Genomic DNA, 230,686 nt, shown 5'->3' with positions numbered 1-230,686 from the left:
TTTAGACCATATAACTATATACTATATATTGTTCCAATAAAAGGATGCGTTTTTAAATAATTTAGTTGACATATTCCCTTTACTAGAATATAATTAAGTTTATTAAGTAAAAGGAGGCGGTAATTTGAAAAAAGAAAATATATTAATAACACCTGATGTTATTGAAGAATGTCTAAGTGAATCTCTAGATACTATCGAAAAGAAAGCTTGTTCTTACAGCAAAAAACAAAAATCTTTAAAGTAATTTTCATATCTAAATATTCTTTTCCATTAATATACTTTGTCTATTAATGTATGAATCTCAATTTTCAGTCTGGAATAGTTATCATAGTCACCTAATATGACTGTGATAACTAAATAAAAACTAATCTATTTTTTTAATATTATAAATGGCATAAATAACAACTACTGCTCCAAAAACTTGAAGTAATGATAAAGGTTCCTTTAAAACAAAAAAGGAAAGAAACATAGCTGTAGGTATTTCTAAATTGCCTATTATTGAGACTTTTAAAGCTCCAATATGTTTAATTGCCGCGTAAAGCAAAGTTAAAGGTATTATCTCACAAAACACTCCCAATATTATAATGCAAGCAATTAATTTTCCATTCAAATCCTGTCTAAACACTTCCACTGGAAACTTAAAAATTATTAATGATAAAAATGAAAATATAATGGAGTAAAAGTTAACTGCAAGTGGATTTAATTCATCCATTTTTTTCTCCGTATATATATTCATAAAGGCATAAAATACTGCTGCTAGAATTCCATACATAAAACCTTTTGTTGAAAAGGTCTTTATGCCCTGGTTAAGACCTAAAGCTAAGAAACAGCCTATAAAAGTTGCAATAAGAGCAAAAATTTTATTAAAACTTACCTGCATTTTTTGAAATACTACTGAATAAATAAAAACCATAGCAGGATATGTATAAAGTAGTATAGTAACCATTGAAACATCCAGATAATTAAAAGCCATATAATAGAAAATAGTCATGAAAGTATTACCGACTATACCAAGAACTGCTGTGTGGTATAAATCCTTTTTACCTATTTTTAAAGCCTTACTATCTATTATAAGTATGCCTAGAAACATAATTGGAATTGACATCATATATTGAAGTGTCAATATATTTATAGAATTTGCCCCTTCTGAGAAAGCAATTTTTATTATGATTCCGCAAGTTCCAAATAATATGGCAGACAATACGGAATATATGTATCCTTTTTTCAACAAAACACCCCTATCTGAGTAATTAAATTTAGCAGTCAATGTTTTTATTCTAACATAGTTTTTCATTTTAAAGTAACAAAAATCATTCTGAAAAATAATCTAATATTGTACATAGTTTTATAATAATATCAACGGAGGTTATTTACATGTATTGTATTGATGCAGGAAGTGACTATTGTCCATGCCACTTGGCAGAGACTCTTGACTGTATACTATGCTCTCAACTTTCCGGTGAAGAGTTTTGCCAATGCAAAGACTGGTGTGGAGTTTGTATATATGAACAATATATTGCCAATGGTAAAAAAGCAAAAAATTTAAGGAAAACTTATGATTGTCCCATATTAGGCAAAAAAGTAGCTGAAAATTCTCTTTGCATGTTTACTTTAGAAGCACCAGAAAACCTAGTAAGAGAATTATCTAATGCTGGAAGCTTTGTATTTTTAAGAAATAAGGATAGTGTAAATTATTACGATGTACCAATTTCCATTATAAATGCAGATAATACAAATAATACTCTAAAAGTTGCAATAAAATCAAGCGGCACAAAAACTAAATCACTTTTTAAATTAAATAAGGGAGATACAATGCTAGTCAGAGGCCCCTTTTCAAATGGAATAATGGGACTTTCAAACATCTTTAGTGCTAAAAATGGTGTATCTCTAATCATAGCCCGGGGCATAGGAATTGCTCCTTCTATTCCAGTTATGAAAAAATTATACTCCAATAATAACAAGGTTATATCTATTATTGACACACAGTTTAATGAAAATTTTTATGAGGATTATTTTAAAAAATGCAAATCAAAAGTGCTAGATTGCACTATATTAGATGAGGGAAATCTATCTGAGAAATTCAAATTAATGCTCATAAAAATTCTACGGGAAAATTCCATAAACTTAGTACACTGTGGGGGCCCGGATATAATGAGTTATGAAATTATAGATTTTATAGATAAAATGAACAATTCAAAAAACAAATCCATAAATTTTTCCTGCTGCAATAATTCCAAAATGAGCTGCGGTGAAGGAATATGTGCAAGCTGCACCAAACACTATGAGGGTGACATAGTTAGAAGATTATGCAAGGTGCAGATGGATCCAAGAGATTTATTTAAAGGTAGAAGATTATTATAGGAGGTATTTTTTATGAAAATAATAGTAATTGGCTCAGGATGGTCTGGATGTGCCGCAGCTTTATCTGCCAAAAAAGCAGGTGCTGATGTAGTTATATATGAAAAAACTGACATGGTACTTGGCTTAGGAAACGTAGGAGGAATAATGAGAAATAACGGCAGATACACTGCTGCAGAAGAAATCACTGCACTTGGAGCAGGAGACCTAATAAGCATCACAGACAGCCTTACTAGACACAAAAATTTGGATTTTCCCGGTCATAAGCATGCTCCACTTACAGTATTGCGATCTTATTAAAATTCAAATAAAAGCAACATGTCAAAAGGTCATCTTTCTAGGATGTTTTGACATGTCTATAATAAGTATCCATATGGTTTCAAGAACTCTGTTTATTTTGCCGTACTTAAAATTCGGGCACCTTTGATATTTACCTGACAATTCATACATAACATTTTTCCAAATTTTTTATTGCTATAATCTGCTACTTTTTCCGATATGATGTTTCCACACTTTTCACAGTGAAGTTCATTTTTATTTATTACGTCTTTGTTGTCTATAGTAACTGTTTTACTCTGGTCACCAGCAGCTTTTCCTAAAGAATATCTTAATCTATAATAATTATCTTGAATTTCCAACTGATTAATTTCCCTATTCTTATTGTATCCTATTGACTTAACTTGAAAATGTACCTTTGGCGACAGAGTAACTTTACCATCTTTTTCAGCAAATTCTCCCTGCTGTAAACCGATCCATATAAAAGGAGCTGTATAAAGTTCTCTTCCTATTCCAATATTAAATCCTGCCCTTTTAAAACTATCACTAGCTTGACCCTTTTCTTTTTCCGTATAACTTTCCACTCCCACATCTTGCTTTCTAATCCACTGTTTCTTTTCATCATCCCAAATATCTATATTACAAAATAGTCTTCCATTTATAAGTTCATGGGTTCTTTTCCACCCTGTCATTCCAAAGGTTTCATCAAGTATTTTCATATCAACTCTTGCATCCTTATATAAGAGCAAAACACACCCTACACCATTTGGAGTTTTCTTTAAGCTCTGTACCCTTATTTCTATTTCATCTGCTTTTAAAAGCCGTACCTCCTTATTCATATTGCTTCACCTCCTCTATCTAATACTTAAACTTGTGGATTGTTTAATTTCCACACCATCTATCTTTACTTCTTGTTTTAAATCTTCTAATATAGCCGTTTTATCCAGTTTATATGGTTGAGGAATCTTATACTTTTGTGGAATAGCATCTTCATCTATTACATTGACAGCAGGTGGATTTTTTCTTATTGAAAGAGTAAATAGTTTACCATTTATTTTTTCTTTCTTTAATATCTTCATATGGTCAAATAAATAAAGTTTTAAATTTAAAACTTTATTTTCTGTTACCTTTTTCCTATCCTGAAGTCTTTTAATTTCCTCCTCCAAACCTTTAATGTCTGTGCCTTTCGATTTAATCATTTTAGCAATATTTTCAGCTTTTACATTAAACTCCTCGTTAATTGAATCTAAGGATCTTTCTATATCACCTTTGGCATTTTCTAACTCCGGATTGTCCAATAAATCTTCCAAATTTCTGTATCTCTCTGAAATCTCATATAGTTTACTCAAAATCATTCCTCCCCTGCTACTTTTTAAATATATATCCATACTATTAAAGGATTTTTCTTATCTATAATATATTTTATAGTTCTAAACTCTTTTAACTGTTTATCTCTCTGCTCTATATTTTCAAATCTCATTTTAGTTTTGTTTTCCATCTTATACCTCCTCCGAAGGTACACTCATTTTTTCATGTTCTTAATTTTAGTTTGAATGGTTTTCAATATGTCTATACTTATTTATTTCTTCCATGTTTGTCTTTCTTTTAATATTTTTATGAGTTTATCTATTTGTTCAACACGTAATTCGCTTATAAGTGCTCTTGCAAAAGCTCTTGCCTTTCTTGTTTCCAGTTCATCCATTATTTTAGGGTCTTTTGAATAATGCATTCTTACTTTTATTGGCTTGGCCATAAAATAACATCTCCCAGCTATTTTTTAAGCATATTTACCTACAATATTATATGCACCTCAACTTATTGTGTGATGAAAATTTTTAATTTAAAAAGGAATAAAAAGTTAATTAAAGCCATGTAATTTAATAGAGGACTATATTAATTTTTGAGGATGTGATTTTAAAAAATGATAGCAGCTATATACAGCAGAAAATCCACGTTTACATGCAAAGGTGAGTCTATAGAAAATCAGGTACAAATATGCAAAGAATATGCAAAGAATAATTTGAAAATAAGCAATTTTATAATATATGAAGATGAAGGTTTTTCTGGAGGCAATACAAATAGGCCTAGATTTCAAGAACTTTTAAAGGATGCTAGAAAAGAAAAATTTAATTTTTTAATATGCTACAGGTTAGACAGGATTAGTAGAAATGTTGCTGATTTTTCTACTACATTAGAATTATTACAGAAGCATAATATATCTTTTGTAAGTGTAAAAGAGCAGTTTGATACAAGTACCCCTATGGGTAAAGCCATGGTATATATAGCTTCTGTATTTGCACAGTTAGAGCGCGAAACTATTGCAGAACGTGTTCGAGACAATATGTTAGAACTTGCAAAATCCGGCCGCTGGCTTGGAGGCCAAACTCCCCTTGGCTTCAATTCTAAGAAAGTAACTTATTATAACTCTGAAATGAAACAAAAATCTATGCATAAACTTTCTCCTATAAAAAAAGAATTGGATAAAGTTAAATTGATATATAGTAAGTACATGGAATTTGGTTCTATATCCTTAGTTCTTAAATATCTACTTACTAATAACATAAAAGGAAAAAATGGTGGAGACTTTTCATCTATGTCAATAAATGATATCCTTAGAAATCCTGTTTATGTCAAATCAAACGATTCGGTTTTTAAATATTTAAAAAGCTTAGGTATAACTGCCTGCGGCATACCTAATGGCAATGGAATCATTACATATAATAAACGCAATTCAAAATATATAACTAGAACTACAAATGAGTGGATTGCTGCAGTTGCCAAGCATAAAGGAATTATTGAAAGTTCTACCTGGCTAGAAGTACAATTTCAATTAGATAAAAATAAAAAAAAATCTAATCCAAGACAGGGAACATCTAAAAAATCTTTGTTATCTGGAATATTAAAGTGTGCTTTGTGTGGTGCACCCATGCGTGTCTCTTACGGAAGATCTAAAAAAAATGAAAATAAAAGAGCTTACTATTATGTGTGTACAATGAAAGCCCATTCTGGAAAAAGCAGATGTGCTAACCCTAATGCCAACGGTTCAAAAATTGAAAAAGCTATTGCTGAAAATATTAAAAGACTAGACATAAATAAGCTTTTAAAAGAACTACAATGTCATAAAAATGAATCATCTTCTTCTATTAAAAATAATTTTGTTGAAATGCTAAAAAGAGAAGTTGAAGATAAAAGTAACCAAATGAACACATTATTGCAACAATTATCAAATATAAATGCAGATGACTCCCCTGCTTCTGAATTTATCCTAAATAAAATAGAAAATTTAGCAAAAACAATAAAGGATTTAAATTTGAAATTAGACAAGTCTAAAAATATTGAAGAAGAAAATGTAGATCTAGATATAATAGAAAAAGCCTTAGAAAAGTTCAATTCATCCTTTGTCCTAATAAAAGATATGTCAATTAAAAGGCTCATCTTAGAAAACATAATTGACAAAATCTATTGGAATGGCAATACAGGTGATATTGATGTTTACCTATGGGGAAGTGAAAAAACCCACAAGTTTCATCCTAGTATTTCCTAAACCTGCTGCAATACTATAAACCATGTTCATGCTTGGCTCTATGATGTAAATAAAATCGAACCAGCTGTTAGAAAATATATTTTAAGTAAAGGCATAAAACTAAAGCTAATATCAAGAGTAGTGGATGTAAAAATGGAAGGGACTAAAATAAAAGGTATATATACTTCAAATGGAGATTATGAAGAAGCAGATGCCTTTGTTGAGACTACAGGTTCCACAGGTCCTATGGGAAACTGTATAAAATATGGTAATGGCTGTTCCATGTGCATACTTAGATGTCCTTCCTTCGGGCCTAGGATAAGCATAAGCAAATGTGCTGGAGTAGAAGATCTTCACGGCGAGAGATTAGATGGAACTTATGGAGCTTTCAGCGGTTCTTGTAAACTTGCTAAAGATACTATAGATAAAAATCTCTTACACGAAATTGAAGAAAAAGGTGCAGTAGTACTTAAAGTTCCAGAAGAAGATGTAAATATGGATAAATTAAAGGCTAAAGTATGTCAGCAGTATGCTTTAAAAGAATTTGCACAAAATGTAATACTTCTAGATACAGGGCACGTAAAGCTAATGACATCTTATTATCCATTAGAAAAATTGAGGAAAATACCAGGACTAGAAAATGTCAAATTTATAGATCCCTATTCTGGAGGCAAAGGGAATTCTATAAGATACCTTTCCATAGCACCCGTTTCCGTGGACTTAAAAGTAAATGGCATAGACAACTTATTTTGCGGCGGAGAAAAAAGTGGTCTCTTTGTAGGTCACACAGAAGCTATATGTACAGGGTCCCTTGCCGGTCATAATGCAGTAAGATGTGCTCTTAATATTTCTACCCTATCACTTCCAACTAATATAGCTATTGGAGATATCATAAGCTATGCAACTTCCAAAATACACACTAAGGAAGGAAGAAAAAATAGGTATACTTTTGCTGGTGCAGAATTTTTTAACAGAATGAAAGAAAAAGGCCTATATTCCATAGACAGAGAAGAAATACAAAATAGAATTAAAAATACTGGTCTTTCAAATATATTTAACAGAAAATTAGTTTAATAGCTCGTTTTTCCAGCTACTATATGAGAAAATACTAACCATAAAAATATACCGTTTTTACCTTATAATACGGTATATTTTTATTTTCTACTCCACATAATAAAAATATGCTTATCAATAGTTTAAGATTTACAAAGGTATGCGTCCTAAAATATAACAAAATATTACCAAAACTGATTTGCATAATCCAGATAAGTATAGTATAATCAGTTAGATAATATTTTAACAATCTTTTTAAAAAATACTTTATGTACTTACAAGGAGGATAAAAATGGCAAGATTTACTTTACCAAGAGACATTTATTTTGGAGAAAATTCATTAGAGACCTTGAAAAACCTAGATGGAAAAAAAGCTGTTATTGTCGTAGGTGGAGGATCCATGAAAAGATTTGGATTCCTTGATAAGGTAGTAGAATACTTGAAAGAAGCAGGTATTGAATCAAAATTAATAGAAGGCGTTGAGCCAGATCCATCTGTAGAAACTGTTATGAATGGTGCTAAAGTAATGCGAGAATATGAACCAGATTTAATAGTATCAATAGGCGGAGGTTCCCCAATTGATGCAGCAAAAGCCATGTGGATATTCTATGAATACCCTGAGTTTACTTTTAAAGAAGCTGTAGTTCCTTTCGGCCTTCCTAAATTAAGACAAAAAGCAACATTTATAGCTATACCTTCTACAAGTGGTACTGCAACAGAAGTAACAGCATTTTCTGTAATAACAGATTATAAGGCTAAGATTAAATATCCTTTAGCTGACTTTAATTTAACACCAGACATAGCTATAATCGATCCAGCATTAGCTCAAACAATGCCTCCTAAATTAACTGCACATACTGGAATGGATGCACTTACTCACGCTATCGAAGCATACGTTGCAGGACTTCATTCACCTTTCTCAGATCCACTTGCTATTCAAGCTATAGTTATGATAAATCAATATTTAATTAAGTCTTATCAGGAAGACAAAGAAGCCAGAAATCAAATGCATTTAGCTCAATGTTTAGCTGGAATGGCATTTTCAAATGCCCTTCTTGGAATAACCCACAGCTTAGCACATAAAACAGGTGCAGTATTCCATATTCCTCACGGATGTGCCAATGCAATATATCTTCCTTATGTTATAGATTTTAATAAAAAAGCTTGTGCACAAAGATATGCGGAAATAGCTAGAAGTCTTAAACTTCCAGGAAATACTGATGATGAATTAGTAGATTCATTAACTAACATGATTAAAAGCATGAACAAAAGTATGGATATTCCTTTAACATTAAAAGATTACGGAATAGATGAAAAAGACCTTAAAGATAATGAAGATTTTATAGCTCACAATGCCGTATTAGATGCCTGCACTGGAGCAAACCCTAGAAGTATAAATGATGCTGAAATGAAAAAGTTGTTAGAATATATCTATTATGGTAAAAAGGTTGATTTTTAATCTACTTTATTCTATAAAAAAACCAGAAGCCTAAAGGCTTCCGGTTTTTTTTGTACAATTTTTATAATATTTAATTAACTTATCTAGTTAAATTCTTATAAATCAATCGTGTAGGGGTATCCTCACGAGTAATCATGGGATAAATATTAAAAAAAAGAGCATACTAATTATATTATTAATGCGGAGGTGAATAAATGTGCAGAATAAAGAACCTACAATTGATTCTAACATTAATAATATAAAAAATTTAATTGGTAATAAATCTGAACTGGTGATAAAATACATATTTATCGGAGATAAGAATAGTTTAACAGCCGCTGTCATCTATCTGAATGCTCAAACAGATAAAAATATTATAGATAGAGATATACTAAATCCCCTAATGCTCCACATACACGAGGATATATCAACTATTAAGAATCTAGATGACTACTTATGCAAAAAGTATATTTCTGCAAGTAATACGATTATAGAAACCGATATAAATAAGCTTCCAGATGACATAAATAGTGGAAAAACTGTAATAGTAATTGATGGTATTTCAAACTTTATTGTAGTAGATACGACAGGTGGTATGTACAGGCAGATCTCAGAACCAATTAATGATGTCTCGCTGAGAGGTCCAAGGGAAGGATTTGTAGAAAATATTGAAACCAATATAAGTATACTCAGAAGAAGGATAAAAGATAAAAAATTAACTTTACATAAGTTTAAATTAGGAAGAAGAAGCCAAAGTAATTTTGTAATTATGTATATTGATGATATAGTTGATAAAGAATTTTTAAAGAGTATAGAAGAAAAAATAAGTAAAATAGATAAGGATTTTGTATCTACAAATAGTATAATTGAACAACTTATAGAAGAACATTCTTATAGTGTATTTCCACAGACTATAGGTAGTGAAAGACCAGATATAATAGAAGCTGCTTTAATGGAAGGCAGGATAGCTTTTTTATTAGAAGGAACTCCATATGTTACAACATACCCAACTACGTTTATAGAATTTTTTCAAACAACAGAAGATTATTATGGAAGGACAGTCCAAACTGTTTTTATCAGAATAATAAGATTTATAGCTGCTTTTATAGTAATAACTGCTCCAGCAATTTATATAACTCTTACTAAATTTAATGCTGAACTCATACCCGTTGAATATATAGAGTCACTTATTGCAGCTAGAAAAGGAATAGCACTTACACCATTTATGTCACTTTTAGGTATGAATTTGACTATAGAACTTTTAAGAGAAGGTGGATTAAGACTTCCTGGTAAAATTGGCCAAACTCTTAGTCTAGTTGGGGGTATTATTATAGGAGATGCTGCTATTAAAGCTAAAATTGTAAGTTCTTCTACACTATTTGTTGCTGGTATTTCCACAGTTGCTTCTTTTGTAATATCAAATTATCAAATGTCAATTGCAATAAGAATTCTTTCTTATCCTATGCTTATACTTTCAAATTGGCTTGGTATACTTGGAATAATTATAGGATGGTTTTTTATATTATCATATCTTTGTGCATTTGAAAACTTTGGAGTGCCATATTTTGAGTTTAATAAAGGTGATATGAAAGATACTTTTATAAGAACTCCTGTAAAGAATATGAAGGAAAGACCTAAAATTATACCTAATGTCAATCCCTTAAGACAAAAGATTAGGGGGAAAAATAAATGAATAAAACTCAAAACACACTTATAACACCAAGTGAATTTACAATTCTTTTGATTTCAATTTTTACAGGTATTGGAATGTTGTATTTACCTAATGCAGTTATAAAAGATGCTAAACAAGATGGATGGATGAGTTGCATAATAGGAGCATTATACCCATTGTATACATTAATTTTAGCAAACTATGTGTGTAAGAAATTTCCTAATGATGATATATTTACTCTTGGTAGAAAGTGTTTTGGCAAAATTTTAGGAAGCATTTTAAATTTTGTATTTGTATTATTTTTTATATTTGTAGGGACTACAGAACTTGCAGGATTATCTAATGTATTCAAAGTGTATTCTACACCATTTTTAAAAGAATATCAAATATTTTTAGCTGTATTGGCTGTTATAGCTTATGTATCTTATAAAGGTATGAAACCTCTCGCAAGATTGTGCCAGGTGATTTTCTATATAACTATAATATTAGTTTTTGTACCTAGTGCAACTTTGAGATATGGAAGTTATTTAAACTTAATGCCTGTATTTGGTTCTGGTTTTAGAAATATATTAAAAGCTTCAAAAGAAACAGCCTATTTTTATGCCGGCGGCGAAATTATATTTTTTATTTATCCTTTTTTGCAGGATAAGAAAAAATTACTAAAATGTGGAACTATAGGTATTGTAGTCACTATGTTCATTTATACATGGTCTGCTTTTTTAACTATATATTATTTGGGTATAGAAATTTCACCTAAATATTTATGGCCAATGCTGACATTAGCTGATAGTATAAGCATACCTATTATTAATAGTTTTAGGTACATATTCATATCATTATGGGCATTGGTAGCATTAAGGTGTTTGTCTATTTATTATTTTTGTGCTTCTTATGGTTTGAATAGAGTTGTAAAGAAGGTGTCACCTCAAGCATTTACTATAATTTTATATCCTATAATTCTATATTTATCGGGTTTATATGAAAATCCTATTGGAAGGATGCACTATACAGATATGATACTGTCAATTTATTTGATATACAATTTGATTTTTGTTTCATTAATAGCAATTTTAATAAGTTTTAAAAAAGGTGATAATTTTGAAAAAAAGTAAGGTTTTTATGCTAGTCTCAATTATATTAATTTTTTTAATATCTTTTATAGGAACAAAAGGAGAAGTTGTTGAAAATTTAGATATACCTTCTGCAATTGGAAATGATATACAAAAAAATGGTTCAGATATTACTTATCTTGTACCAGTGCTTATACATTCAATAGAAAGTGGTAATAAAGTAGTAAGTTATGTGATACCAAGCCATGGTTCAACTATAGGAAAAACAAGAGAAGAAAGACAATTGATATCAGGTAAAAAATTTTTATTAGGTCTTAATAGGGTATTTTTATTTAGTGAAGAAACATCTAGAAATGGAATTAAAAACATTATAGATATAAATCTCAATAATCCGAGTTTGAATGATAGGTCAGTATGTGTAGTGTGTAAAGGAAAATCCGAAAACATATTAAAGCATAAAGTGCAGGGATATTCTAGTTCTGCAGAATATATTTATGGAATGGTAAAAAACTTGGGTGATTTTAATTTCCTTTCTTCACAGTGCACCATAATGGATGTTATAGTTAGAATAGATGCAGAGGGTAGAAATACAATACTACCGTATATAGAGATTATGGAAGATGGAATTAAGACGACAGGTTTAGCCATATTTAATAAGGATAAGATGGTCGCAAGAACAAACATGAAAGAAGCTAAAATTATAAGTCTGTTAAAAGAAGACAAGGTAAAAGGTATTGTAACATTACAACAGAATTCAAAAAAGTATACGGATTTTTATGCAACTTCTAAGAGAAAAGTTAAGTGTTACAAGGAGAATGGCAAATATAATTTTATAATAAATTTGGATTTAAAGGGTACTGTGATAGATAATGAATTATATAATAATATGTATAAAGATTTAAAAGAAACGAAGGAATTTGAACAAAGTATGGAAAGTTCAGTTAAGGAAATGTGTGATAATACTATAAATAAAATAAAAAGTCAATATAAAGTTGATGTTTTAGACCTGGGTAGGGTGGCTGCTGCTAAATACGGCAGAGAAACAGGTACAGATTGGAATAAAGTAATAAGCAATTCTAATATACAAGTTAATGTAAAAGTTAATGTAGATAGCCAGGGAAGAGGCGATTATTAAGCTCTATGTATTTATATTAACATGAACAAATATACCCTATAAGCAAGCCTTTTAAGAGGCTACTTTATCCGATGATTACCTGCTCTAATACTCCCACGCACTCTGTGAAAGCGACTATCACCAAATCAAAGATTTGGGATATCTGCTTTTCTCCAAGTGGGAGTAAAGAGCAGCTACGTCCCTGGATAACGATTTCTAAGCATCAGTTGGAGCTAAAACTCCATCTGATGCCAGGAACTCTGTTTATAGGGTATATTTTGTAAATTATAGATCAAATTTATTTTAATCAAGCTTTTCTAGGTTCTTTTAAGTCTTGTAATTGATTATGTTTTTCTTCATTATCACTGTTTTCCTTATCATCAGTATGAATACTATGATCACCAGCTTCAACATCATTACTAGCAGCATTAATGTCATTACCTGTATTTTCATGACAAACTTCAGCTGGAGTTAATAATTCTAAGCATTTTGAAACTTTTTTATTTATCATACTAACAGCTAATAAAACAATTGAAATACCCCCATATAGGGCAATTGGTTCAAATATTCCTGGAAGCAATTGTGATGAAAGAAGCTGTTTAGTAACAGTAGCAGCAGGATATCCTTGAGCCACATATTGAGTAACAGCTTTTCTAAACAAATAAATATTATTAACCAATGATGCAATTCCAAGAATTGCCACAACTAAAGCAGCAGCATTCAAAGTTTTTGAAACAGAAATCTTTTTTGATTTCTTTAATCCAGTTTTATTTCTAATTTTCATAATAATTTATCTCCACTTCTGTCTTTAACGGTTATATTACAAATTTAATTTTACCGTTATTTAATTTTTTTTGTAACATATTGTTTCATTGACTTATATTACTAAATAATTGTTTCATTTAGGTGTCAATATTGTTAACAATTTATAACTATTGATAATTCTTTAATGCTTCAAACATTCTTTTTGAAATAGCCTCATAGCCTACAGAATTAGGATGGAAATTATCTGCAGCAAGATAATTTCCAGAATTATATTTAAAAAGGTCATATGTAGGGACATATACAGCATTATCATCTAATGATACAAGTTGATCTGTTTTGTAATTCCACTCATTTAGAAGTTCCAATTTATCTTCAGTTAACTCATTTCCAAAAGGATTATATAATCCAATAAACACAATTATACTATTCTGATTTCTTCCTCTTATCAATTTAAGAACATTTGACAGATTTTTCATGTACTTACTTTCAACTGTCTTTAAGCTATCTGTCTGAACAGCAGAGGAAACTGTACTTGAATTTTTAAAATTTTTTATTTCATTTCCACCAATAGAAATAAAAATCATATTTGAATCCTGTATATACTGTAGGGTCTGCTTACTTTTTACTATATTTAAAAGTCCAGAAGATACATCACCATTAACGGCAATGTTGGTAACGTCTATAGGTTTTTTAGTTTTATTTTTCCAAAGCTTAGAAAAATCATTTGCAAATCCACTATTAGTTTCATCCCCGGTCCCTCTTGCCAATGAATCGCCCATAACTAAAATATTATAGGAATTACTGTTCAATTTCTTTATTTTAGTATCCACAGCTTTATTCTCACTTCCCTTATTTGTAACTTTACTACTGGTGCTGCCAGATGCATTAGTAATACTAATAGAATATGCAAATCCTGCTGCAAATACTATTGTAAATATAAATGCAATAATAGATAAAATCGTAAATTTTACTTTTTTGTGCATTGCATTTTCCCCCCCTACCTCTAAACCAATACATCCTGTTTTTCAAATACATTGAAACTTATAACTAAAGATGCAATTGACCATAAACACAGCACTGATGCAGAAAAAGAAAGGTTCATCCCAGAAACAGGCTGGTAAGATGCCGTTAAATACTGTGTTAAATTCAAATTTACAGCAAAGAAATATTTAATCAGCGGCCAATCCTGCAAAAACATCTGGAGGAATCCCCCTCCTATTAAAGTTGCTAGCATTATACCCACAGATGTGACAGTATTTCTCACTATTACAGAAATCATAAAAGATAAAGTTGCAATATTTACAGAAACAAACCATCCAAGTGAATATACTAAGATAGCATACTGCCACTGGTAAATTCTTATTACATTTGATGAATCCAGCTTATTTCCTATGACTTTAAATCCCGTTGCCATAGGCTCATTCCATCCACCACTGTGAAATACAAAGCTTGATATTATTACACACATAAGCGCTGACTCTAAAATTACTATACAGGATAAAATCAAAACTCCAATGTACTTGCTAAGTAGTATCTTCCACCTTGGAACAGCCCTAGTTAACAATACCTTTATTGTTTTGGAGGAAAATTCTCCAGAAACAGCATCTCCTGCTAATATAATTATGAGCAGTGGTAAAAACAAATAGATTGCCTCATCCATAAAATCAATAGTAAATTTTGCACTAGTTGGAGTTATTGGGTTTATATTGTGATTTATATAATACTGCAACTGTTCAATTTGAATATTTATTGAATTTTTTCTGTCCTCTTTTATGTATTGGCTGTTCATAGTATTTTTTAAATATAGTATCTGCTGATTCACCATTGACTTCCAATTATAATTTTGAGTTTGTCCCGGTGTACCTGAAAATCTCATTATTGTATGTTTATATGATGCATTTTCTCCATAACAAAAAAGAGATACGAGTACAAGTAAAATTATAGAAATAAGAACTAGTTTCTTTTTTGAAAGCATCTTAAGTACTTCATTTTCAATTAATCTTATCAAATTTTATGCCTCCCAATTAAACAATTTGATTTCCCTCTGTCAGATTCAAAAACAAATCTTCTAGTGTCTTGTTTTTGTTGTCAACATACTTTATCATAAGTCCTCGTTCTACAAAGTAGGAATTTATCTCTTGAAGCTTTTCTAAAGAGACATTTGCTTCAAGCCTTTCTTCAACTATATTGCCTTTAACCTTCCAACTTTCTTCTAAAATTTTTCTTCCTTTTTCATTGTCACTTAAAACCCAGAAGACCCCCTGATTATTTAATAATTTATCTACATCTGCACTTTTCAAAACTGTTTCCCCATTTTTAATTATGGTTACTTTATCACACATAAGCTCTATTTCAGAAATAATATGACTTGATACAAGTACAGAAATATTTTTTTCACTTGCCAATTGCTTTACTAAGTTTCTAAGTTCACTTATTCCAGATGGATCAAGTCCATTAGTTGGTTCATCTAAAATGAGAAGTTTTGGATTATGCATTAAAGCCTGTGCAATTCCAAGCCTCTGTTTCATTCCAAGAGAATATGTACTTACTTTGTCTTTAATTCTATTCTTCAAACCTACCAAATCTACTACATTTATTATATCCTTTTCTGTAACATCTCTACTCATGGATGCCAGCATCTTTAAATTATCAATTCCACTCATATAGTTATATAAATCAGGTCCTTCTATAATACATCCCACATTTGACATAGCTTTTACATAATTTTTAGTTATAGAGTATCCACATATATCAATTTTTCCGGAAGTAGGCTTTGACAGTCCTACTATCATACGAAGTGTCGTTGATTTTCCTGCTCCATTAGGGCCTAAAAATCCCATTACTTCTCCCTGCTTCATTGAAAAACTTATTCCTTTAATTATCTTCCTGCCCTTTATTGTTTTTGTAACATTATCCAGTAACAATACTTCATCTCTCATCTTTATACCTTCTTTTTAAGAGTTATATGATATATACTTTATTATGAGTAAATTTATATTATATATCAATATCAATTGGCGGAATTTAATATTTTATTAATTTTAATAAGCTTCTAAAAAATAAACGTACATTTAGAACATATAATAAATACCTTAACTTTCGCAGTTTAAAAACTTTGCCAAGCAATTTTTTAAAGAACAAGGTTCAAAGTTCAAATATCAAATAAGGATAATTTTCTTCCTAACGTCATGAAATATTAAAATTATAGATTTCCTGAGGTACGAGGGAAATCATCTTTATCTGTTCTTTGTTATTTGAACTTTGTTATTTTCAAAAGCTTTGCGTCGTAATTTTCTTATATTAAGTCAAAATTTTATATGTACTAAAGTTGAGTAAATATATAAAATTAGAAATGCTGTGGTTTCCATATCACAGCATTTCTAATTTTATGATCTTTTAAATTATGTAACTTTACATATATACAACCGTTTAAATCCAATATATCATAATACATTGTCATTTAGGAAAAATATATTTTCCATAGGCAAAAGTGCTGCCCCATATACAGCTGCATTTTCCCCCAGATTTGAAAACATCACATTGCACTGACTTTCATCATAAAAGCTGTTATCCGTAAATATCTTTTTAATTAGTTCTTTTTCTATGAAATCCTTATAGGGAAATATCTCACCACCTATAAGGATATTTTTAGGATCTAATGTCAATATTATATTTTTAATGCCTTCAGCTAAAAAATCGATATATGTATCTAATACTGTTTTTGCTTTTAAATCCATTTCACTTTTCTTTAAAAAATCATCCAAGTTTCCATGTACGTCATCAAATGCTTCCCTGTATGCACCAAGTAGTGCCTTTTTAGAAGCATATAGCTCCCAACACCCTTTTCTTCCACAATTACACCTTTTACCATCCTTTACGATAGTCATGTGTCCAAATTCACCTGCACGTTTATTAAATCCCTTATATACGTTGTTTGCTATAACTACACCTGTTCCAATACCTTCTGTAATGGATATAAAAACAAGACTATTTTTTACATCGTTAAAATTAATAAATGTCTCTGCATAAGCTGATGCATTTGCTTCGTTTTCTATAAAAATAGGAAACTTGAAATAGTCCTCAAATTTTTTGAATGATACATTTTTAAATCCCAAATTAGGTACATTTTTTAATAGAAGTTCTTTTTCATTTACCGTACCAGGTAAGGAAAATCCTATTCCAAGTATTTTATCCGGTGAAATATTAAAATTATTCACCAAATATTCAATAGCCTCTGCCGTTTTACAAATCACATCAGTAAAATCATATAACTTTTCCGGCATACTAAAGTCTATTTCATGTATTATTTTAAAATTCAAATTTGTAAGTATAATTTTCACCTTATCTTTTGTAATCCACACTCCAAAAGAATATCTGCTGTCCGGCAGGAATTTAAGAATTGTAGGCTTTCTGCCACCAGTTGACTTTGCAACTCCAGCTTCCTCCAAAAAACCCTGTTCTATAAGTTCATTGCTGTTACTTATAACTGTTGGAATGCTTATATTAAGCCTTTGGGATATTTCCTGCTTTGTAAGTTTATTATTTCTATATAGCAAGTTCAATATTTTTTTCTGATTTAATATTCTTATTGTCTCTTGATCCACTGATTTTAATCTACTCATCTTAGTACCACCAATCAAATTTGAAATTGTAGCTATAATAATTTAATTATATCATTAATGTATATCATTTTTAAGTAAACGTTATAAACAGAGTTCTTGGTTTCAGGTGGAGTTTTTTCTGTTTATATAAAATGGGTGCTGATGATTTTCCACATCAACACCTAAAATTGTAGTTAATAAACAATTTAAATAATCTTTTTAACTAACTTTCTTTCCTTGTTCACCAGCACGTACTCTAAGAGTAGTTTCAATTTCTTCAAGTGATCGATTACGTGTTTCAAACACTTTGTAATGAACAAACCAAATTGCTGCAAAACAAACAACACCATAACCTATGAACAAATTACCAGTGCCAAAGAAACTTAATAATGTTGGAAATGTTAATGACACTACTGCATTAGAAGCCCAGTTAACTACACTGCCAAATGAATTACCTAATCCACGAATGTTTAATGGGAATACTTCACCAATCATAACCCACATTACAGGTCCCCAGGTAGCTGAGAAGAAAGCAATGTAAACGGTTAATGCAATAACACAAATAATTGAACCAATAAATGAGCCATTAGACAATTTCATTGAGAAGCTCATAATTAATAAAGAGACACCCATTCCAAGGCCGCCGTAAATCAACATCTTTTTACGATCAATTTTATCCATAATAGCAACAGCTACAGCTGTAACGATAACATTAAAAATTCCAATTCCTATGTGAGCAAGTAAAGCTGCTTGAACACCAAAACCAACAGCAGTAAAAATAGTTGGTGCATAGTAGAGAACTGTATTACAACCCATAACTTGTTGGAAAATAGCTAAGCCAACAGCAATAACCAATGCTGGATGAACAAATTTACTCAATAGTTCGCTAAGTCCACCACTTTTAATTTCAGCTTGTTTCTTAATCTCAACAAGCTCAGCATCAACAGCTTTTTGATTATGTTCATTCATCTGATCCAAAACTTCTTTAGCTTTATCAAGCTTTCCATCCTTAACTAAATAACGTGGACTTTCTGGTAATACAAGAGCACCTAAGAAAAGTATTGCAGATGGGATAGCCGCAAAGCCAAGCATCCAGCGCCAACCAGTATATAAACCTGAGAAACTGTAGTTAGTAATATAAGCTAATAAAATTCCACTCATAACCATTAATTGAAATAAACTTGACATAGATCCACGTTTTTCAGCAGGTGATAATTCTGCTAGGTATGTTGGAATTAATGCTGATGCAGAACCAACTGCCATACCAAGAATAATACGGGATATAATAAGTGTACTAAATCCTGTTGAAAATGCTGATCCAATTGCTCCAATAAAGAAAATAACTGCTGATAATAAGATCAACTTTCTACGTCCATACCTATCTGACATTGGTCCAATAATTGCAGCTCCAAGAACGGCTCCTACTAATACAGCACTAACAACCCACCCTTGCTGCCATGAATCAAGACTCATTTGTTTTTGGATAAATAAGATTGCTCCTGAAATAACTCCAGTATCATAACCAAACAAAAGGCCGCCAAGTGCACCAAAAATGTATACCATCGCACTATTAATTTTTACATTCATTAAACCCATCTCCTATTTTAATTTATATAGCCAAAAATTTCTTTCACAATCCCCATAATAATAAAATCTACTTATATAGATAAGTTATCTATTTCCTTAAACTTGTCTTTTAAACAACTATATAAAGATGAATAAACTTTATATAATTTATTATACTTTTCAACATTTTCTCTTATAGGCTGTATTTTATCCGTTGTCTTTATCAAAGCTTTACATGCTTCATCTACTGAATTAAAAAGTTTGCATCCAACTGCCGCAAGTATTGCTGCACCATAAGCTGGACCTTCCTTTGAATTTATAATACTTACATTTAAGTTGAAAACATCTGCAATTATCTGTCTCCAAAGCTTACTCTTAGAACCTCCACCACTTATTCTTACTTCCTTCATATCAACATTTAAATTTTTAAGTATTTCAAGCGAATCTCTAAGAGCAAAAGATACTCCTTCCAAAATGGATCTTGTCATATCTCCTCTTTTATGTGTTACATTTAATCCAATAAAACTTCCCTTTGCACAAGGATCGTTATAAGGCGTTCTCTCTCCTATTAAATAAGGTGAAAAGAATAGCTTATTACTTCCTACAGGAGAACTTTCTGCTTCTGAAAGTAATTTTTCAAATACATCTCCACCTATATCTGAGTTAACATTATCAACCCACCATTTAAGGCTTGATGCTGCAGATAGTATTACACCCATTTGATGCCACTTTCCATTAGCATGGCAAAATGAATGAAGCCTATTTTCCTTATCTACATAAAACTTTTCACTTGATGCAAAAACAACACCAGATGTTCCAAGTGCTACAGATAATACTCCAGAATCAACTGTTCCAGTACCTATAGCTCCAGCTGCCTGGTCACCTGCTCCAGCTATTACTTTTGTAGATGTTGATAGTCCAGTTTCACTTGATACTTCTTCTGAGACATTACCTACAACTTCATAGGATTCATAAACTTTAGGTAAAACATCTTCTTTTATCTCAAGTAAATCTAATACTTCATTAGACCATTTTCTATTTTTTACATCAAACATTACTGTTCCAGAAGCATCAGACACATCAGATGCAAATTTCCCGGTAAGTTTAAAACTTATATAGTCTTTAGGAAGCATCATATGTGCTATTTTAGCATATATATCTGGTTTATTTTCTTTAACCCAAAGTACTTTGGGAAGTGTAAAACCAGTTAAGGCCATGTTACCAGTATACTTTGAAAGTTTATCTTGGCCAAATTCTTTATTTAAGTAATCACACTGTTTTTGTGTCCTTTGATCACACCACAATATAGCAGGCATTAAAACCTTATTTTTATTGTCAAGAATTACAAGTCCATGCATTTGTCCACTAAAACTTATGCCTCTAATAGTTTCCGGTTTTATATTATGATTATTTATAAGTTCTCTAATTCCATCTTTAGTACTATTCCACCAATCATCAGGATTTTGTTCTGCCCATCCGACCTGAGGATAACTTATACCATAGTCTTTAGATACACTAGTTAAAAGTTCACCTTTTTCATTCATTATGATAAGCTTTACAGAAGAAGTTCCTAAATCAATTCCTAAAAAATTCACAGTAATCTCTTCTTTCATGAAATTATTGGTATTTCAGTAGAGGCAGTTTAAAACCACCCCTACATGTTTTAAATTCTATTTATCCTCAAGTATATATTGATTTACTACTGATTCTAAATATTCTTGTCTTCCTGATTTATTATTTATAACATTATTTTCCAAAGCATATTTTTCTAATTCATCAAATCCTACTTTGCCGTCTACTATGTCTTTACCTATTCCTGTAGAAAAACTTGAATATCTTTCTTTAATAAAGTTTTCAATAGGAGCATCTTGTAATAATTTATATGCAACTCTAAGTCCTTTAGCGAAACTATCCATTCCTGCTATATATGCTAAGAATAAATCTTCTGGTTCAAAAGATGCTCTTCTTACCTTTGCATCAAAGTTCAATCCTCCTGGTGCTATACCTCCATTTTTAAGTACTTCGTACATTGATAATGTCGTATCGTACACATTTGTAGGAAATTGATCTGTATCCCATCCAAGATGTGGATCTCCCTGGTTTGCATCTAAGCTTCCAAGTGCATTATTATTTCTTGCTAAGCATATTTCATGTTGAAAAGTATGTCCTGCTAAAGTAGCATGATTTGCTTCAATATTTATCTTGAAGTAATCTTCTAGCTTGTACTTTCTTAAGAATCCTAAAACAGTTGCTACATCAAAATCATACTGATGTTTTGTAGGCTCCTTTGGTTTTGGTTCTATAAGAAATTGTCCTTTAAATCCTATTTTCTTTGCATAATCTACTGCCATCTGTAGTATTCTAGCAAAGTTGTCCATTTCAAATCCCATGTCAGTATTTAGAAGTGTTTCATATCCTTCTCTTCCACCCCAAAATACATAGTTTTCTCCACCTAATTCATTTGTAACTTCTATTGCTTTTTTTAGCTGTGCTGCTGAATAAGCATAAACATTTGCATTACATGTAGTTCCAGCACCGTGTACAAATCTTGGGTTATTAAATAAGTTAGCTGTGCCCCATAATAACTTTTTATTATTCTTTTTCATTAAGTCCTTACACATTGCTACTATTTCATCTAAATTTTTATTTGTTTCTGCAAGGTCTTTTCCTTCAGGTGCTATATCTCTATCGTGGAAGCAAAAATAATCTATATCTAGCTTGTTCATAAATTCAAACGCTGCTTCCATTCTTGCTTTAGCAAGTTCCATTTTATCGTTTACATTGTCCCATGGTCTAACCATTGTTCCTGATCCAAACTGATCAGTTCCATTAGCAGTTAATGTATGCCAGTAAGACATTGAAAATCTTAAATGATCTCTCATCTTTTTTCCGCCAATTACTTCATCAGGATTATAATATTTAAATGAGTAAGGATTTTTCGAATCCGGTCCTTCATAATTTATTTTAGATACATTATTAAAGTACTCTTTCATCACAATCACTCCTTATTTTATTGTTGAATTTAGTATAACACCTTATCAAAACTTTTTCAAGTGCCTTTATAAAGTTATTTTATTAACATATTTCCCTTATATTTTATATATGTGCTATATTATTAGTCTTAAATATAGTAAAAAGGTAGCTTTATGATTAATAAAGCTACCTTTTAAAGGGCTAATATTACTAATTAAATTTTATTTTATCTATTTTCCTATTAGGAAATTTTATCTTCATTCTATCCAAAAATGCAGTATTTTTGAAAATCTTTTTAAATACAAAATACCCCAAAACCATTACTATAAGTTCTCCTAATGCCTGAGTAAAAAATGTGTAGAAAAAAGGTACTTTATAAAGTACATGTAGTTCCTCTGCTATAATTGCACTTCCTAAAACAGGCCATATAATTGAAACAAGCATATTTTTTGTCTTCCACATTGCATAAGTTGCCAAAAGAGTAGCAAAGCTTCCAACAAACACATCTACTATACTAAAGCTATAAAAATTTGCAACGGCACATCCTACAGTCAGTGAAATTATATAAAACGGATCTATAAAAGCCAGAAAATTAAGCATTTCACTAAATCTAAGACCTATTGGTCCCCAATAAGAAAGCTGTCCTAGCGCAATAGTTGAAACTATGTATATTGCAGCTACTATAGCTATTTTTACTAATTTATTAGTTCTACTCATTTATTTTGCCTCCAACTCCATCTAAATCCGCACCACATCTGGTGTCTATATCATCTAGTATCTCCACTCTATCATAATAGTTAGTCTGAAGAGATTGGAACAAATGACTATGATAAAACTCCTCTATGAGATCATTATCTCTCTTTACTTTTGTAGTATTTTCGCAAAATATATTTATTGTAACTCTTTCAAAATATTTTAGTGCCAATTCTACATCTCTTTGTAATTCCTTAATATTTTGTCCAACCATACCAAAGAGTAAGTTAACCCAATCAAAATTCTCAAATTCAGATGCCTTTCTATCCCCTATTCCTTTATTTAGCACATTTTCTCTATAACTTATATCAAAGCTCTCTGCTCCTACTATAAATTTTAATTCTGTAGGTCTAAATTGTTCTCTAAATAGTTTTATATCATTTTCATATTTAACATGACTTTCCATAATCAACTGCCCTATATTTTTGTTCCTACATAATTTAATAAGCTCAAATACAGTGGCAGCATCTAGTTCACTGGCACTTCCAGAGTTCATTATCTGAAGTACACCATATTTTCCCGTAACTTTTTGAAGTACTTTATGATTCAATTTATGATTTCTAAAGGCATTATAATCCTCATCCAAGTGGTAATCACAAAATATGCAGTTTCCCCAAAAGCATCCACTGCCCCTTAGAAGCACTACTTCCCTGGGCAATCTTTTAGTAACTTGCCCATATCTTTTTAACTTTGGTAAACGATTCATTTAACTTGTCCTCCTTGAATTTGAAAACATACATATAAGAAATGAAACTATCCTGGACGTGAAAAAAAGGCAGAGATATTTTCCACCTTTTAATTACAAAATAAACTATTTAAATAGTTAATCCCTAGTTTTATTTATAGACAGGATGGTTACGAACTGTCTTATACGATTTTTCTCAATTTATTATACGCTATAAAGTGTTTAAAATCAAGAATTTTAAGGGAAATATATATTTTATATTTTTTAACAAATGATACGAAATGTTATTAAATTTTGTGTTTTACGTTTGCAAATATGTTTGCAAACAATACTTTAGATTTATTATAATATATAACATATTTTCATATTACTTATTGGAGTTATTAATTTATATTGAATTTGTTGACAATTTTTGATATAATTCATATATCGTTTATTAATTAAATGTAATAAATATACTATACAATTTAATGCACTAGCGGAAAGATAAGCCCGGAAAGTAATCTATTTTCGGGCTTTTGTATTTTTAACAAAATTTATAAGTAAAGGCAAGGTTAAAATTATGTTTATGTATGTATTTTCAGTTGTACTTATAATTGCAGCAAATATCTTTTATAACATATGTCAAAAAGCAACACCACAAAAAGCAAACCCATTTATAGCGTTGTTCGCCACCTATGCAATAGCGTCAATAGTAACTTTAGTTTTATTTCACTTTTCTAAAACAGATAAAGGATTTTTGGGATCAATTAAAGATTTAAATTGGACTAGCATAGTCCTTGCTTTTTGTATAGTAGGACTTGAATTTGGATATATCATGGCCTACAGATCTGGTTGGAGCATAAGTGTATGCCCTCTAGTAGCAAACAGTATTCTTGCAGTTCTGCTCATTCCCATTGGGATATTCATTTTTAAAGAGAATTTTGAATTAAATAAGCTATTTGGAATAATATTCTGTATTATAGGTTTAGTACTGATAAACAGAAATTAAAATGACAAATATTGGTGGTCGTGATATAATTAACCTACTACTTAGTCATTATAGTACTCACTTAGATTATCTATATACTGAGATATATGGAGGTTAAAATAAGTGGTCTTTTTACAATTAGCTATTCTATCCCACTGCTTAGCAGATTTTATATTTCAAAGTAATGATATTGTACAATTAAGAAAAAGTTCTAATTTAAAGAAGTGTTTAAAAGGTAACATCATCCATGCCATAATCGTATTTAGCATATTATTTACCTTCCTAATTGTTGGATATAAATTTAAAACAACATTAGCTTATTCACTTCTAATAGGACTTTTTCATTTTACGATTGACTTAATTAAAAATTTACTTTCCCTAAAGATAAAATCTATCCATGATAGACCTATTTGTTATCAAAAAGCCTCTTTTCTTTATATTATTTTAAGTCCCCTTTTCCGATGGATTAATTCCTTAATTTTTATTACAGATCAAATCCTACATGTAGCAGTTATCGCTTTTATTTGGGGACAAACTAGCATACAAAGTAGTGAAAACATTATTAACTGTGTCTACCTAAGCAGAACTTCTACTATAGACATTCTAAGTTATTTAATTATATACCTGTATGTATGTTTTGGTGGAAGATTCTTTATAAATGTTGTTATATCTGAACTTTATCTTCAACCATATAAAAATAAGGCAATGAATGTTCAAATCATATCCCACTTAGAAAAGACTTCCGACAGTGACTATATAGGAATATTTGAAAGGTTTATTATAATCACTTTAGTTATCAATGGAGCATATCAGGCAATAGCATTTATATTCACAGCAAAGTCAATAGCAAGGTTCCGTGAATTAGAAGAAAAATACTTTGCTCAATATTACCTAGTAGGTACTCTATTTAGTACGTCTCTTGGCATCTTAGGTGGAATTTTATTGAAATATATAATCGATAAATAGTTGAATATTTTTTCTCACCAATTTTACTTACAAATCATAAAATATCACAAAAGATAATTTGTGCAAATATCACTTGAAAACGTGTTTTGATTTTTAACTAAACATTGTATGTGTTTTGATTAAAACCTAAACACGTATAATTTTATTTCACAAGATAACTATGTAACAAAAATAATGCAATGTAAGTATGATTGCATTCTAGGAGTGATATATTGAATTATTTAACTATGATTTGTGATTTAAGGAAGTCAAGAAAGCTTGTAAATCGAGAAAAAGTTCAATATCAGTTAATTGACCTGTTAAAGGAAACTAATAAAATATTTCAATCAATAATAGTTGTTCCTTTTATTATTACTATAGGTGATGAATGGGAAGGGTTGTTAAATTATGATTGTAATTACATGAAAATCTTAGATTTTTTTCATAAGGAATTAGAATCAGTTGACTTTTATTGTGGTATTGGCATAGGACCTGTTTCTATTAAGAATTTTCAATTAACTGTAAATCAATTAGATGGTCCATCATTTTACCTAGCTAGAGATGCCCTTATAGATGCCAAGAAGCAAAATCTATCTATTGTAGTAAAAACGTATTTATAATCCTATTACTTATTAAATAGAAATCAATAAATTTATTAATAGCTTTACCATTTCATGGTTTCGTTGAATAGTAAAATATTCAGCACTATTTAACTTTTGACTTATTCCTCCTATAGTCTCATTTAATTTATCTGCATTTTTTTCTATTATTTTTCTATAAGATTTATGTTTCATATATTCAATATATATTATCTTTTGCTTCCGTGTCAGCTTACTTTTTAGGATCTCATTATTTTCTATAACAACATTTATTATATCATCTAAAGAAATTAATTCATTACAATCTACTGCATCCACTGCAACTTCTTCATTAAAGGGAATGTTCCATTTTGTTTTAAAAAAATGATTTTGTACTGCTATGTGATTCATTATAGATTTTAAAAAAACCTTATTCGTTTTACTATAAATATATTTTGTCCTTTTTTTAGATGATTGTTTTGCAATATTTATAGCATCCCGGGCCATTATAAAGCATGACCCATCCATCCTTCGGGTATCTTCATAAATATCTGTCTTTAGTTCACCTATTCCAATTCCTGAATAAAATTTTACATCATCTTGCCAAAGCAGTCTTTGAAAATCATGAACAATATCATAGCAGTTTTCAGGCTTACTTGTAATAAGCTGCCACTCATCCCCAAGGGTAAAATTTATTTGAGAAACCAAGCTATCATAGTACTTTTCATATATTAAATCAAAATACCCTTTTAACTTTTGCTGCAGCATCTCACGATTTGGTATATTCCTAGAATCAACAATATCCATTGTCACTACACCATACAACTTCAACTTAGTTTTCTCCCTTCAACCTAAAAACAATTTTAACCATATTATACCACATAAATTCTCCAAATAGTAGAAAATAAAAAAGTATATAGAGTTTCTAGTTTGAAAGTTGACTTATGCCAGCCATATACTGACAAATTTCATCACACTAAAAACTTTTAATAAGTCTAAAGTTCAGTATTTTGAAAATCTAAAGGAGCTTATATAAACTCGTGCCTCAGACATATATAAGCTCCTAAGGTTTTCTAAAATACCTCACTAAGACTTATGGAAAAGTTTTTAAATGTGATTTCAATTTTGTCAGTATATTCTATGCATAAGTTCAAATTTCAAGCAGAAACCCCCGTATAGATAATTAAACTTTACAATCTATATATGAGTATTCTAACTAAAAAATCAACTTATATGCAGGCATATTTTTACAATAATGAAGCTCTTTTAAATATTTTGTATATAAGGCTTAGGGAAAAATTTTTTAAAAATCTAGAACTTTTGAATTGTTTGAGGTACGAGTTTTCAAAAGTTCTCAGTATTTTTTAAATTTTTTCCTTAGCCTTATCAAAATATTTGATCGAGCTGAAGGTTGTAGAAAATATCCGGAGTATAAGTTGATTTTTCGTTTAGAAACTCTATTATTTATTCTGTTATAATCTTGTGGATCAAAACTGGTTTTTCTGCATGAGAACTTATAGTGATATTCTCGTAAATCTTAGCTTCTACATCTTCTACATCTTCACGGTTTGAGTAGATAGTCATAAGTGATTCACCTTTTTCTGCCTTATCTCCTACCTTTTTATTAAGAACTATTCCTACAGCTAAATCAATTTTATCTTCTTTTGTAGCTCTTCCTGCACCTAAAAGCATTGCTGCTATACCAATTTGGTCAGCTACCATATTTGAAACATATCCACTTTCCTTCGCAGGAACAGGAATTTTATATTTTGCTTGAGGTAATTTTTCAGGATTGTCCACAACTGATGGATCTCCACCTTGATTTTTAAGGAATTCCTTGAATTTTTCTAATGCTTTACCATTCTTTATTGCTTCAAGTAATTTCTCTCTTGCTTCTTCTAACGTCTTTGCCTTTTTACCAAGTACAACCATCTGGCTTCCAAGAGTTAAAACAAGTTCTGTTAAATCTTCTGGTCCTTCTCCTCTTAATGTATCAATAGCTTCTTTTACTTCAAGAGCATTTCCAATTGCAAATCCCAAAGGTTGAGACATATCAGAAATTATTGCCATAGTCTTTCTGCCTACATTATTACCTATTTTAACCATAGCATGTGCAAGTTTTTCTGAATCTTCTTCTGTCTTCATGAAAGCTCCTGCACCAGTTTTAACATCAAGTACTATTGCATCTGCTCCTGCTGCAATCTTCTTGCTCATTATTGAACTTGCAATTAGTGGAATTGAATTTACAGTCCCAGTTACATCACGAAGAGCATATAACTTCTTATCTGCTGGAGTCAAGTTACCAGTTTGGCCCATAACTGCAACTTTACTGTTGTTAACAAAATCAATAAATTGTTCTTTTGTAAGTTCAACATGGAATCCTTTTACTGATTCAAGTTTATCAATAGTTCCACCTGTATGTCCAAGTCCACGTCCTGACATCTTTGCAACAGGTATACCTAGAGATGCAACCATAGGTGCAAGAACAAGTGTTGTTGTATCTCCTACTCCACCTGTTGAATGTTTATCAACTTTTACACCATCAATTGCTGAAAGATCAATAGTTTCTCCAGAATGAACCATTGCCATAGTAAGATCTGCTCTCTCCCGATCAGTCATATCCTGAAAATAAATTGCCATTGCAAGAGCACTTGCTTGGTAATCAGGAATTGAGCCCTTAGTATAGCCTTCTATAAAAAATTTAATTTCTTCTGTAGTTAATTCTCCTCCTTCACGTTTCTTTTCAATTATATCTACCATTCTCATTTTTACATGCCACCCTTATGTTAATTTTTGCAAAAAGCTTTCACCATATTTAGGCATCTTAACTTTAAAGTTATCCGCAACTGTTGCACCTATATCTGAAAAAGTCCTGCGTATTCCAAGATCTTTTCCTTCTTCAAATCTCTTTGAATAAACAAGTAAAGGTACAAACTCCCGGGTATGATCTGTTCCCATATATGTTGGATCATTACCATGATCTGCTGTAATTATAAGCAAATCATCTTCTCTTAACTTCTCAAATACTTCAGTGAGTCTTTTATCAAATGATTCTATGGCATCTCCATATCCTATTGGATTACGTCTATGTCCATAAATTGCATCAAAATCAACTAAATTAGTAAAGCTGAGTCCATGGAAATCTTCATCAAGTACGGAAATAAACTTATCCATGCCATCCATATTTGATCTAGTTCTAATTGCTTTTGTAACTCCTTCGCCATCAAATATATCTCGGATTTTCCCAATAGCAATTGAATCCAAACCTGCATTCTTTAGGTAATTCATTACTGTTTCAACAAAAGGTTTTAATGCATAATCATGTCTATTTGAAGTTCTCTTAAATGTTTCCGCTGTTTTTCCAACATACGGTCTAGCAATTATTCTTCCTAATTTATATGGTTCATCTAGTGTTATATCACGGCAATATTGACATATTTTATATAACTCATCTAATGGTATAACTTCCTCATGTGCAGCAATTTGAAGTACAGAATCTGCAGATGTATATACTATAAGTTCTCCGGTCTTAAGCTGTCTTTCTCCAAGTTTCTTTATAATTTCCGTTCCACTAGCTGGCTTATTTGCTATAACTTTTCTTCCAGAAAAATCCTCAATCTTCTTAATTAATTCATCTGGAAAACCATTAGGAAAAACTCTAAATGGCTTGTCAATATAAAGCCCCATCATTTCCCAATGTCCTGTCATAGTATCTTTTCCACGAGAAGCTTCCTGCATTTTTGTAAAATAAGCTTTGGGATGGTGAGCCTTTTTTACTCCTTTAATTTCATATATATTAGATAATCCCATAGCTTCCATGTTAGGTATATTTAATCCGTTCTTTTTTTCTGCAATGTGCGCTAATGTATTAACACCAACATCACCAAATTTTTCTGAATCTGGTGCTTCGCCAATGCCAACAGAATCCATAACTATTACATGTATTCTCTTAAATTCATTCATAAAAATCACTCCTTACATATATATTATACGATTAATCCTACAATAGTTGTTGCAAATACACTTACTAGTGTTGCTCCATATAATAATTTTAATCCAAAACGCACAGCTGCATTATTCAGATACAATAGCAATACCTGCACTTGCACCTATACGGGTTGCACCTGCTTCAATCATATCTAAAGCCTCTTGTTTAGTATGGATACCACCAGATGCCTTAACTCCCATATCTTTTCCTACTGTTTTACGCATGAGTTTAACATCTTCCACTTTAGCTCCATAGTTTGAGAACCCCGTTGATGTTTTTACAAAATCTGCTCCTGCTTTTTTAGCTATCTTACAAGCTCTAACTTTCTCCTCTTGTGTTAAAAGACAAGTTTCTATAATAACTTTTACTAGTGTCTTTCCTTTTGCAGCTTCTACAACAGACTTTATATCATTTTCTATGTACACATCATTTTTATCCTTTAGTTCTCCAATATTAATGACCATATCAACTTCCTGTGCACCATTTTTGATTGCATCCTTTGCTTCAAATACTTTTGTTTCAGTTGTATTAGCTCCAAGAGGGAATCCAATAACCGTACATACCTTAACTTCACTATCATGTAACTTCTCACTTGCTAGTTTAACCCATGTCGGATTTACACAAACTGAAGCAAAGTTATACTTCTTTGCTTCTTCTGTCAATTTAATTATCTGGCTTTTTGTTGTTTCCGGTTTTAATAATGTATGGTCAATCATTTTAGCAATATTCATAGTAAATCTTCCTTTCATACAATAATTCACAATAAATTTTAACATCATTTATTTAAATCTTCTTTGGTAAAGGCTCCTGGTAATAATTCATTTAATGTTTTAACTATATATTCACCTTCACCTTTTCCAAGTATTATCTCTGCATCCTTTGAAGCAAACTCTGCTATAACCTGTCTGCAAACTCCACAAGGGTATGTATAATCGTTCTCTACTCCTACAATCGCAATCGCTTTTATAGCTCTATTTCCTTCCGATATAGCTTTAAATATTGCAGTCCTTTCTGCACAATTTGTTGCGCCATATGAAGCATTTTCTATATTACAGCCTGTATAAACCTTTCCATCTTCAGCAAGTACAGCTGCTCCAACTTTAAAATTGGAATAGGGAGCATAAGCATTTTTTCTTCCCTCAAAAGCTTTAGAAACTAAATTTTTATAATCCATTGAAATTACATCCTCCCCCTCAATTACTGCTTTACGCTGTCCATAAATTCACTCTCCCCGTACTCTAACTTTCTCCTAATCATATTATATAGCCTTTTTAAACAAATCAAAAAATTTTTATTCATATCTTAAAGCTTCAATAGGGTCCAGCTTAGCTGCCTTGCTTGCCGGGTATAGCCCAAAGAATATACCAATTGCTGATGAAAATGAAAATGCTATAAATATTATCTTAAATGATACTGGTACGGGCATCTTTAAGAAAGATCCTGCAATTTTACCTATTGTGATACCTAATATAGTTCCAATAGTTCCACCTATAAGGCACAGTATTATAGACTCCATTAAAAATTGTACTTTTATATCTCTAGTTTTTGCTCCAATAGCTTTTCTTATGCCTATTTCTCTAGTTCTCTCTGTCACAGATACAAGCATTATGTTCATAACACCTATACCACCAACTAAAAGCGATATAGCTGCAATAGCACCTAATACACCTGTTATAACAGATAATGATTTATTTAGATTTTCAAGCTCTTTAAATCCAGTTTGAGCTGTATACTTGTTTTTGTTTTGATGTTTATTTTCAAGAATTTTTACCATTTTGGAACTTATTTCTTCAGCTTTACTCATGTCGGATAACATTACTGACATATAACCAATATCGGTATTTGTGAGTATTCTATCAGCAATAGTTATAGGTATAAATATTGCACCGGGAGCATTATCTGACATAGATCCGAGATTGCCATTGGGATCTTTACATACTCCAACTATGTTTAAATCTATATCTTGGTCATCTGAACTTAATTTAATACTTTCTCCAAGAGCATCATTTGTATTGTGAAATAACTTTACGGCTGTTTTTTCATCTATAATTGCTGCAGTTGACCTTATCTCTACATCATGTTCTTTTAAAAACCTTCCATTAACCATTTTTATGTTTGAAAGTTTATCATAACCTTCTGTTGATGCCACAATTTGGACACGCTTGGATTTATTTTCATTCTTCAAGTTTCCATCTCCTCCAAGCGTAGGAACAACTGATGTAACTTCAGGTATTTTCTCCTTTATAAGGTCTATATCATCCATAGTAAAATAATCTCTTTTTTCTATAGCACTATCTGAAGACTGATTAAGCTGGAGATTAATTACATTGCTTCCCATACCCTCAAATTGTCCTGTAATATATTGTTTTGCTCCAGCACCCATAGACACTATAGTAATTACAGAAGATATTCCAATTATTATTCCCAGCATAGTTAAAAAAGATCTTAATTTATTTGATTTTATACTTTGTAGTGCAGATTGAAAGCTTTCTTCAACATTCATATTACTTCTGCCCCCTAACTATGGTTCTTTTTTCTACTGGATTATCTGAAATTATAGTTCCATCTTTAAAAACTATGGTTCTTTTTGTATGCATAGCTATGTCAGGTTCATGTGTAACCATAACAATAGTTACTCCTTCATCATTTAATTGCTGAAAAATCTCCATTATTTCTTCACTAGAAACACTATCTAAATTTCCTGTAGGTTCATCTGCAAGTATTATAGTTGGATCATTTACTAAAGCTCTTGCAATGGCTACCCTCTGTTTTTGTCCACCAGACATTTCATTTGGTTTATGATGAAGTCTATGAGATAATCCAACTCTATCTAGAGCCCATTTAGCTTTTTTCTCTCTCTCTTTTTTAGATACTCCTGCATACATCATAGGCAATTCCACATTAGCTATAGCTGTAAGCTTTGGAAGTAAATTAAATGCTTGAAATACAAAACCTATTTTCTTGTTTCTTATATCAGCTAAACTGTTATCATCTAATGATGATATATCTACACCATCTAAATAATATTTTCCATCTGTAAGTTTATCTAAACAGCCAAGCACATTCATAAGAGTAGACTTGCCTGATCCTGACGCTCCCATTATAGCTACATATTCTGTCTTTTCAATTTCTAAGTTAATTTTCTTTAGAGCTTTAAGCTTTACAGCACCAGTATCATATATCTTAACTAAATTCTCCAATTTAATTATCACTTATTGTTCCCTCCTGCTTGAGTCTCTACAATATCTCCATCTTTAAGAGTATCTGGAGGATTTGATACATATTTTTCTCCTTCATTAAGACCATCTATAACTTCCATATAATCATCTGTCTCTATACCTGTGCTTATATATCTTTTTGAAACCTTATTTTTGCTGTTCACTATGTAAACATATTTTTTCTTTGTACCTTTTTCTTCTTTCACACTATCAAATCCCATAGAAACTATATTTCTTTTTTCATTAAATATAATTTCTGCATCTGCCTCATAACCTACTTTTATACTATCATCTGCGTTATCTAGAGTTACTATCACATTTACTTTGGCTTCCTGGCTGGTAGCCTTAGCATCAGCCTTAACTTGAGCTATTTGTCCCACATCCGTAACTGAACCAGTATATTTTTTTTGATCATTACCTTTTATTTTAACAATGGCTTTTTGTCCTTTTGCAACTTTCATAGCATCATATTGACTCATAGCTATAGAAACTTTGTATTGTGAAATATCGTCTACTATAACCATATCTCCTGCTTTAGGAACTTGATTTTCCTTAGCATCAACTCTCATTACTCTTCCATCTACATTAGCTCTTACATTACTTTGTTCTATTTTGGCATTTAAATTGTCTATTTCAGCTTTAATAGAATCTGTTTGATTTCCTACATTATCTTTACTAGCCCCTGGTACTGCTTGCGATTGTGATACTGCATTTTGAGCATTCTTTAAATCAATCTTTAGCTTTTTTAGTTCACTATCATAGTCAGATGTATCCATTTGAACTAAAATATCTCCCTTTGTAACCTGTTGTCCTTCAGTTACTAAAACCTTCGCTACCTTCTGGGTATTATTTAAAGTTATATCATTGCTATATTTCGGTTCTATGCTTCCTGAAACCGTAGTACTTTGAACTATATTTCTTTTGATTACCTTAGATATAGTTACTTTCTTACCTTGTGATTTCCTCGACTTTACATAAGAAGATATTCCTATAGCTGTAATTATAAATATAACGGCTACTATAATTGCTAATTTTTTCTTGTCTTTTATAAAATTTAATTTAAGTTTCATTTATTTTCCTCCCCATTTTTTCTACAGTCTTACTAAAAATTATAAACTTTTTTCCAAACTATTCAAATAAAGATAAAACTGACACTGTACAAAAACAATGCCAGCTTATGTAGCTGCACAAAGTACTATTCAATTTCAATAATGTTTTTAAACTAAAACTATAACAACTACTGAAAGGATATAAATTATAGCAACTATAGCTGCTGATTTTTTCATATTCATTTTACATACAACAGAAGTACCAATTGCTGATAAAACTATACTCCATATATAGAAAAAGTTTATACATGAAAATAACTTATAAATTGTACTTTTCATATCTGTTGATGAACTTAAAACTAATGTGAGGCTAGTTGAAATATTTTTTATATTTTGTGGTTCTGTAAAAAGCATTATTATTCCAGTTAAAATTCCAGCTATTAAAACTGGAACATAAGCTAAAATATTTACACAATATAAATTTTTAAAGTTTCCAGTTTCTTTTAAAATAGAAGCTATAACTTTAATCAATACAGTACTTATTAATGTTACTAGTGCTGGCGTAAGCAATGCCCCAATTATCGTGGAAATTGTAATTCCAGTTTTCATAATTGGAATTGCAGCTTGAGAAAAGTTTGGCATTTCCTGAGCTTGTAAAATAGTATAGCTTGTAAGCTTTGGTAATTCTATTATAGCAACAATTAACTGAACTAGTGTTACAGGTATTAAGTATCTCCATACTTTAGGATTTTTATTGACCCTTTCCATTGTTTTTCTTGGTGAAATTATAGCACCAGTAATATTTTTTAAAATTCCATCTTTATTTTCCTCTGACATTTAACTTTCCCTCCTATTTTTAAATAATTCTCCCCTACATTCTACTTGCTAAAGCATGTTTATATTGTATATATACATTATATACAACGTAAACATAAAAATCAATTTATTCATTTAAACAGTAAGCATTAGTTCACCCATTTGTAAAGAATTATTTATATCCATTTTTACCTCACATATATCATTTAATAATATATCATTAAATGATATATGTGTCAACAGTGATTATTTCGCGGAAAAGAATCCAGTACGGAGCATAGCTCCGTACCAGTAATAATCCGTCTTGAATCCAGCAATTCACGGAATGAATCCACTTGAAATTATAGCTTGTGTTTAGCACAGTACTCACGCATGTTCAGGGATCCTGTTTCAACCCAGATTGCATTATGTACTATTCTGTCCATGATGGCATCAGCATGAACACCACCACCAAGTCTTGAATGCCAGTCTTCCTGACGGTATTGCGTGCAGAAGATAGTAGATGTTGAATCGTGTCTGCGTTCAATCAGTTCGAAGATGAAATGCTGTTCTTCTTCAGAGATATCTTCAAGTAGCCATTCATCCAAAATTAGCAATCCATAACAGCTATACTTCTTAAGTAGTTTTGCTGAGCCCTTAGTGACTAGAGAAGCCTCATCATGCTCTACTAATAAGTCTGGAAGTCTTATATACCTAGTTTTGATCTGATATTTGCAGGCTTGCCTTCCAAGTGCACATGCAAGATATGTTTTGCCAGAACCGGTAAAGCCTTGAAAAATGACATTTGAATTGTTTCCAATGAACTGGCATGTGGACAATTCTTGAATCACCTGCTTTTCAATACCACGTTCTGAATAATAGATATCATTTACTTCGGCTTTGGGAAGCCTGAACTTTGAAAGCTTCATAAGTCGCTGAATCTTACTGTTATATTTCTCCTGGTAAAGATAATCCATCAGCCTTTGTATGCGTTCATCAAATTGCAGAGTGACACAGTTGATGTCTCGCTGCTGTATTTCCAATGCAGTAATGAGTTCACTAAGATTCAGTTCACGCAGTTTTCGTTTTGTTTCATCGTTAATCATTACTGCTACCTCCGTAATACTCTGCACCACGTACATATCCACCTGTATTTTTCTTGGGTTTTACGGATGCATTTTTATTTTCTAGATAAATCTGGTCTTGATTAGTAGCAAGAATAGATTTAACATGATGATAGCGGGGCGTTTTGACTCTAGTTAGTGCCAACTCGCAGGCAGTTTCCAGACGGGCTTCTGAATAGGTTTTGCTCAAGCGTAAAACGGACAGGGATGGGTTGTATCCCTGTTCTTTTATTTTTACTCCAGCAAATATCCTATCAATAACCTCACCGGTACTGCTTCCGATAGAATAAGCCCGTCGTCTGATTCGTGTATTATCCCATTCAGGTTGTTGGAACTGATCAGGCATGTCTTCAGCGTGTGTTGAATAACGATTGATTACATAATCAGGAAACTTTGTATGGGTAGCAACACGTTCCCTTGATATATATATTTCCAAGTTAGAATCGGTAACTTTTAGGTCTGCTGTTTTACCAACATATTGATAAGGGCAGGAATATCGATTCTTGTTATAGACCACGTGACAGTCAAGATTTACTTTTCTGCCATAAATCCATTCAGCGATTTCATATGGGATGATTGGAAGATTATGAAGATAACTCTTTTCTTCTTCAAAAACTGCCTTTCGGCTTCCCTCACGTTTTTGGAACTTTTTGTTATTAAAGTCCGTAAGGGCATTTGAGACACCCATCTTTAATTCATGAAATGAGTAATAGAGCTTATTACGAAGTTTAGCAATGATGGCAGTTGCTACCTTTCCAACAGTACCTTCTACTGATGCTTTCTGTTTAGGTTTTCTGACTCCGGTTGGCATGATTGCTGTCATGTAATGAGAACCAAGTGCCTCATAATTGTCGTTAAGTATGATATCGCCTTCTTTAGGATGGGATATAACACCAGTTTTGAGATTATCGCAAACAGTACGGATGGTGACACCACCAAAGAATTCATACATGTGAATATGACATCTAAGCCATGTGTCCTGCTTCATATCAAGACAGGGCTCTACATATGAATACTGGCTATATGGAAGTGTAGCAACAAACAGATATACGGTAATCACTTCACCTGTTGTAGCATCAACATAAGACATCCCTGGTCCTGACCAGTCTACTTCTGTGATGACACCTGGCTTGTGATCCAGATGATTAGTCAGTTTGTTTGCAATCGTATAATCACTGTATCCCTCGCAGAATTTAGTGTAGCCCATAGAGATTTCGTTGGAGCTATTACATTTATCACAGTATTCCTGCCAAAGCAGTTTTAATGTAACACCAACTTTCTTCAATTCTTTGTGAACATACTCATAATCAGGATTCCTATACATATTTTCGATGACATGCTTATCCGGATAGAAAATCCGATATACGATTTCCTCATCCATGTCTTTGACAGTATCGAAGGTAATGCCGAGAGAATCAGCGATGTGAAACACATCACTAACAGAGTTTTTAGACATATGCCTGGTAGCTGCAATTGTGTTACGTGACATACGTGCTGCTCGAAGCTCTAGGATGAGCTTCACTTTGATTTTATTGGCCATAAAAAGGCCTCCCTTCTGTAAAATTAGGTAGCTTTTAGCTCCATATTTATTGTACAGAAGATTTATGAATAAGTGGAATCATTCCACGAATGACCTTATAAAAAACAGAGTGGAATCATTATGCGAATAGGTGGCTCTCAATTGCGTATTGATGGCTCCGTGAACGCGAAATAATCAAACAGGGATAAAAATAGCTTTAACCTATTATTTTTTTGTGTATATATACAAAAATTAACTTTCTTTATTTAAAAAAGTCAGATTACCTTATCTGACTTTTCCATTCTACTATTTTAATTAATTTATCTATCTTTAACTGATTTAAACTTTCTTTTTTCTTTTCCAAAAGCCTTAAAGACTAAATTTTTGTAATACTATTAATTATTATTTCCATAAAGAAATTTTTTGATTTTATGGTACACATCTTCTTCACCTATTGCTAAAAAAATATCTCCTTCTTTAAATACAGCATAAGGTCCTGGAGAAAGTATTAAATTTCCTTCTCTACGTATACCTATTATAGTAGCATTTGTATTTTGCCAAAACCTACTTTCTCCTATTGTCTTTCCTATAATGCTGAGTCCCTTATATATTTTAAATTCAAAAGGCATGAATGGATTAATGTTTACAAACCTATTTGAGTAATCTAGGAGTTCATTAATTCTTTCTCCAATTTTTTTTTCAATTTCATTTCTCTCATTTAATAAGTCAAAAATTTGATTTTTAGATTTATTCATGGAACCTATGTCCTTAAATTTATTTATAAATTTCAAACAATTATCCACGGACTTAACAATAATTCCACTGCCCTTTATCACTTCTACAATATCCACTTCATTTAAAAGCATAATGGCTCTTCTTACAGTTTCAGGAGAAACATTATAATGACTTGAAAGAGATGATCTTCCATGAAGTTTATCCCCTATGGAAAAATCACCGTCTAATATTCTATTAGCTATATCAATTGCTATCTTCTGGTATACAGGTTTTGTAACATTTTGCGATGACATTTTAAATTTTACTTCAAATTATTTGTAACTTGAAGTAAAGCCTCCTTCCAATAAAATCCTTATAAACAGAGTTCTTGGTTTCAGATGGAGTTTTTTCTCCATCTGAAACTTAGAAATCGTTATCCAAGCGCGTAGCATTGCTTATCCCCCCACTTTGATAGAAGATGGGGGGTTAGAAATGGTAGCGATTGGATAAATCAACATTAAGTATAAATTATTATTTATACTATGTAAATAATAATTTAACAATTTGTTGGAATTAGTAATTAAAATTTCATATGAACCCTTGATCTTCACTAAAATAGAACTAATTCAAGTTATGTATAAATTATAAACACATATTAACTATTAATGACAAGTGACAACTTGTGTGATAGAATTAAGTTGTTACTAAATTTAAAATAGGATAAATAACAAAAATGACGTCAATACTTGAAACTTTTCTTGTAAGCGTCAAAAAGGAGGTAATTTATTTGATCAAAGTAGGTCTAATAGGTTTAGGTAAAACAGGAAAATATATCGCAGAAGGTGTTTTACAACAAAATAACATGAAAATAGTAGCTGCAATCTGCAGTCCTAACAGTGAAAAAAAGGGAATGAATTTAGGAGAGTTACTTGGCAATTCTAAAACAGATGTAAAAATAACTACTTCTAATGAACTCCAAGCTACTATTTTTAAAACGAAACCGGACGTTGTGGTAGACTTCTCAAATCCTCAAGCTGCCATAAAAAATGCAATCATACTATCAAAAATGAAAGTAAATGTAGTAATAGGTACAACAGGTTTTTCCAAAGAACATATTGAGAAACTTAAAAACATACCCTATAAGTTTAAAAACGGCATAGTTTATGCCCCAAATATCACTTTAGGAGTAAACGTTCTAATGTTACTAAGCAATATTGCAGCTACTATATTAAATAATTATGACTTTCAAATCGTAGAAATGCACTATAAAAACAAAAAAGACTCCCCATCAGGAACTGCATTAAAATTATACGATGAAATAGAGCATGGTCTTCAAATATCTGGAGTGAAAAATAAACCTATTCCAATAAATTCTGTACGTGCCGGAGGTATAGTAGGAAAACATTCCGTTCTTATAATTGGTGAACATGACAAAATAGAAATAAGTCATGAATCTTTTTCAAAAAAAGCTTTTTCACTAGGAGCCCTTAATGCCGTAAACTACATTTATAAAAAATCCGGATACTACGAGATGAAAGATGTATTAAATCTAAAAAAAATACTTCGTGAATACATTGACAGCCTAGACAATGAAGCAGTTAGTTCCCAAATTTAAAAATTAAACCATTTTACTGAGTCATATCTTTAATTCTAATTTATGACCACCCTTAAAATGGGTGGCCCGTTAAAAATCTCTATTTAGAATATTTGCTAATCCAGCTTACTATATCATCTATAATATACTTTGGTATATTACCCTTTCCATACTCCTCAGGAGTCATCTTGCCTTCTCCTTCTATAAAAAAGTGATTTAACTTATCATAAGAATTATATTCTATATTTTGTTTATCTTTTAATATACTTTTCCACTTTTCTAAATTAGAAGCAGCCACTTGATAATCTCTTTTACCTTGAAGAATAAGCAGTGGATCTTTTATATCTACTGCATCCTGTACTTGAGTTGAATTCTTAACACTCAACCAATAATAGGGATATGCATGAAAAATCATAGTATTTTCAGATATATTTTCAGGAAAATCTTTATTGTTTTTTACTAAGTCATATAAATTTTGTATATACTTTAGATTATCTTCATCCATATATCCTATTGAATTTAAATATTTACTTTGCTCTAAAAGTGTGTCTAAAAAATCTACCGGTCCTGCCATCATTATTCCACCAGCTGCACCGCTATTGCCGCAATCTTTTAATATGGTTGGCGTAAGCATTGCCCCCTGACTGTGTCCTAAAACAAAGACCTTGCTGGAATCAATTCCTTCAGTTTTCTTTAATAATTTCACTGCATCTACTGCATCATTTACTGTTTCCTTATTTAAATCAAGTTTTGTATCTATTGCAGTTAAGGATGGATATTCATTTGACCTCTTATTATAGCGAAGCACTGCAATTCCCTTTGAAGCAAGTCCTGCAGATATATCCTTAAATACCTTTGTGTCCCCATAGGTCTCGTCCATATCATTAGCGCCACTTCCATGGACAAGCACTACTGCCGGGAATGGTCCCTTTCCTTTAGGTATGCTCAATACTCCTGGGAGTTTATACTTTTCATCTCCTATAGCCACATTTTCTTCAGTAAAATTATCTGTATTTACATAAGTTGGAAGTTTGTAATTGCTTTCCCCCGGGGTAGCTTCAGATGTGAAATCATATACCTTTTCATCATTGTCATATTTTATTTTTATATCTACATTTGTAGGAAGTCCTTCTACTTTATAGGTTAACGTAACCATATTACCAAGAGGCAACTTTTCCTGCTTTATATCTAGAGGTTTTGTATCCATTCCTTTAAAGCTCATACTAGAAAAACAACTTTTCATTATGCTTTCTCCATATTCTGATTTTAAATCAGTGCTTAATCCTTTCACAGCCTCATCTATTTTTTTATTTAGTAAACATGTCATAAAATCCTGAGCTTTAGATTTCAAGTTTAGGGGATTCAAAATATCCTCTAAATTTTTAGAAATCATATTTTCTCCTCCAAGTATTACAATCTCATTCACCTTTTGATCCTGTATATAAGATTTAAGCTCCTCTACATTACTTTCATCAGTTATTACTATAGGCGCCTTAAATTTAGCTGAAAGAGCAATACCAGAAAGTGCATCTGGAAAGTTTTCCCCGCTTGCAACTACTAAGTTTTTCAAATCTTTATTGAAATATTTGCATATATTTATAGAAGTTTCATATCTATCTTTACCTTCTATTCTCACTACATTTTGTGATACTTCTTTCAATTTACTCTCTATATTGCTGCTTACAGAACTGATTCCTCCTATAACATATATATTAGAAGGTTTTATTTCCCTAATTTTTTCTTCTATCTCATTGGGCAGGTTTTCAGAAGGAGTTATAAAAACAGGATATCCTTTATAGGAAGCTATGCTTGCTATACTTAAAGCATCAGGAAAGTTGTCACCATTTGCTACAATTACTGGAGTTCCTTCCTTTAAATCTACTTTGCTTACTATTTTTACATTGGTTTCATATCTGTCTTTTCCACCTAATCTTATTATTTTATTAAACCCTTTTTCTTTAAAATACCGTTCAAATTCACTATTTACAGAAGCTTCCCCTCCTAAAATATATATAGTTCCTTCTTTTTTTAAATGATTTTCAATATAACCTAATGTTTTATCACTACTTTTTATATTTTTACCTACAAGCATTATAGGATAATTTCCTAATTTCTGTAGACATCCAGCTGAAAGTGCATCTGCAAATTGTTCTCCACTTGCAACTATTACACTGTCCAATTGTCCTTGCTGAAAATAATTAGCTATATTGCTGCAGGTCTCATATCTGTCACTGCCATATAACCTTTGTACACTAAAGTTGTCGTCTGCATAAGCAGGATAAGATAAAAAAGTACAAGTTGCTAAAGCTATCACAACACTTAATTTAGTATTTCTATTTAGCATAATGCTCCCCCTCTTTTATATACTATATTTGTTATAATTCTTATATTTGTTATATTTGTATTATAACAAATATAAATTAAAAAAACAACGGGTATAGTGTCTGGAGTTTGGTATATTACCCCTTAAATACATTTTGGCGTTAGATCATTCCAACTTTTGATGATTGATAACATATGATTGTATTATTATAATTTAATTAGGTTCTAATATTGAACGTTTTCAAAATATTCTTGAAAGGATGGAAAAAATGAAAAAAAGCTTAGCTAAAATTTTGCTTCCATTGATTGCATTTACCTCAGTGATGAGTGTACCTTTTTACAAAGTAAATGCAGCTTCACAAACTCCAATATCAAGAACTCAAGTTGAGCAAAGGGCCGCAAGCTTAATGGATTTAACTTGGACATACTCTGCAAATAAAAATAGTAATATATCTTCTCAATATGCATCAAGCGTTACACTCCCAAATCAGTTTAAAGGTGTAACAACAGCTACTTTTAAAGGTATACCTTATTCTTGGGGCGGTATTGACGGAATTAATACCAATTCTTACAACGCTCCGTGGACAAACTTTCTCGATGCAGTTAACAAAGGCGCCTTTACAGGAAACGTAAATACAGATGCAGGTCTAGGATATATACCTGGGACCGCAGGAATAGATTGCTCTGGTTTTGTACAAGCTTCTTTTAATATTTCAGACTATAAACAATCAACAAGCACCTTATTAAACAACTATTTTAAAAAAATTGATTTAAACAGTCTACAACACATGGATATCCTAGACAAGCCAGGTGATCACGTAGTTATTTTTGATAAATGGGGAACTTTAAATGGAGTACAAGGTGCTTTTACCTATGAATCAACACCTGATCAAACTTACGGTGGAATACAAGGTGCTAAAAGATATTTTATAAGCATGAACACAATTAACCAAGGATATATACCTGCACGTTATATAAATATAGTTGAAGATACAACATCAACTCCTAAATTCAAAGTTGGAGGGTACGCTCAGGTTTCTAATGTGACAAGTTATGCAAATTTGAGAACAAACCCCTCAACAAGTTATGCTATTTTAACCACTGTTCCAAAAGGTACTATTTTAAACTTAATCAATTACTCAAATGGATGGTATCAAGTTACCTACAACGGACAGACAGGATGGATCTGGGGAAACACCCTTGGTTCAGTACCAGCAAATCAATACGTAACTATTAGCGGTGTATACCAGTTAAATATAAGAGCAAATTCATCGTCTACATCACAAATAGTTGGGGTGCTCTCCCAAGGACAATATGCACAGAAAATTGGTCAAACTTCAGATGGTAGCTGGTATAAGATCCGTATAAATGGAATTGAAGGATGGTCTTCCTCAAAGTATTTAACCTATATTAAATAGTAAAAAAGATTGCACAAGTTTTACTTTACGTAACTTGATTGCAATCTTTTTATTTTTATGCAAATAATTTGATAAAATGTTATTATAATAATATATTGTTAGGTTTTATTACCTTAAGTAAATATCATATAAAGGAGATTTTAACTATGGAAATGATGAAAGCAATAGCAGTGCGTAAATCTACTCGTAATTATAAAAGCGAGCAAATTAGTGATGATTCTTTAAATATTGTACTTAATGCAGGTTGTGCTGCACCTGTAGGAATGGGTGCTTATGATTCAGTTCATTTAACAGTAATTCAAAATTCTACTTTACTAGATAAAATTACAAAAGCAACGGCAAACGCATTTGGCAGCCCAAATATGAAACCTTTTTATGGTGCTCCTACTTTAATTGTTGTTTCTGGTAAAGCAAATGATAAAGCACCTCACATTGAAATAGCTAATGCTGCTTGTGTTATCGAAAATATGGCTCTTGCTGCTACTGATATTGGTTTAGGTAGTGTGTATTTATGGGGATTTTTGGCTTCATTTTCGAAAGAGAAAGAATTATTAAAAGAACTTAATTTACCGGAAGGCTTCGTACCCGTTTCTGGTATTGCATTAGGCTATCCCACAGAGCCGCTGACCAAAGAGAAAGAATTAAAACAAACTATCAAAATCAATACTATAAAATAATACTTGAAACAAAAAGGCAAGGAATCCTAAAACTACATAGATTTCTTACCTTTTTATTACAAGTTAATGCTGTTTAACTTTTCTATAAACAGAGTTCTTGATTTCAAGTGGAGTTTTTTCTCCATCTGAAACTTAGAAATCGTTATCCAGGGGCGTAGCAGCCGTTATCCCCCCACTTTATAAGAAGATGGGGGGATTTTACGGCTGGTAGCCATCGGATAAAAAATTATCATAAGCACAACTGCAACAAGTGCCATGATAGCTGCATAATAAAATGGTGCTCTGTTATTTATATTATCATAAAGTACTCCTGCAATAACACTTGCAGAATGTCCAAAGTTTAAACTATTGATTTTTTAAGGTAATTGATTCTTATACTCTTGGTTACTTATTCTCTCTATAGGATCAACATATGTTTCATCCTCATCCACATATTCTTCAACTATATTTTTTCTTCTATTAAATTTGTTAACTGATTGGTAACTGTCTTCCATATCAAATTCAACCTGATCGTCGTCTCCATGGTATCCTCTATTCCAGGTGTCCTTGAGGACATCTTCTTCTGGAGGTCTGTTGTTCATTTCATCAGGTTTTGAATTGTCTATACTTTGTTGACAATGAATACAGCGCTGTGCATATGGAAGAAATTCTAATCTATTTAGATCTATTTCCTTACCACACATTTCACATATTCCATAAGTACCCTCTTCAATTTTCTTTAAGGCATCATCTACCTTTTCTATAATAAATTCTTCATTTTTCTGAAAAGCTAGCCCTCTTTCCTTGTCAAATATGCTGCTGGCATTATCTGCTGGGTGATTGTCATAAAAAGACAGTTCTGTAGATAGTTCTGCATTGGATTTTATCGTTTCATTCTTTTCCATCTGCTCTAATAAATCATAAGCTGCATCTTTTTGTGATTTCAATTTATCTTTAAACCTTTGTAATAATTTCTCATCCATAATTATTTACACCTCTCAATTATATTTCAGCATACATATATTTTAACTAAAAAAACGCCATTTATTCTATTACACCTATTTAGCCTTTTAATGGTTTTATGAATGCCAAATATATAATTAAAAATTAAGGGCTTAACTTTAGCACATATAAAATTTTGACCTAATATAAGAAAATTACGACGCAAAGCTTTTGAAAATAACAAAGTTCAAATAACAAAGAACAGATAAAGATGATTTCCATCGTACCTCAGGAAATCTATAATTTTAATATTTCCTGACGTTAGGAAGAAAATTATCCTTATTTGATATTTGAACTTTGAACCTTGTTCTTTAAAAAATTGCTTCGCAAAGTTTTTAAACTGCGAAAGTTAAATTAAGAATTAATAGTTATGGATATCTGTTAATTTATTTCAACAAGTTCATATTTTTTACTACCCAAGCCTATTTTTTCTGCATAATCAAGAGTATACCTGCCCCTTTTAAATACAATTCTATCATTATTTTTATCAAGAACATCAAGGCATGCTTTATCAATAGCTACAGGATCCGTTGAAGCAAAAACTCCAATATCATTTGCTATTGATTTCATATTGTGTCCTTCACAGTCACAATTTTTAGTTATATTAAAAGCAAAGGTTATATAAATATTATTTTTTTCCTTTGCTGCAGCATAAGCATATTCTGCAAGTCTTTCATTAAAAGATTTGGTCATAGATCCAATCCAGCTGTGGTAAATAGCTCCCTGTGGACATATTGCCATACAAGAGGCACATCCAATACACTTGTCTTTATTGATCTTTGCCTTTCTATTTACAGTTATGGCATTTTGAGGGCACTTTTTTGCACAAGCTCTGCAGCCTTTACACTTAAAAAAGTTAATTTTAGGTGTAGAATTTGCATGCTGGGCAAGCTTTCCTCCTCTTGATGCACATCCCATTCCAAGTTGTTTTATGGCACCTCCAAAACCAGCAAGTATATGACCTTTAAAGTGACTTAGGACAATAAGCTGTTTTTTGTTTGCAATTTGTTTTCCTACCTTACATTTGTTAAAATTTTTTTTACTGATTTCAATCTCCTCAAAATCTTCTCCATGTTCACCATCGGCTATTATTATAGGGAGTTCCGTAAACCCATGATCTTTTGCTAGTTTCAAATGCTTTTCTCTTGTAGTTCTTTCACCTCTATAGAGAACATTCGTCTCTATAAATGCACTATCTATGTTATTTTCCTTTAAATAATTTATTATACCAACAAAATTTTTTGATTGTATAAAAGTATTATTACCCTTTTCTCCAAAATGAACCTTGAGAGGTATGAATTTTTCAAGACTTATATGCTCCTCTTCCACTACTTTTCTTAAGAGTTTGCCAGCAGCATCACTTATCTCTTCTGTTTTGGAGTATGAATCAATAGCCTTAAAATAAACTTTTTTCATAGAATAAACCTCCAGCAATAAATTAAATTTTTTATTCTACTAAAAATTATAGCATAGTTTACCCAGCAAATCCCATAATTCAATTTTTGACTCTATCTCTATTGACTTTGACATTATGGTAAAGTTTAAAATATAATTAATCACTTCGAAGGAAATAAATATTAGGAGGTTTTTATGTACACTATAGGACAATTTTCGAAAATTGGAAATGTTTCAACCAAAATGCTCAGATATTATGACAAAATTGGATTGATCAAACCAACTTTTGTTAATCCAGAAAATCAGTATAGATATTATGAAAAGCATCAAGTACAAGACATTCTGAAAATAAATAGGCTTAAAAAATATAAATTTTCATTAGATGAAATAAAACAAATTATTAAGGATAAAAGTAACAGCACTTTAGAAAAATTCTTATCAAAGCAAATAAGTTTATTCGAAACTGAAATACAACAAAGCAACGATATTTTACTTCATCTTAAACATTCAATGGATCAATTGCAGAAAGGCGAGGATATAATGAATTCTAAAAGAAATTTCCATGTTTTAATTGATACTTTAAAAGATACAACAGTTTTAAGCATAAGAGACACAATTTCAATGGACAATATAGGCAACTTAATAGGTAAAGTTTTTGAAAATATTTATAGAAATGGTCTTTCACCCTTCGGAAATATAAGAACTATTTACTACGACCAGGATTTTGATCAAAATTCTGACAATGACTTTGATCACAATAATGCAGATATAGAAGTTTGCATTCCAGTAAACAGACAGCTAAAAACAGATACTGTATCAACTAAAGTTTTAAAAGGCGGCTTATATGTACACACAACTTTTATAGGTCCTTATAGTGAAATCGGTGAAGCTTATGCTGAACTCCTTGACTGGATAAATAAAAATTCCTATAAAATAGCTGGACCTCCTCATGATGAATACATCAAAGGCCCTGATTCTAAATGCAGTCACAATGAATTTGTAACAGAAGTGTATTTTCCAATAAATAAAAAATAATACCTAAAAATATGATGTATAACTTAAATTATACATCATATTTTTCTTCTATCTTTCATCATTCTCTTTTTTTCATACATTCTTTTGTCAGCTATTTTTAAAAGTTCATTAACATCATCTGAATCATCTTTAAACTGAGAAAGCCCATAAGCAAAACTAATCTTTTTTTTGTCCCCATTTAAATTAAAAGGACAATCTTTAAGTGTCTGAGAAGCCCTACTTATAATATCAATAACACTATTCTTATCCTTATTTACAAATACTACGGCAAACTCATCTCCACCAACCCTGGCAAAAATGTCCTCTTCGGAAATTTCTTTTTTGAACATATTTGAAAACTTCGCTAGAATGTCATCACCTACAATGTGCCCATAGGTATCATTAATAACTTTAAGGTTATTTAGGTCTATTATGCATATAATAAAAATACTGCCTGAAATTCTTGCTTTATTCAAAATTTCATCCAACAATTTATTAAAATAGCTCCTGTTATACACTTTAGTTAAGCTATCGTATCTAGACATATATAGAATATTTTCCAGCAATTGAGCATTTTTAAAAGCTATGGCAATATCATAGGACAAATACTTCAGCAGTTTTTTATCATCCTCATTGAAACTTTCTTTCTCATCTGTATTAAATATATCAATAAATCCCTTAACACATCCATCAATACATATGCCACAAGTTAAGAGCTCATAAGGACATTTAACAAATAACTTTTTCCATGAGTTATATTTATCTTTTTCATTAAACAAACCTTTTTCTAGGTTACTTATAACTATAGGATTACATAATTCTTTAATATTCATATTGCGAATTTTATATTGATACAAATCCTTCAATTTATATCCTATTTCTTTTACTTTATCAGGGAAATATCCTTTAGTTGCCTTATAAACTAATTTATCATTTTTCATAAATAAAATGCTTCCCATAGTACCACTTGGAATTACGTCTAATGCCTTACAAAGTATCATTTCAAATAAGCTATCAATTTCACAGGAAGACAACATATGACTATTTATTTCCATAATAGCTTTTGTAGCATTATTCATCTGCTCTACTTTACATTTTTGTTTTTCTAACACATTATTAGCCTCCTGTAATTCCTTTGTAACTTGATTTACAAGATTAGTAAACACTTCAATTACGCCGACATCTTTTCCCTCAAAAAAGCTTTTTGAAGAGTTTTCATTTTCATTATTAGGCATCGGTGCATTTTTATAAAAAGTTTGGTTGCCTTCAGATATTCCCAGTATTGTCATTGTTGTATTTAAAAGTTCATTTGAACGGTTAAAAGTAAAAAATTCACCATAAGTAAAAAATCCAAAAGTTGGGGCAATACTATTTACAGCAGATGTTTCAATGCCAATTTTATTTTGCATAAAATTTCTTCTCACTGAACAGGAATAAATAAAAATTGCTTCAATATTCTTATTTTTTAATCTATTCGCCATTTCTAAAGCTTGAGATGTTATCATATTTACATTTCCATAACCAAACTGGACCTTATCGTTAACTTTAACATCTCCAAGAAAACTCAAAGATCCATCATCATAACACCCAAAAGCCACTCTTGCTAAATAGGTACCACTTCTCTTAATCATTAATGGAAATTCAGTTGCAGACATAGGCAAATCTTTAGCCACTTCATCTCCAAGATATTTTTTGTAAATATCAATTGCCTTAATATTATCTATTGTAAAAACTCTATTATCTAACGCTTTAGTAACAGTCATTACTTTTCCAATAGGTGACCATGAAAAACTTCGTTCTGTTATAATATTTAAACCTTTTCCAGTAAGAGAAGCTGCAGCCACACCATTTTCTGTAATGCCTTCCTTTGTAAATACAAAGGTTTTCTTTAAATATCCATTGTCGCCAGCTTTGCCACCACAAACAATAATCTTATTATTTGCTGATTCTATACCTTTAATAATCTCATGCCCATTTGTAATCAATCCATCAGAAAATAATATAATAGCTTTTGTATCATCTTCACTTAATTCTTTAACAATATTTACTCCTAGCTTATACTCATTCTTATCACTTAAAAGCTTTGCCTTAATTTTTACTTTTTCAAAAATAGAAAACGATATTATTGTAGTTTTACTAAGCACGTTTCCTTCATATATTTCTCCAGCAGTTGTTGCACCTATAATTTCTGCTCTAGGCAACATGGATGTTATTTTATCTGTGAGGTCCCTAATAAATTTCATTTCTATTACTGCTGTAAAAATCTGAATCAAAATATTATCACTATTATTGATATTATTACCGTAAATAAAATGCTGCATTTTTTCAAAATTCTCATATTTTAATTGATATTGTTTCACAGCACTACCCTCCTTATGGAAAAGGGCCAACTTATTATCGCCTACTTTAAATCCATATAAAATATATACTATATATTTTTATTATACTAAATAATATATATAAATTATATATTCTCTTTAAAAGATTTCTACATAATATAATAATTTAACTCAACTTTCGCACATACGAAATTTTTTTAAATAACAAAGTTCAAAGTTCAAATATCAAATAAGGATAATTTTCTTCCTAACGTCAGAAAATATTAAAATTATAGATTTCCTGAGGTACGAGAGAAATCATCTTTATTTGTTCTTTGTTATTTGAACTTTGTTATTTTTAAAAGCTTTGCTTCGCAAAGTTTTTAAACTGCGAAAGTTGAGTAATTTAATTTACTGTCTATGACATCTACTTTCCAAATCCACAATTAGGGAATGAACAAACATCACATGAAAGGCATAAGCCACCATGTCCTAGGCTTGCAAGATCTTCTAGAGTTATCTTATCATCTGCCATAGCTCTTGGAAGAACTAGGTCAAAAATGGTACGTTTTGCATACATTACACAGCCTGGTAATCCTAAAATTGGAATTGTATTTTTGTAATATGATAGCAAAAACATTGCACCAGGAAGCACAGGAGCACCATAAGAAACAATTTTTGCACCTGTATTTTTTATTGCACTTGGTGTTGTATCATCAGGGTCAACACTCATTCCACCTGTGCATATTATTAATTCTGCTCCCTCATTAATAAAGTCCTTGATAGCTTGAGTAATTTCATTTGGGTTATCATTTAAAATCTTTTGTCCTAAAACTTCTGTATCATATTCCGCAAGTTTTTCTCTAATAACCGGACCAAAGGTATCCTTTATTCTTCCGTAAAAAACCTCACTGCCTGTAGTTACAATACCTACTTTTTTATGTTTAAATGGCATAATTTTTATAAGTGGCTTATCTCCTGCAACTTCAACAGCCTTATCCATTTTCTCTTGTTCAATTACAAGAGGAATAATACGTGTACCCGCTAATTTATCACCTTTTTTCACAGGAAAATTATTGTGACGGGTAGCAATCATCATTTCGCCAAGTGAATTGACTTTACAAAGCCTTTCAATGTCAACTTTAAGTACACCATCTTTTTCAGCAATTAACTCAATTTTTCCTTCCTTAATCTCAGAAGGACACATATAATCATTTTTACAAATATTATAAAGAATTTTTGCTGCTTCATTTTCGTGAAGCATTCCTTCTCGTTTTTCCCATATATAGAGGTTCTCTTTTCCTATTGATAATAAAACAGGAATATCTTCTTCAGTAACAATATGTCCTTTTTTAAATGCAACACCTTTTTTTACTCCTTTAATAATTTGTGTAATATCATGACAAAGTACATGACCTACAGCTTCTTTAGTTTTAATCTTTTTCATTGTAATTCAACTCCTCTCTAAATTACCTCTATTAATACCTCCATAGTTCCCCCACAAACCATTCCTTCAGATTCAGCAACATCTCCTGTCATATCCACATGCTCTATGAAAAAACTCCTTTCTCCTGTAGTTTTCCTCATCATTTCTCTTGCCTTTTGCAGCACAGAGGATTCACTGCATCCTCCACCTATAGTTCCGACACTCATACCATCAGGATAAGTGATCATTTTGGCTCCTGCTTTTCTAGGAACTGATCCCTTAGATGAGAGTATAGTTATACATGCTTTAGGTTTTGGTGATTTTTCAGATACATTTTTTAGTACTTCTTTATCAAACTCCGGAATAGCAAAATTTTTACCAAATTTGCTCATAGTTTCTTTATTCTTAAAGTTTATAAGCTGTGCTATTATAGAAATAGCTATTTCATCTGGAGTAATAGCGTTTATATCTATGCCGATTGGAGCATTAACTAATTCTAACTTTTCTTTGGAGAATCCCTCTTCCGATAGCTCCTTTTTCATAGCAGTTACCCTACGCCTTGAGCCTATCATTCCAACGTAACTAAGATCATACTTTAAGACTTTACGTAAAACAACTCCATCATATCTATGACCTCTTGTTACAATAACTATATAATCAGACTTTTCCAAATTAATTAAATCGAAGGATTTCTCAAAGCTTTCACAAATGACTTTTTCTGCTTCAGGAAATCTTGGTTTATTTGCAAAGAAAGGCCTATCATCTATAACTGTAACAGAAAATCCCACTCTTGATGCAAATTCTGTTACTGGCTTTGCTATGTGTCCACCACCAAAAACAACTAAACGTGGTTTAGGAACAAATGGTTCAATTAAAACATTCTTATTTTCTCCTATCTCAACCATTTCAAGTTTGCCGCTTTCTAAAGAATTGCATATTTTTTCATAAATATTATCATCAACTGGGAAAGACTTTTTTTCTATACTTTCTTTAGTTAGAATAACTTTTTTTATAATAGAACCTTCTTCTGTACTAAGTAAATCAATATAAGTTAATATTACACATTGATGTCCCTTGTCTACTTCATTTACTAATTGTTTATATATGTCTTCAAACATTTTTTTACCTTCTATCTAAAAAAATTTTTAATAGCAAAATACGTTTACATCCCCTTGTAACTACATCTGCAATTCCCAATTTCAATCATATTCATACTGAGAATTACAGATGCTTTAATAATGGTGAAATATTTAATGTTATTATTTATTGTAAGCAATATGTATGCCACTGCCCAAAGTATCCAAATTAGGTAGTTTTTTTATGTCACTTATTATAAGTGTGTTCATTTTTAGATCAAAATAGTCAAAAAATAGTGTTCATTTTTTGACTATTGATCGTTTTTTGAACGTGCTTTAAGTTTTTATATTTCTGTGAATTTATTAAACACTCAACTTTCACAGTTTAAAAACATTGCGAAGCAAAACGAGTAGTAAAAAGCTTAATCAAAGATTTTTTGTAGTGTAACGGGAAAAAATCCACATTAACTATTAATTCTTCATTCTTAACTATTAATTAGAAATATATTTTCTCCCACTGTAATGCATATGCCATGTATAGCCTAAAAATGCCTGGTTGACAATTGTACATCAATGCTTTATTATTAAAATGTTATAGCAAAATAGGTCGAATTTAGTAGCAAAATACGTCGAAAAGGAGGTTATTACATGGATTTACAAAATATGATAGAGCATGAAGGTAAAATGAGAATTATACAAGAAACTGTTCCAGGTAAACAAATTACCCTTGCACATATAATTGCTGGTCCTGACAATATTATATATAAAAAATTGGGCCTAAATCCTAATATTGATTATGGAAAAGCCGCTATTGGAATCATGACTATGACTCCTAGTGAAACTGCAATTATTGCGGCAGATATAGCTACTAAAACTGGCAACCTAGATTTAGGATTTGTAGACAGATTTAGTGGTACCTTAATTATAACAGGCGGAATTTCTGAAGTTGAGTCTGCTGTAAAATCAATTATTGACTATTGTAAAGAATTTCTTGGCTTTACAACATGTGAAATGACAAGAACGTAGGTGATCATACATGAAAAAATTAATTTTGTTTGGCAGGAGCGAATGCGGAAAAACTACTTTAACCCAAACTTTAAGAGGGCAAGAAATCTCTTACCACAAAACCCAATATATTAATAATTTTGATGTAATTATTGACACCCCAGGGGAATATGCAGAAAATAGATCGTTAGCAAGTGCTCTTGCTATATATTCTTATGAAGCAGATGTAGTAGGTCTATTGCTTAGTGCTATAGAACCTTATTCCATATATCCCCCTAATATTAGACCTCTTGTAAACCGTGAAGTTATAGGTATAGTAACGCAAATAGACCGACCTAATGCTAATCCAGATCGAGCAGAGGAATGGTTAAAACTTGCTGGATGTAAAACAATTTTTCGCATAAGTTCTTATACAAAAAAAGGAGTATGGAAAATTTTAAATTATCTTCGGGAGGACGGAGACATTTTACCCTGGGATAATGAGGATGATTTTATAGCTCAATTTACAGCCCAATAAAAAGTCATTTTCATAAATTTGAATGAACTCCCTTTCTATTTAATACATACACACAAACATATTTTTGTTTTTTAAGTTCCTGAAGCTAAGATTCAGGGTTAAAAATGGACGGCTATTATTTTTAGCCGTCCATTTAATAAGGCATTTGAAAGAAAATAACAAGTCAAAGATGCGACGAATATTTTTTTATCCGATGACTAACCCGCTCTAATACTCACACTTTCCCAAGTGTGAGTAAAGAGCGGCTATGTCCCTGGATAACAATTCCTAAGCATCAGGTGCCAAGAACTTTGTTTATCAGACAAGGAGACAGGTTCCGCAGATAGTGAATCCTATCTAAGGGTTCTACCGACGCAGTATGATAAAAAATGGGCTAGCATACTGACTAGTTACTTCTTTGAAAATGCCTAATGCCTTATAACTCCAAACCCTTTCTTTTACTTAATATATGTGCTTCAATATTATCAGCTGCCTCTTTTGGATTATCTCCTAATGCAACTTTACCTCCTGTTAAGCTCTCTACATCCTCAGTAAGAAGCTTTACAAGCTGTTCTGCGCCTGTTAGAAATGGAGTTGGAGATAAATGTGTATATGTCCCATAGGCTACTGCAAATAAACCATCTATAGTAGCTTTTTGTTCCATCCACTCAGGAGCCGTTACAGCAATAGGAAGATCTGGTATATCTACATCAAGGTAATTAGCAAGTTCTGTAACAAGCATGGATATTCTTCCCGTATCTGTACAAGTTCCAAAGCTTAGAACTGGAGGAATCTTTAGCATATTGCATACTTCTTTTAGTCCTTGGCCAGCCATGTTTATTGCATCTAGGTTGCACAGCCCTGCTACTTCAAGAGCATGATTGCCGCACCCACCAGCCACAACTAAAATATCCTTTTTAATCAATTCCTTTACCAGGTTAACTGTATTCCAATCTTGAGGACCATTTCTTAGAGTTGAACAATTTGCCAAAGCCACAATTCCTTTAATCTTCCCTGCCTTAATAACATCAACAAGTGGATCAAGCTTATTTCCTAAAGCTTTTAAAACTGCTTCAGTAGAAAACCCTGCTATTGCTTTCTGTGTTATTTTAGGAACCTTTGGTGTAATGTTATCCTTTCTCTTTTTAAAATTTTCAATGGCCAAATCAATCAATTTATCAGCCATTTCACCCACTTTTTCAGGATTATATGGAATCATATGATTTAACCCCGGAATACCTATAATAGTACTTACACCTACTAAAGTTACCTGATACTTTTCAGCATAATGATCTATTGCAGGTGGAGAACAGTTTTCTTCCATTGCAAGAACATCAACTGTACCTGTAGCAAGAAGTGGTTCTATAGATAGCCAATCTCCCATTAAACCTACAAATACATCATCTACCTCAAATCTTTGTAATAATTCCTGTCCTGTTTCAATTGACCCAACTATTCTAAGCCCTTTTGCACCAGCTGCCTTTGCTCTTTCCTGTATCTGCTGCATCTTTGCCTTTTGAATAGTAGCAACACCAGCCCAAGGTTGATGTCCATTAAATACAATATTTATATACTCTGGATCCATAATTCCTAAGTCCACATTTACCTCATGGGGTGTAGGCGTGCCAAAAAGTATATCCTGAGCCATTTCAAGTCCTATTTGTGCTGTATAGATAGTTGACAGACCTAGCCGCAGCGCTTTTTTAGCTAATGATACATAATCCCCATCAACATTTGTTAAACAACTTGCTACTGCATTTTGCTCTTCGTGAACTACTCCTGAAGGATAAATTCCAAGATCTTTCCAAACTTTTTTTCTCTTTCTTGGTGAAAACACATCTACCATAACACTAGGTTCTTCTACATCTTTACCCATCTCAGCTTCCAAAAAATTTGCCAGATTCACTGCCATTTTATTGGTATCTCCGCTTGTATTAATTCCGACTTTCTGGCACATCCATTTGAGTTTATCCACATCTTTAATTGTAAATGGAGTCTTGCCTTCTCCAGTTTCTCTTAATGTTCTAAAGGCTTCATATGCGTGATGGCTATATGTACCAGCTCCCATTATGTTTTTAAGTAACATATTTCGCATTGCCATGGCATCTGGGCCAATACCACAAACACCTTTTTTCTGTTCTCCTTTAAGATTAATTCTGCAGGGACCTTGAGAACACAATTGACAGCTTAATCCTTCTAGGCAAAACTTACATCTAATTTTTTCTTGAGAGGACCATCTGTCAAATACGTTTGACATACCATCTTCCCTGATTCTTTTAAGCATTTCTTCCACAGAATCGTGATAACTAACTCTCCCTTCTGTTCTTTCTCGTATAGTTTCATTTTTTTCTAGTGTAGTTTGACTCATATAAAGCTCCTCCTATTTTAATATTTGTGCTGATGGATATTATACAATATTCCATATCTTATCTTTTATAGTTTTTCTAGTAAAAAGATATTTATACATAACAAAAGCACCATCATGAATGATAATACCCATGATGGTGCTTGCATTATTTTGTTTATTTAGTTTCTAATTTCTCATCTTCAAATTCTTCTACTTTCAGAGGAGTCCGCTTGTTAATGCCAAAAACAAAATAGCCAATAGTAACGATGACGCAGAACACCGCACCAACAAGTAAGGACATCTGAGTATCGGAGTTAAAGCACATGCCAATTAAAACTAGGAAAAGATACCCTACTACAATGTAGTTAGCATATGGGAAAAACTTTGATTTAAAAGGATGCCCTGCCATTTCGGCTGCATGTTCTTCTCGAAATTTTATTTGACTAATGCACAAAACAATCCAAGGAACCATGCCCGGAAGAACGCTGGCACTATATATAAACAAATAATTTAGAATTTGGACATATATAATTTAAAGCCACGCAGACGAGCAAACAAGCTAAAGTTACTTTAATAGCATTCGCTGGTACACCATCTTTAGTTACCTTACCAAGGAATTTAGGAGCTTGTCCATTTTTTGACAAGGTATAAAGCATACGACCGCAGCTGTAAATTCCACTGTTACAACCAGACATTGCTGCTGTTAGTACTACAAAATTGACGATTCCAGCAGCAGCAGAAATCCCAATCTTAGCAAAAGTCAGTACAAATGGACTGCCAAGAGCACTGATTTTATTCCATGGATAAATAGTTACGATTACAAATATAGCACCGATATAAAAAATCAATATACGCCAAATGATATTTTTCGTTGCTTTTCTTAATGTGTTTTTTGGGTCCTGTGCTTCTCCTGCTGTAATGCCGATAAGTTCTACACCCTGATAAGATGCCGTTACCAAGCATAAGGCAAATAACCAACCTTTCCAGCTGCCGGCAAAGAAGCCTCCGTTTGCTGTAAGGTTTGCTAACCCAATAGCTTGACCGTGGTTACCAAAACCAAAGAAAATCAATCCAAATCCGATTATAAGCATAGCTACAATCGTGACAATCTTAATTAAAGAAAACCAAAACTCAAATTCACCATAAAACTTAACTGAAGTCAGATTAGCAGCAGCAAGAATGGCCACACCGATTAAAGCTGGAATCCAGGCTGGTAAAGCTGGGAACCAATAATGCATATAAATGCCTAAAGCAGTAACTTCCGACATACCGACAGCTATCCACATAAACCAATAGCACCATGCTGTCATATATCCAGCCCAAGGACATATATATTTATTTGCATAATTTGCAAAAGAACCCGTCAATGGTTCAAGGTACAGCATTTCTCCCATAATTCTCATAACTATATACATGGCAATGCCGGCTACTCCATAAGCCAACAGTACCGATGGTCCGGCCCATTTGATCGTACTAGCTGATCCCATGAACAAGCCTACGCCAATTGTGCCACCTAAAGCAATTAATTCAATATGACGAGCTTTTAGTCCACGTGTTAATTCTTTTTCTTCCACTTGAAATATCCCCTTTCAAAAATGTGTACTAATAAATCAGTCCTTTTTTACTAACGCCTATTTATTATTCTGCAAACAATATTTTATCATAGTTCTATGCTTTTTTTTAATTTGTCAAAATTTTTTTAATTTGTCAAAACTCCATCTGATGCCAAGAACTCTGTTTATTTATAAGCCTTGTTCATAAGCTTTGTGACTTCACATTAGACAAGTTTCATGATAAAATTGTATAGTTGGACTTTATAATTAACTTTAGGAGGAAATTTTTATGAAAGAACTACTAAACAAGTGGAATCAATTAAGCTTAGTAAAACGAATAATCATTGGCTTGATTATAGGTATTATATTAGCTATAACAATTCCACAACAAGCAAAACCCATCGTAATTTTAGGCTCCTTGTTTGTAGGCGCCTTAAAAGCCATAGCACCTATATTGGTATTTTTCTTAATTATGTCAGCCATCTCTCAACATAAGAGTGGCCATGAAACTAATATGAAATCCATTATATTCCTTTATCTTATAGGAACATTTTCAGCTGGACTCGTTGCAGTTATTATAAGTTTCATGTTTCCGGTTACCTTAACACTAGCAAAAAGTGCAGAGAACGTTTCTCCACCAGGTGGCGTTGTAGAAGTCCTTAAAACCCTATTGATGAATATTGTTGATAATCCTGTGAAAGCCCTTTCTACTGCCAATTACATAGGGATATTATCTTGGGCAATATTCTTTGGATTTGCTCTAAAAAATGCGTCTGATTCTACAAAAACTATAATTGCTAATTTTTCAGATGCAACATCAACAATAGTTAGATGGGTCATTAATCTTGCCCCACTTGGAATAATGGGTCTTGTATTTGATTCCATTTCTACAAATGGAATTACCACCCTACTCGGCTATGGAAAATTACTTATAATTCTAATTGGTTGTATGATATTTGTAGCCCTTGTTGTTAATCCACTCATAGTATTCTTAAATATTCATAGGAATCCATATCCACTTGTATTTAAATGCTTAAAAGAAAGTGGTATTACAGCATTCTTTACTAGAAGCTCAGCTGCAAACATTCCTGTAAATTTAGGCTTATGTGAAAGACTTGGATTGGATAAGGACACATATTCTGTATCTATTCCATTAGGTTCCACTATAAATATGGCAGGTGCTGCTGTTACCATTTCTGTTTTAACCCTAGCAGCAGTTCATACTCTTGGTATCACAGTTGATATAGGTACAGCATTTATCTTAAGTGTACTATCTGCTGTCTGCGCCTGTGGTGCTTCCGGTGTTGCTGGTGGTTCACTATTACTAATTCCTGTAGCATGCAGTTTATTTGGAATACCAAATGATATCGCTATGAAAGTAGTTGGCGTAGGATTTATAATAGGTGTTTTACAAGATTCTTGTGAAACAGCTCTCAACTCATCTACAGATGTACTTTTTACTGCCACAGCGGAATTTGCTAAAAGGCGTAAGGAAGAGAAAAAAGAACTTGTTGCTTACAAGTAGTATTTAAAATCTATTAAAGCCTGCTATAACAATATATTATCTGTATAGTAGGCTAATTTATTTCTGTTTTTTTCAGTAAAAGTTTTATTTTCTTTTCTATTAATTTTTTCAAAGTTCTCTCCTTCTAAATAAGGTTAGTTCTTCTCCTTCAAGTTTCAGTAAATCTTTGCCTCTCATCCTTATCTTTCCTAAGCTTGGATACGATAACATTTATTTTTTACAGTTTAAAATGGTGTTAAATGCACAAAAATGCTTAAAGCTTTATATCCTCAAATTATAATCTTGATTTTGACTACATTTAATGATGTTGATTACATTATTGAAGCATTAAATTATGGTGCTTCAGGTTATATATTAAAAGACATTGAAGGTGATGAACTTATAAAAGCAATAAATGATGCTTACAAAGGCTCAATGATGCTGCCTTCAACTCTAGCTAAAAAACTTGTTCAAAGTCTTTCGTCAAATCCAAAGTTTAAACCAATTGAAAAAAAGTTGTTGCTGATCTTTCAGAAAGAGAAACTGAAATCGCTAAAATGTTGTCTATGGGCTTTAATAATAAACAAAAATTAGCTGTTTCTATGGCAAGAAAGCTGAATTGTCGTCTTTGGTAAAAATTTTAAAATTGCCTTATTAAGTTATGGTATTTCTGTTATAACAGTTTTAAATTTATGCTATAATATGTATGGCTTTTTTAAGTCTTTTTATTGACATCCAAAAGGAGGACAAATTTTGAATAATTACAAAGGAATAGCTTATGCTCTTTTATCATCAACAGCATTTGGGATTATGCCTATTTTGGCTAGAATTGCATATTTCAATGGTTCTAATCCAACCACCGTATTACTATTTAGATTTTTAATTTCAACATTAATATTATTTTTGTACTTAAACTTCAATCACATTAATATTAACTTAAAAAAAGGACAGGTACTGTTACTTATATCCATTGGTATTACTGGATATACTATAACAACTCAAGCTTTATTTATATCTTATAATTACTTAGGTGGTGGCCTTGCAACTACTTTGCATTTTATATATCCAGTTGTAGTTTGCATAGCAGGTTTTATATTTTATAAAGATAAAATGAGTACTAAAAAAATTATATCCCTATTACTTGCTGCAACTGGTATTTACACATTAGTTGGTTTTAAAAATAATACTATAAATATTTTAGGAATCTCCTTAGCTCTATTTTCAGGTTTTTCCTACGGGCTTACACTAATTGCCCTTAATTTAAAATCCATCAGGTCTTTAGATAATAGGGTTACTACTATGTATCTTTGTCTAGGTTCAACAATAGGTACAGCTTTATGTGGGCTGTTTAACAAAACTATAGCTTTAAACTTTAATTTTAAAATTGTAGTTTGCTATTTAGGAATTTCTGTAGTTTCAACTATATTATCAATAATTTTACTTCTAAAAGCTATAGAACTAATAGGAGTATCATCTTCATCCATACTAGGAACTTTCGAACCTATAGTTAGTGTATTGTTAGGTGTATTGTTTCTCAATGAGCAAATGTCATTTGCAATATTGGTTGGAAGCGCACTTATACTAATTTGTACAATTGTATTAGCAAAAGATAAATGCGTAAGTTCTAATTAGAAATTTAACTTGTATATGAAAAAGACACCCATTAACAAAAATTGGTGTCTTATTATTTCATTTACGTTTCATGCTTCGAATAATCACTTTTGCATCTTCTCCAACTCTCAAGGACTCCACTATTTTTTGAAGTGCCTTATTATATGTAAAATTATCTAATGTATTATTTTTCAAATATTCCATTGTTTTTTCTGGGAATTTAATATAACAAGTAGAAATGGCCCAGGCAACAGCCATTTTAACATAATAACCTTTATGCTTTACTTTATCTAATGATTCCAGCACCTTATCAAGGTAATTCTCCTTTATATAAAAATCAAGAAGCATTACAACAAAGAAACGGACTTCAAATTCTTTTTCAGAAGATGCATAAGGCTGTAAATACTCCCATACACGCTGCATATTGGACTTTGTAAATTTTAATCCACTACAAAAGCTGTCACAAACACCCCAATTATCAATTTTAGGGACAAAATTTGTAATATATCTTAACCTTTCTTCAATATCAGTTCTCACACACCCAATTACTATTCCCTGAAGCATAACTTCTTCATAGTATTCATTCTGTGCAGTTTTTATATAAGTACGCCAATCTCCTTTAGCTATTTCTCTGGCAAGATCTCTTAAAAGTGGAAGTCTTACTCCTACAATATTGTCATTGTCAGGGCACAAATTTTCTTGAAATTTCTTATATTCATTATCCGCCAATTCAAAAATTTTTTCTCTTATCGCCTTTTTATACAAATCATTTTCACTCATACCAATTTCCCCCATTACTAGAAAAATAACTTGCAGAAGTTCATATAATTTCACAGTTAAAGAACTTCAACCTTAACTATCTGCAATTTTGCTTCTCTATTCCTAAAAGTTTTTCTTTTATATGTAAACCACCTGCATAGCCAACTAATTTGCCATTTGAACCTATAACACGGTGACATGGAATACATATGGGAATAGGGTTCTTATTGTTTGCCATGCCAACAGCACGACAAGCCTTTATATTTCCTATATTTCGGGCCACATCTTTATAACTAAATGTTTCACCGTAGGGAATCTCCTTCAGTGCATTCCATACTTTCTTTTGAAATTCCGTACCCTGTGGTTCCAGAGGCAAATCAAATTTTTTTCTTTTTCCATCCAAATATTCTTGGAGCTGATTACCTGCATTTTTCAATAAATATGTTTCATTTATATATACATCTTGAAAATTCATTTTTCCAAAACTTATATGAGTAATGGCCTTTCCATTTTCAACAATACCTATTTTACCAATTTTCGTTTCATAATAAAATCCATTATTCATGACACTTCCTCCATATTTTTTCTTCTCTTTAATAATATAACTTTATTATAAGTATTTTTAAAACCTATGTAAAACATATTAATTATTTCCTATATATCTACGATAATATACTTAATAACGTGGTTATCAATGAATCTTACTTAGTGGGAAAAGCAAATATCCCAAATCTTTGATTTAAAGTGAATCGCTTTCACAACATACGTGGGAGTGTTCCAGTAGGTATCCATCAGATAAATATTCTCCAAGGGGTGAAGTATATGCATACTGTTCTACATATTGAAGAAAGTGAATTTTTTTGTAATATTGTAAAAAATACCTTAGTAAAAGGTAACTATTCCTATATATCCGCTGATAATTTCAATGAAGCTTATAAAATACTACAGGATTCCAATATAGATATTATTATAACATCTCTTTATGCAAAAGGAGGTTCTATAGAAAATTTTCTTAAGGATATAAATTACAGCAATAAAAAAGATATCCCCATATTTGTTGTAACAAGTAATGCAATTGATGAAACAAAGAAAAAGCTTCTGAACTTAGGTGTAACTGATTATATTTTAAAAAAGGATTTAAATGAACAAATTGTTCAACGTATAGATTCCGTATTTCAATCAGATGAATATATGGAAGATTTAAAGGAAGCAAAAATTGCAATTATAGACGACAGTAGTTTCGATTCTTTAATTGAAAAAGACCTATTTAAAAGATATAACATAAATAATGTGGATTCCTATAAATCTAGTAAGGATTTACTGAAAAGCAATAAAAAATATGATATATATTTAGTTGATATTATATTAGAGAATGAGTTTGGCCAAAATTTAATCAGAGACATACGAAAGTCCAATCTAAAATCTTCTATAATAGCTGTTACATCCCTAGACAATCCTAAAACCCTTGCAGCTATTTTGAATTGTGGTGCTGATGATTTTATAACTAAACCTATAAACGAACAGTTGTTTATATCAAAATTGAAGTCTAATATTAAAACTTATACTCTTAATAAGCAAGTCAAAAATATATTTAAAGAAATGAAAAAATAGCCCAGCCAAAATATGGCTTCTACAATCTAAAAGACATGTAAATTATTTTATGTATTCTCTTTCCCTATATTTGCTGTCTTGTCATATAAAAAAACTATGTTAGGTTATAACCCTAACATAGTTTTTTAATTTAGAGCCATCATAGTTCTGATACATAAAAGCAATTATGTTTATCTAGAGCTACTACTAAAATTCTTTATACACTGTTGTAGTTTTTATTTCGTTTGTTAATTTTTGTATTGCTTTGTTAAAACTTTCAAAAGTAATAATACTATTTTTGCCTTCTTTCGGGTTTAACTTTTCTATTCTAGCACTTTCCCTAATTATATCTAAAACGTCTTTCTTACTTACCAGTTTTTTTTCTTGAATCTTATCACTTAACCAAATTATAAATTCTTTAGAATATTTAGTTGAGTCTATTCTTTTACAATATATCAAATTACTTCCCACAAGAATTTTAGACGAAGCATCATATATACTAAGTTTTTCTTTTTCAATAACATTTTTTACAATTTCATCGTTACTATAAATACCATTAGCATACTTTGAAATTTGTTGAAAAATTTGTCTTATATTATCGATTAATACATCCTGATTTAAATAACGCCATGATAAATTTAACATATTTGCTTTTACTGATTTTAAATCATCTTTATATTTTTCATATTCTTCTTCATTAAATACTAATTTAAATTGAAATTTGTCATTTAAGTTTAAAATTTCAATAATTATTAATACTAATTCAATTTTAATATTATCTGCTACTTTGCTAAATCTATATTTTAAAATGTCATTTATATTAATATTTAAATATATTCTTTTTACATTTGATTTTTCTTCAATTGAATCAAGTATACTGCGAAAATTAGTTACTATACTTTTCAAGTAGTCTTTTTCATTTTTAACCCCAACATCTAAACGTTGAAAATAGTTTTCAAAATCCATTTCTATATTATGCTCTTTTTGTGGTTCAATATAATTATTACAATTAACTGCTGCTATTGCCAAAATGTTAGTAATTGCAGTAATAAGTGGCTTATTACTATTCGATAGCATCATTAATTCAAAATCATAAACCTTAAACTCAAATAAATTCTCTTTATAACCACCTTCATTTACTATATCTTTTAGTTTAATCTTATTGTTTTTTACAATTATATAATTGCTTTTATTGTTAAATTTTGACTCATCATTTGTAAGTATTTTACTAAAGTACTTTCCTTGTTCTAAATCATCTAAAATTTTATCTGATTTTTCTTTGTTAATTCTTATCCAGTTAGCGTTGAACTTATTAACTTCATCTTCCAATATAAGTTCGCTTATACACTTAAACTTATTTAGCCTATCCTCTAAAGGATACTTAGTTGCTACTGCAACAGCAGAATCGTATTCTATACCTATAAATTCCTGTTCTATATTAATTTCATCAAAAAATTGTCTAGCCTTTCTCTTACCTTCATCTGTTACATCTATTCTTGAAAATACTACTGTACATTTTTTTCTATCCTCAATAATATCTAAAATTAAGTTAATGCCATTAACATTTTCTTTATTAGGATAAGCAAACAAAATTATTTCATCTGCAATTTCTCCAATTGACAATGCTCCCCAATTATTTATACCTGTTCTTGAATCTATTAATGCATATTCTATCCCGTATTTATCTTGCAATTCATTTATTAAATTTTTTATATATTGATTTTCACTAATTCTTCTTTCCTTAAGAGATTCCAACATCTTTACATACTTTTTGTTTATATTACCAGCTGGTACAATATAAACATCACCTTTAGTATTTAATGAAAGTTTTGATACAATTGATGATACTTCTATTTTTTCTAAATTATATAATTTATTATATAAATAATTAACTAATCCATTTTCCGTTTGAATATCATCACTAAATATGTCATTAAAACTAGGTGCCTCTATATCCATATCTATTAAAGCTACTTTTTTTCCCTTAGCTGATAATAAATTCGCAGTTTGTACCAATGCAACAGTTCTTCCCACTCCACCTTTGTATGAATAAAATGATATTACTCTTGTCGCTTCTAATCTTTTATCATTTTTAACGCTATTTTCATTATTATCTATAATATCTCCAAAACTTGCTGTAACTTTACTCTTTTTATATGGCTTTTCTATTCCAAGAAAATCTGCCTCCTCTAGACTATAAATATTACAAAACCCAAGATATATTTTTTCAGCTTTACTTAAAGTTTCATTAAATGAATTTATATTATTTTTTATAAAGTTACTGCTCTCATCAGTTTTTTCATCTATAGAAGTAACTACGTCAACATCTATCCTATTTATATTTACCTTATCCACACTAACCCATTCATTTTCTTTATTTTTAACAAAATGCTTTTCTAAGATATCTTGGATTTTTTGTCTAATGTCTAATTTACTCATCCATCCTCACCTCGATATTTTTAGTGTTTTCTATTAACCATTTTAATAAACTTTTAAAACTTTCGTTCCATTCAATAAACAATTTATCTAACCTATCAACACTTTCTGGAGCTATATATCTTAGATCTATAAATCCATTTTTTGATTCCTTTCTAAGCGGATCTTGAACTACTTTTACATCTCTTAAAATCTTAATATTTGATGTAATTAATTCATTTAAAAAATCTATAGATCTAATTCCACCTTCAATTGCATGACCTGGATTTTCAGTACAAATATAATTTTTATATTTATTTTTACGCATATTTCCTTGTTTAATTATATAATTAAATCCATCCATTGTATACCATAAATTTCCACTACTGTTACACTTCTTTGCACCACTAATTTGCACTAATATATGTTTTATGTATGTTTCAATCACAATTCCACCCCAATGCATTAGTAGTATTTTAGGTACGTCTTCTAATTTATTTATTTGCATATATTCTTTAAGTCTGCTTTTATAAGTTAGATAAAAATTTTCTAAATCTTTAAATCCCTTATTATCCATCTCCATCTCCCGATACTATATGTATTTATAGTTAATTATAGCATATTGTATATGATATAAAAAAGGTATAAAAATAAGCTGTAGAGGATAAATGCAAAATCATCCGCAAGTTACAACTACATCTTTATTTGATTTTGAAGAAAGCGTATATGACACATATCTTGCAACTTCATCATCATTATGTCCTAAAAAAAACACAACTTACCACGTTATATCCAACGATAAAAGGGATTTCACGGGAGCATATAAAATATATTGCTTTGTATAAGTTATTTATAGATCTAATATTTAACTATTCTCGCCTATTTTCAGCTTTTTCTAATTATTGAATCGTTTCTTTTTTAAGTCTCCACATGGATAGAGCAAAGCTCCCGCAGCACATCACTGCAAATAATAAAATTACAGGTAAAATATCAAAAGCCCTAATTGTATCTCCAAATATTAATTTACGTAAAGCATTGATAACATGTGTAAATGGATTAAGCATTACAGTTATCCTAAGTCCTCCATGCAAACTTTCTAAGGGAAAAAGAGCTGTACTCAAGAAAAAGATAGGCACTATAATTGCAGTCATTATTGTTTCATATATCACCTCATTCGCTAGAAAAAGACTAATTGAATAGGCAAGACCTGACAAAAAAATGCTGTCATGAATATTATAAGTATCACTTATAAATTAGATAAAATAATCTTTTCTTTAGTAAGCAGTAATGAAAAACTCCATACCAAAATCCACATGATAAATGTTACTCCTAAATAAATCAATGAAAAGCTCCAAGATGCAAGATTAATAAAGCCAATTGTAGAACAAATGGGAATACCAATAATCAGACCAAATCCAATCAAATAGGAAGGTGCTATAGCTGCCTCCGGTGATTTAATCATAGATATCTGTATAGTAAATTTTGTTAGTTCATAACAAAACATGGGAGTTATCACAAATACAGAAAGCAAAAGAGTCATTGGAAAATAAAAAAAACCATAGTTTGAAATAGTTAAACTAAAGTTCACTACTATCATAACTATAAGTGGTGATAAGATAGCTATAATAAAGCCGGGTAAAAAAATGGCAAAACTTTTTCCTTTTACAATTTCCTTTGGATTTAACGGAGTTGCCAAAAGATTTTCTATTGTTCCATTAGTTTTATCTCTCACTAAAGGTACGGTAGTGAAAAGAGGTATATTTACAATTGGTGGAATTAGAGCAAGCAATAAAAGGGTATTATTCAAAGTAAGTTCAAATGTATTACTATCTTGAGTAGATGACAGAAATCTTACACACGCTGCAATAGTGATAAGAATAAATACTACTAACAATATTAATCATTAGCGCAGCTATACCAGACACAAAAATGATACCAATAGCCCCAGCATCCATAACTTTCCCAATGAGGCCAACAAGGTTCATAAGTAAACTTAAGCAAAAATATACAATAGGTAAAGCAATATAAGTACATACAGTAATACATTGATTTTCCCCGATTCAATAGCAGGGTCAATTACGGATTTAATTCCAATCATTCCAATTACTGCAGTACATATGAGCGCAATTCCAAAATAAATACTTACTAGTGATACTGACTGCAAATTGTTCTTTAGATTAGCATTTATTATTGAACATATTTTTTTCATAATAGCTATGCCTCCTTTACAATAGCCGAATACATTTCTTCCAGTGAAGCTTCATTTTTCGTAAACTTTTCGATTTCAACTTTCTCTTTAGATAGAACATCAATTATACGCTGTACTTTTATATTGGGAGTAGGAACAAAAAGGAGATTGTTTCCATTTCTCTCCTTAAGTCCTAACTCCTTGATATGTTTTATTTTTTTAAATATTACATCAGTAATTACACTGCTTGTCTGAACTACTACTGTGTCCTTTCCCATTTGTCTCTTAAGTTCATCTAATTTACCATAAAGCTTAATTTCGCCACTGTTGAGCAGAGCAATTCTGTTACAAATACGCTGTACTTCATCTAAATTGTGTGAGCTTAAAAATACTGTCTTGTGTTCATTCTGTGCGATATTCACCATGATATTTCTAAATTCTATCTGTGCAGAAGGATCGACCAGATGTAGGTTCGTCAAGTATGAGCACTTCAGGATCATGAACGAGTGCTCTTGCCAAAGCTAATTTCTGACGCATACCTTTGGAAAAGGTTCCTGCTTTATCCCTTGCCCTATCACTAAGTCCTACAAGCTCTAAAACTCTTGATATATGTTCTTTATTCACGGTCTTACCATATATTTTTAAATAGTATTCAAGATTCTCTTTGGCACTCATGCTATCATACAATCCAGTTCCATCAATCATAAATCCAATATTCTTTTTTGCTTCATCACTACCAACTCTAGATCCCATAATAGAAGCACTTCCTGAATCGGCATGGTAAAGTCCGAGTAATATCCTAATGGTTGTAGTTTTCCCGGCTCCATTGCGGCCTAGAAATCCAAAAATATCACCCTTTTCAACCTCAAAACTTATCCCCTTTAATATATCACGTCCTCCTAATGACTTCTTTACATCCTTAACCAAAATTGATGAATACATATTATCACCTTTCTTTATCTATTTTTATTAGATTTAATCTTTTGTTTACTTAGTTTATTATTGTAGTAAAAGTTATACTTGTTATACATATAATACTACAAAAAAATTAAACATTCAATAGATAAAAATCATACCTTTTTATAGTTATAATTATATGGTACTATTTTATCAAATGCACAACATATAACAAGGAGGCTGTTTTATGATAAAAGAAATACTATTACTTGGAAATGATGCTTTATACAAAAAAAGTTTACCTGTAGAAAAAGAAGACATGGATTCAATAAAGAAAACTGTTTCAAATTTACATGATACCTTAATTGACTTTCGTAAAAAATACAATGCAGGCAGAGCAATTGCCGCTCCACAAATTGGAGTATCTAAAAGATTGATATATATGTATATTGACAAGCCTATAGTTTTTATTAATCCAGTACTTAAATTTGATAATAAAGAAATGATGGACGTAATGGATGACTGTATGTCCTTTCCAAATCTTTTAGTAAAAGTTAAACGCTATAAAGAATGCACTGTAATGTACAAAGATATAAATTTTGCAGATAAAACATTGAAGTTCAAAGGAGATTTATCCGAATTAATACAACATGAATACGATCATCTTGATGGCATACTAGCTACAATGAGGGCCATAGACAATAAATCTTTCTATATAAAAAGCAAATGATCAAACTCCACGAGCCTGTGATAAAAAGTCTGTAAATAAAATAAAAACATAAAGCTTTCTATGATAAAATAAAAATTATAGGAGGCTTTTTTTATGGCAAGAAAAAAAAGATGTTTATAAGGTAAAACCAATAACAGATGGTAAGAGAAATATTATAACTTCTCTCATAAGTGAGTATGATATCAAATCTGCAGAGGATATTCAAGATGCACTGAAAGATCTACTGGGAGGAACTCTTCAGGAGATGCTGGAAGGTGAGATGGACAATCATCTTGGCTATGAAAAGTATGGACGTTCTGATGAAGCTAACTACAGGAATGGTAAGAAAAGCAAGAAAGTACGCAGTAAATATGGTGAAGTGGAGATCGATGTACCTCAAGATAGGAACAGTACATTTCAGCCGCAGGCTGTAGCAAAGCGACAGAAGGACATATCAAGCATAGAAGACAAAGTAATATCAATGTATGCAAAAGGCATGACTACAAGACAAATATCTGAAATTATTGAAGATATATATGGTTTTGAAGCAAGCGAAAGTATGATATCTAACATTACGGACCGCATATTACCAGAGATTGAACAGTGGCAGCAGCGTCCATTGTCTACAGTTTAGCCAATTGTTTTCATAGATGCAGTACATTTTTCCGTTAGAGATAACGGTATAGTAAAAAAGCTTGCTGCTTATATAATCATGGGTATAAATGATGCCGGGATAAAAGATGTGCTTTCCATAAGTATAGGTGAGAACGAGAGCAGCAAATACTGGCTTGGTGTTCTAAATGAGCTTAAAAACAGAGGAGTTAAAGATATCCTCATACTTTGTGCAGATGGTCTTTCTGGCATAAAAGAATCTATAAATGCGTCCTTTCCGGACACAGAATACCAAAGATGCATCGTACATCAGATAAGAAATACACTTAAATATGTATCTTATAAACACAAGAAAGATTTTGCAAAGGATCTTAGGAGTATATATCAGGCTCCATCTGAGGAAACTGCCCATAAAAATCTGGAAGTTGTAACTGAGAAGTGGAATGATAAATACCCAGGATCTATGCGAAGCTGGCTGAAAAATTGGGACGCCATAACCCCTATATTCAAATTTTCACCAGAAGTCAGAAAAGTAATATATACAACAAATGCCATAGAAAGTCTTAATAGCACATACCGCAGATTAAACAGTCAAAGAAGCGTATTTCCAAGTGATACTGCACTTCTCAAGGCACTTTATCTTGCAACATTTGAGGCAACTAAGAAATGGACGTCAGTCCTCAGAAACTGGGGTAAGGTTTATGGTGAACTATCCATAATGTATGATGGCAGACTTCCCGAGTAAAATTTTTATAAAAATAACGCCTTTTTTCTTAGGCGTTATTGACATACTCATTTTTAAATTATATATTTGAAATTAAGACAGAAATATTTTTTTACATAGCTGTCTTTCTAAAATATCATAGAAAGCTAATTTACAGAAAAAATCTCACACTCTCAACTCCACTGTAAAACAGCATTGTTTAATGTTCACTTCACATCCATAGATTTGTAAAAACCTATGGATGTTCTCAATTTAAATTATAGAAATGATTCTTTTCATTTTAACTATTATTTTTTCAATATCAGTTTTTTCCCTAAAAACTATTTCTTTTAAATACATAGCTTGTCTTTTAAATGCTTTTCTCAATTCCGCTATTTCTGCATCTACATCTGGATTTTTTTTGTTGAACTTACTCCTTAAAGATTGTGCCACTTCATATAAATTTTCATTTGGTTTTTCTACTAAATTATAACCCCAGGTATCATTATTTCCATGTGTTACACGCCTTGAAAAAAACTCATAGGTTATTCTATCAAAATCGTAGACATATTTATTAAAATCGATAGGCTTTATATATTTGTTAACAATTTCTTCTAGGCTCTCTCTTCTATTTTTCAACGCTTTAATTGCCTTTTTTAATAAATCAACATTTTTTTCATAGTTTTCATGAGGAAATACAACATTTACTTCCCAATTTAATCTTATAAAACTGTTCTGCATCATTTTGTACAATTGAAAAAGTTTTAAATTAAGATTAGTATAATCAGTATTTTCACCTGTAATGCTAGCATTTTTAAAATTTAATTTTTCTATTTTTGAAGATAATTCTTGTGCATAATGGGAAGCCTTTTTAATAGTTTTTACCAAAGATTTTTCTACAATATTAGAATCTATAGTTTCTCTCATTTTAAAGAAACGCTCATAAAAATCCATTGGTCTAATAGGCACAGCATCTAAATCAAACAATATTTTCCCATATAATATATGATTTAACTTATAAGTTTTAGTGTCAAATCCAAAAGCTTTGTTATCCATAGAACTATGATAAATATTAGTATAATATATACTAGATGTCATAGAATCTCTAGCTGTAATACAAGGAATACCTGTCTTAGTATAACAAAACTCTTCACTGCCAGTAGAAGTTGGTGATATAAATTCAAATTTATAGGCTGTATGATGCAAAATGGGTTTTACACTCTTTTTAGTATATTTTAGTAATTCATCGGATACCATTATCTGAAAATTTCTTTCATTAGGCACAGGAAAATTGCCATCAATATTAATAACAGCAAATGCTTTTTTTGCCCATTCTGGATGAATATGAGTAATTTCCTCGTAGGCTCCCATTGCCCAGTCATAATCTGAATTTTCTTTTCCCCATTCCTCAGCACCATGAGTAATAATTCGTACAGTTTTGTTAGGTTTATATCCACTATCTATTATTGCCTTTGCTATACCTAATATCGTGGAAACTCCAGAGGCATCATCAAAGTAAGAATGATAATATCCATCATAATGAGCCATTAAATATATAACTTCATCAGTTTTTCCAGGTATTTCTCCCCATATATTGTAAGAAGCTTTTTCTGACTCAACATAGGAATGTGCATTTAATTTAACTGTTATTTCCTTATCCGCAGATTTATTTATAAGGTTTTTTAATATATCAGAATCTCTTTTACTAATAGCAAGAACATGAGCATAAGATGGTCCTTCTACTGGCTGCGATATAAGGTACTCTTCATGCTGTACTTTATATTTTGTAACAACAAGAACTGCCTTTGCTCCTTTTAAATAAGCCTGATATGCTGGATACGATATCCAAAAGTCATTTAATGGATCAATACTAATTAACACTAATTTATTTGTAACATCCCCCAAAGATTTATAGTCACTTATTGTTCCATTTCCAGCATCTACAACTTTAAAAAAGTCATCCTTTGCTTCTATACTTGCAGCATAACCTCCTAAAACAATCTTCTGCTCTTGTCCATTTTCATCTTTGTATGAAATATTAGCACCTTTATAAGTCCAACCCCAACTGTAAAACTTGTCCCTATTTAGATTTTTCAACCCAATTCTTTCAAACTCTCTATAAAGATAATTTGCAGTTTCAGTACTTGCTTTCGACCCTGCAGAACGATTTCCAGTAGATTTATCATCTCCAAAACTTGATAGGATATCTATAATTTTTTGAGAATTAACTATATCAATATGCTTGCAAAATTCTCTAAATCCTGCCTTCATAAATAATCCTCCCATTTATTCTATTTTAATAGTTTATTTGCACTACATATTATTCTATATATTTCTAATTGTGATAGTCGCTTTCACTGTGTGCGATGGGTGTGTTAAAAGTGGTATTGATTGGATAAAATAAAAGAATACTTTGACATAATAAATAGAATATGTTGATTTTCTAAAAGTATATTGGTAATATATAAATGCTATTTTGTATTTACTATAATTGGGAGGATGATTAAAATGCAAGATATAAAGAGCTGCACAATTTTAAATAATGGAGTAAAAATGCCCTGGATAGGCTTCGGTACTTATAAAGCTGATGGTCCTTCTGTTATTAACTCAGTAAAAGGAGCTCTCAAAGTTGGTTATGGTCATATAGATACTGCTGCTTTCTATAAAAATGAAGATGGAGTTGGTACTGGGATAAAAGAAAGTGAAGTACCTAGAGAAAAAATCTTTTTAACAAGTAAAGTTTGGATTTCCGATGAAGGTTATGAGAAGACTTTAAAAGCTTTTGAAGCCTCTATTAAAAAACTAAAAACAGATTACCTTGATCTATATTTAATTCATTGGCCTAATCCACTACATAATGAAACCTGGAGAGCTTTAGAAAAGCTTTATAAAGAAGGATATGTACGAGCAATAGGTGTTAGCAATTTTACCACTGGTCATTTGAAAGACTTAATGGCAAATGCGGAAATTATGCCAATGGTGAATCAAGTAGAATTTCACCCTCTGCTAGTTCAAAACGATCTAAGAGAGTTCTGCCAAAAAAATAGTATACAATTAGAAGCATGGTCTCCTTTAATGAGGGGTAAAGTATTTGAAATTCCCCTTCTAAAAGAGCTTGCAAAAAAATATAAAAAAACAGTATCTCAAATCGTGCTTAGATGGGATTTACAAATGGGAGTTGTAACTATTCCAAAATCAACTACTCCATCAAGAATAAAAGAAAATACAGACATATTTGATTTTGAAATAAGTAAAGATGACATGGCTAAAATTCAGCAGCTTGATAAAGGAATAAGGACAGGTTCCGAACCGGATGAAGTTTATGCTAATCCAGATGCATTAAAAAAATAATACTACTAAAAAAAGTATGCCTTCAATTACCACCTATATGTTAAAACTATCTCTCATTATTGTTTTGTATTTATTCCTATTGTATAATTTAATAGAAATCCTCACTGCTAAAATTACAAATGCATTATTATTTCATAAAATTATAGAGGAGGTAATATCTTAATGTATAAAATTGTTTTTATAGATATGGATGGGACTTTACTTAAAGATGACAAGTCAATATCCAATGAAAATAAACGAGCTATTGAAGCTGCTACAAAAAAAGGTGTTAAAATTGTTCTTTGTACTGGAAGACCAATAGATGGAATTAAACATCATCTCTCTGATCTGAATTTAATAGCAAATGATCTATACAGCGTAACTTGTACTGGCGCTAATGTACAAAACAATACTGAGGATAAAATTATTTTTCAGTCGCCTTTTAACAGCAAAGATCTAGAATATTTATATAACATGGCAGAAGACTTAAATCTAGACTTATGTTTTTATAACGATGGTATGTACTCAGTTTATAAGAACAACTTATATGGTAAATTAGAATCTGTTGCAAACAATACAAGATATGAGCTAACTGAATTCAAAAACTTAGTAAAACGTAACAATATACTAAAGGTAAACCTAATAAATGAAAACTCAGATGTTTTAGATCACTATGTACATCATTTTGGCTTTGACATGTCCCCTTACAGTGATTTTAAATTTAGAAGTACCTATGATAAAAATTTGCTGCTAGGCGATAGTTTGCCACAACATTTTTATGAAAATTTTTCAGTACTTAAAACATGTACTTATACCTTTGAAGTATTGAGTAAAAATACTAATAAAGGTACTGGTGTAAAAAAACTGTGCCAATACTTGGACATACCTACTAGCGAGGTCATTTGTATTGGAGACTCTCCAAACGATTTGGACATGCTTAAATGCGCAGGTCTTCCTGTAGCCATGGGAAATGCTTCAGATGAAATAAAGCATACTGCTAGCTATATCACTTTAACAAATGAAGAAAATGGAGTAGCTAATGTTTTAGAAAAGTTCGTGCTGTAACCAGAGCTATATCATTTTTTTCTACTACAGCCTACGCATCCTTCATCTATGACCTTAGGAAGGAATGCTGTAGCCTGTATAGAGTTTAATATTACCTTATCTTAGACTTAGTGTGGTACTTTAGATTTTCTACTTTAATAAACATCTGTAACCTTTGCAACATAGTCATCATATCCTGATTTAGCTAGCACCATAATAGGATGTTCCTGATTCAGTATTTGAACTCGATATGCCTGTGCTTCATCCTTATCAAAATATTCATCTCTATTAACATTTATTTTGCTTCTATCTGCAACCCCATAATCTTCTAGTATTTCTGTAACCCTATTTTCTAAGTCTCCCGTTGGGCATTCAAGCGTCCTAATTCTATCAATTGCCTCATCAATTTTTTTCATTCTATTAACCTCCCATAAGGCATTTTCAAAGAAATAACTAGTCAGTATGATAAAAATATTTGTGGCATCTTTAACTTGTTATTTTTTTTAAATGCCTAAAATAGATTAGTTGTATTTTTATTATGTCCCCTTATTTTTTCTTAATTCTACTCATATCTTAACATTTTAAATTTATCTATTACTTATAATGTTAAAAAATATATATTGGCAACAAGACAAGTAGCAAGTATAATATAATCAATGAGTTAGGGAATCCTAAACTTATGTAAGAAGGAGATGACTAAAAATTAATAGTTTAAATTATTTTAATAACAGAGAAGATTGCAAAAAATTCTTGGATAGTTTTGATTTTAAATATTTTATACCTTATTTTTGTGATTGGGATGGTTATAATAGGTACACTGTCCAGCTTAATAAGGAATGTACAAAGATATTATATTGTTCTTTGGATTCTGTAAAAGATGGATTAGTTAAGGATTCTTTTTATTTTTTTAATGCTGAAAAACTCAAGGTTAAAAATAAAGAGGGAATATTAGTTGACGCTTTTCAACTTGCTGAAGCAGGAGAATCTATAAGAAGATATGTAAGAGGAAGGAAATATATGACAAAATAAGATTACAGTATTAATTCTATTTCTTAAATGTAAAGGTTTAGAGATGAGTATAGATTTATGTAAAGTCCAAATCTATGCTCATTACCTATGAATTCAATCACAAATTCAACAATTCTTTTACCCCGCTGATAGCTAAATAGTAATTTTCAACACTACCAAAACCGTACTTTGCAAATATAAAAGGAATTTCAGCAAGTACCGTTGCCTCATAATCTCCCTGGGTATCTCCAACATATACTACATCATTCAAATTGTTTCTTTTTATAACAAGCTTTATATTTTCTCCTTTGCCCTTACCTGTATTTCCAAAGCATTCAAAGTCTGTAATGTACTTTTCAATTCCTGCCTTCTTCATAAATAATTCAATATAACCGCATTGACAATTACTCACAATAAACAAATGGCATTTTTCTGATAATTTCCTAATGGTTTCTTTTACATCTGGAAACAGCAGGTTATTTGTATTTTCTCTCAAGGCATCCTGCTCATATTTACAACATCTATTAATTATCAACTTTCTTTTACTCTCACTAGCATCATAGAACAAATCATCTGCTATTACATCCATAGTTTTTCCAAACTCTTTTTTTAACACAGAGGATGTTATAAGTGGAGCTGCTTTCCCTACTTCTGAAATTGCCCTGTTCCAGGCTTTTGCTACAATTTCTGTTGTATCCCATAATGTACCATCAACATCAAATATTATATTCTTTATGATAAAAACCTTCTTTCTAATTCTCACTCATGAGAATATAATATTAAACAATGCTCATATAGTCAATACCTGGCGTTAATTATTAAAATTAGTCATAAATGAGCATAATCTACAAATGTAGATTTTTTCCTAATCATTTAATAATAATTCAGTTTTAAATGTTATTACAGCATCTCCAGAAATCTTAACTTCTACTGGTTCTTTATCTTCTATCTTTACCTCAACTTCAATAATTCCTGGCCTTGTTATAGCTTCGCCCTGCATAGCCTTAAATTTAAAGAAAGAATTATTGTGGTGAATAAGGTTGTGATGAACAAGATATGCACCCAAAGGACCATTTGCATTGCCAGTAACAGGATCCTCATTAATACCTATTGCAGGTGCAAACATTCTACCATGTATTAAAATATCATTATCTTGTGTACCAACCGTAAAAACATAATATCCATTACATTTAATAACCTTGCTTAGCTTAGAAAGTGCACCATAATCTGGCTGCAGTGCATTTAAAGTTTCAATACTCTTTATACCAATCATAACTTTAGAATGACCCGTAGACACAATTTCAATTTTATAGTTTTCCAGTAGATCGCTATTTTTTATATTAAGTGCTGCTAAAAGTTCTTTTTTATTCATACCATCAATAATGGTACCAAATTCAATTTTGCCCTGCGTCATAATAATTTTATAATCCTCATTTTTCTTTACTATATCAACAGGTAAAATTCCAGCACCCGTCTTATGATAAACCCTTGACGTATCAAGTCCATTTTCAACAGCACGGGCATAATGAGCAGCAATAGTAGCATGTCCGCAAATTGGCACTTCATTTGTTGGAGTAAAAAAACGTATATGAGCATCATACTCTCTGCTATTTGAAGAAAAGATAAAAGCTGTCTCAGAATTATTAAGTTCTCTAGTAATTTTTTGCATCTCATAATCATTTAATCCATCTGCATTTGTTATTACTCCTGCTGGGTTTCCTGTGAACTTTTCTTTCGTAAATGAATCAATTTGATATAAATTGTACTTTCTTGTCATGACTTTCCTCCCCTAGGTATACTATACATTTACAAATTAAACACTATTTTATTAATCCATAGCAATTAATATCTATGTATACTATAATAGTTTCGTTGGAGTAAACATACAAGTACGCACTTTTTAATCAGATACTTACCATTTGGAAAGAAGGATAGGGATATGAATAAGGACATAATTGAAAAATTTCCAAATCAAAGGAAAAGGCAAAAGGATTTTAAATGTTCTATAGGATTTGCAATGACTGTAATTGGAAGTAAGTGGAGAGCAATAATATTGTGGCATATATTGAAAACTGATCCTATAAGATATGGGGAGCTTAAAAAATCTATTCCTAATATAAGTCATAAGATACTATCTCAAGAATTAAAAAACTTGGAGATGGATGGTCTTATTGAAAGAATTGCTTATGCAACAATCCCACCTAAAGTAGAGTATATGCCTACAGATAGAGGAAAATCCTTAGAAAACATCTTAACTGAACTATGCCTTTGGGGTAAAAAATATATGAATCTATAATTAAAATAATACTGAAAAATATAAGCAAACTAATGCTATACTTACCCCATTACATTAACTTCAAATTGTATTGTTCACTTTATACTACACTTCAAATCCAGTTCTATCTTCTTCTGTAATTTCTCGAATTACTTTACATGGTACACCAGCTGCAACTACATTTGCTGGAATATCTTTTGTAATAACACTACCCGATCCAATAATTGTATTATCTCCAATAACTACACCTTGATTTATATGAACGCCTGCTCCAATCCATACGTTATTGCCTATCTTTACAGGTTTTGCATAACAGGCTCCTGCTATTCGTTCTTTTGCATCTGCTGCATGATTAGAGGTATAGATTCCAACCCGCGGCCCAAATAGAACATTATTTCCTATGTCTATCCCCCCGCCATCTAACATTATACAATCGAAATTAGCATAAAAATTATCTCCTATTGTAATATTGAAACCAAATTCACATCGAAAATTTGGTTCAAAATGAACCCCTTTTCCGATACTTTTCAATAGTTTTTTTAATATTTCTTCCCTTTCATGCTGCGGCTTACCAAAACTATTATTATATTCATTTGTAAGAAATACCGTATTTTCTCTTGCTTGAATTAGTTCACGGGTTAAATCATTATACATTTTACCCAATAAAATCAATTGTTTCTGCTCCTCTAAAGTCATAATATAACCTCCAAAACGACTGTAGTATTTTTTATCATAATATATAATTTATTTGCCTTTATATTTCATTTATAATTTAACATATAACATATATATTTTTTCATATCTATAAATTTATTCTATGTGGTAAATGCTTTTTTTAGTATACATTGTGTTATAGCAAATGAAATTCATAATTTTTTAACATATTTTGCTTAAACTTCTGATAAAAAGAATTTTGTTTATCAACTCAGTTTCCATCAAAAGCAAGCACTTTTTATCTGAATTTTAGGGCTAATTATAATTAATTTTTAAGTTTGACACATATATATATCTACCTTATAATTTAATTACGTAATTTGGAAAGGATAAGGAAGCGAAGATTAATATGATAAATATTATTAAAACTGCAATTGTAACTATAGTGATATCTTTTATATCAGGGTTACTGTTAGATTATTACAAAAATTTAGCACCTAGGCTATTATGTAATATAAGAAGTGCTATGCCTACAAAAAATAATAAAAGAATTCGTGCATACATTATTAGCATTAGTAATATATCTAGTAAAACAATCAATAAGTTAACCCTAAATATACAAAGCCAACAAGCCCACTTAAATATTACAGATGCAAAAATAACAAGAGGATTAAAATTTGATTCTTCACTAAAAGATAATACTTTAGATGTCTACATTCCTTTTTTAAGTAAGAATGATAAATTTTCAGTTACAGTATATGGAGATGATCAATATGCAATGCGCAATAAGCCTGCTATTGTACTCAGATCACCTGAAAATTTTAAACAGATAGATTCTTTAAGACAAAATGGAATTTTAGCTTTATTGTTTAATATACCCAAAAGTATAAGTGAGACAATCTCAAATACAGTTAAAAAACCTGAAGCAATAGTTTCTGATGAAAAGGATGACTTTACAAAAGTTATGAGAAAACCGTTAGGCACTGAAGAAACAGCAAATAGAAGAAATAGGAAAGTACGCTATGGAAATAAGAACCCTGGTAATACTAAAAAGGCACTGATAATTGTTGTATCAATTATTTTGCTTGTATTTGCTGGAGTTTTAGGGAAATCTTATTTAAAAGGGGCATCTGCTAATACCCAAACCCCCGATGCAGAAACTGTCGTTCCAAATCAATCCACTGATGCTACAAATTCATCAAAAGGAACAACTAAAAATTCAAATTCAAAAGCTTCATCTGGACAAACAACTAGAAATTCAGGTTCAAAAGCTTCATCTGGACAGACAACTGAAAATCCAGGCTCAAAAACTTCATCTGGACAAACAACCGAAAATCCAGGTTCAAAAGCTTCATCTGGACAAACAACCGAAAATCCAGGCTCAAAAACATCGTCTGGACAAACAACTCAAAATCCAGACTCAAAAACATCGTCTGGACAAACAACTGGAGGTTCAGATCCAAAATCCTCATCTGGACAAACAACTGGAAATTCGGATCCAAAGGCTTCATCTGGACAAACAACTGGAGATTCAAATTCAGGAACATCATCTGGACAAACAACTCAGAGTTCAGGTAACTAACACAGTAAAATAATATACACCTTATGAAAAATAAGCAGCTATCGCCAATTGATAGCTGCTATTCTTATGCTTTCTTTAGTCTAAGCACCTGAAGGTATCCAAAACTTTTTCTTTTTATACTATATATTTTAAGTTATTTATTTTAGAATACTCTAATTACCAGTTAAAATGTAATATATTGCATTTATATTCTAATTATGCTATCATTCTCGTGTGCATTATGCTGCTTACATATATTGAAAAATCAATTACATATGTATTGCTTCTAATTGAATAAGGTATTATTTAAACATTTGAGGAGGGCTATTTATGAAAGAAAAGCTACGTTTTAATCAAAATTTATTAATAGGTTCATTACTATTTGGACTATTTTTTGGTGCAGGTAACTTAATTTTTCCGGTGCAAATGGGACAAGAAGCCGGAAATCATACTTTAACAGCAACTATTGGGTTTTTAATTACAGGTGTAGGATTGCCTATTTTAGGAATTGTTGCATCAGCACTTTCAAAAAGTGAAAGTTTGCTTGATATGGCAGGTCCAATTAGTTCACGTTATTCAAAAATATTTACCTGCTTATTATATTTAACAATTGGTCCACTGTTTGCAATTCCTCGTACTGCCACAGTTGCATTTGAGGTAGGAATTCATCCTTTTGTTTCTAGTGGAAATTTGAAACTTGGATTATTTATTTTCTCACTAATATTTTTTGTCTTTACCATTTATTTTTCATTAAAACCAGGACAAATTTTGGATTGGATAGGTAAATACCTTACTCCTATTTTTTTAGTACTTCTATCTGTTCTATTAATTGCTACCTTTGTAAAACCGATGGGACAAGTTAGCCAATATGCGGCTCAAGGTAAGTATGTTACTCAGCCATTATTTACTGGTTTATTAGATGGATATAATACTATGGATGCCTTAGCATCTTTAGCTTTTGCAATTATTATTATTTCTAATATACGAAAGTTAGGTATTAAAAATCCAAATTTGATTGCTGTTGAAACATGTAAATCGGGTTTAGTTAGTGTTGTTGGTATGGCTGTTATCTATGCATCATTAGCTTATATGGGAGCTACTAGCTTAGGTAGTATAAAGCGCGCTGATAATGGTGGAAGTATTTTATCTATGGTAAGTAATCATTATTTTGGCTTTGTTGGCAAGATGTTATTAGCAGCTATCGTGGCAGTTGCATGTGTAAAGACAGCTATTGGACTAATTACCTCTTGTTCTGAAATGTTTAGTGAAATGTTTCCAAGGTCCATTCCTTATAAAAAATATGCAGTTTTATTTACAGTTTGTTCCTTTATAATTGCCAACTTTGGATTAAACAGCATAATTAAGTTATCCTTACCAGTACTTATGTTTTTATATCCATTAGCGATTACTTTAATTGTATTATCGCTATTAACTCCATTTATACATAAACAAAATGATATTTATAGATGGACAACTGTGCTGACAGGTATTGCAGCATTTTTTGACTTTTGTAAGGCACTACCTGATCCATTGGTAAAAAGTGAGATAGTAACACAGCTTGTTAATTTTGCTCATTTGTATTTACCTGGTTTTGATTATGGGTTTGGATGGTTATTACCAGCATTCTGCGGCTTTTTTATAGGATTAATTGTTTGGATTATTCGTGGAAAAAAAGCTAGTAACTTATAGTTAAGTTTTTGTTTCTGTCATACTTAATATATTTTTAATACTATACATATATTTTTGTAATTTGATAAGTTTTACCACTTTTTTAATAACTTCTATAATCTCAAGTTCATTAATTGGTGTAGTAATATAATATTCAACTCCTGATAAATAAGCTTGGGCAATAATTGTTTTATCACTTATGTCAGAAACTACTATAATTTTTCCATTAAATTTAGAAATTAATTTATTAATAAAAGATATTGGTAAGCTTATAATAAGAATATCAATATCTTTTAAATTTAGCAGATAACTATCTGAAATAAATTTAGAACAGCTATATTCAATTATTTCTCCAAGATTATGGTCTTCAATAATTTTAGATAAAATAGAACTAGTAGATTGGTCTTCACTGACAATAAGAAATTTTATGATAATCACCTCTTAAACATATCATTTATAGCTAGTATTGTACTCACATTTAATTTTAGTTCCGCTCGAATATTTAAAATGTATGAAATATATGATAGGTAATATATAAAGATAAAATGCATAAGGCAAGTACCCTGTTGTGCTTACATTCATAGTTGATGTAGGGACTAATGCAGCTATATTCCATGGGATAAGTGCAGCAATTAAGATTCCCGAATTTTCTAGATCTAAGGCAAACTGATATTTGCTAGTAGTATCATAACAGTCCTCCATAATTTTATCTGTCATAACAGTAGCAATTGCTTGATTACAGCCAAATGCCGCAGACGCTATACTAACTATTGACGTAATGCCAAATAACTTATATTGAGTTAATGATAGTTTTAAAAGCAAACTTTTTAGTCCATCGAACATTTTTATACCTTCAAATATCCCTGCAATAGAGCAAGATACAAATATTACCAACGAGGGTTTTAGCATAGACATAATGCCGCCGCCTTTTATAATATTTTGCAAAGATGTATGGTTAGTTATTGTGAATCCTAAAAGAATATCAGAGACTACCCCTTTTAAGCTATAATTCTGAAAAAATATAGCTAGAATAGAAGCTAATAGAGTACTAACTAGCATAGAAATACTAACTTTAACTTTACACAACACCAATATGAGTATTAAAATGGCAGGTGTTAATATAATAAAATTAATTTTAAACATTTTTAAAAGTTCTACTGATAGAATATTATTTACAACTTTTAATGGCTGAAACATTGAAAATATATAATAAAAAATTAAGGATAGTATAAAGGGAATTAGGGCTGAACGCATCATATTTTTAATGTTAGTATATATGTTTGTTTTAGTTAAGTTAGCAACTAAGTTAGCACTTGACGACATTGGAGAACATCTATCTCCAAAGTAAGCACCTGCTATAATGGCACCTGCTATTACATTTAAGTTAACATTTCCACTTCTAGCTATTATCATTAAAGGTATTCCAACAGTACTTACCGTTCCTAAAGAAGTTCCTATTAGAAAAGATGTTATACAGCAAATTATAAATGTTGAAAGCACAAAGGTAGAAGGATTTATATACTTTATGCAGTAATATATTATACTTGCTATTGTACCTGAAGCCATCCATGAACCAATAACTGCACCAATTAGTACAAATATTTTTAGAACTACAAAAGATTGCTTACCTCCATTAAATGACATTTTAGCTATTTGATTTAAAGTATACCCTTTTTTTAAAGCTATTATTGTAAATAGGATCCAACAAACAATTAACGTATATCCAATAAATATGTTTTTTAATACACTGAAAACTAAAAGAAAAAAAGAAACAATTAAGCCCACATACATTTTATATTTTATACCTCGCTTGACTTTATTTATCATTTCATTTACCATTATAACAAATAAATATATATACTAAAAATACGTATAAATTATTATACTTATACAAAAATATGTATAAATCTAATACATGGAGTGATTACTTTTATGGATATTAAGCAGCTTACTTACTTTCTTGCAATTGCTGAAGAAAAAAGCGTAACCAAAGCATCTGAAAAATTACATATAGCTCAACCACATCTCAGCCAGCAATTAAAACTTCTAGAAGAAGAATTAAATGTTAAATTGATAGAAAGAACTACTCGGAAATTTCAAGTAACTGATGCAGGCAAAAGATTATGTCATAGGTCTAAGCAAATAATAGAATTAATGGACTCAACAGTTAAAGAGCTAAAGGACTTTAATGAAGGAATGGAAGGAACGCTATCAATCGGTACCATATCTTCTGCAGGAGATATACTTTTACCTCAGCGAATATATAGTTTTAATAAAAAATATCCAAAAATAAATTTTGAAATACGAGAATGCAGTACAAATGAAATCTTAGAATTGTTAAAAAGCGGCGTAATTGAAATTGGAATTATACGTACTCCTTTGAATTCGGAAATTTACGAATCAATAAGCTTACCTATTGAACCAATGGTGGCTGCAAGTAGTAACAGTTTCTATTGGAATAATAAAAGAAAGATATGTCTAAACGAACTTGCAGGTAAACCTCTGTTAGTACATCGCAGATATGAAAAAATGATAATAGAATTATGCAAACAGACAGGATTTAATCCAAGAATACTTTGTAAAATTGAGGATACTCGATCAATATTATTACTAGCAGATACAGGAATGGGTGTTGGCATTGTACCAAAGGACTGGATTGAACTCATTCCAAATACAAATTTAAATTACAAGGAAATTAATGAACCGTCATTAGATACGAATACTACTATAGTATGGATGAAAGATCAATATCTATCTTCTGCAGCGAAGCACTTTTTGCAAACTTTTAAAGTATAGACAAGACTTTTTTTTAATATACTATAAACAGAGTTCTTGGCATCAGATGGAGTTTTGACTCCACCTGATGCTTATTAACAAGCTTCTTAGTGCTTCAGCACTTAGAAGGCGTTATCCTTTAGGAGAAATCGTTATCTATGGACGTAGCTGCTCTTTACTCCCACTTGGAGAAAAGCAGATATCCCTAATCTTTGATTTGGCGATAGTCGCTTTCGCTGTGTGCAAGCAGATATCCCAAATCTTTGATTTGGTGACAGTCGCTTGCACAGAGTGCGTGGGAGTATTAGAGCAGGTAGTCATCGGATAAATAAAAAATATTCATATTTAAAATTAGTCAGATATTCACATATCTGACTAACAATTTTTTCTTAATTATTTACCGCTGGCACCATAATTTGATAATACCCTAGCACTAGGATCGTTTACGTTACAGCCTTCCCATTCTTTGTTTGGCATCCAAAAATCTACTATCATATCTGCTTGTCCTGGATAATATTTTTCAAAAATTTCTCTGTATAACAGTGATTCTTTTGTAAATGGTTCAACGTGATATTCATATTTTTTACATAGCTTTTCAAATTCTTCATCAGAATAATATGTTTCTGCATATTCCTTTAAATAATCTACCATAGAATGCCCTACAGCATCACTAAATGCTGCTTTTTCACGATATAAAATATCATGTGGCAAGTAATCACCTTCAAATGAATGTCTCAAAAGATACTTACCCATGTTATATTTGTTTAATTTCTTTTCAGGGTCGATAGACATAACATATTTTACAAAATCTAAATCACCAAATGGTACTCTTGCTTCTAAAGAATTTGAACTTATACAACGGTCTGCACGAAGTACATCATACATATAAAGCTCTCGAATTCTCTTTTGTGATTCCTTTTGAAATTCTTCTGCATTTGGAGCAAAATCAGTATATTTATAGCCAAATAATTCATCAGAAATTTCACCAGTAAGAAGCACTCTGACATCAGAAATCTCATGTATTTTCTTGCAAATCAAATACATTCCCATACTTGCTCTTATTGTAGTAATATCGTACGTTCCAAGAATTTTAATAACCTCGTCAAGTGATTCAATTACTTCTTCTTTTGTCATATAAACAACAGTATGATCACTATGAATGTAATCTGCAACTTCTTTTGCATATTTTAAATCAATTGCATCTTCAGTCATACCTATAGCAAATGTTTTAATTGGTTTTTCAGGATTCATTTTTTGAGCAATTGCACATACGAGTGAACTATCTAAACCACCACTTAACAAGAATCCTACAGGAGCATCAGCATCCATACGTTTTTCTACACCAGCTACCAATTTATCATGAATATTGCTGCAAATAGTTTCTAAATCATCCTTGCAGTAATCACTTTCTGTTGCTGCTATATCACAATAGCACGTAAATTTACCGTCAGCATAGTAATGTCCTGGTGGAAATGACATAATTTTATATGTAAGACCAACCAAGTTTTTAGCTTCACTTGCAAACATGATCTTACCTGATGAAGAATAGCCATAAAATAAAGGACGAATTCCAATTGGATCTCGTGCTGCAATATATCTGTCCTTTTTTCCATCATATATAATAGTTGCAAATTCTGCATCTAACTTTGAAAACATATCCAGTCCATACTCATAATACATAGGAAGTAATATTTCACAATCACTGTCAGAAATAAACTTATGTCCTTTTTTTATTAGTTCTTCTTTAATTTTACGAAAGCCATAAATTTCACCATTACAGATAGCTGCATCTGTTTTCCTTGTGAATGGCTGCATTCCGCTAAAACTTAAATCCATAATAGAAAGTCTTTGAAAACCCAAAATACCAGATGGCAAAGTAAGAATTTCCGTCATATCCGGTCCTCTGGACTCAGTTCTCTGCAATGCCTCTGCAAATTTTTCATGCTTCATATCCGTTCCTGTATAGCACATAATTGTACACATATTAATATTCCTCCTTGGTTATAAAAACAGCATCAATTTATCCTAATAAAACAATAGGACGAATTGATGCTTATCCGCGGTGCCACCTAATTTACCATATAATAATGGTCTCCTTCCAGCTACTACTGGTATCCAAATAACGCATGGAATACGACGCTCCTACTTTAATTTGAACCTATCTCAAACATTCAGTTTAAGGTACAGTTTACAAATATTTCAGTTTGCAACTCCGGAGTGTTATTCAAAAAAACTCTGCCACTGGATTCACACTATCTCCAGCTCACTGTTGGTGAAATATTTTTTTTACTTATCTCCATCATCACTTTTCTTTGATGAATTTAATTTTAAACTGTGTACATGCCTTTGTCAACACTTTTTTAATTTTTTCCTACTTTTTTTAAATAAATCATAATATTCAGATATAAATTATGCCATTTGTTTATAAAAGAGTACTACTTTTAAACTTTTTAACTTTCATCTCCCACTTGTTGAAATCATGCTATATATTAACTTTTCTTTGAAATGTTTTAAGGCTAAACTATCCTTTCTGGGCCCACTTTTGTACAAATGCCACAAAAGCCTTTGTACTAGGGCTTATATATTTTCTGTTCGGAAGACAAAGGCAAATGGTTCTACTGACCTTAGGTTCCAATTTTCTCCTAACTAGTCCCTCGCATGAATAAGAATTTAACACTAGTTCTGGTAAAATACTGATACCACATTCACTTCGAACTAACGCAATAGTTGATTGATCGCTTAAAAATCTAGTATGTTCTAGTAACCTTCCCTTTGCTTGCCGCAAAATTCTTCCAATAGAATAATTAGTTCCTTCACTTGGAATAACAAAAGTTTCCCCTGCCAGTAGTTCCTTCGTAATCTTCTCATATCTACAAAGGGAATGGTGCTTAGACATTATTACATAATAGGGATCCGATATTAGTGGAATATCATTACCATTAGTCATTCCATTTTCTGCAGTAAAAGCACAATCAATTTCATCCTTAGAAAACCAGTCTTTAATCCATTCATAATTAATGGCATCATTTATCTGCAACTCTACCAGTGGATATTCCTTGCGAAATTTTCTAATTATTTTAGGCATCCATTGCACCGCTACACTAGTAATGACTCCAATTCGTACATTTCCTCTATATACTCCTTCCTGACCAATAATTTGATGTATCCTCTCATCATTTATCACAATTTCTTTTGCCAAGCTTAAAATCTGTTCCCCCTCTTCTGTTACAGAAACTCCATTTCTTCCACGATACAGAAGTTTAACTCCTAGCTCATCTTCTAAAGAAGAAATCATATGACTGGCCGCAGTCTGGGTATAGCTTAATTGCGTGGCAGCTCTTGTCAAATTTCCAATTTCAGCTGCTTTTACAAAAAGTGCATATTTGTTTATATCCATAAATACTCTCCCCCTTTTCATCATAACCTAATATATTACATGAAATTTCATCATGATTCCATTGAATAATCTGCATTTTATTTTACTATTTTGATATGCTAAAGTGTAATTTGAAATTTAAATTACATTTTTATGTTACAGGAGGTAAGACTATGAAAATTGCAATCTTAGGAGCTGGCGCTATGGGGAGTCTATATGCTACCTATCTTTCTAGTATCCATGAAGTAACACTGCTGGATAGTTATAAGCCCCAAGTAGATGCCATCAATACAAATGGTCTAACCAAGGTTGAAAAAGACAATACTGAATCAAATTATACCATTAAAGCTTCAATAAGTGGAACTGATATCGGAATTCAGGATTTATTGATTGTATTCGTAAAAAGTATCAACACTTTTGATGCAGTCAAAGAAAATCAAGCTATAATCGGCCCAAAAACCATTGTCATGACATTACAAAATGGTGCTGGTAACAATCACGACATTGCAAACTTTGTTAAAAAAGAACATATTATCGTTGGCACCAGCAGTCATAACAGTGTTAGCCTTGGGCTAGGTAAATTTTTTCACTCAGGCTGTGGCCCCACCAATATTGGTCCTGACTTTCTCTGCGATGAATCACAAAAAGCAGTAAAAATTATAGCGCAAGCCATGTGCCAGTGCAATCTAGACGTCAACATCATTAGTAATATTCAAAAAGTACTATGGGGAAAATTATTTGTAAACTGTGGCGTAAATGCCCTATCCGCAATAATGGAGTGTAATCTAGGCAAAATTCATTCCAATCCTTATCTCTGGGAAATCTGTACAAAAGTAGTTCACGAATGTGTCCTTGTAGCTAAAGCTGATGGCACATGCTTTAACCAAGCAGAAGCTCTTGAAACTGTGCAACATGTATGCATAAGCGATGCTGCCGGTTATGCCAGCATGTATCAAGACCGTCAGCATAAACGCCGTACAGAAATTGATAAAATTAATGGTGTAGTTGCCAATCTTGGACAAACTTACTGTATTGATACTCCTTATAATGAAATGCTTGTAAATCAAATACATGCATTAGAACGGTCCTATTTATTATCTTAATAAATATTAAGTACCTTTTCATATCTATATTATAAAATAAATTTATTATTTATCAAATATAACCATATAAGTATTTATGTCATTTTTATTAAAGATATTAATTTTATTGGAAAAAGAACATAGAGAGGGGAACTACTTAATAAGCAGTTCCCTTTGCTTTGGTTTTTTAAAGTTTTAGTAGTTTATATTTTGTATTGTGTTATCTTTGATGTATTCATTTTATCGTAGATTTTATTCTCTAATTAAGTTTTCTTTAAAACAATCCAAGTTTTTTCTCTAACTATTCAAAGTTTTTTCTGGGATATTACTTATCATACCCGATAATACCCCATCCATAGTTGTTGCCAAATAGAATTTTTATACAACTTATATTAACGGATCTTTTGTATGATGATAATAACTTACTGTTATATTTAAACTCGATTTTTGATTATAAAAACTATTCTAATGTTTTTTCTGATAATAAAAATCACAGCAGGTTCCACCTTTCGCTAAAGTATACTGCCGCGTAAGCACTGAACCTCCTCGCTTGGCCATATCATAATCATAGGAACACATTGCAGGTGTTATTTCTGATATGCCAAGCTTTTGAAACAGATAACATATTCCACAAGTATCAAAATACATGTAAAAACTATTTATATCAGGCCCAGCTTCATAACGAAACTTCCACGTATAAGGATTAGTTTTACTTTGACTTACTTTTGCCTGTTGTGCTAATTTTGTTTGTGCTTCCTCGGAATATTTATTTTGCTTTTTCATAAAATGTTTCATTACTACACTTTCATTCATAGCCTTATGATAATACATTGTAATATCATCAAGCTTTGGTTTTTCTTTAAGACTCATATATATAGCCGCTAACATAGCTGCATTTAAAATATTTGCAATGAATTTATCATTTTTATCAAACTCAGGAATCTCTTCTAAAATTGTTCGATAAATGACTTCTGCTTTCTTCATCACTATCTTTGGATTATCACCTGTCATAATATGTAACTGCTTCTGAAATGAACCATAAAAAACAAACCACATCATCCTTGGGAAAAATCCATACTTAATTCTATTACCTTCCTTTTTTATATAAAATAATAACTATAAATTTATTTATCCTAAAAAATATAAATCAAATCCTTTTACTCTTCTAAATTATTAATAATCTTCCTAAATAATTTAAATAATTCTTGCTTTTCTTCATCAGTATCAAGGGCATCCAATAGTCTTCCATATACCATATATTCAAAATCCAAATGTTCTTTTTGAGCAAGATGACCTTCTTCAGTAAGTTTTAGTCCATAAGATCTTCTATCTCTTTTGCTAATAATTCTATTTATATAGTTTCGCTTTTCAAGTCTATTAATAGCATTTGTCAGCGTACTTTTTGGTATATCTAAAGCTAGAACTATTTCACCCAAAATTACATCAGAATTTTTCGAAACAATATTAATTATACTAATGTCAATAGTTGTTAATCCATTTAACCGCTGAAATTGATCTTCTACATTTCTAAAATTAGATTTTTTAATAATTTGATGCCAAAGTTCACTAAATTCTTCGATTTGCTTTTTATTTGACTTGTTCATTTTTTTCTTCTCCCTTAATTTAAGTTATTTATTACTTATTTTGTTAAATAATTTTGATTTAACTATTTTCATCAATTAATGTTCAATTTACTTACTAAGCTTAGCAGTAACTATAAATGAATTATAATTAATTCTAGTCCATTCAACATAATCAAATCCACTCTCAAATAATAATTTACTTATTTCTGATTTTGAATATATTTTATAATCGCCACTACTGCTGTATTTTAATAACAAGTTAGTGACTTGCCTAAATGGTGTAATAATCCATGGATCCGCAATTATCATATGGCCATTAGTATCAAGCACCCTTGCCATTTCTCTTAGTGCCTTTTTAGGTTCAGGATAATGATGAAATGAATCTGTGCATATGACAGCATCAAAAATGTTATTTTCCCAAGGTAATTGTTCTGAATCTCCAATTTTAAGTTCAATCTTATCATCTAATTTTTGCTTTGCAACCCTTAACATCTCCTCAGATAAATCCACTCCTGAAAGATTAATACCATTATTTTTTGATAATAATGAAAGTATTGTTCCTGTTCCACAGCCTACATCTAAAACTTTTTTACAATTAAAATTATTAACTTTATCAATTACACTTCTATACAGCTTTCCTGCATGTTTACCATTATATGTTGACTCATAAATATCTGCTTGATTACTAAATGTTTGTTTGGATTTTTGTTTATATAATTCTTTACTATTATTCACATTGTCCTCCTTTAGTATAGTACCACAATCGTACTATGCCTTATATGAATAATACATCTCACGAAGTAACTTGTCAATCATTTTTTACCATAAAAAGAACAACCATAATAATTACTATGATTGTTTTTCACAAATAAACTTTTTTTAAATATTTTAATATAATAACATCATTTTGATTTTATTCATTAGCCCATTTTCTACATTGTTGAATTTTGGGTTTTGGATCAAAACCTTCTGCAGTCCCCATAGTAGAAAGCATCTCACATGGAAATTCTGAGCATTCTCCACAGTGATTTAATTTCTTACCTTCACAACATTTTTTTACACCACATTCTCCACCCCAGAATGGCTTTTCCATATTAATGCAACCTGTACAATTTACTTTTTCTTTTCTCTCACATTCATTACAACACACTCCACATCTTGATTGAAACATAACATTTCCTCCAATTACTCTTTATATTGTTTGAATTTAAGTTCATTTCACAAAAGTAGTTACTTTATTTCTACTTTTTTTGCTTATATAAAGAGCTTTGTCTGCAAAATCTATCAATTTATCTATAGAATAAGCATCTTTTGGGTATTTAGCTGTGCCAATACTAACAGTACAACCATTTAAAGCTTCTTCACCTTTTAATCGAATTACTTCTGCAATGGCTAGCAATCTTTCATCTGAAACATTGCGAATTACAACAGCAAATTCATCTCCACCAAAACGAAATACAGACCTATCTCCAGCAGTAGATTTCATTATTTGAGTAAGTTTTTTAAGTATGTCATCTCCAGCTAAATGCCCTGATGTATCATTCAGTTCTTTAAAACGATCAATATCCAGTAAAAGAACTCCTAAACTCTCCAAGCTATAATTACTTATTTCTTGTTTTAAAATGCTTAAAAGGTTATTAAATGCACGTCTATTATAAGCACCTGTCAAAGAATCAATATCAGCAGCTTCTTCAAGGTCATTATATTCTTCTTCTAACCTTTCAATTGTATGGTTATAAACTCTAACCATTTCCTGAAACTCCTTACCATAATTATATGGATCAATCTTTTTGTATTTTCCAGCTTTCAAAGCATTAAATGAAAAAATTAGTTTATCTAATGGTTTACTATATCGCTTTATTGTGTATATACCAAGTAAAATAATCAAAATACCCACTATAACTGACCCTATAAATGTTTCATAAACTACAATGTTCCTACTTGTCATTATATCAGCAGTAGGAGTAATAACAATTACATACCAGTTCAAATTTGGAACTTTACTAAATCCAACAAACTGATCTTTCCCTGAATAATCTTTCATGATCTTTGAACCTGATTTTCCATGCAATTTACCAAAAACTACATATTTTTACCAATTTCTCCTTTATCAGGATGATAAACAACATAACCATGACTGTCTAGAATGGAAATATAACCACTTCTTCCGAATTTTTTATTATCAAACATGGATGCTAAAGAAGTTCCTTGTAATTCAACAGTGCCAGCAACTACCCCATCAATGCTGCCATCTTTCACAATTGGAACTGATACTACAACTACCTTAGTTACACTAGCGCTTGTGAAAACATTACTGATATAAGTTTTACCATGAATTGCCTGATGAAAATAATCTGTGTATGCCAAATTTGAAACGCTAGGGCTATGTACATTGCCAGACATACGTAAAATGTCTCCCTTGGAATTAAGAATTGTTACTACATCTACTTCAGGTATAATTTCACTAAATTTATTAAGAAGTTCCTGATTTTCTCTAATTTCCTCATTTGCAGCAACTGTTTTTACAAAATTCTGGATTTTATTAAAATTTTCCACAAGCTGCATACTAACATTTTCTGAGGCTTTTTCATTAGTACTCAATAATAAAGAATTAGTATTAGCAATAAAAAATTTATTAAACACTACAAATTGAACAAAGCAACTTAAAGCAATTAAAATTCCAAGCCCTAATATAACTTTATATAAAAACTTCATTTAATCAATCCAATCCTTAATTTTTCCACTTAATCTAAATTTAAGATGTAGATTTATTTATTATATCATAATGCCAATTGCCACTGATAGCCTAATTTTTTTCTGCTTCTCAATGCTCACAAATTTGTTATCGTTCAGAACTTTTCAAAATTTAATCACAAAGTATAAATAATTCATCTACTGTAGTATTTAATAATTTAGCTAATCTCATGGCTAACTCTAATGTAGGATTATATTTACTATTTTCAATGGCATTTATAGTTTGTCTTGTTACATTTAAAGCATTTGCCACATCTTCCTGTCTAAGTCCAAGCTGTTTTCGTAAAACCTTTATATTATTTTTCATCTTTACCAAGCTTCCATTTCAAAAAATATTCAACTGCCATCAAAATAATAGTCTGAGTTGTTATAAGAAAACTAATTATTCCAAATTCTTTTCCATGAATAACATTGTATACCATCCAAATTGCCAAAAATATAATATTATAAGCCCAAGCAAATTTTATTGCCTTTAAGCTAATACTCATTTCCATTTCATCCATTTTTCTCACAATAATTACACCTCACTTAAATTTAATGCAAAAAACAAAAATGTAAAGAACTTTTTACATTTACATTTTAACAATTAGTACAAGTAAATGTCAATAGTTTTTTACATTCTTATATACAGCATCAACATAATGTGGGTCTATTTAACAAATAAGTTTTGAGCAAACTCTTTTGCATTTTGAAAATCTTCATTATTGGGCCTGCCTTTTGCAATTCCTCCAAATAGCTTAAATGGTCCAAAGGTATCATAGCCTTTACACGCAAAGCTTCCAACAACCTCAAAACCTTTTTCTTTCAATTTTTGTCCAATAAGGTTATTGTATTTATTCTTACCTTGTCCACTCGTAGAAAAAGTAAATGCTTTTTTACCAGACAAAGTTGGCAATTTATCAATCAGTTCAACAATATTTTTATGAAACTTCCCGTAATATATTCCAGAACCAAAACCAATTAAATCATAGTCATTTAGAGTATTTACATTTATATCATCAGCTTTTACCAAATCAGCATTTAAGCACTCTGCTACTATTTTGCCTATTCTTTCAGTGTTACCATGATGTATAGATTCATAAACTACTAACTTTTTCAACTTTAACTCCTCCTAAAATTGATTACATTAAATCTCAAATTTCCCTGCACTGGGATAAAAACTCAATTAATGTTTTACAATAATAGTATACTAACACTTGCTTTACAACTTTACAAACTGAAAATGAGTTTATCCACTTAAAAGACCAGACAAGCTTTAATTTCTTATTAACTCCAAAAACAAATAAGCTATTTGATAATACATTACCATCAATGAAATACTCAGATATAGCCTATGTGTCTATTATAATTAATGGACACAATATGCTGACGCTATGAAAAGTCATTTTCTTCTATATTAATTCCAGCTAATTTCATTAAATATATTGCAATTCTTGAGAATTATATCCACTATCTCCACATAACGCTTGTATGCAAATCTGAAAATAAAATTGATTTATCCAGGTTAGGATTCCTGTCAAAATGCATATCAGTCCATTTCCATATAACACTTCTATAATCAAACAGTATATCGCTTTTAACATCTCCATACTCTTTTGCAAGAAATTCTATGCTAGGAATTGAACTTTGCAATCTGCTATCTAAATCATGAAACATATCAATAATGGCTTCATCAGACATATCCATATAATTCTCAATGTTTTGAGGTGCAGCCACAAGAAAAAGCCCTCTTTTACTAAGTGGAGGATTCATTTTGTTTTCTATCATCTTAATCCATAGATACTCTGGTTTGAACCTATTTAAAGAATTTGACTCTTTTATATAGCTCGGCAACCTGTACAAATCCCGCTCTCTGATAAACTCATCTATTATTTTCTTTGCATTTCCACGATAATCAAATAAGCGATAATAGAATTCACTTCCTACTGCTTTTAACTTTTCGGTTAACACATCCATCTGTTCAATATTACTTCTTAATAGAAATACTGAGTTATTTTTGGGGATATTGTTTCTTGAAACTGCTTCCGATAGAGCCAATAAATAATCAAAATAACCTTTTCTATGAACAAATTTATCATGGAATTCTCTATCTCCAAACCATGAAAAATTTACTTTAGTTACTCCAATATTTTTTAAATTTTGAACCCATTTATCAAGTTCAATACCCTCTCTTATCTTTGTTCCATTTAAATTTACAAGACCTGCATATGGGTCAGATAACTGTTGATTAACTTTAATCTGCTCTGATAAGTTCCCATACTCAGCACAGTTATATACACATAATTGTGGTTGAAATCCATACTTCTCATCAATTCCTTTGAATTTCAGTGCTAATTCTTTTAATTTTTGAAAATTAATTTTTGAAATCTTATTATCACCAGAGCAGAGTAAACAGTGACTGCATTTACAATGACAAGCTGCTACATACCCATTAATAGTAAAATGGTCATCCTGTAATTCTATAAACAAACTAATTCCTCCCTTCGTTAAATAAATTAATCGTCTGTTAATAATAAGGCAACAATAATTTACCTTTGCGCATTAACTCTTGAGTAAACATAGGCGTCACCGCCCATGCTCCTCTGCAAAACCGTACGTGCCCTATTAAGGCATACGGCTTTTCACATCATATTTAATTATCTATAGAATAAGCTCACGCTTATTTTCGGTTCTAATAACGGAAAAGTTCTCAATAAACCATTGTAAAATGTTTCTATTGTATAGCTCTTCCTTTGGCTTCTTCTATTTAACCATTTAAAGAGTAACCATTTTACAGCATTCTGATAACTTTTCACACCTCTTGTATTATCAGTGACCCCATAATACTGATAGTGTCCTCTTAGTTTCTGATTAATTTTCTTAATCAATTCACCTACTGGCATTATCCTATTCTTCTTAATCCATTCTTTCATAGTCTTAACTTTACTTCTGAATTTCTTCTTACTACTCTTAACCTTACATCGAAAGAATCCTTTCTTACCATCTTCACTACAATAGAATGTAAATCCAAGAAAGTCAAAGGTTTCTGGCTTTCTTAATCCCCGATTTGCTCTATTTTTCTTTGCAAATCTACCAAACTCTAGTATCTTAGTTTTTTCTAAAGCAAATTCTAATCCAAATTTATCGAATCTTTTTATTAGCTTTTGATAAAACCCATCTGCCTCCCATTTATTTTGAAAACAACATACAAAATCATCACAATATCTTATCAAATAGGCTTCGCCTTTGCATTGCCTTTTGATTTTGACAGCAAACCAATAGTCCAGTACGTAATGTAAATATATATTTGCAAGAACTGGAGATGCTCCATTACCTTGCGGTGTTCCTCGTTCACTGTCTAGGTATTTACCATTTTCCATTATTCCAGCTTTTAAGAATTTCTTAATTATCTCTATAAATTTCTTATCTGCGATATCATGTTCCAGGAACTTTATTAACCATTCATGATCAACATTATTAAAGAATCCTTTTATATCAGCTTCAACAATGTAACTCACCTTATGGTATTGAACATCCTCTATGATTTCTCTAATTGCTTGATGGCAGTTTCTATTTGGTCTAAATCCATAAGATTCATTAAAGAATTTAGGTTCATATACCTCTATTAATATCTTTGCTATTACGTTTTCTACTAGCTTATCTTCATAGCAAGATATTCCTAGAGGTCTCATCTTCTTGCTTCCGTCTTTTGGAATATACGTTCTTCTTATAGGTTCTGGCTGATAACTCCCATTTCTCATTCGCTTTAACAAATGTTCCACATTAGCTTTTAGATTTACAGAATAATCATCTTTTGATACTCCATCAATGCCTTTTGCTTTCTTTCTATCCATTTCTTTATGGCTAGCTATAATAGTATTTTCATTGATATAATGCGCAAGATTTTGAACCTTTCCATCTAATCTAGCTTTTTCTATATTATATTGTATTCCAAGTAACTCATTAATCATGTTCTTCAGCTCTCCTGTCTGCATAATTTGAAGCTCACTTGAAGCTATGTTGTGCTAACCCCTTCCCTCCGCCTGCTTTCACAGGTTTCTACAGTACTATGAGTTAGTCGGACTTCCTATAACACTTTTGCTCATCTTGATCGTTCCCTTACTTGATTTTGCATACTAATTTCTCAGACATTATAGGACCTCAGCTGTTCTAATAACATACTTATCATCAAACTCGCCAAGCACTCAGACCCCGGAAGAGTTATATAAATCTTACCATATTGATTTGTATAATGTTGTCTGCTACACAAATAATTGTATCGACCTCTTCATTTAGATAATAATTTCGTGGCTCAATAGCTTCACTTTCGTTTTGGCTCGTTTTCTCCCTGTCCTACGCTTAAATCTAAGGTTACCGCTTCGACTCCAAGGACTCGGTACAGGCTACTGGTTAGGCATTACCTGATAGGATTTTCCTACTATATGTTAATAACTTACTAATGCCAACCAAATCACTTTCGTTGGCAAAAGGAAACATCACGCACTCGCATTCTGCTTCGCAGCTCGCACTATAAGTAAATTATATCACTTTGTTGCTTACCTACTTTGTCCACTTTATTTTCAACGCATCACATTTACATTGATTTAAACATTCCCCACATTTGATACACTCATTAGTATTCCATTTATTATTTTTAACCATATTAGCTACATCAAGACCCATCAAACAGTGCTCAGTACATTTTCTGCATTGAGTACATTTATCACTTTCACTTACTATTTTCAAGGTAGGTAACTTAAAAAATCTTCCTATCTTAATTCTAACATAATTAAATATATACATTGGACAGATGCATCGACACCATGTCCTTTTGCCTGCTGCTATTGTTATCAAAATAATAGATATGGTTACTATATAGTATCGAATTACGTCATGTACGCTGCTTATGGAAATTTTAGTGTTTTGCATATGGTAAGGCAATATTATTCTTTGAAAACCACTCATTACTATAGGTGCTACTATTAAAACCAGAAAAACACCTCCTGTTAACAATTTCAAATTAGGTAGTTTACCTTTGGAATTAGTATTGGGCAGCAAATCTTGTAACGCACCAAAAGGGCATATATAACTACACCACGCTCCTCCAAAGAAAACTGCGAGTAAAATCATTAATCCAAATATAATGTGCATACTTGTAAATGTCTTCTCAAAACTTCCTTGTACTATAAGAACCGGTGAAAAATAATTTAACGTAATTGGTAATAAAAAAAAGGATAAAAAACTAATTTTCTTTCTTAACTTCATATATATACCTCACTTATAATTTATTTTTAATCATACAAAAGCTTATTTAAAGTAGCACGTGCCTTCATAAATCATTAAAACATCAAAAATAAGCAAGTAACAATAGGTAAAAAACCCTTTATTGCATAAAAAATAAGGATAGGGAATACTCCCTACCCCTGAATTTACACAGTTTTTATACTCTTGACTAATGATTACTATGTTTAAATTCCTTGAATTCTAAAATCATCTGTTCTATACTATATATTGCATTTGAAAAAAGATTTATTCCATTAAATCTTTTCTCAAAGTAAAATGTAACGAAATGACATCTTTTTTATGAAAGATATTCATTTACTATTTTGTATTATCTCATTATTTACAGGTGTATCATCTATTTCAATTTCCTATTTTATCTACAATAGTAATAAAAAGAAATCTCTAAAATTTTTCATAGCCTTGAATCTTTCTTTTTTTGCTATTCAGAATTCAATAACATTAGGACTATACTCAAAATATGTAATTGAAGTAGGTTCATTTATTCCATGTTTATCTAAATTTTTAGATATTGTTGGCACATCATTTAGTTCTTTATCAGGACTGTTCTTAATAAATTATCTTTTTGGTATACAAATAACAAATTTTAAGAAAACATTATTCATTTCTATTTTTGTATTTCAATTTGTAGGAATAACAATATACTATTTATTTAGCGCCTACTATATTTTTAAGTTTGTAGTACGAGCTTCTATTATTGTTGTAATTGTATACGAGTTATTTATTGGACTAACGAATTATAAACAGGTTGTGAATAATGATTTAAGACAAGCAATAAAATCTTTTATTTTATTAACTATAGTATTTCTGCCTTTAATAATATTCGAATCATATAGGCCTTATATCCACCTTATTAAAAACATGGAAATTTTAAAAATAGCGGCACTTCCTTCTTATTTCCTTGCAATTAATATTTTTAATCTTAGATTGGTTTTAAAATATTTTAACGCTCCAGCATTTATTGTTGATAATAAACTTACAGATTACTTTAAGCAAAAATATGATATCACAGAAAAACAAAGTGAGATTATAGAACTTATCCTGGAAGGAGTAACATATAAACAAATTGCTGAAAAACTTTTTATATCCCCTAAAACCGTTGATAATCACATACAAAATATTTATAAAAAATTAAATGTTAATAGCAAAATGCAGTTGTCGAATTTTATACGTTCAAATGAAAAATAAAATTATTAATTCATTTTCTCTTCTAAATACTGCCATGTTACTCCATTATCTTTTGATTGGTACAAAGCTTTACAGCCTCCATTATAATCTCCGTCAGATCCTTGTCCAACCAAAACATTAAGACTTCCATCTTTCTCATAAGGCATTCCAGGCAAATCAAAAGGATTATACATTTCGCCACCATTTAATGTTACTTTCATTTCTGGGAAATTTACCTTTTTATAAGATCTACCTCCATCCTCCGTGCGATATAATTGCCCCTTACTTCCACCACTATAAGATAAACATAAAAATCCAAGCTTATTATTCAAAAATGTTATTCCTGCTGCTGATCCAAGGGACCCAGAAAATGGATCTTCGTTTATTGTCTTCCATGTTTGCCCACCATCGGTAGTACCAGTTAATGAATAAGATCTACTACCTGCTGCAGCTGCCGTTACTTCTAAACGATACCCAACTTGCTTTGATAAATAAAATTGATCTTCATCACTATTTGATTGATTAGGACTTTTTTTATTGTCCTTTGAAGGTCCTGCTGTTTTAACATTATTTAAATCATCTGTTAAATTGTACCTAACAGGAGTATATTTACTTTCTTTGCCCGGTACAAATACAGAAACAATATATCCTACTATTTCAGAATAGGCATTAACAGCTGAATTTGTATTACCTTTTAAATCAATATAAACAATACCATCTGTATTATATCCAAAACTTCGTTTACCAGAATAAAGAATACCATACTGCTTTTCAGGCCAGTTTCTCACTGTTTTCTTAAGTGGAATTACTTTCATTGTCTTAATTAATGGTTCTAAAAGTTTATCATCATTATAATTTGCATTTACATAACCATTTAAATATATAGTTATATTCCCTGAATTTTTGCTATTATAACTAATTAAATAGCTTTCTAACTTACCTTTAGCACTTTTTCCATAAAGGAATGTATCAAAAGATGTAATTTCTCCATTAGAATCAAATTTGAGACTAAAGTTATTTACAACATATAATTTTTCTGGCATATGAACTTTTTTATTAACATCTGCAAATATCCCTTCTATACCGCTTTCATATATATTATTATATTCAAGCTTTACAGTTCTTTTATTTTTTAAATCTCTTAAGAACCATGATAGTTTTCCATTGTAATTTATTGCACTATGGTATATTTTCACTCCATAAAAACATGTTATAAAAACTATAACTATTATAATTGTACAAGTCCATATAGTTTTACAACACGAATAGAACTTATATCTATCTACATTCTGATCAGCTGCAACTGCTGGTTTTTTCACAATTCTAATTATTAGAATTATAAACCAAGCCAAAAAGAATGCCATACATCCCAATAATACAGTTATATTATTCTTAAATCTCCCAAATTTACATAAAGTATATAATTCGTAAAATGCAATCCAATATACTAATGTAAATATTGAGTAGCCTACCATTGATGAAATTAATCCTCTTTTTGTAACTTGCTTGTACTTTCCCATTTTCCTCTACACTCCATCCTATTTTTATAGGGTTCATAATTTCTATATATTATACTGCAAATTTAAAGCTGCATTGAGGTTCATGCAGCTAAATTAGAATCTGTTTTAATATTATCTATAATATTGGTGTGCAAATTTCGCAATAATGCTTATTTATCATCTGCATAGCATAACGTTCAAGAATAGGTCTTCTATAATCAAATTTATAATTTCTTTTTGATAACTCCGAAAATATCTCCATCCATGCTTTTTTCACAGCATCTACTGTATGATTTATTTTAAATACGCAATATTTACCACCAATAGTTTTTCCAAATTTAATATACTTATTATCTACTTTAAATTCATCCGAAACAACTAAACATGTATCATAACGGCAATCTTTAGGTTCTGTGAATTGAGGATTATCTTGGGCTATTCCCAATATAATTGAATTTTCATTAAATGAATTTTTTTCTCTAGCCCAACTTTTTAATTGTTCCATTGTTTGAACATTTTCTGAACCATAAGGACCTGTTCTTCGTATATAAGCAATTTTATATGATGGTATCATTTCAACATTAATATTCATAAATTTACCTTCTTTTTTAAATAGATTACATCGATGTCTGAATTCATCATATAATGATTTAAAATGTATTTCAACTTATTTTTTAAAATTGGTAGATTACTATTTATCTGTATACTATACAAATAATTCTTAATTTTATATTTAATTGAATAATTTGGTTTTGAACGTTTTTCATCCAGTACAAAAGAAAGAATACAAATTAACAAAATCCATTAGCAATTTTCTATTCAATAATCTAATATTTATCTATAATTTTCAAGATATCATCGCCATACTTATTCACCTTTACCTCACCAAATCCAGCAACTTTCTGTAGTTCTTCTTTGTTCCTAGGCATCTTTAAAATTAAATTCTTTAATTGATTATTATTATAAATGAAGTAAGGTTTTATTTTTTCTTCACGACTCTTATGTAATCGGTATGCTTTTAATTCTTTAAAAATATCGGTTTCTTTTACTGTAACTTTTCCTGCTGTTATAGTGTTTCTCTCTGATACTGGAGTTGGTACTTCTTCATCTGACTTCTGTGATGTTGTTATATTAATTTTATACTGTTCGTATTTTCCAGTATAATGATTCTCAACATTCTTATGTAAATCTAAGTAAGATTGAGCCCAATCTAACATTCTATCTTCTGAATTAGTTGCTACTTTAGAATTTTCGTACATTTTCTTTATATATTTAACCAATTGATCAGCACGGATAACTTTTTCTTTTACTTCTTTCTTTGCATACTTTGCATTAAGTACAGTTTTGGGATTAGCCAAAACTACTACTGATTTATTAAAATCTTCAAAGTATCTTCCTGCCATATATTTCATCAATATATTATTCTTGCTGTCTGTCCTAATTTTCTTCATTAATTCTAAATGTCGTTGATTCTGTGTGATAGGTGAATAAATTCCCTCTTTTCTCTTTCTACCACCAAATTCTATAGTACGAACAAAGTCGCCCCTGCTATTAATTTCAATATTTCCATAAAGATTTTTACATTCGATAACAAAGCAAATCTTCTTTGTAAACACAAGATAATGACCTTTCCCCAATAAAATAGACATCTTAAACTCGTAATATCTCTTTATTTCGTAGATTATCATAATTTTTATGCTGCTTTTGATTTTTTATTTGAATTGTTATAATATTTTTCAGGCGTTACATAACCATTAGAAGCATGTATTCTTTGCCTATTATAAAATATCTCAACATATTCAAATACAGCAGCACGAGCTTCTTCACGTGTTTTAAAGTGATTCCCATAAAGCCATTCACATTTCATTTTACCCCAGAATGATTCCATAGGAGCATTATCCCAGCAGTTACCTTTACGAGACATACTGCATATAAATCCATACTTATTTATTAAATTTTGGTAATCATTTGAGCAATATTGTGACCCTCTGTCCGAATGTAGAATAACACCAGTTGGTCTTCCTGCACGTTGATATGCGTCATTTAATGCGTTGATTACTAATTCTTTTGTCATTCTTTCATTCATAGATAAACCAACTATTTTTTGTCCACACAAATCCATTACTGCTGCTATATAAAGCCATCCTTCATTTGTCCACAGATATGTAATATCACTGACCATTTTTTCATTAGGTTTATCCACAGTAAAATCTCGATTAAGAATATTTTTTGCTACTGGAAGTTTATGATTTGAATTAGTAGTAGCCTTAAATTTCTTTGAAACCCTTGATTTTATGCCATTCTGATTCATGATACGTTCTACTCTTTTATGATTAATAGGTTTATCATTTTTCATATTTACTATTTTAGTAATTTTAACAGAACCGAATACATTTCTATTTTCTTTGTGGATTGTTTGAATTTGTTCTAATAACTGTTTATTTTCCTTTGATCTTTGACTTTCAGGTCTTTTATCCCATGCATAGTAACTGCTTCTTGACACGCTTAAAACCTTGCACAGCTTCGCTATTCTATATTTATGGCAACTAGCCTTGATAAACTCAAACCTCTTTATTTTAGGTTCTTGGCGAAGTAGGCTGCCGCTTTTTTTAATATTTCATTTTCTTCTTTAAGATCTCTAATTTCTTTTTCTAATCTTCTTAATTTCTCATCTTCAGGCTTAAGATGTCCACTGCCAGGAAAAGGTGTATCAGGTGATTCTCTATACTTCTTTACCCATCCATGCATTGTTGTTGGTCTTACTCCTAATTCTGTTGCTATCTTATTTAATGATTCTCCAGATTTCTCTAATCTTTTTATTGCTTCAATTTTAAATTCTGCACTATATTGTTTTTTCATAACCCTACCATTCCTTTCACTTTTAATATAACACGAGTTCCTCGTGTCTATCAAAGTGGGTAAGGGTCAATAATCTATCTGGGCACTCAAATCCACATCCTTAAGATAAATATCATGCAAAATATACATTGGCATATGACTATTCTTTAATTCGAACTTAATATTCTTTTCTCCTGCAATTCCATATTCAAGGCATTTTATATCTTGTTTTATTATATTTTTCCCCTCTGCACTAAGTAAAGGTTCCAATGCTTTAAGCTTTTCTAATTGTACTTCTGCATCACTGCTTTCCTTAAGAAAAACTGGTTCTTTCATTCTATTAAATAACCCCATTCTATTGTTCACCTCACGTATGATATAAGCATATTGTACCATGTCTTACAAGCATTAGTACAATTGAATATGTTGCCTGTGGGCTACTGTGGTGGCTATCACTCATCAAACCCGCTTATATCCACATTTCCCACAAAAATCCTTGTCATTTGTGGTAAGGTTCACCGTAACGGGCATAATGTAGACTTTTTAATATATTGTTTTATTGCGTCATACAATTAATTATTAGAATCAATTATTTCTTTTAGGGTGATATTTTGATTAATGAATCTTGTCTTATTCTTTTCCTTTAAATAGCTTAATTCTATCAGCTTTACAACCTCCACAAAATAAAAATACTCTTACCAGTATTGCTAAGGTAAGAGTTTTCAATATTATAATATATATTTACAATTTTTATCATTACAATAAAGTCTACCTCATCTATGGTACGATTCTTCGTAACATTATCAAGTAAGGTTTGTTTATATTTAAATTGAAAGGAAGCTAACCTATGCTTAGCTTCCTTTCAATTTATATTTCCCATTCTCATATTCAGTCTTTTCCAAAATAGTGAACTTATTCTTCCTCCAGAAATTTTTATTCCTCCAAAGTTATAATAAATAGAATTCTTCCAAGACTGGTTTACATATTTTAGTCACATTATCTTCCAAAAAAGGATTTGACAAATTACTCTCCATTAACAATTCACGATAACCTTTACTTCCTCCATTTTGACATAAACGATTGTAGTCATTCCAAGATGCCTGGTAGTTCTGTTTGGAATGTGCATAAAATTCAAATACACTCATTTGTGCTACATCATATTCAATATAGTAAAAAGGATGTGTAAATAAATGTGATTGATTCGGCCAATAGGTACCATTCTTAATATCATCTGGATTTATCACACGCCACGGCATATATCTGCGAACAATATCTGCCCATAATTCACATCGTTTCTTTCGTGACATATCGATATCCTTGTAAATTGCATGTTCAAATTCGTCAATGGCACATCGATAAGGGAGATTCATCATGGTTCGATACAAATGATAACGTATACTATCTTTCTTTTGATTTCCAACAAATCTATCCAAATAAGGGTAAGCAAAATGCTCCATTGTCTTTGAATGTATCTCATTAATTGACGATGTAGATCGATGATAATCATACAGTTTTTGTTTTCGTGCAGCTGTATAAAACGCATACCCATGAGCTAATTCATGAATAAACATAAGGGCATCATAACTTCGGTTACTGTAATTTCCCATCGCAAATGGCATTTTAATATGAGCTAACATACTACAACTAAAATTATCAGAACACTTGTCCGGACGGTGTGCTAAATCATAATATCCACCCTCTATAATATCTTTAATATAGTGCCCACTCTCCTTCGATATATCTGAAAACATCTCTTGGATGGCATGGATTAATTCCGTCTCAGATTCAAACAATGTATTTACATCCTGAATTTCATTTGAACGCTTTATTTCATTACATACTGGGGTAAATAATTTATTGATTTGCTTGCGGAATACCAAAAGATCATTTTCGCCATAATCAAAACGAAGATTTTTTTTATAAGCCATATCAATATAACTAATATATCCTAGCTGACTTGCTATTTGTGTTCGTACTTTAATCAAGCGATCAAGGATCTCATAATATTGATCATTCATTTCCTGTGTTCTTCCTCGTAAAGCAAGCAGATGTAGATACTTTAAATTAAGATGATTTTCTTCAGCCTGTAATTCTTTTGCATCTCGATTTGACTGAAATTGATGGCTTTGCATTACTCTGACAATTTGGGATCCAAACTCTTCTTCAAATTCAGATAAAAACGATGAATCTAACAGAATCTGATTACATTCATTTTGTAATGCTTCCAACTTGGGAATTTCTTTATTCAAGATCTCAATCTCGGGACTATAAATTTCCATATCAATACCACATGTATACTTAATATATACAAATACTTTATTAAAATCAAACCGATACATGGAATCTTTCATCTCAATCCATGCATTACGTAACTCCTCATAAGACTGAGATTGTAACATTATCTTTTGTAATTGTAATAGTTTCTCATTTTGAGATTGATAATTTGGACGTTTATATTTTAAATCTGAAAATTTCTCCATAAATTATGTAACCCCTCCATATCATTTTTATTATTCATATAGTATAACACTTAATGCAGATGAATATTGTCACATTATGGTAAAACTAAAATAATTAAAATAGGAATAACCTCTTTTCCTAATCAACTTCATATATATCAAACCGTGACTCTCTTGAAACTACAATATACGCTGGAATACCCATTAAGACTGGATTATCTTTTAATATGTATGTCAACAATTTTTAGCCCGCACAAAATGGTGGGATACAATATAAGAGTGTATGCACGTATCAGTGCACACACTCTTCGGTATTGCTGAATTATTACATTCATATTACTTATGATTTTATCAAACAAGCACCCATTCAATTTTAGTAAAAACCTCATTTACTTATGGTAAGGTTCACCTTTCATTATCTTAAATCCCCTAGCATTACCCTAAAGAGCTGATGCGGAAAAGTCATCTTGGAAAAACACAGCTTGTAATCAGCCCTTTGTAAAATTTCCCTGGAAATACCTAGAGAACCTCCTATTATAAAGGCAATATTACTCCTGCCTTGAAGTCCTAAATTTCCAATGAAATCAGAAAACTGTTCAGAAGTCATAGTATTTCCCTTTAAATCCATTGCTACTACATACATACTATCACTTATGTGCTTTGATATTCTTGTTCCTTCTTTTTCCCTTATAATATCTTCATCTTTTTTAGAAGCATTTTCTGGAGTCTTTTCATCTTGAACTTCCACTATATTGATTTTACAGTATCTAGACAACCTTTTTGAATACTCCTCTACTGCATCTTTTAAATACTTTTCTTTCAATTTTCCTACAGTAATTATTGTTAAATTCATACTTTTCTCCATTTCTAAATAGTAACATGTACTATATCATAAAAATAGCACGAATTACTCGTGCTATTTCATCTTATAAACTATAGAATTATTTTGCAAGTTCATATATTGCATGGGCATATATTTTAGCATTCATTACTAGGTCGCCAATTTCAATATATTCATTAGCCTGATGATCAAGGTCTGGTTTTCCAGGGAATATTGGTCCAAATCCAATTATATTCGGAAGTTCCTTAGCATAAGTTCCTCCGCCTATTCCATAAGCCTTTCCCTTCTGACCAGTCTCATCATTATAAACCTTAAGAAGAATTTTAACTAACTCACTATCTTCTGCAAAATAAAGAGGTTCATCAGATTCTACTCTTTCTATTTTAGCACCACACTCTGCAAATTTCTTAGAAAGGGTATCCATGATCTCTTCACCTTTCTTGGTAACAGGATATCTCATATCTAGCCACAAATCTGCCGTCTCTTCATTGATTTCAGCAACTCCTACATTTAATGATAATTTTCCTGATGGTTGATCTTCACAGGCTATTTTTAGTGAAGTACCTTCTGTTTCAAATCCAACATACTTATTAAAGAAATTTATATAGTCTGCAAGAGGGCAAGATTCTTTTGCAATAGTTCCTAAAAAGTCAAAAGTCTGCATTACAGCATTTTTGCCTAGTTCAGGCATACTTCCATGAGCTCCTATTCCAAATGTATGTAAAACTAAATCTCCATTTACAATTTCAGTTTTCATATTGTATCCCTTTTTATCTGCAAATTCCTTTATTGCTTTAGCAATGCTTCCCGTATCTTTTGCAGCTATTACAGTTTCACATTTATCAGGAACCATATTAGGTCTTATTCCACCTTTTAATGACTTAATTGTAATCCCACAGCTGCAGGAGCTTAATTTTTTAACAACATGAAATCTTCTTATACCCTTTTCCGCATTTATAAGTGGATACATGGCATCTGGTGTAAATCCAGATATTGGAGCTTTTTCTTTCTTATTATAAACATGCATTTCAGAACTTCCTGTCTCTTCATTTGTTCCAAAAATAACCCTTACTTTTTTTGAAAGCGGCATTTTAAGGTCCTTTATAGCCTTTAATCCAAAGAGAGCTGCCATTGTTGGTCCTTTATCATCCAATGTACCTCTTCCAAAAATCTTATCTTCATGTATTTCTGCTCCATAAGGTGGATGAATCCAATTATCTCCTTCTGGCACTATATCCATATGTCCCAGAACTGCTACATAATCTTCTCCTTCACCATATTCTGCATATCCGTAATATCCTTCTTCTTCTTTATATGTATGAAATCCAAGTCCAGCTGCAATTTCAAGAGCCTTGTCAAGTGCTTTTTCTGGCCCTTCACCAAAAGGCATGCCTGGTTTTTCCTCATCTTGAGTACTTTTAATCTTAACTACCTCTTGAGTTGCCTTAACCAACTCTTCTTTCATTTCATCAACTTTTTTATTAAGTTCCATCTGTATTCCTCCTATTCTTAATGACCCTTACAACGAGTAATCTAAATTTCAATATTTTTAAATATATAAACATTATATTATTTGTTTTTTTAACATAATTTATCTAATATGATTATTGTATACCGTTTTCTATGCTTTTTCAATACATATGAATTATTTATTGGATGTTCCTATTTTACGTGCCAAATTTTATTCAATTGTCGGGCAAAATTTATTAAGGCAAAGCTCCAATGTTACTATATTTTAGATTTTGGGGAGTGTTAACGTAAGAAAATCACCCATAATTCTTAATTATATTTTATAAATTGAATGTAAGCCCTATATAGTGATTCTAATTGAAATTTAACTTATATATAAAATATACTAACAAAATATAAATCACACTTAAAAACTTTTTTTATAAGTCTTAGTGAGGTATTTTAGAAAATCTTAGAAGCTTATATATGTCTGAGGTACGAGTTTATATAAGATTCTTTAGATTTTCTAAATACCGAACTTTAGACTTATAAAAAGTTTTTAGTGTGATGATTTTTGTTAGTATATGGCTAGTATAAGTTTATTTTTCGTTTATACACCTTATAGAAACTATAAGTGAACTTTAAAATTATCCTCTGAGAGATGTTTCTCCCATTAAATATTTATCAACATTCTTTGCCACTCTTCTACCATCATTTAGTGACCAAACTACAAGAGATTGTCCACGTCTCATATCTCCTGCTGCAAATACCCCTTCTTTTGCAGTCATATAATTCACATCCGTTACCACATTACCTCTAGCATCATATTCTACTCCTAGACTGTCAAGCAATCCTTCATGCTGAGGATGCAAAAATCCCATAGCTAAAAGTATCAAATCAACTGGTTGTTCAAATTCTGTACCTGGTACTTCTACCATTTGTCTCTTGCCATTATTATCTTCCCACTTAACCTTTACACCTTTAAGTGATTTCAATACACCTTTTTCGCCTACAAGCTTTTTGGTATTTATACACCATTCACGTATACATCCCTCTTCATGGGAAGTAGTAGTTTTCAGAGTTTTGGGGAAAACAGGCCACGGCATTGTTTTATCACGATTTTCAGGTGGTTTTGGCATAACCTCATATTGATAAACCTCTTTAGCTCCCTGCCTTATAGAAGTACCAATACAATCGGAACCTGTATCTCCTCCACCGATAACAACAACTACCTTTCCTTTGGCATTTATTTCTTCTTCCGTAATTTTCTTGCCAGAAACTCTTTTATTTTGCTGCCTTAAAAAGTCTACTGCAAAATAAGTTCCCTTAAGTTCTCTTCCTTCCACCTTAAGGTCTCTTGGAATAGTAGAACCTCCCGTTAAAACAACAGCATCAAAATTATCTAAAAGCTCATTTACATCGTAATTTACTCCTACATTTGTGTTTGTTTTAAATATTATTCCTTCTTCTTTCATAATATTTACTCTTCTGTCCACTACATATTTTTCAAGTTTAAAATCAGGAATACCATATCTTAAAAGTCCACCAACTTCATCTGCTCTTTCAAAAACAGTAACAGTATGACCTACGGAATTAAGTTCTGCAGCAGTTGAAAGTCCAGATGGTCCTGAACCTACTATAGCTACCCTTTTTCCAGTTCTAACTTTTGGTGGATTAGGTTTTATCCATCCTTCTTCAAAAGCCTTTTCGATTATATTAAGTTCTAGCTGCCTTACAGAAACAGGTTCTCTATTTACTCCAAGTGTACAAGAACCTTCACAGAGAGCAGGACATATTCTTCCTGTAAATTCAGGGAAAGTGTTAGTTAATGAAAGTCTTTCAAACGCCTTGTGCCATTCATTCTTATATACAAAATCGTTCCAATCGGGAATTAGATTTTCAAGAGGACATCCCCAATTACAAAAAGGAGTTCCACAATTCATGCACCTTGCTGCCTGTACATTCAATTTATCCTTAGGAAGCTTATAGTATACTTCTTTATAATCTTTTACCCTTTCCTTTACAGGACGTTCTTTTGGATTTTCTCTTTTATATTCTTTAAAACCAGTTATTTTTCCCATAGTGATACCTCCTACATATTAGAAGCAGCAACTGCTTCTAATTTGGTTTGTTCCAGTATAAGTTTATACGCAGTAGGTATTACCCTCTTAAACTTGGTTTTATATACATCCCATTTTTCAAGAATCTTTTTAGCTTTTGCACTATTTGTATATTTATAATGTTCCTGTATTAAACTATATACTGTATTTACATCATCCTCATCTTCCATTTGCGCAATTTCAACCATTTCCATGTTGCATTTTCTATCAAAAGAATCATCTTCATCAAGTACATAAGCTATACCGCCGCTCATACCAGCTGCAAAATTTCTTCCCGTTTGACCCATGATAACTACTCTTCCACCAGTCATATATTCACAGCAGTGGTCTCCTACACCTTCAACTACAGCTGTAGCTCCACTGTTTCTTACTGCAAATCTTTCTCCTACAGTACCATTTACAAATACCTTTCCTGATGTAGCTCCATATAAAATGGTATTACCTGCTATGATATTCTTTTCTGCAACAAAAGTTGCCTTCTCAGGAGTTTTAATAACTATTTTAGCACCAGAAAGACCTTTTCCAACATAATCATTGGCGTCTCCTTCAAGCACTAGAGTAAGTCCATTTATTCCAAAGGCTCCAAAACTCTGTCCTGCTGACCCCTTAAAATTTAACACTATAGTATCTTCTGGAAGTCCCTTGGCACCATATTTCTTTGCAATCGTTCCGCTTAGCATTGTTCCAACAGAACGATTTACATTTTTTATCTCCAAATTTGCAGTAACTTTTATCTTATCCTGTACTGCCTTTTGTGTCATTTGAATGAGTTTATAATCTATTGCCTTATCAAGTCCATGATTCTGTGGTATTACACAGTAGGATTTAATTCTCTTTGGCATATATGGTTTATAAAGTACAGCAGACAAATCTAAACCTTTAGCTTTCCAATGAGTAATAGCCTTTTTTGTCTCCAGCATATCTACTCTTCCAACCATTTCATTCATTGTTCTAAAGCCAAGTTTTGCCATATACTCTCTAACTTCCTGTGCAATAAAAGTAAGGAAATTTATTATATGCTCTGGTTTTCCTTTAAAATTCTTTCTTAATTCAGGATCTTGGGTAGCTATTCCCATATCACAAGTATTTAAATGGCATTTTCTAAGCATAGTACATCCCATTACTACAAGGGCAGTAGTTGCAAAACCAAATTCTTCAGCTCCAAGAAGTGCTGCAATTGCAACATCTCTACCTGTCTTTAACTGTCCATCTGTTTGAATTCTAACTCTGCTTCGCAGATCATTTAACAGTAGTACTTGTTGTGTCTCAGATAATCCAAGTTCCCAAGGTATTCCTGCATTTTTTACAGATGACATAGGTGATGCCCCTGTGCCTCCATCATGACCACTTATAAGTATTAAATCTGCATGAGCCTTTGCAACTCCAGCAGCAATTGTTCCTACTCCTACTTCAGACACAAGTTTTACACTTATAGCTGCACTAGGATTTACATTTTTTAAATCATATATTAATTGAGCTAAATCTTCTATTGAATATATATCATGGTGAGGTGGTGGTGAAATAAGGTCTATGCCTGGAGTTGAATACCTTATTTTGGCGATATACTTATTAACCTTCCTACCTGGAAGTTGTCCACCTTCTCCTGGTTTTGCACCTTGTGCTATCTTTATCTGGATTTCATCTGCATTTGCCAAATATTCTGTAGTTACACCAAAACGTGCTGATGCCACCTGTTTTATAGCACTTCTTCTGGAATCACCATTTGGATCTAGTACATATCTATCAGGATCCTCTCCACCTTCTCCAGTATTGCTCCTTCCACCTATTCTATTCATAGCTATAGCTATAGTTTCATGAGCTTCTTTGCTTATAGAACCAAAGGACATAGCTCCTGTACAGAATCTTTTAAGAATTTCACTTACTGGTTCAACTTCTTCTATAGGTATCTCATTTCCCTTTTTAAATTGAAACAAGCCTCTTATTGTACATAAATTTTTATCTTGTTCATTTATTACTTTAGCATACTGCTTATACATACCATAGTCATTAGTTCTTGCTGCAACCTGGAGTTTGTATATAGTTTCAGGATTAAAGAGATGAAACTCTCCTCCTTTTCTCCAAGAATAGTTACCACCTACATTGAGCTCAGAAATAGGTTTTCTTATTTTATTAAAGGCATTTTTATGTCTTGCAAGTACTTCCTTTGCAACTACATCAATACCTATACCACCTATTCTAGATGATGTACCCTCAAAATACTTATTTACAAATTCTGAATCAAGACCTATTGCTTCAAATATTTGTGCACCGTGATAACTTTGCAGCGTGGATATACCCATTTTTGAAAGTATTTTAAGTATTCCTTGATTTATAGCCTTAATATAATTTTTCTTTGCTTCTTCTGGTGTAACTCCAACTATATCATTTTCCTTTATCATTTCATCTATAGTTTGATAAACAAGATAAGGATTAACTGCAGAAGCACCATAACTTATTAAAAGTGCAAAATGCGTAGTTTCTCTTGCTTCTCCAGTTTCTACGATAATTGAAACTTTTGTACGTGTTTTTTCTCTAATTAGATGGTGCTGCACCGCTGAAACAGCAAGTAAACTTGGTATAGCAGCCTCGTAAGAATCCACATTTTTATCACTTAAAACTAGTATATTGTATCCTTCTTTTATTCTCTTTGAAGCTCTCTCACAAATTTTTTCAAGAGCTTCCTTAAAACCTTCTACTCCCGTATCACATTTAAATGTAATAGGAATAGTAGTAGTTTTAAAGTTTTTATCTCTCAAGCTCTTTATTTTTGATATTTCCTCATTAGTTAGTGTAGGACTTTTTATCTCTATAAAAGGATCGTTTGAGATTTCTCCATCTTTACCATTTAATATATTAGCCTGGGTAGAACCTATATAATTTGCAAGAGACATTACTAATCTTTCTCTTATAGAATCTATAGGTGGATTGGTTACCTGGGCAAAAAGTTGTTTGAAATACGCAAAAAGCAATTGATTTTTATTTGAAAGCACTGCAAGAGGAGTATCATTTCCCATAGACCCCACAGGCTCTTTACCATCCTTTGCCATAGGTCCTATTATCTTGCTCAAATCTTCAAGAGAGTAGCCAAACGCCTGTTGTTTTTCCTTTAATACTACAGGTGGTATTTCTTCTCTTGTCCTAACTGCCTTAAACATATCAAGAGTAAATTTTAATTTAGGAAGCATTTCTTCATAAGGCTTACTCTTGCATATATCTCTTTTTAATTCTTCATCATCTATTATTCTTCCCTGAGCAGTATCAACCAAGAACATTTTGCCAGGTTTTAGTTTTCCCTTTTCCTCTATATCCTCATCATTAAATTCTAGCACTCCTGTCTCTGATGCAAGTACTACAAGACCATTTTTTGTTATCATATATCTCAAAGGCCTTAATCCATTCCTGTCAAGAGTAGCACCAACTTGTACACCATCAGAAAATGCAACCGCAGCAGGTCCATCCCAAGGTTCTACAAGAGAACCGTGATACTCATAAAAAGCCCTTTTATATTCTTCCATATATTCATTTCCTTCCCACGCTTCTGGTATAAGAAGCATAAGTGCATGTGGTAAGGATTTTCCATCTTCATATAATAATTCCAATACATTATCAAGAGATGCAGAATCACTTCCCCCTTCACTTATTATAGGGAAAAGTTTCTTAATGTCCTTTCCGAAAGCTTCAGATTTCAGTACACCTTCACGTGATCTCATCCAGTTTCGATTTCCTCTTATGGTATTTATCTCACCATTATGTCCAAGAAACCTAAAAGGTTGTGCCAAATCCCAAGTTGGGAAAGTATTTGTGCTGTACCTTTGATGTACTAGTGCAATGGCACTTTTAAAGTTTATATCATTTAAATCAATATAAAATTTCTTTATTTGATCTGCCAGTAATAATCCTTTATAAACTATAGTTTTACTTGAAAGACTACATACATAAAAAGATTTTGATGCACTTTCAAGAGTTTTTTTAACTTCATTTTCAACTTTTTTTCTGATTATATAAAGTTTTCTTTCAAAATCAGTTTGATTTTGTGCATTTTTGCCTATAAATATCTGTCTTATAATAGGTTCAGTACCCTTAGCTGTTTCACCAATACTTCTATTGTCTGTAGGTACATCTCTCCAGCCTAAAATTTTCTGTCCTTCTTCTTCTGCTGCCCTTTCAAGTATTCCCTCACACTGCAACCTTATTGCAGTTTCTTTTGGAAAAAATACCATACCTACAGCATATTCACCCGGTTCAGGTAATTCTATTCCTAAATTGTCACAATTTATTCTAAAAAATTCATCTGGAATTTGGACAAGTATACCTGCACCATCTCCTGTTTTAGTATCAGCTCCCACTGCTCCTCTGTGAGTTAAGTTAACTAAAATTTTAACACCTTTTTTTACAATATCATGGGTTTTTTCACCTTTTATACTGGCTATAAATCCTACCCCACAAGAATCCTTTTCATAAGCAGGATCATATAATCCTTGTTTTGAAGGGAATCCTAGATTATATTTCATGTTTTCAGCCCCCGTCTAAATTTTTTTGAACAAAAATGCATTTCTCTAACCCCTAGAAATGCATTTTGAAATTTTCTTAATTATTAGTTATTTAATTATCAAACTTGATATATTGCTGTAAAATACCAATTATGTTATAGGTCACTGGTATTTTAATAAGACTAATTTTATCATATTTTATTTCATGATGCAAGTTTTTTAAAAAAATATTTCAATTTTCTATTTATACTATTTTATTTTACTTTTCTCAATATAAAGCCTGGTATTAATTTTCGTGCTACACTAGGCAGCAATTCCATATCCCTTTTCCTTATGCCACCAATTAGTGCCATAGTAAAGACATATGTAATTATTCCTACTAAAACAGATACTATTGTAGAAATAGCATTTGGAATATACGCAATCTTTATAAATCCAAATATAAAATCCATGACAAACGAAGAAGCAAATACAACTATTCCCATCATTACAGAAGCAATTGCTGGTTTAACAGCATGTCTTATAAGACTAACTTTTGCATTTAAAGATTTTCTAATAATTATATGATTTAATATTATAGGTATAACAAATCCCACTATACTTCCTACTATTGCCCCTAATATATTTATATTAGGTATTGCAATAAGAACATAATTTATACATATTTTTACTACTATACCTATTACAGAATAAAAGGTAGCAGTAAACAGCTTTCCAACACTTTGCAAAATGGTAGTCTGTATTTGCATTATTGACATAAGCACAAGCACTATAGAACCACATTCCATAATATAATATGCTTTTCCAAACTTTAAAAGCTCGTATATATGGCCACTTAAAACCGAAAATCCAACTGCACAAGGTATTGCAATTAAGAAACAAAGTCTGAAGGAATAGTTTATCTTATCTTTTACCCTTTTTCTATCCTTAACTGCAAAAGCTGCTGATATTGCTGGAAGTATTGCTGCAGAAAGAGAAGATATTATAGCAATAGGAACATTCAAAAGCTGCTGATATTTGTTTAAATATCCATAAAGTATAGTAGCATTGGTATCACTTATCCCTCCAACTATAAGCCTTGCTTTAGTATTGGCTAAATCTACTATACTCCCAGCATAGGTCATTCCAACACATAAAGTTATAGGTACTCCATATTTTATAATTTTTTTCACAAGCTGTGATGTGGTGAGTCTTGTCCTACTTACTTCCACATAATTTTGAGGAAGCCTTATTTTTTTATTTTTTTCATAACAGTATATCAAAAATGTAGCAGAAGCGAGGGCTCCAAAAGAAGTTCCAATAGGTCCTCCAGTACAACCTACTTCCACTCCATATCTCATTAAATACGCTGCAAATGCAAGTGCAAATATGGTATTTACTATTTGTTCTATGACCTGTGACACTGCTGTAGGTGTCATGTTTGCCCTTCCTTGAAAATATCCCCTATAGGCAGAAGCAATGGAAGTGAAAAATATAGCTGGTGCCAGAGTTAGAAGCGATAAATAAGCCTTGTTATATTTTGTTATACTAGCTAAAGGTCCTGAAAATATAATTAGAAAAGATGCCATTACTATTCCCAAAATCACCAGAATAAATCTAGCTATTTTAAATCCTCTTACTGCATCTCTATAATTGCCTACCGCATTCAATTCAGATATAAGCTTTGATATAGCTACAGGTATACCTGCGTTCGTAAGTACGAAAACAAAGGCATATACCTGATAAGATGCGCCATACAATCCATAACCCTCTTCACCTATTATTTTCATCATAAGTGGTATATATATAACAGATAATATTTTTACGGCCATCCCTGCCATAGAAAGTATGGCAAAACCTTTAGTTGTTGACTGTTCTTTCATAATTTAAAACTCCCTATCAAAAACTATTAATATCCTAAAATATTAGAATTTATTAAATATATCCTTTTTTATCTTCTTTAATATAGGTGGAAGTCCCTCTGTTATGGTCTTGTTTTCCATATAATTAAGTTCTTCAGGACAGCTTCTAAAGTTTAACTTATATGCATATAAGTATTGATAATCCAAACCATATTTATTATAGAAAAAACTATTTATATTTGAAACACCATATTTACTGTCTCCTACTATTGCATTTCCTAAATATGCTAGGTGAGCCCTCAACTGATGACTTCTACCCGTAATTAGCTCAAGTTGTATCAGTGAATATATGCCGCAGGTGTTAACATTTTTTACTCTCATAGATATCTTTTTTGAATTTTTTTCCGGTGTATTGCTTACACTGGATTTGTTATTTGTTCTATCTTTTTTTATGTAACCTTCATAAACTCCATCTTTTATTTTTCCAATTACAAGAGCTATATAATACTTCTTTATACTTCTTTCCCTTATCATCTCATTCAATAACTTCAATGCTTCATAATTTTTTCCATAAATAACTATGCCAGAAGTATTCCTGTCTAATCTATTACAAGGTGATGGAGTAAAAGTAACCTCTTCTTCTGGATTAAATTCTCCCCTATCATACAAATGTGAAAGTACATAATCAGTTAAAGTAGCATCCTTGGAATTTTTATCTGAATGCACCAAAACTCCAGGCCATTTTTCTACCAAAAGCATATTTTTGTCTTCATAAATTATCTTTAAAAAAGCATTGTCTATTCTTTCAAATTTAGATTTTGTTTCCTTAGAAGTTATGTATTCTGCATTTACTATATCTCCCTCCAAAAGGAAATATTTTTCTTTAGCTTTTTTTCCATTTACTTTAATATCACCTTTTCTTATAGCTCTGTATATACCACTAAGTGGCACATCCTGAAGCCATTTTCTTGAAAATTTATCTAATCTTTGACCAGCTTCGTTCTTTCCTATCTCCAATTTCATATCAATCTCTCCTAAGTCTTAAAATTAACAACTCTCTTATATATCTGCAATTAGTAATTTAAGAATTCTATATTGCAAAGTTTTTAAAAAGTTTAAAGTTCTTTGTTATTAGCAAATTGTATTATTTACTATCTTATATGGACAACATCTAATTATATACTACTATTATTAACTAAATCAATAAATAAAAATATTTTTTAGCTTAGGCATTTGAAAGAAAATACCTTACATCTTTATACTTGTTTTTCTACATAAAAAATATACTTAAAGTTCATACCCATTACAATAAAAACTCTAAGTACATTTAAATACTGTACTATCTTAAAAAATCATAAGCTGCCTTGCACTGTATGGCAACTCCGATAGGAAGACAATCTTCATCTATATCAAATAAATTTCCATGGGCAGGATGTATTATTTGTTTTTCTTCATTTCTACATCCTAAATAATAAAAGGCAGAAGGCCTTTCCATAGAAAAATAAGCAAAACTTTCTACGCCCATGCTTGGCTTCTCAAGTATCTTTACTTTATCTTTACCTATAACATCATATGCTGCATTTAAAATATCCTGTGCTGCACTATCGTCATTATAAAGACAAGGATAACTCTCCTGTATGTCTATTTCACATTTTCCCCTAAAAGAATTAACTACTCCATTTGTTATTTCACAAAGCCTTTTCTTTACATATTCCCTATGCTCTGTCTTCATAGTTCTTATGATACCTGATATTGTGACTTCATCTGGTATTATATTTTGGGCTGTACCTCCATGAATTGATCCTATAGTTATTACTCCTGCATCTGTAGGAGGAAGTTCCCTACTTACAATTTCCTGAAGTGCTATTACTACATGGCTTGCTATTACTACAGGGTCAATTCCCATATGAGGTCTTGCCCCATGAGATCCAACTCCTTTAATTTTTATGTCAAAAGGATTAGAAGCTGCATTCACTACTCCAAGTTTAAGTCCTATATTCCCAACTTCTATATTTTCCTCTACATGAAGTCCTATTACTCTATCAACCTTTGGCTCTTCAAGTACTCCATCTTCTATCATTAACTTAGCTCCACCTGTGGTTTCTTCTGCAGGTTCAAAAAATAATTTTACATTTCCCCTTAATTCATCTTTTATAGAGTTTAGAATTTTAGCAGCTCCAAGAAGTATAGTTGTGTGCGCGTCATGGCCGCAGGCATGCATTTTTCCCTTAACCTCTGAAGAATAGTCACAAACTTTTTTATCTTCTAAAGGAAGTGCATCCATATCAGCTCTTATTCCTATAGTTTTAGTACCTTTTCCTCTTATTATTGCACATATTCCTGTGTGAGCCGTGTCCTTATATTCTATACCCCATTTGTCTAAAAATTGTTTTACTTTGCCAGAAGTTCTCTCTAAATCATATCCAAGTTCTGGATGCCTATGAAAATCCCTTCTCGTTTCAATCAATTCTTGTTTTATAGATTCTGCCATTTTCAAAAAGTTTTTCTGCATATTTGTTCCTCCAATATTAGTATCCATACCTATTCCCAACCTAATTCTATTATGTCTCCTTCAGATAACTTATCATAATAACCTGCGTTATTTCCATTTAAATGCAAATACAGCTTTCCCTTAATTTTTGTTAGATCAAATTCTATATGATTAAATATGTCCACAAATATATAATCCTTTTTCCCCGTAAGTACTACAGTTTTTCCATTTGCAACTACAGTTATTTCATTTGTATCCTTACTTTTTTCATTCAAAGTAGATTCATGCAATTCATTCTCTTTAGCTTTGCTTATATCTTCTTCCTTTGGAGCCACTTCCAAAGCCACTTCTTCTGAACTTAAATTTTCCTGTCTTTCTTCTTTAGAATTCTTTTCTTTTCCATCTTCTACTTTAGTTATTCTATAAATTCTGTCCCCTTCATTTATAATATATTTTTTATCTAATTTGTTTCCATCTAAATAATATGCAAATTCTTCTCCACTGTCAGTTGAAAAATATTTTTCATAGTCAGAAATGGTTTCCGGTAAGATTATATTTACATTATCCCCTTCATTTATGGTACTATCCAATTTTACTCTATTTTCATTTATATATGCTGCAGGTTCTAAATTTTCTATTAAATCATTTATAAAAAAGCTCACAGAATAGGACTTTTGTATGTAGTCTATCACTTTAGGCACAGCATTTTTCCCATTAATTGCATACTTTATTTCTATGTCGTCTCCTTCTTTAATTTCCTCATCCATGCTTTTTTCAATTCCATTCACAGTTATTTTGGTACTAGAAGCTAAAGTACCAAAAGCTACTCTTTTTATACCATTTACTGTAAACCTTATATTTTTACCGTTTTTCCCTATTAATGACTTAGGATTTATTCCTGCTTGCAGCATTACATCCATTACCGTATGTCCATGAGAATTAAAAAGACTTATTACATTTCCATTTAATATTACATCAATAAATCCATGTCCTAGTCTTCTTATTGAAATAAGTGCAATACCTAAAACAGTAACCCCTGTACTTCCAAGAGAATTGTCAAGACATACACAATCCGTAACCGCTTCTCTTCCCTTTATAGCAATTCTTTGGAGAGGCATGTTCAACTTTTTAGCTAAAAATTCCTTGAGTTCCGGAGTATGAGCTCCTCCACCCACAAGAAAAATTGCATTAGGCGGTTTATCTCCATTTAACTCAACTATTTTATTTCCAATTTCATCTGCTATCTTATTAACAACAGGATTTATGAGCTTTATAACTTCCTCAGAAGATATTTTATTTTCTATGCCTAAAACATCTGTATACTTTATAGTTTCATTTTCATTACACTGTTTTTTTATCTTTTCCGCAGTGTTAAAATCGACTAAATAATTTTGTGCTATAACTTCGGTAACTTCATCCCCTGCCTGAGATACCATGCCATAAGCACTTATAGTATCCTTACTGCTTATTGCTATATCCGAAGTTCCTGCTCCTACATCTACTAGCGCTAAATTTAAAAGCCTTAGATTTTGTGGGACTGCAGCTTCCATAGCTGCAATAGGCTCTAAAGTTAAGCTTACTACTTGAAGGCCTACTTTTTCCATAACAGAATACAGACTGTCCACTACAGACCTTGGAAGAAAGGTTGCTATAGCTTCTACCGATATATTTTCTCCTTTATGTGCCAATAGATTACTTATAAGATAACCATTTAGATAATAGCTTTTCACACTATACCCTACACAATACAATCTTCCCTTTGTATTTTTAGTTACCTGCTTTTCAGCAGACTTCACCGCAGTTAACTCAAGACTCCTTATGGTATCCCTATCTATTTCCTTATCATAATCAATGTTCATATGCTCTTTTACAGATACAGTTCTTAAAAATCTTCCTGCTGCTGCTATTGCTGTATTTTCCAATTTCATGTTTAAGTCTTCTTCTATTTTTTTCTTTATAGCATTTACTGCATTTGCCACAAGACCTACATCATGTATCTGCCCATCAATCATTGCTCTCTCTTCATGTTCCACGCAATGTTCTGATACTATATTAAATTTTTTATCCTTTACTATTCCAGCAGTACCTATTACAGTTCTTGTACCTATATCTAATGCAAATATTACATCCTGCGGATTAAAGTTAGTAATCTCCATAATATTTACCTCTTTTTCTGTAATCTAAAGGCCCATATTCCCAAAATATGAGCCTAATAAAATTATATAACAATACGACAAAACATTCAATTTATATTGGCAAAGTGATTTTTACTACAGTACCTATGTTTATTTCACTCCAAACATGAATCTTGCCATTATGCTTATCTATTATCCACTTTGAAATTGAAAGGCCTAGCCCTGTACCTCCACTACTTTTAGTTCTGGATTTATCAGCTCTATAAAATCTATCAAATATATGAGGCAAATCTTCCTTTGAAATTCCTGTACCATTATCTGCAATAGTTATTATAGCTTCATTTTCTCTTTTATAGGAATCAATTTTTATGCTTTCACCTTCCTCGGTATATTTGATACTGTTGTCTATGAAAATTCTTATAGCTTCCTTTATGAGTTTTTTGTCAGCATTGATGCTAAATTCATCATTATGTTCATTTTCTATTTTATGGACATCATCAATTAATTTTGTCTCCTTCACTATTTCATCTATCAGCTCATTCATCATGAAATTTTCTTCCTCAACTTTTTGAGTATTTTTATCTCCTCTTGCAAGAAATAAAAGTTTTTCAATCAAGTCCTTCATGCTTTTAGATTCACTTTTTATAGCATCAATAGATTCTTCAAGTACATCTTTATCATCTTTTCCCCAGCGGTCTAACATATTAGCATATCCTTGAATTACAGAAATAGGTGTTCTCAGTTCATGTGATGCATCAGAAACAAATTGATTCTGTTTCTCTATAGAACTTTGAATTCTGTCCATCATATCATTAAAAGTTTTTGCTAAATCCTTAAGTTCATTTTTTGATCCCTTAATATCAAGTCTTTTATCCAAATTATCTATAGATATCTTTTTTACTGTATCTGCCATAGTATACACAGGAGATAAAAATTTTTTACTGGCCTTTGAACCAATTATTATAATTATAATTAATCCTATAATATTCCATACTGCTAAAATTCCTAAAAGAACTACTATATAATTATCCTTTCTACCATTTTGCATATAATAATTAAAGCTTCCAATTATGCCTAAAGTAATTAAGAAAAAAATTATCACAAAGGTGAATACATAGGTTACTGTTATTTTAAAGCTAATGGAAAATCTCAGTTTATTTTCTATACTCTCAACTGCCCTGCTTAAATATTTAGGTAAAATATTCAAAGCACGCTCTAATAGTAAGAACAAAATCTTTATGATTTTAACTATTATTCTAAATATAAGTTTAATCTTATTCATCCTTTAATTGATACCCCACTCCTCGAACGGTATAAATAAATTTGTGATTAAATTTATCATCTATCTTACTTCTCAAATAACGAATATAGACGTCTACTACATTAGTATCCCCTGTATAATCATATCCCCATACTTTTTCAAGAATATTTTCCCTTGAAAGTACTATATTTTTGTTTGCCATTAAATATTTTAATAGATCAAATTCTGTTTTTGTCAGTTCTACTACTTCATTATTATATGTAGTAAGATATTTACTCATATTAAGTTTCAATTTACCTATTTCTATAATACCAGATTTATCTAGTGTAACCCTTTTATGCTTAAATGTAACACGAATACGTGCAAGAAGTTCTTCTATGGCAAAGGGTTTTGTAATGTAATCATCTGCACCAATATCAAGTCCCATTACTTTGTCCATTATCTCATCTTTTGCAGTAAGCATGATGACAGGAACCTCAGAGTTCTGCCTCAACCTCCTTAGTACTTCCATTCCATTTAAAGAAGGAAGCATTACATCAAGTATTATAAGATCAAAGTGTTCATTTAAAGCTTTTTCTAGTCCATCTCTTCCATCTACCGCTTTATCTACAATATATCCTTCATGTTGGAGTTCCAGCTCAACAAACCTTGCAATTTTCACTTCATCTTCTACAATAAGAATTTTTTCACCGGCCATATTATCCTCCTGTACTTTTTTTAATTTTATTATACCTTTTTTATTACTCACAATCCTTATAATAAGCTAAATTCTAGACAAAAATAAAACCTGCTTTATGAAAAATCATAAGCAGGTTTTATTTTATGCATTCTTAATCTCTTCTTTTATTTTATCTTTGGCATTGTTCATAGCTTCAGTAACTTTATCTATTTTACTATTAATTCCGCATTCTTCTCCACTTTCTTTATGAAATCTTATCTTACAACTTGTAATTAAAGCAATGACTACAACAGCTATTGCAACAGGAAATGCAAATATACAAAGTAAAACTGCTAGAGTAGAAGGCAAATTTAAAATTGTTTTATCATCTTTAGATATTACAAATTTTATCTTGTTAGCCTTTAAAATAATATTTTTAATTTTTTTAATAAAAGGTGAGCCCTTTATGCTTTCATGCTCTGGCTTGATTTTATTCTGTTCCTCTAAATACAAAAGTGCTTCTACCAAATCACCGTTACATTTTTCAAGTGCCTCTTTGGCCTCCTTATAGCTTACATTTGCTCTTTTTCTTAATGAATCAATTTGTTCAATTGAAATTGTCATCTTAATTCCTCCCTATAACTATTTTTTAATAATGAATTTTCTCTATATCTATATACTACTGAGGAATAATTAGAAGACAATTAGTTAAAGATTAGAATTTGATTAGAAATCTGTTTATGTAATTAAATTTGATCAATTAATTATATTCTCTATTTCTTTTATTACTTTTTCAAAATCATTATTAAAACTATTTTCTATAGTTATGTCAGCTTGATCTATAACTTCACTTGCTGACTTTTTCATTTGACTATCTTTGGAATTTTTTATCATAATAAAGACGCCTGGATTAACAACTTTTCGTAAGCTATTTGATTCACATACTATAAGAACATTTTCAGGTATTTTAGTACTAAATGCCTTAAATGCTTCGTACATATTATCCTTCAATGCTTTTAACCAGTAAACATTCTCTGCTCCAGCAGCTAATAGTAAAGATGTATCCTTATTATTGTCTGAATTTAACTCTTCCGTTATCTCAAAGTTTCCTTTTAAGCTTGAACACACCCCACAACCTTCTCCTCCACGTATGCATTTTCCATTCTTCTCCTGGATAGTTGTTATTTTTAGTGCTACCACTGGTCTACTTAATTTATATTTATTTATTATTGAAACAGCAAGAGTAGTTTTTCCACTGTTTCTAGCAGTTGAACCAATTAAAATCATATTGGGGGCATTATATTTTTTAGTTTCCATTTTACTCCTCCTCTTCTCATGTACTTATTTACTCAATTTTCACACATATAAAAAATTACGATGTAACTTTTTTAGTTAATAGTTAGAAATTAATAGTTAATGTGGATTTTTTCCCGTTACACTACAAAAAATCTTTGATTAAGCTTTTCACTACTCGTTTCGGTAAAGCGAAACATTGCTGGTTAATATAAGTTTAAAGATTTTTTGCGATAGCTAAAAATCATCCTTCACTATTAATTCTTCATTATTAATTCTTAACTTGCAAAGCTTTGCTCCACAAAGTTTTCAAACTGCTAAAGTTGAGTTACTTATTAATAGTATAACTCAACTTTCGCACATAAAAATTAAGGGGAAAGCCTTGAGAATAAACACATAAAGCAAAGAAACATTCCTTTTGGTATAATAGAATTGCAAAAAACACCACACCAAGGAAAGGAATGTTTCTTATGAATACTATTATATCAAATGATACTAATGATAAACAATTTAATTTTACTATAAATAGATTTTTTAAAGACAACAAAATTGGACATATACTTAAGCAATGCAATTTTTCTAAAGAAAAAGGATTTTCATGTATTAAAATATTTCAATATATTTTTATGCTTGTTTTTACTGGAAAAAACTTATTTAGGAACTTGGAGTCTGGAAAAAATAATCAATTTTCAAAGGATACTGTATATAGATTTCTTAATTCACCAAACTTTAATTGGAGAAAGTTTTTGTTTTTACTTTCTTCATTAATCATAAAAAATATTATCGTACCACTTACTTCAAAAGATAGAGTTAATGTACTTGTAATTGATGATTCTTTATACAGTAGGTGCAGGAGCAAATCTGTTGAACTTCTTGCAAGAGTTCATGACCATGTTGAACATAAATATGTTAAAGGCTTTCGCCTTCTCACCCTTGGTTGGTCAGATGGCAATACTTTTTTACCTCTTGCTTTCACTCTGCTTTCTTCCGAAAAGGAGAAAAACAGACTTTGTCCTGAAAACCACAATATTGATAAAAGAACCAATGGTTCTAAGCTCCGTAAGGAGGCTGTTTTAAAGTCACCTGAGGTTATGATTAGTTTACTTCAACAAGTTTCAAAATATGCTATTCCTGCATCGTACGTTCTTTTTGACAGTTGGTTTACGTACCCAAAAACTCTTATACGGATTCTAGAACTCAAACTTAATACTATTGCCATGGTCAAAGCAATGCCAAGGGTTTACTACAATTATAACGGTAAGTTATTGAACCTTAAAAATCTCTATGCTAATTTAAGAAAAAAGCGTGGTAAGGCAAAAATTCTTTCTTCTGTTATTGTAGGTATTGGCTCTGACAAAAATGGTAATGAGGTAAAAGCAAAAATTGTATTTGTAAGAGATAGAAACAGAAGTAGAAAATGGCTTGCTTTAATTTCTACCAATATATCCTTAGATGACAATGAGATAATAAGAATTTACGGAAAACGCTGGGATATAGAGGTTTTCTTTAAAATGAACAAGTCTTTTCTAAAACTTGCTAAAGAGTTTCAGGGGCGTTCTTATGATTCCATGGTTTCACATACTTCTATAGTTTTTACCAGATACATTATGCTTACTTTAGAAAGCCGTAAGAATAATGATGTTAGAACTATTGGTGGATTTTTTTATCAGTGCTGTGATGAACTTCAAGATATCCAATTTTGTGAAGTAATGAATCTTATTGTAGATATTTTAAAAAATGTATTAACTGAAAAACTTCTTCTTTCAAAGGACGTTATTGACTCAATAATAGATAGTTTTATTGCTGCTTTACCTTGTTACATCAAGGAGAAATTAGTCTTTTTGTCCTGCGAAAGTTGAGTAGTATAATCTTAATTATAATTTGTAACAAATTTAAATATTCCTCATACAATAACGTACCTAGATTTGATTTACACAAATCTAGGTACATTTCTCCAAAAACGATCTTATTTTTGTTTTTTCATAATTTTTAAAGCACTGGATCGACGCCTATTTTTAATAGTATGATTTATAACTTCGGGCTTAACTATGGTGAAAGCATCAACTGGACAAACTTCTACACAAGCTGGGCCTCCAGGCCTACCTGCACACAAATCACATTTATGTGCTGCCATATTCTCCTTATTTTGCTTTCCTTCTTTAGTACTCACACTTAAACCCTGTTTTTGCTTTCGGCCATTTTTACACTTTAGAACCATATCCATAGCACCAAATGGACAAGCAAGCATGCATGCCTTACATCCAATACACAATTCTGTTTTTACAACAATTTTATTCTTCTTATGAACAATTGCGCCTACTGGACATGCATTTGCACAAGGTGCATCATCACATTGCCTACACTGCACTGGCATAGTAGCCCTTTCTGCCCGTACTAGATTAATGCGAGGTGAAAAAGGTGCATCTATTGCTTGTGCAGTAAGCACACTAATATCTAAATGTGCAACTGCACAAGCAATTTCACAAGACTTACAACCAATGCATTTATTAGGATTTGCAACGACAAAGGTATTCAATGTACTTACCTCCTTGGTGTATACGTAGTATGAAGCAAATGATGAATATTATCTTCTACCAAGAATTCTTTATAAATTTTCTGTATCTCAGGATTATCATGTGATTTTCTATATTCCATATTTTCATCATGTACATACGTACTGCACGTACGATTAGTATAAGCATCAGTTTTTTCATCAGGTATCAATATCTTAGGTTGTCCCCCTCCACTAACACATCCAACTGGACAGGTCATCACTTCAATGAAATGGAAATCTGCTTTTCCAGCTTTAATTGCTTCCAAAACTGGTACAACATTTTTCAGACCAGCAACTACTGCTACTTTTAATGTCAGATCTCCTACTTTAACTTCTGAACTTCTTACTCCTTCGCCGCCTCTTATAAATTTGAGATTGACATCTGGAATCTCTTCTTTAGTAATCAATTTATATGCCGTACGCAGGGCAGCTTCCATAACACCTCCAGTAGCGCAAAAAATAGTACCTGCCCCAGAATAAGTCCCAAGTGGCTTGTCAAATTCATTTTCAGGTAAAGCATTAAAATCAATGCCAGCATCTTTGATTAATTGTCCAAGTTCCCGTGTGGTAATTACAGAATCTACATCCTGATATCCACTGTCTTTCATTTCAGGACGTTCACATTCAAATTTTTTGCAAATACAAGGCATAACTGAAACACTATAAATCTTGCCAGCATCTACACCATCAACCTGTGCACCATATGTTTTAAGCAGAGCACCTTCCATTTGTTGTGGAGATTTACAAGAAGACAGATGAGGAATAAGCTCCGGATAATCCTGCTCAATAAATTTTACCCAAGCAGGACAACATGAAGTGAACATGGGCAGCACTCCACCTTCAGTAACCCTTTTAATAAGTTCATTACCTTCCTCCATAATAGTGAGATCAGCAGCAAAATTAGTATCATAAATTCGATCAAAACCTAGCTCTCTTAGTGCAGCTGCCATTTTCCCTAGTGTTAAACTTCCAAGTGGCATACCAAATTCTTCAGCAATAGCTACACGTACTGCTGGTGCACATTGAACCATAGTAAAAAGTTTAGAATTTGCTAAGGCCTCTTTTACTTCTATGGCATGGCCTGTATAGTAGGATGCAAATAAGGGCTCTTTAACAGAGGGGAGCATATTACGCTCTTTTATCTTTTGCTCACGAGGAGTAATATCTTCATCAAATGCAGATGCATAAGCACTGCAAATTTGTACACACTGACCACACAAAACACAACGTTCAGTATTAATTTTTTGAGGTTGTCCTTTTTCACCTTCTATAGCATCTACAGGACAAACATCTGCACATCGCCTACATCCTGTACACAACTCTTTATCAATTTTGACAATACCTTCAGTCTTAACTGTCAAAACAATCGCCTCCTATCTTATTTCAAATTAAGCTTCTAGTCAAAAACACCTTTCACCAAATTCCAAAGATTATCAACTGCCTCTATGTTTCGTTTCTTTTTTACTTGTTTTGGTACAATAAGTTCCAATGCTTTCTCTGGACATGCCCTAACACAAGCTGGTCCATCAGGCTGATCAATACACAAATCACATTTATGTGCCACAACTACTTCCTTTTTTACTAAACCATTATCCGTTTCAGACATAAGCACATTCTGAGTAACTAGTTGACCATCTTTATACTTAGGTACAAGGTCCATTGCACCAAATGGGCAAGCCATTATGCAAGTTTTACATCCTACACAAGCTTCGGTATCAACCACAATCTTATTATCAACCTGGCTAATAGCCCTTACCGGACAAACATTGGCACATGGAGCATCTTCACACTGTCGACATTGAATAGGCACAGTTACTTCAGCCGTTTTAACAAGAAAAAGCCGCGGCATAATTGGAGTCTCTACTGTTCCCACTGTCTTCCCATCATTGTCAGAATGAGAAGCAGCACAGGCAAGTTCGCAAGCTTTACACCCAATACATTTATGGGCATCAGCTACTACAAAAGAGTTAAGTTTCATATTCAATTACCCCCTTATCAGTTATTTTAGCCTTTAAGATAATTCTAAGGCTTTTATTTTTCTAGCCCCATAAGGACTAAAATTTATATCATAGGACTTCCTCGTATACATCAATAAAAATAGGAAATGAGAAAATCTCTATGTACCAACATTAAAAAATTCTTGATTTTTAAGCTTCTTTGTATTTAGGCATTTTCAAAGAAATAACTAGCCAGTATGCTAGCCTATTTTTTATCATACTGCGTCGGTAGAACCCTTAGATAGGATTCACTATCTGCGGAACCTGCCTCTTTGTCTGATAAAAAATATTCGTCGCATCTTTGACTTGTTATTTTCTTTCAAATGCCTTACTCTTCTTACGGAAAATCTTACGCTTTTGGCATCCAAAATCTGAGAAATCTAATTTTTTTACTTTTACCGAACAAACCTTAAACTCAGGTGTTCCAGTAACAGGATCAGGTGCACTATTAGTCAAAATATTAGCTGGACTCTCAGTAAAATGAAAAGTAATAAATGTTAATCCCTCTGGTACCCTAGTTGTTACTTGTGCTTTTGTAATTAATGAGCCACGGCGTGTTGTTACACTAATTTCATCGCCATCCTCAATATTAAGACTTTTTGCATCTTCAGGGTTAATTTCCAAAAATCCTTCTGGATCCGCACCATTTAGTCCCCAACAACGTCTCGTCATAGTCCCTGTATGATATTGAGTAACGATACGTCCAGTAGTCAGCATTAGTGGATATTCTTTATCAGGAAGTTCAGCAGGCTCCCTATACTCAATTGGAGAAAACTTACCCAAACCACGGGAAAACTTACCAATATGCAAAATAGGTGTCCCAGGATGATTTTCATTTGGACATGGCCATGGAATGCCCCCATCCTCCAACCGTTTATAACTAATACCAGCATAACTTGGTGTTAAAGATCTCATTTCATCAAATATATCTTCAGGAGAACTATAATCTGCTGGATAATCCATTGCCTTCATGATATCCCGGAGTATTTGCCAATCTGGAAGACTATTACCTATTGGTTCTACAGCCTTACGAATACGCTGCACTGTACGATCAGTACTACTAAAAGTTCCATCTTTTTCAGCATAGGATACACCTGGAAGAACAACATCAGCAACTTCAGCTGTTTCAGTTAAGAAAATATCTTGAACAATCAAAAAATCCAAATGTTTTAAACAATGTTCCACATGATTTATATCCGGGTCACTGCGCATTGGATTTTCACCAAACACATAAAGCATTTTCACCTTATCTTTTTCAATTGCATTCAAGATAGACGGAATATTAAGTCCGACTTTATCGCTTAACTTTGCATTCCATGCTTTTTCGAATTTCGCTTTCACATCAGGATTAGTTACTGATTGGTAACCAGTGTAGACATTAGGCAAAGCTCCCATGTCACATGCTCCTTGTACATTATTCTGACCACGCAGTGGGTTAACTCCTCCTTTAGGCTTACCAATATTGCCAGTAAGCATCATAATATTTGCTGTAGATAGTACATTATCAACACCAGTAGTATGCTGCGTAATACCCATAGTATAATACAAAGCAGCAGCATCAGCCTTAGCAATAATTCTTGCCGCTTCTATTATCTTTTTCGCTGGAACTTTAGTTATGCTGGCTGTATATTCCGGGTTAAATCTCAGTGCGACTTCTTTGAAAGCCTCAAAGTTCTCAGTTCTTTCAGCAATAAAGGCTTCATCAGCTAGTCCTTCTGTCAATATGACATATGACATTCCATTTAGAAGTGCTACATCTGTACCTGGTTTATGCCGCAGCCAAATATCAGCATGTAGTGCCACATCGGTTTTGCGGGGATCAGCCACTACGAGTTTAGTACCGCGCTCTTTAGCTTTTAGCATTTTAATGCCAATTATAGGATGACATTCTGTGGTATTTGTACCAATGGCAAAAATAGCATCTTTAGGTCCCATTTCATCAAGTTCATATATTGAGTTTGTCATTGCTCCACTACCAAATGCTGTGCCTAGACCAGACACTGTAGGAGCATGTCACAAGCGGGCACAATGATCGACGTTATTAGTGCCAATTACTGCACGCATTAATTTTTGCATAAGATAGTTTTCTTCATTAGTACATCGTGCGGAACTAAAAGCTGCAACACTGTCAGAACCATATTCTTTTACAGTTTTTTTGATTTTAGAAACAATAAAGCCAATTGCTTCCTCCCATGTAACCTCGACCAGCTTTCCTTCTTTTCTGATCAAAGGGTTAGTTAAACGATCTTTATGATGTACAAAGTCAAAACCAAAACGGCCTTTTGAGCAGAGCTTCCCTTGGTTTACTGAATTTGCATTATCATCCGGGGTTACACTAACAATTTTTCCATCTCTTACATTTAAGAAAAATGTGCATCCTGTTCCACAATAAGGGCAAGTAGTTAGTATACTTTTCATATTCTTATATTCCTTTCTTCAAATTTAGGCATTTCCGCCTTCTGAAAAGATAAACAGAGTTCTTGGTTTCAGGCGGAGTTTTTTCTCCATCTGAAACTTATTAACAGGATTCTTAGTGCTTTAGCACTTAGAAGGCGTTATCCTTTAGGGAAAATCGTTATCCAGGGGCGTAGCAGTGCTTATACCCCACTTTGATAAAAGATGGGGGTAGCAATGGTAGCGATCGGATAAAGATTTTCCACAGTTTAATATGATAAATTTTTTTGAAAATGATATAATATAATTGCTCTTCAATATAAAATATTGTAATTTAGTAAAAAATATCCTTAAAAATATTATATCATAAATTAATTAAATAAACAGAGTTCTTGGCATCAGATGGAGTTTTACTCCAACTTGGAGAAGTGGGAGTATTAGAGCAGGTAGTCATCGGATAAAATCATCTTACAGAGTTTTCCCTTGTCAAGAGCTTCATTTAGAATAAACATTTTATATAAAAATTATCTTGATAATATTTCCAATTAATTGTATAATATTGTAAAAGGAGTGGTAACTATGGAAAACAAATCAATAAACATAAGCGATTTCAAAATAAATACTTACAAGACAAAGGATGTTGCAAAATTATTAAACACTAGCACTCAAGCAATTAGAAATTACTGCCTTACCTTCAAAGACTATTTAAACTCCAATCATCACTGTAAATATAGAAATTTTACTGAAGATGATATTAACAAATTAAAAATGATTCAATACTTATCCAAAGAAAAACATTATACAACACAACAAATTAAACAATATTTCTTAGATAATGATTCTTCCCTATTTAGTAATCAAAAAGATTTAGAATTTGCAGCACAAGCAATATCCAATTTGATAAAACCTGAAATAGAAACTATTATTAGGCAATCTGTTTCAGATATTATGCAAAACAATACAAACATCATTAAAAGTGATATTGAAAAAAGCAGTTCTTTAATTAATGATAATTTATCTAAGATATTAAATGACAAAAATTCCTTATTTAATTCTATTACAGATACTAAAGAATTAGTTGAACAAATTCAAAATAATCAATCTGAATATATCAGCCGAAAGGAGAGAAAGAAACAAAAGAAACAAAAATGGTTTAAATTATTTAGATTTTGTGAGGAGTAGATTTATCTTCTGCTCCTCGCCAACTTAATGTTTCAAATATATTTCTTACTTAACTGAATTTCATATCTCCATTGTACATTTTTATAATCTTCAAAACTTATGTTAACCCTTCTGGCACCACGTTTAAAAAATTTTGTTGGATTGCCTTCTTGTATAACGTCCCAGGCTCTTTCCTTTTCAAGGATAACTGTACCAGCTAATACGTCAACCCCATAACTAAACAGCATTTCAGTCATAGGGACACTTGGTCCAACCAATATTACATTTGCATTTTTACTCAATTCAAGAAGCCTTGGAAGAGTTTTATTTATAATCGTTGTTCCTGTTATAAAAACATAATCCTGATAAGGTAAAATATACTCACAGGCTGGGTCAGGATAATCTCCCTCGTCAGGTTTTCTTTCTAGTATTGACAGCTTACATATTCTTCTAAGTGATTCTACTCTCGGAAAATGCCCAATTACTGTGACATTTTTTCCTATTATTTCTTCCTTTAGCGATATAAATGAAGATTCATTAGGTTGTCCATTTATATCACCGGGATAAATTTTAGAAACATTACTTTCAGTATTTATTACAGAATTTATTGCTGCCAATCCAAGTGCAGCCTCGTAATTATTCCAGGACTTTACATACCTGGCTATTTCACAAACCTTCATTCCTGCTATATGCTCAGGAATACTCACCTTACCATACACTTCTAAAGGTCTCATTGCCATGCCAATTCCCTCAGACTCCACTAAAAACCAATTTACTCCCATTAAACATCTTTTTATTTTTATATTTTCTGGTATTCTTGAAATAAGGTCATTATATATCTCCCACATAATTGCTCCCCCATTTTTGGTGTCAATTTTCATGTATTAAAAAGGATTGTTTGTCAGACTCTTTTATTATCTATGCCATCTAAATTCCAATATGGTCACAGCCTAAATCAAGACAAATTCCTTCATTTATTTTACTTTGTCTTCAGGTATTTTAACCATGAGTGCCCCGTTATTAAAAAACTCATGTCTACCACCTTCCCTAATTAACTTCCATACTTTATTACGTTCTGTAACTACAGTCCCTGCAAGCATATTAATACCATACTTATATAAGCACTTAGTCATAGGTGTACTAGGTCCTACAACTGTAATGTAAGCATTTTTACTAAGCTGAAGAAGTCTTGGTAAGGTTTTATTTATTAAAGTAGTTCCTGTTATAAACACAAATTCCTGCTGGGGTAATAAATATTCACAGGATGGATCTGGGAAATCTCCCTTTTGTGGAATTCTTTCAAGTATAGAAAGTTCACATATCTCAGCCAAAGGTTCAAGATCTGGGAAATGCCCTATAACGGCTACCTTTTTTCCCTTTATTTTATCTTTCATGTATTCAAATTCATTAATATTAGGCTGTTCACTTATCTTAATGCCACTAAATGTTTCTACATTATAAGGAGTATTAATTACAGAATTAATTGCTGCTAATCCTAAAGCCGCTTCATAATTACTCCAAGATTTTATAAGTTTTGCTACTTCACAAACTTTCATTCCAACCACATTACCCGCCATTTGCAAATAAGAATTTCCCTCTTTAGGCGTCATTGCCATCCCAGTGCCAACAGATTCCACTAAAAACCAGTTTAATCCTGCTACAAAATCCTTTATAACCAAATCCTTAGGTATTAATTCTATTAACTCATCATATATCTCCCACATAATTTCTCCCCCATTTTTAATTTATTTTTACATTAGTTAAAATATTTACTTTTGTTTCAATACTCATTTAAATTGGATTTTCACAATTTAGTATTTCTTTAACTTCATTATCCTTTAATTCATATCCAAAGAAATTTTTGTAAAAATATTTTGTTTCTTTTGCAATATCAACATCTTCAAATTTCTGTGGATATATGTTCTTAGCCATCCATAATAATTGCAGTGCTGATTCTGTTCCAAGTCTTGCCCATGAAAAAACACCACTAGGACTTACAAATACTTTATTGTCTTTTACTGCCTTTAATTGGTTCCATGAAGGATTTTTTGCTACTTTACTTTTTTTAAGATTACCATCTACTATTATCTCATCTGGATTCCACTTAAGCATTTGCTCCATGGAAACTTCTTTATATCCATCTACTTCATTAGCTGCTTCATTTATTGCTCCTACCATATTTATAGTTTCATTTTGAGGCATGTTTTTACCCCATACTGAAATACTTTCATTTTGCACAGATAGATAAATTACCTTAGGTCTTTCATTTTCAGGTATCTTAGAAGTTATAGAAGATACTTTACTTATATTTTTGTTAAAATAATCTTTATACTGTTCTGCTTTCTTATATTCATTTTCTCCTAGCACTTTACCTGTTATAACAACACTATTTATTATGTCTTCTATGCTATTATGTTTATAATCAATCATAACTACAGGTATACCTGCTTCTTTAACTTTTTGTATACTGTCGCCTTTACGTAAAAATGCTACATCTGGTTTAGACTTTACTAATTGTTCAACATTAGTCGTTTGTCCATTAAATGGATAAGATATATTTTTAAGTTGTGGATACAATTTAATAGCCCAAGGATAATATTTTTTGATAGCCGGAGATGTTGCAACTATTTTATTATTTTTGCCACTAACTGTAAAAAGTGCATTGCAAAATCCAGGCCAAGAAGTTGCAACTTTAGTAACCTTCGCAGGAACCTTAACTGAATTTCCATCCATGTCCACAATAGTTTTAGTGCTTTGTGATTGTTTATTTGAACTTACACTTGAAGATGAACTCTTATTTTCACAACCTGTAAGACCTGTAACTAAAATCGTGCATAAAATAACTAATAATATAATTAGATTGTTTGTTTTTAATTTTTTAAACATAATTACATCCTTCTCTCACAATAGTTAAACCTTTACTTTCTGCTCATCTGGCATAAGGAAAATAATATAAAGCGCATTTTTGCCCACATTCACTCCCTATAATAAAATTTATTATTTTCCTTTAGTTCATTAATTTGAAGTCCTTTTTCATCATAATTTATATAAGCATTTTCATATAACAAAAGCACCTAGACGTTATATGGTCCAGGCGCTCTTGTTTGTCTTAAATTACTATCACATTATTTCTGGTCAATTTTATTATCGCCAGTTGTGTAATAAATATTATTACATATATAACATATTTATATTATATTATATCTTTGTTAAATTTTCAACAAAACATAACATAACATATTAAAAAAATATATTATATATTTTTTTAGTTGTTTTATATTTACTTATATCTTGCTAATTTTTATTTAATTATTCTATCATACATCTTAATTGATCACAGGTACACAAGCTTTCATCTGTCCTCCATTTGAATTGGGTATGCTAATAATCTTTACATCAATACCATATGCTTCTTTAAGCATATCCTCTGTAACAACTTCATCTACATTACCTACTGTAAATACATTGTTTCTTTGCATAAACGCCACTTTCGTAGAGCATATAAATGCATGGTTAGGATAATGTGAAGTCATAACAACTGCTAGTCCTCTTTTAGAAAGCTTTTTTATTTGATCTAATACTCTAATTTGATTTCCGAAGTCTAAATTAGAAGTTGGCTCATCCATTATGAGCATTTTAGGACATTGTGCAAGTGCCCTGGCAATTAAAACCATCTGTCTCTCCCCACCGCTTATTTCCGTATATATCTTATCTTTTAAATAGGATATATTTAAAACATCTATAGCCTCCTCAGCAATATCTTTATCCTCTTTTGAAGGAGAGGAGAACATTGAAAGATGGGCAGTTCTGCCCATCAATACTACATCAAAAACTTTGTAGGGAAAAGGAGGTGTATGAGCCTGTGGTACATACCCAATATTTTTAGCCAACTGTTTTCTAGACCAGTTATGTATATTTTGTCCATCCAAGAGTATTTCCCCACCTTTAAGCTTTAAGAAACCCAATATAGTCTTAAAAAAAGTAGTTTTGCCTACACCATTTGGCCCCAGTAAACACAATATTTCTCCTGAACTCACACTCATAGATATATCTTTTACAACAACTTTTGTACTATAACCACAACTAACATTTTTTACTTCTAACTTCATATCCGTCCTCTCCTCCCTTTTATCAAATTATGACATTTAGGACGCTTCTATTTTAGTCTAAAGTACCACCAAGCTTTGTATAAGTAGTTCCATAAAACTTTTGATAAAAATCATCTACTTCTTTTGTTATGTTTGTATCTTTAAATACTTCAGGATTTGTTTTTGTACTTAACCACATTATTCCCAAAATTGTCTGTGGACAAGGCATATCCCATGAACTCATTTTTGAAGGTATCAAATAAACTTTTTTATTTTTCACAGCATTTATATCTTTTAAGCCAGCATTATTAAGTACATCCTGAGGTTTTACTCCAGAATATTGTGTAAGAATTATTATATCAGGGTTCCAGCTAATTAACTGCTCTGCAGATATTTCACTCCACTTAGCACTTTTACTTAAAGAACCTGCCACATTTATTCCGCCGCCTAATTCAATAAATGAATTTTGAAACATATTCTTTCCTGGGGTTAAATACATACTTCCTCCTGCCATATATACTTTAGGCTTATTTTTTTGATCTACACTTTTAAATTTATTATTAATAGAAGCTAACTTTTTTGTATAATAATCTATAAATTCATCTGCTTTCTTTTCTTTACCAGTAACTATTCCTAAATTTTTCACAGTAGATTTTAATTCATCAAGGTTCTCTGCATTTACAACAAAAACCTTAATATTTGATTTTTCAAGATTTGGTATGACTTGTTTACTCTTTTTTTGTATAAAAACAATATCTGGTTTAGCAGCTACTACTTGTTCCACATTTAACTCATTGTTGCCTTTAGAAGCAGCTAATTTACTTGCACCTGCTTTTGGTGAAAAGCTTAATGGGTTTTTCATAACTTTCCCATCTGCACCTAAAATATTATTTTGTTCCCCTAAAGCACATAATATCTGTGTTGCTATAGGATAATCACTTAGTACCTTTTCAGCTGGCTTGGATAGCTCTACTTTTCTTCCTAATCCATCAGTAACCGTAATTTTTTTATTATTATCTGCATTAGTTGTACTTGTAGAAGTTGTGCTTTTTCCACAAGCTCCAAAGGTACATACTATTAGTAATAGAATTAAAATTTTAGATATTTTTTTCATTTTTTCTTCCCCCCATGGTTTTTCAAAGTTATTTATAATTAATTCAACTTTCGCACGTATAAATTTTGACTTAATATAAAAACTTTGCGAAGCAAAGCCTTTTAAAAATAACAAAGTTCAAATAACAAAGAACAGATAAAGATGATTTTCATCGTACCTCAGGAAATCTATAATTTTAATATTTTCTGACGTTAGGAAGAAAATTATCCTTATTTGATATTTGAACTTTGTTCTTTGTTCTTTAAGAAAATTGTTTCACAATTTTCTTAAACTGTGAAAGTTGAGTAATTAACTTTCAACTATCAATTTTTCCTTCAACCTTACATCATTTTCTTGTAAAATATGAAGAATTTTACCTTCCATAAAATTTCTATTATTTTTATCAATTCTAATTACTTGTACATCTTCTCTCTCTGCTATTTTCTGTACGAAATCTCCATCACATTCTTTTAATACTCCTATAACATGCTTATCACTATTAAGTATTTTAAAAATGGTATCTTTGAATAATGGTGCATTTTCTTCCATAAAACCTAATTCATCAAGTACTATTAAATCTCTGCTATATAAGCTTTTTAAAAGTACATCATTAGCTATAACATTGAATATATCCATATCCATATGCATTTTTTCTTTTTTCATATCATATCTGCCCATAATATAATTATCATCCGGGTTATAAAGTGAAATAACTTTAAAAATTTTCATTCCTTCTGCAAACTCTTTTTCTTGAATAAATCCGCCTATAGAACAATCTATATTTTCAATAACTTTTTCTAATAATGTAGATTTACCTATCCCCTTCTCACCAGTAAAAAAAATTTTTTTCATATCCATCCTCTCCTTCCTTTAATCAAAAGATAAATAAAAAATGGTGCTCCAATTAATGATGTGAGAATTCCTAAGGGAATCTCCATAGAAAAAGCACATCTAGCTATGTCATCAACTAACAAAAGGAATGTACCTCCAATCAATAAGGAAGCAGGTAATAAAGCTTTAAAATTAGGTCCCACAAACATTCTTGCTATATGAGGTATTACAAGTCCTATCCAGCCAATAATACCACTGATTGATACAGCTCCTGCAGTAATTAGAGTTGAACAAAGTATTATAACTATTCTTAACTTTGAAGTATCTACGCCTAAAGATTTTGATTCTTCATCACCAAAGGAAAGTACATTAAGTTTCCACCTCAATAAAATTAACGGTATAATTCCTATTATAAATGGTACCGATAATATTTTGATGTCTTTCATAGTGACAGAAGACAATCCTCCCATCAAATAGAAAGTTATAGCCGGAAGTTTGTCATAGGGATCAGCCACATATTTTGTTATAGAAATAAAAGAAGAGAATAAAGCTGAAACTACCATACCTGTAAGCACAAGTACTAATGTAGCATTATTACCTCTTCCTATGATTAAACTTATTAAATAGGTTATACTAACTGCTGCAAGTCCAAATAGAAATGCTGAAATCTGTACACCAAAGCTGTTAAATGATAAAAGTATTCCAAATGCCGCACCAAATCCCGCACCAGAAGAAGCTCCAAGTATATCTGGAGATACCATTGGATTTTTAAATAAGCCCTGATATGCAGAACCAGCTATAGCTAAGCCTGCTCCAACCAGTAATGCCGACAAAATCCTAGGAATCCTGACATTAAATAAAACTGTGCTAATAGTTTCATATTTTGAATTACCCATCCCTGAAACATTTGATAATATAACATTAAAAAATTGTGATACTGATATAGGATATCTGCCTATAGCTAATGAAATGAAAAAAGAAAGTATTGGTAACAAGACAATAATTATCATAATATAAGTTGTCTTTAATTTTTTCTGCTTTGATTGTGATATAGATTTTTCAGACGAATTAGCCAGTTTCATTTCTTCTAGCATATACTTGTCCTCCTTTTAAACTATAATTAGCCACCTTACAAAGTTGTCCTTTATTATTTAGTATTTAATTCCTTGTTATAAGTTCTATGGGACAGCGCAGCTCAACTTCAACCTTATCTCCTGCTTCATATCCATCAACATCTCCCGGTATACATAAATGAGCATTTGCATGAATCAATCCTTCAACAACAAGTTTGTCACGGCCAATTACTGGCGTACCTTTATACTGCCCGTCCTCATATTTTACAATAATACGTACATAAAAATCGAATGGGCGCTTTGATACAATTGGCTTTGTAAGAACTACTTGTAACCTTTGCGGCTTTATGGTTGGTTGAAAAAGATATTTATTGATAAGGGGCATAACATACCAATCTACTGTATATTCAGCTCCAATTGGCGGGCCTACGATGCCAATTACAGGTTTTCCATAAGCCACAGTAAATGAAGTGTGTTTACCTGGTCCATGCTCTACTTCATGAGCTAGTACTTCTCCTACTTCTCCTAACATTTTTATATTATAGTCCTCAGTACCTTTTGATGATCCCCCATTGATTATTATAATATCCGCCTTTTTTAAAGCATCAAGAAGTGTATTTATAATTTTTTTAGGATCATCGGGAACGATATCATAAACTAGCGGCTGTCCTCCCCAAAGAACAACTTTTGTTCTCATCATTATACTATTAGACTCAACATTTTTACCTAATGGTAATGGTTTTCCTACAGGAACCAATTCATTACCTGTAGGTATAATAGCTACTACAGGTTTTTGCAGCACATCAATCTTATCAATTCCCCCCATAGCAAGTATTTCAAGATGAGATGGTGTAAGTAACGTATGGGACTTTACAAGTACATCACCTTTTTTCATTTTTTGTCCTGCAGGCTGAGTGAGCTCTCCTTTTGCTGAGGGTGCCTTTAGTATTTTTATGTTACCTGATTTGTCTATTTCGACTTCTTCTATTTTGATAACGGTATCATAATCCTTTTTAATAGCAATTCCAGTATTTGCAAAGTCATATTGTACTCCTCTTTTCCAACTAGAAGTATCAGGTATTCCATTCTCAAAATCATGGTAATATATAGCTATGCCATCTAGCCTACTAGTAAGACTATTAGGAAGTGTATTCATAGATGCAATGTCATAAGCACACACTCTTCCTAATCCGTCAATTAGAGATACTTTTTCTATTCGTGATTTTAGGTTACACCTTTCCATTATTCTCTTTAGAGCCTCATTTCCAGGTAGTGATATATGTTCCTCATTTTCACTTTTCATTACTTACCATCCCCCATTACTATCATAATTTATGTAAGTATTTGATAAACAGAGTTCTTGGCATCAGATGGAGTTTTAACTCCATCTGATACTTATTAACAGGATTCTTAGTGCTTCAGCACTTAGAAGGCGTTATCCTTTAGGGAAAATCGTTATCCAGGGACGTAGCTGCTCTTTACTCCCACTTGAAGAAGAAGTGGGGGTATTAGAGCAGGTAGTCATCGGATAAAACAAAAGCGCCCAGACATTTTATAGCCCAGGCGCCCGGCTCTGTCTTAACTTAATATTGCACTCCATGTGGTAAATTTCTATTTTGCCAGTTACGTAATAACATTTATTACAATTTTAACATATTTATATTATATTATATTTTCATCAAGTTTGCAATAAAACATAACAAAATATAATATAAAGTATATTTATATTTTGTTTTAAGTATATTATGTTATATTTTATACTGTTTAGTCTTAAAATCAATTGTATAATAAAGATTATTATATTATAATGAATGTAGTAGATTATTGTACCATTAAATCCATATTTCACCCAAAAGTTGACTATATTCTATAAATTAATACATATTATAATGAATTTTTATGGTACTCAGCTATAGGTAAATATTTCAAGAAGGATGTGTTAACTCATGAAAAAACTAAAATTCATGCTTATCACTGTTTTTGCAATTATTTTTTTAATAACGGGATGTAATAATGGTGATACATCAAAAAAAGCAAGTGAAAAAAGCACGCAGACGAAAACGATTACCGATACTGCTGGGCGAAAAGTGGACGTGCCTCTAAATATTAAAAAGATAGGAGATTCCTGGCAAGCTCATAATGAAGTTCTATGTATTTTAGGCCAAGGGAATAAAATTGTTGCCACCATTCTCACAGAAAAAGGAAGGCCCTGGCTCTACAAAGTAAATCCTCAAATGAAAAATGCAGTGACAGCATTTACTTCAGACGGTGTCAATACAGAAGAACTTATAAAAGCAAAACCTGACATTGTATTTACACCTTTAAATGATAAAAATGTAAATACAATATCAGACTCAGGAATTCCAACTGTAGAATTAAACTTTACTGATTTTAATAGTTTAAAAAAATGTGTTAAACTTACAGGTGATATTTTAGGAGCAGACTCAAAGAAAAAAGCAGATGAATATATATCCTATTTAGATAGCAAACTCAATACTATAACCAGCATAACATCTAAAATGCCTAAGGACCAAAGACCTAAAGTTCTCCATGTAACTTCACTTTCACCAATAACCGTAGATGGAAACAATACAATAATTAATTCCTGGATAGAAGCAGCTGGTGGAGTAAATGCAGCTTCAGAAGTAAAAGGAAATAATAAGCAAGTATCCATGGAACAAATATTAAAATGGAATCCAGATGTTGTAATATTAAGCAGCAATACATTAATGAAAGTAAGTAATGGTAAAAAAAATATAAACAATTTATTAAAGGATCCTTCCTGGCAAAAAGTAAATGCCGTTAAGAATTCAAAAGTATACTTCAATCCAGATGGAGCTTTTTACTGAGATAGATACAGTGCAGAAGAAGCATTGCAAATACAATGGGCAGCAAAAATAATACACCCGGATAAATTTTCTAACATAGATATAGTTAAAGAAACTAGAAATTTTTATAAAACGTTTTTAAATTATGACCTTTCGGAGGAAGAAGCAAATAGAATCATCAATGATGATCCTCCTACTAAATAAATATACTTTAAAATGCATTAGGTGAAGTTTTCTAAACAGCACCTGATGCATTATGTCTATCAATGAATCTTGCTTAGTGGAAGTGAGTATTATCGTAGGCAGCCATAAGATAAGGAAATGTATTTTAATATAAATTTTATTTTAGCATTTTTTCAAGAGTTGAAATATGGCTAGCCTCATTATTAATAATATGGGACAATATTGTATATGTTTTTGTACTTACATCACTTGTATTTTTGACAAATCTACCTTGTACATCAACAAGTAAAGAATACACGTCTTTCTCTAAGTCAAGAAAAGATTTCAAATAGTCTCTAACATTGTTGATTTCAGGTTTATATACTTTCCTGTTAAACTCATCTATTAAAAAAGACATTTTATCATATATTACAAAATCAATTTCTTCAAATTCCATACCACTTATTACTTTTTTTAGCTTCTCATAATATTGAATACTTTTATCTAATTGTTTCACTAAAACAACTGACATTATTTTTATAGATTGCTTATTGCACCTTTTTCCTATGTCCTCATATTCAGCTTTTCTTCTAACTGCAATATTTATTGACTTATTAATTATATCTATAATATTGTATCCCATACCATCACTACCTCCAGCTCAAACTCTCTACTTCTTATTTCGTGAACTTTTATAAAAGTTTATACTTGTCTATATTATTGACATCATTTTTAAAGTTAATCACTAATTAGCTTTTATATTTTAAGGATATTAGGGAAAATTCCAACTTATACGATTTGTTTGTCCTAATTACTTCTATATAAGGCATTTTCAAAGAAATAACCAGTCAGTATACTAGTTATATTTTTTAGTTTACAGTAAATTTATACTTTATTAATACTATTGTAATTATTTCATCACATATCCATCACATACAAATGAGAAATTAGTATATTATAGAATAAATTTCTATAATATCAAAAAACATAAATGTATCTTTAAGATGTTATGGAAGGAGGAAAGAAAAGTGAAAACTATATTCAAAAAAATTCCACTTATATTATTAACACTATTAGTTGGATTCGGAACCGGCTCCACTATAATTGAAAATGGACCTCAAAATGCCACCAATAATAAATATGTTCTATCTAATTACTTTCCCAGACGGAATTTAGTTCATTCACTACCAACTCAGCAGCAACTACCAATTCATCAGCTGAAAAATAGTATATCTACAATAAATCTTCCTGCTAATACTGAAAAGTCTAGTAATTGGGCAGGATACATAGATACACCTACTTCTAAAAGTGGCAGCTATACTAGTATTTCTGGTAGTTGGACAATCCCTAATATTCCAACAAATAAGCAAAATACAGTAGCTGCACAGTGGATTGGTTTAGGTGGAGCAAGTTCTTCAGATCTTCTTCAAATGGGAACCTTAGAAGAAGTAGAAAATGGACAAGCTGTGGCAGAAGTTTTTTGGGAAAAGCTGCCTGATGTTGCTCAAAACATCATTAGTGTTCCAATTAATTCAACTATCAATGTTAGTATATCTAAATCATCCAATTCAACATGGAACTTAACATTTACTGTAACTACATCTGGTGGCCAGACACAAACTAAAACTATATCAACAACATTAGATTCTTCCTATGAACAAGGCATTGGAACATCAGCAGAATGGATCAGTGAGGATCCTTCTAACGATAGCAATCAACTATATCCTTTAGCAGATATGGGTACGATAAAATACCAGTCAGCTATGGTAAACGGTACTTTATTGAATGCTTCAAGTAACAATGTTAATCCTGTTGCAATGGAATCAAGTAATGAAAATGTTGTAATTTATCCTTCTACAATTGGAACAGATGGTGAGTCATTTACAACAACAACAAATTTAAGCTTAACTTCTAGACAAAGATTGGATAATTTCCCAAGACCTATTTTAAGAGATAATAGCAGCCGCCTTCACCCAAGAGAATATAGACAATAATTTTATTAGCTGTCTACCATCCATAACACTCCCACCACACAATGAAAGCGACTACCACTTGATAAAAAATAAAAGGCCAATTAGTTCACTATATAGTGAAAATTGACCTTTTGTTTTCTAATATGGCACCGAACTGTATATTAACCAACTTTTCTAATAAAAAAAAGAAGTCAATATTGGGGAATACTAACTTCAAATAATTAAATGGGTTTATCGCCGTTAAAAAATAATATGGTACTTTAATATATATTTCTATAATATAAATGTATACCATATAAATCATTCCGTCTAGTGCTTGTCATTGGATAAATATGAAACCCATGGAAACTATTTTTATCTAATGGCTATCATTTTAATAAAACCTTAAATAATAATTTGAGTTGACATTAAATTTAGCAAAGTATACTATTAATGTTAGAAACCTAATTGTTAGATTTCTAATCATTATATTGCTAATATCTTCATTATGAAGAAGATTAAAATATGAAATTAAACATATACTAGGAGGTTTTGTATATGGAATATACAAATTTAGCAGGGACAGGTTTAAATGTATCAAGAGTTTGTCTTGGAACAATGACATTTAGTGGACAGTTAAACGAACAGGATAGCATTAAAGTTATTAAGCATGCATTGGATAATGGAATCAACTTTATAGACACTGCAGACATTTATAACGGTGGACAAAGTGAAATAATTACAGGTAAAGGTATTAAAGGTTGCAGGGAAAATGTAATTCTAGCAAGTAAGGTCGGAGGGCCATCGGGTTCAGGGCCAAACGACAAAGGTCTCAGCAGAAAACATATTATTTCGTCTGTGGAAAATAGCTTAAAACGATTAAATACAGACTACCTAGATATTTATTATATGCATGCACCTGATCCTCTAACGCCATTTGAAGAAACAATGGAAGCAATGACTTCTCTTGTTAAATCAGGGAAGATTCGTTATATTGGAATCAGCAACTTTGCTGCATGGCAACTAATGGATGCCTTATGGACTTGCGACAAGCGTAACTTGATAACGCCAAGTGTAACAGAAAACGTTTATAACTCAATTACAAGGGGTATAGAGTCCGAGCTAGTACCTTGCATTAAGCAAAACAAGGTAGGCCTGGTTATATATAATCCAATAGCAGGCGGATTACTTTCCGGCAAGCACAGCAAGGATCATCCTGTTGAAAATTCACGTTTTTCCGATTTAGGTGGATATTATCAAAGATATTGGAATGATGACAGTTTTCAAGCAATGGAAAAGCTAACTCAGATTGCACAAAGCCATGGCATGAAGCTGCTTGAACTTGCATTGCGCTGGTGTATTTCTTATAGCTACGTGAACAGTGTAATTATTGGAGTAAGCCGCCTGGAGCACTTGAAACAGAATTTAGCATATTTAGAAAAGGGGCCGCTATCTAATGAAATTCTTTCGCAATGTGATGAAGTCTGGAAAGAACTGCACGGCAGCAGGTTTTCATATCATCATAATCTATAAGTATTTCTAAATATAAATTGTAAATCAATGTTTAGCACATTTATTTAACGTATCTATAGTATATCAAAAAAGAGCTTATTCAAGATGCGAATTGTTAGTCACCTGAATAAGCTCACAAGTAAATTTTTTCATATCATTTAATCCTTGAAATATTTCCTCTCTCGAAAAATTTGCTTTGGTAAGATCTTCATCACTTTTTAAAAGTAATATATTATAAAAATCTTTTCCTATTTTAATTAAATCATTTGAAGGATTCTTTTCCAGTTCTTCAAATAGCAAATTTTCTGCCTCATTATATTTACCCTGAAAAACAAGTTTTTTTAATAATATTGGTAACACATCTTGTATAGTCATTGATTGTACATCTATATTTTTAAATTCCTTACTCTGTTTGTTGAACAATACTTTTCCAGCAAACTCCCCTATAGATTCTATTATTCTCAATATATAATCATCATTCATATTAAACTCCTTCACATTTTATCTGATGGCTACCTACTGTAACACTCCCATTAAGTAAGATTCATTGATAATTCGATTAATATCAAAAAAAACTATCACCATAATTAATTATCGTCTTGTTTTTCAAAAATGTACTCAATATCTATTTTTAATATATGACTTATCTTTTTATACACTATTTTCCTTTCTCTAATATGAATAAGCCAGATATATTGGGAAAATATAAAATTGATATTATATTTTTCATTGATTACATAAACTCTCTACTTTTATATAGAGTTAGTGTTAAGGAGGTACCGCCGATGACTCTTGGAATTATAGATGTATTTCAATTACTACTTAAAACAACAGTAACGTTCATAGTGCTATTAACCCTAGCAAGAATACTAGTAAATATATTCCTTCTGAGATAATTGTTGATGGTAAAATAATAGACCATAACTTAGAAGAACTGAATTTACATAAAAACTGGTTAAAGAAACAACTTAAGCAACAAAATATTACCTCTATAGAGGACGTTTTCTATGCTGAAATTCAAAGTGATGGAACCTTGTTTATAGATAAAAATTAAGCCTTAGTTACATCTACCACATTATTTTTATACTATTAGCATTTCTTTTTATTTAAGAAACAAAAATCACAACATTTATGTCCTGTACCCAATGTTCCTTTCCGAATAAATTCTATTTTCTTCATTGAATCATAAATTACATGATCTGTATCACAGAAAATTTTGCAAAGTTCGAGACAATTGTTTTCCTTACAGGCATCATACCAAAGACATTTTGTTATGTTATATTCTACTGATACGCTATCATTTTTTATCACTTCAGTTATCCAATTATCACTTCTACTAATTGTTCCAATCATTATTTTTCTAAAGATATAAAAAAATCCAGGTATAGATTCAAATGCTAAATATTGTTTATTAATTTTTCGTCCTACAATAATAAACATATATTTCTCAACTGTATCATACGCCTTTTTCTGATCTTCTAATTCTTTTTGTAAGGCCTTATACAATACAATCCTTGGTAAAATTGTCTTTTCAAGAGTTTTTAACTGATTACTACTTTTTCCTATAGCAAAAGCAAGTATTGTTTGTAATTCTTTCTGTTGAATACTATAGATCTTATTACCTAAGTTCTTGCCAAATTCATTTATTAAAAATTGCTGCATAACATTTCTCCTTTACTCAGGCTACAAATAGCCATTTTTTAATTAATTTCTCATATATTTTAGTGTATTTAGTTGCTGAAGGTTATTTACAACATCGTATTTTTTTCCTATACTTAATACTTTATTTAAAATATACTCACGCTTATTCCTACATAACAAAACTGAATGAATACCAAGTTTATTTGCACCAATACAGTTTTTTAAGTTATCATCAACAAATATTGTATTTTGAGGCAGCACACCCAATTCATCCAATGCAGTTTGATACATAATACTATCAGGTTTAGTAACTCCTAGCATTGACGAAATAATAAATGTAGAAAAGTATTTTCGCAATTTTACTGCTTCAAATACACTATTTAAAGATGGCCATGCATCAGATACTACTCCTAATTTATATTTTTTACTCAGCATACTAATTACACCTGCTACTTCATCAAAGAACACATACTTTTTGGGGTTGTACACTAAGTCTTTAGCAACACTTTCCACATCATCCGTACTTAAATTTAATTCAGGAAATCCTTTAAAAAATATATTATAATATTCAACGAAATGCCTACATTCTTCTTCTTGCGTTTTAATTAACTTGCACGAATTTATATAATCATATGCTTTTTTAAATGAGAGTTTCTTTCTATGCCTTGAAATGCTGTTAAATACGTTTTTATCAACATATTTAAAAAAATTAGGTGTTATAAACCAATTGCCAGACTGAGGATAATTTAACACACGTCCAGAATCAAATAAAATTGCCTCAATATTTGTATTCATAATAATCTCCCTATTTTATTAAATATTCAAAACTTTTCCTTCATTAAAATATAATGATTATTACATCTTATTTTAACAATTATATGTTAGAATAATATTGTTTTTGTTGAAAATTTATGCAATATTCTACGGGTGATAAAATGTACAAGCTTTTAATAAATAAAAAAATATATAAAAATTTAGATGTAACTACGCTGTTAGTTGCAATCGCAATATCCTTTTTTGGCATAATGAACATTTATAGTGCCACATATAATCAGTCTAATTATTATTATACCAAACTACAGTTATTATGGGTTATATTGAGTACAGTAGTAATTTTTCTAATCTTACTTATTGATTATAGAACTATAGTTCAATATGCCAATTTAATATATTGGGGTGGTGTGGGAGTTCTACTATTTAATGATGTAACCAGTAAGGCAATAAAAGGTGCTTCTTCATGGATAAGAATCGGAAATAGAGCTCTAGAACCGGCTGAATTTGTAAAAATAGGATTAATATTAATTATTGCAAAAAAATTAGAAGAAATAGATTGCAATATAAATAACTTAAAAAATTTTTTAATACTGTGTTTTTATGCCTTTATACCAATTTTCTTAATAATAATACAACCTAACTTAGGTATGGCACTAATATACTTATTTATAGTTTTTTGTATCTTTTTCATTGCTGGTCTAAATTTAAAGTCTATAATAATAGGATTTGCTTCTTCAATACCCTTATGCATTATTATCTGGTTTAGCGGAATTCTAAAGGAATATCAAAAGCAGAGAATAACCTCTTTTATCAACCCTGGAGCATACCAACAGGATGTTAGTTTCCAGCTTACACAATCCTTAATAGCAGTAGGTTCTGGAGGATTACATGGAGCAGGATTTCTAAAAGGTGCTCAAGTATCTGGTGGATACATTCCCGAAGTACATACGGATTTTATATTCTCTGTCATTGGAGAGGAATGGGGACTCATTGGATCTACAATACTTTTAGCAGCATATGGCATATTAATATATAGAATCATAAAGTCAGCAAAAGAATCAAAAGATTCTCTAGGAAGATTTATATGTATAGGTATAGCAGCTTCTCTCATTTTCTCTGTATTTCAAAATATCAGTATGACTATTGGAATTATGCCTATTGCAGGAATAACTCTTCCCTTTGTAAGTTATGGAGGGAGTTCTAGTTTAGCTAATTTTATCTCATTAGCCTTAGTTTTAAATATAAGTATGAGAAAATATTTTAATATTTAAATTGTTTTAGTCATACTTCCAATTTTTTGTACAAAAAAGAACCTATATTTCTATAAGTTCTTAAATTTAAAAATATATATCATTTAATTAGTTTCTGTCATAGAATATGGACTATTAAAATCTAAATTAGTAAGTTTCATAATACCATCTTCATATTTATAATAAGCATTAAATCCTCCTAGTACATCAGCATGACAACTACCAGATACATCTTCATAAACCTTTAGTCCATAAGTACCACTATTATCTATATTATATAAATAATATACCGGTCCATGTCCCATCCAAGCTTGTACTCCTCTTCCATATACTTTAGCATTTTGCATTTGTCTGTCATTCTCTAAATTCACTGAACAACTTTTATTGAAATTTTTTGAATACATACCAAAAGTATCATATCCATTTAATTGAAATGAAAAATTATCCTCGCTCATACTTCCAATCTGTAATCCTGGCTTTTCACCATCATTATAATTATCTATTTTAGTCAAATTATTTCCATCCATAGTTTCAACATCGCAAGTTTCGCCTCCACTACTTCCCCCTTCTAACGCTATAGATATTATTTCAGGTGATCCATCCCCTGTCATATCTGCCAGCATAATTTGTCCATGTACGCAATCACTATCACCTACAACTTTTGATGCAAGTACATTACCATTTGAAGTATCTTGTACATATAATTTAACTTTACCACTATCATTTATATTATTGGTAAGTATAATGTTCTCAAGTTTCCCGTCATTATTTATATCTACAGTTTTTAAATCAATAATCTTTTCTCCTTGAAAAATTCCACCAACATCCAACTTTATACCATTAAAACTATTTTCTATATTTGAAGATATAGCCCCTTGTCCACCTAAAATGACAACATTATTACAATTCAAAGAATCTATATAACTTTTTTGGATGTCAGCATTTTGACCATCTGTAAGTACTATTGGTGCGTTTAATTTTGAAGCTAACGTGCTTCCTGACAGAGCATCAGGAAAATTTTCTCCATTTGCAAGTACTGCATATTTGGAATCTAGCTTAAAATAATTCGCTACCTTCAAGGATGTATCATATCTATTCTTTCCACTAATTCTTATAATATTTTCATCATTCATATTAGGTACATTATTTTTTAATTGACTCTTAATATCATCACTTAATACTCCACTGCCACCAACTATATAGACCTTAGAAGGACTTATAGAAGATATCTTATCAATTATGTTTTCTGGTATACTGTTATTTTGGCTCATAAATATAGGATACCCATTAGATGCTGCTATACCTGATATACTAAGTGCATCAGGAAAATCAAATCCATTAACTATAACTACAGGTGTGCCTTTTGCAACATTCAATTCATTTACTATAATATTATTAGTATCAAATCTATTTGTGCCACCCAATCTATTAATATTCTTATATCCATATTGCTTAAGCTCATTTACTATATTACTACTTATTGAACCCTCCCCACCAAGTAAATAAATAGTTCCACCTTTTGATAAATGTTTACTTATGTAATCTAAGCTTTCATATTCACATCCATTATTAAAATCATCTGCAAGCAAAATAGGTGCATTTAATTTTTTTGAAAGCGGCGCTCCAACTAATGCATCTGGAAAACTCTTACCGTCAGCTATTATTATATTATCCGTTACTGTAGGATTAAATTGGCCTGCGATATTAATAGAAGTTTCATATCTATCTTGTCCACATATTCTAGTAACATTGTAATACTTTGAAGATTGTGCAGAAACTCTATACAAAGGTGCTATAAATAAAAAAGCTGCTGCAAATACAATTATTTTCATAATCCTTTTATTCATTAATGTAACATCTCCTGAAATGTATATTTTTGTTTTACAAATATAAAAACACCGTAAAATTCAATTGAATAATACGATGTTTTTTAGTACTATACTACTACCAATTTTTACTTTCTATTTCAAAGTATGATTCAGGATGTGAGCATACAGGACATTTTTTAGGTGCGTTTTCACCAATGTAAACATATCCACAGTTACGACATATCCAAACCTTTTTCGCACTTTTACTAAAAACCTTGTTTTCTTCTATATTCTTTAAAAGTTCATTATATCTTTCTTCATGATGTTTCTCAATTTCTGCTACCATACTAAATAATCTAGAGATATCACTAAAACCCTCTTGCTTAGCTTCTTCTGCAAATTTTTTATACATTTCAGTCCATTCATAATTCTCTCCACCAGCTGCAGATTTCAGATTTTCTGAAGTATTACCTATACCATTTAAAAGTTTAAACCAAATCTTTGCATGCTCTTTTTCATTATCAGCTGTAAGTTGAAATATTTCACCAATCTGTTCATATCCCTCTTTTTTAGCAGCTGAAGAAAAATATGTATACTTATTTCTTGCTTGAGATTCACCTGCAAATGCAGACAACAAATTTTTTTCTGTTTTGCTTCCCTTTAATTCCATTTTATACCCCTCCAATTTAATTGATTAAATCTATTTTTAGGGACTCTCTATATAAGCAAGTCCAATTATTATGCTTTATTATTAGTTCAACGTTTTACCTTATCTAACATATTGTACTAATTTATTTTAGTTTTGAAATACAATTACATATTAATATTTTCTCCAATAAAAATGCTTTACTATTATTATACCATTTATTAGCTAAAAAACATATAAAAATTTTCAAATAATTACATAATTTAACGCGGATTCGATGAATTATCGGATAAACTTAAGGAAACCTGATAAACAAAAATGTTGATCAGGTTTCCTTAAATTTATGATATTGTGCTAAAGTGTTGGTTTTATTTTTATCCGATGACCACCTACTCTAATACTCCCACGCACCCTGTGAAAGCGACTATCACCAAATCAAAGATTTGGGATATCTGCTTGCACACAGCGAAAGCGACTATCACCAAATCAAAGATTTGGGATATCTGCTTTTCTCCAAGTGTACGTTGCGAGCAGCTACGTCCCTGGATAACAATTTTTCCTAAAGGATAACGTCTCTAAGTACTGAAGCACTAAGAATACTGTTAATAAGCATCAGGTGTGGAGTCAAAACCCCATCTGATGCCAAGAACTCTGTTTATCTTATAGAAGATATCAAAAATCTAAAATAACTAATCTCTACAATTGCATTATTTAATATTGTATCGTGACTTCATAACATCCTCAATCTTCTTTTCTATTTTCCATTTTATTTTCTCCCTTAATGGAATTTTATTCAAACTTTGAATTAAATTCTCTACGTCGATTCCATGAGCTGCAGCAGCATCTTCTATACTCTCATTTTGAGATGAAGGGCATTCAATACAACCCATACCAAAATTCTTTAATATTTCTATTGCCCTAGGCCCCATATTAACAATATCCTTTATTAATGTTTTTCGATCGACTTCCATAATACACATCTCCTTATTAAACATTGGTCTTGTCCATTTAATATGTCTAATGCAGCATAAAACATCAAGTATAAATACTTCACATCAATAAATTAATTTCAATTACTTTATAACATATAAAAATTACTTTGCCATTACTCCAAGTATATCCAACATTTTTTTAGGATTATTAACAAATGATTTCATTATCTGATAAGTCTCGGTATCTTCATAATTAACTTTTCTTAATCTATCATCCAATTGATAAATTATAGAATCTGGATAAGACAATACTATTGGCGAATGAGTAGCAATTATGAATTGAGAATTATTTTTAATTAAATCATGCATTCTTGAAACTAGAACCATTTGTCTTGTTGGAGACAAAGCAGCTTCTGGTTCATCTAAAATATATAAACCATTTCCTCTAAATCTATTCATAATTAATGACATAAAAGATTCTCCATGAGATTGTGAATGTAATGAATTCCCACCATATGAATCAGTAACATCTATATCATCAATATTTGAAGCTAAATTGTAGAAACTTTCTGCTCTTAAGAAAAAACCGTCTTTAGGTATTTTAGTTTCTCTAATCAATTTTAAATTTTGCCACAAATCAGAGTGGGTATCTCTTGTTGAAAAGTTAAAATTTCTAGACCCACCTTCAGGATTGAAACCACATGCTATAGCAATTGCTTCAAGTATGGTAGATTTTCCAGTCCCATTTTCACCTATTATATATGTTACTTTAGGGTGAAATTTTATAGTTGATAAATTTTTTATTACTGGTAAACAATATGGATATTCAGAAAACGAATTTACTTTTTTTGTATCTAATTGAATTTCTCTTATAAAATAGTTCCGATTCATTTTATTCCCTCCATATTGTTTATTATATCTATCTCATATGTGTTTATCAATTTAATTATGAGTCAATATTGTCTTACTATTCCATAAACTACATTTCATTTATGTGATTTAAATTTCCAAGACGTTTTAAACGACCTGTACATATTTGTAATACTCTTTAAGCGTTATACTAAATTTAACTTGGGTAATGATGCTGCGGGTATTGTATTTCAGCCATTCGTTAAATTTGATGAATCACTTAAATCATCATATGTTGTTCTACTTATAGTCAAGTACCACCAGCTAAGCTGATGGCTTGATTAAGCCCTATAAGGGCATGGTACTGGCAAGCGCTACTCGCGCCCTGAATAGACCGCCAATCGCAAAACATTTCCAGCGGCCACCCTTGGTGGCTGCTTATTTTCTTCTTTTTACTTGCTCACCTGTAAACGGATCTATATATTCTTTTATACTTATTTGTTCCACAATTTGATCTTCTTGTAATTGATTTTGTATATACTTTGTTATTGCTGTTTTATTTCTTCCAACTGTGTCTACATAATAACCTCTACACCAAAAATGACGATTTCCATATTTATATTTCAAATTTGCAAATCTATCAAATATCATTAAGCTACTTTTTCCTTTAAGTATTCCCATAAACTTTGATACACTTATTTTGGGTGGAATTGTTACAAGCATATGTATGTGATCTATACATGCATTTGCTTCTATTATCTCTACATTATTTCTTATACATATCTCTCTTAATATTTTCCCTATTTGTACCTTATATTTCCCATATATTATTTGCCTTCTATATTTTGGTGCAAACACTATATGATATTGACACCTCCATTTTGGTCGAGTAGGCAAGAGGATTCTCACCCCTAGTCTCTCACAGAACCGTACTTGATAGTCTCCCATCATACGGCTCTTATTATCAAGTCACTGGCATATAGCCCACTGACCAATGGTAAAATAAATTCGGCATCACTTTTGCGATTCTCTTCAACAATATCTGTGCTTTATGAATCCCATTTTTCACTTTCTTGTGAGTTCTTCTTAACCATCTCGCCAGTCTTAGATTCACGTAGTTAATTCCTTGCCTAAATGCTTCACTTGGATTGTATTTCAAGAAATAGTTCATCCATCCTCGTATAATTGGATTCAATATTTCAGACAAGATTTCAATTGATGTTGTATTAGCATTTATTATTGCTTCTCGTATTTTATTTCGGAAACTCTTTCCTGCTTCTTTGCCAACTGCTGGCGTAAAGCCAGTAAAATATTCACCAGTACGGCTCTTACAGCATCTACTTCGGAATGTATATCCTAGAAAGTTAAATGACTCATTTCTATAATGCTCATTAAAATTTTCACTTCTACAGTAGACTATTCTGGTTTTATCTGGATGTATTTCTAATTCACATTCTTTCATTCTTTTTGATAAACTATCCATTATGTATAGTGCCTGTTTTTTGCTAAGGCAGTGTATTACTCCATCATCTGCATACCTTTCCCAGGGGTTCCTTGGAAATTCTTTAGCCATCCATATATCAAAAGCATAATGCATAAACAGATTTGCCAAAACTGAACTTATGACTCCACCTTGCGGAGTTCCAGATTTTCTATCCTTAATATCTCCATTAGGCATTTGTATTGGTGCTTTCAAGAATCTCTCTATATATAAAATTATCCACTTTTCCTGCGTATGCATCTTGACTGCTTTCATCAGTTTCTCATGACTAATATTGTCAAACAAGCCAACTATGTCAAATTCAATAACCCAAGGCATTCTAAAACATCTTTTCCTTGCCATCCCTACAGCATCTAGTGCAGATTTATAAGGTCTATACCCAAAAGATTCTTTTAAAAATATCTTTTCTACTTTTGGTTCAAATCTACTCCTTACAACCATTTGTGCTATCCTATCCTCAATTGTTGGTATTCCTAAAAGCCTTGCTTTCCCATTCTTTTTAGGTATTTCAACTCCTCTAACAGCCTTAGGAAAGTAACTTCCAGATGCCATTCTATTCCATAGTTTATACATATTGTTTTTAAAATCTTTATCAAATTCTTCGAAGCTTACACCATCAATTCCCCCGACACCTTTGTTCGCTTTCACACGCTTGTATGCCATTAACACTTCCTTTTTCGTGATTCTAAATGATTTCCCTTCTATCAATTTAATCCTCCCATTTCTGGTTGTTATATTTCAGAAGTTAAGATAATAGAATTCCTTTGCTCCATTCCCATTACAGCAATTTCATCACTACTACGAATTCTTCCGCACCTGAACATCTCTTTTCTACTTTCACTCTCGTACTTTGGCAACTCAAATTTTTCGATTAACATAGATATTCAAGATTCTCCTGTTCCTTTCAAAAGCCTATACCATGCTCCTGTAGCCTCTACACCGATAGCCATCTGACCAGTAAACAGGTTCCCGTCAGACTTATCCTGAAGTCCACACAATACCTCAGTTTCGACTATACTTTAAAGTCTTAACGATGCTTAATCAGCTCTTCACTTTCGTTCAGCTTCATGGCATACACCTGACAGTTTTCCGCTGCCTTTTCCTCATGCGCTCAGCACCATAACTTTTGATTACAGCACCCATGGGTGGTTTATGATCTGCACCTGTATACCGACCATGGAAGGCCTACTTCCATCTTTTGAAAAGCATTGTCTTTGACATTTTTCTCTTTTTTCATTGTCTTTTGCATTCAGGACACACTATGTGATAAGCTTTCTATGTCGTTTCCCATAACGACACCTCCCTATGATATTTTAATTTTTGCGATTGTCAGTCGTTCAAATTATATCATAGGGGGTTTTTTATTGTTCAGAGCTTAAGCCCTTTTATCCACCGGCATTACCGGTGGTTTTCTTGACAAGTGAAATGAGGTCAGTATTTTCATACTGACCTCAAATGATTAAATGGGCTGCTGTTATTAAAACAGCATATATGTGATGTATATTTCTTACATAACAAATATATAATATTTAAATTATTTCATCTAGTATTTATTACTGGTTATATATGAAATTAATAGAAACTTACTTATAAACTAGGCTACACTTACCTTTAATCACAAACATTTTCTGGCAGCATCCTTCATCAACTGTCCATTATAAAGAACAGAAAAGTCAAATCCTATCTCTCTATTATCTGAAAATAATACTTTTAAGCAATTATCTCCCTTATCTATTATTTTCCCACTTCCAAACACTTTGTGAACTACATAGTCTCCTACTTCTAAACCGCAATTTTTCATAAGTTCTCCCGAATTTAACAAGTCACATTCCTCTATAAACCTGGATACATCTACTGCCTTTTTCCTAATAGTACTTGAATAACATAAAGTCAAATTATCTATGGCTCTTGTAACTCCTACATAAAAAAGCCGCCTTTCTTCTTCCAGGTTATTTTGTATGCTATTTGCATGAGGAATTAATCCTTCGCTGCAGTTTATTATGAACACATTCTCAAACTCCATACCTTTCACGCCGTGAATAGTACTCAAAGTAACTGCATTATCTTTCTTCTCAACTTTCTCTAAAGTTTGCCCCACCTTTTCAATATTATCTAGAAATAATTCTATACTATCAAATTCCTCACAAGCTTCCTTAAACTCTCCTATAATATCTTGAAGTTCATCCATATCCCTATTTAATTTCATGCAGTAATTTTTTAAATAATCCATGTAATCTAATTTGTCCAATATATAATCTACTCTATCCTGCTTCTTCATCCTGTTTAATTTTTTAATATTTCTTTCAAGCACAGTTATATTTTTAAGCTGAAAAATGGGTAAATCACCTACTTGCCTTAAAATATCAAAGCAATTTTCTTTTATTCTATTATCTATAACTTTTTTTATATTTACTTTCCCAATATATCTAAAAGGCTTATTTATTATTCTCATAAAACTGTTCTTATCACACATATTTACAGCCAATTTAAGATATGCTATTAAATCCTTACATATAAAATGTTCGTAGAAGTTATACTGACCATCCAAAAGTTTAAACTTTATATTGTATTTTAAAAAAGCATCTATTATACTTCTTGATTCTAGATTAGTTCTATAAAATACAGCTATGTGACTATATTGATATTTTCCTTTGTTTATAATTTCTTTGATTAAATTTGATACAAAAACGGCCTGTTCTTTTTCTCTTTCAAATATCTTAAACCTTATATTTCCTTCATTTTTTTTGTTATTTTCAATAAGTTTTACATTCCTATTTTTATTATTACATATAATCTTTTTGGACAATTCAACTATATTTTTAACACTTCTGTAATTTATTTTTAGGTAAATTTTTCTTCCATCTTTAAAATAATTATCAAAATTTACCATGCACTCTGGCTTAGATCCCCTAAAAGAATATATGCACTGATCTTCATCTCCTACTGCAAATATAAAGCCCTTACTTCCTATTAGTTGTAAAAGTTCTATTTGGAGGTTATCCGAGTCCTGAAATTCGTCAACTAAAATATACTTGAACAAATTCTGATAACTCTCTAGAATACATTTTTGATTTAGAAACATATCTTTAACTTTTAACTGTAAATCATCAAAATCCATAAGCTTATTTCTAGCTTTATAATTTTCATATTCATTAAAACATTTTAAAAATACACTTTTGTCAATTTTACTTTTAAATAAATCTATGTTAGTTTCACTATTTTTTAAAAGAGATATGTCATTTAAAACTTCCTTTACTTTCTCTTCTCCTATAAAGTCCAGATAATACATAAGTGCACTTTTAACTATCTCATGTGCCTTGTAAGGATCTATAATATTTATTTCTTTATTGTGTTTTTTCAATATATTATAAAATAGGGAGTGAAATGTTCCAAAAAAAGGTGATTTTTCTTTATTTCCTATAGATATGTATCTGCTTTTCATATTGAGGGCCGCTGCCCTAGTAAAAGTTATAACAATTATGTTCTGTGGATTTATTTTATTGCCATTTAACAAATGCTCAATTTTGTTTACTGCAGTCACGTCTTTAAAGGAACCATCCTTTAAATATTTCTTCATAATCTGTAAATCATCAGTCTTTATACAATTGGGAACATAATCTGTATTATATATAGGTCCGAATCTACACAAGTAGTCCACTCTATTAATAATAGTCTGGGTCTTTCCTGCTCCAGGACAAGCAATGACAATACAGTTATTTTCACCATTTAAAACCGCTTTTCTTTGCATAGGATCAAGATGTTCATATTGCCTTTCAAGTATTTTATCTCTCAAATACTTAAACTCTATTTTTAACATTTCCAGATTCATAATTTAACCACCTAAACAATATTAAACTGCGAAGTTAATCTTCGCAAGTTAAGAATTAATAATGAAAAATTAATAGTAAAGGATGATTTTTAGCTCTCGCAAAAATCTTTAAATTTATATAAATCAACAATGTTTCGCTTTAGCAAAACGAGTGGTGAAAAGCTTAATCAAAGATTTTTTGTAGTGTAACGGAAAAAATCCACATTAACTATTAATTCTTCATTTTTAACTATTAATTAAAACTATTGCTTCGCAAATTTTTTTATATTAAGTTAATTTCTTATGTGCAAAAATTGAGTATTAAACTAAAAAGAACATATTATAAATATGTCCTTTTTAGTTTACTATATTCAATTTATTATATGTTTATTTTTTCTTTTTTGTTTTCTTCTCCACAGTTGCCTTTGGTGTATCAAATGCATTTATATACATTTGTTTTATTTCTCCTATTAGTGGATATCTTGGATTAGCTCCTGTACATTGATCATCAAAAGCCAGTTCTGACATTGTGTCTAAAGTAGCATAGAATTTATCTTCTGAAACTCCTGCCTCTTTAATAGTCTTTGGAATATTTAACTTAGTTTTTAAGTCATCTATAGCATTTATTAGCAATTGTACTTTTTCATCATCTGTGCTTCCTCCTAAATTTAAGTAATCAGCTATTCTAGCATATCTTCTTTTAACATTTGGGTACTTATATTGTGGAAATGCCGCTTGTTTCCTTGGAGCCTCTACAGCATTGAATTTTATAACTTCATCTATCATAAGCGCATTGGCAATTCCATGTGGTATATGGTGCTGTGCTCCCAATTTATGTGCCATAGAGTGACATACCCCTAAGAATGCATTGGCAAAAGCCATACCTGCTATAGTTGAAGCATGAGCCATTTTTTCTCTTGCCTTTACATTAGTTGTACCTTCTGTATAAGCTATTGGCAAATATTTAAATACTAATCTTGTTGCTTCAAGAGCCAATCCATTGGTATATTCTGAAGCCATTATTGATACATACGCCTCCAGTGCATGGGTTAATGCATCTATACCCGAAGCTGCTGTAAGCCCTTTTGGCATTCCCATCATAAGTTCTGCATCAATTATAGCCATGTTTGGAGTCAATTCATAATCAGCCAGTGGATATTTAGCTCCTGTTCTTTCATCCGTAATTACTGCAAATGGAGTAACTTCAGATCCTGTTCCTGCGGATGTTGCTACTGAAATCATCATTGCTTTTTCACCCATCTTAGGAAAAACATATACTCTCTTTCTTATATCCATAAATCTCATAGCCAAATCTTCAAATCTTACTTCTGGATGCTCATACATTACCCACATGATCTTGGCTGCATCCATTGCCGAACCACCACCAACTGCTATAATTGTATCTGGTTCATAGGAAAGCAGTTCTGATGCACCTTTTTTAGCTGTAGCAAGGGTTGGATCTGGTTCTACATCTGTAAATATTTTATATGAAACTCTTAATTCATCGAGATTTTTTGTAATTTTATCTACATAACCTAATTGATAAAGAACCTTATCCGTTACTATAAATGCCTTTTTCTTCTCCAAAGTTCTCAATTCCTTTAATGCAACTCCAAGACTACCATATTTGAAATAAACTTTTTCAGGTACTCTAAACCAAAGCATATTTTCTCTCCTCTCAGCAACACTTTTTATGTTTAATAAATGTTTAGGTCCAACATTTTCTGATACAGAGTTTCCTCCCCAGGAACCACATCCTAGCGTCAAAGAAGGAGCTAGTTTAAAGTTATATATATCTCCTATAGCACCTTGTGCTGAAGGCATATTTATCAATGTTCTACCAGTCTTCATAGTTTCTCTGAACTTTTCTACTTTTACTTTTTCCGTCATTGAATTTACATATAATACAGATGTATGCCCAATTCCACCTCGTTCAACTAATCTTCCAGCCTTTAGAAGTGCTTCATCAAAATCTTTTGCTTTGTACATAGCTAAAACTGGAGACAGCTTTTCATGAGCAAAGGGCTCTTCTTCAGGTTCTACTGATTTAACTTCTCCTATAAGTACTTTAGCATCCTCTGGTACACTCACTCCTGCCATCTGTGCTATTTTAAAAGCACTTTGCCCTACAATGCCAGCATTTAGAGCGCCATTAATCATAATTGTTTTTCCAACCTTATCTGTTTCATCCTTACTTAATATATACGCTCCTCTATCTGCAAATTCTTTCTTGACTTCATCGTATATTGAGCTTACAACTACTACTGACTGCTCTGAAGCACAAATCATACCATTATCAAAAGTTTTTGAAAGGAGTATTGAATTTACTGCCATTTTAATATCAGCACTTTCATCAATTACAGCAGGTGTGTTACCTGGGCCAACTCCTATAGCAGGCTTTCCTGAAGAATAGGCAGCCTTAACCATACCCGGGCCACCAGTTGCAAGAATTAAATCTGCTTCTTTCATTACCACCTGTGAGAGTTCAATGGAAGGTTCATCTATCCATCCTATAATTCCTTCAGGAGCACCAGCTTTAACTGCTGCATCAAGTACTATCTTAGCTGCTGCAATAGTTGATTTTTTTGCTCTTGGATGTGGTGAAAAAACTATACCATTTCTAGTTTTCAAAGCTATTAAAGATTTAAAGATTGCTGTGGATGTTGGATTAGTTGTTGGAACTACTGCTGCTATAACCCCTACAGGTTCCGCAATTCTAACCATACCAAAACCTTGGTCTTCTTCTAAAACTCCACAGGTCTTTTCATCCTTATATTTGTTATATATATATTCTGAAACAAAATGATTTTTAATAACCTTGTCTTCTACAATTCCCATTCCGCTTTCTTCCACTGCCATTTTAGCTAGATCTATTCTAGCACTATTGGCTGCCATAGCTGCCTGCCTAAAGATCTCATCCACTTGTTCCTGACTATAACTAGAGAATTTTTTTTGAGCAGCCGTTACTTCATCTAACTTTTTCATTAATTCTTCAACGTTAGTTACCTTAGTTACCTTCATTAATGACACCTCTTTCTTATTTTTCATGCTGTTAAATATAAACAGATTTCTTGGCATCAGATGGAGTTTTAACTCCACCTGATGCTTATTAACAGTATTCTTAGTGCTTCAGCACTTAGAAGACGTTATCCTTTAGGAAAAATCGTTATCCAGGGACGTAGTCGCTCTTTACTCCCACTTGCAGAAGCTATACATTGCACATAAGTTTGGAATTTAATTGGTAAGTAACGTATACAGAGCCAAAACATACATTTGAACATTGATAAATAAATATATTAATATGCATATAAGATTAAATATTTCAGGAGGCTTATATGCATACTAATGATTGGGTACTACAGGAATTTAATGATGCACCTTTTGCAGATAATAGACTAAATGAAAGGTTAACTAAAATAGCTAATTCTTTCTACAAAAACCCTGAAAGTTCAATACCTCAGTCATGTAAAAGCTATGCTGCAACACAGGCAACATACAGATTCTTTAGTAACAATAGAGTTAAACCGGAGGCAATCCTAATGAGCCATAGAGAACAAACTATCGAGCGTATGAAAAAGTATGACACTGTCTTGGCAATACAAGATACCACCACATTAGATTATAAAGATCATCCTGCAACTAGAGGTTTAGGTATATGTGGTAACACAGAATATGACCTTGGGTTGTTAAATCATACTACCCTTGCAGTAACAGTAGAAGGTATCCCTCTTGGTATTTTATCAAGACATGTATGGACACGTGATCCAAAAAAACTTGGGAAACGGGTTACCAAACGTGAACGCTCTACATCAGATAAAGAAAGTCAAAAGTGGCTTGACGCTTTAGATTCAAGTCTCAAAGATGTTCCACAATACATAAATGTAGTTACTGTTTGTGATCGTGAAGCTGACGTTTATGATTTCTTCCATAAAGCAGTATCGGAAGAAAGAGATTTGCTCGTAAGAGTCACCCAAAAAAGGAGAGTTCTCGAAAACGGGAAGCATCTAATTCAAGAAATTGAGAGTAGTCCTGTAATGGGTCAAATCCTTACAAACATACCTAGAGACACTGAAAACAAACGTCCACCTAGAGAAGCTACATTATCTATCAAATATTGCCCTGTTACAATAAAACCTCCAGTTAATCGTAAAGATTCAAAGTTATTACCTAATCTTAAATTATATTTAGTTTTGGCAGAGGAGATAAATTCTCCCAAAGGAGTTAAACCTATATATTGGCTTCTTATAACAACATTGCTTGTAAAAAGCCTTGAACAAGCAGTTGAAAAAATCAAATGGTATAGGCAACGTTGGAAAATTGAACGTTATCATTATACTTTAAAAAGTGGTTGTAATATTGAGGAACTCCAATTAGAGACCTCAGAAAGCTTGCAAAACGCCCTTGCAATATATTCTATAGTGGCATGGAAGCTTCTTTGGTTAAAGCTCGAATCTGAGCAAAATCCAGAAGCAATATGCGATATAGTTCTGCAAGATCATGAGTGGCAAGCACTCCATTGCGTAATTAATCGAGTACCTATTCCACCAACTCAGCCTCCAACACTACAGGAAGCTGTACTTATGATAGCTAAATTAGGTGGATTTCTTGGTCGTAAAAGCGATGGTCAGCCAGGTGTAAAAGTTATATGGCGTGGTTTAATGCGCCTTAATGATATTGCACAAGGTTGGATTGCAGCTCGTTTACCAATTTCTTACCAATGATGTGTGCAATGTATAGCTTGCAGAAGTGGGAGTATTAGAGCGAGTAGTCATCGGATAAACAAGATTCTCACTTTTATTGTTTGTTTCTATGTTATTATTATTCATAATTGCTCTTTAAAAATAAAAATGGTGTTCAAATTTTATTTGAACACCATTTCTATCTTATTTAATAATTACTTTTCTTCATCTTCTACAATTGGTTCAGTTTTATCAAAAACATTTATATACATTTGTTTTATTTCACTTATTAGTGGATACCTTGGGTTAGCTCCTGTACATTGATCATCAAAAGCTAATTCTGACATTTTATCTAAAGTAGTATAGAATTTTTCTTCTGAAACTCCTGCTTCTTTAATCGTTTCTGGAATATTTAACTTAGCTTTTAGATCATCTATAGCATTTATTAATAATTGCACCTTTTCATCTTCTGTATTTCCTCCTAAGTTGAGACAATCAGCTATCTGAGCATATCTATACTTGGCATTTGGATACTCGTATTGAGGAAATGCAGCTTGTTTTATTGGATCATCTACAGCATTGAATTTTATAACTTCATCTATCATAAGTGCATTAGCAATTCCATGTGGTATGTGGTGCTGTGCTCCTAATTTATGTGCCATAGAGTGGCATACCCCTAAGAATGCATTTGCAAAAGCCATACCAGCAATACATGAAGCATGAGCCATTTTTTCTCTTGCCTTTACATTAGTTGTACCTTCTGTATAAGCTTTTGGTAAATATTCAAATATCAACTTTACTGCTTCAAGGGCTAATCCATTGGTAAATTCTGTAGCCATTATTGATACATAAGCTTCCAGTGCATGAGTTAATGCATCTATACCTGACGCTGCCGTAAGTCCTCTTGGCATTCCCATCATAAGTTCTGCATCAACTATAGCCATGTTTGGAGTTAACTCATAATCAGCTAATGGATATTTAGCTCCTGTTTTTTCATCTGTAATTACTGCAAATGGAGTAACTTCTGATCCTGTACCTGCGGATGTTGCTACTGAAATCATCATTGCTTTTTCTCCCATCTTAGGGAAAACATATACTCTCTTTCTTATATCCATAAATCTCATAGCTAAATCTTCAAATTTTACTTCTGGATGCTCATACATTACCCACATAATCTTGGCTGCATCCATTGCTGAACCACCACCAACTGATATAATTGTATCCGGTTCATATGACAGCAATTCTGCTGCACCTTTTTTAGCTGTAGCAAGGGTTGGATCTGGTTCTACATCTGTAAATACTTTATAGGAAATTTTTAGTTCCTCAAGAACTTTTGTAACTTTGTCCACATAACCTAATTGATAAAGGACTTTATCTGTTACTATAAATACTTTCTTCTTATTCATAACTTTTAATTCTTTTAATGCAACTCCAAGACTACCGTATTTGAAATAAACCTTTTCAGGCACTCTAAACCAAAGCATATTTTCTCTCCTCTCAGCAACACTTTTTATGTTTAATAAATGTTTAGGCCCAACATTTTCGGATACAGAGTTTCCTCCCCAAGATCCGCAGCCTAGCGTCAGCGAAGGAGCTAGCTTAAAGTTATATATGTCACCTATACCACCTTGAGATGAAGGTGTGTTAATTATAGTTCTTGATGTTTTCATCATAGTACTAAATTTTTCTACTTTTGCTTTTTCTGTCATTGGATTTACATATAATGAAGATGTATGTCCAAATCCACCTGCCCTAACCAGTTTATCAGTTTTTGCAATGGCATCCTCAAAATCTCTTGCCCTGTACATAGCTAAAACTGGAGATAACTTTTCATGAGAAAATGGTTCTTCAAGTTCTACTGATTCTACCTCTCCTATAAGTACTTTAGCTTTTTCTGGTACGTTCACTCCTGCCAGCTGTGCTATTTTAAAAGCACTTTGTCCTACAATACCAGCATTTAAGGCTCCATTTTTTAAAATTATTTTTCCAACCTTATCTGTTTCATCCTCACTCAATATATAAGCTCCCCTATAAGCAAATTCTTTTTTAACTTCCTCATATATTGAGTCTAAAACTATTACTGACTGCTCTGAGGCACAAATCATACCATTATCAAAAGTTTTTGAGAGTAATATTGAATTTACTGCCATTTTAATATCGGCACTTTCATCAATTATAGCAGGTGTATTACCTGGGCCAACTCCTACAGCAGGTTTTCCTGAAGAATAGGCAGCCTTAACCATACCCGGGCCACCAGTTGCAAGAATTAAATTTGCTTCTCCCATTACCACCTGTGAAAGTTCAATGGAAGGTTCATCTATCCATCCTATAATTCCTTCGGGAGCACCAGCTTTAACTGCAGCATCAAGTACTATTTTAGCTGCTGCAATAGTTGATTTCTTTGCCCTTGGATGCGGTGAAAAAATTATACCATTTCTAGTTTTTAAAGCTATTAGTGATTTAAAGATTGCTGTAGATGTTGGATTAGTTGTTGGAACTACTGCTGCAATAACCCCTACAGGTTCCGCAATTCTAACTATACCAAAGCCTGCATCTCTTTCTAAAACTCCACAGGTCTTTTCATCCTTATATTTGTTATATATATATTCTGAGGCAAAGTGATTTTTAATAACCTTGTCTTCTACAATTCCCATTCCGCTTTCTTCCACTGCCATTTTAGCTAGTTCTATTCTAGCACTATTGGCTGCCATAGCTGCTTGTCTAAAAATTTCATCCACTTGTTCTTGAGTATATGTAGCAAATTTCTTTTGAGCATCCTTTATCTCTTCTAGTCTTTTCATTAATTCTTCCACGTTTGTAACTTTCATTAATTAACGACACCTCTTTTCTAATTTTTAGCAGTTCTAAGTATTAACTATCATTCTTCCAATCTTATCAAAGTCAATTTATTATGTTTACAAAATTTATATCATAGAATTTCCTTACATCTTTGTTTTATTTTTACATTTTTTGTGACAAATAAACCCCTTGATGTTAGATAAAATGCAAAGAGCGGAATTCTCTATGTATCAATAAATAATAGTAGGCACTTATTCCAGCTATTTTTACCGTGCCTAGTATGCTAAATTTGGGAATTTTCCGAAAATTATAAAAACATTACACTATTTATTTTAAATAAATCATTTTCTTCTAAAGGAAATTATATTATTACTAACGAAAGATATGCTTCTAAGATGTCATATTATATTCATATATATGTAATTATGCTTAACTAATTGTTATCATGATATAATTATGCATAATTATTTATATCTTGTCAATTATTTTTTTGCATTTTTTTATTATAATTTTATTTTTTAGTGGATATCTTACAATTTAATACATAGGAACTCTACTTTTGTTCATATTTTTTGCACTTTTTATCCTAAAAGAAATAAATACATTACACCGTTTATGGAAATCTTGCACAAATGTTACACTCCTACAGCTATATTCACATAAAATAATACTAAATGCTAGGAGGTCATATTTATGGAAAATGAAAACATTTTATTGAGTTTTGCGCAGCATGTAAAACACTCACCTTCCAGTGGAATAAGTTTATTTAACAGAATTGTGGAACCAAATTCCACAGTAGTGGGAAATTATTATGGTAAAATTGTCATACCTTCAGGAGGATCACTCATCGTATATCTGCATTCTCCTGGTAGTCAGCATATTAAAACTGATGTTGCCTTAGGCTGGTGGGAGGAACCTCTATAATTTAGCTATTATATAGATTTAAATTAAGTGAACTGGACTTATAATATAGGTTCAGTTCACTTAATTTAAAAATACAATATCAAAAATACTTAAAAAGCACTTTATCCGATGACTAGCTGCTCTAATACTCCCACTTCTCCAAGTGGGAGTAAAGAGCAGCTACGTCCCTGGATAACGATTTCTAAGCGTCAGGTGGAGTTAAAACTCCATCTGATGCTTAGAATTCTGTTTATTATACATACTAAAAATTTCATTGGTTAAGATATATATAACTAAAAACATGTAATATGAAGAATTTTTTTAGAGGAGTTACCATGACAAACTTAAGTAACCACCAACTATTTACATTAATGTTTATATTTGAAGTGGGAAGTACTACGCTCTTTGCTCTAGGTATCAATGCAAAACAAGATGCATGGATTGTCATTTTAATTGCATTATTGATTGGCTTAGTATTTGTATGGATCTACACAGAACTTCAAAATGCATTTCCTGATAAAAATTATGCTGAAATAATTATCTCCATATTAGGGAAATCTTTTGGCATACCTCTTATTTTATTTTACATATTAGATTGCCTTTGGCATACAGCTCGTAATCTTAGAGAATTTGGTGAACTAATAAATTTGACAACTCTTCCTGAAACTCCATTATGGATTATACTTTCTCTATTCCTGTCTGTTAGTGTATATACTCTATTAAAAGGGGTTGAAACTTTAGCTCGTGCAAGTGAAATAATATTTCCTATTCTTATAATATTTATGCTAAGTATATACATATTGATTTATATATCAGGAGATGTAGATTTTAAAAAATTAGCACCAGTTTTAGGAAATGGCATTAAACCTATTTTGCAAACCCTACCCAGCGTAGTAATGTTCCCCTTTGGAGAAATCTTTATCTTCTTAATGTATTGGCATTATTCTAATGATAAAAGTTCTGTACGAAAAACTACAGCAAAAGCAGTTTTATATTCAGGAATGCTTCTTTGCTTTTCTTTAATAATCGATATTACAGTATTGGGTCCTAAGTTTACTTCCATTGCAACCATACCTTTTGTAGAAACCTTAAGGTTAATTAATATAGGAAATATAATAACCAATATAGATACTATAGGTATAATTATTATATTTTTTGGGGGATTTTTCAAAATGTCTATATACCTATATGCCATTATTACAATGTTAACTACTATATTTAAACTAAAAACTTATAAATTAACTCTTATTTTATTTAGTATTTTTTTGCTCTGGTTTTCTGTTGCATTTGAACCTAGTTATGCCTATCATATATGGATGTTTCCCTTTAATGTTCATTATTTTACCATAATTTATTCTAATATATTTCCACTTCTGCTATTAATGATTTATTGGATAAAAAAGAAAAGAGCTAAATTATAAGTATAAATATTATTTCAAGGTGGTAAAAATATGTGGATTATAGAATTTTTTAAAAAAGCATTAGAAGGAAGAGGGTTTTATCCTACCTTAATGGTTATACTTTCTTGGTCGTATACTGTTGTGGTAGTAGGAATATTACTTTGCCAGCTTTTTCTCTACCTCTTAGGAATAAAATACAATAATGATACCTTCGGCAAAGAGACATCTGAGAAGAAAAATGAACAATGAATAATGTCCTGTCAGTAAACAAATACTAATGCTATAAAATAAAAATAGAGGTAAATAAAGTGTTTAATTATATATATAAAAAGTTTAAATTCATGCAGCTTAAAAATACTAATGTAAGCGGTGAAAATTCAAAGGGGAAAATTCCACAACCAAAACTTTCTACTAGCCTTGAAGATAATCTAAATGTTTTAAAAAATATTTTAGGTTCAAGCAGTGATATAATTTACCGTCAATTTTCCTTTGGTTCTAAACTTCAAATAAATGCTGCAATTATATTTTTAGAAGGTATGACAGAAAAAGCAACTATAAATGAACTTATAATTAAACCTTTTATGTACGACAGCAAGCTGTGCAATTTAGAAAATAAATTAAAGCTAGACAGTATGAGCGTTATAAAAAACTGTATGCTTTCTGTTGGAAATGTTAAACAAGTTGCATTAGTAAATCAAATAATAGATGGTTGTTTATCTGGTGATACCATATTTCTGATGGACGGCTGTGAAGAAGCTTTAGTTATTCATTCAAAGGGATGGGAAACCCGCGGTGTAGAAGAACCTAAAACTGAAGCTGTAGTAAGAGGGCCTAGGGAAGGTTTTTGTGAAACTATGGCCACAAATATGACACTTTTGCGGCGTAAAATCAAAAATCCTAATTTAACCTTTGAAACAATGGAAATTGGAACTCAAACAAACACCAGTATATGCATTGTTTACTTAAAGGGAATTGTTAATCCTAAGCTTATAAAAGAAATAAAGCAAAGATTAAATAAAATTAATACAGATGCTATTTTGGAGTCAGGATATATTGAGCAATTTATAGAAGATGCCCCTTATTCCATTTTCCCTACTATAGGCAATTCGGAAAAACCAGACACAGCAGCTGCCAAAATATTAGAAGGAAGAGCTGCTATTTTAGTTGATGGTACTCCTTTTGTACTTACTATACCAATGCTCTTTATTGAAGGATTTCAAAGTTCAGAAGACTATTATTCTAGAACCTATTTTGCAAGTATTTTAAGAATTTTAAGATTTTTATGCTTTTTCATAAGTATATTCTCTCCGGCTACTTATGTAATGTTATCCACCTTTCATCAAGAATTAATACCTACTACTTTATTATTTACTATGGCAGCAGGTCGTGAAGGAGTTCCTTTTCCAGCAGTTATGGAAGCTGGCCTTATGATAATAACCTTTGAAATTTTAAGAGAAGCAGGCGTTAGATTACCTCGTCCAGTAGGTCAGACAGTAAGCATTGTAGGTGCTTTAGTAATAGGTGAAGCTGCCGTAACAGCAGGATTAGTATCAGGCCTTATGGTTATTGTAGTAGCATTAACAGCTGTATCCAGTTTTGTAGTTCCTGTGTATACAGATGTAGCTGCTATTTTACGAATGATATTTCTTATATTAGCTGGAATGCTAGGTATATTTGGGGTTGGTATTGGCATATTGATTTTACTTGTACACATCGCATCTTTAAGATCTTTTGGCACCCCATATTTAGCTCCTCTTGCCCCATTAAACAAAGAAGACTTAAAAGATAGTTTCATAAGAACTAACTTGTGGAATATGTCTACTAGACCTAAAACTATAGGGTGGCACAATTTGAGAAGACAAAAACCAGGATCAAAACCAGAACCACCATTAAAAGAAAATAGCAATTAGAAATACCATCACATTTTTATGAGGTGAATCTAATGAAAAAATACATAAATGCAGTAATAAAAATAATTATATGTATTTTGGTATCTTTAAATTTAACTTCTTGTTGGAGTGCCCATGAGTTAAATAAATTAGCCATAGTAATAGGAATGGGAATTGACAAAGGAAAAGAAGATGGCTATCCTGTAGAAATGACTGTTCAACTAGCTAATGTATCAGGTATTAAAAGTTCTTCAAAAGGAAAGGATGCTGGATCAAATAATACCGGTTACTTAAATTTAAAAGAAAAGGGGAAAAGTATCTCCGATACAGCAAAAGCTTTTAATCGTAAACTAAATCGTAATTTATTTTTTTCACATAATCAAGTGGTTATATTCGGAAAAGACTTTGCAGAAGAGAGTATTGAAAATTACATGGATTTCTTCTTGCGATATCGTGAAACTCGTCTCTTGACATGGATTTTAGTATCTAAACAGCCTGCTAGTGAAATATTAAATGTAAAACCAGAACTTGAAGCCACTCCTGGAAGAAATATAGGAGAATTGATTAAAAACCAACAGCAAGTATCTCAGATACCAGCTGTAAATTTAAAAGACTTTTCATCTAAATTGATGAGTAAAACTACAGCGCCCACTGCACCTATAGTTGAAATTTCAAATGACAATAATAGAAAAATAGCATACCTTTCAGAAACAGCAGTATTTAAAAAAGGCAAGATGGTTGGAAGCCTTAATGAAAAAGAAACCCGGGGACTCTTATGGTGTACTAATAAAATGAAGGATGGAATTGTCAGTATAGATGCATCAAATAAGAACATCAATGACAAAGTAAACATAATAACAACTCACGCAACAGGTAAAATAATTCCACAAGTAAAAGAGGGCGTCCTAAGTATACAAATAAAAATTAAGCAAGAAGGAGATTTGCAAGAGCAACTCTCTTCTGAAGACTTATCAAATCCAAAAGCTTTTTCAATTCTTGAAAAACGTGAGGAAGATACTATAAAAAAAGAAATAATGCTTGCATTAAAAAAATCTCGAAGATTAAATGCAGATATATTGGGTTTTGGAGATGCTATATATCAACATTATCCTGGTCATTGGACTAAGATTGAAAAAAACTGGGAAGAAACTTTTCAAAACATTCCTGTAAGCATAAATGTAGATGCAAAATTGAGACGAACAGGCAGAATTACTAAACCCATTATGTCTAAAGATTAACATTACTAATTATAATGAGGTATAAAAAATGATATTTTTATTGATAATCATTTTTATAAGTATGACATTTTACGAAGTTCCGGAGATGATTAAAAATAAATATTGGCGTGAATTAAAAATATTTTCTATATTCTTAATTATAGCTTTTATACTAAGCCTATCCTATATCTTAGGCATACCTATTCCTAATCCTGTAAAAGGCATGGAATTTGTAGTGAAAGATTTATTGCATTTAAATTATAAATAAAACTAATTTTTATTATAGAGGTAGTGACTTTTCATGGAAATTGAAAAAGGTACAATATCAGGCTCCCAATTATCATTTTTAATTATTGGTTTACTTCAAGCTTCTACACTTACTGCAGCTTTTATAAGCGGAATAACAAAAATAAATACTTGGATAGTCTTATTAGCAGGCTTTACTATAATGCTGCCTTTCTTATTAATTTATACATCTTTAAATAAAAGATTTCCTGATAAAAATTTGATAGAGATAAACAATGTATTGTATGGGCCCTGCTTAGGAAAAATTATATCTATATTATATATTTCCTACTTTTGGTATGTAGTCTCAGCTAATTTCAGATTTACTGCAGACTTTTTTTCTACATATCTTTTTACAGAAGTAGATATTAGTGTATTTATAGTAATACTTACAATAACTTGCATATATACTCTAAAAAAAGGATTGGAAGTTATAGCTAGGGTTAGTTTCATCTTAGGTATAGTATCAATTATTACGGATGTATTTATTACAATACTTACTATTAAAGATATGCATTTATCAAATTTTTTACCTCTTTTTCAAATAAACTTAAAAGAATTTGTTCAAGGAACCAATCTTATGATATCTATTCCTTTTGGTGAAATAGTTGTATTTCTAATGATTTTTCCACACGTTAATGATATAAAAAAAGTAAAAAAATATGCTTTTATAGGTTTAATTGCAGGAAGTATATTTTTTTTAAGTGTTATCTTGCGAAATATAGCAATGCTTGGGAATATAAGTTCTATTCATTTTCTTCCATCTTATCAAGTAGTAAGATCAATAAATGTGGGAGAAATTATTACGAGAATGGAAATATTAATTGCACTAATACTATTATTTAATGAATTTGTAAAAACATGTATCTTTTATTATGCAACAGTTCTATCCATAGCCCAATTTTTCAAATTACAGTCTTATAAACCTTTAGTTACTCCTGTTGGAATTATAAGCATTATATTTTCAATTATCATGTTCAGTTCACCAGCAGATCATGCATATGTAGCGTCTTCTATATATCCTATATATGTTATCCCATATATAATCTTATTTCCTTCTATCTCCTTTATCATAGCCTGGGCTAGAAAATTAGGTAGTTAGAAACTAAAATTTTACAATTAAAGTGGACTGCCTTCATAGACAGTCCATTATCATTTAACATTCTATTATAAAGATATAAAATAATCATAAGCTATTTTAGAAATCTTTCCAATTGTTTCTCTAGCAAAATTATTTGTAACAGCATCCCAGGTAAGTCCACAAAAAATATAATCAACATTAGGAAGATATACTATACCTGCATCATGGCTTATTCCATCTAAATCCCCCGTCTTATGGGCAATAAGTGTATCATCCGGAATATTAAGTCTCATAACACTGTTATCCAATTGAGCAGTCAATATGTTCTTCATAATGACACTGTGGGATTCCTTAGCCTTTTCACCTTTATAGATAATTTCAAAAAATTTTGCCATATCAGCAGCAGTAGTCTTATTTTCCCTGCCTTCTTTTCTTGCCTGTGAATCCATCATCTTTCTCTGAAGTACTGTATTTTTTATTTCTAAATTTTTAACATAATTGTTTACATTGTCCATACCTGCAAGATCCATCAGTATGTTTGCAGCCGTATTATCACTTTGAATTATCATTAAGGTTATTATGTCTTTTAGAGTATAGCTGTTTCCACTTTCCAAAAGATTAAGTATGCTAAAAGGTACTTTTACATTATCGTTTACCGTTATTCTCTGTTTAAGTGAAAGTTTTCCTTCTTTAACTTGATTCAATATCTCCATCATTATAGGTATCTTTATAAGACTTGCAGAAGGTACTACCACATTTTCATTATAAGCAATTTTTTCTCCTGTCTTAAGATTTTCTATGACAAATGCACAATTCAATTTTTTTAAATCTATTACATCTAATATTTTTTCATACAGCATGTCTTATGCCTCCTAACTCTTTAAGATTCTACTTTTTGTTTTGAAACCTTATTCTTTTTTTCATAATTGGAGTACAGTATAAATGCTACAATTGAGAAAAATATAGGACCTACAACCATCCATATGGTGCTTTGCATATCACCTTGAAATGCTGGAGCAATTATTGTAAATAAATTTGCAAAACCTATAGTAAATACAACAACTATTTCCCAAATCAATGAAGATCTGTGGCTTTTAAAAATTATAAATGGTTTATTAATTTCCTTTTTCTTCTTAAACGGAACAAAAGCTCCTGCTATAAACATATAGGGAATTGTCAATGCTACGTTTGTCATACTTACAACTATATTAAAGAACTTGGATGCTCCTTCTCCACCAACTGTGAGCAATATTAAAAATAAAACGATTATAATACACTGCGCCCACATTGCATTTTTAGGCATACCATCTTTCATTTCTGTCAGTTTTTCAGGAAATAACCCTTTTGGAGTACCTTCTATTATCTGTTTAAGCGGACCATATAATACAGTTATGATGCTTCCTGTCAGTGCAAGGAACATTGATAGTCCAACAAATCTTGCTATCCAGGCACCTAATGTAAGTGCTGCAGATTGACTTAAATTAAAGCTAACTCCTAACTGGTACCCCAGGTTTTGCATTATAACATATGCAACATTAGCTAAATGAACATCCGGGTTTGAAAGTACCTGTTTCCAATTTGTGAATATACCACACATAAATATGCCTATAGAATATCCTAGTGTTATGACTATTGCAGATATAGCCATTCCTTTTGCGAAATTTTTTTCAGGTTTTTCAGTCTGATCTACAAGTCCTGCTACAACTTCAATTCCACCATAAGCAAATATAGCAAATACTATAAATGATAAAATTGAAAGAGAACTACCATATTTGGGATTAGGAGATACTGTAAAACTAAGAGGCTGTGCAAGATGTCCATGGCTTGCTATGAGCACAATTACAGCTCCTATAATCAAAAAAACATTCAACAACATAACTGCAGTACCTCCAATTGAGGTAACTTTTGAAATGTCTTTCAATCCCTTACTAGCTATAAATGTTATGGCTACTATAAAAATAATACTAAAAATTCCTATAACTTGGGTAGATTTAAGTCCCCAAAATCCCCAAGTAGCTGTTACATCTTTCCCAAATATTAGATTTGAAAGTGGAATCCATATAAGAGAACACATATCAACTATTAGGACAACATATGAAGCATACCACATAAATGTTGCTTCAAAAGCATATTTAGGTCCTACAGATCTATTCATCCATGAATAAATTCCACCTTTTTCATCCTTAAATGCAGAACCAAATTCAGCCATCATAAATGCATATGGAATAAAGAATGCTATTCCCGATATTATATACCATGGAATAGATGAATATCCCATAAGGAGAAATGCTCTTGGCATGTTAGCAAAGCCAAACACTTCAGTAAAAATCATTAAAATTAGTGCTACAAGTGACAGTTTTTTTAAATTGTTTGTACCCATTTTTCCCCTCCTAAATTTATTAAAATATAATATTTATATAGAAGTTCTTAGGGATTTAGCCTAAGGACTTCATTTTAACTTATTAATAATTGATAGATTCTATTCCAAGTCCAGGTTTATCTGTAAGCGTTATTTTGCTTTCATTGAATATTGCCCCACCATTTATTGGATCTTCTCTGCATAAAACAGGTCCATCCAAATCGATTTTAGTTATGATACTCTTTGCACAAGCTAGGTGCACTGCAGCTGTTACACTTACTTTTGCTTCTAACATGCACCCTATCATACACTCAATTCCATGTATTTCTGCTAAAGAACATATTTTTAATGCATTGTATATTCCGCCTGTTTTCATGAGTTTTATATTTATTAAATCTGCTGCTCTTCTCTCTAGAACATTTAGGGCATCCATTGGTGAAAATATACTCTCATCTGCTAAAACTGGTATAGATACGTTGTCTGTAACAAACTTTAATCCATCTATATCATGTGCTATAACAGGCTGCTCCACAAACTCAATATTAAGCCCTGCATCTTCCATTTCTCTTAATACTTTTACTGCTTCTTTAGGCTTCCATCCTTGATTTGCATCTATCCTAAGGTCAACATCATATCCTATAGCCTGTCTTATAGCTTTCATTCTTTCCAGATCTTTTTTAGAATCTTTACCTACCTTTATTTTTAAAGTTTTATATCCTCTTTTTATAGCATCTATACTGTCTTTTACCATTTCTTCAGGTTCATTTACACTTATAGTTATATCTGTTGTTATTTCTTTTCTAAACCCACCCAAAAGCTTATACAATGGTGCTTTATATAACTGACCGTATAAATCATAAAGTGCTATGTCCACTGCAGCTTTTGCACTAGTATTTTTTACAATACACTTATTTAATTTCTGTATTACAGTCTCAAAGTTTTCCATATCCATGCCTATAATAGACTTTTTTATATGATCTTCTATGGCTCCTATTATAGATCCAGTAGTATCTCCTGTTATGACTCCAGTAGGCGGGGCTTCTCCAAAGCCAATATTTCCTGTATCTGTGTATATTTCAACTATAATATCCTCTACCCTTTCCACAGTACGGAGTGCTGTTTTAAATGGTGTCTTCAGCGGAACGGATATTCTTTTTATCTTTATATCTCTTATTTTCATTTAGAGAACCTCCTTGAAATTAATACAAAAAAAGCCCGCAAAAGCACATTAATATTGCTTTTACTGGCTTTCATTCACTTTAAAATAAGGGTAACTTATTTACCATAAACAAAACAGTAATTTAAAAATATTTTTTTTTCACTTCATTATATTTCTTAACTCCATCTCTGTAAGCTACAATAATAGCTTTTTGAGATGAACCGTGATATCTTTTTATAACTTCTTCTTTTAGTTTATCATCAAATATTCTAAGGTTTCTACCTATTAAAAGAGATCTTATAAATTCATCCGTAGTTCTTAGTGTAGAAGATGAATTTAAATCAATTATTTTATCTGTACTTAAATCTACTACAAAACCTATGTAAAAAGAATTAAATTTAATGGTAATAGCATTATCCTCATTAGTTTTGGCATTTCCAACTACATATACCGTATTTTCCATATACATAAAATCATCTCATTAACTGAAAATTAAGTTTAATTATTAATTGTTAGCTATTAAGTATATAATATGATAAATATTGAAAAAAGTCAACTAATAAACAATTAATCTAATAATTACGAGTACAACTATATCTAAAATACAATAAACCTTTTTCCACAGAAACAGAATAAAATTCAACTTATATCGGATAATAACTACTGTATAAACAATAGTAACACAGGAGGAAAATAACATTGAATGAAGGATTAGTTGTTTTAGTACGTTCCATTATCGCTTTTTTTACTTTACTTATCTTTGCCAAAATATTAGGGAAACAGCAAATAAGTCAGTTAACGTTTTTTGATTATGTAGTAGGTATTACAATAGGATCTATTGCTGCAAGCCTCACTACAGACTTATCAAGCAGAGCTTGGCCTCATTGGGTAGGTCTATTTTGTTGGGCAGCTTTAAGTTATTTAATGGAGTATATAACAATAAAATGGCGATATGCGGCAAAATATATAGGCGGTGAACCCACTATAGTTATAATGAATGGCAAAATAATGGAAGATACTTTGAGACAGATGAAGTATACAGTATCTGATCTTATGGAACTTTTAAGAAATAAAGATGTATTTGATTTATCAGATGTAGACTTTGCCATTATTGAACCTAACGGACAACTTTCTGTACTTAAAAAGCCTGAATGTGAACCTGTAACAACTAAAGACATGAATATTTCTAAAAAAGCATCAGGTATAAGTACAGAACTCATTTATGATGGAATACTTATTGAAGAAAATCTTAAACAACTAAATAAAACCAAGCAATGGCTTATGCACCAATTAAAATTACAAAAAATCAATAATATCTCTGATGTTTTTCTAGCTACTTTAAACCCTGGTGGATCTCTTTATGTAGATAAATACGATGACCATATGGTCAAGATAACCGATATCGGTGATTATAAGGGACCTTATTAAGGAGGAGCTATTATATGAGAAATTTTTTAGTTAAAACCATTCCTATAGTAACATTAACTTTATTTGTATTAGTGATGATTAGCGATAATTTTTTAAAAAAGCCTTTGACCAAAAATGATAACGTACCTAAGTGTATTCAGCTAGTTATGGATGATGTAAAAAATAATAAATGGGATGATGCATATAAGAAAAGTGATCAATTGTCAAATGCATGGAAGAAAGTAGTCACTAGAGTTCAATTTAGTGCAGAAAAAGATGAGATTGATGCATTTACCATGAACGTAGCACGACTGCAGGGTGCAATTGCTACCAGAAACAAAGCAAATGCATTTATGGAGCTCAATGAAGCCTACGAGCACTGGGATAACATTGGTGGGTAATAATTTTTCATTTTATCAAAAGCATAGTTTAAAAATCTATTACATAAAATGTAATTTTATATTGAATTTCATATTTTTTATTTGAAAACGTTGTCGAAATTTGGATTTTAATACATCTTATGTTATAATCAGCATTGCAAAATTTAATAGTTGGAGTGATAAAATTTATGAAAGCATTGTCAAATTTAAACATTTTAAAAAAATTATTGTTATCATTTACTATAGTAGCTCTATTTTGCTCTATAGTCGGTATTTTTTCTCTTAATAACATGAGAATTATAAACAACAATCTAAATAATATTTATAATATGGATTTAAAAGGTACAAACTATCTACAGGAATTAAAGACAAATACAATGAATATAAAAGCTGATATGTTAGGTATAATAGATTCATCAAAAAAAGATAGCTTAAATACAAAAATTGATGACATAAACAAATTGAAAAAGCAAAACAATGATATTATATCTAAATGTTCTTCTACAGTTATATCAGATAATGATAGACAGCTATTTGATGAATTTAAACAATATATGGAAACATGGAGGAACTCATACGAAGAATGTATTAAATTAGTACAAGCTGGTGACTACACAAATGCTCAAAAAAAACTTAATGCAGCATCAAAAGGCAGAGACGAAATGTTCAAGTGCCTTGATAAAGATATAGCTCTAAATATGGCCTATGCTTCAAATGACTATAATTCTAGTGTTAAAAAATATAATTCAGCTATTATATTTGCAATAATAATTATTATACTAAGCGTAATAATATCTATACTACTAGGAATAATTATTTCAAAACATATAAATGATCCTCTTTCCCAAATCAAGGAATTTGCAAAAAAGCTTTCAGAATTCGATATCTCTACAAAAATAAGTACATCCCGTAAAGATGAATTTGGACAAACCATAAAAGCTCTCAATACATCACAACAAAATATAATTAACTTAGTCAAAATGATTGCGGAAAATTCAGAAGAACTAAGTGGTTCCAGTCAGAAATTATCTGCAACTTCAGACGAACTTTCTGCAAAATCTGAAAATATGGATAACGCAGCAAAAACTATAAATGCCGGCATACAGGAATCAACTGCTTCGTCAGAAGAAATAACTGCATCCATAGAGGAAATTAATTCAAGCATAAATGAGTTATCACAAAAAGCTGCTGATGGAAGTAATTCTTCAAATCAGTCAAAAGGTACTGCTAAAGCTGCTAAAATGGAAAGTGCATCTGCCGTAGAAACAGTTAATAAAATATATATAGATAAAAAGAATAAAATACTTAAATCTATTGAAGATGGCAAAGTAGTTAAAAATATAGACGAAATGGCTAAAGCTATTGCAAGTATAGCAGATCAGACAAACCTTCTTGCCCTAAATGCAGCAATAGAATCTGCCAGAGCCGGTGAACATGGAAAAGGATTTGCTGTCGTAGCTGATGAAGTTAGACAACTTGCTGAAGAATCTTCAAATGCAGTGTCTTCTATTCAAACTACTATCGATAAAGTAAATGAAGCCTTTAAAAATCTCTCAAATAATAGTAATGAAGTTTTGGCATTTATGAATGAAAAAGTGGTTCCTCAACTTAAATCATTTGAAAACATGGGAAATCAATATTATAGTGATGCTGAATTTGTAAGTAGCATATCAGAAGAAATAGCATCCATGGCTGAAGAGTTATCAGCTACTACAGAGCAAATAAGCAGTGCTATGCAAAATATGGCTTCTAATGAACAAACTTCATCTGAACATGCAAGTGAAATACAAGTAAGTCTTGATGAAACAGTACAAGCAGTATCTCAAGTTGCATTAACTGCTCAAGGTCAAGCAGAATTATCTCAAAAATTAAGCGAACTAGTTCAAAAATTTAAAATATAAAATTGTATTCAAAAGCTGTTAGCTAAATTATCAGATCGATTAACTCCCAAAAAGCATTCAATCTAAATATAGATTGAATACTTTTTTATATCATATCAACAATTTCATTACAAAAAAATATCCATTTATTACATTTTGTTAAAGTATATATTTTTTACTTCGATAGTGCAAGAGAGGGAGTACATAAAAACAATGTTAAATATAGCAATTTGCCATGATGAAAAAAGCACAAGGGATTACATAAAATCATTAATACTATCACAGAAAGTTTCCTGCAATGTTAAAAAACTTTAAAGATATATTTTTAAAAGAAAGGTGGAATTTTTATGTCTTTAGGACTATATACTAATTATGCTTTAAATAATTACAATCAATCAAATATTAATACAAAAACTGATGCTTCAAAATCAGTTACTGAGTCTAACTCAACATCTAAAACTACAAGTAATTCTGTAGACGAATATTATAAAAAGCTTTGTGCTAAATTTCCAAACTTAAACATCATGGTTGGTCATTTTTCAAAGGGAGCAATGATACCAACAAGTACCAACATAGATCATTCACCCATTACAATTGATCCAGCTTATCTAAAAAAAGCAGCAAACGATCCAAAAGTTGCAGCAGAACTTGAGAAAAACCTTGGCGATGAACCTATGGCTTTAAATTGGCTGAAAAATGCAGCTAAAATGGGTGGTAACAAAGTGACAAGTCTTGGCAGCTATTATGATGCAAATGGTGATATGTGCAGTGCTGGTAGCCTTGCAACTGACAATTCATCTTCAAAAAGCAGCACATCACTTATGACCCAGTTTGATGAATTATTAGAAAAAAGGTTAAAGAGACTGAAGGAACAGAGAAAAGCAGAAAATAGAATGCTCTCACAAGTAGCTGCAGAAGATATTAGGAAAGCAAATTTACAAAAGCAAGCTACTAAAAGTTACAATAATAACTTGTTTAATAATCTCAATGTGAATTTACTTGACTCAAATAGTTAAAAAAGAGTGTACCCGTATTTTTCATAAATGCAGGTACACTTTTTTTACTTAATACTTTGTTTATCTAAAATATAGTTTAAAAAGTCATCCTTACCATTAAAATAAGACGATGCTTTTAAAGTAATATTTACGTCAGGATAAATGGAGTCCGTATCTTTACTTGTTGTTTTAAAATATTTACTAGAATACTGTATATCTACATTTGTATTTGATAAATGTATCACCTTAACCTCACCAAAATGATTTGGCTTGCCTCCAGTTGGTTCCCCAATAAGCAGGGCATTTGTACTGTTTTTTAAATCCATAGTATTCAATATTGCAGAGGAAAATGTCTTTCTGCCTATGATGACAAATAAATTTCCTTTTTTATTTATATTGCTTCTCTTTTTTATTTCATCTAGAAAAGAATCAAACATTTTAGAATTTCCACCACCATTGTCACGTAAATCTATAACCAACATTTTAGCTTTTTTACTGTCAAGAGTTTTAAATACATCCTTTGTAAAACTTGAAAATGAATAATTTTTCATATTCGAACAACTATTGTATTTCACATAGATGGTACTGCTTTTTTCAATGTACTTAAACCAATAGTTTTTATCTGGGTTTTGTTTTGAAAGTGGAATATTATTTATATATTTGGGATCGTCAGATAAAAATTTAGTTTTATCAAATTCTTCTTTATTTAAAGACTTTACAGTAACACTAGTATTTGATGATCCCTCAAAAGTAAAAACTGTATCATCATTTTTTGCTATTCCTGCAAATTTAAGCACACCAGGAAACCTAAGTAAACTGCAAAATTGATTTTTCAAAATAGCTTTATTATCCTTAGATATAATGGGATCCAGTTTTGAATGTAATTGTTCTATAGAATACCCATTTACTGCCACTAATTTCTTACCCCAGAAATCTTTATATGCTAAAGATGAATTTATCAGGTAAATTCCATCTTCAAATTGGAAAAAGCTTACGGGATACGCTGATTTGGATTGCATAACAACAGATGTATGGCTGTCATTTATAGAACTTATTATTTTTGTGAGTTCCCATTTAATTTGCATATCATTGTATTTGTCAACTTTATTTATAAGTGAATTCATATCCCTGTCAAATTCGACCTTACTTTTTGAAAAGAACAGATTTTTATGTTTTTTAGGCAGTTCATTTTTTACAAACTTTAAATCCGCCGTCCACTTTTCATTTCTACTTGCATTATTGAGTACAGGCGAACTTACTTTTCTATTAAACAAATTGTAAGCAAATATTCCTGCTGCAGCAATTATAACAGCTGCTATTACTAGTATAACCACTAATTTTCTTTTCTTTAATTTCATAAATATCCCCCTATATATGAAAAAACTTGAACATTTTTAAGTTTTTTGTTTCTATAACTGTATTCATACACTTATTTTAGTCCATTTTTGTATATTATTCCATGGAACTAGCTTACATTTTACCATCTAAGGTTACATGTTTGTAATATTGAAATATTCCAGTAAAAAAGATACAGCTAATAAAAGTCTGTGTCTTTTTATTTGTAAAATTCTTACAATGGCTATTTTTTATTTAAATCTATATTGATTTTCAATATTTGAGAAAAGTTTTTTCATGCCAAAATATATTATCAAAAGTCCAATGACAGTTAATAGGACTATAACAAGAATATTTGAACTAATTAGCAATAAAATCTGTGGATAGTATTGAATTAAAATGCTTGTAATTGTAGTATAAAGTATATCTCCGATTATGCATAAATATAATGAATGAGTTTTTATATAAAAGTAACCTAATAAGATTCCAAGTATAAAAAAACACATAAATCCTGCAGGATTAAAAGTAGATATCCCGGATAAGAGTGAAGATAACAGTATCGCTTTTAGGCTGGAATTTTTTTTTGAAAGTCCGCCAACAATAATCCCCCTAAATACAAACTCTGTTAATAAAGGTCCAACGATACACCAATATCCAATAAAAAGTATAGGATTTTTATTAATAAGCTGCATGCTTTCTATAACTAAGCTAAATCCCGGAAGAACTTTATCTATTGGCATCAGAAGTGAATTAAAAAACATAAGATAAGCTAAAACAATCAGTACTAAAAGTAATGCATTAATTAAAGTAAATTTTTTTATCGGCCTTACTTTGATTTTATCTTTACTAAGATTCGTAATGTAGTATGAATAGAACACTGCAGTGACTGCAAAAAAAGTAACTCCTACTGCAAAAATAGATAGTAACAATTGTACTATACTATTGGTAAATGAATGAATTACACTAAAACTGATTTCCAAAGTAAACCCCGATATCAACATATACGAAATTACAGCAAGTACTGCATCTGTAATACTCAGCTTTTTAACTTCTGATTTTTCATTTTCAAGATTTGATAAAATTTTAAAAGGATTTAAGTTAGACATAATTAAACCTCCCTATAAAAATTAAATTTTATTATTTTAGCATACTTTTAATTTAGATTTTGAAGTTTATTCTTGATGAAATATACTTTCATAACTAAAACTGTAATTAATACAATACCGAATATAATGATTAAAGTTTCTTTTATGTGATTTGGGAAAAGTATACAACAAACAAAAAAACCGCTAAAGATGATATCGCATAAGACTATTAGAGTTAAAAATCCGCTTTTGTTCTCAATATTAATATATTGGTAAAAAGCAATGCATCCAATAATCCAGGAAATGTTAAAAAGTAAAGAAATAAGATTTTGAAAAATGAAACTGCCATTATTAGAAATCATGTGAATGGCAAGAAAAATACAGCCAATCATAAAAATAGCAATTGCTGTCTTTATAATCTTCAAAGTAGCCTCACTTTTTCTTGTCCATATGCTGTTCATTTCTAAAATAACATTGTTTTCTTCGCCAAAATTTTTTAAAACAATTTGTATACTTTCTTCTTCACTGAAACCTTGATTTTGAAGCTCTGACACCTCATCATTCAGGTTTGACGTCAGTTCCTCCTTAAGTATTTGGATATCCTTGTCAGATCCATTGAATTTGCTGCAAATACGTTTTACATACAAATCAATTTTATTCATTAATATTCACCCCCAAAAAATGATCTAATAATTCCCTAAGAGCCATCCATTCCTGAACTTTTTCTCCGAAAAAATTCAAACCTTCTTGTGTAATTCTGTAATAACGTCTTCTTCCACCGCCAGTATTTTCATCGTCATTCCAGTATCCTTCCAGGTAATTTCTCTTTTCCATTCTTTTTAAGGATACATATAAAGTTGCTTCCTTCATCTGAAAGTTTTTATTTGCCTGCTTTATTGTTTTTCCAATTTCATACCCGTACATATCTTTATGTTTTAAAACTGATAAAACGATTATATCAATATATCCTTTTAATAATTCCTTTTCAAATTCCATTAGAACAGCACTCCTAACTAAATTAGTTCATCATACAAAGTACGTCATAGTATAATATAGCTCTTTACTATATTATAAGGCATACTACTTAATAATATCAAGTACTTTTGTAAAAATTTTCTTTTATTGTTTATACATATAAAACTTTTCAAAAATAATAAAAATAGGTGCAGCTAATTTTACACAGCTGCACCTATTTTATACTATAGATACTCTATCTTATGCCAAGAACTCTGTTTATTTTACTGCAATGTCCCTATTTTGCGTCATATACCTAAATCATATAATTTCATAGAATTGTTTTCTCCACCAAATCCATTAGTTCTCTGATTTTTAGCCTTGCTCTTAGACGTATTAGAATTATTCCATTTACTATCTGGAACAACCTTTCCATTTTGCTTAATCCAATTGGCAATATCATTATTCGAGTTGCTTCCAGAACCCCCGAAACCCATAAAGCCTCTGCCATTGCCTGTATTTACCAAAGCATACCTTACAGCTCCATCACTAACTAATTTTTTGAACTGGTCTACTGTAAGTATAGGATCTGATCCACTAAATCCTCCAAGTGCCATTACAGGTTGGCCAGTTTTAAGTATTAAATCCGAACCATAAGAATTAGCTGAAGGCACTACAACAAGATACTTTTCATTTGTTTTATTATTCTCTAAGAATTTTATGAGTTTTGAGTTATTGGTGTTACCCATATCTCTTTGCTGATTACTCCTTGCAAGCTCCAATCCAGCTGACGGACTGCTTCCATTCATTTTGTAAACCATTGGGGTAAATGACCACACTGTAGGAGCAACTAAAATTCCTATAAAAGCAATACTAGCCAGTGTTTTACTTAATGCTGTATTATTACTAAAACCTGAACTTTTCTCTTTACTTCTAATTAAATTAATTATACATAATATTAGTGAAGATATAATGCATAAAATCCCTGTTATTATAATTATAATCTTGTACCCACTTGATCTATTATAATTATAAGATAAAATGAGTATCTCAGCACAACCATTTGCAATAAGTCCTATTGGTAAAATCCATGATTTTAAGCCACCTTCCTTATAAAATGTCCACATAGCTGATAATCCAATTCCAGTTAAAGCTGCAATAGATGGTGCCATTGTTGTTAAATAGTATGTATGCGTTACATTTTTTGAAAAACTAAAATATATGAACTCAGGCAATAACCACATAACCCATAATATTAGAGATAACTTTCTTTTACTATCAAAGGGAGCCTTTAACTTTTCCTTTATGGCTGCAACAATAAATCCAATCACAGCAAATAATAAAAACCAGGATATTTGATCTGACATGTTGCCATTACCAAATAATCTAAAAATACCGGACTTTGAGTTAGATCTCATACCACCTTGTGCATTATTAAAATATGGCTTGTTTTTATTTAATTCATTTTTTAATGTTTCTTGCTGCTTTTTACCTTTACCAGCATTTTTCCCGTTTATTCCAATTCTTTCTAATCCATTATGACCTATTATAAGTTGCATAACTGTATTATTGGTACTACTTCCTATATAAGGTCTGCTGCTTGCTGGCACCAAATCTACAACTATAGCCCAGGATAGTGATACTACTAAAAGTACAACTGTACCTAAAATAAGATCCTTTATTTTCTTCTTAAAACTCATAGTAGAAGCAAGAAGATATGTTATATATATAGCAGGTGCTACCATATAGGCTTCAACCATTTTTATATTAAATCCTATGCCTATAAGAACCAAACTCAATATAAGATAACCAATTTTACCTCTTTCAGCAGCTATCTGTGCAGCTAAACATGCTAGCAATAAAAACATAACAAGCAAATTATCAATAGTATTGTTTCTAGCTGCTGCTACAGATATTGGTGTTACTGCAAGACACAATGCTGCAATAAGTCCTGCCGAAGCTCCAAAAGATCTTTTAACAATATAATATATAATTACAACAGAAATTACTCCTGCAAGAGCCTGTGGAAGAATTATACTCCATCCACTAAATCCAAATATTTTTGCAGATATAGTTTGAATCCAAAAGCCTAAAGGTGGTTTATCAATGGTTACAAAACCTGCTGGGTCAAAAGATGCAAAAAAGAAATTTTTAAAATTCATCATCATACTTTTTACACCTGCAGCATAAAAAGTATTTGCATTTCCTTCTATACCCAAATTAGCAAAATTCAACACTGCAGATAATATTAAAATTAATAATAAAAAAACTCAACTTTCGCACATAAAAATTAAGGCGAAAGCCTTCAGAATAAACACATAAAGCAAAAAAACATTCCTTTTGGTATAATAGAATTGCTAAAAACACCACACCAAAGAAAGGAATGTTTCTTATGAATACTATTATATCAAATGATACTACTGATAAACAATTTAATTTTACTATAAATAGATTTTTTAAAGACAACAAAATTGGACATATACTTAGGCAATGCAATTTTTCTAAAGAAAAAGGATTTTCATGTATTAAAATATTTCAATATATTTTTATGCTTGTTTTTACTGGAAAAAACTTATTTAGAAACTTGGAGTCTGGAAAAAATAATCAATTTTCAAAGGATACTGTATATAGATTTCTTAATTCACCAAACTTTAATTGGAGAAAGTTTTTGTTTTTACTTTCTTCATCAATCATAAAAAATATTATTGTACCACTTACTTCAAAAGATAGAGTTAATGTACTTGTAGTTGATGACTCTTTATACAGTAGGTGCAGGAGCAAATCTGTTGAACTTCTTGCAAGAGTTCATGACCATGTTGAACATAAATATGTCAAAGGCTTTCGCCTTCTCACCCTTGGTTGGTCAGATGGCAATACTTTTTTACCTCTTGCTTTCACTCTGCTTTCTTCCGAAAAGGAGAAAAACAGACTTTGTCCTGAAAACCACAATATTGATAAAAGAACCAATGGTTCTAAACTTCGTAAGGAGGCTGTTTTAAAGTCACCTGAGGTTATGATTAGTTTACTTAAACAAGTTTCAAAATATGCTATTCCTGCATCATATGTTCTTTTTGACAGTTGGTTTACGTACCCAAAAACTCTTATACAGATTTTAGAACTCAAACTTAATACTATTGCTATGGTCAAAGCAATGCCAAGGGTTTACTACAATTACAACGGTAAGTTATTGAACCTTAAAAATCTCTATGCTAATTTAAGAAAAAAGCGTGGTAAGGCAAAAATTCTTTCTTCTGTTATTGTAGGTATTGGCTCTGACAAAAATAGTAATGAGGTAAAAGCAAAAATTGTATTTGTAAGAGATAGAAACAGAAGTAGAAAATGGCTTGCTTTAATTTCTACAAATATATCCTTAGATGACAATGAGATAATAAGAATTTATGGAAAACGCTGGGATATAGAGGTTTTCTTTAAAATGAACAAGTCTTTTCTAAAACTCGCTAAAGAGTTTCAAGGGCGTTCTTATGATTCCATGGTTTCACATACTTCTATAGTTTTTACCAGATACATTATGCTTACTTTAGAGAGCCGTAAGAATAATGACGTTAGAACTATTGGTGGTTTTTTTTATCAATGCTGTGATGAACTTCAAGATATCCAATTTTGTGAAGTAATGAATATTATTATAGATATTCTAAAAAGTGTATTAACTGAAAAACTTCTTCTTTCAAAGAACGTTATTGACTCAATAATAGATAGTTTTATTGCTGCTTTGCCTTGTTATATCAAGGAGAAATTAGTCTTTTTGTCCTGCGAAAGTTGAGTAAAAAAATGCTTTCTCTTGTAAATTTAATTTTTTTATTCACTATACCAACCTTCTTTCAAGTAAATATGAATAATCTGGTTCTAATTTATTCAAATTAAATTTACATTACAAATATGTTATTTGAGTGTCAAATTTATTAACAATGTGAAAATCGCATTTTGGGCATTAAGCTAATTTTAATTCTTTAATAAACTTTTTTACATTTTCAATTATATCATCTTTACTTTTTCCAGCCTCTATCTTTTTAATTACTGCACTTCCCACAATTATTCCTTCACAATAAGGCTTGAATTTTGCAGCCATCTCTGCTGAGGATATTCCAAATCCAAGTGCCTTTGGAACATTCGTATAACTTGAAATTATATTCATATATTCCTCAATATCAGTATTTATGCTGCTTCTCGTACCTGTAACACCATTTACAGAAACACAGTATACAAATCCACCTGCATCTTTTACTATCTTTTCTATTCTCTCTTTTGAAGTAGGTGCTACTAGTGGAATAAGATGTACATTATATTCTTTTCCAATAGCTGCAATGTCCTTTCTCTCTTCTATAGGAAGATCTGGTATTATAATTCCATCCACACCGCACTGGCTGCACTCTCTTATAAACTTTTCCATACCATACTTGAATATGGAATTATAGTAAACAAGATACACTAAAGGTATTTCTGTTTTCTCCCTTATCTTTTTTACCGTATCCATTATGCCTGCTATTTTCGTTCCGCCTTTAAGGGATCTATTTGAAGATGCCTGTATAGTAGGCCCATCTGCCAGAGGATCTGAATAAGGTATTCCAAGTTCTATTATATCTGCTCCTGCCTCCTCCATTGCAATTACTAATTCTACAGTAGTGTCTAAATCTGGATCTCCAGAAGTTATAAACGGTATTAGAGCTTTTTCTCCTCTTTCCTTTAGCTTTGAAAATTTCAAATCTATTCTATTCATTATAGTTCCACCCCCATTATATTAGCTATAGTATTTATATCCTTGTCCCCTCTTCCAGATAAATTTACAATGATTATTTTATCCTTGCTGAGTTTTGGAGCAAGCTTCATTGCATAAGCCAGGGCATGAGAGCTTTCAAGTGCTGGAATTATTCCCTCAACCTGCGACAAGTAGGTAAATGCATTCACTGCTTCTTTATCTGTAGCTGATTCATAAGTTGCCCTTTTTATATCATGATAATATGCGTGTTCCGGTCCTATTCCCGGATAATCAAGTCCTGCTGATATAGAATAAGCTGGAAGTATTTGACCGTCATCATCTTGAAGTACATAAGTCATCATACCATGAATTACCCCTACAGAGCCCTTTGATATAGTGGCTGCATGTTCATTTGTGTCAAGTCCTTTTCCTGCTGCTTCTACCCCTACCAAATTTACAGAAGTATCTTCTACAAATGGATAAAAAATTCCCATAGAATTACTCCCGCCGCCTACACAAGCTATGACATAATCAGGAAGTCTCCCTTCCTTCTCCAGAATCTGCTTTCTAGCTTCATCCCCAATTACCCTTTGAAAATCCCTGACCATAGTTGGATAAGGATGCGGTCCCATTACAGAACCTATTACATAAAAGGTATCTTCTATATTTGACACCCAATTTCTCATAGCTTCATTTACAGCATCTTTAAGTGTTCCCGTTCCCGAAGTTACAGAAGTGACTTTTGATCCTAATATTTTCATCTTAAATACATTAAGAGCTTGTCTTCTTATGTCTTCTTCACCCATAAATACTTCACATTCCATGCCAAAGATAGCAGCTGCTGTAGCTGTAGCTACCCCATGCTGTCCAGCTCCTGTTTCAGCTATAACCCTTTTTTTACCCATTCTCCTTGCAAGGAGCACCTGTCCTAGTGCATTGTTTATTTTATGTGCTCCCGTATGATTTAAGTCTTCTCTTTTAAGATATATTTTTGCTCCACCTAATTTTTTAGTAAAATTCTTTGCAAAATACAGTGGATTTTCTCTTCCCACATAATCTTTAAGGTAGTACTTATATTCCTCTATAAATTTTTCATCTTTTATTGCTTTGTTAAACTCCTTTTCAAGCTGCATAACTGCATTCATTATTGTTTCTGGTACATACTGTCCTCCAAATTTTCCAAATCTTCCATCCATTAAAAATTCCTCACTTTCTTTATAAATTCATCTATTTTTTCAAAACTCTTTATACCATTTTCTTCAACCCCGCTGGATACATCTACTGCATAGGGCTTTACACATTCTAAAGCAGTATTTATGTTATCTTGATTAAGACCTCCTGCGAGTACCAATTTCTTATTTATATTTAAGTTTTTCAATACATTCCAATTAAAGTTTATGCCCGTTCCTCCAGTCTTTCCTCCTACACTGCTATCTACAAGCACTGCTTCCACATTATAATTTGATATTTTATCTATCTTGTGTTTTACATTATCTAATATATCTTTTCCATCAACACTTACACTTTTCCATATTTTAAATGGATACAAGCTTTTTATATAACTTTCATCTTCCCTTCCATGAAGCTGGATTACATCTAACTTCAACATTTCTGCTGTATTTTTCACTTCTTCCAAACTATTGTTTTGAAAAATTCCCACTGGCCTTATCTTTTTATCTAAATTTTTAATAAGCTCTTCTGCTAATTTTAAAGTAACCTGCCTTTTGCTTTTACAAAACACAAATCCGGCGTAATCTGGAAGGAGCTTGTTTAAAATTTCTACATCTTCAATTCGCCTTATACCACATATCTTTACTAAAGTCATAAATTCACCCTTTTCAAAACTTGGACTGTTTTACAAAATCTCTTAACTTGTACTCATCTTTAATATTTCTCATAAAAGTTTCTCCTATAAGCACCGCACTTACGCCTAATCCTTTTAAATATCTTATATCTTCTGGAGCCTTTATGGCACTTTCAGACACTACCAAAGCTTCCTTCGGTATTTTCTTTATAATTCTTTCTGTATTTTTCAAGTCTTCTGTAAAATCTTTTAAGTTTCTATTGTTAATTCCTACAATGGAACATCCAGCTTCAAGTGCAATTTCAAGTTCCTCTTCATCATGGACTTCCACCAGACATTGAAGTCCAATACTTTGTGCTAAATTGTAATAATCTTTTAATTTATCTTTTAAGATGGCTGTTATAAGCAAAATAGCATCTGCACCTATAAATTTGGATTGATATATTTGATAGGTATCAATTATAAAATCCTTTCTCAAAATGGGCTTTGAATTTACCTCTTTTACTTTACTTATATATTTATCACTTCCCTTAAAGAAATTTTTTTCTGTAAGTACAGACACTGCATCTATATCTATGCTTTCATATATTTTAGCTGTACTTACCGGATCAAAATCTTCTACAATAATACCTTTTGAAGGTGATGCTTTCTTTATCTCTGCAATGATAGATATCTTTTCTTTGCCAAGTGCTTTTCTAAAATCTCTTGTAACTTTGCTGCTGCATCCTTCTATTATTTTAGTAAGAGGCATATTTTGTTTTTCAAATTCCAATTGAGGTCTTTTAGCTTTCACTATTTCATCAAGTATCATTTTTTCATGCCTCCTAAAAATTATTACTGCACTTTATGAGTTCATTCATCTTTTCATAAGCTTTTTTAGAATCTATAATACCTTCTGCCATCTTCACTCCTTCTTCCATGCTTTCACATGCTTTTCCAACATATAAAGCTGCTGCACTGTTTAAAACTACAATATCTCTTCTAGCACCTTTTTCTCCTTGAAAAATTTCCCGTATAAGTGCTGCATTTTCTTCAGCAGTATATCCTTTTATGGCATCCATACTGCATACATTAATTTCAAAATCTTCTGGATTTATTTTATAATCTGATATTTTTCCATCTTTTAATTCACTCACATAGGTATTACAAGTAGTAGTTATTTCATCAAGTCCATCTTCTCCACAAACTACCATAGCCCTTTCACAGCCTAAATTTGAAAGTACTTTTGCCGCTGTGTGAGTTAAATTCTTATCATATACTCCAAGTACCTGGCCTTTTACAAAAGCTGGATTCGTAAGTGGGCCTAGTAAATTAAATACTGTTCTTATACCCAATTGCTTTCTTGGACCGGCTACATTTTTCATTGCACGGTGGTACTTTTGAGCAAACAAGAATGCCATACCACTTTTATCAATACAATTGGAAACATATTTTGGTTCTAAATTTATATTAAAGCCTAACTTTTCAAGTACATCTGCACTTCCACTTTTACTTGATACTGCTCTGTTGCCGTGTTTTGCCACTTTCACTCCTGCAGCTGCAGCTACAAAGGATACTGCTGTGGATATATTGAATGTTCTTCCTCCATCCCCTCCTGTTCCACAAGTATCAATAACATACTCTGACTCTAGTTTTAAATTCTCCGCATTATCCCTCATCGCCCTTGCAAATCCTGTTATTTCTTCTGCAGTTTCACCTTTCATTCTCAAGGCTGCTAGAAAAGCTCCTATTTGAGAATCTTCTGCATTTCCCTGCATTATTTCATTCATAGCTTCATAGGCTTCACTTTCCTCCAAATTACTTTTACATATGATTCTCTCTATTGTCTGCTGTAACATTACAAATCCCCCCCAAAAAATTTTTTATTATTTGCTTTCCCTTCTCTGTAAGAATTGATTCCGGATGAAATTGGAGTCCATAAACTTCATATTTCCTGTGCTTCACAGCCATTATCTCTTTGTCATCCAAACTTTCTGCTGTCACCTCAAGTTCTTCTGGTAAAGTACCTTTCTCTATTATAAGAGAGTGATATCTCATAACATTTATAGAATTTTCCAAATTTTTAAATAATTTATTTGGAACTATGCTTATTTCTGATGTCTTTCCATGCATTATATTGTTTGCTCTCACTACTTTTCCACCATAAGCACATCCAATAGCCTGATGCCCAAGGCATATCCCCAGAATAGGGATTTTACCCCCGAATTTTTTTACAACCTTTATACATATACCTGCATTTTCAGGAATACCTGGTCCCGGGGAAAGTATTATTCCTTCAGGATTTAACCTCTCTATCTCATCCAGTGATATTTTGTCATTTCTAAAAACTTTTATATCCTTATATATTTCACCAATATACTGGTAAAGATTATAAGTAAATGAATCATAATTATCTATTAAAAGTATCATCTTATATCACCTCTATCATAGCCATAGCTTTATTTAATGTTTCCTGATATTCTCTTTCTGGAACAGAGTCATACACAATTCCTGCACCAGCTTGAACGTACGCATGACCATCTTTAAAGAGTATGGTTCTTATTGCAATGCAGGTATCCATGTTTCCATTAAGTGAAAAGTATCCAACTGCACCAGCATATATACCTCTTTTAGTATCTTCAAGCTCATCAATTATCTCCATAGCCCTTATTTTAGGTGCTCCAGATACAGTTCCTACAGGCAAACAAGATATTAATCCATCTAAATATCCCAAATCTTTTCTCAAATCTCCTGAAACCTTGGAAACTATATGCATAACATGAGAGTAAAAATCTACATCCATAAATCTATCTAGTTTTACACTTCCAAACTCACTTATTTTCCCTATGTCATTTCTCCCAAGATCAACTAACATCACGTGTTCCGCTCTTTCCTTTTCATCTTCTAACAATTCTTTTTTTAATTTTAAATCCTCTTCCAAAGTTTTTCCCCTAGGTCTTGCACCCGCTATAGGGTTAGTCATAACCCGTCCATTCTTTACACTTACTAAGCTTTCTGGAGAGGAACCTGCTACTTTAAATTCTTCAAAATCTATATAAAAAAGATAAGGTGAAGGATTTTTAGCTCTTAATCTTCTGTATACTTCAAAGGGATCCGAAGTACTTTCAAATTTCAGCCTTTGTGACAAAACTACCTGAAATATATCCCCAGCTTTTATGTATTCTTTTGCTTCTTCTACCATGCTGCAGTATTTTTCTTTTGAAACGTTCGATGTAAATTTTTTGCATTCTTTAACTTCTGAAAGTTTATGAATAACATTACTTGTACATATCATATCTTTCAAACTTTCCAGAGAGTCTACAATACTTTCGTAAGAACTTTCATCCTCTTCTGCCACATTGTAAATAAAATAAACTTCATGTTTAAAATGGTCATAGCATACAAAAGTCTTGTAAAACATAAGGTATGATTCTGGTGTTTTTAAAGAATCTTCATTTTCATTGGGCAGCTTCTCATACTGCCTTATCACATCATATCCTGCATAACCTATAGCTCCTCCTGTAAATGGTATAGAAAGTCCAAGGCTATCATAAGGTACATTTAAATATTTTTTTATATAATCCAGTACTTTTCCCTGAACACTTCTTACTCCGCTTTTATCTTCTACACGTATTTCATTTCCGCAGCTTTTTATCTTCCTATAGGGATTCATTCCTGCAAAAGAATATCTTCCTATTTCATTTTCAGAATATATACTTTCAAATAAGAATTTATTTTTTCCTTCCAAGCTATAGTAAATACCTATAGGGGTAATCTCATCTCCATTTATTTTTATAAATAAAGGGAAGGTCTTTTTCAAATTTTTATAATAATAAAATTCTTCTTTTTTAAGATTGATCACAAAATACCACCTCTTTGATTTAAATTTATACAAAAAAGGCCATTTCATCCTTAAACTGGGACGAAATGACCGCGTTGCCACCCAAATTAGCCTCTATTTATGGTGAATTTTTTTTAAATAAAAAACATCTCATCCTTAAAGGACGAAATGTTAAATTTCGTTATGCCACCTAAATACAAACTATCTTTTCCAGGTACAGATTTACTCGATACCCTGTCCTTTTAACGGTAGACTACCGGTTTTTGCTACTATAATTTTGCATTACACCTCCAAGACCCATTCAATACAGACTACAGTACTTGGCTTACACTACCCCAAATTCGCTTAAACTAAATTTCCATATTTACTATTTCTTTTCACAGGTTTTATATTACTAACTTGTTTTATATATTAAAGCTTTTTTTCCACGTTGTCAATACTAATTTTTAAATCTTTTGCCTTTTCTTTTTGAAATATATTTTTGGGAATGTGATGGAAAATGCCAGGAGCAAAATACTTAAAATATTTCCATATATATTAATTACAGCATAGTATAAACTCATGGATACAACTTTAAGAAGTATAGCACCCAAAATTACCTGACTTAGATTACCAAATCCCCATATTGCAGTAAGAAACCTCCACACAAATTTATGGTCTTTATCATTTTTCATCTTTTCTGGAGCATTTTTTAAATAACTTTGCTCTACTATTACTTCAATCAAAGATTTTCTAGACAATAAGGATAAAAAGAAGATTAAAGAAACCAAGGCGTTTCCAACCAGAGGAGATACAAAATAAAAGGCAGCATTTTTAGAAATAGCACTTCCCACCAAACCAATTCCTGAGAAAGCTGCAGCAATTGCCGCTAAAGCATTAAGTTTTTTCGTTTTAATAAAATTTATTATAACAACACCTATGCTCCACAAACCAGAAAATATGATTCCACTAAGAGTCATTTCAAATTTATCAAAAACATAAAATATTACAACAGGTACTATAGCACTTACAACAAAATCCCTATTAAATACATTTCTCAATATGGAACCTTTATTTTTCACACCATCGGCATATGACTTTTCCATAGCTAACCTCCAATTTATTCATTCCAATTTTTATTTGCATTCTTTAAATACGTTTCCGTATCAATAACATCCCTATCAAGTATAGCTTGTGTATCATCTTTTACATATCCACACTTTATAACTTCTTCTCCAGCTTTTTCTACCGCCTTAAAGAAAGGTTCATACAATTTTTTCACCATATCGTTATCTTTAGAAGCTGCAAGTACTCCACCTTTATCACTTAAAATTGCCGCTGCAAGATTTCCCTTAGTCATAACTTTAAAAGTTTCAAGTAAACCGGAAAAATTATATCTGCCGGGAAAACCACAATTTGAGATTAAAACAGTCTTTACTGGATCTTTTCTAAATCGACGAATATGAGAATATTTTTCATCTTTTTTAACCATTTCACCCTTATTCATAGGCAGCATACGATCCATAAAATCTTTCATTATTCCAGTTACAGTAAAATAATATAGAGGAGTTGCATATACCATTACATCTGTTTCTTTTATTTTGTCTAGCAATTCACTCATATCATCCTTATAAACACATTTTCCAGGAGTCTTTGTCCAACATGTAAAACAGCCTCTACAGTGATTTATCTTTTTATCCTTAAGATATATAGTTTCTACATCTGCTCCTGCTTTCGAGCATCCTTTAAGGAAATTTTCTAAAATAACTTCTGTATTTCCCTGTTCTCCCCTTGGACTTCCATTTAAAGCTAACACTTTCATTTTATACATCTCCTTAATCCTAATCTATCAATCTTCTATATCTTTTAAACTTTTCAGTGTTTCATCACACCACTTTAATTTTGCCTCTTCAGTATATTTTCCAAACCTAACAGTCGACTTCCACAAAGCTAAATTTTTTTCATCTAATTTTATCTTTCCTGTGTTAAATGCATCTTCAATTTTCGAATATTCCTCAAATTCTTTTTCACACTCTTCTTTTACACTCTCAATTTTTTGAATGACATTTTGCGTAGGTACATTTCCTGAAAGAGATATCTTCAGCAAAAGCTCTGACCTGTTAGGAACTCTTTCTACAGGAAGCATGATCCACTCTCTTAGTTCTTTTCTGCCCTTTTCTGTAATGGAATAAACATTTTTACTGGGTCTTCCTTCTGTCTGCTCAACCTGTTTTGTTATAAGTTTTTCTTCTTCCATTTTCTTTAGTACAGGATATATATGTCCATAATTCTCATTCCAAAAATAGTTTATAGAAGAATCACAAAATTTTTTAATATCATATCCAGACCCTGATATATGACTAAGTACTCCCAAAATAGCATATTTTGTTTTATTTACTTTTGACAATTCAATCTCACCTCTGTTTTATATATCACTATGATATATTATGTTATTTATTATATCATAGTGATATATAAAATCAATATTTAAATTAAATTTTAATAACAGTACTTACAAATAATAATTTAATCATAGTAACATCAATGGCTTAAGTATTAAACTATTATATGACTATTAAATACTGTTAAATGTGTATTAAATATCAATCAATTGCTGTCTTATATTTAATTTAGCTATAGAAAGTAGTATACTTAAAATATATTTGGGATGGCATAGACAAGGATATTGGAATTCCTGAAAATGCTGTTCTTCGCATCAGCTATAAACAGCAAAGAGATATTGAAAAACTGCAGTTTAAAATTTTTTGAAATTTACGTGAGGATTATAAGTTAGAACCAACTCAGAAGGAGATACCTTCATATTAAATTTTAGGAGGAATGAATTTTGAAAAACATTTCAAACGGGCTTCGCATGATTCTTATGATTGGATGCTGTGGAGCTCTGGCAATATTTAGTTCTACCATATCAAAATCTCCTATTTTACCCATATTTGCAAAAAGTTTAGGAGCAACTGGTATACAAATTGGCTGGATTGCATCAGCATCGACTATACCCGGAATTTTGATAAGCTATCTCGCAGGAGATTTGGCTGATCGTTTTGGATACAAGAAAATTCTTATAGGTTCCTTATTAATATTTGCCAGTGCACCTTTTCTTTATCTACTGGTGAATGATCCTTTGCAGCTTGGCGTTGTTCGTTTCTATCACGGTTTTGCAACAGCTGCATTTGGTCCTGTGGCCATGGCTACTATTGCCGCCTTTAGCAGTAAGAATACTGGAGAAAATTTATCTCTTTATTCCTCTGCAACAATAATTGGCCGTGCCTTGGCTCCAACTGTTGGTGGTACAGCCTATCAAAATGGTGGATATGTAAGTGTCTATCTTATTGCAGGTATTGCAGGTATTTTGGCTTTAACCTTTGCAATTCGGTTTTTTCATAAATCAAAAGATACCGAAAATAAAGAAACTGCTAAAGTAAAAAAATATAAGTCAGAAAATATTTCTTTCTTTAAAAAATTATGGAGATTGCTTAACTATCGTCCACTTCTTCTAGTGGGAATACTTGAAGCTTGTACGTACTTTGCCTACGGTGCATTTGAAATGATATTTCCACTATATGCAAAACAACTTTATATGTCTACAGGTGAAATTGGTATTCTGCTGGGTATACAATTAGTTGGAATAATTCTGTTCAAACCACTGTTTGGCAGAGCATCAGATCAATTGGGACGTCTGCCTATGATGGTTACAGGTCTGCTAACATGCAGTATATCCTTCTTTCTTCTGGCCATTTTGAAATCCACATTTGCCATTATTCCTTTAATATTCATATATGGACTTGGTTTTGCCTTAATCACTGCAAGTACCAGTGCACTAGCTGCAGATGTTGCTCACAAGGGACAACTAGGGGCCTCTCTTGGGATAATGAGTACTCTTATGGATGTCGGTCAAACTTTCGGTCCTCCGGTTATTGGCGGGATCAGCGACATATACAGCTATTCTGTTGGCATAGGTGTATTGGCAATAATATTTTTGATTGCCGCAATAGGATGCATTATCGCACTTATTAACCAGCACAGAACGAAACAGATGGCATAAATTAAAAAGTAAGTATTACTTAAAAATAAAAGCCATTCTCCAATGATGGCTTTTATTTTTTTACTCTATTTTTTTAAAGCAGTTAAAATAGGTTCAAAAGTTAAAATAACTGTTAATATAATTAACACTATAATAGTTACCCATCCTATTACATTTTTAGTTCTACCATTTACATATTCGCCCATAATATCTTTATTATTTACCATAAGCATCATACAAATTAAAACTACGGGAAGTAACACACCATTTATTATTTGTGACCATAATGTTATCTGAATTAAAGGTGCTCCTGGAATTAATATAATACCAATCCCAATAATAATTATTATAGTAAACAGTGTAAAAAACTGTGGTGCTTCTTTTAATGTTTTATTTATACCAGCTTCAAACCCAAAAGCTTCACAAATATAAAATGCTGTAGCCAAAGGTAGTATTGCAGCCGAAAAAATAGAAGCTATAAATAATCCAAAAGCAAAAATTTGAGAAGCAAAGGCTCCAGCAAGTGGCTTTAACGCTAATGCAGCATCTTTAGCCTCATTTATTTGGATTCCACTTTTATGAAGTGTTGCCCCACAAGCTACGATTATAAAGAAAGCAACTACTACTGTAATAACACTTCCAACAACAACATCCCAAAATTCGTATTTAAATTCTTCCATCTTAAGTCCTTTTTCTATAACTGCTGACTGCATATAAAACTGCATCCAGGGTGCAATAGTAGTTCCCACCATACCAATAACCGTACTTATATAGTCATAATTAGTTTCAATAGCAGGATGAATTAATGCATGTCCTATTTCATGCCAGTCTGGTCTAGCGAAAAATGCAGAGCCAACATAGGATAATAAAAATATGCTAAAAACCAAAAATAACTTTTCAGTAGTCTTATATGTACCTTTTACTACCAAAATCCATACTGCAACAGCAGCTAGTGGTACCGATATATATTTACTTACTCCAAAAATCTGCATGCTACCTGCTATACCTGCAAACTCTGTAGCTGTATTTCCTATATCTGCAATTACTAGCCCAATAAACATAAAGGAAATTACCTTAACACCAAAATTTTCTCTAATTAAATCTGCCAGCCCTTTACCTGTAACTATTCCCATTCTAGCATTCATTTCCTGCACTACAAGAAGCACAATAAAGCATGGGATTAATGACCAAAGTAATTTGTAACCATAGGTAGCACCTGCTACAGAATATGTTGTAATACCACCTGCATCATTATCTACACTACCTGTTATAATTCCAGGACCTAAAACACTTAAAAATATTAATAAATTTGCCATCCATGTTTTTCTCTTTGCATTCATCATTAGTGCCTCCATTATCTATACCTTTTATTGGACTTAGTAATTTCATAGAAAATATCATTTATATTAACAATCCCTATGATATGCATTTGTTCATCAATTACGGGTATAGAACATAGGTTATATTTTGATGCAGCATCTAAGTTAGAGAAAATAATTGCACCTGTATTTACATCAAAGTCCTCAATTATATCTGCCAGATCTGAAGGATGAATTGTGGATAGTTTATTATAACTTTTTGAAAGTAAAATGTCTTTTGAGGTAAAAGCCGTTTGAATATCATCCCATAACATTAGTTTACTTGATATTTTAAATCCTAATCTCTTTAATGGTTTAGCAATTCCAATCCTTCTTAATAGCCCATCCATACCAATATCTACTGCTGCAATAAACATACCTGATGGTAATATAACTAACCTAACATCGTTAGCTCTAACTACCTTTCTTCCATTAACATCAACAATCTGTTTGTCCAAAACATACTTTTTCAGTAACATACAGTCACCTAAATCTTTATCTTGAACTTCACTACACATTAAAACATACTGTCCTTTTTCCTTAGAAACACTGATATTATCAAAACCAATAAATTTTATTCCTTCTTTTGTTTTAACAACAGCTATGGTAACTTTTGGATTTTGAAAATTCACATCAACAGCTACATCCTTTAAAGTTCCTATTACTTCTTTACTAGTCGTATAAATTTTATTACCCAATATTCTGCTTAAATAAACGCTTGTAAATTGCATTGTATACACTCCTTTGCTTTCAGGATGCACAATGCAAATTTTTTAATGCAAGTACATCCCCTATAATATTTTTACCAATAAATCTTTAAGTTTTATATCATTGCATTTATGACACGGGTCACCGTCCATTAAATTCATCACTCTCCTTAACTTGGTAATTTATCCAATAAAAAAATCTCTTCGCAACAAAATGAAGAGATTGGATTCTTAATAAATTCCAAGACAAAAAATAGTACATCTTCACTCGTTGAGCTTTGACTCTGTAAAGCTTAGATCATAAGCATTCATATTTCTATGAATGTTGTCAGCTACATTAAGTAAAACCTTAATCCGGTAGTACCTGCTCACCCATTGGCGTCTCTCGACATTTCTGGGCAGTAGCGTATGTCTGTACAGTAATCTCACCTAACAATGTTATTAAATTATATTTTTAATTAGTAATAATCCGTTTCTTATTATATACATATATTCCTTAGTTGTAAATATTTTTTAAGAAATCAAATGTTAAAAATATGTTACTTAGAAAATATACTGCCTCAAAATGTATTTTGAGACAGCATCTAATTCTTCTAATTTACTTTTATATAACAATTAGTAAAATAATATCAATTAAAGAATTCAATTATACCAAGTGCTATTAACAATATGCCTGAAATTAATGGTGCATATTTACCAAATAATTTACCCAATACATGATTACCTACAACTTCACCAATTATAATTGTAAGAATACTTAATATAAATGTAAATATGACTGTAAATTGAATACTAACTCCTGTTATACTAGCTGCTATGCCAGTACCTAAATTGTTAAAGGTCAACCCAAATGCTATAAGAAGAGCTTCTTTTATATTTATATCACCGGAGTTGTCCAAATCTGACTTTTCGGCATATTCAATCATATCATTAATGTCTTTTAAAGCAAGTTCATTTGATTTTTTATTATTTATAAGTTTTATTATACTTTGTGTTATAAAATATACTCCCAATATAGCAATGGCTATAGAACCTAATGCATTTGCTATAGAGTGAGGTAAAAATTTTGATATATACACCCCAAGTGACATTGATAGAAATGTTCCTGTACAAGTTATAACTGCTATTGCAAGGTTAGGAACTACTCCTATCTTTATTTTCTTTATTCCATAAGCAATACCTACAACTACATTATCTAGGTTAGAGGATAAACTAAACAATAATGCAGATAAAATTAATGTCATGCATAGTCCCCTTTTTTATTCTTTCCTTTTTAGTATATGACTTTAAACTTTTAGTGTGCTTAGGAGTTCAAGAAAAGGAGATGTTTTAAATACATTGCAGTTCCAAGATAAAGTATATATAAAAAATTTACTGGGGATATTATAAGTACACAATTAAAAATGGAAGTGACTCAATTGCGAAAAAAGCAAAAAAGCAAAAGAACTCATAAAGTAAAAAAGCATACACTACTCAAAGTTTTTTCTGTATTTATAATAGTTATATTACTCTTTTGTATTAAGTATTTATTTATAGCAGTATCACTCTATAATGATGCGTCAGCTAAAGTAAATTCTATATCATATAGTACTTTTCATGGAAATCAAACAACTTATTTGTATGATTCAAAGAATACTGTAATAAATAAACTATATGGTTCAAAAAATTCTCTATATTTAACATCTTTTTATATACCTCAAGCTGTAAAAAATTCCTTTATATCTATAGAAGACAAAGATTATTTTAATCATGGTGCTTTTAGTATAAAGGCAAATCTCAGAGCTTTATATTCTATTATAAAAAGCAAGGGAAAAATTACACAGGGTGGAAGTACAATTACACAGCAGTTAGCAAGGACTGTGTTTTTAAATTTTGACAAAACTTATAAAAGGAAATTAGAAGAAATAATAATTGCTATAAAATTAGATCAAAAATATACTAAACAACAAATCCTAGAATTTTATATTAATAATATTAATTTTGCCAATAATGCTTATGGAATTGAGGGAGCTTCAAGAAGATATTTTAACAAAAGTTGTAATGAACTTAATTTATCAGAAATATGTTTTTTAGCTGCAATACCTAATAATCCTACTTACTATAACCCTATAAGGAATATAAACAATACATTAAAACGTAGAGATCTTATCCTATTATCAATGAGGGAAAATAATTATATTACAGATTATCAGTACACTACAGCAATTAACTATAAAATTGTATTAAATCCAGAAAAATATGATGGAAATGTATGGGTTGAATCCTATGCCCTTAATTGTGCTGCAAGGGTGCTTATGAAGCTAAATGGATTCCAATTTAAAAATACATTCGATACACAGCAGGATATGGCTAGTTATGATAAAAATTATTCTAATGTATATAACGAATGTATAAATGACATCCGCACTAATGGATATAAAATTTATACTTCTATAGATATGGATAAACAAAAACTTTTACAAGATTCCTTAGATAATGGTCTCCTAGATTTTACAGAGCAAAATAGAGGAATATATTCTCTGCAGGGTTCATCCGTTTCAATAGATAATGAAACTGGATATGTTATAGCAATAGTAGGTGGTAGAACAAGTCCCGAGAAAGATTATTTGAATAGAGCATTTCAGTGCTTTAGACAGCCTGGTTCATCTTTTAAACCTTTGGCAGTTTATACTCCTGCCTTTGAAAAAGGATATGATGACACAACTATTATAAATGACCATTATATAAATGGAGGTCCTCATAATGATGGTGATGTTTATATGGGAGATATATCTATAAGAACAGCTGTGCAAATGTCATTAAATAGTGTTGCATACCAAGTATTTAATGACATAACGCCTACTTATGGATTATCCTTCGTAAGGGATATGGATTTTAATAAAATTGTAAAAAAAGATTACACTCTATCTGCTGCATTAGGCGGTTTAACTTATGGAGTAACTCCCATAGAAATGGCCTCTGCTTATTCAACACTTGCAAGGGGAGGAGAATTTATTGCTCCTACATGCATACGTAGTATTGTAAATAGCCAGGGAGAAACTATTTATGAAAATAACTTAGGAAAAAGAAGGGTATATAACTATAATGCAAGTTATTTAATGTCGGATATTTTAAAAGGCACTTTAGAAAATACCTGGGGTACTGCATATAATGTAAGGCTTGATGGAATTACTAGTGCTGCTAAGACTGGTACAACAAGTAACCAGAAGGATGGTTGGTTATGCGGATATTCTGCTTACTATACTACAGTAGTGTGGGTTGGATATGATATACCAAGGTATGTTGATAACTTATATGGTGGAACATACCCAGGGCAAATTTGGCATAACTATATGCAGCAGGTACATTCAGGATTACAAGACAAGGATTTTTATACACCTTAGATAAAAAATATTTAATAAGTATTAAAAACAATTTTTCTATAATACATTTTGATAAAACATTGCAACCTTTTCCATAAATCCTTCTTGTAAAATTATAAAAATTTATTTTGAGCACAAAATACCAAGTATGACTCCTGCTATAACATCTGTTGGATAGTGAACATATAAATACATTCTGGATAAAACTATTAAAAATGCTATTCCTATAAATATCAACTTATACTCAGTAAAATACATGGATAACACTTCTGCAGCAGCAAAGGAAGACAAAATATGTCCTGAAGGGAAAGAATAAGATATGGGCTTTGAAATCAACATATTCAAACTATTTTGCTGATTACATGGCCTAGTTCGTCTTACTATGTGTTTCACTATTCCTTCTCCAGTAATTGTGCTCACAATTAATGTTAATATCACTACACTTCCAACCATCCTATACGGTTTATCTAATATTAAAATAATAGCTATAATAATCCAAACAATACCCAGGTTACCCATATCTGTCACTATAGTCATCAACATATCTATATATTTAAGACATAATAAAGCTGCACCCCTATCAACTATAGGAATGCAGCTTAAAAATAATTTAAAATTACTCTCGCCTAATGCATTAACTTTGTACATATGCTTTATTATAATTTTTCATATTATAGTTTCTAAATGATTCTTCTAATTCTTCCAAAGATTTATTGCGCGTTTCTGGTACAAATTTATAAGTAAATAATATATCAATAACGCCAAATACTACAAATACAATAAACGAACAAGTTAATCCAACTGTCTTCAATAATATAGGATACATAAACCCAACACAAAACGTACCTATCCATAAAAAGAATGTTGCAATTCCCATACCTAAGCCTCTTACTCTTAGTGGGAAAATTTCAGACATTTCTAACCACGTTACAGGACCAATAGTTCCTTGAAAAAAAGCCAAAAAAATCATAGTTAAAGCAATAACTAAAAAAGGAAGTAACACTGATCCTGTTAACTTAAACGTAACTATAGACAATGCAGCCATTGATAAAGTAGTAGCAGTATATCCTAATAATAACATAGTCCTACGATTAAACCTATTGGCCAAAAATTTCATATAAACCAATGCCGAAATAACAGACACTATTCCATTTCCTATATTAGCAATTAAAGCTGCTTTAACTCCAAATCCAGACTGCTCCAAAATCGTTGTACCATAATACATAACTATATTTACTCCAGCAATCTGCTGTGCTACACCTATACCAATACCAATTAATACAAGACGTCGAATCCATGGAGTACTTATATCCTTAAAAGTTACTTTTCCCAAACCTTTATCTTCCTTTATGTTATTTTGTATTAATTTAAGTTCTTTTTGTGCTTCTACTTCATCACGGATCATTTTTAAAACCTCAAGTGATTTAGCAGTTTTTCCTTTTGCAGCAAGCCATCTTGGTGTTTCTGGAACCAATAACATCCCAAACCATAATGCAACTGCTGGAATAGTAGCTATAGCTATCATATACCTCCATATTGCCGGGTTTTCAAAGATATTTCCTAAAATAGCATTAAATATGTAAGCTAACAGCTGTCCTAATACAATCATAAATTGATCTTGTGAAACAATACTTCCTCTAATGCTTGAGGGGGCCATTTCTGACAAAAAAGTTGGTACAATAGCTGATGCTCCACCTACTGCTAATCCTAATATAAATCTGCAAGCAATAATAACTGATGCAGTTGGTGAAAGTGCGCATCCTAAAGTTGCAAAGAAAAAAATTACCGCAAGTGCTCTAAGCAGCTTTCTTCTTCCATATTTATCAGATAAGCGTCCTGTAAACACTGCTCCTAAAGCTGCTCCTAAAGTTAGAGAACTTGTAACAGCACCTTGAGTAACAGCTGTTAAATTCAATTGATCTTTTCTTGACATAAAAGTAAGTGAGCCATTTATAACTCCTGTATCATATCCAAATAAAAGTCCTCCGAATGTTGATATAATAGATATCTTTTTCAAAAGCCTTGATTTTTGTATGTTAGAAGCCTGTACCATTTTAAATCATCTCTCCTATCATTTTTATAATGGTCATTTGTTTATTATATGTTGAGTATCTTCTGATTAAATGTTATCACTCTTCTTATAACTTAGTCAACATTTTACCATAATATCCTTTTTATTTATTCATAACTAGGTTTATTCTACTTAACTTGTAAATAACATCTTCTCAATTATTTACTTTTAATAATTTTTATATATAATTATATTTAGACTATGAATATATTCCCTGTAAAACTTACCAATGCTTTATGATGTTTTACTACTAACATATTAAATTTAGATTTTTGAAAGGTATGGTATTATGAAATCAAAGAGAATAAACCAGATAGAGGAATATGTATTAAATAAAAATACTGTAACCTTAGATACCTTAACTGATGTTTTTAATGTATCCAAAAACACTATACGTAGAGACATACAGGAACTAATTAAAAGAGGAAACATAAAAAAAGTATATGGAGGTGTTGCATCAAATTCTAAACTGTTATCACCATTTAATGAAAATCAAGTAGAAAATACCTACACTAAGGGTTTAATAGCAAAAGCTGCTTCACGTTTTGTTAAAGATGGAGATATAATATTTATAGATTCAGGTACAACAACTTTAAATATGGGAGATTTTTTGAAGGATAAAAATAACCTTACTATAGTAACAAATAATCTAAACTTTATCATAAACTGCTTAAAATATACTAACTTGAACATAATTTCAACTGGAGGAACATTAAATCGAGAAACAAATTCTTTTTCAGGAATAGATTCTTTAAACCTGCTTAAAAATTATAATATAAATAAAGCCTTTATGAATGCCACAGGAATATCCTTAACTAATGGAGTTACAAATTCTTCTCCACTTGAAAGTGAAATAAAAAAAATTGCAGTAAAAAAAAGCAGTGAAGTATTTATACTTGCAGATTATTCAAAATTTGATATTTGTTCTCTAGTAACTTACTGTGATCTAGATGATATAGATTACTTAATAACAGATAAGTTTCCACCTGAAGCGTATAACCAATTAATTGAAAAAAGTTCTATAGAATTAATTGTCTCAGAACAATTATAAAAATGAAGGAGATATAGGCATGAATAAAAATTATTTAGAAAGTTATTCAAAAATAGTTGTAAAATCAGGTCTTAATATACAAGACGACCAAATATTAGTTATAAATTCACCAATAGAATGTGCTGAATTTACCAGATTAATTTCTGAAGTTGCCTACAAAGAAGGTGCACGAGATGTAATAATAAATTGGAGTGATGAACTTTCAACAAAAATTAAATATTTAAATGGAAAGGACAAAATTTTTGATGAGTTTCCAAATTGGAAAAAAGAATTATATACATCTTATGCTAAATCCGGAGCTGCATTCTTAAGTATTTATGCCCAAGATCCAGAACTTATGAAAGATGTAAATCCAAAAAGATTAATGCGAGCAAGCAAAACCCAAAATATTGCACTTTCTGAATATAGAGAAAGGATTATGACAGATAAAAATTCCTGGTGTGTTGTATCAGTTCCAACTAAATCCTGGGCAAAAAAAGTTTTTGAAGACCTTTCAGAAGAAAAAGCAGTTGAAAAACTGTGGGATACTATCTTTAAGACTGTAAGGGCAGATAAACCAAATCCTATAAATGCATGGGATACCCATAAAGCAAATCTTAAAAAAAGTATGGATTTTCTCAATAAAAATAAATTTAAATATCTCATGTACAAAAATTCACTAGGTACTGATTTAAAAATTGAACTTTCAAAAGATCATATATGGCTTGGTGGTTCATCATCTACACCTGAAGGTGTAGAATTCATGGCAAATATACCTACAGAAGAAGTGTATACTTTCCCATTAAAATGGGGTGTAAACGGAAAAGTTGTAAGTTCAAAACCTTTAAATTACAATGGAAATCTTATAGAAAATTTCTCTTTAACCTTTAAGGATGGGAAAATTATAAGCTTTACCTGTGAAAAAGGTTATGAAACATTAAAAAATCTTATTGAAACAGATGAAGGTTCTCATTACCTTGGTGAAGTTGCATTAGTACCTTTTAATTCACCTATTTCCAATTCAAATATATTATTTTACAACACACTTTTCGATGAGAATGCATCCTGTCATTTAGCTATAGGTGAAGGTTACCCTACCTGCTTAGAAAATAGTGAAAATATGAATAAAGAAGATTTAAAAAATGCAGGTATAAATTCTTCTCTAGAGCACGTTGACTTTATGGTTGGAACAGAGGATCTAAATATAACCGGAGTTACAGAAGATGGAAGAGAAATTCCCGTATTTATAAATGGTAATTTTGCATATTAGACAGCTATTTTTTGAAGTGATTTTAACTTTAGCTGCCAAACTTTATCATGATATTTTTGTGTATGAGTTCAATCATTATTTTGAAACATCAGATATGAATTTTATAGTTTAAAAATAATCGTATACGCAGAAATATTTTTACAATAAACAATCACATTTAAATGTTTTGCATATAAGGCTTAGTGAAAAATTCGTAAAGATCTTAGATTTTTTGAATTGTTTGAGGTACGAGTTTTCAAAAGTTCTTAGATTTTTTAAAATTTTTCACTTAGGCTTATCAAAATATTTAACCGGGCTTGTGTTTGTAAAAAATATTCGGAGTATACGGTTATTTTTGCTTAGGAACTCTATATAAAGTTTGTGTATATCTACTGTTTAACTATTACAGCAGTTCCATGTAAATCGCATATTGGAACTACAAATACATTTTCTTCTCTGCAAAACTGTTGTACCGCCTCTCTTACTCCAGAAAATTGAGTGTTATTATAGTCATGTATGATCATATATCCTCCTACACTCATACGGGGATAAAAAAACTTTAATCCCTCATATATTGGCTGATACAAATCTGCATCTAAGCTAACCACTGCAAAATTTACGTCTATTCCATGTGCAGTATCAGGGAAGTATCCATTCTTAAATATAGCCTGTTCTTTATAAGGCAGCCTACTGGATACCATGTCAATACTGGTATCATTAAATTTCCCAATTTCACTACGGGAAAATTCATTTTTCTTTTCAATTTCTATATCGCGCTCGTCAAATCCCTCAAAAGTATCAAATAAATATATATTTCTCTTTGGAAATAGAGCGTTTATTTCAGCTGCAAATTTGCCTTTATATACTCCTAATTCTGCTACATCCCCTTGAATATTTCTTTGCTCTACTTCTCTAGCAATTAACTTTAAAACTGCAAGACGAATATCTAACTGCTGTCGATATTCAGTAATACTAATAATACTGCATTTGAGTGCTAATGCTTCAATTTGTAACTTTACTTCCTTGCAAGCATCTTTGTTTAAAATTGCTACATAAACATAGTCTGGTTCTATACCCAAAAGCTGCTGCTCATTAATAACAGGTATATTTCCAATCTTAGTCTCTTGCATTTTTTTATTATTGTCACAATACGCCACAACTTTCATATCTGGACTTAAGAGATTTTTCATCATTTGTCCGCCTTGTCCTACACCCCAAATTACAACCTTTTTCATTGCCATACCTTCTTTTACAAGTCATTTTTAATTTATTACTAGTATTATGCCTTTTAACAATGCAGTTTATCTAATACCCTTTCAATAAATACACCTATAAGTTCTGGATCAAACTGAGTGCCTGCATTAAGCTTTAGTTCCCCTATAGCAACTTCTTCTGGCAAAGCACTTCGATAACTTCTTTCGCTAGTCATAGCATCATAAGAATCTGCTATAGCTATAATCCTCGATTGAAGTGGTATTTCTTTTTCCTTTAGACCCTTTGGATATCCCTTTCCATCCCACCTTTCATGATGAGCCAATACATAGTATGCCATTTCTGACATATCATCTACTGTATTAAGTATTCTATATCCTATTTCTGGATGCCTTTTTATTTCCTGCCATTCTTCATCTGTAAGTTTTCCAGGCTTATTCAGTAGATGTTCCTCTATAGCTACTTTTCCTATGTCATGAAGCAATCCAACAGTTTTTAATTCCCTAATTTCGTGTTCAAGTAAACCGAGAGCCTCACCCATATCCTCGCATAATATTGAAACTCTATGAGAATGTTCTTCTTCTCTTTTATTTTTTTCATGAAGTGCAGTAATTATAGCACTTATGGTTTTTCCTATCATATTTGGCCCTTCAAAAAGCTTTTTTTTGTACATGTAATCTTCAGCTTTTTTGAAAGTTTCTTGAATTTTTACTTCTCTACTTTTCTTAGTTTCATAGCCAAAGGAAATAGATATGTCAATAGCACCTATCTTTTCTTTTGCTGCTATGGATTTAATACGTTTAAGAATTTGTTCTGTTTGAAAAGCATCTGTTTTAGGTAATAAGATTACAAATTCATCCCCTCCCCATCTAGCAACAATGTCTTCTTTTCGGCATCCCTTTTTTATGACTTCTGTCACCTTTTTAAGGAGTTTATCTCCCATAACATGTCCAAGAGAATCATTCACAAGTTTTAAGCCATTTACATCTCCCATAACAATTGTAAGTGGTAAACTTCTTTCCACATCTAGTCTATTTAATTCTGCTTCAAAAAACCTTCTATTATATAACCCTGTTAATTGATCACGGTAACTCAAATATTCCAATTTAAGTTCCATTTCCTTTCTATCTCTAATATCCCTCCATAAGGAATGAAAAACTTTCTTTCCATTAAGAAAAATAGTTGTTAACATAACCTCTACTGGTAATACATTTCCATCGGCCTTCTTATACCACCATTCAAATTTACATTTTCCTTTTTCTATAGTATTTTTACGCATTCTAATAACTTTTTCTCTAGTTATTTCTCCATCTGGCTGTTTTTCAGGATAAAACTCAAGTGGATCCTTGCCCAATATAAATGTCTTTGAATCATATCCTAATGCTTTAATCATGGCTAGATTACAATCAACTATCTTTCCGTCTGAAATTATAAATATAGCATCCGATGAGTTTTCAAAGAGGTTTCTAAAAGTGGCTTCACTTAATTTCAATTCCATTTCATTTCGTCTTTCATCAGTAACATTTCTCGATATAGCAAGTATTTCTTTTTCATTATTTTTTACCATTCTAATTTCAAAGTGATGTTCCTTATTATGAATCCACACCTTATATTCAAAGCTATCCAATATTCCTTCTTTAAGCACTACCTGCATTTTTTCATAGAGTTTTTCTGACATCGTTTTAGGAAAAATTTCTAAAATATTCTTTCCTATAAAATCTTTTTTTGGCATAAGCACATATTTTTCATCACTTGACATACAATCTATCAGATACCCTTTATCATTAACAACAAATAATGCATCGGGTAATGCCTTAATAATAGCCCTGTTTTTTTCTTCACTTTTACTTAATTTCTTTTCACTTTTAATGATTTTATTATATTGAAGTCCTAACTTTTCCTTGGAATCAATCAATTTTTTTACATATGTTTTAAGTTCTTCATTAACTAATGATATTTCTTTATAGCTTTCATTAAGTTTCTTTTCTACCAGATCAACCTTTTTTAAAAGATTACTTATTAATAAATATAAAACAAATGTAGTTACACCAACATATAGACATCCCTTATATATATTTATAGCTAGGAGCATATTATCATCACTAGCAAATTTAATTACAATTCTATCAGAAAAGTAAACCCAAGGTAAACTAATCCCTAAAAATATTAAACATATTCTTATACTTTCGTATTTCCACAACTTATTGTCTTTATTAAAAATTGAGTAGATTTTTTTTCTTATTGATACAAGCATACTATACCCCCATCTGTAATATAATTCTACAATTCCGCTCAATTTATTGACATTAAAATATTATTGGATTTATATTTTAATATCCCCTTATATGCTGCTTATTTCGATAAAATACAACAAAAATTCTTTAACTACATTATATCAAAAAATTAAAAAAGGTGATAACTTTTTTAATTATCACCTTTTCAATTAATTCATCCTATGTTAATCATATAAATTATTATTTAATCACACATATTTCTAAAATCGTATAGTATTATACTAATAATAACAAACAACTGGAGTACCTTTATCAATATTCTGGAATATTGTCCTTGCCAAATAATACGGTGAGTTTACACAACCATGTGAACCACTTGACATGTATATACTTCCACCAAATTCACTTCTCCAACTTGCATCATGAATTCCAATACCTCCATTAAATGGCATCCAAAAATCAACTGGTGAACTGTATCCTTCACCTTTTAAAGTAGCATGTCTTTCTTTATATTTCACCCAATAAACGCCTTCTGGTGTTGGGTGTCCCTGACTTACATTACCTGTAACAACATCCCCTTGTACTACTAATGAACCATTTTTATAAAACCATAAATGTTGATCACTCAAATCTACTTCTACATAAGTATTTCCTATATCATTAGCTCCATGAGATGCCGCAGTTTGACTATATGTTGGTTCTTTTTTTACAGTTCCACCTTGTTTAATGTAGGTGATCAAATTTTCTGTTTCCTTAGCGGAATTAATGTCCCAACCATAATCACCGCCGCCAACATTTATTGTTCTTCCCGAAGTTGTAACAAAACTTCTTGTCTTACCAATTGTATCGTAAGTTTTTGAAAGATCAAGCATATAATTTTTTATTTTGTCTTTGTCAAATTCAACTTCGAAATTATCATTAACTGTAAGCCAATTATTTATCTTAGAACCATCTATAGTTTCTTTTTTATCTCCAAATGTATAGATAATTTTAGAAGATACGTATTTATTAAGAAGATCCCTAATTTGGGCAGTTTTTGCTGATTTTACAGTATACTTTGGATTTACATAACAATTCATTGCTTCCAAATCCAACGTAGTTTGACCTTTAGATATTGCCTTTACTACATTATTATATAATGCAGTTTTATCTACTTTACTTCCATATACTTCACTTACAATATTATAACCTTTATCTGAGTATTTGAAGCTAGGATTTTTAGGTTCAATTACATTTTTGTTATCAAGACAAGACAGTTTATTTATTTTATCTTCCAATATCTGCTTATCATATGAAACTTCAGCTGTCATTTTAGTATCATTTGTATCTAAAAATGCTATAATCCATTTATAATTGCCTTGCTTATCCTTAAGTTTCCTAAATTCATCATCTGAATTATACTTTAACTTAATGTCAGATCCACTAATTTGTTCGCTTTTACTACCTCGCTCTTTTAAATTTAACTTATATGATTTTATCTGAGATATCAATTCCGTATTTAATTGCTCCGCAGTTTTACCTGAAACATTCACACCATTAATTTCAGATCCAAAATAAAAATGCTTTGTGAAGTACGCTGCCATCCCAAAATATATAATAAGTAAAATGCAAATAGAAATGATAGTACCTTTGATAATTTTATTGCGCTTACTTTGTCCCTCCTTCTCATTTTCCTTTTCTGCATCATTTTCCATAATACCCATCCCTTCTATAATTACAATAAAAATTAAGGCTTTATAGTCTTTAATATTAATTAACTTATATAGATAAAGGCTACATTATATTTTGTGTAATAAAACTCATAATTAAAACAATTATTACTTGATAAAACTGAAAAAATAAATAAACTAAAAGAACGGATATTAACTATTTATTCAGCTCAAAATCATATAACAACTTCCAAAATTATAGTTAATTCAAATAAAAAGTTATATTATCATGTACACATTTTAATTATAATACACAATAAAAATATATCACCTTTTAGTACCCAAAACAACAACCACCTGCAAGTCATTAAGTATCACTTAATACTTACAGGCAGCTTGTATGGTAAGGGTGACGAATTGTCTTTAAAATCCGCCACTTAAGTATGTATCAAAATTATTAATACACATCATTTCTACAACACATCTCAGGAAAACTTCTCTTCTTTATTTTACATTATTCCAATTTTTGTGTCTACCTTTTATTTAAAAGCAATATCCTAAGCATAACACCGTAATTTTACAGCATTATGCTTAGGTTTACAAATCCATTTATTTAGCAAATAATACAATTTTTATTGATGATCTACTGATTAAAATAATTATTTGCTAGATTCATCAATTATATCAAATTTATTTTTCACCTAAGTACTCCTCCAGCACTATATTCTTACCATATATTTCTTTTGCTGCTTTTACTCCAACATATCGTATATGCCAGGACTCATAATTATAACCTGTTATAGCTTCTTTTTCTTTTGGATATCTCATAATAAATCCAAATCTATAGGCATTAGCCTTTAACCACTTTCCCTCTCTTGTTTGTCCGAAGTCTACCATTAGCCTACCTTGAGCACCATCTTCATTGGTAACATCTATTGCAAGACCTGTTTGATGTTCACTCGTACCAGGATATGCTACATATTCATCAGCTTGCTTTTTGCCTACCCGTCGAACTCTCTCATCATATACTTGTTTTTGTGACTTATAAGATCTATAAGCTGATACTCCATATAAGTTTATACCTTTTTTATGAGCATACTTGAATAAATTTTCCAACTGTTCAGCTGCTTCACCTTGCATCATCTTTTCTTCATGAGATGCACTTGATGAAAATCCCACATTAGGCATTGTTAAATTTTCAGGTATATAGTTACTAGATAATCTATGATTTTTATTTACTAAAATTAAAAAACTTCCTGTATTTTTATTACTTCCATAAGTTACGCTGCTTAAGACTTCACCAGGCTTAAACATAATGCAAACTACTGCTGCCATGAGCAATAATGGCACTATTAATAACTTTTTCAAATATATACACCTCTATATTTTTAATTATTTTGTTAACTCTATTATGTAAGACACATTGTATATAAAAAAGGTTCAATATTTTGTTTAAAAAATATATAATTTCTCATTCATTACACACATTTTAAAGAAAAATTGCATATTAAAAGCATCTCTTTTGTAATGGTCTTGCCATAAACTCAAAAGAGATGCAGATTAAAACAATATTATGATTAGCCTTACAAATTTATTTAATAGAATCTGCAATTTTTATTAATTCATCTTTTCCAAATGCTCCTCTGCCTAATAAACTATAAAGTACCCCATTATTCTCCCAGTCCATACTTTTGTTATCAGACAATATTGCGTCTTTTCCATTAACTTTTACTTTTTCAATTTTTCCATCTGTTCCACCTTCATATTTAGTTTCTTTGCAAGCAAATCTTTGCTGCATGTAAATATACTTTCCTGTTTTTGCATTAGTAAAATATAAATCAATATATTTTTTACTTACGCTTCCATCTTTACCTTTATAAAATTCTGCTCTATCAAATTTATAATCTTTTGGTAAATATGAAGGCAGCTTAACATTAAAACAAGTATATTTATTTAAGCTGCTAGAATCTTTAACTATTAGCATATTTTTCTCAACTTTTTCATCTTCAGCTTTTGCCTCAGTTACTGTTACTATCTTTCCATTTGAAACTGTAGCAATTTCTTCACCTGATTTTGTATATAATTTCCCAGTATTTTTTGTAACCACTGTTACAGGATTTTTATTTTTATCAAAGATTTTGCCTTTTAAATCAGTTGGAATTACCATTTGCGAAGGTTCTTCTATTTGTTCCGCTGTTATATGACCAAGAGATATTCTATTTATTACTTTTTCTGCTAAACCTTTAGCAAAAGAAGTCTGAGTAAACACACCACCTACTACTAAAAATACTGCTGCTGCAGCAACTGTCTTTTTTATTCTATTTGATTTTTTCATTACATTATCTCCTTTGTGCTTATTTACATTTTTTAACGTTTTATTAAAAACAGCTTCTTTATTACTATTTTCACTGAAATTTCTATTTGCTAAAGTTTTTCCGATTTCTAAAAGTTCATTAAATTCTTCACTATTTGATTCATTAACATTCTGTATTCCATTAAGATAAGCATCCATATTCACAGAAAATTTATTCTCAATACTTTTTTTGTTCATATCTATACCTCTCTTTCCAATTCTTTTTTTAACTTTTTCATTGTCCTATAGAGTATTACCCCCACATTACTTTCTGTAATGCCAATAATTTCTGCAATTTCTTTATTTTTTAAATTTGCTCCAAATTTAAATGCTACAATATTTCTTTCTTTTGTATTTAAAATATTTATTGCTTTTAAAAGTTCATCATTAGTCTCTGATTTTACAAATATATCTTCCGGATTCTTTTCCATGGATATTACCTTTTTCAATTTATCCATAGAAAACACTTTATGCTTTTTTAATCTCCTGAAATAATCATTTATCACGTTTCTTGCTATAGCGAAAAGCCATACTTCAAAAGGAGATTTATCTTCACTATACGTGTTGATTTTAATCATTGCTTTTTCAAATATTTCACTTGCCAAGTCTTCTGCTTCTTCATTACAATTAATCCGGTAATATATATAGTTGTAAATTCTCTTATAGTAGGTTTCAAAAATATAAGTAAAATCTTTATCTCTAGATTTTTTTTCATCTAAAGCATTAATTAATGTAGTCTGTTCCATATATTTTAAAACCACCCCTTTCTCTGATTTTTTTACCTAGCTAAGTAATTCATCATATGTTAATACGTATAAACCCTAATTTCATTACACACATTTAAAAAAATTTCTAAAACAACTTGTAATATATAAGTTATCTACGTAAAAAAAGTAAGCTCTTTCGAACTTACTTCTTTTATATATGATATATTTCAACTATTTTTGTGGGTTTTCAACTTTTCCCATAAATACTATTACTCCTGTTTTACAATCTCTTATTGCAAAAACAAAAGGTCTGTCAATAGTAAAATCAACATTCTTGTATTCTGGCGGCATACATGCTGTAGCACCCATTTCTACAGCAGTTACCGCAGCAGCTGTTGTTCCCTCTTCATCTACGTTGATAAAAGTTTTATGTGTAATTTTACTTATATACAGTGGCATTTGCTGTGAAATTCCACTAAAATCAGCTTTACTTTTATCAAAAGCTGTAACTATACCTAACTTCTTAAGTATATCAACCATGTTGTCTTCTTCATATTCTAATTTAAACTTAGGTATTTTCATAGTAACTCTTGCATCATAGAAGTCATTCATCCATTTGTCCATGTTGCTTTTGCTAATACTTGATACAAAATTGTTTATATCTACTCCCTTATCCGGTAAAAACAAATCCATTTCTAACCCATCATAGTATGGAATTTTTACAGCTGCAAAATTATTTTCTTTTAAATAACTACTTACACGTGTATCTTCCATATTATCTGTTTCTATTTTTTGATCGCTAGATAAATTAAATTCTTCTGGTTTTGTATTGGCTTTAGGAAATTTATCTAACCAGGTTCCTTTAAAATTTATGGAGTTAATTAAAATTGCCGCATCTTCTGCATTAATATTATCTATTATCTTTTTTACTTGTCCATCTGTACTTTTATCTACCCATTTATTGATGATATCTCCTGAATTATTATCTTTGAAGTCTAACGTGCTTACTTCTGAATTATAATATTTTTGTGAAGTATCAACAAATTGCTTATTTAAAATTGTACCTTTATCAACCCATATGGAATCCGCTGTTTTTAGCTTTGTTGATTTTAAATTATTGTAATAATCTAATAAACTGTAGTATTGTTCATTTATAGTTTTATCGTCTGCATTACTTAACCCTATAGACTTTAATATTTCATTTTTTGTATCTCCTGCCGATCCATTTTGTGTCTCAGCTAATATGGTTCCTATGCTTAACGGTGATATTATTATATTTTTATTCTTGTCCTTACTTGTCAATTGCTTCATTAAATCAAATACAAACTTATTACTTGATACACTTACCAAACTATCTTTATCTATATCTATTGTCTTAATACCATTAACTGTAAATTTCATAGTAATTGGCTGCTTAAGATTACTTGTAGATGAACCTGTTTTACTATAAAGTTTTAAGTCCTTCGAAACATTCAAATAATAAGTTTCTCCTGCCTTATATCCATCCTTTGGTGGATATATTAAAATACTGTTGCCATAGTTTGCCTCATTAGTTTCCACATCAATTATGTTACCCTTTGAATCTGTTACAGTAATAGCCTTGTCCAAAGACGGCCAATCAACTAACAAACCTGATTTAAAAGTTAATTTCCACACTTTTTCTGTACTAACATCCTTTTGTTCTGTCCATTGTTTTATATTTTCCGCTGCATCACTAGCTTTTACCTTTTGCATATAACATTCAGAACCTGCGGTTGCAAGTATAATTGAAATTAAAACAGGTATAACTAGTTTCAATTTGAACATATAAAATCCCCCCCTAATTAAAAAACAATCCAATTTATAAACCTATAAGGTTTCTAAATTGAAAGCTGACTTATACTAAATCATATATAGAAAATCTTCAATTGAAAACCCTGTATAAATAATTTTTAATTATCCATATATATATTCTATCATATAAAACATTATTTACCACTACTACTATTAAAAGGCTAGTTTAAAAATTATATTAAACTAACCCATTTCCATCTTATTTACTTACAACACTAAATTAGCATTCTTGAATTTTTTTAAATTTTTTAAACACTAATGTATTAAATGATGTGGATAAATCTATGCTTGAAATCTGACTGCTATATTGAGGAATAATATTAACTAATTCCCAACCTTCTTTTCCATATTCTAAAAGTTTACTTTCTAAATCCTCTGCTCCACATAATGTTCCGTCCCACTCATATACTTTATACTCCCACATAAACTATGTACCTCCTAAAATCACATGATATTTTGCTATGTTGACTTAACTAGTGGTAATTATATCATATTTACACACAGAAGGTAATAAACATATTTACTTTTCCTGTTTTAAACCAAAGTACTTTCTTCCCCATAACAAAGCTACATTAACAAGTCCGATCATAACAGGAACTTCAATTAATGGTCCTATAACTGCAGTAAAAGCTTCCTGAGACTGAATGCCAAAAACTGCTACCGCTACTGCAATTGCCAGTTCAAAATTATTGCTTGCAGCCGTGAATGATAAGCTAACTGTTTTGTGATAATCTATTTTTGACTTATAACTTATATAGAAGGATACGGAGAACATAATTATGAAGTATATAATCAAAGGAACAGCAATTCTTACAACATCCATTGGAAGCTCAATAATGTATTTTCCTTGTTCCTTATAGTTAACTTTAGCAAGTGGTGGATACATCATAACTATAAGGCCTATAGCTATAGGATAGGTTTATTCTTCGGCAGATGTGAACCCAAAGATGAAAGAGTTAATAAAGCTATGGCTTTGTCTAAAGAACTACACGATATTTTTAAGGATAAACATAAATGTTTATGCTGTAGAGTTTTAACAATTTATAATAGATCTCACAAAACAGCTAATCTATTCCTACAGTATCACTTCTGCGTTCCATTAAAACTACGTCATACCATTTCTTATTGCACATCTTTCCTAGCTTCTCTCTTACACCTACTTCTCTAAAACTGCATTTTTTATGCAGTGCTATGCTTGGTAAATTTTCTTTTATAATTCCAGATTGTAAAGTCCAAAATCCATTTTTTTCAGATAATTTAACTAGATTATCTAAAAGGGAGGTTCCTATACCTTTTCCTCTATATTCTTCTCCTATATATATACTGACTTCTGCAACACCTGCATAAACACATCTGCTTGAAGTTGGACTTAAAGCTACCCACCCCAACACCTTATTTCCTAATCTAGCTACTAATCTACAGGATTTAAGGTGACTGCTGTCCCAATTTTGCCAAGAAGGTACTTCTGTCTGAAATGTAGCCTTTTTTGTATTAATACCCTCCAAATATATTTTTGATACTTCTTCCCAATCTTCTTTTTTCATACCTTCAATTTTATAATCCATCTTTCTCCGCCCCCACTTATTTATAATATATTTTTGTAATATTTTACTCTTTTAATTTAACAAATTGAAAGACACTATTCCTTTAACACAACTCCAAGTAGGCTAATAATCGAAACAGCCTGAGTATATGAGATTATTGCACCGCGAATATCTTCCACACCCGCAGCAATACCATCAATCCTACAGCTTGTAAAATCCATTCCTTTTAGTTTAGTATTGCAGAATTGACCTTGTGTAATATCAGTATCCTTAAATTCTAATTTAGAAAATTCACTTTTGTAAAAATCAACATACGGGAACTGACAATTGCTGAAGACTGCCTGTTTGAAATCTGTAAATCTAAAACATGTATATTGTCCACTACACTGATCAAACATAACATTTCTAAAAACTGCTTCCGTAAAATTACTTCCTGTAAGCTTACAGTTTATAAACTCTACTCTATGTATTGAAGATTCACTCAAATTAATATTAGATAAGTCGCAGTTTTCAAATCTTACATCTAAAAATTCTGCCTGCTCAAACGATATATTTATAAACTTTACATTTCTGAATATTACCTCATTAAAGGATACTCTTCTTGTCTTAAAATTTTCCACCAAGCATTCATCCACCAATACAGATGAAATCAAATCATAATCAGATATTCCTCCTTGTAATAAATCAAATTCAGGTAGATTGTCTTTAATCTTTGGCTTTAGTACTTTGGTAACATTTCTATTTTGAGCCATTTTGTTTTTTATCTCTCCCTTTTTTTAATTTCTACAAAAGTATCATAATAAGCTGCCTGCTTACCCATATCAGCAATTTGATTTTCCGTTAGAAAATTTGGATTTGAACTTTTTTCCCACCAACCTACATTCATATGGACAAGGTTATCTGGCACTTTATCCGTTATATTTATCTTTACGCGTATTTCTCCCCTTGGAGATCTTAATTTAACAATATCACCATTATGTATATCCTGTTTCTCTGCTGTATTTTTACTTATATTAGCTGCAGCCATGGTATCTACGTCTTTAAAGCTTTGAGACATAAGTGATTTTTTAGGATGAGTAGTCAAAAGTCTCAATCTATCACTTTTTTTGTCGTTAACATAAACTGGTATTGGACTCAATCCGTCTTTCTCAGCATCTTTAGAATATATCTCTATTTTTTTTGATGGTGTTTTAAATTTTAGATCACTCCAGGCAATAGAATTTTCCTGTATGGTTACATATCCATTTTTTATTTTTTCAAGAGTTATTCCCTTCTTTTCCAAAGGTTTTATTACTTGGGTTAAGTATTCCCTTTTAGGTACGTAAGGGTACTCTTTCATCCCCATCTTTTTTGCAAGTTCCATAAAAAAATAGTATTCATCCATTAATTCATGCCTTGGTTTGACACACTTTTCATTATATATTATGTAGGGATTACTCATAGAAGAATATAGCAGGTCTTCGCTTTCCAGGGTATTAGTACATGGAATAATCAAATCGGAATGTTTAGCCGTATCGGTCATAAACATATCTATGCACACCTTGAACTCTATATTTTCAAAAGCCTTTACAAAATTATTTAAATCAGGCCATTGGTTTAGTGGATTAGCCTTACTTACAAATATAGCCTTAATATCTTTCGAGCATTTAAGTAATTTATTAAAATTCCAGTTTCTATCCTTTAATGCATATTTATAACTGCCATAGGGGTCCAAATCTAATACTTTAGGATACACTTTGTTGGAATAATTTACTCCACCACCTCTTTTCCCTATGCTTCCCGTTATAGCAGCAAGAGCATCTATGCTCCTTACGGAATTTCCTCCATTTTTATACCTTTGAAGTCCATATCCCATACATATAGTACTATACTTTTCTTCAGCATAAATATGAGAAATTTCTTTTATAGTGTCTATGCTAACGCCGCATTCTCTAGACAAATACTCCATACTAAGAGTATCTAAATAAGCTTTATATTCCTTAAATCCTACTACATTTTTCTTTATAAATTCTGCATCCTGCAGATTTTCTTCTATTATTGCCTTTGTCATAGCCATAGCCATAGCAGCATCCGATGCTGGATTTATCTTTATATGAATATCACAAAAGCTTGTACTATCAGTAGAAATAGGATCTATAACTATTATTTTTGCCCCATTTTGCCTTGCTCTTTTTAAAAATGGCAGCAGCTGAATATGAGAATTTGCTGGATTTTTGCTCCATAGTATTATATTTTTTGCGTTCAAAATGTCTTCTATGGAGTTTGATTTATTATCTCCAAAATCATATTTTTGTGCCTTATTACCTGCACTCCAGCATATTTCATTTTCTATTTTAGTTGTGCCGCCATAAAAATTAAAAAATATATCTTCTATGCCTTTTAATACAGTTCCTGTTCCAGATGAACCATAATGAATTACAGAGTTTGAAGAATATTTTTCTCTGTAATACATCAATTTATCCGAAATTACATTTATGGCTTCTTCAAAAGTTATATTTACCCACTTACCATTTTGTTTTTTCATAGGTGAATACAATCTATCCCTGGCATTTAACCTCTTCAAATGATTTTTTGCTTTTTCACATACTATACCCTTTGTATAAGGATGGTTTTTATCTCCCTCTATTTTAACTACTTTATTATCTTCCACATATACATTTAATTTACAGCATCCAAAGCAATCCAGTGGACATCCATGCCTTTTCATAATCTATACGCCTCACTTAAAACATCTAATTTCATATATTTTACATCAATTATTTTAAAATTTTCTCCATTATATCTTTTTAATTCATTAAGTACAAGCCTATATTATTTTTTCATCCCAGTATAAACTAAAACTGCATCTCTTAAAAATTCTGCTGTTCCCGGCTGGTTTCTGTCATAATATGCTTTAAATCTTTCATCCTCTACATACATTTTAGCAAGACCTGCGTGAGCTTCTTTATTGTAATTTCCCCAATAAAGACTTATCCACTTTGCATGGAGAGAAGCAGCCCTTTGAGCCAGTTCACCCGCAGGATTACCTGTTTTATAAGCTTTACTCAGTGTTTCAAGTATTTCATTTTCAAGTCCGGTTGCCTCTTCATATTCCTCAGGTGTCATATTTTTAAGATTGCTATTTGTTTTATCTACAATTTTATCTCCGTATTTTTTTCTGATTTCTTCTCCATATTTTCTTTCATTGTCATCAATAAGTTTTTTCTTGAATCCTTCAAATTTTTCTCTATCACTCATTACAATTCTCCCTTCCATGGATTTAATTGTATTTTCAACATTAGAAATCAATAAATCCAGTTCAATTCTTTTTTCAAGAAGCTTTTTGCGATGTTCTCTCAGTGCTTTAACCCTGTCAAAATCAGGAGAGGTTATGATCTCTCTTATGTTTTCAAGCTTTATGCCAAATTCCCTATAAAAGAGTATTAGCTGAAGCCGATCTACTTCATTTTGGCCATAAATGCGATATCCTGATGAATTGATTTTTGCCGGCTTCAAAATTCCAATTTCATCGTAATATCTAAGAGTCCGTGCACTGACACCTGCCATGTGAGCTAATTTCTGCACTGTATATTCCACTGCTATCACCTCCTGACAATTTAACTATAAACTTATACGCAGCGTCAATGTCAATAAAAAATCTCTGTAAAATACAGAGATTTTTTATTATTCAAACCTGAGTGCATCAATTGGCTTGAGTTTTGAAGCCTTATAAGTTGATACTATAAATTGTTATAATTATTTAGAAAGGCTTTTAGATAATAAATCAGATAACAAGCAAAAACTTTCTATCATAGTCCTTCTTTGCTCTTGAGACATATTACTGAGAGCTTCTATCTCCGATGCTTTAAGTTGTTCTAATATCCCTTTTGCATATTTACTTCCCTGTTCTGTAAAGCTGACTACTTTATTTCTGCGGTCTTTAGGATCTAATCTTCTAGAAATGTATCCTTTTTTCTCAAGGTGGGATAATATTAAAGAAACCGTCTGTTTTGGCAGGCATAATTTATCACAAATTTCATTTTGACTGCAGCAAGTAGAAACTTCTATTACATATAAAATAAACAAAACCGTATCCTGAATACCATGTTTTTTTGACCAAATACGATAAATTTCATTAATTTTAAACCAGGATTCATAATAATCACTTAATAACTCAGTAACTTCATTTTCTTTATTCATATTTCATACACTCTTTTCTAATAGTAAAAAAATTAGTGACTAACACCGCTAAGATTTAATCCTACAACTCCTAATATAATAAAAAATATAGACAAAACTTTTAAAATGCTTATATTTTCTTTAAAAATAAAAATTCCTATTACTGATATAATAGTAGTTCCCGCAGCTGCCCATATAGCATATGCCACACTCACAGGTATCTTTTTTAATGATATTGAAAAAAGTACAAAGCACAAGCCATACGTTAGAATTGTCCCTAAAGCTGGCAGTAATTTTGTAAATCCATCAGACATCTTCATACAAGTTGTTCCTATTGTTTCAAGTATAATAGCTCCAATCAGGTAAATCCATTCCAACTATAAAACCTTCTTTCACTGTTTATAATAATATTAGTCTATTTATGGACTAATATTATTATAAGCTAAAAATTCTTTTTGTTCAATTATCAATGAATCTTACTTAGTGAGAAAAGCAGAGAACTTAAATCTTCGATTTAAAGTGAATCGCTTTCTCTTTAGAGTTTTGTTCCTCCCATTAAGTTTAGATGAATTATCTAGGGGCGTAGCTAATGTTAGCTCCCACTTTGATAGAAGTGGGAGTATTACAGTAGGTAGCCATCAGACAAATAATTTTACTGGAAATAAAACGAAACTATATAATAGATACTGCTCTTATTACAATCTCTATTGGCCTAAATTCTTATGCAGTGCTATAATAACATTATTAATTTTAAAGTACAGAGACTAACTATATGAAGTCAATACAATTTTAAAGGTTTTTTCATTTTTTAGCCTCTTAAAAAAGTGCATAACAAATAGAGCAACTAAGTTGCCAATTTTAAAAATAAGGATTACATTTGTGGAACAAAAGCTGTATTGGTTTTTAAAAGATAAAATATTACACGCACTAATTTTTTAGCAACATGACTCATAGCAACATAATAGTGCTTACCTTCAGATCGTTTCTTTGATAAATATGCAAAAAAGGTTGCGTCTCTCATTGAAACAGTTCTGGCAGCTGTAAGTACAGCCCAACGTAGATAAGTAGATCCACGTTTGACCATTGGGGTATGCGAAGCATTATATTTGCCAGATTGGTAAGTTGAAGGATCTAATCCTGCGAAAGCTAAGAGCTTACAAGGACTTGTGAACCTTTCTATATCCCTAATTTCAGACAATATTATTGCTGCTAGAGTATATGAAATTCCAGGAATACTAATCAGTGGTGAATTGATTTCAATAAGAATTTCTTTTATTTGAAGTTCTAAAGCATCAATTTCAACTTGAACTGATTGTATTAACCTAATAGTTTGTTGAAGTTCAAAACTTAAAGCCCTCGAACTAGTGCCAATAGAATCCACGGCAGATTTCTTTATAGAAATTGCTTTATCTTTACTATACTTGCCTTTGGAAGCTGTACTTAGTATGTTTGTAAGCTTAGTCAAGTGGCAAGCAGCTATCTCATCTGCATTTGGCAATATAGATAAAAGAGCATAGGAAGAACTTTGATGGATTGACCAAAATAGCTTAGGTAACTCTGGAAATATAATGTCTATCAATCTTATGATACAGCAGTCATGCTTATTTTTAGCTACATCAATGCCAATGTAAATCATAAAAACAACTCCTTTAAGTTTTAGTCCGCTATGCTCCACAAATCCTATGCTAAATGTATCCTTGCTCTATATAAAACGTCATGCGTTATCTAACTAATTAACAAATAAGCATAAGACAGTGGTTAGATCCTCAATTAAAATAGTCTAGCTATAGGTGCGAAAACTAATCCACAGCGTCTTATGATAATTATAGTAAAAAATCTTTAAGAAAGGAAAAGTATAATGAATTTTTTACTACATGTTCATTATACAAGGTGCAGATTATGGACAACACAACTACTGAATTAGAACTGCTTTATACTGATGCTAAAAAAGACCCTTCCTTAAGAAAGAAGCTGCTGGAAACTCGTCTGGCAGATGATCCTATGGATACATTTTGCAAAATAGCCTGTAATGCAGGACATCCTATAACTGTTGGAGGACTTCTGGCAGTTGGACAAGAGTACAGTGACAACCAATGCAAAAGCACAAACGGCGGGAATCCAGATCCCTACGATTCATTTGAAGATGCATACGAAATGTTTTTATCTTCCTTATAATCTCACTTAATACATAATTAATGGATTGCCTAATTTTAAGGCAATCCATTTTTGTGGTCTATAACTTTAGTAACTTCGTACATTTGCCGGACACTTGATAATGCAAACACGTTACCTATATTTAACCTCTCTAACAATTCGTATCCTACATACCCTATCATTTATGTAATACTTTTTTAATGTCAAATCCCCAGCATTTTGTTGGTAACACACATTTTTGAATTTAGATTTCCATTTTGCAGAACTAAAACTAAAAGTTACAGATTATTAATAATAATTTCCAGTTATTGATATTGAAACTAATATAATAATGTGTATAATAGTTAGTATAGCTAATTGTTAGACATACTAACTATTACTTATGCTAACTATCAGTATATTAAGTTAATAGGATTAGCAGAATAATATGAAAAAACATTTTAGGAGTGTTGTTTATGAATAAAAAAGATACCGATTTAATTAAGATTGATCCAATGGAGTTAACTTTTGAGGTAACTGACGAGATTATTAAAATATCAGATTTAATAAATAAAATTGGTGAAGAAGGCTATAAAAAGTTTGAATTAACACAGGTACAATTCAAAGTTCTGTATTACCTATATTTATGTGGTGATGAAGGAAGTACTTCATCTACTCTTAGTAAGAAATTAGGAGTAAAGAAACCTAGTGTAACAACTTTAATTGATAGAATGACATTAAAAGGAATTGTTCTACGACAGGAAAATAAAAATGATAGGAGATATACAAAGATTACTATAACAGAAGAGGGTAAGAAAATTTTAGCTGAGATATTACCAGATAAAGAAAATCTTATAGTGTCTTTATTAGGTGTTTTACCAGAAGAACAAATGCAAATTCTACATGAATCACTTGTAAAAATTAGACAGCGTTTAACTAACAGATTCTTATAAGTAAATATATTCGTTGGTTTGGGAGGATTTATATGAAAAGAAAAAAAATTGCATTAGTATTAGCTCTAACAATTACAACAGGTTTGTTTTCAGGATGTAGTAAGAATTTTGTTTTGACAGGAGATAAAATAGTAAAACAGCAAAGTGATCACTTAACTGTTCAAGGAGACATAGAGACTAAAGAAATAAATATAAATTCTAAAGCTGAAGGAAAAATAACAGCTATAAAGGTAGCTGAAGGTGACAGCATAAAAAACGGACAAGTTTTAATAACTATAGATAATAGTTCGCTAGTTGCAAAAGAAGCTCAATCAAAAGCTCAAATCGATGCAGCTACTGAACAAATGAAAGCAGCTGAAGCATCAAAATCAGCAACTCAAGCACAACTTCAGAAGGCCCAAAATGGAGCAAGACCGGAGGAAATTGATGAAGCTAAGTCTCAATACGATTTAGCGAAATCTACATACGATAGAATAAATGCATTGTATAGTAAAGGTTATGCAGCTAAAGAAGATTTAGATAAGGCTCAAACAGATATGGAGGTGGCTGAAAATCAATATGATGTTGCTAAAGATGGTTCAAGACCTGAAGATATAGCCGCATTACAAGCACAAGTAAGTCAAGCAGATGCAACAATACAGGGATATCAAGCCCAAATTAAACAAGCTGAAGGTGGACAAGATGAAGTGCAAAGTTATATAAATGATACAACAATAACAGCACCAGCAGATGGAGTTGTAAATCAGTTAAATGTAGAGGTTGGTGAACTTGTATCTACAGGAATGCCTCTTCTTGTAATGACAAATACAGTTGCACCCTGGGTTGAA

203 protein-coding genes, 7 pseudogenes, 1 riboswitch and 1 other annotated feature (1 of these 212 cut by a window edge) are annotated in these 230,686 nt (G+C 31.2%); of the genes and pseudogenes, 61 read left to right on the top strand and 149 right to left on the bottom strand.

Going from position 1 to position 230,686, the window contains the following annotated elements; genetic code table 11:
* Positions 1-364: 364 nt before the first annotated feature.
* A complete protein-coding gene (locus tag B5S50_RS20115) occupies positions 365-1,228 on the bottom strand; it encodes a DMT family transporter (protein ID WP_254306639.1) in 864 nt (287 codons plus the stop codon).
* A gap of 146 nt (positions 1,229-1,374) precedes the next feature.
* On the opposite strand from B5S50_RS20115, the gene B5S50_RS20110 reads away from it, so the two are divergent.
* Positions 1,375-2,361 (top strand): sulfide/dihydroorotate dehydrogenase-like FAD/NAD-binding protein, encoded by a 987-nt coding sequence (locus tag B5S50_RS20110; RefSeq protein ID WP_217302688.1) that lies wholly within the window; start codon positions 1,375-1,377, stop codon positions 2,359-2,361.
* 12 nt (positions 2,362-2,373) lie between these two features.
* A pseudogene (locus B5S50_RS20105) lies at positions 2,374-2,631 on the top strand (FAD-dependent oxidoreductase); the annotation flags it as partial.
* A gap of 119 nt (positions 2,632-2,750) precedes the next feature.
* Here the strand turns inward: B5S50_RS20105 and B5S50_RS20100 are convergent.
* The 4 genes from B5S50_RS20100 to B5S50_RS20090 all read right to left on the bottom strand — a co-directional run bounded on the left by B5S50_RS20100 (position 2,751) and on the right by B5S50_RS20090 (position 4,387).
* On the bottom strand, positions 2,751-3,473 hold the full coding sequence (locus tag B5S50_RS20100; RefSeq protein WP_217302687.1) for a hypothetical protein: 723 nt from the start codon (positions 3,471-3,473) through the stop codon (positions 2,751-2,753).
* Between the two features lie 15 nt (positions 3,474-3,488).
* Positions 3,489-3,989, bottom strand: a complete 501-nt coding sequence (locus B5S50_RS20095; protein WP_217302686.1) for a siphovirus Gp157 family protein — start codon at positions 3,987-3,989, stop codon at positions 3,489-3,491.
* A 17-nt stretch (positions 3,990-4,006) separates the two neighbouring features.
* The gene (locus B5S50_RS21880; protein WP_013238508.1) at positions 4,007-4,132 is read right to left on the bottom strand and encodes a hypothetical protein; all 126 of its coding nucleotides are present in this window, start codon (positions 4,130-4,132) and stop codon (positions 4,007-4,009) included.
* A gap of 81 nt (positions 4,133-4,213) precedes the next feature.
* The gene (locus tag B5S50_RS20090) at positions 4,214-4,387 is read right to left on the bottom strand and encodes a hypothetical protein (RefSeq protein WP_217302685.1); all 174 of its coding nucleotides are present in this window, start codon (positions 4,385-4,387) and stop codon (positions 4,214-4,216) included.
* Between the two features lie 168 nt (positions 4,388-4,555).
* On the opposite strand from B5S50_RS20090, the gene B5S50_RS20085 reads away from it, so the two are divergent.
* The 6 genes and pseudogenes from B5S50_RS20085 to B5S50_RS20060 all read left to right on the top strand — a co-directional run bounded on the left by B5S50_RS20085 (position 4,556) and on the right by B5S50_RS20060 (position 12,525).
* Entirely contained in the window at positions 4,556-6,178 is a 1,623-nt protein-coding gene (locus B5S50_RS20085) for a recombinase family protein (RefSeq protein ID WP_217302684.1), read from the top strand.
* 21 nt (positions 6,179-6,199) lie between these two features.
* Positions 6,200-7,231, top strand: a pseudogene (locus B5S50_RS20080) (FAD-dependent oxidoreductase); the annotation flags it as partial.
* A 271-nt stretch (positions 7,232-7,502) separates the two neighbouring features.
* Positions 7,503-8,669 (top strand): iron-containing alcohol dehydrogenase, encoded by a 1,167-nt coding sequence (locus tag B5S50_RS20075; protein WP_217302683.1) that lies wholly within the window; start codon positions 7,503-7,505, stop codon positions 8,667-8,669.
* 196 nt (positions 8,670-8,865) lie between these two features.
* Positions 8,866-10,341, top strand: coding sequence for a spore germination protein (locus B5S50_RS20070; protein WP_217302682.1), 1,476 nt, complete (start codon positions 8,866-8,868; stop codon positions 10,339-10,341).
* A complete protein-coding gene (locus tag B5S50_RS20065) occupies positions 10,338-11,432 on the top strand; it encodes a GerAB/ArcD/ProY family transporter (RefSeq protein ID WP_217302681.1) in 1,095 nt (364 codons plus the stop codon). The genes B5S50_RS20070 and B5S50_RS20065 overlap by 4 nt, the downstream gene beginning before the upstream one ends.
* Positions 11,410-12,525, top strand: a complete 1,116-nt coding sequence (locus B5S50_RS20060; protein WP_368041493.1) for a Ger(x)C family spore germination protein — start codon at positions 11,410-11,412, stop codon at positions 12,523-12,525. The genes B5S50_RS20065 and B5S50_RS20060 overlap by 23 nt, the downstream gene beginning before the upstream one ends.
* Before the next feature lie 286 nt (positions 12,526-12,811).
* On the opposite strand, the gene B5S50_RS20055 is transcribed toward B5S50_RS20060, so the two are convergent.
* The 10 genes from B5S50_RS20055 to B5S50_RS20010 all read right to left on the bottom strand — a co-directional run bounded on the left by B5S50_RS20055 (position 12,812) and on the right by B5S50_RS20010 (position 23,868).
* Positions 12,812-13,288, bottom strand: coding sequence for a hypothetical protein (locus B5S50_RS20055; RefSeq protein ID WP_254306637.1), 477 nt, complete (start codon positions 13,286-13,288; stop codon positions 12,812-12,814).
* 148 nt (positions 13,289-13,436) lie between these two features.
* Positions 13,437-14,252 carry an SGNH/GDSL hydrolase family protein gene (locus B5S50_RS20050; RefSeq protein ID WP_217302680.1) on the bottom strand — a complete coding sequence of 272 codons (816 nt, stop codon included), beginning with the start codon at positions 14,250-14,252 and terminating at the stop codon, positions 13,437-13,439.
* 20 nt (positions 14,253-14,272) lie between these two features.
* Positions 14,273-15,277, bottom strand: a complete 1,005-nt coding sequence (locus B5S50_RS20045) for an ABC transporter permease (RefSeq protein WP_217302679.1) — start codon at positions 15,275-15,277, stop codon at positions 14,273-14,275.
* Positions 15,278-15,293: 16 nt separating this feature from the next.
* Positions 15,294-16,208 (bottom strand): ABC transporter ATP-binding protein, encoded by a 915-nt coding sequence (locus B5S50_RS20040; protein ID WP_217302678.1) that lies wholly within the window; start codon positions 16,206-16,208, stop codon positions 15,294-15,296.
* 504 nt (positions 16,209-16,712) lie between these two features.
* Entirely contained in the window at positions 16,713-17,891 is a 1,179-nt protein-coding gene (locus B5S50_RS20035; RefSeq protein ID WP_065076504.1) for an ROK family transcriptional regulator, read from the bottom strand.
* Between the two features lie 198 nt (positions 17,892-18,089).
* Positions 18,090-19,457, bottom strand: a complete 1,368-nt coding sequence (locus B5S50_RS20030) for a sugar porter family MFS transporter (protein WP_217302677.1) — start codon at positions 19,455-19,457, stop codon at positions 18,090-18,092.
* Positions 19,458-19,528: 71 nt separating this feature from the next.
* Positions 19,529-21,031 (bottom strand): xylulokinase, encoded by a 1,503-nt coding sequence (xylB, locus tag B5S50_RS20025; protein ID WP_217302676.1) that lies wholly within the window; start codon positions 21,029-21,031, stop codon positions 19,529-19,531.
* 75 nt (positions 21,032-21,106) lie between these two features.
* Positions 21,107-22,429: a xylose isomerase gene (gene xylA, locus B5S50_RS20020; RefSeq protein WP_013238479.1), complete on the bottom strand. Its 1,323-nt coding sequence runs from the start codon at positions 22,427-22,429 to the stop codon at positions 21,107-21,109.
* A 190-nt stretch (positions 22,430-22,619) separates the two neighbouring features.
* Positions 22,620-23,126, bottom strand: coding sequence for a QueT transporter family protein (locus tag B5S50_RS20015; protein WP_217302675.1), 507 nt, complete (start codon positions 23,124-23,126; stop codon positions 22,620-22,622).
* Positions 23,119-23,868 (bottom strand): hypothetical protein, encoded by a 750-nt coding sequence (locus B5S50_RS20010; protein ID WP_217302674.1) that lies wholly within the window; start codon positions 23,866-23,868, stop codon positions 23,119-23,121. The genes B5S50_RS20015 and B5S50_RS20010 overlap by 8 nt, the downstream gene beginning before the upstream one ends.
* Before the next feature lie 541 nt (positions 23,869-24,409).
* Here B5S50_RS20010 and B5S50_RS20005 point away from each other — a divergent pair.
* From B5S50_RS20005 to B5S50_RS19995, 3 genes are all read left to right on the top strand, one after another.
* Entirely contained in the window at positions 24,410-24,838 is a 429-nt protein-coding gene (locus tag B5S50_RS20005; RefSeq protein WP_217302673.1) for an EamA family transporter, read from the top strand.
* Positions 24,839-24,940: 102 nt separating this feature from the next.
* A complete protein-coding gene (locus B5S50_RS20000) occupies positions 24,941-25,783 on the top strand; it encodes a DUF3307 domain-containing protein (RefSeq protein WP_065076513.1) in 843 nt (280 codons plus the stop codon).
* A 212-nt stretch (positions 25,784-25,995) separates the two neighbouring features.
* On the top strand, positions 25,996-26,382 hold the full coding sequence (locus B5S50_RS19995) for a SatD family protein (protein WP_065076514.1): 387 nt from the start codon (positions 25,996-25,998) through the stop codon (positions 26,380-26,382).
* Positions 26,383-26,394: 12 nt separating this feature from the next.
* On the opposite strand, the gene B5S50_RS19990 is transcribed toward B5S50_RS19995, so the two are convergent.
* From B5S50_RS19990 to B5S50_RS19935, 12 genes are all read right to left on the bottom strand, one after another.
* Positions 26,395-27,171: a SatD family protein gene (locus tag B5S50_RS19990; RefSeq protein WP_065076515.1), complete on the bottom strand. Its 777-nt coding sequence runs from the start codon at positions 27,169-27,171 to the stop codon at positions 26,395-26,397.
* A 633-nt stretch (positions 27,172-27,804) separates the two neighbouring features.
* Complete coding sequence (locus B5S50_RS19985) at positions 27,805-29,106, bottom strand: pyrimidine-nucleoside phosphorylase (protein ID WP_217302672.1); 1,302 nt, start codon at positions 29,104-29,106, stop codon at positions 27,805-27,807.
* A 15-nt stretch (positions 29,107-29,121) separates the two neighbouring features.
* Positions 29,122-30,303 (bottom strand): phosphopentomutase, encoded by a 1,182-nt coding sequence (deoB, locus tag B5S50_RS19980; protein WP_217302671.1) that lies wholly within the window; start codon positions 30,301-30,303, stop codon positions 29,122-29,124.
* Positions 30,304-30,414: 111 nt separating this feature from the next.
* Positions 30,415-31,059, bottom strand: a complete 645-nt coding sequence (deoC, locus tag B5S50_RS19975) for a deoxyribose-phosphate aldolase (RefSeq protein WP_217302670.1) — start codon at positions 31,057-31,059, stop codon at positions 30,415-30,417.
* Between the two features lie 44 nt (positions 31,060-31,103).
* The gene (locus B5S50_RS19970) at positions 31,104-31,502 is read right to left on the bottom strand and encodes a cytidine deaminase (protein WP_065076518.1); all 399 of its coding nucleotides are present in this window, start codon (positions 31,500-31,502) and stop codon (positions 31,104-31,106) included.
* A gap of 117 nt (positions 31,503-31,619) precedes the next feature.
* A complete protein-coding gene (locus tag B5S50_RS19965) occupies positions 31,620-32,831 on the bottom strand; it encodes an ABC transporter permease (protein ID WP_065076519.1) in 1,212 nt (403 codons plus the stop codon).
* A gap of 1 nt (position 32,832) precedes the next feature.
* A complete protein-coding gene (locus B5S50_RS19960; RefSeq protein ID WP_217302669.1) occupies positions 32,833-33,540 on the bottom strand; it encodes an ABC transporter ATP-binding protein in 708 nt (235 codons plus the stop codon).
* A complete protein-coding gene (locus B5S50_RS19955) occupies positions 33,537-34,616 on the bottom strand; it encodes an efflux RND transporter periplasmic adaptor subunit (protein WP_217302668.1) in 1,080 nt (359 codons plus the stop codon). Before B5S50_RS19955 ends, B5S50_RS19960 begins: the two co-directional genes overlap by 4 nt.
* A 147-nt stretch (positions 34,617-34,763) precedes the next feature.
* Positions 34,764-35,432 (bottom strand): Yip1 family protein, encoded by a 669-nt coding sequence (locus B5S50_RS19950; RefSeq protein WP_065076522.1) that lies wholly within the window; start codon positions 35,430-35,432, stop codon positions 34,764-34,766.
* A gap of 320 nt (positions 35,433-35,752) precedes the next feature.
* Positions 35,753-36,496: an ATP-binding protein gene (locus B5S50_RS19945; protein WP_217301826.1), complete on the bottom strand. Its 744-nt coding sequence runs from the start codon at positions 36,494-36,496 to the stop codon at positions 35,753-35,755.
* The gene (gene istA, locus B5S50_RS19940; RefSeq protein WP_217302289.1) at positions 36,489-38,054 is read right to left on the bottom strand and encodes an IS21 family transposase; all 1,566 of its coding nucleotides are present in this window, start codon (positions 38,052-38,054) and stop codon (positions 36,489-36,491) included. The genes B5S50_RS19945 and istA overlap by 8 nt, the downstream gene beginning before the upstream one ends.
* 374 nt (positions 38,055-38,428) lie before the next feature.
* Positions 38,429-39,061: a TrkA C-terminal domain-containing protein gene (locus B5S50_RS19935; RefSeq protein WP_065076523.1), complete on the bottom strand. Its 633-nt coding sequence runs from the start codon at positions 39,059-39,061 to the stop codon at positions 38,429-38,431.
* Positions 39,062-39,534: 473 nt separating this feature from the next.
* On the opposite strand from B5S50_RS19935, the gene dapB reads away from it, so the two are divergent.
* The gene (gene dapB / locus B5S50_RS19930) at positions 39,535-40,362 is read left to right on the top strand and encodes a 4-hydroxy-tetrahydrodipicolinate reductase (RefSeq protein ID WP_254306636.1); all 828 of its coding nucleotides are present in this window, start codon (positions 39,535-39,537) and stop codon (positions 40,360-40,362) included.
* 79 nt (positions 40,363-40,441) lie between these two features.
* Here the strand turns inward: dapB and B5S50_RS19925 are convergent, their stop codons facing one another.
* Positions 40,442-42,685, bottom strand: a complete 2,244-nt coding sequence (locus B5S50_RS19925; RefSeq protein WP_217302666.1) for a cell wall-binding repeat-containing protein — start codon at positions 42,683-42,685, stop codon at positions 40,442-40,444.
* Between the two features lie 247 nt (positions 42,686-42,932).
* Here B5S50_RS19925 and B5S50_RS19920 point away from each other — a divergent pair, with 247 nt between their 5' ends.
* Both B5S50_RS19920 and B5S50_RS19915 read left to right on the top strand, forming a co-directional pair.
* The gene (locus B5S50_RS19920) at positions 42,933-44,081 is read left to right on the top strand and encodes an SH3 domain-containing protein (protein WP_065076526.1); all 1,149 of its coding nucleotides are present in this window, start codon (positions 42,933-42,935) and stop codon (positions 44,079-44,081) included.
* 146 nt (positions 44,082-44,227) lie between these two features.
* Entirely contained in the window at positions 44,228-44,758 is a 531-nt protein-coding gene (locus B5S50_RS19915; RefSeq protein ID WP_065076527.1) for a nitroreductase family protein, read from the top strand.
* Positions 44,759-45,114: 356 nt separating this feature from the next.
* Here the strand turns inward: B5S50_RS19915 and B5S50_RS19910 are convergent, their stop codons facing one another.
* Together B5S50_RS19910 and B5S50_RS19905 are read right to left on the bottom strand one after the other, a co-directional pair.
* Entirely contained in the window at positions 45,115-45,720 is a 606-nt protein-coding gene (locus B5S50_RS19910; protein WP_065076528.1) for a TraR/DksA C4-type zinc finger protein, read from the bottom strand.
* A gap of 400 nt (positions 45,721-46,120) precedes the next feature.
* Positions 46,121-47,155, bottom strand: a complete 1,035-nt coding sequence (locus B5S50_RS19905) for a DUF362 domain-containing protein (protein WP_217302665.1) — start codon at positions 47,153-47,155, stop codon at positions 46,121-46,123.
* Positions 47,156-47,329: 174 nt separating this feature from the next.
* On the opposite strand from B5S50_RS19905, the gene B5S50_RS19900 reads away from it, so the two are divergent.
* The gene (locus tag B5S50_RS19900) at positions 47,330-48,169 is read left to right on the top strand and encodes a MerR family transcriptional regulator (protein ID WP_065076530.1); all 840 of its coding nucleotides are present in this window, start codon (positions 47,330-47,332) and stop codon (positions 48,167-48,169) included.
* Between the two features lie 35 nt (positions 48,170-48,204).
* On the opposite strand, the gene B5S50_RS19895 is transcribed toward B5S50_RS19900, so the two are convergent.
* From B5S50_RS19895 to B5S50_RS19885, 3 genes are all read right to left on the bottom strand, one after another.
* Positions 48,205-50,508, bottom strand: coding sequence for an FIST N-terminal domain-containing protein (locus B5S50_RS19895; protein WP_065076531.1), 2,304 nt, complete (start codon positions 50,506-50,508; stop codon positions 48,205-48,207).
* Between the two features lie 385 nt (positions 50,509-50,893).
* On the bottom strand, positions 50,894-51,913 hold the full coding sequence (locus B5S50_RS19890; protein WP_217302664.1) for a molybdopterin-binding protein: 1,020 nt from the start codon (positions 51,911-51,913) through the stop codon (positions 50,894-50,896).
* Positions 51,914-51,930: 17 nt separating this feature from the next.
* On the bottom strand, positions 51,931-53,010 hold the full coding sequence (locus tag B5S50_RS19885; RefSeq protein ID WP_217302663.1) for an XdhC/CoxI family protein: 1,080 nt from the start codon (positions 53,008-53,010) through the stop codon (positions 51,931-51,933).
* A gap of 606 nt (positions 53,011-53,616) precedes the next feature.
* Here B5S50_RS19885 and B5S50_RS19880 point away from each other — a divergent pair.
* Both B5S50_RS19880 and B5S50_RS19875 read left to right on the top strand, forming a co-directional pair.
* On the top strand, positions 53,617-53,994 hold the full coding sequence (locus B5S50_RS19880) for a BMC domain-containing protein (protein ID WP_013238448.1): 378 nt from the start codon (positions 53,617-53,619) through the stop codon (positions 53,992-53,994).
* A gap of 10 nt (positions 53,995-54,004) precedes the next feature.
* Positions 54,005-54,490 carry a EutP/PduV family microcompartment system protein gene (locus B5S50_RS19875; protein WP_065076534.1) on the top strand — a complete coding sequence of 162 codons (486 nt, stop codon included), beginning with the start codon at positions 54,005-54,007 and terminating at the stop codon, positions 54,488-54,490.
* Positions 54,491-54,905: 415 nt separating this feature from the next.
* Here the strand turns inward: B5S50_RS19875 and cooS are convergent, their stop codons facing one another.
* Both cooS and B5S50_RS19865 read right to left on the bottom strand, forming a co-directional pair.
* Entirely contained in the window at positions 54,906-56,837 is a 1,932-nt protein-coding gene (cooS, locus tag B5S50_RS19870) for an anaerobic carbon-monoxide dehydrogenase catalytic subunit (RefSeq protein ID WP_065076535.1), read from the bottom strand.
* A gap of 154 nt (positions 56,838-56,991) precedes the next feature.
* Positions 56,992-58,390 (bottom strand): annotated as a pseudogene (locus B5S50_RS19865) (amino acid permease).
* Between the two features lie 268 nt (positions 58,391-58,658).
* On the opposite strand from B5S50_RS19865, the gene sstT reads away from it, so the two are divergent.
* The 3 genes from sstT (at position 58,659) to B5S50_RS19850 (ending at position 61,505) form a co-directional block, all read left to right on the top strand.
* Positions 58,659-59,894: a serine/threonine transporter SstT gene (sstT, locus tag B5S50_RS19860; RefSeq protein WP_065076537.1), complete on the top strand. Its 1,236-nt coding sequence runs from the start codon at positions 58,659-58,661 to the stop codon at positions 59,892-59,894.
* A gap of 249 nt (positions 59,895-60,143) precedes the next feature.
* A complete protein-coding gene (locus B5S50_RS19855) occupies positions 60,144-60,467 on the top strand; it encodes a response regulator transcription factor (protein WP_242872060.1) in 324 nt (107 codons plus the stop codon).
* Between the two features lie 159 nt (positions 60,468-60,626).
* Complete coding sequence (locus B5S50_RS19850; protein WP_217302662.1) at positions 60,627-61,505, top strand: DMT family transporter; 879 nt, start codon at positions 60,627-60,629, stop codon at positions 61,503-61,505.
* Between the two features lie 57 nt (positions 61,506-61,562).
* Here the strand turns inward: B5S50_RS19850 and B5S50_RS19845 are convergent, their stop codons facing one another.
* On the bottom strand, positions 61,563-62,264 hold the full coding sequence (locus B5S50_RS19845; RefSeq protein WP_217302661.1) for a DNA alkylation repair protein: 702 nt from the start codon (positions 62,262-62,264) through the stop codon (positions 61,563-61,565).
* 76 nt (positions 62,265-62,340) lie between these two features.
* Positions 62,341-62,808, bottom strand: a complete 468-nt coding sequence (locus B5S50_RS19840) for a methylated-DNA--[protein]-cysteine S-methyltransferase (protein ID WP_217302660.1) — start codon at positions 62,806-62,808, stop codon at positions 62,341-62,343.
* A gap of 257 nt (positions 62,809-63,065) precedes the next feature.
* Here B5S50_RS19840 and B5S50_RS19835 point away from each other — a divergent pair, with 257 nt between their 5' ends.
* Positions 63,066-63,854 (top strand): response regulator, encoded by a 789-nt coding sequence (locus B5S50_RS19835; protein WP_217302659.1) that lies wholly within the window; start codon positions 63,066-63,068, stop codon positions 63,852-63,854.
* A gap of 186 nt (positions 63,855-64,040) precedes the next feature.
* Here the strand turns inward: B5S50_RS19835 and B5S50_RS19830 are convergent, their stop codons facing one another.
* From B5S50_RS19830 to B5S50_RS19800, 7 genes are all read right to left on the bottom strand, one after another.
* Positions 64,041-66,272 carry an AAA family ATPase gene (locus B5S50_RS19830; RefSeq protein ID WP_065076543.1) on the bottom strand — a complete coding sequence of 744 codons (2,232 nt, stop codon included), beginning with the start codon at positions 66,270-66,272 and terminating at the stop codon, positions 64,041-64,043.
* A complete protein-coding gene (locus tag B5S50_RS19825; protein WP_217302658.1) occupies positions 66,265-66,825 on the bottom strand; it encodes a hypothetical protein in 561 nt (186 codons plus the stop codon). Before B5S50_RS19825 ends, B5S50_RS19830 begins: the two co-directional genes overlap by 8 nt.
* 322 nt (positions 66,826-67,147) lie before the next feature.
* A complete protein-coding gene (locus tag B5S50_RS19820) occupies positions 67,148-67,417 on the bottom strand; it encodes an ABC transporter permease (RefSeq protein ID WP_254306635.1) in 270 nt (89 codons plus the stop codon).
* A 77-nt stretch (positions 67,418-67,494) separates the two neighbouring features.
* Positions 67,495-68,142: a hypothetical protein gene (locus tag B5S50_RS19815; RefSeq protein WP_217302657.1), complete on the bottom strand. Its 648-nt coding sequence runs from the start codon at positions 68,140-68,142 to the stop codon at positions 67,495-67,497.
* A 99-nt stretch (positions 68,143-68,241) separates the two neighbouring features.
* Positions 68,242-68,457, bottom strand: coding sequence for a hypothetical protein (locus B5S50_RS19810; RefSeq protein ID WP_217302656.1), 216 nt, complete (start codon positions 68,455-68,457; stop codon positions 68,242-68,244).
* A gap of 5 nt (positions 68,458-68,462) precedes the next feature.
* Complete coding sequence (locus tag B5S50_RS19805; RefSeq protein WP_217302655.1) at positions 68,463-68,861, bottom strand: DUF4162 domain-containing protein; 399 nt, start codon at positions 68,859-68,861, stop codon at positions 68,463-68,465.
* A gap of 7 nt (positions 68,862-68,868) precedes the next feature.
* On the bottom strand, positions 68,869-69,378 hold the full coding sequence (locus tag B5S50_RS19800) for an ABC transporter ATP-binding protein (protein ID WP_217302654.1): 510 nt from the start codon (positions 69,376-69,378) through the stop codon (positions 68,869-68,871).
* Between the two features lie 202 nt (positions 69,379-69,580).
* Here B5S50_RS19800 and B5S50_RS19795 point away from each other — a divergent pair, with 202 nt between their 5' ends.
* Both B5S50_RS19795 and B5S50_RS19790 read left to right on the top strand, forming a co-directional pair.
* Positions 69,581-70,063: a peptide deformylase gene (locus tag B5S50_RS19795; RefSeq protein WP_217302653.1), complete on the top strand. Its 483-nt coding sequence runs from the start codon at positions 69,581-69,583 to the stop codon at positions 70,061-70,063.
* Positions 70,064-70,193: 130 nt separating this feature from the next.
* Positions 70,194-71,399 (top strand): annotated as a pseudogene (locus B5S50_RS19790) (IS256 family transposase).
* Between the two features lie 231 nt (positions 71,400-71,630).
* Here B5S50_RS19790 and B5S50_RS19785 read toward each other — a convergent pair.
* Complete coding sequence (locus tag B5S50_RS19785) at positions 71,631-73,628, bottom strand: M28 family peptidase (protein ID WP_217302652.1); 1,998 nt, start codon at positions 73,626-73,628, stop codon at positions 71,631-71,633.
* A gap of 237 nt (positions 73,629-73,865) precedes the next feature.
* Here B5S50_RS19785 and B5S50_RS19780 point away from each other — a divergent pair, with 237 nt between their 5' ends.
* On the top strand, positions 73,866-74,708 hold the full coding sequence (locus B5S50_RS19780; RefSeq protein WP_217302651.1) for an aldo/keto reductase: 843 nt from the start codon (positions 73,866-73,868) through the stop codon (positions 74,706-74,708).
* Between the two features lie 162 nt (positions 74,709-74,870).
* Positions 74,871-75,752, top strand: a complete 882-nt coding sequence (locus B5S50_RS19775) for a Cof-type HAD-IIB family hydrolase (RefSeq protein ID WP_217302650.1) — start codon at positions 74,871-74,873, stop codon at positions 75,750-75,752.
* A 134-nt stretch (positions 75,753-75,886) separates the two neighbouring features.
* Here B5S50_RS19775 and B5S50_RS19770 read toward each other — a convergent pair whose 3' ends face one another.
* Positions 75,887-76,147, bottom strand: coding sequence for a hypothetical protein (locus B5S50_RS19770; protein WP_013238435.1), 261 nt, complete (start codon positions 76,145-76,147; stop codon positions 75,887-75,889).
* 334 nt (positions 76,148-76,481) lie between these two features.
* On the opposite strand from B5S50_RS19770, the gene B5S50_RS19765 reads away from it, so the two are divergent.
* Positions 76,482-76,760: a hypothetical protein gene (locus tag B5S50_RS19765; RefSeq protein WP_207644777.1), complete on the top strand. Its 279-nt coding sequence runs from the start codon at positions 76,482-76,484 to the stop codon at positions 76,758-76,760.
* Between the two features lie 97 nt (positions 76,761-76,857).
* Here B5S50_RS19765 and B5S50_RS19760 read toward each other — a convergent pair whose 3' ends face one another.
* The gene (locus B5S50_RS19760) at positions 76,858-77,502 is read right to left on the bottom strand and encodes an HAD family hydrolase (RefSeq protein ID WP_254306634.1); all 645 of its coding nucleotides are present in this window, start codon (positions 77,500-77,502) and stop codon (positions 76,858-76,860) included.
* Between the two features lie 102 nt (positions 77,503-77,604).
* Entirely contained in the window at positions 77,605-78,516 is a 912-nt protein-coding gene (locus B5S50_RS19755; protein WP_217302649.1) for a PhzF family isomerase, read from the bottom strand.
* A gap of 162 nt (positions 78,517-78,678) precedes the next feature.
* On the opposite strand from B5S50_RS19755, the gene B5S50_RS19750 reads away from it, so the two are divergent.
* On the top strand, positions 78,679-79,035 hold the full coding sequence (locus B5S50_RS19750) for a helix-turn-helix domain-containing protein (protein WP_217302648.1): 357 nt from the start codon (positions 78,679-78,681) through the stop codon (positions 79,033-79,035).
* A gap of 84 nt (positions 79,036-79,119) precedes the next feature.
* Here B5S50_RS19750 and B5S50_RS19745 read toward each other — a convergent pair whose 3' ends face one another.
* Complete coding sequence (locus B5S50_RS19745; protein WP_217302647.1) at positions 79,120-79,710, bottom strand: sugar O-acetyltransferase; 591 nt, start codon at positions 79,708-79,710, stop codon at positions 79,120-79,122.
* A 367-nt stretch (positions 79,711-80,077) separates the two neighbouring features.
* Here B5S50_RS19745 and B5S50_RS19740 point away from each other — a divergent pair, with 367 nt between their 5' ends.
* Both B5S50_RS19740 and brnQ read left to right on the top strand, forming a co-directional pair.
* The gene (locus B5S50_RS19740; protein ID WP_217302646.1) at positions 80,078-81,250 is read left to right on the top strand and encodes a hypothetical protein; all 1,173 of its coding nucleotides are present in this window, start codon (positions 80,078-80,080) and stop codon (positions 81,248-81,250) included.
* Positions 81,251-81,559: 309 nt separating this feature from the next.
* Positions 81,560-82,918, top strand: a complete 1,359-nt coding sequence (gene brnQ / locus B5S50_RS19735) for a branched-chain amino acid transport system II carrier protein (protein ID WP_217302645.1) — start codon at positions 81,560-81,562, stop codon at positions 82,916-82,918.
* Here brnQ and B5S50_RS19730 read toward each other — a convergent pair whose 3' ends face one another.
* On the bottom strand, positions 82,919-83,335 hold the full coding sequence (locus B5S50_RS19730; protein WP_217302644.1) for a histidine kinase: 417 nt from the start codon (positions 83,333-83,335) through the stop codon (positions 82,919-82,921). It lies immediately after the preceding gene.
* A 12-nt stretch (positions 83,336-83,347) separates the two neighbouring features.
* Entirely contained in the window at positions 83,348-84,688 is a 1,341-nt protein-coding gene (locus B5S50_RS19725; RefSeq protein WP_254306633.1) for a Na+/H+ antiporter NhaC family protein, read from the bottom strand.
* Between the two features lie 141 nt (positions 84,689-84,829).
* On the opposite strand from B5S50_RS19725, the gene B5S50_RS19720 reads away from it, so the two are divergent.
* Positions 84,830-85,693, top strand: a complete 864-nt coding sequence (locus B5S50_RS19720; protein WP_065076561.1) for a LysR family transcriptional regulator — start codon at positions 84,830-84,832, stop codon at positions 85,691-85,693.
* A 372-nt stretch (positions 85,694-86,065) separates the two neighbouring features.
* Here B5S50_RS19720 and asnB read toward each other — a convergent pair whose 3' ends face one another.
* Both asnB and B5S50_RS19710 read right to left on the bottom strand, forming a co-directional pair.
* Positions 86,066-87,655 (bottom strand): asparagine synthase B, encoded by a 1,590-nt coding sequence (asnB, locus tag B5S50_RS19715; RefSeq protein WP_013238426.1) that lies wholly within the window; start codon positions 87,653-87,655, stop codon positions 86,066-86,068.
* 51 nt (positions 87,656-87,706) lie between these two features.
* Positions 87,707-87,984, bottom strand: a binding site (T-box leader).
* Between the two features lie 209 nt (positions 87,985-88,193).
* Complete coding sequence (locus B5S50_RS19710) at positions 88,194-89,069, bottom strand: LysR family transcriptional regulator (RefSeq protein ID WP_217302643.1); 876 nt, start codon at positions 89,067-89,069, stop codon at positions 88,194-88,196.
* 152 nt (positions 89,070-89,221) lie between these two features.
* Here B5S50_RS19710 and B5S50_RS19705 point away from each other — a divergent pair, with 152 nt between their 5' ends.
* A complete protein-coding gene (locus tag B5S50_RS19705; protein ID WP_217302642.1) occupies positions 89,222-90,151 on the top strand; it encodes a ketopantoate reductase family protein in 930 nt (309 codons plus the stop codon).
* A 444-nt stretch (positions 90,152-90,595) separates the two neighbouring features.
* Here the strand turns inward: B5S50_RS19705 and B5S50_RS19700 are convergent, their stop codons facing one another.
* The 12 genes from B5S50_RS19700 to B5S50_RS19650 all read right to left on the bottom strand — a co-directional run bounded on the left by B5S50_RS19700 (position 90,596) and on the right by B5S50_RS19650 (position 99,711).
* Positions 90,596-91,141, bottom strand: coding sequence for an L-2-amino-thiazoline-4-carboxylic acid hydrolase (locus tag B5S50_RS19700; protein ID WP_254306632.1), 546 nt, complete (start codon positions 91,139-91,141; stop codon positions 90,596-90,598).
* Positions 91,142-91,287: 146 nt separating this feature from the next.
* Positions 91,288-91,734, bottom strand: a complete 447-nt coding sequence (locus tag B5S50_RS19695) for a MarR family winged helix-turn-helix transcriptional regulator (RefSeq protein WP_217302641.1) — start codon at positions 91,732-91,734, stop codon at positions 91,288-91,290.
* An 87-nt stretch (positions 91,735-91,821) separates the two neighbouring features.
* Positions 91,822-92,448, bottom strand: coding sequence for a class I SAM-dependent methyltransferase (locus B5S50_RS19690; protein ID WP_217302640.1), 627 nt, complete (start codon positions 92,446-92,448; stop codon positions 91,822-91,824).
* A 178-nt stretch (positions 92,449-92,626) separates the two neighbouring features.
* On the bottom strand, positions 92,627-92,884 hold the full coding sequence (locus tag B5S50_RS19685) for a DUF3795 domain-containing protein (RefSeq protein WP_217302639.1): 258 nt from the start codon (positions 92,882-92,884) through the stop codon (positions 92,627-92,629).
* A gap of 42 nt (positions 92,885-92,926) precedes the next feature.
* Positions 92,927-93,757, bottom strand: coding sequence for a GGDEF domain-containing protein (locus tag B5S50_RS21715; protein WP_254306631.1), 831 nt, complete (start codon positions 93,755-93,757; stop codon positions 92,927-92,929).
* 38 nt (positions 93,758-93,795) lie between these two features.
* Positions 93,796-94,428, bottom strand: coding sequence for a cache domain-containing protein (locus tag B5S50_RS21710; RefSeq protein ID WP_254306630.1), 633 nt, complete (start codon positions 94,426-94,428; stop codon positions 93,796-93,798).
* Between the two features lie 151 nt (positions 94,429-94,579).
* Complete coding sequence (locus tag B5S50_RS19675; RefSeq protein ID WP_013238417.1) at positions 94,580-94,774, bottom strand: helix-turn-helix transcriptional regulator; 195 nt, start codon at positions 94,772-94,774, stop codon at positions 94,580-94,582.
* Positions 94,764-94,970 carry a hypothetical protein gene (locus tag B5S50_RS19670; protein WP_254306774.1) on the bottom strand — a complete coding sequence of 69 codons (207 nt, stop codon included), beginning with the start codon at positions 94,968-94,970 and terminating at the stop codon, positions 94,764-94,766. The genes B5S50_RS19675 and B5S50_RS19670 overlap by 11 nt, the downstream gene beginning before the upstream one ends.
* A gap of 146 nt (positions 94,971-95,116) precedes the next feature.
* Positions 95,117-95,566 (bottom strand): flavodoxin family protein, encoded by a 450-nt coding sequence (locus B5S50_RS19665; protein WP_217302637.1) that lies wholly within the window; start codon positions 95,564-95,566, stop codon positions 95,117-95,119.
* Between the two features lie 350 nt (positions 95,567-95,916).
* Positions 95,917-96,936, bottom strand: coding sequence for a hypothetical protein (locus B5S50_RS19660; protein ID WP_217302636.1), 1,020 nt, complete (start codon positions 96,934-96,936; stop codon positions 95,917-95,919).
* Positions 96,937-97,103: 167 nt separating this feature from the next.
* Positions 97,104-98,417, bottom strand: coding sequence for a group II intron reverse transcriptase/maturase (gene ltrA / locus B5S50_RS19655; protein ID WP_217302635.1), 1,314 nt, complete (start codon positions 98,415-98,417; stop codon positions 97,104-97,106).
* A gap of 589 nt (positions 98,418-99,006) precedes the next feature.
* Complete coding sequence (locus B5S50_RS19650; protein WP_217302634.1) at positions 99,007-99,711, bottom strand: 4Fe-4S binding protein; 705 nt, start codon at positions 99,709-99,711, stop codon at positions 99,007-99,009.
* Between the two features lie 318 nt (positions 99,712-100,029).
* Here B5S50_RS19650 and B5S50_RS19645 point away from each other — a divergent pair, with 318 nt between their 5' ends.
* Positions 100,030-100,935, top strand: coding sequence for a LuxR C-terminal-related transcriptional regulator (locus B5S50_RS19645; RefSeq protein ID WP_217302633.1), 906 nt, complete (start codon positions 100,030-100,032; stop codon positions 100,933-100,935).
* Positions 100,936-100,940: 5 nt separating this feature from the next.
* Here the strand turns inward: B5S50_RS19645 and B5S50_RS19640 are convergent, their stop codons facing one another.
* The 18 genes and pseudogenes from B5S50_RS19640 to B5S50_RS19555 all read right to left on the bottom strand — a co-directional run bounded on the left by B5S50_RS19640 (position 100,941) and on the right by B5S50_RS19555 (position 126,313).
* The gene (locus tag B5S50_RS19640) at positions 100,941-102,434 is read right to left on the bottom strand and encodes a hypothetical protein (protein WP_217302632.1); all 1,494 of its coding nucleotides are present in this window, start codon (positions 102,432-102,434) and stop codon (positions 100,941-100,943) included.
* Between the two features lie 115 nt (positions 102,435-102,549).
* A complete protein-coding gene (locus tag B5S50_RS19635; protein WP_217302631.1) occupies positions 102,550-103,005 on the bottom strand; it encodes a GyrI-like domain-containing protein in 456 nt (151 codons plus the stop codon).
* 235 nt (positions 103,006-103,240) lie between these two features.
* Positions 103,241-104,101, bottom strand: coding sequence for an HRDC domain-containing protein (locus B5S50_RS19630; RefSeq protein WP_217302630.1), 861 nt, complete (start codon positions 104,099-104,101; stop codon positions 103,241-103,243).
* Positions 104,102-104,106: 5 nt separating this feature from the next.
* Positions 104,107-105,272 (bottom strand): IS3 family transposase gene (locus B5S50_RS19625; protein ID WP_243121154.1). Its coding sequence is split into 2 segments (ribosomal slippage): positions 104,107-105,014 and positions 105,014-105,272, totalling 1,167 coding nucleotides; the frame shifts between segments, so codons are not numbered across the junction.
* A 66-nt stretch (positions 105,273-105,338) separates the two neighbouring features.
* Entirely contained in the window at positions 105,339-105,605 is a 267-nt protein-coding gene (locus tag B5S50_RS19620) for a nuclease-related domain-containing protein (RefSeq protein WP_254306629.1), read from the bottom strand.
* A 593-nt stretch (positions 105,606-106,198) separates the two neighbouring features.
* Positions 106,199-107,731, bottom strand: a complete 1,533-nt coding sequence (locus B5S50_RS19615; RefSeq protein ID WP_217302629.1) for a hypothetical protein — start codon at positions 107,729-107,731, stop codon at positions 106,199-106,201.
* A gap of 368 nt (positions 107,732-108,099) precedes the next feature.
* Positions 108,100-108,563: pseudogene (gene rlmH / locus B5S50_RS19610) on the bottom strand (23S rRNA (pseudouridine(1915)-N(3))-methyltransferase RlmH).
* An 88-nt stretch (positions 108,564-108,651) separates the two neighbouring features.
* Entirely contained in the window at positions 108,652-110,043 is a 1,392-nt protein-coding gene (gene pepV, locus B5S50_RS19605; protein ID WP_217302627.1) for a dipeptidase PepV, read from the bottom strand.
* A gap of 604 nt (positions 110,044-110,647) precedes the next feature.
* Entirely contained in the window at positions 110,648-112,081 is a 1,434-nt protein-coding gene (locus B5S50_RS19600; RefSeq protein ID WP_127720893.1) for a glutamate synthase subunit beta, read from the bottom strand.
* Positions 112,082-112,092: 11 nt separating this feature from the next.
* On the bottom strand, positions 112,093-116,631 hold the full coding sequence (gene gltB / locus B5S50_RS19595) for a glutamate synthase large subunit (RefSeq protein WP_217302626.1): 4,539 nt from the start codon (positions 116,629-116,631) through the stop codon (positions 112,093-112,095).
* Positions 116,632-116,864: 233 nt separating this feature from the next.
* The gene (locus B5S50_RS19590; protein ID WP_065079074.1) at positions 116,865-118,472 is read right to left on the bottom strand and encodes a polysaccharide biosynthesis protein; all 1,608 of its coding nucleotides are present in this window, start codon (positions 118,470-118,472) and stop codon (positions 116,865-116,867) included.
* A 42-nt stretch (positions 118,473-118,514) separates the two neighbouring features.
* A complete protein-coding gene (locus B5S50_RS19585; protein ID WP_217302625.1) occupies positions 118,515-119,474 on the bottom strand; it encodes an RluA family pseudouridine synthase in 960 nt (319 codons plus the stop codon).
* Between the two features lie 316 nt (positions 119,475-119,790).
* A complete protein-coding gene (locus B5S50_RS19580; RefSeq protein ID WP_217302624.1) occupies positions 119,791-120,963 on the bottom strand; it encodes a M20 family metallopeptidase in 1,173 nt (390 codons plus the stop codon).
* A gap of 29 nt (positions 120,964-120,992) precedes the next feature.
* On the bottom strand, positions 120,993-123,098 hold the full coding sequence (locus B5S50_RS19575) for a cell division protein FtsA (protein WP_217302623.1): 2,106 nt from the start codon (positions 123,096-123,098) through the stop codon (positions 120,993-120,995).
* Positions 123,099-123,189: 91 nt separating this feature from the next.
* Positions 123,190-124,359, bottom strand: a complete 1,170-nt coding sequence (locus tag B5S50_RS19570; protein WP_217302622.1) for a cell wall metabolism sensor histidine kinase WalK — start codon at positions 124,357-124,359, stop codon at positions 123,190-123,192.
* Positions 124,352-125,035, bottom strand: a complete 684-nt coding sequence (locus B5S50_RS19565) for a response regulator transcription factor (protein ID WP_217302621.1) — start codon at positions 125,033-125,035, stop codon at positions 124,352-124,354. The genes B5S50_RS19570 and B5S50_RS19565 overlap by 8 nt, the downstream gene beginning before the upstream one ends.
* 123 nt (positions 125,036-125,158) lie before the next feature.
* Positions 125,159-125,620: a DUF4342 domain-containing protein gene (locus B5S50_RS19560; protein ID WP_217302620.1), complete on the bottom strand. Its 462-nt coding sequence runs from the start codon at positions 125,618-125,620 to the stop codon at positions 125,159-125,161.
* A 132-nt stretch (positions 125,621-125,752) separates the two neighbouring features.
* Positions 125,753-126,313 carry a hypothetical protein gene (locus B5S50_RS19555; protein WP_217302619.1) on the bottom strand — a complete coding sequence of 187 codons (561 nt, stop codon included), beginning with the start codon at positions 126,311-126,313 and terminating at the stop codon, positions 125,753-125,755.
* A 446-nt stretch (positions 126,314-126,759) separates the two neighbouring features.
* Here B5S50_RS19555 and B5S50_RS19550 point away from each other — a divergent pair, with 446 nt between their 5' ends.
* The gene (locus B5S50_RS19550; protein WP_217302618.1) at positions 126,760-128,148 is read left to right on the top strand and encodes a transposase; all 1,389 of its coding nucleotides are present in this window, start codon (positions 126,760-126,762) and stop codon (positions 128,146-128,148) included.
* A 107-nt stretch (positions 128,149-128,255) separates the two neighbouring features.
* Here B5S50_RS19550 and B5S50_RS19545 read toward each other — a convergent pair whose 3' ends face one another.
* The 4 genes from B5S50_RS19545 to fdhF all read right to left on the bottom strand — a co-directional run bounded on the left by B5S50_RS19545 (position 128,256) and on the right by fdhF (position 133,258).
* Positions 128,256-128,825, bottom strand: a complete 570-nt coding sequence (locus B5S50_RS19545; RefSeq protein WP_065079080.1) for a 4Fe-4S dicluster domain-containing protein — start codon at positions 128,823-128,825, stop codon at positions 128,256-128,258.
* 5 nt (positions 128,826-128,830) lie between these two features.
* Positions 128,831-130,204: a [FeFe] hydrogenase, group A gene (locus B5S50_RS19540; RefSeq protein WP_217302617.1), complete on the bottom strand. Its 1,374-nt coding sequence runs from the start codon at positions 130,202-130,204 to the stop codon at positions 128,831-128,833.
* Positions 130,205-130,239: 35 nt separating this feature from the next.
* Entirely contained in the window at positions 130,240-130,821 is a 582-nt protein-coding gene (locus B5S50_RS19535; RefSeq protein WP_065079082.1) for a 4Fe-4S dicluster domain-containing protein, read from the bottom strand.
* 328 nt (positions 130,822-131,149) lie between these two features.
* Entirely contained in the window at positions 131,150-133,258 is a 2,109-nt protein-coding gene (gene fdhF / locus B5S50_RS19530) for a formate dehydrogenase subunit alpha (protein ID WP_217302616.1), read from the bottom strand.
* A 555-nt stretch (positions 133,259-133,813) separates the two neighbouring features.
* Here fdhF and B5S50_RS19525 point away from each other — a divergent pair.
* Entirely contained in the window at positions 133,814-134,416 is a 603-nt protein-coding gene (locus B5S50_RS19525; protein ID WP_065079496.1) for a MerR family transcriptional regulator, read from the top strand.
* Positions 134,417-134,448: 32 nt separating this feature from the next.
* Here the strand turns inward: B5S50_RS19525 and B5S50_RS19520 are convergent, their stop codons facing one another.
* The 8 genes from B5S50_RS19520 to B5S50_RS19485 form a co-directional block, all read right to left on the bottom strand.
* Positions 134,449-135,243: a DUF364 domain-containing protein gene (locus B5S50_RS19520; protein ID WP_217302615.1), complete on the bottom strand. Its 795-nt coding sequence runs from the start codon at positions 135,241-135,243 to the stop codon at positions 134,449-134,451.
* 126 nt (positions 135,244-135,369) lie between these two features.
* A complete protein-coding gene (locus B5S50_RS19515) occupies positions 135,370-136,119 on the bottom strand; it encodes a DUF364 domain-containing protein (protein WP_217302614.1) in 750 nt (249 codons plus the stop codon).
* Between the two features lie 67 nt (positions 136,120-136,186).
* On the bottom strand, positions 136,187-137,281 hold the full coding sequence (locus B5S50_RS19510; RefSeq protein WP_065079493.1) for an ABC transporter substrate-binding protein: 1,095 nt from the start codon (positions 137,279-137,281) through the stop codon (positions 136,187-136,189).
* A 440-nt stretch (positions 137,282-137,721) separates the two neighbouring features.
* Entirely contained in the window at positions 137,722-138,504 is a 783-nt protein-coding gene (locus B5S50_RS19505; RefSeq protein ID WP_065079476.1) for an ABC transporter ATP-binding protein, read from the bottom strand.
* A gap of 52 nt (positions 138,505-138,556) precedes the next feature.
* Positions 138,557-139,597 carry an ABC transporter substrate-binding protein gene (locus B5S50_RS19500; protein WP_065079475.1) on the bottom strand — a complete coding sequence of 347 codons (1,041 nt, stop codon included), beginning with the start codon at positions 139,595-139,597 and terminating at the stop codon, positions 138,557-138,559.
* Positions 139,598-139,885: 288 nt separating this feature from the next.
* The gene (locus tag B5S50_RS19495) at positions 139,886-140,428 is read right to left on the bottom strand and encodes a nucleoside-triphosphatase (RefSeq protein ID WP_254306628.1); all 543 of its coding nucleotides are present in this window, start codon (positions 140,426-140,428) and stop codon (positions 139,886-139,888) included.
* Positions 140,425-141,501 (bottom strand): iron ABC transporter permease, encoded by a 1,077-nt coding sequence (locus tag B5S50_RS19490; protein ID WP_217302612.1) that lies wholly within the window; start codon positions 141,499-141,501, stop codon positions 140,425-140,427. The genes B5S50_RS19495 and B5S50_RS19490 overlap by 4 nt, the downstream gene beginning before the upstream one ends.
* A gap of 64 nt (positions 141,502-141,565) precedes the next feature.
* Entirely contained in the window at positions 141,566-142,783 is a 1,218-nt protein-coding gene (locus tag B5S50_RS19485; protein ID WP_065079473.1) for a molybdopterin molybdotransferase MoeA, read from the bottom strand.
* Between the two features lie 643 nt (positions 142,784-143,426).
* Between B5S50_RS19485 and B5S50_RS19480 the strand changes: the two genes are divergently transcribed.
* The gene (locus B5S50_RS19480) at positions 143,427-144,329 is read left to right on the top strand and encodes an ABC transporter substrate-binding protein (protein WP_368041492.1); all 903 of its coding nucleotides are present in this window, start codon (positions 143,427-143,429) and stop codon (positions 144,327-144,329) included.
* 24 nt (positions 144,330-144,353) lie between these two features.
* On the top strand, positions 144,354-144,512 hold the full coding sequence (locus tag B5S50_RS21980; RefSeq protein WP_368041491.1) for a hypothetical protein: 159 nt from the start codon (positions 144,354-144,356) through the stop codon (positions 144,510-144,512).
* Positions 144,513-144,648: 136 nt separating this feature from the next.
* Here the strand turns inward: B5S50_RS21980 and B5S50_RS19475 are convergent, their stop codons facing one another.
* Positions 144,649-145,113 (bottom strand): hypothetical protein, encoded by a 465-nt coding sequence (locus B5S50_RS19475; protein WP_013238369.1) that lies wholly within the window; start codon positions 145,111-145,113, stop codon positions 144,649-144,651.
* 385 nt (positions 145,114-145,498) lie between these two features.
* On the opposite strand from B5S50_RS19475, the gene B5S50_RS19470 reads away from it, so the two are divergent.
* Complete coding sequence (locus tag B5S50_RS19470; protein ID WP_083985784.1) at positions 145,499-146,464, top strand: G1 family glutamic endopeptidase; 966 nt, start codon at positions 145,499-145,501, stop codon at positions 146,462-146,464.
* A gap of 516 nt (positions 146,465-146,980) precedes the next feature.
* Positions 146,981-147,955 carry an aldo/keto reductase gene (locus B5S50_RS19465; protein ID WP_065079470.1) on the top strand — a complete coding sequence of 325 codons (975 nt, stop codon included), beginning with the start codon at positions 146,981-146,983 and terminating at the stop codon, positions 147,953-147,955.
* A gap of 75 nt (positions 147,956-148,030) precedes the next feature.
* Here B5S50_RS19465 and B5S50_RS19460 read toward each other — a convergent pair whose 3' ends face one another.
* A complete protein-coding gene (locus B5S50_RS19460) occupies positions 148,031-148,417 on the bottom strand; it encodes a DUF6483 family protein (protein ID WP_065079469.1) in 387 nt (128 codons plus the stop codon).
* A gap of 367 nt (positions 148,418-148,784) precedes the next feature.
* Here B5S50_RS19460 and B5S50_RS21975 point away from each other — a divergent pair, with 367 nt between their 5' ends.
* The gene (locus B5S50_RS21975) at positions 148,785-148,988 is read left to right on the top strand and encodes a YetF domain-containing protein (RefSeq protein ID WP_083985786.1); all 204 of its coding nucleotides are present in this window, start codon (positions 148,785-148,787) and stop codon (positions 148,986-148,988) included.
* A gap of 35 nt (positions 148,989-149,023) precedes the next feature.
* On the opposite strand, the gene B5S50_RS19450 is transcribed toward B5S50_RS21975, so the two are convergent.
* Positions 149,024-149,596, bottom strand: a complete 573-nt coding sequence (locus B5S50_RS19450; protein WP_065079468.1) for an L-2-amino-thiazoline-4-carboxylic acid hydrolase — start codon at positions 149,594-149,596, stop codon at positions 149,024-149,026.
* Positions 149,597-149,638: 42 nt separating this feature from the next.
* Entirely contained in the window at positions 149,639-150,370 is a 732-nt protein-coding gene (locus B5S50_RS19445) for an HAD-IA family hydrolase (RefSeq protein ID WP_065079467.1), read from the bottom strand.
* 140 nt (positions 150,371-150,510) lie between these two features.
* Between B5S50_RS19445 and rodA the strand changes: the two genes are divergently transcribed.
* On the top strand, positions 150,511-151,620 hold the full coding sequence (gene rodA / locus B5S50_RS19440) for a rod shape-determining protein RodA (protein WP_065079466.1): 1,110 nt from the start codon (positions 150,511-150,513) through the stop codon (positions 151,618-151,620).
* Between the two features lie 83 nt (positions 151,621-151,703).
* On the opposite strand, the gene B5S50_RS19435 is transcribed toward rodA, so the two are convergent.
* The 9 genes from B5S50_RS19435 to adhE (B5S50_RS19395) form a co-directional block, all read right to left on the bottom strand.
* Positions 151,704-153,446, bottom strand: coding sequence for a cell wall-binding repeat-containing protein (locus tag B5S50_RS19435; RefSeq protein ID WP_217302611.1), 1,743 nt, complete (start codon positions 153,444-153,446; stop codon positions 151,704-151,706).
* 97 nt (positions 153,447-153,543) lie between these two features.
* Positions 153,544-154,077, bottom strand: coding sequence for a rubrerythrin (gene rbr / locus B5S50_RS19430; protein WP_065079464.1), 534 nt, complete (start codon positions 154,075-154,077; stop codon positions 153,544-153,546).
* 683 nt (positions 154,078-154,760) lie between these two features.
* The gene (locus B5S50_RS19425; RefSeq protein WP_217302610.1) at positions 154,761-155,024 is read right to left on the bottom strand and encodes a DUF1858 domain-containing protein; all 264 of its coding nucleotides are present in this window, start codon (positions 155,022-155,024) and stop codon (positions 154,761-154,763) included.
* A 123-nt stretch (positions 155,025-155,147) separates the two neighbouring features.
* Positions 155,148-155,876, bottom strand: coding sequence for an AAA family ATPase (locus B5S50_RS19420; protein WP_065079462.1), 729 nt, complete (start codon positions 155,874-155,876; stop codon positions 155,148-155,150).
* 396 nt (positions 155,877-156,272) lie between these two features.
* Positions 156,273-156,782, bottom strand: a complete 510-nt coding sequence (gene tnpA / locus B5S50_RS19415; RefSeq protein ID WP_254306627.1) for an IS200/IS605 family transposase — start codon at positions 156,780-156,782, stop codon at positions 156,273-156,275.
* A 16-nt stretch (positions 156,783-156,798) separates the two neighbouring features.
* Positions 156,799-158,043, bottom strand: coding sequence for a group II intron reverse transcriptase/maturase (gene ltrA, locus B5S50_RS19410; protein ID WP_065079461.1), 1,245 nt, complete (start codon positions 158,041-158,043; stop codon positions 156,799-156,801).
* 23 nt (positions 158,044-158,066) lie between these two features.
* Entirely contained in the window at positions 158,067-158,213 is a 147-nt protein-coding gene (locus B5S50_RS19405; RefSeq protein ID WP_154105016.1) for a hypothetical protein, read from the bottom strand.
* A gap of 737 nt (positions 158,214-158,950) precedes the next feature.
* A complete protein-coding gene (locus B5S50_RS19400) occupies positions 158,951-161,164 on the bottom strand; it encodes an ATP-dependent helicase (RefSeq protein ID WP_217302609.1) in 2,214 nt (737 codons plus the stop codon).
* 366 nt (positions 161,165-161,530) lie between these two features.
* On the bottom strand, positions 161,531-164,164 hold the full coding sequence (gene adhE / locus B5S50_RS19395; protein ID WP_065079413.1) for a bifunctional acetaldehyde-CoA/alcohol dehydrogenase: 2,634 nt from the start codon (positions 164,162-164,164) through the stop codon (positions 161,531-161,533).
* Positions 164,165-164,478: 314 nt separating this feature from the next.
* On the opposite strand from adhE (B5S50_RS19395), the gene B5S50_RS19390 reads away from it, so the two are divergent.
* The gene (locus tag B5S50_RS19390) at positions 164,479-165,864 is read left to right on the top strand and encodes an IS4 family transposase (RefSeq protein ID WP_217302042.1); all 1,386 of its coding nucleotides are present in this window, start codon (positions 164,479-164,481) and stop codon (positions 165,862-165,864) included.
* Between the two features lie 173 nt (positions 165,865-166,037).
* On the opposite strand, the gene adhE (B5S50_RS19385) is transcribed toward B5S50_RS19390, so the two are convergent.
* Positions 166,038-168,650 (bottom strand): bifunctional acetaldehyde-CoA/alcohol dehydrogenase, encoded by a 2,613-nt coding sequence (gene adhE / locus B5S50_RS19385; protein ID WP_065079412.1) that lies wholly within the window; start codon positions 168,648-168,650, stop codon positions 166,038-166,040.
* A gap of 664 nt (positions 168,651-169,314) precedes the next feature.
* Here adhE (B5S50_RS19385) and B5S50_RS19380 point away from each other — a divergent pair.
* The 7 genes from B5S50_RS19380 to B5S50_RS19350 all read left to right on the top strand — a co-directional run bounded on the left by B5S50_RS19380 (position 169,315) and on the right by B5S50_RS19350 (position 175,417).
* Positions 169,315-169,545 (top strand): DUF6143 family protein, encoded by a 231-nt coding sequence (locus tag B5S50_RS19380; protein WP_217302608.1) that lies wholly within the window; start codon positions 169,315-169,317, stop codon positions 169,543-169,545.
* Between the two features lie 314 nt (positions 169,546-169,859).
* Positions 169,860-170,945 (top strand): GerAB/ArcD/ProY family transporter, encoded by a 1,086-nt coding sequence (locus B5S50_RS19375; RefSeq protein WP_217302607.1) that lies wholly within the window; start codon positions 169,860-169,862, stop codon positions 170,943-170,945.
* Between the two features lie 30 nt (positions 170,946-170,975).
* Positions 170,976-171,173, top strand: coding sequence for a hypothetical protein (locus tag B5S50_RS19370; protein ID WP_217302606.1), 198 nt, complete (start codon positions 170,976-170,978; stop codon positions 171,171-171,173).
* Between the two features lie 59 nt (positions 171,174-171,232).
* Positions 171,233-172,834, top strand: a complete 1,602-nt coding sequence (locus B5S50_RS19365; RefSeq protein WP_217302605.1) for a spore germination protein — start codon at positions 171,233-171,235, stop codon at positions 172,832-172,834.
* A gap of 32 nt (positions 172,835-172,866) precedes the next feature.
* A complete protein-coding gene (locus B5S50_RS19360) occupies positions 172,867-174,051 on the top strand; it encodes a Ger(x)C family spore germination protein (RefSeq protein ID WP_065079407.1) in 1,185 nt (394 codons plus the stop codon).
* A 28-nt stretch (positions 174,052-174,079) separates the two neighbouring features.
* On the top strand, positions 174,080-174,298 hold the full coding sequence (locus tag B5S50_RS19355; RefSeq protein WP_065079406.1) for a hypothetical protein: 219 nt from the start codon (positions 174,080-174,082) through the stop codon (positions 174,296-174,298).
* 33 nt (positions 174,299-174,331) lie between these two features.
* Complete coding sequence (locus B5S50_RS19350) at positions 174,332-175,417, top strand: endospore germination permease (RefSeq protein WP_217302604.1); 1,086 nt, start codon at positions 174,332-174,334, stop codon at positions 175,415-175,417.
* A 65-nt stretch (positions 175,418-175,482) separates the two neighbouring features.
* Here B5S50_RS19350 and B5S50_RS19345 read toward each other — a convergent pair whose 3' ends face one another.
* The 4 genes from B5S50_RS19345 to B5S50_RS19330 form a co-directional block, all read right to left on the bottom strand.
* Positions 175,483-176,256: a serine hydrolase gene (locus B5S50_RS19345; RefSeq protein WP_065079404.1), complete on the bottom strand. Its 774-nt coding sequence runs from the start codon at positions 176,254-176,256 to the stop codon at positions 175,483-175,485.
* A gap of 20 nt (positions 176,257-176,276) precedes the next feature.
* Positions 176,277-177,776: a glutamate/gamma-aminobutyrate family transporter YjeM gene (gene yjeM / locus B5S50_RS19340; RefSeq protein ID WP_065079403.1), complete on the bottom strand. Its 1,500-nt coding sequence runs from the start codon at positions 177,774-177,776 to the stop codon at positions 176,277-176,279.
* Positions 177,777-177,858: 82 nt separating this feature from the next.
* Positions 177,859-178,935 carry a dipeptide epimerase gene (locus tag B5S50_RS19335; protein WP_065079402.1) on the bottom strand — a complete coding sequence of 359 codons (1,077 nt, stop codon included), beginning with the start codon at positions 178,933-178,935 and terminating at the stop codon, positions 177,859-177,861.
* Between the two features lie 121 nt (positions 178,936-179,056).
* Positions 179,057-179,383: a DUF3870 domain-containing protein gene (locus B5S50_RS19330; protein ID WP_065079401.1), complete on the bottom strand. Its 327-nt coding sequence runs from the start codon at positions 179,381-179,383 to the stop codon at positions 179,057-179,059.
* Between the two features lie 230 nt (positions 179,384-179,613).
* Here B5S50_RS19330 and B5S50_RS19325 point away from each other — a divergent pair, with 230 nt between their 5' ends.
* From B5S50_RS19325 to B5S50_RS19310, 4 genes are all read left to right on the top strand, one after another.
* The gene (locus B5S50_RS19325) at positions 179,614-180,342 is read left to right on the top strand and encodes a DUF421 domain-containing protein (protein ID WP_065079400.1); all 729 of its coding nucleotides are present in this window, start codon (positions 179,614-179,616) and stop codon (positions 180,340-180,342) included.
* Between the two features lie 14 nt (positions 180,343-180,356).
* Positions 180,357-180,722: a DUF4363 family protein gene (locus B5S50_RS19320; RefSeq protein WP_065079399.1), complete on the top strand. Its 366-nt coding sequence runs from the start codon at positions 180,357-180,359 to the stop codon at positions 180,720-180,722.
* Between the two features lie 167 nt (positions 180,723-180,889).
* The gene (locus tag B5S50_RS19315; RefSeq protein WP_065079398.1) at positions 180,890-182,602 is read left to right on the top strand and encodes a methyl-accepting chemotaxis protein; all 1,713 of its coding nucleotides are present in this window, start codon (positions 180,890-180,892) and stop codon (positions 182,600-182,602) included.
* Positions 182,603-182,928: 326 nt separating this feature from the next.
* The gene (locus tag B5S50_RS19310; protein ID WP_065079397.1) at positions 182,929-183,597 is read left to right on the top strand and encodes a DUF6033 family protein; all 669 of its coding nucleotides are present in this window, start codon (positions 182,929-182,931) and stop codon (positions 183,595-183,597) included.
* Positions 183,598-183,641: 44 nt separating this feature from the next.
* On the opposite strand, the gene B5S50_RS19305 is transcribed toward B5S50_RS19310, so the two are convergent.
* The 5 genes from B5S50_RS19305 to B5S50_RS19285 form a co-directional block, all read right to left on the bottom strand.
* A complete protein-coding gene (locus B5S50_RS19305; protein ID WP_217302603.1) occupies positions 183,642-184,934 on the bottom strand; it encodes a S41 family peptidase in 1,293 nt (430 codons plus the stop codon).
* Positions 184,935-185,162: 228 nt separating this feature from the next.
* Positions 185,163-186,017 carry a CPBP family intramembrane glutamic endopeptidase gene (locus B5S50_RS19300; protein WP_217302602.1) on the bottom strand — a complete coding sequence of 285 codons (855 nt, stop codon included), beginning with the start codon at positions 186,015-186,017 and terminating at the stop codon, positions 185,163-185,165.
* Positions 186,018-186,064: 47 nt separating this feature from the next.
* Positions 186,065-186,658 (bottom strand): permease prefix domain 1-containing protein, encoded by a 594-nt coding sequence (locus B5S50_RS19295; protein WP_217302601.1) that lies wholly within the window; start codon positions 186,656-186,658, stop codon positions 186,065-186,067.
* Positions 186,651-186,992 (bottom strand): PadR family transcriptional regulator, encoded by a 342-nt coding sequence (locus B5S50_RS19290; RefSeq protein ID WP_217302600.1) that lies wholly within the window; start codon positions 186,990-186,992, stop codon positions 186,651-186,653. The genes B5S50_RS19295 and B5S50_RS19290 overlap by 8 nt, the downstream gene beginning before the upstream one ends.
* A 266-nt stretch (positions 186,993-187,258) precedes the next feature.
* Positions 187,259-189,187 (bottom strand): glycosyltransferase family 39 protein, encoded by a 1,929-nt coding sequence (locus B5S50_RS19285; RefSeq protein WP_254306626.1) that lies wholly within the window; start codon positions 189,185-189,187, stop codon positions 187,259-187,261.
* A gap of 155 nt (positions 189,188-189,342) precedes the next feature.
* On the opposite strand from B5S50_RS19285, the gene B5S50_RS19280 reads away from it, so the two are divergent.
* Positions 189,343-190,731, top strand: coding sequence for a transposase (locus B5S50_RS19280; RefSeq protein WP_217302540.1), 1,389 nt, complete (start codon positions 189,343-189,345; stop codon positions 190,729-190,731).
* A 168-nt stretch (positions 190,732-190,899) separates the two neighbouring features.
* Here B5S50_RS19280 and trpA read toward each other — a convergent pair whose 3' ends face one another.
* From trpA to B5S50_RS19230, 10 genes are all read right to left on the bottom strand, one after another.
* Positions 190,900-191,685 (bottom strand): tryptophan synthase subunit alpha, encoded by a 786-nt coding sequence (trpA, locus tag B5S50_RS19275; RefSeq protein ID WP_217302599.1) that lies wholly within the window; start codon positions 191,683-191,685, stop codon positions 190,900-190,902.
* Positions 191,685-192,860, bottom strand: coding sequence for a tryptophan synthase subunit beta (gene trpB, locus B5S50_RS19270; RefSeq protein ID WP_217302598.1), 1,176 nt, complete (start codon positions 192,858-192,860; stop codon positions 191,685-191,687). Before trpB ends, trpA begins: the two co-directional genes overlap by 1 nt.
* On the bottom strand, positions 192,860-193,489 hold the full coding sequence (locus B5S50_RS19265) for a phosphoribosylanthranilate isomerase (RefSeq protein ID WP_065079389.1): 630 nt from the start codon (positions 193,487-193,489) through the stop codon (positions 192,860-192,862). Before B5S50_RS19265 ends, trpB begins: the two co-directional genes overlap by 1 nt.
* A gap of 13 nt (positions 193,490-193,502) precedes the next feature.
* On the bottom strand, positions 193,503-194,279 hold the full coding sequence (gene trpC, locus B5S50_RS19260; protein ID WP_217302597.1) for an indole-3-glycerol phosphate synthase TrpC: 777 nt from the start codon (positions 194,277-194,279) through the stop codon (positions 193,503-193,505).
* Between the two features lie 13 nt (positions 194,280-194,292).
* Positions 194,293-195,306 carry an anthranilate phosphoribosyltransferase gene (gene trpD / locus B5S50_RS19255; protein ID WP_217302596.1) on the bottom strand — a complete coding sequence of 338 codons (1,014 nt, stop codon included), beginning with the start codon at positions 195,304-195,306 and terminating at the stop codon, positions 194,293-194,295.
* Positions 195,272-195,877 carry an aminodeoxychorismate/anthranilate synthase component II gene (locus tag B5S50_RS19250; RefSeq protein WP_217302595.1) on the bottom strand — a complete coding sequence of 202 codons (606 nt, stop codon included), beginning with the start codon at positions 195,875-195,877 and terminating at the stop codon, positions 195,272-195,274. The genes trpD and B5S50_RS19250 overlap by 35 nt, the downstream gene beginning before the upstream one ends.
* Position 195,878: 1 nt before the next feature.
* A complete protein-coding gene (gene trpE, locus B5S50_RS19245) occupies positions 195,879-197,309 on the bottom strand; it encodes an anthranilate synthase component I (RefSeq protein ID WP_217302594.1) in 1,431 nt (476 codons plus the stop codon).
* A 425-nt stretch (positions 197,310-197,734) separates the two neighbouring features.
* Complete coding sequence (locus B5S50_RS19240; RefSeq protein ID WP_217302593.1) at positions 197,735-198,373, bottom strand: VC0807 family protein; 639 nt, start codon at positions 198,371-198,373, stop codon at positions 197,735-197,737.
* A gap of 14 nt (positions 198,374-198,387) precedes the next feature.
* Entirely contained in the window at positions 198,388-199,089 is a 702-nt protein-coding gene (locus B5S50_RS19235; RefSeq protein ID WP_217302592.1) for a flavodoxin family protein, read from the bottom strand.
* Positions 199,090-199,116: 27 nt separating this feature from the next.
* A complete protein-coding gene (locus B5S50_RS19230) occupies positions 199,117-199,674 on the bottom strand; it encodes a PadR family transcriptional regulator (protein ID WP_217302591.1) in 558 nt (185 codons plus the stop codon).
* Positions 199,675-200,112: 438 nt separating this feature from the next.
* Here B5S50_RS19230 and B5S50_RS19225 point away from each other — a divergent pair, with 438 nt between their 5' ends.
* Positions 200,113-201,327: an MFS transporter gene (locus B5S50_RS19225; RefSeq protein WP_083985779.1), complete on the top strand. Its 1,215-nt coding sequence runs from the start codon at positions 200,113-200,115 to the stop codon at positions 201,325-201,327.
* Between the two features lie 65 nt (positions 201,328-201,392).
* Here B5S50_RS19225 and B5S50_RS19220 read toward each other — a convergent pair whose 3' ends face one another.
* From B5S50_RS19220 to B5S50_RS19210, 3 genes are all read right to left on the bottom strand, one after another.
* Positions 201,393-202,646 carry an Nramp family divalent metal transporter gene (locus B5S50_RS19220; RefSeq protein ID WP_154105011.1) on the bottom strand — a complete coding sequence of 418 codons (1,254 nt, stop codon included), beginning with the start codon at positions 202,644-202,646 and terminating at the stop codon, positions 201,393-201,395.
* A gap of 14 nt (positions 202,647-202,660) precedes the next feature.
* On the bottom strand, positions 202,661-203,395 hold the full coding sequence (locus tag B5S50_RS19215; RefSeq protein WP_065079380.1) for a PRC-barrel domain-containing protein: 735 nt from the start codon (positions 203,393-203,395) through the stop codon (positions 202,661-202,663).
* Positions 203,396-203,627: 232 nt separating this feature from the next.
* Positions 203,628-203,815, bottom strand: a riboswitch (M-box (ykoK) riboswitch).
* Positions 203,816-204,000: 185 nt separating this feature from the next.
* Positions 204,001-204,615, bottom strand: a complete 615-nt coding sequence (locus tag B5S50_RS19210; protein ID WP_217302590.1) for a manganese efflux pump — start codon at positions 204,613-204,615, stop codon at positions 204,001-204,003.
* Between the two features lie 174 nt (positions 204,616-204,789).
* Between B5S50_RS19210 and B5S50_RS19205 the strand changes: the two genes are divergently transcribed.
* Positions 204,790-206,754, top strand: coding sequence for a transglycosylase domain-containing protein (locus B5S50_RS19205; protein ID WP_217302589.1), 1,965 nt, complete (start codon positions 204,790-204,792; stop codon positions 206,752-206,754).
* A 102-nt stretch (positions 206,755-206,856) separates the two neighbouring features.
* Here B5S50_RS19205 and B5S50_RS19200 read toward each other — a convergent pair whose 3' ends face one another.
* Positions 206,857-207,381: a phosphatase PAP2 family protein gene (locus tag B5S50_RS19200; RefSeq protein ID WP_217302588.1), complete on the bottom strand. Its 525-nt coding sequence runs from the start codon at positions 207,379-207,381 to the stop codon at positions 206,857-206,859.
* Positions 207,368-208,786 carry a sugar porter family MFS transporter gene (locus B5S50_RS19195; protein ID WP_217302587.1) on the bottom strand — a complete coding sequence of 473 codons (1,419 nt, stop codon included), beginning with the start codon at positions 208,784-208,786 and terminating at the stop codon, positions 207,368-207,370. Before B5S50_RS19195 ends, B5S50_RS19200 begins: the two co-directional genes overlap by 14 nt.
* A 307-nt stretch (positions 208,787-209,093) precedes the next feature.
* Here B5S50_RS19195 and B5S50_RS19190 point away from each other — a divergent pair, with 307 nt between their 5' ends.
* Entirely contained in the window at positions 209,094-209,855 is a 762-nt protein-coding gene (locus B5S50_RS19190; RefSeq protein ID WP_217302586.1) for a DeoR/GlpR family DNA-binding transcription regulator, read from the top strand.
* A gap of 19 nt (positions 209,856-209,874) precedes the next feature.
* A complete protein-coding gene (locus tag B5S50_RS19185; protein ID WP_217302585.1) occupies positions 209,875-211,104 on the top strand; it encodes an aminopeptidase in 1,230 nt (409 codons plus the stop codon).
* 368 nt (positions 211,105-211,472) lie between these two features.
* Here the strand turns inward: B5S50_RS19185 and B5S50_RS19180 are convergent, their stop codons facing one another.
* The 9 genes and pseudogenes from B5S50_RS19180 to B5S50_RS19140 all read right to left on the bottom strand — a co-directional run.
* The gene (locus B5S50_RS19180; protein WP_217302584.1) at positions 211,473-212,318 is read right to left on the bottom strand and encodes a TylF/MycF family methyltransferase; all 846 of its coding nucleotides are present in this window, start codon (positions 212,316-212,318) and stop codon (positions 211,473-211,475) included.
* Between the two features lie 53 nt (positions 212,319-212,371).
* Entirely contained in the window at positions 212,372-214,549 is a 2,178-nt protein-coding gene (locus B5S50_RS19175; RefSeq protein WP_217302583.1) for an HD domain-containing phosphohydrolase, read from the bottom strand.
* Between the two features lie 261 nt (positions 214,550-214,810).
* Positions 214,811-216,223 (bottom strand): L,D-transpeptidase family protein, encoded by a 1,413-nt coding sequence (locus B5S50_RS19170; RefSeq protein WP_217302582.1) that lies wholly within the window; start codon positions 216,221-216,223, stop codon positions 214,811-214,813.
* A 645-nt stretch (positions 216,224-216,868) separates the two neighbouring features.
* Entirely contained in the window at positions 216,869-217,546 is a 678-nt protein-coding gene (locus B5S50_RS19165; protein WP_217302581.1) for a D-alanyl-D-alanine carboxypeptidase family protein, read from the bottom strand.
* A 223-nt stretch (positions 217,547-217,769) separates the two neighbouring features.
* Positions 217,770-218,729, bottom strand: a complete 960-nt coding sequence (locus B5S50_RS19160; protein ID WP_217302580.1) for a DUF4367 domain-containing protein — start codon at positions 218,727-218,729, stop codon at positions 217,770-217,772.
* A gap of 2 nt (positions 218,730-218,731) precedes the next feature.
* The gene (locus B5S50_RS19155) at positions 218,732-219,277 is read right to left on the bottom strand and encodes an ECF subfamily RNA polymerase sigma factor, BldN family (RefSeq protein ID WP_217302579.1); all 546 of its coding nucleotides are present in this window, start codon (positions 219,275-219,277) and stop codon (positions 218,732-218,734) included.
* A gap of 192 nt (positions 219,278-219,469) precedes the next feature.
* Positions 219,470-221,044 (bottom strand): serpin family protein, encoded by a 1,575-nt coding sequence (locus B5S50_RS19150; protein WP_217302578.1) that lies wholly within the window; start codon positions 221,042-221,044, stop codon positions 219,470-219,472.
* Positions 221,045-221,291: 247 nt separating this feature from the next.
* Positions 221,292-221,495: a DUF4177 domain-containing protein gene (locus B5S50_RS19145; protein ID WP_217302577.1), complete on the bottom strand. Its 204-nt coding sequence runs from the start codon at positions 221,493-221,495 to the stop codon at positions 221,292-221,294.
* A gap of 96 nt (positions 221,496-221,591) precedes the next feature.
* Positions 221,592-221,984: pseudogene (locus B5S50_RS19140) on the bottom strand (arsenic resistance protein); the annotation flags it as partial.
* Between B5S50_RS19140 and B5S50_RS21705 the strand changes: the two are divergent.
* A pseudogene (locus B5S50_RS21705) lies at positions 221,985-222,110 on the top strand (C-GCAxxG-C-C family protein); the annotation flags it as partial.
* Between the two features lie 25 nt (positions 222,111-222,135).
* Here B5S50_RS21705 and B5S50_RS19135 read toward each other — a convergent pair.
* The 7 genes from B5S50_RS19135 to B5S50_RS19105 all read right to left on the bottom strand — a co-directional run bounded on the left by B5S50_RS19135 (position 222,136) and on the right by B5S50_RS19105 (position 228,409).
* Complete coding sequence (locus B5S50_RS19135; RefSeq protein ID WP_217302576.1) at positions 222,136-222,636, bottom strand: GNAT family N-acetyltransferase; 501 nt, start codon at positions 222,634-222,636, stop codon at positions 222,136-222,138.
* 74 nt (positions 222,637-222,710) lie between these two features.
* Positions 222,711-223,367, bottom strand: a complete 657-nt coding sequence (locus B5S50_RS19130; protein WP_217302575.1) for a pentapeptide repeat-containing protein — start codon at positions 223,365-223,367, stop codon at positions 222,711-222,713.
* 8 nt (positions 223,368-223,375) lie between these two features.
* Complete coding sequence (locus B5S50_RS19125) at positions 223,376-225,322, bottom strand: molybdopterin-dependent oxidoreductase (RefSeq protein ID WP_217302574.1); 1,947 nt, start codon at positions 225,320-225,322, stop codon at positions 223,376-223,378.
* A gap of 104 nt (positions 225,323-225,426) precedes the next feature.
* Positions 225,427-226,191 carry a MerR family transcriptional regulator gene (locus tag B5S50_RS19120; protein WP_217302573.1) on the bottom strand — a complete coding sequence of 255 codons (765 nt, stop codon included), beginning with the start codon at positions 226,189-226,191 and terminating at the stop codon, positions 225,427-225,429.
* Positions 226,192-226,350: 159 nt separating this feature from the next.
* Positions 226,351-226,794, bottom strand: coding sequence for a MarR family winged helix-turn-helix transcriptional regulator (locus tag B5S50_RS19115; RefSeq protein ID WP_217302572.1), 444 nt, complete (start codon positions 226,792-226,794; stop codon positions 226,351-226,353).
* Between the two features lie 32 nt (positions 226,795-226,826).
* A complete protein-coding gene (locus tag B5S50_RS19110; protein WP_065079342.1) occupies positions 226,827-227,150 on the bottom strand; it encodes a multidrug efflux SMR transporter in 324 nt (107 codons plus the stop codon).
* Between the two features lie 494 nt (positions 227,151-227,644).
* Positions 227,645-228,409: a transposase gene (locus B5S50_RS19105; protein WP_254306625.1), complete on the bottom strand. Its 765-nt coding sequence runs from the start codon at positions 228,407-228,409 to the stop codon at positions 227,645-227,647.
* A 263-nt stretch (positions 228,410-228,672) separates the two neighbouring features.
* Here B5S50_RS19105 and B5S50_RS19100 point away from each other — a divergent pair, with 263 nt between their 5' ends.
* The 3 genes from B5S50_RS19100 to B5S50_RS19090 form a co-directional block, all read left to right on the top strand.
* Positions 228,673-228,948 (top strand): Nif11-like leader peptide family natural product precursor, encoded by a 276-nt coding sequence (locus B5S50_RS19100; protein ID WP_217302571.1) that lies wholly within the window; start codon positions 228,673-228,675, stop codon positions 228,946-228,948.
* Positions 228,949-229,382: 434 nt separating this feature from the next.
* Positions 229,383-229,859 carry a MarR family winged helix-turn-helix transcriptional regulator gene (locus B5S50_RS19095; protein WP_217302570.1) on the top strand — a complete coding sequence of 159 codons (477 nt, stop codon included), beginning with the start codon at positions 229,383-229,385 and terminating at the stop codon, positions 229,857-229,859.
* A gap of 32 nt (positions 229,860-229,891) precedes the next feature.
* Positions 229,892-230,686, top strand: partial view of an HlyD family secretion protein gene (locus tag B5S50_RS19090; protein WP_217302569.1) — the 5' portion only. The gene runs 258 nt beyond the window's last position; only the first 795 of its 1,053 coding nucleotides appear in the window; the start codon lies at positions 229,892-229,894; its stop codon lies off the right edge, out of view.

Origin of the sequence: Clostridium sp. 001 (assembly GCF_019056555.1) — a bacterium.
In the GTDB taxonomy this organism is placed as follows: domain Bacteria; phylum Bacillota; class Clostridia; order Clostridiales; family Clostridiaceae; genus Clostridium_B; species Clostridium_B ragsdalei.
The sequence above is the reverse complement of the archived record's forward strand: the minus strand, read 5'-3'. Positions and strand labels throughout refer to the sequence as shown.

Bases quoted from the DNA above. Each gene is read 5' to 3' on its own strand.
- B5S50_RS20110 (WP_217302688.1), top strand. From the start codon at position 1,375: ATGTATTGTATTGATGCAGGAAGTGACTATTGTCCATGCCACTTGGCA.
- B5S50_RS20100 (WP_217302687.1), bottom strand. From the start codon at position 3,473: ATGAATAAGGAGGTACGGCTTTTAAAAGCAGATGAAATAGAAATAAGG.
- B5S50_RS20095 (WP_217302686.1), bottom strand. From the start codon at position 3,989: ATGATTTTGAGTAAACTATATGAGATTTCAGAGAGATACAGAAATTTG.
- B5S50_RS21880 (WP_013238508.1), bottom strand. From the start codon at position 4,132: ATGGAAAACAAAACTAAAATGAGATTTGAAAATATAGAGCAGAGAGAT.
- B5S50_RS20090 (WP_217302685.1), bottom strand. From the start codon at position 4,387: ATGGCCAAGCCAATAAAAGTAAGAATGCATTATTCAAAAGACCCTAAA.
- B5S50_RS20085 (WP_217302684.1), top strand. From the start codon at position 4,556: ATGATAGCAGCTATATACAGCAGAAAATCCACGTTTACATGCAAAGGT.
- B5S50_RS20075 (WP_217302683.1), top strand. From the start codon at position 7,503: ATGGCAAGATTTACTTTACCAAGAGACATTTATTTTGGAGAAAATTCA.
- B5S50_RS20065 (WP_217302681.1), top strand. From the start codon at position 10,338: ATGAATAAAACTCAAAACACACTTATAACACCAAGTGAATTTACAATT.
- B5S50_RS20055 (WP_254306637.1), bottom strand. From the start codon at position 13,288: ATGAAAATTAGAAATAAAACTGGATTAAAGAAATCAAAAAAGATTTCT.
- B5S50_RS20050 (WP_217302680.1), bottom strand. From the start codon at position 14,252: ATGCACAAAAAAGTAAAATTTACGATTTTATCTATTATTGCATTTATA.
- B5S50_RS20040 (WP_217302678.1), bottom strand. From the start codon at position 16,208: ATGAGAGATGAAGTATTGTTACTGGATAATGTTACAAAAACAATAAAG.
- B5S50_RS20035 (WP_065076504.1), bottom strand. From the start codon at position 17,891: ATGAGTAGATTAAAATCAGTGGATCAAGAGACAATAAGAATATTAAAT.
- B5S50_RS20030 (WP_217302677.1), bottom strand. From the start codon at position 19,457: ATGAATGTAAAAATTAATAGTGCGATGGTATACATTTTTGGTGCACTT.
- xylA (WP_013238479.1), bottom strand. From the start codon at position 22,429: ATGAAAGAGTACTTTAATAATGTATCTAAAATAAATTATGAAGGACCG.
- B5S50_RS20015 (WP_217302675.1), bottom strand. From the start codon at position 23,126: ATGAGTAGAACTAATAAATTAGTAAAAATAGCTATAGTAGCTGCAATA.
- B5S50_RS20010 (WP_217302674.1), bottom strand. From the start codon at position 23,868: ATGAATCGTTTACCAAAGTTAAAAAGATATGGGCAAGTTACTAAAAGA.
- B5S50_RS20005 (WP_217302673.1), top strand. From the start codon at position 24,410: ATGTTTATGTATGTATTTTCAGTTGTACTTATAATTGCAGCAAATATC.
- B5S50_RS19985 (WP_217302672.1), bottom strand. From the start codon at position 29,106: ATGAGAATGGTAGATATAATTGAAAAGAAACGTGAAGGAGGAGAATTA.
- deoB (WP_217302671.1), bottom strand. From the start codon at position 30,303: ATGAATGAATTTAAGAGAATACATGTAATAGTTATGGATTCTGTTGGC.
- deoC (WP_217302670.1), bottom strand. From the start codon at position 31,059: ATGAATATTGCTAAAATGATTGACCATACATTATTAAAACCGGAAACA.
- B5S50_RS19970 (WP_065076518.1), bottom strand. From the start codon at position 31,502: ATGGATTATAAAAATTTAGTTTCTAAAGCTTTTGAGGGAAGAAAAAAT.
- B5S50_RS19965 (WP_065076519.1), bottom strand. From the start codon at position 32,831: ATGAATGTTGAAGAAAGCTTTCAATCTGCACTACAAAGTATAAAATCA.
- B5S50_RS19955 (WP_217302668.1), bottom strand. From the start codon at position 34,616: ATGAAACTTAAATTAAATTTTATAAAAGACAAGAAAAAATTAGCAATT.
- B5S50_RS19950 (WP_065076522.1), bottom strand. From the start codon at position 35,432: ATGTCAGAGGAAAATAAAGATGGAATTTTAAAAAATATTACTGGTGCT.
- B5S50_RS19945 (WP_217301826.1), bottom strand. From the start codon at position 36,496: ATGATTAACGATGAAACAAAACGAAAACTGCGTGAACTGAATCTTAGT.
- istA (WP_217302289.1), bottom strand. From the start codon at position 38,054: ATGGCCAATAAAATCAAAGTGAAGCTCATCCTAGAGCTTCGAGCAGCA.
- B5S50_RS19935 (WP_065076523.1), bottom strand. From the start codon at position 39,061: ATGTCATCGCAAAATGTTACAAAACCTGTATACCAGAAGATAGCAATT.
- B5S50_RS19925 (WP_217302666.1), bottom strand. From the start codon at position 42,685: ATGCTAAATAGAAATACTAAATTAAGTGTTGTGATAGCTTTAGCAACT.
- B5S50_RS19920 (WP_065076526.1), top strand. From the start codon at position 42,933: ATGAAAAAAAGCTTAGCTAAAATTTTGCTTCCATTGATTGCATTTACC.
- B5S50_RS19915 (WP_065076527.1), top strand. From the start codon at position 44,228: ATGGAAATGATGAAAGCAATAGCAGTGCGTAAATCTACTCGTAATTAT.
- B5S50_RS19910 (WP_065076528.1), bottom strand. From the start codon at position 45,720: ATGGATGAGAAATTATTACAAAGGTTTAAAGATAAATTGAAATCACAA.
- B5S50_RS19905 (WP_217302665.1), bottom strand. From the start codon at position 47,155: ATGAAAAAAGTTTATTTTAAGGCTATTGATTCATACTCCAAAACAGAA.
- B5S50_RS19900 (WP_065076530.1), top strand. From the start codon at position 47,330: ATGTACACTATAGGACAATTTTCGAAAATTGGAAATGTTTCAACCAAA.
- B5S50_RS19890 (WP_217302664.1), bottom strand. From the start codon at position 51,913: ATGAAAAAGATTAAAACTAAAGAAGCTGTAGGTCATGTACTTTGTCAT.
- B5S50_RS19885 (WP_217302663.1), bottom strand. From the start codon at position 53,010: ATGTTTGAAGACATATATAAACAATTAGTAAATGAAGTAGACAAGGGA.
- B5S50_RS19880 (WP_013238448.1), top strand. From the start codon at position 53,617: ATGGATTTACAAAATATGATAGAGCATGAAGGTAAAATGAGAATTATA.
- B5S50_RS19875 (WP_065076534.1), top strand. From the start codon at position 54,005: ATGAAAAAATTAATTTTGTTTGGCAGGAGCGAATGCGGAAAAACTACT.
- cooS (WP_065076535.1), bottom strand. From the start codon at position 56,837: ATGAGTCAAACTACACTAGAAAAAAATGAAACTATACGAGAAAGAACA.
- sstT (WP_065076537.1), top strand. From the start codon at position 58,659: ATGAAAGAACTACTAAACAAGTGGAATCAATTAAGCTTAGTAAAACGA.
- B5S50_RS19855 (WP_242872060.1), top strand. From the start codon at position 60,144: ATGCTTAAAGCTTTATATCCTCAAATTATAATCTTGATTTTGACTACA.
- B5S50_RS19845 (WP_217302661.1), bottom strand. From the start codon at position 62,264: ATGAGTGAAAATGATTTGTATAAAAAGGCGATAAGAGAAAAAATTTTT.
- B5S50_RS19840 (WP_217302660.1), bottom strand. From the start codon at position 62,808: ATGAATAATGGATTTTATTATGAAACGAAAATTGGTAAAATAGGTATT.
- B5S50_RS19835 (WP_217302659.1), top strand. From the start codon at position 63,066: ATGCATACTGTTCTACATATTGAAGAAAGTGAATTTTTTTGTAATATT.
- B5S50_RS19830 (WP_065076543.1), bottom strand. From the start codon at position 66,272: ATGAGTAAATTAGACATTAGACAAAAAATCCAAGATATCTTAGAAAAG.
- B5S50_RS19825 (WP_217302658.1), bottom strand. From the start codon at position 66,825: ATGGATAATAAGGGATTTAAAGATTTAGAAAATTTTTATCTAACTTAT.
- B5S50_RS19810 (WP_217302656.1), bottom strand. From the start codon at position 68,457: ATGAAAAAAATATGTTCAATAATAAATGCTAATCTAAAGAACAATTTG.
- B5S50_RS19805 (WP_217302655.1), bottom strand. From the start codon at position 68,861: ATGGTGAATATCGCACAGAATGAACACAAGACAGTATTTTTAAGCTCA.
- B5S50_RS19800 (WP_217302654.1), bottom strand. From the start codon at position 69,378: ATGTATTCATCAATTTTGGTTAAGGATGTAAAGAAGTCATTAGGAGGA.
- B5S50_RS19795 (WP_217302653.1), top strand. From the start codon at position 69,581: ATGATAAAAGAAATACTATTACTTGGAAATGATGCTTTATACAAAAAA.
- B5S50_RS19785 (WP_217302652.1), bottom strand. From the start codon at position 73,628: ATGAAGGCAGGATTTAGAGAATTTTGCAAGCATATTGATATAGTTAAT.
- B5S50_RS19780 (WP_217302651.1), top strand. From the start codon at position 73,866: ATGCAAGATATAAAGAGCTGCACAATTTTAAATAATGGAGTAAAAATG.
- B5S50_RS19775 (WP_217302650.1), top strand. From the start codon at position 74,871: ATGTATAAAATTGTTTTTATAGATATGGATGGGACTTTACTTAAAGAT.
- B5S50_RS19770 (WP_013238435.1), bottom strand. From the start codon at position 76,147: ATGAAAAAAATTGATGAGGCAATTGATAGAATTAGGACGCTTGAATGC.
- B5S50_RS19755 (WP_217302649.1), bottom strand. From the start codon at position 78,516: ATGACAAGAAAGTACAATTTATATCAAATTGATTCATTTACGAAAGAA.
- B5S50_RS19750 (WP_217302648.1), top strand. From the start codon at position 78,679: ATGAATAAGGACATAATTGAAAAATTTCCAAATCAAAGGAAAAGGCAA.
- B5S50_RS19745 (WP_217302647.1), bottom strand. From the start codon at position 79,710: ATGACTTTAGAGGAGCAGAAACAATTGATTTTATTGGGTAAAATGTAT.
- B5S50_RS19740 (WP_217302646.1), top strand. From the start codon at position 80,078: ATGATAAATATTATTAAAACTGCAATTGTAACTATAGTGATATCTTTT.
- brnQ (WP_217302645.1), top strand. From the start codon at position 81,560: ATGAAAGAAAAGCTACGTTTTAATCAAAATTTATTAATAGGTTCATTA.
- B5S50_RS19725 (WP_254306633.1), bottom strand. From the start codon at position 84,688: ATGTATGTGGGCTTAATTGTTTCTTTTTTTCTTTTAGTTTTCAGTGTA.
- B5S50_RS19720 (WP_065076561.1), top strand. From the start codon at position 84,830: ATGGATATTAAGCAGCTTACTTACTTTCTTGCAATTGCTGAAGAAAAA.
- asnB (WP_013238426.1), bottom strand. From the start codon at position 87,655: ATGTGTACAATTATGTGCTATACAGGAACGGATATGAAGCATGAAAAA.
- B5S50_RS19710 (WP_217302643.1), bottom strand. From the start codon at position 89,069: ATGGATATAAACAAATATGCACTTTTTGTAAAAGCAGCTGAAATTGGA.
- B5S50_RS19705 (WP_217302642.1), top strand. From the start codon at position 89,222: ATGAAAATTGCAATCTTAGGAGCTGGCGCTATGGGGAGTCTATATGCT.
- B5S50_RS19700 (WP_254306632.1), bottom strand. From the start codon at position 91,141: ATGACAGGTGATAATCCAAAGATAGTGATGAAGAAAGCAGAAGTCATT.
- B5S50_RS19695 (WP_217302641.1), bottom strand. From the start codon at position 91,734: ATGAACAAGTCAAATAAAAAGCAAATCGAAGAATTTAGTGAACTTTGG.
- B5S50_RS19685 (WP_217302639.1), bottom strand. From the start codon at position 92,884: ATGTTTCAATCAAGATGTGGAGTGTGTTGTAATGAATGTGAGAGAAAA.
- B5S50_RS21715 (WP_254306631.1), bottom strand. From the start codon at position 93,757: ATGAAAGATTATTCAGGGAAAGATCAGTTTGTTGGATTTAGTAAAGTT.
- B5S50_RS21710 (WP_254306630.1), bottom strand. From the start codon at position 94,428: ATGAAGTTTTTATATAAAGTTATATTAGGGCTTGGAATTTTAATTGCT.
- B5S50_RS19675 (WP_013238417.1), bottom strand. From the start codon at position 94,774: ATGAAAAATAATATAAAGGTTTTACGAAAACAGCTTGGACTTAGACAG.
- B5S50_RS19670 (WP_254306774.1), bottom strand. From the start codon at position 94,970: ATGGATGAAATGGAAATGAGTATTAGCTTAAAGGCAATAAAATTTGCT.
- ltrA (WP_217302635.1), bottom strand. From the start codon at position 98,417: ATGATTAATGAGTTACTTGGAATACAATATAATATAGAAAAAGCTAGA.
- B5S50_RS19650 (WP_217302634.1), bottom strand. From the start codon at position 99,711: ATGAAGTTAAGAAAGAAAATTAGTTTTTTATCCTTTTTTTTATTACCA.
- B5S50_RS19645 (WP_217302633.1), top strand. From the start codon at position 100,030: ATGAAAGATATTCATTTACTATTTTGTATTATCTCATTATTTACAGGT.
- B5S50_RS19640 (WP_217302632.1), bottom strand. From the start codon at position 102,434: ATGGGAAAGTACAAGCAAGTTACAAAAAGAGGATTAATTTCATCAATG.
- B5S50_RS19635 (WP_217302631.1), bottom strand. From the start codon at position 103,005: ATGAATATTAATGTTGAAATGATACCATCATATAAAATTGCTTATATA.
- B5S50_RS19630 (WP_217302630.1), bottom strand. From the start codon at position 104,101: ATGATAATCTACGAAATAAAGAGATATTACGAGTTTAAGATGTCTATT.
- B5S50_RS19620 (WP_254306629.1), bottom strand. From the start codon at position 105,605: ATGGGGTTATTTAATAGAATGAAAGAACCAGTTTTTCTTAAGGAAAGC.
- B5S50_RS19615 (WP_217302629.1), bottom strand. From the start codon at position 107,731: ATGGAGAAATTTTCAGATTTAAAATATAAACGTCCAAATTATCAATCT.
- pepV (WP_217302627.1), bottom strand. From the start codon at position 110,043: ATGGAACTTAATAAAAAAGTTGATGAAATGAAAGAAGAGTTGGTTAAG.
- B5S50_RS19600 (WP_127720893.1), bottom strand. From the start codon at position 112,081: ATGGGAAAAATAACTGGTTTTAAAGAATATAAAAGAGAAAATCCAAAA.
- gltB (WP_217302626.1), bottom strand. From the start codon at position 116,631: ATGAAATATAATCTAGGATTCCCTTCAAAACAAGGATTATATGATCCT.
- B5S50_RS19590 (WP_065079074.1), bottom strand. From the start codon at position 118,472: ATGAAAGAACAGTCAACAACTAAAGGTTTTGCCATACTTTCTATGGCA.
- B5S50_RS19585 (WP_217302625.1), bottom strand. From the start codon at position 119,474: ATGAAATTGGAGATAGGAAAGAACGAAGCTGGTCAAAGATTAGATAAA.
- B5S50_RS19580 (WP_217302624.1), bottom strand. From the start codon at position 120,963: ATGCAGAAAAACTTTTTGAAAATGGCAGAATCTATAAAACAAGAATTG.
- B5S50_RS19575 (WP_217302623.1), bottom strand. From the start codon at position 123,098: ATGGAGATTACTAACTTTAATCCGCAGGATGTAATATTTGCATTAGAT.
- B5S50_RS19570 (WP_217302622.1), bottom strand. From the start codon at position 124,359: ATGAATAAGATTAAACTTATATTTAGAATAATAGTTAAAATCATAAAG.
- B5S50_RS19565 (WP_217302621.1), bottom strand. From the start codon at position 125,035: ATGGCCGGTGAAAAAATTCTTATTGTAGAAGATGAAGTGAAAATTGCA.
- B5S50_RS19560 (WP_217302620.1), bottom strand. From the start codon at position 125,620: ATGACAATTTCAATTGAACAAATTGATTCATTAAGAAAAAGAGCAAAT.
- B5S50_RS19555 (WP_217302619.1), bottom strand. From the start codon at position 126,313: ATGGAAACTAAAAAATATAATGCCCCCAATATGATTTTAATTGGTTCA.
- B5S50_RS19550 (WP_217302618.1), top strand. From the start codon at position 126,760: ATGAATACTATTATATCAAATGATACTAATGATAAACAATTTAATTTT.
- B5S50_RS19535 (WP_065079082.1), bottom strand. From the start codon at position 130,821: ATGAAACTTAACTCTTTTGTAGTAGCTGATGCCCATAAATGTATTGGG.
- B5S50_RS19525 (WP_065079496.1), top strand. From the start codon at position 133,814: ATGGAAAACAAATCAATAAACATAAGCGATTTCAAAATAAATACTTAC.
- B5S50_RS19520 (WP_217302615.1), bottom strand. From the start codon at position 135,243: ATGTGGGAGATATATAATGACCTTATTTCAAGAATACCAGAAAATATA.
- B5S50_RS19515 (WP_217302614.1), bottom strand. From the start codon at position 136,119: ATGTGGGAGATATATGATGAGTTAATAGAATTAATACCTAAGGATTTG.
- B5S50_RS19510 (WP_065079493.1), bottom strand. From the start codon at position 137,281: ATGTTTAAAAAATTAAAAACAAACAATCTAATTATATTATTAGTTATT.
- B5S50_RS19505 (WP_065079476.1), bottom strand. From the start codon at position 138,504: ATGAAGTTAGAAGTAAAAAATGTTAGTTGTGGTTATAGTACAAAAGTT.
- B5S50_RS19500 (WP_065079475.1), bottom strand. From the start codon at position 139,597: ATGAAAAAAATATCTAAAATTTTAATTCTATTACTAATAGTATGTACC.
- B5S50_RS19495 (WP_254306628.1), bottom strand. From the start codon at position 140,428: ATGAAAAAAATTTTTTTTACTGGTGAGAAGGGGATAGGTAAATCTACA.
- B5S50_RS19490 (WP_217302612.1), bottom strand. From the start codon at position 141,501: ATGCTAGAAGAAATGAAACTGGCTAATTCGTCTGAAAAATCTATATCA.
- B5S50_RS19485 (WP_065079473.1), bottom strand. From the start codon at position 142,783: ATGAAAAGTGAAAATGAGGAACATATATCACTACCTGGAAATGAGGCT.
- B5S50_RS19480 (WP_368041492.1), top strand. From the start codon at position 143,427: ATGAAAAAACTAAAATTCATGCTTATCACTGTTTTTGCAATTATTTTT.
- B5S50_RS19475 (WP_013238369.1), bottom strand. From the start codon at position 145,113: ATGGGATACAATATTATAGATATAATTAATAAGTCAATAAATATTGCA.
- B5S50_RS19465 (WP_065079470.1), top strand. From the start codon at position 146,981: ATGGAATATACAAATTTAGCAGGGACAGGTTTAAATGTATCAAGAGTT.
- B5S50_RS19460 (WP_065079469.1), bottom strand. From the start codon at position 148,417: ATGAATGATGATTATATATTGAGAATAATAGAATCTATAGGGGAGTTT.
- B5S50_RS19450 (WP_065079468.1), bottom strand. From the start codon at position 149,596: ATGCAGCAATTTTTAATAAATGAATTTGGCAAGAACTTAGGTAATAAG.
- B5S50_RS19445 (WP_065079467.1), bottom strand. From the start codon at position 150,370: ATGAATACAAATATTGAGGCAATTTTATTTGATTCTGGACGTGTGTTA.
- rodA (WP_065079466.1), top strand. From the start codon at position 150,511: ATGTACAAGCTTTTAATAAATAAAAAAATATATAAAAATTTAGATGTA.
- B5S50_RS19435 (WP_217302611.1), bottom strand. From the start codon at position 153,446: ATGAATAAAAGGATTATGAAAATAATTGTATTTGCAGCAGCTTTTTTA.
- rbr (WP_065079464.1), bottom strand. From the start codon at position 154,077: ATGGAATTAAAGGGAAGCAAAACAGAAAAAAATTTGTTGTCTGCATTT.
- B5S50_RS19425 (WP_217302610.1), bottom strand. From the start codon at position 155,024: ATGGAAGTCGATCGAAAAACATTAATAAAGGATATTGTTAATATGGGG.
- B5S50_RS19420 (WP_065079462.1), bottom strand. From the start codon at position 155,876: ATGAATCGGAACTATTTTATAAGAGAAATTCAATTAGATACAAAAAAA.
- tnpA (WP_254306627.1), bottom strand. From the start codon at position 156,782: ATGGGAGACTATCAAGTACGGTTCTGTGAGAGACTAGGGGTGAGAATC.
- B5S50_RS19405 (WP_154105016.1), bottom strand. From the start codon at position 158,213: ATGTTAATCGAAAAATTTGAGTTGCCAAAGTACGAGAGTGAAAGTAGA.
- B5S50_RS19400 (WP_217302609.1), bottom strand. From the start codon at position 161,164: ATGAATCTGGAAATGTTAAAAATAGAGTTTAAGTATTTGAGAGATAAA.
- adhE (WP_065079413.1), bottom strand. From the start codon at position 164,164: ATGAAGGTAACTAAGGTAACTAACGTTGAAGAATTAATGAAAAAGTTA.
- B5S50_RS19390 (WP_217302042.1), top strand. From the start codon at position 164,479: ATGCATACTAATGATTGGGTACTACAGGAATTTAATGATGCACCTTTT.
- adhE (WP_065079412.1), bottom strand. From the start codon at position 168,650: ATGAAAGTTACAAACGTGGAAGAATTAATGAAAAGACTAGAAGAGATA.
- B5S50_RS19380 (WP_217302608.1), top strand. From the start codon at position 169,315: ATGGAAAATGAAAACATTTTATTGAGTTTTGCGCAGCATGTAAAACAC.
- B5S50_RS19375 (WP_217302607.1), top strand. From the start codon at position 169,860: ATGACAAACTTAAGTAACCACCAACTATTTACATTAATGTTTATATTT.
- B5S50_RS19370 (WP_217302606.1), top strand. From the start codon at position 170,976: ATGTGGATTATAGAATTTTTTAAAAAAGCATTAGAAGGAAGAGGGTTT.
- B5S50_RS19360 (WP_065079407.1), top strand. From the start codon at position 172,867: ATGAAAAAATACATAAATGCAGTAATAAAAATAATTATATGTATTTTG.
- B5S50_RS19355 (WP_065079406.1), top strand. From the start codon at position 174,080: ATGATATTTTTATTGATAATCATTTTTATAAGTATGACATTTTACGAA.
- B5S50_RS19350 (WP_217302604.1), top strand. From the start codon at position 174,332: ATGGAAATTGAAAAAGGTACAATATCAGGCTCCCAATTATCATTTTTA.
- B5S50_RS19345 (WP_065079404.1), bottom strand. From the start codon at position 176,256: ATGCTGTATGAAAAAATATTAGATGTAATAGATTTAAAAAAATTGAAT.
- yjeM (WP_065079403.1), bottom strand. From the start codon at position 177,776: ATGGGTACAAACAATTTAAAAAAACTGTCACTTGTAGCACTAATTTTA.
- B5S50_RS19335 (WP_065079402.1), bottom strand. From the start codon at position 178,935: ATGAAAATAAGAGATATAAAGATAAAAAGAATATCCGTTCCGCTGAAG.
- B5S50_RS19330 (WP_065079401.1), bottom strand. From the start codon at position 179,383: ATGTATATGGAAAATACGGTATATGTAGTTGGAAATGCCAAAACTAAT.
- B5S50_RS19320 (WP_065079399.1), top strand. From the start codon at position 180,357: ATGAGAAATTTTTTAGTTAAAACCATTCCTATAGTAACATTAACTTTA.
- B5S50_RS19315 (WP_065079398.1), top strand. From the start codon at position 180,890: ATGAAAGCATTGTCAAATTTAAACATTTTAAAAAAATTATTGTTATCA.
- B5S50_RS19310 (WP_065079397.1), top strand. From the start codon at position 182,929: ATGTCTTTAGGACTATATACTAATTATGCTTTAAATAATTACAATCAA.
- B5S50_RS19305 (WP_217302603.1), bottom strand. From the start codon at position 184,934: ATGAAATTAAAGAAAAGAAAATTAGTGGTTATACTAGTAATAGCAGCT.
- B5S50_RS19300 (WP_217302602.1), bottom strand. From the start codon at position 186,017: ATGTCTAACTTAAATCCTTTTAAAATTTTATCAAATCTTGAAAATGAA.
- B5S50_RS19295 (WP_217302601.1), bottom strand. From the start codon at position 186,658: ATGAATAAAATTGATTTGTATGTAAAACGTATTTGCAGCAAATTCAAT.
- B5S50_RS19290 (WP_217302600.1), bottom strand. From the start codon at position 186,992: ATGGAATTTGAAAAGGAATTATTAAAAGGATATATTGATATAATCGTT.
- B5S50_RS19280 (WP_217302540.1), top strand. From the start codon at position 189,343: ATGAATACTATTATATCAAATGATACTACTGATAAACAATTTAATTTT.
- trpA (WP_217302599.1), bottom strand. From the start codon at position 191,685: ATGAATAGAATAGATTTGAAATTTTCAAAGCTAAAGGAAAGAGGAGAA.
- trpB (WP_217302598.1), bottom strand. From the start codon at position 192,860: ATGGATGGAAGATTTGGAAAATTTGGAGGACAGTATGTACCAGAAACA.
- B5S50_RS19265 (WP_065079389.1), bottom strand. From the start codon at position 193,489: ATGACTTTAGTAAAGATATGTGGTATAAGGCGAATTGAAGATGTAGAA.
- trpC (WP_217302597.1), bottom strand. From the start codon at position 194,279: ATGATACTTGATGAAATAGTGAAAGCTAAAAGACCTCAATTGGAATTT.
- trpD (WP_217302596.1), bottom strand. From the start codon at position 195,306: ATGTTACAGCAGACAATAGAGAGAATCATATGTAAAAGTAATTTGGAG.
- B5S50_RS19250 (WP_217302595.1), bottom strand. From the start codon at position 195,877: ATGATACTTTTAATAGATAATTATGATTCATTTACTTATAATCTTTAC.
- B5S50_RS19240 (WP_217302593.1), bottom strand. From the start codon at position 198,373: ATGGAAAAGTCATATGCCGATGGTGTGAAAAATAAAGGTTCCATATTG.
- B5S50_RS19235 (WP_217302592.1), bottom strand. From the start codon at position 199,089: ATGAAAGTGTTAGCTTTAAATGGAAGTCCAAGGGGAGAACAGGGAAAT.
- B5S50_RS19220 (WP_154105011.1), bottom strand. From the start codon at position 202,646: ATGAATGCAAAGAGAAAAACATGGATGGCAAATTTATTAATATTTTTA.
- B5S50_RS19215 (WP_065079380.1), bottom strand. From the start codon at position 203,395: ATGCAATTTACAAGCGTTTATTTAAGCAGAATATTGGGTAATAAAATT.
- B5S50_RS19210 (WP_217302590.1), bottom strand. From the start codon at position 204,615: ATGACATTAATTTTATCTGCATTATTGTTTAGTTTATCCTCTAACCTA.
- B5S50_RS19200 (WP_217302588.1), bottom strand. From the start codon at position 207,381: ATGTACAAAGTTAATGCATTAGGCGAGAGTAATTTTAAATTATTTTTA.
- B5S50_RS19195 (WP_217302587.1), bottom strand. From the start codon at position 208,786: ATGGTACAGGCTTCTAACATACAAAAATCAAGGCTTTTGAAAAAGATA.
- B5S50_RS19190 (WP_217302586.1), top strand. From the start codon at position 209,094: ATGAAATCAAAGAGAATAAACCAGATAGAGGAATATGTATTAAATAAA.
- B5S50_RS19185 (WP_217302585.1), top strand. From the start codon at position 209,875: ATGAATAAAAATTATTTAGAAAGTTATTCAAAAATAGTTGTAAAATCA.
- B5S50_RS19180 (WP_217302584.1), bottom strand. From the start codon at position 212,318: ATGAAAAAGGTTGTAATTTGGGGTGTAGGACAAGGCGGACAAATGATG.
- B5S50_RS19175 (WP_217302583.1), bottom strand. From the start codon at position 214,549: ATGCTTGTATCAATAAGAAAAAAAATCTACTCAATTTTTAATAAAGAC.
- B5S50_RS19170 (WP_217302582.1), bottom strand. From the start codon at position 216,223: ATGGAAAATGATGCAGAAAAGGAAAATGAGAAGGAGGGACAAAGTAAG.
- B5S50_RS19160 (WP_217302580.1), bottom strand. From the start codon at position 218,729: ATGAACAAAAAAAGTATTGAGAATAAATTTTCTGTGAATATGGATGCT.
- B5S50_RS19155 (WP_217302579.1), bottom strand. From the start codon at position 219,277: ATGGAACAGACTACATTAATTAATGCTTTAGATGAAAAAAAATCTAGA.
- B5S50_RS19150 (WP_217302578.1), bottom strand. From the start codon at position 221,044: ATGTTCAAATTGAAACTAGTTATACCTGTTTTAATTTCAATTATACTT.
- B5S50_RS19145 (WP_217302577.1), bottom strand. From the start codon at position 221,495: ATGTGGGAGTATAAAGTATATGAGTGGGACGGAACATTATGTGGAGCA.
- B5S50_RS19135 (WP_217302576.1), bottom strand. From the start codon at position 222,636: ATGGATTATAAAATTGAAGGTATGAAAAAAGAAGATTGGGAAGAAGTA.
- B5S50_RS19130 (WP_217302575.1), bottom strand. From the start codon at position 223,367: ATGGCTCAAAATAGAAATGTTACCAAAGTACTAAAGCCAAAGATTAAA.
- B5S50_RS19125 (WP_217302574.1), bottom strand. From the start codon at position 225,322: ATGAAAAGGCATGGATGTCCACTGGATTGCTTTGGATGCTGTAAATTA.
- B5S50_RS19115 (WP_217302572.1), bottom strand. From the start codon at position 226,794: ATGAATAAAGAAAATGAAGTTACTGAGTTATTAAGTGATTATTATGAA.
- B5S50_RS19105 (WP_254306625.1), bottom strand. From the start codon at position 228,409: ATGATTTACATTGGCATTGATGTAGCTAAAAATAAGCATGACTGCTGT.
- B5S50_RS19100 (WP_217302571.1), top strand. From the start codon at position 228,673: ATGGACAACACAACTACTGAATTAGAACTGCTTTATACTGATGCTAAA.
- B5S50_RS19095 (WP_217302570.1), top strand. From the start codon at position 229,383: ATGAATAAAAAAGATACCGATTTAATTAAGATTGATCCAATGGAGTTA.